General features: G+C 33.0%; 203 protein-coding genes and 5 tRNA genes (2 of these 208 only partly in view). 113 read left to right on the plus strand and 95 right to left on the minus strand.

Annotated elements, in window-relative coordinates:
• On the plus strand, positions 1-1420 hold the 3' portion of the coding sequence (locus C4S29_RS02705; RefSeq protein WP_103912579.1) for a M13 family metallopeptidase. It extends 650 nt beyond the left edge of the window; only the last 1420 of its 2070 coding nucleotides appear in the window; its start codon lies beyond the left edge, outside the window; its stop codon occupies positions 1418-1420.
• 88 nt (positions 1421-1508) lie between these two features.
• Positions 1509-2357 carry an alpha/beta hydrolase family protein gene (locus C4S29_RS02710; protein ID WP_103912580.1) on the plus strand — a complete coding sequence of 283 codons (849 nt, stop codon included), beginning with the start codon at positions 1509-1511 and terminating at the stop codon, positions 2355-2357.
• A gap of 5 nt (positions 2358-2362) precedes the next feature.
• Here the strand turns inward: C4S29_RS02710 and C4S29_RS02715 are convergent, their stop codons facing one another.
• The 5 genes from C4S29_RS02715 to hppD all read right to left on the minus strand — a co-directional run bounded on the left by C4S29_RS02715 (position 2363) and on the right by hppD (position 6711).
• Entirely contained in the window at positions 2363-3187 is an 825-nt protein-coding gene (locus tag C4S29_RS02715; RefSeq protein WP_103912581.1) for a flavin reductase family protein, read from the minus strand.
• A gap of 77 nt (positions 3188-3264) precedes the next feature.
• On the minus strand, positions 3265-3675 hold the full coding sequence (locus C4S29_RS02720; RefSeq protein WP_103912582.1) for a GxxExxY protein: 411 nt from the start codon (positions 3673-3675) through the stop codon (positions 3265-3267).
• Between the two features lie 77 nt (positions 3676-3752).
• Positions 3753-5000 (minus strand): fumarylacetoacetase, encoded by a 1248-nt coding sequence (fahA, locus tag C4S29_RS02725; RefSeq protein ID WP_103912583.1) that lies wholly within the window; start codon positions 4998-5000, stop codon positions 3753-3755.
• 74 nt (positions 5001-5074) lie between these two features.
• A complete protein-coding gene (locus tag C4S29_RS02730) occupies positions 5075-5533 on the minus strand; it encodes a hypothetical protein (RefSeq protein WP_103912584.1) in 459 nt (152 codons plus the stop codon).
• Positions 5534-5580: 47 nt separating this feature from the next.
• Positions 5581-6711, minus strand: coding sequence for a 4-hydroxyphenylpyruvate dioxygenase (gene hppD / locus C4S29_RS02735; RefSeq protein ID WP_103912585.1), 1131 nt, complete (start codon positions 6709-6711; stop codon positions 5581-5583).
• A gap of 527 nt (positions 6712-7238) precedes the next feature.
• On the opposite strand from hppD, the gene C4S29_RS02740 reads away from it, so the two are divergent.
• Together C4S29_RS02740 and C4S29_RS02745 are read left to right on the plus strand one after the other, a co-directional pair.
• Positions 7239-7568 (plus strand): ArsR/SmtB family transcription factor, encoded by a 330-nt coding sequence (locus tag C4S29_RS02740; protein ID WP_103912586.1) that lies wholly within the window; start codon positions 7239-7241, stop codon positions 7566-7568.
• Positions 7569-7576: 8 nt separating this feature from the next.
• The gene (locus C4S29_RS02745; RefSeq protein ID WP_233740469.1) at positions 7577-8413 is read left to right on the plus strand and encodes an arsenite methyltransferase; all 837 of its coding nucleotides are present in this window, start codon (positions 7577-7579) and stop codon (positions 8411-8413) included.
• Between the two features lie 282 nt (positions 8414-8695).
• On the opposite strand, the gene typA is transcribed toward C4S29_RS02745, so the two are convergent.
• Positions 8696-10501 carry a translational GTPase TypA gene (typA, locus tag C4S29_RS02750; RefSeq protein WP_103912588.1) on the minus strand — a complete coding sequence of 602 codons (1806 nt, stop codon included), beginning with the start codon at positions 10499-10501 and terminating at the stop codon, positions 8696-8698.
• Positions 10502-10656: 155 nt separating this feature from the next.
• Between typA and C4S29_RS02755 the strand changes: the two genes are divergently transcribed.
• The 6 genes from C4S29_RS02755 to C4S29_RS14710 all read left to right on the plus strand — a co-directional run bounded on the left by C4S29_RS02755 (position 10657) and on the right by C4S29_RS14710 (position 15813).
• Positions 10657-12780: a Tex family protein gene (locus C4S29_RS02755; RefSeq protein WP_103912589.1), complete on the plus strand. Its 2124-nt coding sequence runs from the start codon at positions 10657-10659 to the stop codon at positions 12778-12780.
• 359 nt (positions 12781-13139) lie between these two features.
• The gene (locus C4S29_RS02765; protein ID WP_103912591.1) at positions 13140-13610 is read left to right on the plus strand and encodes a hypothetical protein; all 471 of its coding nucleotides are present in this window, start codon (positions 13140-13142) and stop codon (positions 13608-13610) included.
• Between the two features lie 263 nt (positions 13611-13873).
• Positions 13874-14404: a hypothetical protein gene (locus tag C4S29_RS02770; protein WP_103912592.1), complete on the plus strand. Its 531-nt coding sequence runs from the start codon at positions 13874-13876 to the stop codon at positions 14402-14404.
• A gap of 80 nt (positions 14405-14484) precedes the next feature.
• A complete protein-coding gene (locus C4S29_RS02775) occupies positions 14485-15003 on the plus strand; it encodes a GNAT family N-acetyltransferase (RefSeq protein ID WP_103912593.1) in 519 nt (172 codons plus the stop codon).
• Positions 15004-15200: 197 nt separating this feature from the next.
• Complete coding sequence (locus C4S29_RS02780) at positions 15201-15620, plus strand: PIN domain-containing protein (RefSeq protein WP_103912594.1); 420 nt, start codon at positions 15201-15203, stop codon at positions 15618-15620.
• Between the two features lie 34 nt (positions 15621-15654).
• Positions 15655-15813, plus strand: a complete 159-nt coding sequence (locus C4S29_RS14710; protein WP_159969817.1) for a hypothetical protein — start codon at positions 15655-15657, stop codon at positions 15811-15813.
• Between the two features lie 108 nt (positions 15814-15921).
• On the opposite strand, the gene deoD is transcribed toward C4S29_RS14710, so the two are convergent.
• Positions 15922-16632: a purine-nucleoside phosphorylase gene (gene deoD, locus C4S29_RS02785; RefSeq protein ID WP_103912595.1), complete on the minus strand. Its 711-nt coding sequence runs from the start codon at positions 16630-16632 to the stop codon at positions 15922-15924.
• Positions 16633-17079: 447 nt separating this feature from the next.
• Between deoD and C4S29_RS02790 the strand changes: the two genes are divergently transcribed.
• From C4S29_RS02790 to C4S29_RS02800, 3 genes are all read left to right on the plus strand, one after another.
• Entirely contained in the window at positions 17080-18702 is a 1623-nt protein-coding gene (locus C4S29_RS02790) for an amidase (RefSeq protein ID WP_103912596.1), read from the plus strand.
• A gap of 188 nt (positions 18703-18890) precedes the next feature.
• Complete coding sequence (locus C4S29_RS02795) at positions 18891-19103, plus strand: hypothetical protein (protein WP_103912597.1); 213 nt, start codon at positions 18891-18893, stop codon at positions 19101-19103.
• A 119-nt stretch (positions 19104-19222) separates the two neighbouring features.
• Positions 19223-19834: a class I SAM-dependent DNA methyltransferase gene (locus tag C4S29_RS02800; RefSeq protein WP_103912598.1), complete on the plus strand. Its 612-nt coding sequence runs from the start codon at positions 19223-19225 to the stop codon at positions 19832-19834.
• A 234-nt stretch (positions 19835-20068) separates the two neighbouring features.
• Here C4S29_RS02800 and C4S29_RS02805 read toward each other — a convergent pair whose 3' ends face one another.
• Positions 20069-21043 carry a hypothetical protein gene (locus tag C4S29_RS02805; protein WP_103912599.1) on the minus strand — a complete coding sequence of 325 codons (975 nt, stop codon included), beginning with the start codon at positions 21041-21043 and terminating at the stop codon, positions 20069-20071.
• A 149-nt stretch (positions 21044-21192) separates the two neighbouring features.
• Here C4S29_RS02805 and C4S29_RS02815 point away from each other — a divergent pair, with 149 nt between their 5' ends.
• From C4S29_RS02815 to C4S29_RS02870, 12 genes are all read left to right on the plus strand, one after another.
• Positions 21193-21456, plus strand: a complete 264-nt coding sequence (locus C4S29_RS02815; protein WP_103912601.1) for a hypothetical protein — start codon at positions 21193-21195, stop codon at positions 21454-21456.
• A 94-nt stretch (positions 21457-21550) separates the two neighbouring features.
• Positions 21551-21931 (plus strand): DoxX-like family protein, encoded by a 381-nt coding sequence (locus C4S29_RS02820; protein WP_103912602.1) that lies wholly within the window; start codon positions 21551-21553, stop codon positions 21929-21931.
• Positions 21932-21937: 6 nt separating this feature from the next.
• Complete coding sequence (locus tag C4S29_RS02825) at positions 21938-22678, plus strand: DUF2071 domain-containing protein (protein ID WP_103912603.1); 741 nt, start codon at positions 21938-21940, stop codon at positions 22676-22678.
• Positions 22666-23424 carry a methyltransferase domain-containing protein gene (locus C4S29_RS02830; protein ID WP_103912604.1) on the plus strand — a complete coding sequence of 253 codons (759 nt, stop codon included), beginning with the start codon at positions 22666-22668 and terminating at the stop codon, positions 23422-23424. The genes C4S29_RS02825 and C4S29_RS02830 overlap by 13 nt, the downstream gene beginning before the upstream one ends.
• Positions 23408-23803, plus strand: coding sequence for a hypothetical protein (locus tag C4S29_RS02835; protein ID WP_103912605.1), 396 nt, complete (start codon positions 23408-23410; stop codon positions 23801-23803). The genes C4S29_RS02830 and C4S29_RS02835 overlap by 17 nt, the downstream gene beginning before the upstream one ends.
• A gap of 142 nt (positions 23804-23945) precedes the next feature.
• Positions 23946-25196: an MFS transporter gene (locus C4S29_RS02840; protein ID WP_103912606.1), complete on the plus strand. Its 1251-nt coding sequence runs from the start codon at positions 23946-23948 to the stop codon at positions 25194-25196.
• Positions 25197-25259: 63 nt separating this feature from the next.
• Positions 25260-26231, plus strand: coding sequence for a tetratricopeptide repeat protein (locus C4S29_RS02845; protein ID WP_103912607.1), 972 nt, complete (start codon positions 25260-25262; stop codon positions 26229-26231).
• A gap of 258 nt (positions 26232-26489) precedes the next feature.
• The gene (locus C4S29_RS02850) at positions 26490-27065 is read left to right on the plus strand and encodes a pentapeptide repeat-containing protein (RefSeq protein ID WP_103912608.1); all 576 of its coding nucleotides are present in this window, start codon (positions 26490-26492) and stop codon (positions 27063-27065) included.
• 15 nt (positions 27066-27080) lie between these two features.
• Positions 27081-27554 (plus strand): CYTH domain-containing protein, encoded by a 474-nt coding sequence (locus C4S29_RS02855; RefSeq protein ID WP_103912609.1) that lies wholly within the window; start codon positions 27081-27083, stop codon positions 27552-27554.
• Between the two features lie 35 nt (positions 27555-27589).
• On the plus strand, positions 27590-28762 hold the full coding sequence (locus C4S29_RS02860) for a BaiN/RdsA family NAD(P)/FAD-dependent oxidoreductase (protein WP_103912610.1): 1173 nt from the start codon (positions 27590-27592) through the stop codon (positions 28760-28762).
• A gap of 54 nt (positions 28763-28816) precedes the next feature.
• On the plus strand, positions 28817-29419 hold the full coding sequence (locus tag C4S29_RS02865; protein ID WP_159969818.1) for an N-acetylmuramoyl-L-alanine amidase family protein: 603 nt from the start codon (positions 28817-28819) through the stop codon (positions 29417-29419).
• 186 nt (positions 29420-29605) lie between these two features.
• The gene (locus tag C4S29_RS02870; protein WP_103912612.1) at positions 29606-30355 is read left to right on the plus strand and encodes a YoaK family protein; all 750 of its coding nucleotides are present in this window, start codon (positions 29606-29608) and stop codon (positions 30353-30355) included.
• A gap of 69 nt (positions 30356-30424) precedes the next feature.
• Here the strand turns inward: C4S29_RS02870 and C4S29_RS02875 are convergent, their stop codons facing one another.
• From C4S29_RS02875 to C4S29_RS02895, 5 genes are all read right to left on the minus strand, one after another.
• The gene (locus C4S29_RS02875; RefSeq protein WP_103912613.1) at positions 30425-31666 is read right to left on the minus strand and encodes a TCR/Tet family MFS transporter; all 1242 of its coding nucleotides are present in this window, start codon (positions 31664-31666) and stop codon (positions 30425-30427) included.
• A 150-nt stretch (positions 31667-31816) separates the two neighbouring features.
• Entirely contained in the window at positions 31817-32632 is an 816-nt protein-coding gene (locus C4S29_RS02880; RefSeq protein ID WP_103912614.1) for a TIGR02757 family protein, read from the minus strand.
• An 83-nt stretch (positions 32633-32715) separates the two neighbouring features.
• Positions 32716-33633 carry a ribonuclease Z gene (locus tag C4S29_RS02885; protein ID WP_103912615.1) on the minus strand — a complete coding sequence of 306 codons (918 nt, stop codon included), beginning with the start codon at positions 33631-33633 and terminating at the stop codon, positions 32716-32718.
• Between the two features lie 29 nt (positions 33634-33662).
• Positions 33663-34250, minus strand: a complete 588-nt coding sequence (rdgB, locus tag C4S29_RS02890) for an RdgB/HAM1 family non-canonical purine NTP pyrophosphatase (RefSeq protein WP_103913021.1) — start codon at positions 34248-34250, stop codon at positions 33663-33665.
• A gap of 40 nt (positions 34251-34290) precedes the next feature.
• Positions 34291-35118 carry a CPBP family intramembrane glutamic endopeptidase gene (locus tag C4S29_RS02895; RefSeq protein ID WP_103912616.1) on the minus strand — a complete coding sequence of 276 codons (828 nt, stop codon included), beginning with the start codon at positions 35116-35118 and terminating at the stop codon, positions 34291-34293.
• Between the two features lie 169 nt (positions 35119-35287).
• On the opposite strand from C4S29_RS02895, the gene C4S29_RS02900 reads away from it, so the two are divergent.
• Entirely contained in the window at positions 35288-36898 is a 1611-nt protein-coding gene (locus tag C4S29_RS02900) for a peptide chain release factor 3 (RefSeq protein ID WP_103912617.1), read from the plus strand.
• Positions 36899-37128: 230 nt separating this feature from the next.
• Here the strand turns inward: C4S29_RS02900 and C4S29_RS02905 are convergent, their stop codons facing one another.
• From C4S29_RS02905 to C4S29_RS02915, 3 genes are all read right to left on the minus strand, one after another.
• Positions 37129-38139 (minus strand): DUF2891 domain-containing protein, encoded by a 1011-nt coding sequence (locus C4S29_RS02905; RefSeq protein WP_233740470.1) that lies wholly within the window; start codon positions 38137-38139, stop codon positions 37129-37131.
• A gap of 136 nt (positions 38140-38275) precedes the next feature.
• Positions 38276-38680: a hypothetical protein gene (locus C4S29_RS02910; protein WP_185116935.1), complete on the minus strand. Its 405-nt coding sequence runs from the start codon at positions 38678-38680 to the stop codon at positions 38276-38278.
• Between the two features lie 29 nt (positions 38681-38709).
• Positions 38710-39852 carry an acyl-CoA dehydrogenase gene (locus tag C4S29_RS02915; RefSeq protein ID WP_103912619.1) on the minus strand — a complete coding sequence of 381 codons (1143 nt, stop codon included), beginning with the start codon at positions 39850-39852 and terminating at the stop codon, positions 38710-38712.
• Between the two features lie 143 nt (positions 39853-39995).
• On the opposite strand from C4S29_RS02915, the gene C4S29_RS02920 reads away from it, so the two are divergent.
• Positions 39996-41768 (plus strand): AMP-dependent synthetase/ligase, encoded by a 1773-nt coding sequence (locus C4S29_RS02920; protein WP_103912620.1) that lies wholly within the window; start codon positions 39996-39998, stop codon positions 41766-41768.
• 66 nt (positions 41769-41834) lie between these two features.
• Here the strand turns inward: C4S29_RS02920 and C4S29_RS02925 are convergent, their stop codons facing one another.
• The 5 genes from C4S29_RS02925 to C4S29_RS02945 all read right to left on the minus strand — a co-directional run bounded on the left by C4S29_RS02925 (position 41835) and on the right by C4S29_RS02945 (position 50014).
• Complete coding sequence (locus C4S29_RS02925) at positions 41835-42266, minus strand: VOC family protein (protein ID WP_103913023.1); 432 nt, start codon at positions 42264-42266, stop codon at positions 41835-41837.
• Between the two features lie 59 nt (positions 42267-42325).
• Positions 42326-42814, minus strand: a complete 489-nt coding sequence (locus tag C4S29_RS02930; protein ID WP_233740471.1) for a hypothetical protein — start codon at positions 42812-42814, stop codon at positions 42326-42328.
• Between the two features lie 10 nt (positions 42815-42824).
• Positions 42825-43352: a hypothetical protein gene (locus C4S29_RS02935; RefSeq protein ID WP_103912622.1), complete on the minus strand. Its 528-nt coding sequence runs from the start codon at positions 43350-43352 to the stop codon at positions 42825-42827.
• A gap of 5 nt (positions 43353-43357) precedes the next feature.
• Complete coding sequence (locus tag C4S29_RS02940) at positions 43358-43813, minus strand: DUF1569 domain-containing protein (protein WP_103912623.1); 456 nt, start codon at positions 43811-43813, stop codon at positions 43358-43360.
• Positions 43814-44047: 234 nt separating this feature from the next.
• A complete protein-coding gene (locus C4S29_RS02945; protein ID WP_103912624.1) occupies positions 44048-50014 on the minus strand; it encodes an alpha-2-macroglobulin family protein in 5967 nt (1988 codons plus the stop codon).
• A gap of 18 nt (positions 50015-50032) precedes the next feature.
• Here C4S29_RS02945 and C4S29_RS02950 point away from each other — a divergent pair, with 18 nt between their 5' ends.
• From C4S29_RS02950 to C4S29_RS02960, 3 genes are all read left to right on the plus strand, one after another.
• Positions 50033-50791, plus strand: coding sequence for a UbiA prenyltransferase family protein (locus tag C4S29_RS02950; RefSeq protein ID WP_103912625.1), 759 nt, complete (start codon positions 50033-50035; stop codon positions 50789-50791).
• A gap of 120 nt (positions 50792-50911) precedes the next feature.
• On the plus strand, positions 50912-51991 hold the full coding sequence (gene recF / locus C4S29_RS02955) for a DNA replication/repair protein RecF (RefSeq protein ID WP_103912626.1): 1080 nt from the start codon (positions 50912-50914) through the stop codon (positions 51989-51991).
• Between the two features lie 84 nt (positions 51992-52075).
• Positions 52076-52366 (plus strand): DciA family protein, encoded by a 291-nt coding sequence (locus tag C4S29_RS02960; RefSeq protein ID WP_103912627.1) that lies wholly within the window; start codon positions 52076-52078, stop codon positions 52364-52366.
• A gap of 8 nt (positions 52367-52374) precedes the next feature.
• Here the strand turns inward: C4S29_RS02960 and mtgA are convergent, their stop codons facing one another.
• Together mtgA and C4S29_RS02970 are read right to left on the minus strand one after the other, a co-directional pair.
• Entirely contained in the window at positions 52375-53019 is a 645-nt protein-coding gene (gene mtgA / locus C4S29_RS02965) for a monofunctional biosynthetic peptidoglycan transglycosylase (protein WP_103912628.1), read from the minus strand.
• Between the two features lie 118 nt (positions 53020-53137).
• Positions 53138-54184 (minus strand): ABC transporter substrate-binding protein, encoded by a 1047-nt coding sequence (locus C4S29_RS02970; RefSeq protein WP_103912629.1) that lies wholly within the window; start codon positions 54182-54184, stop codon positions 53138-53140.
• A 46-nt stretch (positions 54185-54230) separates the two neighbouring features.
• Here C4S29_RS02970 and C4S29_RS02975 point away from each other — a divergent pair.
• Positions 54231-54304, plus strand: a tRNA-Arg gene (locus C4S29_RS02975).
• A 135-nt stretch (positions 54305-54439) separates the two neighbouring features.
• Entirely contained in the window at positions 54440-55141 is a 702-nt protein-coding gene (locus tag C4S29_RS02980) for an ABC transporter ATP-binding protein (protein WP_103912630.1), read from the plus strand.
• Between the two features lie 152 nt (positions 55142-55293).
• On the opposite strand, the gene purF is transcribed toward C4S29_RS02980, so the two are convergent.
• The 6 genes from purF to purB form a co-directional block, all read right to left on the minus strand.
• Entirely contained in the window at positions 55294-56775 is a 1482-nt protein-coding gene (gene purF / locus C4S29_RS02985; RefSeq protein ID WP_103912631.1) for an amidophosphoribosyltransferase, read from the minus strand.
• 40 nt (positions 56776-56815) lie between these two features.
• Complete coding sequence (gene purC, locus C4S29_RS02990) at positions 56816-57535, minus strand: phosphoribosylaminoimidazolesuccinocarboxamide synthase (protein WP_146063246.1); 720 nt, start codon at positions 57533-57535, stop codon at positions 56816-56818.
• A gap of 18 nt (positions 57536-57553) precedes the next feature.
• Complete coding sequence (locus C4S29_RS02995; RefSeq protein ID WP_103912632.1) at positions 57554-58255, minus strand: DUF3307 domain-containing protein; 702 nt, start codon at positions 58253-58255, stop codon at positions 57554-57556.
• Positions 58252-58860 carry a SatD family protein gene (locus C4S29_RS03000; RefSeq protein ID WP_103912633.1) on the minus strand — a complete coding sequence of 203 codons (609 nt, stop codon included), beginning with the start codon at positions 58858-58860 and terminating at the stop codon, positions 58252-58254. The genes C4S29_RS02995 and C4S29_RS03000 overlap by 4 nt, the downstream gene beginning before the upstream one ends.
• 94 nt (positions 58861-58954) lie before the next feature.
• Positions 58955-62644 (minus strand): phosphoribosylformylglycinamidine synthase, encoded by a 3690-nt coding sequence (locus C4S29_RS03005; RefSeq protein ID WP_103912634.1) that lies wholly within the window; start codon positions 62642-62644, stop codon positions 58955-58957.
• Positions 62645-62721: 77 nt separating this feature from the next.
• The gene (gene purB / locus C4S29_RS03010; protein ID WP_103912635.1) at positions 62722-64149 is read right to left on the minus strand and encodes an adenylosuccinate lyase; all 1428 of its coding nucleotides are present in this window, start codon (positions 64147-64149) and stop codon (positions 62722-62724) included.
• A 175-nt stretch (positions 64150-64324) separates the two neighbouring features.
• Between purB and C4S29_RS03015 the strand changes: the two genes are divergently transcribed.
• The 6 genes from C4S29_RS03015 to C4S29_RS03040 all read left to right on the plus strand — a co-directional run bounded on the left by C4S29_RS03015 (position 64325) and on the right by C4S29_RS03040 (position 69942).
• The gene (locus C4S29_RS03015) at positions 64325-64846 is read left to right on the plus strand and encodes an RNA polymerase sigma factor (RefSeq protein WP_262496755.1); all 522 of its coding nucleotides are present in this window, start codon (positions 64325-64327) and stop codon (positions 64844-64846) included.
• The gene (locus tag C4S29_RS03020; RefSeq protein ID WP_103912637.1) at positions 64846-65112 is read left to right on the plus strand and encodes a hypothetical protein; all 267 of its coding nucleotides are present in this window, start codon (positions 64846-64848) and stop codon (positions 65110-65112) included. The genes C4S29_RS03015 and C4S29_RS03020 overlap by 1 nt, the downstream gene beginning before the upstream one ends.
• On the plus strand, positions 65105-65548 hold the full coding sequence (locus C4S29_RS03025; protein ID WP_103912638.1) for a hypothetical protein: 444 nt from the start codon (positions 65105-65107) through the stop codon (positions 65546-65548). The genes C4S29_RS03020 and C4S29_RS03025 overlap by 8 nt, the downstream gene beginning before the upstream one ends.
• 40 nt (positions 65549-65588) lie before the next feature.
• Positions 65589-66791 carry a cytochrome-c peroxidase gene (locus C4S29_RS03030; RefSeq protein ID WP_103912639.1) on the plus strand — a complete coding sequence of 401 codons (1203 nt, stop codon included), beginning with the start codon at positions 65589-65591 and terminating at the stop codon, positions 66789-66791.
• A gap of 145 nt (positions 66792-66936) precedes the next feature.
• On the plus strand, positions 66937-68535 hold the full coding sequence (locus tag C4S29_RS03035; protein WP_103912640.1) for a GMC family oxidoreductase: 1599 nt from the start codon (positions 66937-66939) through the stop codon (positions 68533-68535).
• A 45-nt stretch (positions 68536-68580) separates the two neighbouring features.
• Entirely contained in the window at positions 68581-69942 is a 1362-nt protein-coding gene (locus C4S29_RS03040) for an aldehyde dehydrogenase (protein ID WP_103912641.1), read from the plus strand.
• Positions 69943-69980: 38 nt separating this feature from the next.
• Here C4S29_RS03040 and C4S29_RS03045 read toward each other — a convergent pair whose 3' ends face one another.
• Positions 69981-70562 (minus strand): thioredoxin family protein, encoded by a 582-nt coding sequence (locus C4S29_RS03045; RefSeq protein WP_103912642.1) that lies wholly within the window; start codon positions 70560-70562, stop codon positions 69981-69983.
• A gap of 72 nt (positions 70563-70634) precedes the next feature.
• On the opposite strand from C4S29_RS03045, the gene C4S29_RS03050 reads away from it, so the two are divergent.
• Genes C4S29_RS03050 through C4S29_RS03060 form a run of 3 tightly spaced genes read left to right on the plus strand, consistent with a single transcriptional unit; the run spans position 70635 to position 73052 of the window.
• A complete protein-coding gene (locus C4S29_RS03050; RefSeq protein WP_185116936.1) occupies positions 70635-71510 on the plus strand; it encodes a lysophospholipid acyltransferase family protein in 876 nt (291 codons plus the stop codon).
• A gap of 15 nt (positions 71511-71525) precedes the next feature.
• The gene (locus C4S29_RS03055; protein WP_103912644.1) at positions 71526-72491 is read left to right on the plus strand and encodes a glycosyltransferase family 2 protein; all 966 of its coding nucleotides are present in this window, start codon (positions 71526-71528) and stop codon (positions 72489-72491) included.
• Positions 72492-72494: 3 nt separating this feature from the next.
• Positions 72495-73052, plus strand: a complete 558-nt coding sequence (locus C4S29_RS03060) for a 3'-5' exonuclease (RefSeq protein ID WP_233740472.1) — start codon at positions 72495-72497, stop codon at positions 73050-73052.
• 25 nt (positions 73053-73077) lie between these two features.
• On the opposite strand, the gene C4S29_RS03065 is transcribed toward C4S29_RS03060, so the two are convergent.
• From C4S29_RS03065 to glgB, 7 genes are all read right to left on the minus strand, one after another.
• Entirely contained in the window at positions 73078-73464 is a 387-nt protein-coding gene (locus C4S29_RS03065) for a Co(2+)/Mg(2+) efflux protein ApaG (protein ID WP_103912645.1), read from the minus strand.
• 98 nt (positions 73465-73562) lie between these two features.
• Positions 73563-74798, minus strand: coding sequence for a 2-oxoglutarate dehydrogenase complex dihydrolipoyllysine-residue succinyltransferase (gene odhB, locus C4S29_RS03070; RefSeq protein WP_103912646.1), 1236 nt, complete (start codon positions 74796-74798; stop codon positions 73563-73565).
• Between the two features lie 54 nt (positions 74799-74852).
• On the minus strand, positions 74853-77651 hold the full coding sequence (locus tag C4S29_RS03075; RefSeq protein ID WP_103912647.1) for a 2-oxoglutarate dehydrogenase E1 component: 2799 nt from the start codon (positions 77649-77651) through the stop codon (positions 74853-74855).
• Between the two features lie 208 nt (positions 77652-77859).
• Complete coding sequence (locus C4S29_RS03080; RefSeq protein WP_103912648.1) at positions 77860-78894, minus strand: SRPBCC family protein; 1035 nt, start codon at positions 78892-78894, stop codon at positions 77860-77862.
• Between the two features lie 108 nt (positions 78895-79002).
• Positions 79003-80271 (minus strand): glucose-1-phosphate adenylyltransferase, encoded by a 1269-nt coding sequence (locus C4S29_RS03085; RefSeq protein ID WP_103912649.1) that lies wholly within the window; start codon positions 80269-80271, stop codon positions 79003-79005.
• Positions 80272-80411: 140 nt separating this feature from the next.
• Positions 80412-81818, minus strand: a complete 1407-nt coding sequence (locus C4S29_RS03090) for a glycogen synthase (protein ID WP_103912650.1) — start codon at positions 81816-81818, stop codon at positions 80412-80414.
• 3 nt (positions 81819-81821) lie between these two features.
• A complete protein-coding gene (gene glgB, locus C4S29_RS03095) occupies positions 81822-83810 on the minus strand; it encodes a 1,4-alpha-glucan branching protein GlgB (RefSeq protein ID WP_103912651.1) in 1989 nt (662 codons plus the stop codon).
• Positions 83811-83996: 186 nt separating this feature from the next.
• Between glgB and C4S29_RS03100 the strand changes: the two genes are divergently transcribed.
• The 10 genes from C4S29_RS03100 (at position 83997) to C4S29_RS03145 (ending at position 93794) form a co-directional block, all read left to right on the plus strand.
• Positions 83997-85100 (plus strand): alpha/beta hydrolase, encoded by a 1104-nt coding sequence (locus C4S29_RS03100; RefSeq protein WP_103912652.1) that lies wholly within the window; start codon positions 83997-83999, stop codon positions 85098-85100.
• Positions 85101-85107: 7 nt separating this feature from the next.
• Positions 85108-86523 (plus strand): leucyl aminopeptidase family protein, encoded by a 1416-nt coding sequence (locus tag C4S29_RS03105; RefSeq protein WP_103912653.1) that lies wholly within the window; start codon positions 85108-85110, stop codon positions 86521-86523.
• A 110-nt stretch (positions 86524-86633) separates the two neighbouring features.
• Positions 86634-87839 (plus strand): ATP-grasp domain-containing protein, encoded by a 1206-nt coding sequence (locus tag C4S29_RS03110; RefSeq protein WP_103912654.1) that lies wholly within the window; start codon positions 86634-86636, stop codon positions 87837-87839.
• A gap of 17 nt (positions 87840-87856) precedes the next feature.
• Entirely contained in the window at positions 87857-88567 is a 711-nt protein-coding gene (locus C4S29_RS03115) for an alpha/beta hydrolase-fold protein (protein ID WP_103912655.1), read from the plus strand.
• Between the two features lie 41 nt (positions 88568-88608).
• Positions 88609-89583, plus strand: coding sequence for an ATP-grasp domain-containing protein (locus tag C4S29_RS03120; protein WP_103912656.1), 975 nt, complete (start codon positions 88609-88611; stop codon positions 89581-89583).
• 36 nt (positions 89584-89619) lie between these two features.
• Positions 89620-90726 (plus strand): carboxylate-amine ligase, encoded by a 1107-nt coding sequence (locus C4S29_RS03125; protein WP_103912657.1) that lies wholly within the window; start codon positions 89620-89622, stop codon positions 90724-90726.
• A 43-nt stretch (positions 90727-90769) separates the two neighbouring features.
• The gene (locus C4S29_RS03130) at positions 90770-91600 is read left to right on the plus strand and encodes a type 1 glutamine amidotransferase (RefSeq protein WP_103912658.1); all 831 of its coding nucleotides are present in this window, start codon (positions 90770-90772) and stop codon (positions 91598-91600) included.
• 7 nt (positions 91601-91607) lie between these two features.
• Complete coding sequence (locus C4S29_RS03135; RefSeq protein WP_103912659.1) at positions 91608-92792, plus strand: hypothetical protein; 1185 nt, start codon at positions 91608-91610, stop codon at positions 92790-92792.
• Positions 92793-92870: 78 nt separating this feature from the next.
• A complete protein-coding gene (locus C4S29_RS03140; protein WP_103912660.1) occupies positions 92871-93227 on the plus strand; it encodes a hypothetical protein in 357 nt (118 codons plus the stop codon).
• A 69-nt stretch (positions 93228-93296) separates the two neighbouring features.
• Positions 93297-93794: a hypothetical protein gene (locus C4S29_RS03145; RefSeq protein ID WP_103912661.1), complete on the plus strand. Its 498-nt coding sequence runs from the start codon at positions 93297-93299 to the stop codon at positions 93792-93794.
• A gap of 65 nt (positions 93795-93859) precedes the next feature.
• On the opposite strand, the gene cphA is transcribed toward C4S29_RS03145, so the two are convergent.
• Positions 93860-96484, minus strand: a complete 2625-nt coding sequence (cphA, locus tag C4S29_RS03150; protein WP_103912662.1) for a cyanophycin synthetase — start codon at positions 96482-96484, stop codon at positions 93860-93862.
• A gap of 199 nt (positions 96485-96683) precedes the next feature.
• Here cphA and C4S29_RS03155 point away from each other — a divergent pair, with 199 nt between their 5' ends.
• The 3 genes from C4S29_RS03155 to C4S29_RS03165 are packed head-to-tail and all read left to right on the plus strand — an operon-like array spanning position 96684 to position 99284.
• Positions 96684-97571 (plus strand): cyanophycinase, encoded by an 888-nt coding sequence (locus tag C4S29_RS03155; protein WP_103912663.1) that lies wholly within the window; start codon positions 96684-96686, stop codon positions 97569-97571.
• Positions 97572-97604: 33 nt separating this feature from the next.
• Positions 97605-98378, plus strand: a complete 774-nt coding sequence (locus C4S29_RS03160) for a Rossmann-fold NAD(P)-binding domain-containing protein (protein ID WP_103912664.1) — start codon at positions 97605-97607, stop codon at positions 98376-98378.
• Between the two features lie 60 nt (positions 98379-98438).
• Entirely contained in the window at positions 98439-99284 is an 846-nt protein-coding gene (locus C4S29_RS03165) for an isoaspartyl peptidase/L-asparaginase (RefSeq protein ID WP_103912665.1), read from the plus strand.
• A gap of 104 nt (positions 99285-99388) precedes the next feature.
• On the opposite strand, the gene pheS is transcribed toward C4S29_RS03165, so the two are convergent.
• Together pheS and C4S29_RS03175 are read right to left on the minus strand one after the other, a co-directional pair.
• On the minus strand, positions 99389-100399 hold the full coding sequence (gene pheS / locus C4S29_RS03170) for a phenylalanine--tRNA ligase subunit alpha (protein WP_103913026.1): 1011 nt from the start codon (positions 100397-100399) through the stop codon (positions 99389-99391).
• A 107-nt stretch (positions 100400-100506) separates the two neighbouring features.
• A complete protein-coding gene (locus tag C4S29_RS03175) occupies positions 100507-101166 on the minus strand; it encodes a YceI family protein (protein ID WP_103912666.1) in 660 nt (219 codons plus the stop codon).
• Between the two features lie 77 nt (positions 101167-101243).
• Here C4S29_RS03175 and C4S29_RS03180 point away from each other — a divergent pair, with 77 nt between their 5' ends.
• Positions 101244-102179, plus strand: a complete 936-nt coding sequence (locus C4S29_RS03180; protein WP_103912667.1) for a sulfate/molybdate ABC transporter ATP-binding protein — start codon at positions 101244-101246, stop codon at positions 102177-102179.
• Positions 102180-102341: 162 nt separating this feature from the next.
• Here C4S29_RS03180 and C4S29_RS03185 read toward each other — a convergent pair whose 3' ends face one another.
• A complete protein-coding gene (locus tag C4S29_RS03185) occupies positions 102342-102674 on the minus strand; it encodes a zinc ribbon domain-containing protein YjdM (protein ID WP_103912668.1) in 333 nt (110 codons plus the stop codon).
• Between the two features lie 857 nt (positions 102675-103531).
• On the opposite strand from C4S29_RS03185, the gene C4S29_RS03190 reads away from it, so the two are divergent.
• The 5 genes from C4S29_RS03190 to C4S29_RS03210 all read left to right on the plus strand — a co-directional run bounded on the left by C4S29_RS03190 (position 103532) and on the right by C4S29_RS03210 (position 109540).
• Entirely contained in the window at positions 103532-104734 is a 1203-nt protein-coding gene (locus tag C4S29_RS03190) for an RsmB/NOP family class I SAM-dependent RNA methyltransferase (protein ID WP_103912669.1), read from the plus strand.
• Positions 104735-104779: 45 nt separating this feature from the next.
• The gene (locus tag C4S29_RS03195; RefSeq protein ID WP_103912670.1) at positions 104780-105193 is read left to right on the plus strand and encodes a hypothetical protein; all 414 of its coding nucleotides are present in this window, start codon (positions 104780-104782) and stop codon (positions 105191-105193) included.
• A complete protein-coding gene (locus C4S29_RS03200) occupies positions 105180-106235 on the plus strand; it encodes an AlbA family DNA-binding domain-containing protein (RefSeq protein ID WP_103912671.1) in 1056 nt (351 codons plus the stop codon). The genes C4S29_RS03195 and C4S29_RS03200 overlap by 14 nt, the downstream gene beginning before the upstream one ends.
• Before the next feature lie 108 nt (positions 106236-106343).
• Positions 106344-108017: an asparagine synthase B gene (asnB, locus tag C4S29_RS03205; protein ID WP_103912672.1), complete on the plus strand. Its 1674-nt coding sequence runs from the start codon at positions 106344-106346 to the stop codon at positions 108015-108017.
• A 134-nt stretch (positions 108018-108151) separates the two neighbouring features.
• Complete coding sequence (locus tag C4S29_RS03210; protein WP_103912673.1) at positions 108152-109540, plus strand: MFS transporter; 1389 nt, start codon at positions 108152-108154, stop codon at positions 109538-109540.
• Between the two features lie 344 nt (positions 109541-109884).
• Here C4S29_RS03210 and C4S29_RS03215 read toward each other — a convergent pair whose 3' ends face one another.
• On the minus strand, positions 109885-110700 hold the full coding sequence (locus C4S29_RS03215) for a sugar-binding protein (protein ID WP_221405506.1): 816 nt from the start codon (positions 110698-110700) through the stop codon (positions 109885-109887).
• A 434-nt stretch (positions 110701-111134) separates the two neighbouring features.
• Here C4S29_RS03215 and C4S29_RS03220 point away from each other — a divergent pair, with 434 nt between their 5' ends.
• The 9 genes from C4S29_RS03220 (at position 111135) to C4S29_RS03265 (ending at position 117882) form a co-directional block, all read left to right on the plus strand.
• Positions 111135-111710, plus strand: a complete 576-nt coding sequence (locus C4S29_RS03220; RefSeq protein WP_103912675.1) for a TMEM175 family protein — start codon at positions 111135-111137, stop codon at positions 111708-111710.
• Positions 111711-111712: 2 nt separating this feature from the next.
• Positions 111713-111919 (plus strand): (4Fe-4S)-binding protein, encoded by a 207-nt coding sequence (locus C4S29_RS03225; protein WP_103912676.1) that lies wholly within the window; start codon positions 111713-111715, stop codon positions 111917-111919.
• Positions 111920-111929: 10 nt separating this feature from the next.
• On the plus strand, positions 111930-112220 hold the full coding sequence (locus tag C4S29_RS03230; RefSeq protein WP_103912677.1) for a GNAT family N-acetyltransferase: 291 nt from the start codon (positions 111930-111932) through the stop codon (positions 112218-112220).
• A 28-nt stretch (positions 112221-112248) separates the two neighbouring features.
• On the plus strand, positions 112249-112701 hold the full coding sequence (locus tag C4S29_RS03235; RefSeq protein WP_146063247.1) for a hypothetical protein: 453 nt from the start codon (positions 112249-112251) through the stop codon (positions 112699-112701).
• A 100-nt stretch (positions 112702-112801) separates the two neighbouring features.
• Positions 112802-114376, plus strand: coding sequence for a sodium:solute symporter (locus C4S29_RS03240; RefSeq protein WP_103912679.1), 1575 nt, complete (start codon positions 112802-112804; stop codon positions 114374-114376).
• Between the two features lie 474 nt (positions 114377-114850).
• Entirely contained in the window at positions 114851-115276 is a 426-nt protein-coding gene (locus C4S29_RS03250) for a hypothetical protein (RefSeq protein WP_103912680.1), read from the plus strand.
• A 97-nt stretch (positions 115277-115373) separates the two neighbouring features.
• Positions 115374-115853: an SRPBCC family protein gene (locus C4S29_RS03255; RefSeq protein ID WP_103912681.1), complete on the plus strand. Its 480-nt coding sequence runs from the start codon at positions 115374-115376 to the stop codon at positions 115851-115853.
• Positions 115854-115931: 78 nt separating this feature from the next.
• Positions 115932-116783 (plus strand): transketolase, encoded by an 852-nt coding sequence (locus C4S29_RS03260; RefSeq protein ID WP_103912682.1) that lies wholly within the window; start codon positions 115932-115934, stop codon positions 116781-116783.
• 151 nt (positions 116784-116934) lie between these two features.
• Positions 116935-117882 carry a transketolase family protein gene (locus C4S29_RS03265; RefSeq protein ID WP_103912683.1) on the plus strand — a complete coding sequence of 316 codons (948 nt, stop codon included), beginning with the start codon at positions 116935-116937 and terminating at the stop codon, positions 117880-117882.
• Positions 117883-117995: 113 nt separating this feature from the next.
• Here C4S29_RS03265 and C4S29_RS14715 read toward each other — a convergent pair whose 3' ends face one another.
• Positions 117996-118139, minus strand: coding sequence for a hypothetical protein (locus C4S29_RS14715; protein ID WP_159969820.1), 144 nt, complete (start codon positions 118137-118139; stop codon positions 117996-117998).
• 243 nt (positions 118140-118382) lie between these two features.
• Here C4S29_RS14715 and C4S29_RS03270 point away from each other — a divergent pair, with 243 nt between their 5' ends.
• Positions 118383-118913, plus strand: coding sequence for a DUF2202 domain-containing protein (locus tag C4S29_RS03270; RefSeq protein ID WP_221405507.1), 531 nt, complete (start codon positions 118383-118385; stop codon positions 118911-118913).
• A gap of 42 nt (positions 118914-118955) precedes the next feature.
• Here the strand turns inward: C4S29_RS03270 and C4S29_RS03275 are convergent, their stop codons facing one another.
• The 3 genes from C4S29_RS03275 to C4S29_RS03285 form a co-directional block, all read right to left on the minus strand.
• Complete coding sequence (locus tag C4S29_RS03275; protein ID WP_103912685.1) at positions 118956-120644, minus strand: putative transporter; 1689 nt, start codon at positions 120642-120644, stop codon at positions 118956-118958.
• Between the two features lie 201 nt (positions 120645-120845).
• Positions 120846-122408, minus strand: a complete 1563-nt coding sequence (locus C4S29_RS03280) for an NAD(P)/FAD-dependent oxidoreductase (RefSeq protein WP_103912686.1) — start codon at positions 122406-122408, stop codon at positions 120846-120848.
• A gap of 101 nt (positions 122409-122509) precedes the next feature.
• On the minus strand, positions 122510-123433 hold the full coding sequence (locus C4S29_RS03285; RefSeq protein WP_103912687.1) for a LysR substrate-binding domain-containing protein: 924 nt from the start codon (positions 123431-123433) through the stop codon (positions 122510-122512).
• 93 nt (positions 123434-123526) lie between these two features.
• Between C4S29_RS03285 and C4S29_RS03290 the strand changes: the two genes are divergently transcribed.
• Complete coding sequence (locus tag C4S29_RS03290) at positions 123527-124963, plus strand: NADP-dependent isocitrate dehydrogenase (protein WP_103912688.1); 1437 nt, start codon at positions 123527-123529, stop codon at positions 124961-124963.
• A gap of 74 nt (positions 124964-125037) precedes the next feature.
• The gene (locus C4S29_RS03295) at positions 125038-125334 is read left to right on the plus strand and encodes a hypothetical protein (RefSeq protein WP_103912689.1); all 297 of its coding nucleotides are present in this window, start codon (positions 125038-125040) and stop codon (positions 125332-125334) included.
• Positions 125335-125344: 10 nt separating this feature from the next.
• Here C4S29_RS03295 and alr read toward each other — a convergent pair whose 3' ends face one another.
• Positions 125345-126499, minus strand: a complete 1155-nt coding sequence (gene alr / locus C4S29_RS03300) for an alanine racemase (protein ID WP_103912690.1) — start codon at positions 126497-126499, stop codon at positions 125345-125347.
• Entirely contained in the window at positions 126489-127625 is a 1137-nt protein-coding gene (locus C4S29_RS03305) for an amidohydrolase (protein WP_103912691.1), read from the minus strand. Before C4S29_RS03305 ends, alr begins: the two co-directional genes overlap by 11 nt.
• Positions 127626-127899: 274 nt before the next feature.
• On the opposite strand from C4S29_RS03305, the gene C4S29_RS03310 reads away from it, so the two are divergent.
• The 3 genes from C4S29_RS03310 (at position 127900) to C4S29_RS03320 (ending at position 130248) form a co-directional block, all read left to right on the plus strand.
• Positions 127900-128574 carry a hypothetical protein gene (locus C4S29_RS03310; RefSeq protein ID WP_146063248.1) on the plus strand — a complete coding sequence of 225 codons (675 nt, stop codon included), beginning with the start codon at positions 127900-127902 and terminating at the stop codon, positions 128572-128574.
• A gap of 11 nt (positions 128575-128585) precedes the next feature.
• Complete coding sequence (locus C4S29_RS03315; protein ID WP_103912693.1) at positions 128586-129428, plus strand: tetratricopeptide repeat protein; 843 nt, start codon at positions 128586-128588, stop codon at positions 129426-129428.
• A 124-nt stretch (positions 129429-129552) separates the two neighbouring features.
• The gene (locus tag C4S29_RS03320) at positions 129553-130248 is read left to right on the plus strand and encodes an SDR family NAD(P)-dependent oxidoreductase (RefSeq protein ID WP_103912694.1); all 696 of its coding nucleotides are present in this window, start codon (positions 129553-129555) and stop codon (positions 130246-130248) included.
• A gap of 224 nt (positions 130249-130472) precedes the next feature.
• Here the strand turns inward: C4S29_RS03320 and C4S29_RS03325 are convergent, their stop codons facing one another.
• Entirely contained in the window at positions 130473-131498 is a 1026-nt protein-coding gene (locus C4S29_RS03325; protein ID WP_103912695.1) for a M28 family metallopeptidase, read from the minus strand.
• Positions 131499-131601: 103 nt separating this feature from the next.
• Positions 131602-132036 carry a type I restriction enzyme HsdR N-terminal domain-containing protein gene (locus C4S29_RS03330; protein WP_103912696.1) on the minus strand — a complete coding sequence of 145 codons (435 nt, stop codon included), beginning with the start codon at positions 132034-132036 and terminating at the stop codon, positions 131602-131604.
• A 5-nt stretch (positions 132037-132041) separates the two neighbouring features.
• Between C4S29_RS03330 and holA the strand changes: the two genes are divergently transcribed.
• The 4 genes from holA (at position 132042) to C4S29_RS03350 (ending at position 134715) form a co-directional block, all read left to right on the plus strand.
• Complete coding sequence (gene holA / locus C4S29_RS03335; RefSeq protein WP_103912697.1) at positions 132042-133079, plus strand: DNA polymerase III subunit delta; 1038 nt, start codon at positions 132042-132044, stop codon at positions 133077-133079.
• A gap of 90 nt (positions 133080-133169) precedes the next feature.
• Positions 133170-134108 carry a thioredoxin-disulfide reductase gene (gene trxB, locus C4S29_RS03340; RefSeq protein WP_103912698.1) on the plus strand — a complete coding sequence of 313 codons (939 nt, stop codon included), beginning with the start codon at positions 133170-133172 and terminating at the stop codon, positions 134106-134108.
• A 64-nt stretch (positions 134109-134172) separates the two neighbouring features.
• Entirely contained in the window at positions 134173-134538 is a 366-nt protein-coding gene (gene crcB / locus C4S29_RS03345) for a fluoride efflux transporter CrcB (protein ID WP_103912699.1), read from the plus strand.
• Positions 134539-134630: 92 nt separating this feature from the next.
• Positions 134631-134715: transfer RNA gene (locus tag C4S29_RS03350), tRNA-Ser, on the plus strand.
• Positions 134716-134950: 235 nt separating this feature from the next.
• Here the strand turns inward: C4S29_RS03350 and C4S29_RS03355 are convergent.
• The 19 genes from C4S29_RS03355 to C4S29_RS03450 form a co-directional block, all read right to left on the minus strand.
• Positions 134951-136258 (minus strand): NAD(P)/FAD-dependent oxidoreductase, encoded by a 1308-nt coding sequence (locus C4S29_RS03355; RefSeq protein WP_103912700.1) that lies wholly within the window; start codon positions 136256-136258, stop codon positions 134951-134953.
• 246 nt (positions 136259-136504) lie between these two features.
• The gene (locus C4S29_RS03360) at positions 136505-137302 is read right to left on the minus strand and encodes a sulfite exporter TauE/SafE family protein (RefSeq protein ID WP_103912701.1); all 798 of its coding nucleotides are present in this window, start codon (positions 137300-137302) and stop codon (positions 136505-136507) included.
• 119 nt (positions 137303-137421) lie between these two features.
• A complete protein-coding gene (locus C4S29_RS03365; protein WP_103912702.1) occupies positions 137422-140109 on the minus strand; it encodes a helix-turn-helix and ligand-binding sensor domain-containing protein in 2688 nt (895 codons plus the stop codon).
• A gap of 70 nt (positions 140110-140179) precedes the next feature.
• Positions 140180-141658, minus strand: coding sequence for a T9SS type A sorting domain-containing protein (locus C4S29_RS03370; RefSeq protein WP_103912703.1), 1479 nt, complete (start codon positions 141656-141658; stop codon positions 140180-140182).
• Positions 141659-141851: 193 nt separating this feature from the next.
• A complete protein-coding gene (locus C4S29_RS03375) occupies positions 141852-143561 on the minus strand; it encodes a family 16 glycosylhydrolase (protein ID WP_103912704.1) in 1710 nt (569 codons plus the stop codon).
• Entirely contained in the window at positions 143554-144501 is a 948-nt protein-coding gene (locus tag C4S29_RS03380) for a glycosyl hydrolase family 17 protein (protein ID WP_103912705.1), read from the minus strand. The genes C4S29_RS03375 and C4S29_RS03380 overlap by 8 nt, the downstream gene beginning before the upstream one ends.
• Positions 144502-144509: 8 nt before the next feature.
• Positions 144510-145415, minus strand: coding sequence for a glycoside hydrolase family 17 protein (locus C4S29_RS03385; RefSeq protein ID WP_103912706.1), 906 nt, complete (start codon positions 145413-145415; stop codon positions 144510-144512).
• A gap of 18 nt (positions 145416-145433) precedes the next feature.
• Positions 145434-147797, minus strand: a complete 2364-nt coding sequence (locus C4S29_RS03390) for an MFS transporter (RefSeq protein ID WP_103912707.1) — start codon at positions 147795-147797, stop codon at positions 145434-145436.
• 7 nt (positions 147798-147804) lie between these two features.
• Positions 147805-149310 (minus strand): glycoside hydrolase family 30 protein, encoded by a 1506-nt coding sequence (locus tag C4S29_RS03395; protein ID WP_317045062.1) that lies wholly within the window; start codon positions 149308-149310, stop codon positions 147805-147807.
• A 2-nt stretch (positions 149311-149312) separates the two neighbouring features.
• Positions 149313-152756, minus strand: coding sequence for a hypothetical protein (locus tag C4S29_RS03400; protein ID WP_103912709.1), 3444 nt, complete (start codon positions 152754-152756; stop codon positions 149313-149315).
• 60 nt (positions 152757-152816) lie between these two features.
• Positions 152817-153647, minus strand: coding sequence for a glycoside hydrolase family 16 protein (locus C4S29_RS03405; protein WP_103912710.1), 831 nt, complete (start codon positions 153645-153647; stop codon positions 152817-152819).
• Between the two features lie 14 nt (positions 153648-153661).
• Positions 153662-155068, minus strand: coding sequence for an Ig-like domain-containing protein (locus tag C4S29_RS03410; RefSeq protein ID WP_146063249.1), 1407 nt, complete (start codon positions 155066-155068; stop codon positions 153662-153664).
• Positions 155069-155169: 101 nt separating this feature from the next.
• Positions 155170-158304: a glycoside hydrolase 5 family protein gene (locus C4S29_RS03415; protein WP_103912712.1), complete on the minus strand. Its 3135-nt coding sequence runs from the start codon at positions 158302-158304 to the stop codon at positions 155170-155172.
• A gap of 474 nt (positions 158305-158778) precedes the next feature.
• Entirely contained in the window at positions 158779-161601 is a 2823-nt protein-coding gene (locus C4S29_RS03420; protein ID WP_103912713.1) for a DUF5686 family protein, read from the minus strand.
• Between the two features lie 355 nt (positions 161602-161956).
• Complete coding sequence (locus C4S29_RS03430) at positions 161957-162397, minus strand: DUF2147 domain-containing protein (protein ID WP_103912715.1); 441 nt, start codon at positions 162395-162397, stop codon at positions 161957-161959.
• A gap of 7 nt (positions 162398-162404) precedes the next feature.
• Positions 162405-163154 (minus strand): phosphatase PAP2 family protein, encoded by a 750-nt coding sequence (locus C4S29_RS03435; protein WP_103912716.1) that lies wholly within the window; start codon positions 163152-163154, stop codon positions 162405-162407.
• Positions 163155-163219: 65 nt separating this feature from the next.
• Complete coding sequence (locus tag C4S29_RS03440; RefSeq protein ID WP_103913027.1) at positions 163220-163660, minus strand: PepSY-like domain-containing protein; 441 nt, start codon at positions 163658-163660, stop codon at positions 163220-163222.
• 136 nt (positions 163661-163796) lie between these two features.
• Positions 163797-164801, minus strand: a complete 1005-nt coding sequence (locus tag C4S29_RS03445; RefSeq protein ID WP_103912717.1) for a YncE family protein — start codon at positions 164799-164801, stop codon at positions 163797-163799.
• Positions 164802-164810: 9 nt separating this feature from the next.
• A complete protein-coding gene (locus C4S29_RS03450) occupies positions 164811-167864 on the minus strand; it encodes an efflux RND transporter permease subunit (RefSeq protein ID WP_103912718.1) in 3054 nt (1017 codons plus the stop codon).
• Positions 167865-168234: 370 nt separating this feature from the next.
• Here C4S29_RS03450 and C4S29_RS03455 point away from each other — a divergent pair, with 370 nt between their 5' ends.
• The 3 genes from C4S29_RS03455 to miaE all read left to right on the plus strand — a co-directional run bounded on the left by C4S29_RS03455 (position 168235) and on the right by miaE (position 171260).
• The gene (locus C4S29_RS03455) at positions 168235-169638 is read left to right on the plus strand and encodes an APC family permease (protein WP_103912719.1); all 1404 of its coding nucleotides are present in this window, start codon (positions 168235-168237) and stop codon (positions 169636-169638) included.
• A gap of 212 nt (positions 169639-169850) precedes the next feature.
• On the plus strand, positions 169851-170483 hold the full coding sequence (locus C4S29_RS03460) for a DUF4919 domain-containing protein (protein WP_103912720.1): 633 nt from the start codon (positions 169851-169853) through the stop codon (positions 170481-170483).
• Between the two features lie 189 nt (positions 170484-170672).
• Positions 170673-171260 (plus strand): tRNA-(ms[2]io[6]A)-hydroxylase, encoded by a 588-nt coding sequence (gene miaE, locus C4S29_RS03465; protein ID WP_103912721.1) that lies wholly within the window; start codon positions 170673-170675, stop codon positions 171258-171260.
• Between the two features lies 1 nt (position 171261).
• Here miaE and C4S29_RS03470 read toward each other — a convergent pair whose 3' ends face one another.
• The gene (locus C4S29_RS03470; RefSeq protein ID WP_103912722.1) at positions 171262-172482 is read right to left on the minus strand and encodes a glycosyltransferase; all 1221 of its coding nucleotides are present in this window, start codon (positions 172480-172482) and stop codon (positions 171262-171264) included.
• Positions 172483-172646: 164 nt separating this feature from the next.
• On the opposite strand from C4S29_RS03470, the gene C4S29_RS03475 reads away from it, so the two are divergent.
• Entirely contained in the window at positions 172647-173444 is a 798-nt protein-coding gene (locus C4S29_RS03475) for a lysophospholipid acyltransferase family protein (protein ID WP_103912723.1), read from the plus strand.
• Here C4S29_RS03475 and C4S29_RS03480 read toward each other — a convergent pair.
• Entirely contained in the window at positions 173441-174292 is an 852-nt protein-coding gene (locus tag C4S29_RS03480) for a GH25 family lysozyme (protein WP_103912724.1), read from the minus strand. The genes C4S29_RS03475 and C4S29_RS03480 overlap by 4 nt on opposite strands.
• Positions 174293-174414: 122 nt before the next feature.
• Between C4S29_RS03480 and C4S29_RS03485 the strand changes: the two genes are divergently transcribed.
• Positions 174415-175752, plus strand: coding sequence for a UDP-N-acetylmuramate--L-alanine ligase (locus C4S29_RS03485; protein ID WP_103913028.1), 1338 nt, complete (start codon positions 174415-174417; stop codon positions 175750-175752).
• Positions 175753-176380: 628 nt separating this feature from the next.
• Here C4S29_RS03485 and C4S29_RS03490 read toward each other — a convergent pair.
• Together C4S29_RS03490 and uvrC are read right to left on the minus strand one after the other, a co-directional pair.
• Positions 176381-177514 (minus strand): carboxypeptidase-like regulatory domain-containing protein, encoded by a 1134-nt coding sequence (locus tag C4S29_RS03490; protein WP_103912725.1) that lies wholly within the window; start codon positions 177512-177514, stop codon positions 176381-176383.
• Positions 177515-179308, minus strand: coding sequence for an excinuclease ABC subunit UvrC (uvrC, locus tag C4S29_RS03495; protein WP_103912726.1), 1794 nt, complete (start codon positions 179306-179308; stop codon positions 177515-177517).
• 279 nt (positions 179309-179587) lie between these two features.
• Between uvrC and groES the strand changes: the two genes are divergently transcribed.
• The 4 genes from groES to C4S29_RS03515 all read left to right on the plus strand — a co-directional run bounded on the left by groES (position 179588) and on the right by C4S29_RS03515 (position 183920).
• Positions 179588-179866 (plus strand): co-chaperone GroES, encoded by a 279-nt coding sequence (gene groES / locus C4S29_RS03500; RefSeq protein WP_103912727.1) that lies wholly within the window; start codon positions 179588-179590, stop codon positions 179864-179866.
• A gap of 114 nt (positions 179867-179980) precedes the next feature.
• On the plus strand, positions 179981-181606 hold the full coding sequence (gene groL / locus C4S29_RS03505; protein WP_103912728.1) for a chaperonin GroEL: 1626 nt from the start codon (positions 179981-179983) through the stop codon (positions 181604-181606).
• Positions 181607-182013: 407 nt separating this feature from the next.
• Complete coding sequence (locus C4S29_RS03510) at positions 182014-182355, plus strand: FEKKY domain-containing protein (RefSeq protein WP_103912729.1); 342 nt, start codon at positions 182014-182016, stop codon at positions 182353-182355.
• Between the two features lie 113 nt (positions 182356-182468).
• Positions 182469-183920: a DNA cytosine methyltransferase gene (locus C4S29_RS03515; protein ID WP_103913029.1), complete on the plus strand. Its 1452-nt coding sequence runs from the start codon at positions 182469-182471 to the stop codon at positions 183918-183920.
• Positions 183921-183936: 16 nt separating this feature from the next.
• Here the strand turns inward: C4S29_RS03515 and C4S29_RS03520 are convergent, their stop codons facing one another.
• Together C4S29_RS03520 and truA are read right to left on the minus strand one after the other, a co-directional pair.
• Positions 183937-185673: an ABC transporter ATP-binding protein gene (locus C4S29_RS03520; RefSeq protein ID WP_103912730.1), complete on the minus strand. Its 1737-nt coding sequence runs from the start codon at positions 185671-185673 to the stop codon at positions 183937-183939.
• Between the two features lie 413 nt (positions 185674-186086).
• The gene (truA, locus tag C4S29_RS03525; protein WP_103912731.1) at positions 186087-186824 is read right to left on the minus strand and encodes a tRNA pseudouridine(38-40) synthase TruA; all 738 of its coding nucleotides are present in this window, start codon (positions 186822-186824) and stop codon (positions 186087-186089) included.
• Between the two features lie 181 nt (positions 186825-187005).
• Here truA and C4S29_RS03530 point away from each other — a divergent pair, with 181 nt between their 5' ends.
• The 9 genes from C4S29_RS03530 (at position 187006) to C4S29_RS03570 (ending at position 194183) form a co-directional block, all read left to right on the plus strand.
• Entirely contained in the window at positions 187006-187497 is a 492-nt protein-coding gene (locus C4S29_RS03530) for a metallophosphoesterase family protein (RefSeq protein ID WP_103913030.1), read from the plus strand.
• Positions 187498-187588: 91 nt separating this feature from the next.
• Complete coding sequence (locus C4S29_RS03535; protein ID WP_103912732.1) at positions 187589-188083, plus strand: Smr/MutS family protein; 495 nt, start codon at positions 187589-187591, stop codon at positions 188081-188083.
• 198 nt (positions 188084-188281) lie between these two features.
• Positions 188282-188998 (plus strand): DUF3822 family protein, encoded by a 717-nt coding sequence (locus C4S29_RS03540; protein ID WP_103912733.1) that lies wholly within the window; start codon positions 188282-188284, stop codon positions 188996-188998.
• 71 nt (positions 188999-189069) lie between these two features.
• Entirely contained in the window at positions 189070-189624 is a 555-nt protein-coding gene (rsmD, locus tag C4S29_RS03545) for a 16S rRNA (guanine(966)-N(2))-methyltransferase RsmD (protein ID WP_103912734.1), read from the plus strand.
• 135 nt (positions 189625-189759) lie between these two features.
• On the plus strand, positions 189760-190767 hold the full coding sequence (locus C4S29_RS03550) for a vWA domain-containing protein (protein WP_103912735.1): 1008 nt from the start codon (positions 189760-189762) through the stop codon (positions 190765-190767).
• Between the two features lie 101 nt (positions 190768-190868).
• Complete coding sequence (locus C4S29_RS03555; protein WP_103912736.1) at positions 190869-191609, plus strand: tetratricopeptide repeat protein; 741 nt, start codon at positions 190869-190871, stop codon at positions 191607-191609.
• Positions 191609-193336: a BatD family protein gene (locus tag C4S29_RS03560; RefSeq protein ID WP_103912737.1), complete on the plus strand. Its 1728-nt coding sequence runs from the start codon at positions 191609-191611 to the stop codon at positions 193334-193336. The genes C4S29_RS03555 and C4S29_RS03560 overlap by 1 nt, the downstream gene beginning before the upstream one ends.
• Before the next feature lie 41 nt (positions 193337-193377).
• Positions 193378-193974 carry a MarC family protein gene (locus tag C4S29_RS03565; protein ID WP_103912738.1) on the plus strand — a complete coding sequence of 199 codons (597 nt, stop codon included), beginning with the start codon at positions 193378-193380 and terminating at the stop codon, positions 193972-193974.
• 11 nt (positions 193975-193985) lie between these two features.
• On the plus strand, positions 193986-194183 hold the full coding sequence (locus C4S29_RS03570) for a hypothetical protein (protein ID WP_103912739.1): 198 nt from the start codon (positions 193986-193988) through the stop codon (positions 194181-194183).
• Between the two features lie 400 nt (positions 194184-194583).
• On the opposite strand, the gene C4S29_RS03575 is transcribed toward C4S29_RS03570, so the two are convergent.
• The 5 genes from C4S29_RS03575 to C4S29_RS03595 form a co-directional block, all read right to left on the minus strand.
• The gene (locus C4S29_RS03575; RefSeq protein WP_103912740.1) at positions 194584-195564 is read right to left on the minus strand and encodes a chorismate-binding protein; all 981 of its coding nucleotides are present in this window, start codon (positions 195562-195564) and stop codon (positions 194584-194586) included.
• A gap of 1 nt (position 195565) precedes the next feature.
• Entirely contained in the window at positions 195566-195988 is a 423-nt protein-coding gene (locus tag C4S29_RS03580) for a PaaI family thioesterase (protein ID WP_103912741.1), read from the minus strand.
• Positions 195989-196303: 315 nt separating this feature from the next.
• The gene (locus tag C4S29_RS03585; RefSeq protein WP_103912742.1) at positions 196304-196870 is read right to left on the minus strand and encodes a 1-acyl-sn-glycerol-3-phosphate acyltransferase; all 567 of its coding nucleotides are present in this window, start codon (positions 196868-196870) and stop codon (positions 196304-196306) included.
• 311 nt (positions 196871-197181) lie between these two features.
• A complete protein-coding gene (locus C4S29_RS03590; protein WP_103912743.1) occupies positions 197182-198873 on the minus strand; it encodes a PspC domain-containing protein in 1692 nt (563 codons plus the stop codon).
• A 4-nt stretch (positions 198874-198877) separates the two neighbouring features.
• Positions 198878-199213 (minus strand): PadR family transcriptional regulator, encoded by a 336-nt coding sequence (locus C4S29_RS03595; RefSeq protein ID WP_103912744.1) that lies wholly within the window; start codon positions 199211-199213, stop codon positions 198878-198880.
• Between the two features lie 432 nt (positions 199214-199645).
• Here C4S29_RS03595 and C4S29_RS03600 point away from each other — a divergent pair, with 432 nt between their 5' ends.
• Positions 199646-201865 (plus strand): TonB-dependent receptor plug domain-containing protein, encoded by a 2220-nt coding sequence (locus C4S29_RS03600; RefSeq protein WP_233740473.1) that lies wholly within the window; start codon positions 199646-199648, stop codon positions 201863-201865.
• A gap of 26 nt (positions 201866-201891) precedes the next feature.
• On the plus strand, positions 201892-202398 hold the full coding sequence (locus C4S29_RS14895; protein ID WP_233740475.1) for a TonB-dependent receptor: 507 nt from the start codon (positions 201892-201894) through the stop codon (positions 202396-202398).
• Between the two features lie 116 nt (positions 202399-202514).
• Here the strand turns inward: C4S29_RS14895 and C4S29_RS03605 are convergent, their stop codons facing one another.
• Both C4S29_RS03605 and C4S29_RS03610 read right to left on the minus strand, forming a co-directional pair.
• A complete protein-coding gene (locus C4S29_RS03605; RefSeq protein WP_103912745.1) occupies positions 202515-203498 on the minus strand; it encodes a PLP-dependent cysteine synthase family protein in 984 nt (327 codons plus the stop codon).
• A gap of 238 nt (positions 203499-203736) precedes the next feature.
• Complete coding sequence (locus C4S29_RS03610) at positions 203737-204966, minus strand: ABC transporter permease (protein WP_103912746.1); 1230 nt, start codon at positions 204964-204966, stop codon at positions 203737-203739.
• 4 nt (positions 204967-204970) lie between these two features.
• Here C4S29_RS03610 and C4S29_RS03615 point away from each other — a divergent pair, with 4 nt between their 5' ends.
• A complete protein-coding gene (locus tag C4S29_RS03615) occupies positions 204971-206167 on the plus strand; it encodes an exo-beta-N-acetylmuramidase NamZ family protein (RefSeq protein WP_103913031.1) in 1197 nt (398 codons plus the stop codon).
• 61 nt (positions 206168-206228) lie between these two features.
• Here C4S29_RS03615 and C4S29_RS03620 read toward each other — a convergent pair whose 3' ends face one another.
• From C4S29_RS03620 to C4S29_RS03635, 4 genes are all read right to left on the minus strand, one after another.
• Positions 206229-206432, minus strand: coding sequence for a hypothetical protein (locus C4S29_RS03620; protein WP_103912747.1), 204 nt, complete (start codon positions 206430-206432; stop codon positions 206229-206231).
• A gap of 346 nt (positions 206433-206778) precedes the next feature.
• Positions 206779-206852 (minus strand) — tRNA-Arg (locus C4S29_RS03625).
• Positions 206853-206919: 67 nt separating this feature from the next.
• A tRNA-Pro gene (locus C4S29_RS03630) sits at positions 206920-206994 on the minus strand.
• 23 nt (positions 206995-207017) lie between these two features.
• Positions 207018-207104: transfer RNA gene (locus tag C4S29_RS03635), tRNA-Ser, on the minus strand.
• A 131-nt stretch (positions 207105-207235) separates the two neighbouring features.
• On the opposite strand from C4S29_RS03635, the gene C4S29_RS03640 reads away from it, so the two are divergent.
• On the plus strand, positions 207236-208243 hold the full coding sequence (locus tag C4S29_RS03640) for an N-acetylmuramoyl-L-alanine amidase (protein ID WP_103912748.1): 1008 nt from the start codon (positions 207236-207238) through the stop codon (positions 208241-208243).
• 16 nt (positions 208244-208259) lie between these two features.
• Here the strand turns inward: C4S29_RS03640 and C4S29_RS03645 are convergent, their stop codons facing one another.
• A complete protein-coding gene (locus tag C4S29_RS03645; RefSeq protein ID WP_103912749.1) occupies positions 208260-209333 on the minus strand; it encodes a formimidoylglutamase in 1074 nt (357 codons plus the stop codon).
• A gap of 76 nt (positions 209334-209409) precedes the next feature.
• A complete protein-coding gene (gene topA, locus C4S29_RS03650) occupies positions 209410-211956 on the minus strand; it encodes a type I DNA topoisomerase (RefSeq protein ID WP_103912750.1) in 2547 nt (848 codons plus the stop codon).
• Between the two features lie 104 nt (positions 211957-212060).
• Here topA and C4S29_RS03655 point away from each other — a divergent pair, with 104 nt between their 5' ends.
• The gene (locus tag C4S29_RS03655; protein WP_103912751.1) at positions 212061-212468 is read left to right on the plus strand and encodes a DUF4395 domain-containing protein; all 408 of its coding nucleotides are present in this window, start codon (positions 212061-212063) and stop codon (positions 212466-212468) included.
• A gap of 290 nt (positions 212469-212758) precedes the next feature.
• Here the strand turns inward: C4S29_RS03655 and C4S29_RS03660 are convergent, their stop codons facing one another.
• Entirely contained in the window at positions 212759-216274 is a 3516-nt protein-coding gene (locus C4S29_RS03660) for a T9SS type A sorting domain-containing protein (RefSeq protein ID WP_103912752.1), read from the minus strand.
• Between the two features lie 226 nt (positions 216275-216500).
• On the opposite strand from C4S29_RS03660, the gene ileS reads away from it, so the two are divergent.
• The 9 genes from ileS to C4S29_RS03705 all read left to right on the plus strand — a co-directional run bounded on the left by ileS (position 216501) and on the right by C4S29_RS03705 (position 223637).
• A complete protein-coding gene (ileS, locus tag C4S29_RS03665; protein WP_103912753.1) occupies positions 216501-219899 on the plus strand; it encodes an isoleucine--tRNA ligase in 3399 nt (1132 codons plus the stop codon).
• Positions 219900-219968: 69 nt separating this feature from the next.
• Complete coding sequence (locus tag C4S29_RS03670; RefSeq protein ID WP_103912754.1) at positions 219969-220349, plus strand: TraR/DksA family transcriptional regulator; 381 nt, start codon at positions 219969-219971, stop codon at positions 220347-220349.
• A 14-nt stretch (positions 220350-220363) separates the two neighbouring features.
• Positions 220364-220621, plus strand: a complete 258-nt coding sequence (locus tag C4S29_RS03675; protein WP_103912755.1) for a DUF6576 domain-containing protein — start codon at positions 220364-220366, stop codon at positions 220619-220621.
• 1 nt (position 220622) lies between these two features.
• Entirely contained in the window at positions 220623-220808 is a 186-nt protein-coding gene (locus C4S29_RS03680) for a hypothetical protein (RefSeq protein ID WP_103912756.1), read from the plus strand.
• Between the two features lies 1 nt (position 220809).
• Positions 220810-221448, plus strand: a complete 639-nt coding sequence (locus C4S29_RS03685) for a lipoprotein signal peptidase (RefSeq protein WP_103912757.1) — start codon at positions 220810-220812, stop codon at positions 221446-221448.
• Between the two features lie 58 nt (positions 221449-221506).
• Positions 221507-221800 (plus strand): nucleotidyltransferase family protein, encoded by a 294-nt coding sequence (locus C4S29_RS03690; protein WP_317045063.1) that lies wholly within the window; start codon positions 221507-221509, stop codon positions 221798-221800.
• Positions 221793-222140, plus strand: a complete 348-nt coding sequence (locus C4S29_RS03695) for a HepT-like ribonuclease domain-containing protein (RefSeq protein ID WP_103912759.1) — start codon at positions 221793-221795, stop codon at positions 222138-222140. The genes C4S29_RS03690 and C4S29_RS03695 overlap by 8 nt, the downstream gene beginning before the upstream one ends.
• Positions 222141-222172: 32 nt before the next feature.
• Complete coding sequence (trpS, locus tag C4S29_RS03700) at positions 222173-223141, plus strand: tryptophan--tRNA ligase (RefSeq protein WP_103912760.1); 969 nt, start codon at positions 222173-222175, stop codon at positions 223139-223141.
• Positions 223142-223226: 85 nt separating this feature from the next.
• Complete coding sequence (locus C4S29_RS03705) at positions 223227-223637, plus strand: hypothetical protein (protein WP_103912761.1); 411 nt, start codon at positions 223227-223229, stop codon at positions 223635-223637.
• Here C4S29_RS03705 and C4S29_RS03710 read toward each other — a convergent pair.
• From C4S29_RS03710 to C4S29_RS03735, 6 genes are all read right to left on the minus strand, one after another.
• Entirely contained in the window at positions 223634-224119 is a 486-nt protein-coding gene (locus C4S29_RS03710) for a hypothetical protein (protein WP_103912762.1), read from the minus strand. The genes C4S29_RS03705 and C4S29_RS03710 overlap by 4 nt on opposite strands.
• Complete coding sequence (locus C4S29_RS03715; protein WP_103912763.1) at positions 224120-224815, minus strand: YjjG family noncanonical pyrimidine nucleotidase; 696 nt, start codon at positions 224813-224815, stop codon at positions 224120-224122. It lies immediately after the preceding gene.
• A 214-nt stretch (positions 224816-225029) separates the two neighbouring features.
• Positions 225030-225620 (minus strand): RNA polymerase sigma factor, encoded by a 591-nt coding sequence (locus C4S29_RS03720; RefSeq protein ID WP_103912764.1) that lies wholly within the window; start codon positions 225618-225620, stop codon positions 225030-225032.
• A 172-nt stretch (positions 225621-225792) separates the two neighbouring features.
• Positions 225793-226278 carry a hypothetical protein gene (locus C4S29_RS03725; protein ID WP_103912765.1) on the minus strand — a complete coding sequence of 162 codons (486 nt, stop codon included), beginning with the start codon at positions 226276-226278 and terminating at the stop codon, positions 225793-225795.
• 73 nt (positions 226279-226351) lie between these two features.
• Complete coding sequence (metK, locus tag C4S29_RS03730) at positions 226352-227632, minus strand: methionine adenosyltransferase (protein ID WP_103912766.1); 1281 nt, start codon at positions 227630-227632, stop codon at positions 226352-226354.
• A 188-nt stretch (positions 227633-227820) separates the two neighbouring features.
• A complete protein-coding gene (locus tag C4S29_RS03735) occupies positions 227821-228771 on the minus strand; it encodes a hydrogen peroxide-inducible genes activator (RefSeq protein ID WP_103912767.1) in 951 nt (316 codons plus the stop codon).
• A 98-nt stretch (positions 228772-228869) separates the two neighbouring features.
• On the opposite strand from C4S29_RS03735, the gene C4S29_RS03740 reads away from it, so the two are divergent.
• Together C4S29_RS03740 and C4S29_RS03745 are read left to right on the plus strand one after the other, a co-directional pair.
• Complete coding sequence (locus tag C4S29_RS03740) at positions 228870-230363, plus strand: catalase (RefSeq protein ID WP_103912768.1); 1494 nt, start codon at positions 228870-228872, stop codon at positions 230361-230363.
• Positions 230364-230415: 52 nt separating this feature from the next.
• Positions 230416-230686, plus strand: partial view of an enoyl-CoA hydratase-related protein gene (locus tag C4S29_RS03745; RefSeq protein ID WP_103912769.1) — the start only. Its footprint extends 497 nt past the window's final position; the window shows 271 of its 768 coding nt (coding positions 1-271); its start codon is at positions 230416-230418; the stop codon falls past the right edge of the window.

Genomic DNA, 230686 nt, shown 5'->3' on the forward strand with positions numbered 1-230686 from the left:
GTTAGATGTTTTAGGTGAAAAAAATACACAGCAAGGCGCGATGCGCATAGTAGAATTTGAAAAAAGATTGGCCTCTTACCTCTTAACTTTGGAGCAAAATCGCGATGCCAATTTACGCTACAATCCTGAAACGATGCCACAATTAAAAGCAATTGTAACGCACGTAGATTTACCAGAATATTTATCTAAAATTGGTGTAAATACCGATCAAGTCATTGTAGGTGAATTAAACTATTATAAAAACATGGATTCATTTATGAACGAGCGCACTTTGCCGCTGCTAAAAGAATATATGAAATTTCACTTGCTCTCTGGCAACGCTGGAAGTTTATCTCAAAAATTAGATCAAATGAGGTTTGATTTCTTCTCTAAATATCTGCGCGGTCAACAAGAACAACAACCAATGGATAAACGTGGCTTAAATTTAGTAAATGGCGTTTTAGGCGAAGCTTTTGGGAAATTATATGTCGAAAAATATTTTCCGCCAGAAGCCAAATCACAAATGCTAACCATGATTGATTACATTAAAAAAGCCTTCAAACAACATATTGCGGATTTAAAATGGATGTCGCCTACGACAAAAGAAAAAGCGCAAGAAAAATTAGCAAAATTTACCGTGAAAGTTGCCTACCCAGATAAATGGAAAGATTATTCTAAATTAATATTGAAATCGCCAGCAGAAGGCGGAACACTTTATTCTAATCTTCAAAATGTATCTGAATGGGCTTATCAAAAGAAATTAGACAAAGTAGGAAAACCAGTTGATAAATCTGAATGGGGAATGACGCCGCAAACAGTGAACGCTTATTACAGTTCATCTAACAATGAAATCGTTTTTCCAGCTGCGATTTTGCAGCCGCCATTTTTCAACTTTAAAGCAGATCCTGCAGTGAATTTTGGTGGAATTGGCGCTGTAATTGGCCACGAAATTTCACACGGTTTTGACGATAGCGGTTCTAAATTTGACGGTGATGGAAACTTAAATAATTGGTGGACAGACGCCGATAGAGCAAATTTTGAAAAAGCCACCACAAAATTAGGCGAGCAATACAGCGCTTATGAACCTGTAAAAGGAAGTTTCGTAAACGGAAAATTCACAATGGGAGAAAATATTGGTGATTTGGGTGGTTCTTCCGTAGCGTATGATGCACTTCAAATGTATTTAAAAGACCACGGAAACCCTGGAAAAATAAGTGGCTATACACAAGATCAACGCTTTTTTATGAGTTGGGCAACCGTTTGGCGCACAAAATCTACAGATAAATATATGAGCAACCAAGTAAAGACCGACCCGCACTCTCCTGGTTATTACCGTTCTTTTGGACCAATTATTAATTTAGATGCCTTCCAAAATGCATTTAATTTAAAACCGGGCGACAAATTGTATAAAGCGCCAGAAGACAGAATTAAAATTTGGTAATCTTATATTTCTAATTGATAAAGCCTTTCATAAAATATTATGAAAGGCTTTTTTATTCCGTAACTTTAACAATTATTAAAATTAAAAAATGAAATTTAACGCAGAAAAAAATATAGTTTTAGAAAATAATAAAGGAAAGAAATTTTTAGCAGATTTATACACACCAGAAAGCGCTGAACCTTTGCCTTTGGTTATTTTCGCCCACGGTTACAAAGGTTTTAAAGATTGGGGCGCGTGGAATTTAATGGCTGAAAAATTTGCAAAAGCAGGTTTTATTTTTGCGAGTTTTAATTTTTCTATGAATGGAATTGGCTTAGAAAATACCTCAGAATTTACCGATATTGATGCTTTTTCCGAAAATAATTATACCCAAGAATTAGATGATTTAGAAGTTGTAATTAACTATTTTTCTAAACTAAAGTCAGTCGATATTTCTAAAATCACTTTGCTCGGGCATTCTCGTGGTGGCGGCATTTGTGTTTTAAAAGCCTCAGAAGATTCTAGGATTTCTTCTTTAATCACTTTAGGAAGTGTAGATTCTATGGATAGATTTGTGACTGGCGAAAAATTAGAAGATTGGAAAAATTCTGGCATTTACAACACTTTTAACAGTAGAACAAAGCAGCAAATGCCGCATAAAATTCAGTTTTTAAATAATTATTTAGAAAATAAAGAAAGATTAGATGTAGAAAAAGCCGCAAAATCTTTAAAAATTCCTGCTTTAATTATTCACGGAAACAATGATGAAAGCGTTAAAATATCAAATGCAAAAAATCTAAATAAATGGATTTCTCATTCCAAATTAATTTTAGTAGAAAATACTGGACATACTTTTAATACAAAAGAACCTTGGACGGATTTCAAACTTCCCGTCGCCATGAATTTTGTTGCAAAAAGCGCAATTAATTTTCTAAAAGATTTGCATTACTCTTTATAAATTTTCTAATTGACGATTAAAATTTCCCAAGCCTCAGAAATTTTACTTTCTAAAAGTAAACACTGCGCTTTTTTGTGAATTTCTAAATCTTCAGAAAAATTTCCGTTTGGCAGTTTTTCAATATTGGCAAGCATTCCCAAATCGTTTCCTGTAAAAACTTTAGAGTTCTTAATATTTTGAGGAAGTTCGTCGTAGCCAATTCCTTTTGTTACCAAAGGTTTCGGAACTTCGAACAAGGTTTCTTTAGACGTTTTTCCGTACCAATTTCCACCCAATCTGGAAACCAAATTGAGTTTTGTTTGGTCTAAAATTCCGTTTTCATCCAAATATATTTCATTAACGTGAAGTTTTAAAACTTCACAAATAACTAAATTTCCTGCGCCACCTTCTTTTCCTAAAGATTTAATTTCTAAAACTTTACATTCCATATTAACCGGACTTTCTACAATTAATGGTGGTTTTACTAAATCTGCCGGTTTCATAGTTAAACCCGCTTTTACAAATTCATTTACGCCATTTTCATATTCTGTAGAAGCCAAAGAAACTTGCTGCACCATATCAAAATTCACATTTCCAATCACCACTTCTGGCACCTCCAAAAGATTTTCTAAAGTGTGTTTTGTGGTATTGTCGCGCACTCTTCTTGCCGGAGAAAAGACCACAACTGGCGGATTTGAAGAAAAAATATTAAAGAAACTAAATGGCGAAAGATTAATGTTTCCATTTTTATCAACAGTAGAAGCCAACGCGATTGGTCGTGGCGCGATGGCTGTTTGCAATAAAGTTTGAAGTTGGAGATTATTGAGGTCTTTTAAATTGATTGATTTCATATTTTTATAATTAGTTTAACCACAAAGTCACAAAGTGTTTTTAAATAACTTTTTACAAAAGTTCATAAAGGATAAAATCAAGATAATTGTCGATAGTAATCATTTACATAGGTTTCGTGCCCTTGATTCGTTATATTTTTAACATTAAAATTTATTAATATTCCCTTTGGTTTTTTCATTAAATTTATATAATTAAGTATTTGCGCGCGGTGAATATCTTGTAAAATAGAAACAGATTTTATTTCAATCACGATTAAATTTTCCACTAAAAAATCGCAAAAAAAGTCGCAAACCAGATCTTTTCCTTTATATGAAACAGGAACTTGTAACTGAGATTCAAATTTTATTTCTCGTAATTTTAATTCTTCCTCTAAACATTTATGATAGACGCTTTCTAAAAGTCCAGGGCCAATTATTTTATGTACTTCTATAGACGCGCCGTTTATTTTATAAGTTAAATCGTCAATTTGTTTTTGAGTAATAATCATTTTAATTAAAATTTGTAAAAAACTTTATGAACTTTTAAAATCTATTAGGAAGTATTCTTTGTGATTAAACTAAACTCTTATTTAGCAGGCAAAATCTGCCCAGAAACCTCACCAAAACCGACACGAATGCCATCTTTTTCTGCCCAACCTTTCATTATAATTGTATCATTATCATTGATGAATTTTCGCTCTGTTCCATCATTTAATTTTATCGGATTTGTACCGCGCCAAGTAAGTTCTAGCATGGAGCCGTAAGAATTTTTATCTTTCCCAGAAATGGTTCCTGAAGCATACAAATCACCGACTTCTACGTTGCATCCATTTACGGTGTGATGCGCCAATTGCTGCGCCATATTCCAATACATAAATTTAAAATTACTTTCTGAAATTAAATTTTCTGTCCCGTTTTCTGGTTTTAAATAAACTTCTAAATTAATATCAAAATTTTTATCGCCTTCAAATTTCAAATAATCCAAAACTTCTGGATCTTGCTTTGGCGAAGCGGTTCTAAATGGTACGAGTGCTTCTAAAGTCACAATCCAAGGTGAAATTGAAGAGCCGAAATTTTTCCCTAAAAAAGGGCCGAGTGGCACATATTCCCAAGATTGAATATCTCTCGCGCTCCAATCATTAAATAAAACCATTCCGAAAATTGAATCTTCTGCATTTTCAACTGAAATGGAATCACCCATTTCTGTATTTTCATTGACGATGAATCCCATTTCAAGTTCAAAATCTAACTGTTGAGAAGGGCCAAAAATTGGGGAAACGGCATCTTTTGGCTTGGTTTGTCCTTTCGGCCGGTGAATTTCTACACCAGAAATTACGATTGAAGATGCTCTGCCGTGATAACCAACTGGCAGATGTTTCCAGTTTGGAAGAAGTGCGTTTTCAGGATCGCGGAACATCGCACCAACATTTGTGGCATGTTCGATGCTGCTATAAAAATCGGTATAATTCGGCACGTGAACTGGCATCATCATTTGCACTTGATCTAAGTCAAAAAAACAATCTGAAATACTTTTTTCATCTTTTGCCAAAGGAGAATTTTCTAAAAATAATTCTTGCAACTTAAGCCGAACTGCATTTGTAATGGGCTTTCCTAATTCTATAAATGCATTTAAAGTATAGGCTTCAAAATAATTTTCTGTTAAACCTTCAACTTCATCTAAAAAACCATAATCATAAAGTGTTGCAAGATCCACAACCATATCGCCAATTCTGGTGCAACAAGCGATGTATTCTTTGTTAAAAACGGCTACACCAAAGGGAATATTGTGAATTGAAAAATCTGAATTTTCAGAATATTGGGTAAAAGAAGTCATAAAATTAAATGTTAAAATTAAAGTCTAAAAGTTACGAAAATAAAAAACTTTGCTAGTGCAAAGTTTTAAAAATTTTATTTTAGATAATTTGTTTCGAGCCATTTTTCGCCGGTGTTGACGTCTATAAGGTACCAATAACCGCGGTAAAAATTGAGTAATAAATTATAAACCTTCGGAACGGGTATTTTTACGCCTTCCAAAATATCGGCACGCACAGAAATACTGTTGTGTTTGCGCATAATGTCGCCATTAAAAATATTAGAAAAAGAATCGCCAGTTTTTTTATCATCAATTAATTCAATTACTTGAACTTTATTGTCGGGCAAAAATTCTATAATATGCCTTTCAGAATGATCGGGCGCATCTACTAAAACAAAGAATTTTTTACCTTCCAACTTGTAATCGTCATAATCTTTTTGGCTTTTGTTATTATTTTCGAGTTTATCTAAAATTTTATTAATTAAGCCAAAATTTTGAGCATTTACTGCGCCAACAGAAAATATCAAGAACGCAAATGCAAGTATTTTTTTCATAAAATGTGTTTAAAATAAGAATAGCAAATATCTAACAATTTTTTCAATTATAAGTTACCTCTTTTCTCTTGTTCTTTTTCTAAAGCTTCAAATAGAGCCTTGAAATTTCCGGCACCAAAACTTTGTGCACCGTGTCTTTCTATAATTTCATAGAAAAGCGTTGGTCTATCTTCAACTGGTTTAGTAAAAATTTGCAATAAGTAGCCTTCTTCATCATGATCAATTAAAATCCCTAAATCTTGTAATACTTTTACATCTTCATCAATTTTCCCTACTCTTTCTGGTACCATATCGTAATAGGCTTCGGGTGGTGCGTCAAGAAATTCAACACCGCGAGATTTTAATTCTTTTACAGTTTTTACAATGTCTTTTGTGGCCACTGCAATATGTTGAACACCTTCGCCTTCGTAATAATCTAGATATTCTTCTACTTGGGATTTTCGCATTCCTTCTGCGGGTTCGTTTATCGGAAATTTAGAATATCCGTTTCCGTTGCTCATTACTTTAGACATTAATGCAGAATATTCTGTATTAATTTGCTTGTCATCAAACGATAAAATATTCACGAATCCCATTACTTCTTCGTACCATTTCACCACAGGAAGCATTCGGTTCCAGCCGACATTTCCCACGCAGTGATCTACGTATAAAAGCCCTGTATCAGAAGGATTATAATCACTCTCCCACTTCACAAAACCTGGCATAAATTCGCCAGAATAATTTTTTCTTTCTATAAACATGTGCACAGTTTCGCCATAAGTGTAAATGCCTGCCATTTTTACTTCTCCATTTTCATCGGAAATTGTTTTTGGTTCCATATATGGTTTTCCGCCCCGTTTTGTGGTTTCTTCAAAAGCTTTATATGCATCATCAACCCAAAGAGCCAGAATTTTCACACCATCGCCATGTTTCCTTTGGTGTTCTACAATTGGTGAATCTGAATTTAATCCCGAAGTTAAAACCAATCTTATTTTTCCCTGTTGCAAAACATAAGAGGCGCGATCACGAACACCCGTTTCTGGGCCAGAATACGCTAAACTCTGAAAACCAAAAGCTGTTTTGTAATAATGTGCGGCTTGCTTGGCATTTCCAACATAAAATTCTAAATAATCAGTACCATTTATTGGTAAAAAATTTTCGGCTTGTGCTATTTTTTCAGCAAAAGTAAGTGTGGACATTTTTTCTTTTTTTACTTAATATTTTGTATATGCCAATTTACGAAAAATTAAATAATTAGTAAAAACTCAGAAACTGATTTTCACCCCAATAATTGCGTAATTTATATTTTTTGCCTTACCCAAATTACTACGTTAGAAAGATAAATTTTTAGAAATTGTTTAATATTGAGACACTCAGAAATATAAAATAGAATTTAAACGAGAGAAGATATAAGTTCTAAATAAAAATTTCTCCCTTTCACAATCAAGCTATAAAATCCTTGAAATTTTCTTCTAAATATTTGTTTTATTAATAGTTTTATGAAATTTATTTAACAATTTAGATAAGGATTTAAATTCGATTATTATTTAGTTTTACCTAAAGCCAATTTTGAATTTAATATTTAGAAACGGGCGTAAGTCTTCTCCTATTTGTGTTTTTTCAAAAAATTATTATTCAAACTCAAGTTGATAAGAAAAAAATTATAACTAAAGGTTCCCTTATTAAAATTTATTATCGTAATATTGCAATATTAAATAATAATTAAATGGGTGCAACAAAAACAGAACATTATACCGATTCGCAAAATGAAATTGCCATTCTTGCAAAAGCACTAGGACATCCTGCAAGAATTGCTATTTTACAATATTTAGCCACCGTAAATACTTGTATTTGTGGCGATATAGTGAATGAATTGCCTTTATCACAGCCAACGGTTTCCCAACATTTAAAAGAATTGAAAAATGCTGGATTAATTAAAGGGAATATTGAAGGAAACTCTATCTGCTACTGCATCGACGAAAATAGTTTAGTAAAAATTAAAAATTTTATTAGTGGAATATCCACAGAAATCTTGAAAACCAGCAATTGCTGCTAAAATAAAATATGATGACAAATAACGAGGAAATTAAAGAAATGGTAAAGCAAAAATACAGTGAAATTGCTTTGCAGAAACAAGATACAAATGCGAGTTCTTGCTGCGGAAGCGGCAGTTCTAGCAAAGAAGTTTATAATATCATGACAGATGATTACGACAATCTTGAAGGTTACAGTGAAGACGCTGACTTGAAATTAGGTTGCGGTTTGCCCACAAATTTTGCAAAAATAAAACCGGGAAATACCGTTGTAGATTTGGGAAGTGGCGCAGGAAATGATTGCTTTGTGGCCCGACACGAAACTGGAGCAACAGGAAAAGTAATCGGTATAGATTTTACAGAGGCGATGGTTGATAAAGCCAGAGTAAATGCCGAAAAATTAGGTTATAATAATGTAGAATTTCGCTTGGGCGATATTGAAAATATTCCGATGACGGCAAATGTGGCGGATGTTGTAGTGAGCAATTGCGTGATGAATTTGGTGCCCGATAAACCTAAAGCCTTTGCTGAAGTGTTTCGGATTTTAAAAACTGGTGGCCATTTCAGTATTTCTGATATTGTTTTGACTGGAGATTTGCCAGAAAAAATAAAAAATGCCGCAGAAATGTACGCTGGTTGCGTTGCAAGTGCAATTCAGAAAGAAGATTATTTGAATGTTATTAAAGAAGCGGGGTTTAAAAACATCACGCTTCAGAAAGAAAAACCGATTATTGTTCCAAATGATATTTTGAAAGATTATTTGTCTGAAGAAGAAATTGCAGTGTATAATTCTAATAAAAATATCATTTTCAGCATTACGGTTTACGCGGAAAAAGCGGAAAGTTGTTGTGGAACAAATTGTTGTTGATTTTTTTTGAAAGCACCAAAAGGCTCGCTCTTATGAATGTGAATTAGAAAACCTGAAACAGAAAAACTCGCCTGAAATTTAGCCCCGATTGAAATGGAAATCCTGCCATTGCGAGCGGCGATTAATTTTATTTTCAAGGGATTGCTTCGCTCCGCTCGCAATGGCAGATTGTAATGGAAAGCGGGAACAATGTTGAAAAAATGAAAACCTGTTTTGCTCCTAAAAAATCAAAAAAAATCCGTCCCAACAAAAGTTGAGACGGATTTTATTATTTTTAGAAAATTAGGCTTTCGCCATTCTGTCATTTCTTTTTCTTTCTTCTTCAGACAAGATTTTTTTACGCATTCTAATAAAATTTGGCGTAATTTCTATTGCTTCATCTTCTTGTATATATTCCATACATTCTTCCAAAGAGAACAATGTTTTTGGTGCAATATTTCCGTCTTTATCTTTACCAGCAGCACGGATGTTGTTTAATTGTTTTGCTTCTACAATATTCACAACCAAATCGCCTGGTTTGTTTTGCTCACCGATAATCATTCCTGCGTAAATTTCTTCGCCCGGATCTACATAAAAACGACCTCTATCTTGCAATTTCGCAATTGAATATTCTGTTGCAGGTCCTTGAGATTTACTCACTAAAACACCGTTACTTCTTCCTGGAATTGCACCTTTGAAAGGTTTGTATTCTAAAAATCTGTGCGCCATAATTGCTTCACCAGCAGTTGCAGTTAACATTTGAGAACGTAAACCAATCAAACCTCTGGAAGGAATTTCGAATTCCAAATGCTGCATTTCACCTTTAGTTTCCATAATGTGAAGATCGCCTTTTCTTTGAGTTGCTAAATCGATAACTCTAGAAGCAAACTCTGCAGGAACGTCAACCACCATACTTTCATAAGGTTCGCATTTCACGCCATCTATTTCTCTTACAATTACTTGCGGCTGTCCGATGGTCATTTCATAACCTTCTCTTCTCATCGTTTCAATTAAAACAGATAAGTGAAGAATACCACGTCCGAAAACCAAAAATGTATTGGCATCTTCCGTTGGTTCTACTCTTAAGGCTAAATTTTTCTCTAATTCGCGCATCAATCTTTCTTTCAAATGATTTGATGTTACGTATTTTCCATCTTTTCCGAAGAAAGGTGAATTGTTGATAGAGAAAGTCATGTTCAAAGTTGGCTCATCAATCGCCGTTCTTGGCAATGGATCTGGATTTTCTAAATCTACAAATGAATCACCGATTTGGAATTTATCAAAACCAACAATCGCACAAATATCACCTGCTTTTACCTCTTGAACTTTCTTTTTACCAAGACCTTCAAAAACGTACAATTCTTTTACTTTTCCTTTTACAATTTTGCCGTCTTCTTGAGCAAGACCTATCCATTGAGATTCTTTTACAGAACCTTGGATGATCTTACCAATCGCAATTCTACCTAAAAATGAAGAAAAATCTAAAGACACAATCTGCATTCTAAGTGGGCCTTCTTTTGCTTCAGGTGCTGGAACGTGTTCCAAAATACCATCTAACAAAGGAAAAATATTATCGGTTTCTTCTAATGAAGTATTAAACCAACCTTGTTTAGATGAACCATAAAAAGTCGGGAAATCCAATTGCTCTTCTGTGGCATCTAAGTTGAAAAATAAATCAAAAACTTGATCGTGAACTTCGTCTGGACGACAGTTTGGTTTATCAACTTTATTGATAACAACAACTGGTCTTAAACCTAATTCTAAAGCCTTTTGCAACACAAATCTTGTTTGTGGCATTGGTCCTTCAAAAGCATCTACTAATAAAAGTACACCATCTGCCATTTTCAAGACGCGCTCTACTTCCCCACCAAAATCAGCGTGACCAGGTGTATCTATTACATTAATTTTTGTACCATGATAATTTACAGAAATGTTTTTTGATAAAATGGTAATTCCACGTTCTCTTTCAAGATCGTTGTTATCCATAATTAATTCGCCAGTTTCCTGATTGTCTCTAAAAACGCTTGTGGCGTGGATAATTTTATCAACCAAAGTGGTTTTACCGTGGTCAACGTGCGCAATAATTGCGATATTTCTAATATTTTGCATACCTGTTTTTTACGTGTGCAAAAGTAATCATTTTTTTTGGATTATGGTTAATGTAATTTTTAATGTAAATCATTATTAATATTAAAATTAATTCTAAAATTCTGCAATTGGTTTAATTACCTTTAAATACTACTTTTGTCTTTTAAATATTAGCAATGACGAACTTAAATTTTATTCAAGAAAAAATAAATTTACCTGTAAAAAGTATTGAATCTACTCTAAAATTATTGGCTGAAGACTGCACCATTCCGTTTATTGCGCGTTATAGAAAAGATGCTACGGGCAATTTAGATGAAGTTCAAATTGAAACTATTTTTAAACTCAACCAACAATATTTAGAAATTGTAAAGCGAAAAGAAAGTATTTTAAAATCCATTGAAGAGCAAAATGCCTTAACGCTAGATTTAAAACAGAGAATCGAACAAAGTTTTAATCTGCAAGAACTCGAAGATTTTTATTTACCATTTAAAAAGAAACGAAAAACCAAAGCAGACAGCGCACGTGAAAATGGTTTAGAACCTTTGGCTAAAATCATCATGGCGCAAAATGCTTCCAATTTAAATTCGTTGGCCGAAAAATATGTGAATGAAAATATTTCTAATCTTGATGAGGCTTTGCAGGGCGCAAGAGAAATTATGGCGGAATGGATCAATGAAAATATCTACGTCCGGAAAAACCTGCGCCGACTATTTCAAAAAACGGCTTTGATTACCAGTAAAGTCATCAAAACAAAATTAGAAGAAGACGCCGCTCAAAAATTCAAACAGTATTTTGACTGGCAGGAAAGTTTAAATAAAATTCCCTCGCACCGATTACTGGCAATTCTTCGCGCGGAAACAGAAGGTTTTGTCAGGGTGAAAATTGAAGTAGATAAAAATGAAGCCCTAAATTTCATCGATAAATCCATCGTAAAAAACAATTCAGAAAGTGCCGAACAGATTTATTTAGCCATAGAAGATTCCTACAAAAGATTGCTTGAACCTTCCCTTTCCACCGAAGTTTTAGCCGAAGCCAAAGCAAAAGCCGATGAAAAATCCATTCAAGTTTTTGCGGAAAATTTAAGCCAGTTATTGCTCGCGCCACCTTTGGGCGAAAAAAGAATTCTCGCCATTGATCCCGGATTTCGAACCGGTTGCAAAGTGGTTTGTCTGGACGAAAAAGGCGATCTTCTGCACAATGAAACCATTTATCCGCATCCGCCACAAAACGAAACGGCAATGGCGGTGAAGAAAATAAAATCATTAATTTCTGCTTATAATATAGAAGCCATTTCAATCGGCAACGGAACGGCAGGACGAGAAACCGAATTTTTCATTAAAAAAATTCGCTTTGAAAGAGATTTGGAAGTATTCGTGGTTTCCGAAGCGGGCGCATCCATTTATTCGGCGAGTAAAATTGCGCGCGAAGAATTTGGAAATTATGATGTTACCGTTCGTGGCGCGGTTTCCATTGGGCGAAGACTTTCTGATCCTTTGGCGGAATTGGTAAAAATAGATCCAAAATCCATTGGTGTCGGGCAATACCAACACGATGTCGATCAAACTAAATTAAAAAACGAACTCGATTCTGTGGTGATGCGCTGCGTGAATTCTGTCGGCATCAACCTCAACACGGCGAGTAAATCTTTGCTCAGTTATGTTTCTGGGATTGGTGAAAAGATGGCGGAAAATATTGTGACTTACCGCACAGAAAATGGCGCTTTCCAAAGCCGGAAAGACTTAAAAAAAGTGCCGCGTTTGGGTGAAAAAGCCTTTCAGCAATCGTCTGCATTTTTGAGAATTCATCAGGCGAAAAACCCTTTGGATAATTCTGCGGTGCATCCGGAATCTTACGCTTTGGTAGAAAAAATGGCAAAAGACCTCAAATTAAAATCTGAAGAATTAATTGGCGATAAAGAAAAAATCAAACTGATCGATCCTGAAAAATACACTTCAGAAAACAGCGGAATTTTAGGTATTAAAGACATTTTAAAAGAACTTGAAAAACCCGGTTTAGACCCGCGAAAATCGGCAAAAGTCTTTGAGTTTGACCCGAATTTAAAATCCATAAAAAACCTAAAAGTGGGCATGACCGTTCCCGGCATTGTTAACAACATCACTGCTTTTGGCTGCTTCGTGGATCTGGGCATTAAAGAAAGCGGCCTCGTGCATATTTCCCAGTTAAAGGAAGGTTTTGTGTCTGACGTGAATGAAGTGGTAAAATTGCAGCAGCAAGTAATGGTGAAGGTTTTGGAAGTGGATGAAGAGCGGAAACGGGTGCAGCTGACGATGGTTTTATAACCTCAAAATTTCTCTTAATTTTAGATTTAGGAGCAAGACGGTTTTGCTTCTTTTGAAGATGGTACCCGCTATCCATTACTATCTTTTTTGTTTTACAAAAAAGGATATCCATTTCTATCGGGGCTAGAATTTCTGGTATTTTTCTTTCCACGCGAAGAAAGTTTAGGTAAACAAAAAATAATTGTTCTGTTTGCGGTTTACCGTAATTGTCATTCAAGCCTTTTTTATATATTTGATTTATATAAAAGTATGGCGATTGACAGACCAAGCCAGCCAAAAATGGTTGTGTAGGTCTGATTTTGTTAGACCTATATACAAGTTAGCAAACAGTTTTAGAAAACCCCCATAAACATAGAAAAATGGATATTGACAAGTTAATTGATTATAATCTTTCTTTAGTATATAAAGCTGAAGGTCATAAATTTCAAACAAACTATTTTGAAAATCCTATTGGAAAGAAAATAACTCATATTGTTCGGGCTAATGAATTTGCAAAATATTTGATAAATGAAGACTTGATAACTGTTGACGGCTCTTTCAGCTATATAACCAGAAAAGGAAAAACAATATCGGAAAATGGTGGTTGGCTAAAGTATTTGGAAGTAGAAAATGGAAAAGAGAAACATGAAATAAATAAAAGCTCAATAGAATATGAAAATCTTAACCTTCAAAAAGAAATTTCTATACTAACCATTGAAAATTTGAAGCTTCAGAATACACAATTAAGAAGATATATTATTTATTCAGTTAGTGGTTTTGTAATGGGAATCGTTGCTGGAAATATTAAAGAAATAGTGAAGTTTATAGCAACTTATTTTGCGCATAAGTAAACCGTTTGCTAACAGCCGTTTCAAGCAATTGCGCGTTTTGTGGTAAGTTCACGTTTGCGTTTCGCAAGAATTTTTATCTTTAACGGAAAATAATTGTTCTGTTTGCGGTTTACCGTAATTGTCATTCAAGCCTTTTTTATATATTTGATTTTTATAAAAGTATGGCGATTGACAGACCAAGCCACCCAAAATTGGGTGTATAGGTCTGATTTTGTAAGACCTATAAACAAGTTAGCACCAATTTTAAAACGACAAACAACAACGTGACGACTGTAAAGAAAATCGACTTTGATTCGCCAATAATTCCTGGACAAGGCATTGGAGAAATTAGGTTATTGGAAAATGCCTTTTCGCTAAGACCATTAATTTTATCAAACACTTGCTCAGGACAAAAAATCGATTGGACTTTTACGACTGAAAAACAGTTCCCAGACTGGTTGACTCTAAATTACAAGGACATTTTATTTGTTGGTGTAAATGTTTATACAGGAAAAATTATTTCATTAACAGTTAGACTAGGTTATAAAGGAAAGATTTTCCAACAAATTTCTATCGGAAGTTATGTAAAAGACCTTTTCAAACTTGACAACGACTTTTATTATGACGAAGGTGATGATTACATTTTACACAAGACCAATTTTGACATTCGCTTCGACATTGACTTAAAAAACAGAATCAGTTTTACAGACAAAGAAGTGGAAGAATCAAGAATTACAGAAATTACAATTTTAAATCACGAACAATCCTCGACAATTATTGGGGCGACAGAATTTCCGAAAGAATGGACGAAATAAAAACTGGTGCTAACAGCCCCACGCTGCCGCACGAATCCTTTCGTGTGGTCATTCTAAAAAAAGAAAAAAAATATTCCTAAATGCTCTCAATTTCCAAAGCCAAAGAAAAAAATTACCAAGCGATAGTGGATATCGGAAGTGTTTCTGTGCCGGAAGCCAACGAAGGCAGTTGTGCGCCGGAAGATCTCAAGGAATATATCAAAAATAATTATAATGAAACGACGATAAAAAAAGAACTTCGGGATGAAAATAACATTTACCATATTCTAAAATACGAGGGCAAAGCAGTGGGATTTTCAAAAATAATCCTGAATGCAAAACATCCCAATATTAACGCAGAAAATGTTGCGAAACTGGATAAAATCTATCTTCTTAAAGAATTTCAAGGACTAAAACTGGGTTTTGAACTTTTAAATCATAACATCACTTTTGCAAAAAACCACCAACAAAGCGGCATTTGGCTCTTCACTTGGGTTGGAAATTTACAAGCCATAAAATTCTACGAAAAAACGGGTTTTAAAAGAATTGCAAGCCATGACTTTTATATCACCAAAACCACCAGTAATTTGAACCACCAGATGTTTTTAAGTTTTGAGTAAAGGCTGCGTTGCTGAACGATTGCATTACGCGGCTGTACTAATTAAGTATAATATTTTGAATTATTAATTTAATTTATCACACTTCAGAAAGCCGTCTGAATTGGCGAAACTGGACAATTATTGGTAGAAAAAAAATCTAATTATTTGAAAAAAACAAGTAATTATAAAATTTTGAAAAAAAATCGTAATTTATTTTAATGAAAAAACAGCGAATATATTTAGATACTTCTGTTTTTGGTGGCTATTTTGATGATGAATTCCAAGAGTTTACTAAACCTTTGTTTAAGCGAATAAAAAATGGGGAATTCACGATTATATTTTCAACCATTCTAGAAACTGAATTGGAATTTGCACCAAAAAAAGTTCAAGAATTAACGCGTAATATAAAAAGCGAAAATACAGAATTTGTAGAAGAGAGCGCTATCGCTATTGAACTTGCGAATGAATATATTTCTGAAAAAGTAGTTGGAAAAACAAGTTATTCTGATTGTTTGCATATCGCACTTGCTACAATCAATCAAGCAGATTTACTGATTAGTTGGAATTTTAAGCACATCGTAAATATTGAACGAATACGTGGCTATAATTCCATAAATATTAAAAATGGATACAAATAGTTGGAAATTCGTTCACCTAGAGATTTAATGAATTATGGAAACTAAAACAAAGAAAAAATTTGACGCTGTAAAAATGGCGCGAGACATTAAAGACAAATTGGATGCTAAATTATCTAAAATGACAAGCGAAGAAATTGTTGCATTTTTTAAGGAACAACGGTTGAAAACAAATGGCGTAAAGCCAAGCGCTTAAAAAAGTGTAAAAATTACAAGTTTCCTATGGCGGCAATTTTTAGTACCTAAAATTGTTTCTAAAACCCCCAAAAAGCGCTCTGCATCATTGCAAAGCGCTTATTTTTTTCTAAACCGTCTTCCAAGCCGCTTCCAAAGCCAACTCTATCATTGGTTTTAGAGCCGTTTGTCTTTGGTCCGCGGAAATATTTTCACCAGTCGGAATAACGTCGGAAACCGTTAAAATCGTCGCCGCATTTTTACCCAAATAACGCGCGTTGGCGAAAAGTGCAAAGGCTTCCATTTCTACCGCAGGACAATTGTATTTTGTGGCTATTTCTGGGATTTCTGGGTTTTTACGGTAAAAAATATCACTACTGTGGATGTTGCAACTTTTTGCATTTAAGGATAATTCTTCAGCCGTTTCATTGATGATATCGAAAATATTGCCTTGGTGGGGCATTAGTTCCTCCTCCATTTCCCAGGCGTATTTTGCGTAAGTACTTTCACTCGCGGCATTATCGATATTGATGAGGTCAAAAACTTTCAAATCTGTGGTATAAGCGCCGCAAGTTCCGATGCGGATGATGGTGTCCACTTCATATTCAGTGTAAAGTTCAAAAGAATAAATCCCGATACTTGGAAAGCCCATTCCGCTTGCACCGACGGAGATTTCCTTGCCTTTATAAAGTCCGGTATAATAAAAAATACCTCTGGTTTGACTTACCAAACGCGGATTTTCAAGAAAATTTTCTGCGATGTATTTTGCCCGTAACGGATCTCCGGGTTGTAAAACGACTTTAGAAATGTCGCCTTTTTTTGCACTGATGTGAATGCTCATATTTTAATTTTTGAATGATTGGTAAAGATAATCACTTTTAAATAATGATAAAAAACAAAGGGAAATTAAGTTTAAAAAAAATAAATAGTACCTGTTGTGCATTTAGACAAGCTGCATAATTAACCGTAAATCAAGTTAAACGCAAAGGCGCAAGAACTTAGTTATTATGAAAATAGTTCTAAGGCGCAAGAAAATCAAAGATTTTCATCTTTTAACGAAGTTAAAATTTTGCGCCTTATAAACGTAAATATTTGAAAATAAATTATTTGCGCCTTTGTGTTTAATATTTTTCTTTATGCACAACAGGTAAATAGTATCTTTTAAATATATTAAAATACATATTTATCAAAAATTATTTACTTCTAAAAAAAACACCCAAAAATCGCCTATTTTTTGTATTTTTAACCAAACGAAATATTAAATTTTATACTTTAAAATAATCCTCTTATGAAGCGAAGCACTTTTTTGACGACCTCTGCTATGGCGGCGTTGGGTTTTAATACACTATTTGCAGCCAACTCATCTTCCAAAGTGAAAGTAAATAATAAAAAAACAGATAAAATTCAGGATAGCGAAGACAAATTCGAATTAAATGAAATAACGGTTTTGGAACTTCAAGATAAAATGGAGAAAGGTACTTATACTTCAGAACAAATTACCCAACTTTATTTGGATCGCATTGAAAACATGGATAAAAACGGTCCAAAACTTAATACCATGATTGAAATTAATCCAGATGCTCTGGCAATTGCAAGAACCATGGATCAAGAGAGAAAAGAGGGTAAAATAAGAGGTGCACTCCACGGAATTCCCATTGTAATAAAAGATAATATTGACACGGCCGACAATATGATGACTACAGCAGGCGCGCTCGCTTTAGTAGGAAACATAGCAAAAAAAGATGCGTTTATTGTAACACAATTAAGAAATGCAGGCGCTGTAATTTTAGGCAAAACCAATCTGAGCGAATGGGCAAATTTTCGTTCTACAAATTCTAGTTCAGGCTGGAGCAGTCGTGGTTTACAAACTAAAAACCCCTATATTTTAGATCATTCGCCGTGTGGCTCTAGTGCAGGTTCTGGTTCCGCCGTATCGGCGAATTTATCGGCGATAGCAATTGGAACAGAAACGGATGGTTCTATCACTTGTCCTGCCTCTATCAATGGTGCGGTTGGTATAAAACCAACTGTTGGTTTGGTGAGCCGCTCCGGTATTATTCCAATTTCGAGCACGCAAGATACAGCAGGACCTTTAACGAGAACTGTTACTGATGCGGCCATTTTGCTAGAAATAATAGCCGGTGTAGATGATTCTGATGCTGTGACGAAAGAAAGCAGTGGCAAAAAAACCAATTACACCAAATTTTTAAATATCGACGGTTTAAAAGGAAAAAGAATTGGCGTGCAAAAAGGAAAATACACCAATCAATTTTTAAATGAATTACAAGAAAAAGCATTGGATCTTTTAAAACAACAAGGCGCAACCATAGTAGAAATTGACTATCTAGACAAAATAAATGCATTAGGAAATGATGAACTTGAAGTCATGAAATATGAGTTTAAAAACGGTGTAAATGCTTACCTGAAAAATGCCAATGCAAAAGTTAAAAATTTAGCCGACGTCATAGAATTTAATTTAAAAAATGAAGCCGAAGCCATGCCCACTTTTAAACAAGAACTTCTGGTTCAAAGCGAAGAAAAGAAAGGTTTAGACGATCCCGCTTACAAAAAAGCTTTAGAAAAAAGCCATCAAGGCGCCAAACAAATTATTGATAATGTGATGCAAAAAAATAAATTGGATGCCATCACAGGTTTAACCATCGGCCCGGCTTGCAGTATCGATATTATTTATGGCGACAAATGGGGCGAAGTTTCTTTAACAGCGCCTGCGGCGATGAGTGGCTATCCGCATATTTCTCTGCCTTGTGGAAAAGTGTATGATTTGCCGGTTGGATTATCGTTTTTCAGCGGCGCGTACCGTGAAGCTGAAATTATTGAAATGGCTTACGCTTACGAGCAAGCCAGCAAACACAGAATAAAACCAGAATTTACGAAATCGTTTTTAGCCTAATATTTAAAAACTATCAACGTTTTGTGAAGAAAAAGACAGTTTGCAATTTATTTAATGTTAAAATTAAAGTTTATTATCCACGAAAATTAAATGGTATGCAAGTGAAAACTGGAAATTAAAGAAAATGACTTTAAAAGAAATTAAAGTGAAGGTTTGAAAATTTTCAAAATTAAATTTCAAAATAACAAATGACAGAAGAACTTAAAGATAGTATCGGCCAAATTTTTTGGTTCGCCATTTTTGTGACACCTTTTTTAACGATTCCTTTGGTTTGGAAATTTTATAAAGGCGCCAAAGTATATCGAATAATTATCGGGTTTTTTCTTGCTGTCATCCTTTCATTTTTCTTTTATTTTATCAGTTTAGCAATTCTCTTTAGAGATGGAATGGGGCCGAGTTAAATGATAGTTTAAACCGTTTTTTTTAATCGAACTATTACAATTTCACAATCCGAAACGATAAAATAAGGTCAAAAAACATGTAAATTTGTAATTCAAAACTAAATTTCAAAACAGCAAAAATGGCATCTACACAAAAAGATTATTTTTCAGAAAAAGCAGAAGAATTTGATGTGCAATCATCTATCACCCAAAATGTGGGCAATATTGGCCAATTAATTTTAAAAGAAATTCCCTTTTCAAAAGAAATGCATGTGATGGATTTCGGCTCGGGCACGGGTTTGCTGTTGTCACAAATTGCGCCATTCGTAAAAGAAATCACCGCTATCGACATTTCTAAAGCCATGATTGGCGTATTACAATCAAAACTAGATCGCATTGAATGTAAGGTTCAAATTTTAGAAATGGATCTTACAAAAGAAACATTAGAGACTGAATTTGACGCCATAGTTTCATCCATGACGATTCATCATATAGAAAATGTGCAAGCAATATTTAATAAATTTTATACATTGTTAAAAGACAATGGAAGCATCGCAATTGCCGATCTAGACGTAGAAGATGGCAGTTTTCACACTGAAGATACCGGCGTTTTCCATACTGGTTTTGATAGAAATGAATTTTTTAAAATTGCAGAAAATGCAGGTTTTAAAGACTTGAAAATTCAAACAGCAAGCATTATGGAAAAACCAACAGGCCTATATCCTGTTTTCTTGTTAACGGGTAAAAAGTAATTCCTTTTATTTGGTGGAAATTTGTGTAAATCTTTTAAAATGAAATCGCAAATACTTAAACTAATAAAGAATTGAAATTAATAAAAGCGAAAAATTACGCCTTTTAAAAATTTAATACTTGAACCGCAAATTTAGATTTATAACTATCTAATTTGCTGTATTTTTATCAAACATTTGCTTAATTTTAAAATTCAGAAATATTACAGAAACCACCTTTAACTTTTTTTAAATTAATTAAAACGGCAACGAAATACTTTCTGGCTTAATAAAATCTTTGGTATAAGGATTTTCAAGAAAACTCTTGGGTGGCTTTTGAAATTGAAGAATATCCTTTTTTTGAATGCCGTAAACTTGCCAATAATTAGAAAGCAATTGCGAAAATACATCTTCGTCCCAAAAACCAAACTGCGCGTCTTGCTCACTATTAGCAATTTCTATTGTTATTTTTCCTTCAACATTTTCAACTTTATATTTCGGTGCATAATTTAAAATATAATCTGAATAATGAAATCTGGCATACAACTCTTCAAACTGCAACGGATGCAAAACGTGGCCACTTATTTTTTCTAAAATTTCTTTTTGCTTCGCGCCAATCACGCCATTATCTTGCAAACACGCAATAAATCCAAAGCCATTCACGCCAAAAGAGAATAATAAATTAATAGCATCATCGCGAAAACTAAAAATATCGGCGGAATATTTTAACTTGAAAACAGCAATGCTCCAAGGTTTTTTACCTTTAAAAGTGATTGGTTTTATAATAGATTGCAGCATTAAATGAAAATAGCCAAATCGATTTTTTAGCGATTCCGAAAGTCGAAATTCTTGTCCAATTTTTTGCAATCTGCTACTTTCATAAGCCATTTCGTAATATAAAAGTCCATAAACCATTCTTCCTGTCCAAAGAAAAAGCAATTCTTCATCAAGCGCTTTCATGCCTTCAAAACCCTTGCTATAAGCGGCCTGAATTTTCTCATCCAATTCTGAAAATGCATTTTTCACTTGCGCCGAACAAGGTAATTTTAAATCAGCGTAAGTGTAAGATTTCATTTTGTCCATCATCTCAATTTTATCTTCGCCAAATTTAAAATGATCCATCAACCATTCAGGAAAAACGGTCATCGATTCAGTAGTTAAATCACCTGATAAGAAGCAAAAATGATCATCAAAAATTAAATCTATAAAAGGATTATAAAGCGAGTCGGACATAAATAGATAAAGAAATTAAATTAAAAAAATTTTTGCAAATATAGCCATAAACCTTGTCTTGTGAAGGCCAGAATTTATAATAAAAAAAGAAGGTACTTCCGAAATTATTTTTATCTTTGATTATCAATAACATAAAAAAATCACAGAATATGAAAAAAATAATTTCAATTTTGGCCATAAGTGCTTTTACATTTACTTATGCGCAAGAAACGCCAAAAAAAACGTGCTGCGCTGGGAAAGACAAAAAAGAGTGCAAAATGGACGAGAAAAAGATGGCGAAATCTAATAACTCCAAAGCTTGCAAGACGAAAATGAAAGACTGCAAAATGAGCAAAAAAGACTGCAAAATGGAAATGAAGGAAACAAAAATGGATAAAGCAACAGAAAAAAAAGTAGCAAAACAAACCGCATAAAATTTTAGCCACCTTTTTGGTGGTTTTTTTATTGCATTAATATTTTAATTATAACAACACATTCGGTTATATTGGCAAGTGTTTTTAATCATCCATGAACGCAAAACTTTTTCACAATCTCCTCACCTACTTTACAGCCGCAATTTGGCTCATCAACGGGTTTTTCTGCAAAGTTTTAAACTTCGTTCCAAGGCATCAAATGATAGTCGGTGAAATATTGGGAAATGAAAATGCTTTTATTTTTACAAAAATTATTGGCTTTTCAGAAATTGCAATGGCCATTTGGATAATTACTAAATTTAAGGCCAAAATAAATGCAATTTCGCAAATGTTTATAATTGCACTTATGAATATTTTAGAGTTCATTTTGGTGCCAGATTTATTGCTTTGGGGAAAAATGAATATCATTTTCGCATTTTTATTTATATCTTTAATCTTTTATAATCAATTTATTTTGACCAAAAAATTTAAATAAAATCAAATGTTTGATTTCCTAAAAAACCATCCTTTTGCCGTTGAAGCGCATTTCAAATCTTCCACTGTTCTTACTTTTGCCGTGCCAAAGGAAGAATTGCAATCGCTCATTCCAGAATGTTTACAACTCGATACTTTTCAAGACAAATATGCGTTTATTGCAATCGCAATGGTGCAAACAGAACATTTACGGCCAAAAGGTTTCCCAGAATTTTTGGGCAATAATTTTTTCTTAATTGGCTACCGCATTTTTGTGCGTTTTACCAATAGAAAAGGCAAAAAATTGCGCGGGCTTTACATCATAAAATCTGAAACCGACAAAAAGAAAATGGAATTTGATGGCAATATTTTTACACATTATAATTACACAACGACTGATATTTCGCAAAAAATTGAAAATGATAATTTAATTATTTCCTCAGAAAAATCGAATTTTAAATTAACAATAGATAAAACTGAAGAAGACGCGAAACTTCCTGAACATTCGCCATTTTCAGATTGGGCAGAAGCGCGCCGTTTTGCAGGCCCACTTCCGTTCACCTTCACTTACAACAAAATAAAAAAAGAAGTTCTAGTTATAGAAGGCGTTCGCGAGAATTGGAAACCCAAACCTTTAAAAATAATCGATTATAATTTCGAATTTCTAAACCAATTAAATTTAAAAAATGTCGTTTTAGCCAACGCTTTTATCATAGAAAATATTCCCTATTGGTGGAAAAAAGGCAAAATAGAACTATGGAAACCTTAAGAAAACCGTTTCAAGGTGTTACAAATATCATCCGATTTAATTGGCATTTTTACATTTTGTCGCTTCTATTTTTGTGTGCTTTATTTTTCTTAAAAATCGTTCTCCCAGAAAATTATTCGCCTTATTTATTAATATTAATTGTAACAATTTTCATCACAACTGCAAGTTCATTGTTGGTTTCTTTTTTCGTTTACGATTGCACAGATTTGTATGAATTAAACTGGATAAAAAATACGGACGAGAATTTAAAAATCGTAAATATCAACGCAGGTTTTGATGAAATAAGCGCCGTTTTAAAACATAAATTTAAAAATGCAGAATTCAGCATTTTTGATTTTTATAATCCGAAAACGCACACAGAAGTTTCGATTAAAAGAGCCAGAAAAGTATATCCCAATTTTCCCGAAACCATAGAAATTTCAACTAATAAAATACCTTTAAAGACTGAAAGTGTTGATAAAATTTTCCTCTTTTTTGCCGCACATGAGATTAGAAAAGATGCAGAAAGAATTATTTTCTTTAAAGAATTGCATCGAATTTTGAAGCCAAATGGTGAAATTTATGTCACCGAACATCTGCGGAATTTGCCCAATTTTTTAGCTTACAATATTGGTTTTTTTCATTTTTTACCAAAGAATTCTTGGCTGAAAACTTTTATAAGTGCTTCATTAAACATTAAATTAAAACAGAAAAAAACACCATTCATTACCACTTTTACCCTTCAAAAAAATGGAATTACACCTTAAAATAATTGGTGCTTTACTCATCGTTTTAGCACTTGTTCACGTTATTTTCCCGCGCTACTTTAAATGGAAAGTTGAGTTACAAAATTTAAGTTTGGTAAACCGGCAAATGACGTACATTCATACTTTTTTTATTGCGCTGACGGTTTTTTTGATGGGCATTTTATGTTTAACATCGGACACAGATTTAGTAGAAACCAGTTTTGGAAAGCGCATTTCTTTGGGACTTGGGATTTTTTGGGGCATTCGCTTTTTCATTCAGTTTTTCGTTTATTCATCGCAATTGTGGCGCGGCAAAACATTTGAAACTGTTGTGCATATTGTGTTTTCTATTTTGTGGGCATATTTTACAATTGTCTTTTTTAGAATTTATTTAATTTAATTTCTATGAAAATCCCATTTTTATGCGAGTTTTAAACTGTATGGAAGTTGCAAATAGGCATGCAAATTATATTTTAAAAAATAAAGATTGTAACAATTTAGTTTAAGAAATTAGCAATACATTATAAAAAAAATTAAATAAAATGAAAGTAGAAAACACTTCGAGCGAAAAAGAAATCGCAAGCAAACCCGTTCACCCCTTTTTGTTTACTATACTCATCTTACCGATGGGCGTTTCGGTTGGTTTTGTCTCGGTTACACTTGGTTATCTTCTTTCACAAGCGGGCATTTCTGTACAAAAAATTGCCGCTTTGGTGGCTGCTACTCTACTGCCGCACATCTTTAAATTTATTTGGGCTCCGCTTGTAGATACCACACTTTCATTCAAAAAATGGTATTTATTAGCTAGTATTATTGGATCCATCGGGATTTTCGCGACAGGCGTTTTACCACTAAAGGAGTCGAGTTTGGCTTATTTAACGCTGATTATTTTATTGTCACAATTTGCAATTACTTTTCTATGTATGGCGACAGAAGGTTTGATGGCGTACGATGTTCCGCTAGAATTAAAAGGAAGAGCAGGCGGATTTTTTCAGGCAGGAAATCTGGGCGGCGTAGGGATTGGTGGCGGACTTGGCCTTTTTCTTGCGCAGCATGTATCTGCACCTTGGGTGGTGAGCGCAATTTTAGGTTTGGTGTGTTTTGCATGTTGCTTTGCACTTCTTTTTTTTAAAGATCCAAAAATTACAATTAGAGAAGAAAACATCCGAAAAACGTATGAAAATTTATTTAAAGATGTTTGGGAAACTTTAAAAACAAAAAGCGGTTTATTAGCATTAGTGCTTTGCTTTTTAACGCTTGGCACGGGCGCAATTAGTGGCTTGTGGGCTTCAGTTGCAAAGGATTGGCATGCAAGTGTAGAAACTGTAGAAATTGCAACCGGCGTCTTTAGCGGTTTAATTTCCGCTGTTGGTTGTTTGCTCGGCGGCTATATTTGCGACCGTATGAACAGTAGAAATGCCTATTTAATTTTTGGCTTGTCTGCGGCGGCTTGTGCGGTTTGCATGGCATATTCTCCACGAACAGAATTAATGTTTATTATTTGGACTTCACTTTACGCAATGACGACGGGACTTTGCTATGCAGGATTTACCGCCTTTACGATGGAAACAATTGGAAAAGGTGCCGCTGCAACCAAATATAATATTTTTGCGGCACTTTCAAATTCGCCAATTTATTTAATGACTTACATTGTTGGCGTTGCATACAGCCATTTTGGTGCAAAAGGCATGCTCAATACTGAAGCCGCTTTTACAGTGGGAGCCGTGTTACTGTTTTTAATTGTAAGAAAATTAATGGACCGTTCTACTGTTAAAATTGAAATTAAAAATTAGAAATAAAATAGTAATTTTATAAAACTAAATTTTAAAATTAACACCAATAAAACAAGCTTTAAAATGAAAAAAAATCTCTTTCTATTTTCACTTATTTGCTTTTCTTTTTATGCAAAATCTCAAGAAAAAATAAAGTCTGATTCCACAAAATTATTAAAAGAATTAGCCGAAAATGCCTGCGAATGTGTAGATTCTATCGAAACGTATAACACTTCAAAAGATGTAATTGCCGCAGGAATTAGCGCTTGTATCAATAAGCAAGCAGGTACTTTTCAAATGGGTGCCAAATTAATGAATATAGAATCTGCTAAAGAAAAAGCGGTGGCAAAAGATGGCAAAAAACAGATCAATATCTCTTTTGAATCTAATGAAAATTCACCTGAATATAAAAAATATTATTATGTTTTGGAGCGCTATCTGATGAATAATTGCAACAGCGTAAAAACCAAAATTGCCAGTAACGAGAAGCAAAGTTCGAAATCTATTTCAAATAATGCTGAGGCAAAAGATTATTTTAATAAAGGGCAAGATGAGGCCCAAAAAGAAAACTATCAGAAAGCAATAGACTATTTTAATAAAACAGTAAAAATAGATCCAGAATTTGCTTTTGCTTGGGATAATCTGGGCATAAATTACAGAAAATTAAACCAATACGATAAAGCCTTGGAATCTTACAAAAAATCTCTAGAAATAGATCCAAATGGAACTATGCCTCTGCAAAACATCGCTGTGGTTTACATCTACAAAAAAGAATATCAAAACGCCATAAAAGCTTATGAAAAATTAGCCGAAAAGGACAAAACAAATCCAGAAATATATTATGGCCTCGGAAATGTTTATGCCATGTATTTGAAAGATTATGAAAAAGGTTTAGATAATCTTTGCAAAGCCTATAATCTCTACATCGAGCAAAAATCGCCCTACAGAACAGATGCAGAAAAATTAATCAATGCCGTTTATGCTGAAATGAAAAAGCAAGGAAAAGAGGCTAAATTCAACGAGATTTTGGCGGCAAACAAAATTAATAGAAATTAATCTGGCTTTTAGTAAGGAAAAAATAGTTCTTCAAAAATTTACAAAAAAGTATTTTAAAAACTACTTTTTAATACATAAGAAAACCAGAACCACTAAAACATGAATATTTGTAATTTTCGTTTCGGAGAATTCTTTAACAACAGAAATTAAAATACAAAAACCTAAAAAATAAAATTTTTATTGCAAAATGCTGATTTTATTATGGTTGAAAACTACATTAATATTTTTTCCAGCAATCAATAATCTTTATATTTGATAATGCAAAATACTTTCGCAGAAAACGAGACTTTCAAAAAAATAGATTTTACTGAAAAGCCTATCGAAAAAGGAGAATACGAAAATTGCATTTTTCAAAATTGTAATTTTTCAAATTCCGATTTATCACATATAAAATTTTCGGAATGTGAATTTGTCGGCTGTAATTTGAGTTTGGCCAATATAAACCAAACCGCTTTTCGAGATATTACATTTAAAGAATGCAAAATGCTTGGGCTACATTTTGAAAATTGCAGTCAATTTGGACTTTCTTTTAGTTTTGATAATTGCAATTTAAACCACACTTCTTTTTATCAAATTAAAATTAGAAAAACGATTTTTAAAAATTCGCTGTTGCAAGAAGTTGATTTTACAGAAAGCGATTTTAGCAATTCTTTTTTTGATAATTGTGATTTCAAGAACGCCGTTTTTCAAAATACCAATCTCGAAAAAGCAGACTTTCGTACTTCTTTCAATTATTCTATAAACCCTATATTAAATCGCATAAAAAAAGCCAAATTTTCTCTATCAGAAATTGCTGGACTTTTGGATTGTTTTGATATTGATATTGAAAATTAAATATAATTAAAAATAATGCCCACAGAAATAGAAAGAAAATTCTTAGTCGAAAAAAGTATATGGCAAAAAGTCGAAAAAAATTCTGGAGAATTGTACAGACAAGGTTATTTATTGACCGATCCAAACAAAACCATCCGCGTGCGACAAACCTCTGAAAAAGGATTTATCACTATCAAAGGACTTTCCGTAGGTGCAACTCGCCCAGAATTTGAATATGAAATTCCGTTTGATGATGCCAAAGAATTACTGAATCAATTTGCAATTTCTGAACTTTCAAAAATCAGATATAAAATAATTTTTGAAGACAAACTTTGGGAAGTGGATGAATTTTTAGGCGATAATCTTGGGCTAATTGTTGCCGAAATTGAACTAAAGTCTGAAGATATAAGCTTCGCTTTGCCCGATTGGATCGACCGAGAAGTAACGAGCGAACAGAAATATTATAATTCTAATTTAACGATTTTGCCTTTCAAATATTGGGAATCTTAAAATCTTGAAAAACAAATTCCGTATTTTTATCGCAAATGCAAGAACAAAAAATTTTCATTATCGGCGCTGGTCCTGCTGGATTAATGGCCTCGCAAATTTTAGCCGAAAAAGGTTTTAAAGTTCAAATTTATGAGCAAAATAAAGCAGCCGCTAGAAAATTTTTAGTCGCCGGAAATGGCGGTTTTAATTTGACGCACAGTGAAGAAATCGAAACTTTTTTAGAAAAATATGATGCCGTTGAAATCCAAAAAATAGTTCGTGAATTTGATAACCAAAAAGTTATAAAATGGCTTGAAAAACTTGGGATTGCAACTTATATTGGAAGTTCTGGAAAAATTTTCCCAACGAAAAATTTTAAACCTATCCAAGTTTTAAAAACGTGGTTGGATTATTTAGAAAATCTGGGCGTTGAAATTCATTATAATCATACATTTTTAGATTTTGATGAACGTTCTATTTATCTAAAAAACAATAGCGAAGATTTAAAATTAAATTATTCAAAATTAATTCTCGCAATGGGCGGCGGAAGTTGGAAAAAAACAGGTTCAGACGCAAAATGGATTGAAGTTTTAACATCAAAAAATATAAAAATTAATGCTTTAGAATCGGCAAATTCTGGTTACAATACGCCGAGAATTTTTCATCAATTGCAAGGGCAATATTTAAAAAACATCAAAGTTTCCTTTCAAAATATAGAAAAAACTGGCGAAATAGTTTTCACAAAATATGGCATTGAAGGTAGCCCGATTTACTTTATGAACCGTTTTACGCGAAAATTTCAATTTCCTTTGCAATTATTTTTAGACTTAAAACCCAACATATCTGAAAGTGAAATTATAGAAGCATTAAAACAAGGCGATAAAATAAGTCCGATTTTAAAAAAGAAATTAAAATTATCTACAACTGCCTTGAATTTACTTAAAACATTAGACAAAGAAAGCTATTTAGACATTGAAAAACTTTCAAAATTAATTAAAAATTTCCCAATCGAAATCCTAAGTTTTCGCCCTATTGATGAAGTAATTTCCACTTCTGGCGGCGTTGCATTTTCAGAATTAAACTTTAATTTAGAGTTAAAAAAATGGCCAAATATTTATTGCGCCGGAGAAATGATAGATTGGGAAGCGCCAACTGGTGGCTATCTTTTGCAAGCTTGCTTTAGTACTGGTTTTTCTGTCGCTGAAGCAATTGTAAATTTTATTAAATAAATACTTTTTTATAAAAATTACCGTTAAAAAATGAACAACATAAAAACTAAAATTATGAAAAATTGGAAATTTCTTACTATTCTCGCAATTCTTGGAGGTTTAATTGTAATGTCTTTTAAGCCTATTGATAAAAAAGTAATTGTAATTGACGCTGGACATGGCGGAATGGATAGTGGCGCGCAATATAACAATTTTGCTGAAAAACAAATTGTGCTAAATATCTCCGAGCAAATAAAAAAACTAAATAAAAATTCAGATTTAGAAATTATTCTACTTCGCCCAGATGATAAAGCTATTTCTTTGACGGACAGAGCCGCAAAAATAAATGCTATAAATCCAGATTTGGTGCTTTCTTTACACTTAAATAAATCAACAAATGTAGATTCAAGCGGCATCGAAGCGTTTGTTTCTGAAAAAAACACATTTTATGATAAAAGTAAAAATCTGGCTGAAAGTTTTTTAAATAAATTAAATTTCAAAGAATTGCAAAATAATGGTGTGAAAACTAAAGATTTGCATATTTTGCGCACTTCAAATTGCCCCGCAATTTTGCTAGAAATAGGCTATCTATCAAACACAAACGACAGAAACTTCATCACTTCTACTTTAGGGCAAAAAGAAATCGCTGAAAAAATCTTAAATGCAATCAAAGATTAACGCCTACTGATATGAGTTCTAAAAGTTTACTATATGGAAATTAGTAAACTTTTTTTTTGCAATTTCAATAAAAAATCAAAAGAAATGTCTTTTAAATTTTATCTAGCACAAGCGATTTTTAGGTGGTATTTCAACAATAACCTAAATTTGCACCACGAGAAATCAATTTAAAAAAGAAAAAAAAGAATGTTCAGACATTATGGAAAAACGCGCACATTAAGTCATAATTTAAAAATTGCTTCTTTATTATCTTTTGTCGCAGGTATTGTGAGCACGGTTGGTTTTTTTTCTGTGCAAAGGTTAACCACCAATGTTACTGGCCATTTTGCCTTTTTTATGGATGAAGTTTTTAAGTTAAATTTCAGACACAGTTTAATTTTTTTCCTTTACATTTTCTCCTTTTTCTTTGGTTCTTTTGTTTCAAATTTACTAATTGAGTTTTTTGCCAGAAAAAACGAACGCTATATTTATGTTGTACCGACTTTAATAGAAAGTATAATTCTTTTAATTCTAGGCTTTTATGGGCAAACTTTAATTCTTAAAAATCCAAATTTAGTCGCTTTTAGTTTGCTTTTTGCGATGGGTCTTCAAAATTCTTTCGTTACTACTATATCTAGTGCAGTTGTAAGAACAACACATTTAACGGGACTTTTCACGGATTTGGGAATTGATTTATCTCAATTATTTTTCTATAAAACAGCAGATGAAAAGAAAAAACTATTTTCGTCTATAAAGTTGCGACTTACAATTATTAATTTCTTTTTTATTGGTGGTGTTTTCGGCGGCGTTTTATATTCAAAAATTGGAATTTACGCATTAACAATTGCCGCAACTACCCTACTTTTGGGCTTAATCTATGATTACACAAAATTCAAATTAATTTTACTAAAAAGAAGATTTAAGAGACATCAAAAATACAATTCTAATAAAATCTGAAAATTTAGCGATACAAAAGTCGCGACTTCTGAAAAAATTTACTTTGTTTTTTTATAACTTTATTTCAATTCACTCCAAAACATCATTTTGATTCTTTAGTTTCTCGGTTTTAAAAACCCTGAAAGCAATAATTGCGGCTGTTCCCATCAGAATGGAAGCGAGAAAAAATGGCGCACCTGCAAATTTAAAAGGTGCTTCATCGTGCGTGAAAAAGAAAAAAGTGTTCGTCATCAAAGGTGGCCCAACAATCGCCGTTAAACTCACCAAACTTGCGAGAGCGCCTTGCAATTCGCCTTGCTCATTACGCGGAACTTGTGCAGAAATCACACTTTGTATTGCGGGACCTGCAATTCCGCCTAATCCGTACGGAATTAGGAACGCAAACATCATCCAACTTTTTGTAGCAAAAGCAAATAAAATCATCCCTAAAGAATAGAGCATTAAACCATAATAAATACTTTTTTCATTGCCAATTTTCGGATGAATGTATCTAATTAACACGCCCTGAACCAAAGCCGTAATAATCCCAACTACGCCCAGAGATAAACCAACCGTTTTCTCAGACCAACTGAATTTATACATCGTAAAATACGTCCAATTTGTTTGAACTGCGTGTCCACCGATATAAACTAAAATTAAAGCAGCAACCAAACCTAAAATTTTAGGATAATTTTTTAGCCTAAGCAAGGAGCCCACAGGATTAGCTCTTTTGATTGAGAAATCTCTTCGCTGCTCTTTCGGTAAACTTTCTGGCAAAACAAAATAGCCGTAGAGAAAATTAATTAAACATAATATTCCAGCAGCAACAAACGGCACACGCGAACCAAACTGACCTAAAAGTCCACCAATTACTGGTCCAACTATAAAGCCAATGCCAAAAGCAGCACCAATTAAACCAAAATTTTTAGAGCGGTTTTCATCTGTAGAAACATCAGCAATATAAGCGCTCGCAGTCGTGATACTTGCTCCTGTAACACCAGATAAAATTCTACCAACAAAAAGCCACAAAATTGTCGGCGCCCAAGCTTGTAAAAAAAAGTTAACTGCAAAGCCCAAAAGTGAAAATAAAATTACCGGTCTTCTACCGAATTTATCACTCAAACCGCCTAAAACTGAAGCGAAAATAAACTGCATAAATGCGTAGGCAAAACTCAACCAACCGCCATATTGTGCGGCAACACTAAGATCTGCATGCAATAATTCTTGTATTAATTTTGGCACCACAGGAATGACAATTCCCCACCCTGTAACGTCGATTAATATGGTGATAAAGATAAAACCAACCGCTGCAGATTTTTGCGTTTTTTTCATTCCGTAAATTTATAAAAACTAACAAAGTAAATTGCTTTTTTTAAACACATAAGTCACATTAGCATAAAGAACAAAAATGTTTTAGAATTTAGAACATTTAAGTTTTTAAAATCGAGGTTTTTTGTTTTCTAAAATTTGCAATTTTTTAATCTAAATCTTAAGTAATTTATCTGTTAAATCTTTATTCACGCCCATTCCAAACAAAGCAAAATCTAAAACCGCTGGGTCTTCTGGCTGATATTTTCTAATCATCAGATCTAATTCTTCCACCGCTTTCCAGTCGTTTTGTGTGCGATTTAAAAGTCCTAATTCTCTCGAAATATTGGCAGTATGAACATCGAGAGGAATTGATAAATATTTTTGATCGATATTTTTCCAAATACCAAAATCTACGCCCTTTTTGTCTTGCCGAACCATCCATCGCAAATACATCATCAATCTTTTTGCAGCCGAATTTTTATACGTAGAACTCACGTGTTTGGATGATTTTCCAGCATTTTCTGTCAAAAAATAAGTACGAAACCTTTGCAAAGAATGGTAGAAATTGCTTTCATCTTTTTGCACTAAAAATAAGTCTTCCAAACTATCAAAATTCTTATAAATTCTTTTTAAATTAATTAAAAAATAGGCAAAATCTTTTCCGCTAAAAGTTCTATGAATGCTTTTAAAATTGTTAGATTGAGCCTGTAGAAATCTCAAATCTTTTTCAGTAAAATTTTTAATAAAATCAAACGGAGAATGATCCATAAAATCCAGCATTTTTTGGGCAGAATTTAAAATAGATTTACGATTTCCCCAGGAAATTGTTGCGGTTAAAAATCCAGAAATTTCTATATCTTGTTTTAAAGTAAAGCGATGCGGAATGCTTATCGGATCTAGTTCAATAAAATTCGGATGGTTGTATCGTTCGGCTTTTTCATTAAGCAATAAAAAAACTTCATCCAAATTTACTTTTTCTTTTTTCATTTGAAATGATTGATTTTCTTAAAAGCCAAACATAATCGCCTAATACCTTTAGTTGATTTTAGTTAAAACTTTTACTTCCGATTTTATTCTAAAGTTAAAGTTTCAAGCGCTTTTGGCAAATATGTTTGCGGAAAAATGGCTCGCGCTTCATCTGTAAAAACTTTTAAATCGCCATAACGGTTAGAAAAATGACCGAGAATTAATTTTTTAACATTCGCTGCTTTTGCAATTTGCGCCGCTTCCAAAGCTGTTGTATGCCCTGTATAATCTGCCATCTCCTTTAAATCGTGTAGAAAAGTAGATTCGTGGTAAAGCACATTTACATCTTTAATAATCGGAACAATCGTTTCCAAATACCTTGTATCACTACAAAAAGCGTAAGAAATTGGAGGTGTAGGATCTGTCGTTAATTTTTCATTTTTAAGAATAAAGCCATCTTTTAATTTAAAATCTTTTCCGTTTTTAATATTTTGATAATCGCAGGTTTCAATTTCAGGATATTTTGAAATTTCTTCCATATTGAGATGCCGTTCTTTTTCCTTTTCTTTAAATAAATAGCCATTGCAATAAATCCTATGATTTAAAGGGATTGTGAAGACTTCTACTCTGCTATCATCATAAATTTTTTCGGAATAATTTTTATTGAGTTCGTGGTAAATAATTTCAAAACCACGATAAGTTTCCGTGATTCTAAAAATTGTCTCCAGCATTTCTTTTATACCCTCTGGGCCGTAGATATGCAACGGTTTTTCTCTGCCCAAAAGCCTGAAAGAAGCAATTAAACCCGGCAAACCAAAGCAATGATCACCGTGAAGATGCGAGATAAAAATATGATTAATTTTAGAAAATTTCGACTTTGCTTTTCTTAATTGCACTTGTGTTCCTTCGCCACAATCGATCAAAAAATGGCGTTCTTCCATTTCTAACATTTGTGCCGTCGGCGACGCATTTACAGTGGGAATTGCAGAATTGAAACCGAGAATGGTAAGGTAAGAACTCAAAATATAATATTAAAGTTTGAAGTTACAAATTATTGCTGATTTTCTGCATTCAAAAACCGAACAAAATGATCTAAAGCCAATTTTCTGTGGCTAATTTTATTTTTTTCTTCCACGTGCATTTCCGCAAAAGTTTGATTGTGATTCTCTGGTGTAAATATTGGATCATAGCCGAAACCCTCTTCTCCGAAAGGTTTTTGCGTAATATTACCGTAAACTCGGCCCTCAAAAAAATGTTCGCCATTTTCATCTTTATAGCAAAGCATAGAAACAAAATAGGCTCTTCGGTTCGGTTCTCCTGCTAATTCTTCTAAAACTTTGGCGATATTTTTTTTAAAATCGTGGTTGCCTGCATATCTCGCAGAATAAATCCCAGGTCTTCCGTCTAAACTTTCTACAACCAAGCCAGAATCATCTCCCAAACTAGGTTTACCAGTTTTTTCAAAACAATATTTTGCTTTTATCAAAGCGTTTTCTTGAAAACTTTTTCCATCTTCTACTATCTCGTCGTGCAAATTATAATCTGCCAAACTCGTCACCAAATAATCTGATCCTAAAATCTGCTGAATTTCTTCTTTTTTATGAATATTATGTGTTGCGACTAGAAGTTCCATTTTAATTCTTATTTTATTTTGTTTGAATTTTTTTTTAAATAACGCTTTAATTATCTTGATAAACCACCTTATTTTTATGCATGAAAAAATAATAAGACAGGCCAAAAATAATTAATCCGAGCGCTAGAATATAGATTTCTGGAACGCCAAAACTTTGTGTAAATGTTTCATCTTTTGTAAAAATGATCAACATCGCCGCGATAAAATTATTAAATGAATGCAGTAAAATAGACATTAACAAAGACTTTGTTTTCCAGTAAACCAATCCCAAAACCAGACCGAGCAAAAATGCGCCCAAAAATTGCCAAGGATAACCATGAACAGCACCAAAAATTAAAGAAGAAAACACTATGGCTTTTTTCGGACTAACGCCTTTGTTGAGCATTGCCTTTAAAATAATGCCCCGAAATAAAATTTCTTCAAAAATTGGAGCCAAAATCGCAACCATTATCAACATCGCCGCATGATCCATTGAAATGGAATTCATTTGCGCCACAAATTTTAAATACAAATCCCCGAAAATTGGGCCTTTAGTCGGTATTAAATTGGTTAAAAACTCTGAAATGAGCATCATGCCAAACATCATTAAAAAAACTTGAATATAAGTAAGAACTGGTTTTGAAGAAAAATTAAAATTAAGTTTAAAACCTTGCGGGCGCGTTACAAATAGATCGAAAAACAAAATGGGCAGACCTAAACTTAAAACATAAGCTATCAACTGAAAACCTGAAGATAACATCACATCTTGCTTTAAAAAGAAAGAATAAGACATAACAACTGCGAGAAGTATAATTTGTGCCACAAAATAACCGCCAATTAAAATGCCGATTTCTCGCCAACCAATCGTAAAATTAAATGATTTCAGTCTTTCCAATTATAAAATTTTTTTGCAAAGATAAAGCAATTCTGCAATCTCGCGAACTTGCACTTTCCATTCTCAATAAAAATCACGATTTTTGCATTTGTGAATTTTTAAAATAGTTTACAAAAGATTTGAATTTAAAAAAAATATAATTCAAAATCTAAAATTTAAAATTTAATAAATGTCTTTACAAAAAGAAATCGATAAGAGAAAAACCTTCGGCATTATTTCTCACCCAGATGCAGGAAAAACGACTTTAACGGAAAAGTTATTGCTTTTTGGTGGCGCCATTCAGGAAGCGGGCGCAGTAAAATCTAATAAAATAAAAAAAGGGGCAACGTCTGATTTTATGGAAATTGAGCGCCAAAGAGGGATTTCTGTGGCGACTTCCGTTTTGGCTTTTGAATATAAAAACCACAAAATCAACATTCTAGATACGCCTGGTCACAAAGATTTTGCAGAAGATACTTACCGAACTTTAACGGCTGTAGATTCTGTAATTGTAGTAATTGACGTTGCAAAAGGTGTGGAAGAACAAACCGAAAAACTCGTTCAGGTTTGTAGAATGCGAAATATTCCGATGTTGGTTTTCATTAATAAACTAGACCGCGAAGGAAAAGATGCCTTCGATTTATTAGATGAAGTGGAGCAAAAATTAGGTTTGCAAACCTGCCCGCTGTCTTTACCAATCGGAATGGGCGAAAATTTTCAAGGCATTTATAATATTTGGGAAAATAATATTCAACTTTTTCTTGAAGAAAAAAAGCAAAAAGTAAGCGAAACCATTAAGTTTGATGATATTAATGATGAAAGCATTGATGCCGTAATTGGCGCAAAAGCCGCCAAAACTTTGCGCGAAGAATTGGAATTGATTCAGGAAGTTTATCCTCCTTTTAACAGAGCCGATTATCTTGCAGGTGATTTGCAGCCCGTCTTTTTTGGTTCTGCTTTAAATAATTTTGGTGTGCGCGAATTGCTAGATGCGTTTATAGAAATTGCACCAAAACCACAACCAAAAAATTCTGATATGCGTTTGGTAAAACCTGAGGAAGAAGATTTTACTGGTTTTGTGTTTAAAATCCATGCGAATATGGATCCGAAACACCGTGATAGATTGGCTTTCGTGAAAATTGTTTCAGGAACTTTTAAAAGAAATGAAAATTATCTTTTGGTTCGTGATGGCAAAAAATTAAAATTTTCTTCGCCAAATGCATTTTTTGCCGATAAAAAAGAAGTTGTTGATGAGAGTTTCCCGGGCGATATTGTTGGGCTTCATGATACTGGAAATTTCAGAATTGGTGATACTTTAACGGCAGGAGAAAAAATTAATTTTAAAGGAATTCCGAATTTTTCGCCAGAACATTTTAGATATATTAATAATAATGATCCTTTAAAAGCGAAACAATTAAATAAAGGAATTGACCAGTTAATGGATGAAGGTGTTGCGCAATTATTCACCATGGAAATGAATAACCGAAAAATTATTGGGACAGTTGGTGCGCTGCAATATGAAGTGATCCAGTACAGATTAGAGCATGAATACGGCGCAAAATGTTCTTATGAGCCACTTTCTATTCACAAAGCGTGCTGGATTGAAGCAGATGAAAAATCGGAAGAATTTAAAGAATTTGCACGTTTGAAACAAAGATTTTTGGCAAGAGATAAATTTAATCAACTCGTATTTTTGGCAGATTCTTCTTTCACGATTCACATGACGCAGGAAAAATTCCCGAATGTGAAACTGCATTTTATAAGTGAGTTTAGAAATGCGGATAATTTTGAGAAGATTTAATTAAGACTTTTTACCACTTAGTCACAAAAGTTTCTATTATACATTTCTCGCTGATTTTGCTGATTGAGCAGATTTTTTTGGCGCACAGATTTTCACAGATTTTTTAATATTAGAAAAAAAATATTTTTAATTAGCGTTTGGCAATTTTTAAGACATAATATTAACCTTTAAGTTCTTTGCTCATATTTTCTTTACGTCATTGCGTGAAATTCCGCCACCATACGTGAAATTTATTTGTGCGACAACGCATAAACCGCAAAACTTGCCAACCAATGATCGCCGCCATAATTTCCTGCAAAAACCAGTGGCAAAGCATTTTCTAAAAAGATATTTGCAGTCTTTTTAAATTTTTCTTTCAAAGGATGATTTTTGGGTAAAGCGTCAGAAATTCCTTTCATACACCAGGCTTTGGTAAAAGATAAACCAACCAAATGAACGGTTTGAAAATCATTAATATCGCTGATTACTGGGATTTTAGAAATATTCTCAATACTTCTTTCATCGTAGAATTCATTTATCCATTTTACAAATTCTTTTTGCGGAAGAATTCTTCGCATTAAATCTGCAATTTCTAAACTTGGTGAGAAAAAATCGCTGCCATCTGGTTCTAAATAAGCTGGTGTTTTTTTATCTTTTAAATAAAAATATTTCGATTTTTCTACCAATAGTTTCTCAAAATCTTTATCGCCGGTTGCTCTTGCCCAATCTATTGCGAAAGACATGGCAAACGCTGTATTTGGATGCACGCCGGTTCTGTTTGGGTAAGTTTGTTTAGGCAAATAATCTTTCCAAAGTCTTAAAATTTCATCGGTTAAAGGTTTTAAATTTTTGTGCCAGATCTTTGCTTGTGGATTGTCCCAGGTTGCTAATTCTTTATCTAACTGTAAAATCCACGCCCAACCATAAGTTCTTTCGAAATTTTTTGCTACTTCATATTTTGTAAAATAATCGGCTTCTTTTTGCATTTTATCTGCTTGAAAAGAATTTTCTAAAATTGAAGTTATTTCAAAAGATTTTGCGAAATTTGGTTTGCTTTTAAGAATTCTAACTAACATCCAATGACCATGAACAGATGAATGCCAATCAAAACAGCCATAAAAAGCAGGATGTAAATCTGCAGGCGTTAATGTTGCTTCTGCTGCAGAATTGATGACGTGTGCTGTTTTATTTGGGTATTCTTGGTTAATACATTTCAAAGGTTTTTCGGCTAGTTTTGCGGCGATTTCGTCTGTAAATTTCATGTTTTGTTGAGCAAAAATGCTTGTGTTTAATAAAATAAAAAAAAGTAAAAGTGTTTTCATAGTTAATTTTAAAAACTTAAATATAGAGATTATTTCTATAAAAAAAACCTTCCAAAAAATTGAAAGGTTGATTACTTTATTTGATATTTACGACTTTATCTACAACGTAAACTGTGTTTCCGCGCCAAGGTAAAACACCATGATATTCTTTATAATGCAGATCAAAATACTTTCCGCTATTGGCTTCCATTTGTTTGAAAACGGCTTCATCTTCAATAGAAAACTCAAATTCATAACTCGTTAAAGCACCAGATTTTGAGTTGTTCCCAAAACCTTGTTGGATGAGTTTTCCTTCATAAGTTTTAAAAACATTGCCTTTTCTGACGGCGTAATTGAGATAGCCTGATTTCACACCTTCGCCAAAAACAAAATAATATTTATACCAAATTGTGGTACCACCAAAAAGAAAAATGATTAAAACAATCCAAAAAATAAATTTTCCGTAACCTCTTTTCTTTTCTTTATAGATATCTTCTGCCATTTTAATTTTTTTAATTAATTAAAAATAGACTATTTTTTTGAAATACTTCTAATAATTACAATTTTTTGAATTTCAGAAGTACCTTCATAAATCTGTGTAATTTTGGCATCGCGCATTAGTCTTTCTACGTGGTATTCTTTAACATAGCCATATCCACCATGAATTTGAACGGCTTCAATTGTAGTATCCATCGCAACTTGTGACGCATAAAGTTTTGCCATTGCACCACTTTCAGAAATATCTTTTCCTTCATCTTTTTCTGCCGCTGCTTTATAACAAAGCATTCTTGCAGCCATAATATTTACATGCATATCGGCTAATTTGAAGGCGATTGCTTGGTGATTGATAATTTCTGTACCGAAAGATTTTCTTTCTTGTGCGTATTTTAGTGCCAATTCGTATGCGCCACTTGCAATTCCTAATGCTTGTGAAGCAATGCCAATTCTACCACCATTTAAAACTGCCATCGCAAATTTGAATCCGAAACCATCTTCGCCAATTCTATTTTCTTTTGGCACTTTCACATCCGTAAACATTAATGAGCAAGTATCGCTACCACGAATTCCCAATTTATCTTCTTTTTGCCCTGTAACAAAACCTTCCCAGCCTTTTTCTACAATAAAAGCATTAATGCCTTTGTGTCTTTTTGCAGGATCTGTTTGCGCCATTACAATATAGAATGTGGCATTTTTTCCATTTGTAATCCAATTTTTTGTACCATTTAGCAAGTAATAATCGCCTTTGTCTTCGGCCGTTGTGGCTTGTGAAGTAGCGTCGGAACCTGCTTCTGGCTCGCTTAAAGCAAACGCACCAATTACTTCCCCGCTTGCCAAAGGTTTTAGATATTTTTGTTTTTGTTCTTCGTTGCAAAATTTTTCTAATCCTGCACAAACCAAAGAATTATTAACAGACATTACGACTGCTGCAGAAGCATCAATTTTAGAAATTTCTTCCAAAGCCAAAACATAAGAAATACTATCCATCCCGGCGCCGCCGTATTTTGGATCTACCATCATTCCCATAAATCCCAATTCGCCCATTTTCTTCACTTGCTCATAGGGAAATTTTTGTTCTGTATCGCGCTCAATAACGCCTGGTAAAAGTTCAGAATGAGCAAAATCTCTTGCTGCTTGCTGAATCATCAACTGTTCTTCCGTTAAATTAAAGTTCATAAAAAAAATTAAATGTTACTTTGTAAAAATACGATAAATAGTAAAAATATTAAAACAATTTTATTTTTTGATTTATAAGAATAATTTTGATATTTTTACTAAATTGATAACTTTAACACAAAACTTATTTAAATATAATAAATATGCCGATTACTAGACTTTTTGATTTTGCCCAAAATGCACTTGATAATTTTCCAAAAGACGATTTCTTGGTCACCAAAAAAAATGGTGTGTGGAAAAAAACTTCCACTTTAGAATTTGTAAACCAAGGGAATAAAATCTCACGAGGATTATTAAAATTAGGCATTAAACCAGGTGATAAAATTGGCCTTATATCTACCACAAACCGCACAGAATGGTGCATTATGGATTTGGGTATTTCACAAATTGGCGTAATTACAGTTCCCGTTTATCCTACAATTTCGGTTGCCGATTATATTTATATTTTTGATGATGCTGAAATAAAATATTGCTTTGTTTCTGACAAAGAATTATATGAAAAATTAATCGATGTACAAAAACAAGTAAAATCCTTGGTCGGAATTTTTTGTTTTGATGACGTAAAAGGCGCACCTAATTGGAAAGAAATTTTGGATTTGGGCGAAGATGATGCCACACAAGACGAAGTGGAAGATTTAATGAAATCCATAAACGAAGAAGATTTAGCAACATTAATCTACACTTCTGGTACCACAGGAAAACCTAAAGGCGTTATGCTCACGCATCGAAATTTAGTAGCGAATGTTTTGGCTTCAAACCCAAGAATTCCGCGTTTAAAGATTGATTATAAGGAACTTAAAACATTAAGTTTTCTGCCCATTTGCCATGTTTTTGAGCGCATGATTTATTATTTGTACAGTTACAATGGATTTTCAATTTATTTTGCAGAAAGTATCGAAAAAATTGGTGATAATGTAAGGGAAATAAAACCACAGTATATGACGGTTGTCCCCAGATTAGTTGAAAAAGTTTACGATACTATTTATAGCAAAGGAACAGGCTCTGGTGGCTTAAAGGCTAAAATTTTTCTTTGGGCTGTAAAAATTGCAGAAAATTATGACATTACAAAACCAAAATCTTTTAAACATATAATTGCAGATAAACTGGTTTTTTCTAAATGGCGCGAAGGACTTGGTGGAAATATTTTAACTTTAGTATCTGGTTCTGCTGCTTTATCTACGCGTCTTAATAATATGTTTCACGCCGCTGGACTTCCGATTTTAGAAGGTTATGGCTTGACGGAAACATCTCCCGTAATTGCTGTAAATTCTTTTGATAAATTAAAAATAGGTTCTGTAGGTCAACCTTTGGCAAATTTGGATGTAAAAATTGCAGAAGACGGAGAAATTATCGTGAAAGGCCCTTCTGTTACAAAAGGCTATTTCAAAGCGGAAGATAAAACTGCAGAAGCCTTTACGAAAGATGGCTATTTTATGACAGGCGATATCGGACATTTGGATGAAGATAATTTCCTATTTATAACCGACCGAAAAAAGGAGATGTTTAAAACCAGCGGTGGCAAATATATAGCCCCGCAAGTAATAGAAAATGCAGCGAAAGCCTCGAAATTTATTGAGCAAATAATGGTAGTTGGAGATGGAGAGAAAATGCCTTGCGCCTTGGTGCAGCCTGCTTTTGATTTAATAAAAAATTGGGCTAAAATTCACCATATTTCACTTGGAGATTCTAACGAAGAAATTTGTAATAATGAACAGGTAAAAGCGAGAATTCAGAAAGAATTAGACCAATTAAATAGCCATTTAGGTAAATGGGAGCAAATAAAACAAATTGAATTAACACCTGATGTTTGGACTGTAGAAGACGGTTTGCTCACACCTACTTTAAAATTAAAAAGAAAAGCGGTGAAAGAAAAATACATTAAATTATATAACAAATTGTACGGCCATTCAGCATAAATGATGAAAAATAATTGATATAAAAAATCCACGAAAAATTTAATTTTTCGTGGATTTTTTTACTTACTATTTTGGCTCATCAAAATTAATCATCCAATCTACTCCAAATTTATCTTTCCACATCCCGAAATAAGCACCCCAAAATGTATCTGCTAAAGGCATCGTAACTTCGCCTCCTTCAGATAATTTATTAAATAAATCTGTTGCTTCTTTTCGCGAATCTGCATTAATGGAAATAGAAAAACCATCGCCAGTGGAAAATCCAGGCGTACCAGGATAGATATCGCTTCCATATAAAAATGTTTCCTTAGAAATTTCTAATTTCACGTGCATTATCATTTCTTTTTGCAAGTCTGTTAATGCAGGTTTGCCTTCTTGTGGTGGCATATCGCCAAAATAATTAATGTCGGCAAAATCTTTTCCGAAGGCATTTTTATAAAAATCAAAAGCGGCCTTGCAATTGCCGTCGAAGATTAGATAAGGGTTTACTGTTGCCATTTTTAATATGTATTTTTTTGTTTGAATTTGTTTGTAATTTCCAATAAAAATTTTCAATTTTACTTTCCGTTCTCCGGTTCATTATTCCATTTCGTGGTTTCTATGGCATTTGTTTGGTAATTTTTTCTCTCACCCACAAATTCTAGAAACTGATCTTCAATTTTTTCAGTCTTTTTATTCCATTTAAAGGTATAGATAAATTTCCCCGTAAATAGGCCAGAATTTTCCGCTTTCGGATCTTGCGCAATTTCGTAAGTGCCATAAACAGAACTCCTTTTTCTACCATCTTTATATTTGGTAATTAATATTGTACCTTCAATTTTTTCGTATTTTTTATTCATCAAAGTGTAGCCCGAAACGAAGTAGTTTTGAGAATTTTTCTTGTCTTGATCCGATATATTAATTTTAATTTTTATTGGTATTTTCTTTGCTCCAAAAGTACCGATATACGGTTTAGAATTATTGAGGAAAACGGTTGAAATATTTGGCATTTGCGAAAAAGCAAAAACGCTAAAAAACAAAAATAAAAGGTTTAGTTTTTTCATCATTATGGTTTATTTATCTAAAAATCACTTTATCAATATCATTGTGAACAAAATTCGAAAACCATATTTGCTGGCTTTTTTCATTATTTCTCACCAAATCTCCTTTAAAGGTCAAAGTTGCAGTGGCATTGGGATTATTTACATCTTTATTTATCTGCATCCTGATTTTACCTTTAAAATTACTTAAAACCGCTTTATCTGTTTTTTCGTTGAAATTGAAATCACCAAAAAATAAAACATCTTGTGGCAAATTTCTAACCCCAAATGCTTCTTTAAAAGTAATCTCACCAGCGAATTTAGCAGTTTCACCATCAAATTTTGTAACGCCAATTACGGTATAATTTTCGGGCTTTTTCAGATTTTTTGTAACCGCTTCAAATTTAATTTTAAAAACTTTATCATTATCAGACTTCCCTTCAAAAAAAGCATCTTTATTTATTATTTTAGCCGAAAAATCATCGTTTTTGTAAGGAAATGAATTTTGAGCGCGCAAAAACAAACAGTTTGAAATTACTAATACTAAAATAAAAAAATACTTCATACTATTTAAACGCCAAATTGTTCTAGATGATGATTAAGGTGTTTGGCGAACATATTATTCCATTCAGACGCTTTTAATTCACCAAACACAGCATTTTCTTTGCCTTCAAACGCGTCTGGACCAAGTTGCTGCGTTTTCTGTATAAAACCAATTAATCGGGCTTTTTCAGCTTCAAAATCTTTTGATTCTAAAATTCTAAAAGCAGGACCAGTTGGCAGGTTTTGCTTATAACCTTGTTCATTTACAATTTTAGATTTCACAAATTTTTTAATAAAAAACTTCGCAATCGCATTTGTTTTTTTATGCTTTTGAGGTTCGTAAACCAATTCATAAGAAACATTGCAATGCGCTAACATTTGATCCACACTCATTCTCCCCCATTTTCCTTGGCTCTTGGGCGTTAGATTATTGATTCTATCAATATAAGTTTGCGCATCTTTTGCGTCGAAAATATTTTGCATGGTTATTAGTTTTATCAAATTTATTAATTTTCCAAATAACTTTAAAAAAAACTTTGTCAAAGTTACTATTGTAATGCTTTAAAACTTTGACAAAGTGGAGAAAAAATAAAAAATTAAGTGAAATTGAAATTAATGCAAAACTTTGTCAAAGTTACTATTTTTACGCTTTAAAACTTTGACAAAGCGTGAAGTAAAAAAACTTTGTCAAAGATTTTTAAACTTTGACAAAGTAAATTATTTTTCCAGAATTTCGACTTTTGTTCCCTGCGTTCTCGCATTCATTTCTGGGGCGTAATAATTTTGCAAAGTGGTAATTCCGTTGCTGAAGGTTCCCGCTGCATTGCAAATATAATCGTACTCAAAAACGTATTTTCCTTTCGGCATTTGCTCAATGTAGAAGTTTGTGGAAGCATCTTTTGTGCTTTGATAATAGCCGAGATTATTTTTCCATCTGTAGCCAGAAATCACATTTACAGGTTCAAATCCTGCAGCGCGCATATCTTTTAAATGGATGAATTCCATTGGTCGGTCGGTGTTCAAAATCATCCGAACTGTTACACGATCGCCAATTTTTAACGGTGAATTTTCATTAATTTTTTGCAATTCTTCGCCGTTTACAGTTTTCACTTTTTTATATAATTCTTTGGTGATAGAAATAAAATTTTCAGAAGATTTTATTTTATCTAAATCTTCATAATATTGCCAAAATAAACCACCTTGCACAATTCCTGCGCCAGGTTTTGTGATGGTAACTGTTCCTAATTTTTTATTTAAAACATCGGATTTTACAGTAGATTTCACATAACCTGTTGCTTTGGTATCAGGATTTTTCAATTCTTTTCCGCCCCAAACGATTGTTGATTTGTCTGAATCTGAACTCGTCCAAGATTGCCCAGAATTTAAAATCGTAAAAATAACTTCCGCCGTTCCGCGAGAGGTTTCCCAAGAATTAACTTTTTTCTGTGTGATCAGCCAAATTTTCATTTCTTCAATAAATTTTTGGTCTTCTGGTTTTAATTGGTTAAACGCATCCAAAGCGCCTGCTTCGTTCACAACTTTAGAAGAAAACCAACCCCAATCGCTGAAATTTTGTTTCCAATAAACGCCTTGAGTTTCGCTTTGGGTGGAAGTTTCTTTTAAATAAGTTAATAATTTATCCGATAAAGATTTCAATCCATATTCATTAAATAAAAGCGCACTTCTGTGCAAACCAAAAAAGGTAAAATCTTTGATATCAGCAGTTTTCGCTTTTTCTATCATCAATTTTTTTAATGCTAAACCTTTACCAGAAAGCGGGAAATCTTTTTCCCAATAATGTCGGGCATCCAAATAATCTAAATTGGCGTTACTCCACGGTTTGGCTTCTCTGATGTCATAATAACGCTCCATTTCGCCATCTACATAAGTTACCAATTTTTTCACCATTTCTTTTTGCTCAGAAGACTGGTAATCTTGTAAATTTCCTTTCAACCAAACATTAATTTTACCAAGATTTTTTAAAATGTAAAGTGATGAATAATAGGAACTTGGATAGCCAGAATACCAAGAAAATCCGCCATCTGGATTTTGCAATTTTTGCAGATCTGTCCAATCGTCGTTTATGGAATTTCTCATGGTGTTCGCATCAAAAAGTCGCGCTAATTTTTCCATTTGTTCGGTTTCATTTTTGGCGTCTAAAACCCACGGTGTCTCTTCTAAAAGCAATTGTTTTAATTCCTGATTTTTCTCTAAATTACTTTTTAATAGACCTTTAGATTGGTATTCTTCGAAAACCGTTTTCAATTTTGGGTTGGCCTTAAAAATTTCACTTGCCAAAACATCGGCAAACCATTTATTAAAAACCACATCTGCGGAAAGATTGCTATCGTTTTTCAAACTTGGCAACGCAAACATAATTTCCCAAATTGGGTTGGTTGTTAATTCCAACGTATTTGAAACATTTTGCGCCGTTTTAGAAGTGTTATTTTTTAAAGCATCCAACACAAAAGTTTTGGTTTCGCCTTGTTTTACAAAAATCGGAACGGCATCTGTAACGAGCATTCTGTTTGGTAAAATGGCAATTGCTTTTTGTTCTCCATCAGAATACGAAGTATTCAAAGTCCCCATAGTCCCCTTTAGGGGATTTAGGGGCTCGGTTTTCGCAACCACTTTTAAAATAATTGAAGACACATTATTCGGAACTTTTAAAGTCCAGTTTACGACACCATTTCCATTTTCTTTTAAACTAAATGGTTTTTGAGTTTCATTTAAATTAAATTGATTTGAAATGTCTTCATTCGTAAAAGCGTCTAAAATCTGCAACTGCGCTACTCCACTTAAAGGTTTATCGACCAAACTCGACAATTTTGTTTGTAAAATCAGTTGATCACCTTCTCGCAAAAACCGTGGATAATTTGGCGTTACTGAAAATTCTTTTTGAGTAACCACAGATTTTTCTAAATAGGCAGATTCTGCATTTTTGGTATGCGCTAGAAACATCACTTTCCATTGAGTTAATGCTTCCGGCGAGGTAAATTCGAAAGAAATATTGCCATCTTTATCGGTTCGTAATTGCGGATAAAAAAACGCGGTTTCGTTTAGATTTTGGCGAACTGGAATATTATCTAAATTTTCTGCAGGCGCTTTTACTACTTTTTTTCCATATCCAACTTGTACAACTTCTTCAATATTTTTATCTGTAGTAATTGAATCTTTTCTAACAGCCATATATTTTGCAACTGGAGCCGGCATCGCCCGCTGAACAGAAACTCCTGGAGCTTCACCAACTAAAAAATTACTAGCATTACCTTCACTATCATAAACTGCTGATTCATAAATTAAAACACCATCAAACCATTGAAATTGCGGCATCATTATATAATTGCGCTTCAAATACGGCAATCTTTTGCTGTAACTTCTATTTTCTAAATATTGATTTTCAGTGTAATAATTGAAACTCGAATAATCTCTTTTTAGACTTTGCCAATCATAAGAATTAACTGCAAATTGATCGAGAGATTGGTCGTACATATTGGCCAAAACTTCTGCATTTACGGCATCTTTTCCATCGCCAAGAATTTTTAAAGTCCATTTTTCTTTTGCGCCGGGTTCTAATTTATCCCGAAAAGTGGTGGTTTCTATGCGCAAAGGTTTTTTATCTGATTTAATAATTAAATTAAAATTTTCAGTTTTCACATCATTAAAAGCAACCAATTGCACTTGAACATTTAAGGAATTTATGCTTTCATCTTTCGGCAAAGAAATTTCATATTTTAAAACCCCATTTTTTAAAGTTTTCTGCTCCATTTTTTGAGGAGATTTTCCGTCTTGCACAAAAATATTAACCACAGCATTTGGAATAGCAGAATAAATATAAATTTCCGCTTTCTCATTTCTATCCAATTCTTTGGTTGGATTTAAAACTTCTAAAAACGGCTTTTGATTTTTGGCTAAAAACTTTTGACTAAAGACTTCAAATGTTTTTTCGGCTTTAATGGTGTCGCTTCCTTCAATATTATAAAGTTCGAGTTTATATTTTCCAGCTTTCAAAGAGCCAAGATTTAGGATTTCAGAATCAAGATTTATTGCGCCATCATTTTGGTTTTTTGTTCTTGGCTCTTGAATCTTCTCTGAAATTACCATTTCAACTTTATCTTTCAATTCTGATTTATCATAATAATCGTGCGGAAATTTTTTGATAAATTCTTCCTTAGAAAAAACGGGCGCATCTTGATTTGCATTTTTGAAATTACTTCTAATCACGCGGTTTTCAGGTTCAATCTTAGACAATTTTACATGATAAGATTTATCTAAATTTTGATCGTTGTAGTTTTTAGTCGCCACTTTTACTTTAATATTTTCATCTGCAAAACTGTTTGGAATGTCTGCTAAATCAATATAATGTGAAACTGAAGCGACTTTAAAATTTTCTGTGGCAGATTGCGTTTCGCCATTAATGTCGGTTACGCTTGCTTTAATTTCAAAATTATCTATTTGTATGCCTTCTAATTTTTCATCTTTTTTAAGGTCTAGTTTTATGCTAAACTCTCCTTTTTCATTGGTTTTTACTTCGCCCAAGATAGAATTTTCATTATCATTTCCGCGCGGATACCACCAGAAATACCGCCATCTGATGTTTTGTTTTTTAATCTCATAATTCACGGTTACATTGCTCAAAGCGACACCCGAAAACATCATCGCTTTTCCCTTCACTTCAACTGTTTCGCCGTATTTGTATTCGCCTTTTATCGGCTCGAAATTCACTTCAAATTTCGGACGTTTGTATTCTTCAACTTGGAAATTTTTATCGCCTTCAATTATATAATCCGTCATTTCATCATCATCGTTATCAACTTCTATAGAAAACCGACCATTAAGTTTGCCTTTCGGAAGCGTAAAACTACCATTAACAGAGCCAAAATCATTTGTCGTCAAAGTTTGTTTGTCAATTTCTTCATAATTGGCATCATTCAAAACAATGTTTAATTTCACTTTCTTGGCAACAATTTCCTGGTTAGTTTCTCCGCTATAAGCCGTCGCAATTACCTTATAATAAACGGTTTGCCCAGGTCTATAAATGGCTCTATCTAAAAATATTTGCGCCATTTCCTGATCTTTATTTTTTGGATTTACATAATTTCTATTCCCATAAACTGAAATTAAATCTACATCATTCGTTTTCGGATCGTTCACCAAATAAGTGCGGTAATAATCATTTGAAGTAGATTTTGGAAATTTAAAATTTCCATCGGAATCAGTCATTAAATCAGACTTTATGAGATTTCCATTATTTGTAAATTCATAAAGTTCTAGTTTTCGATTTGTAAGATTTTCACCCGTATTTCTATCTACTAATTTTAAAATTTTTCCTGAACTTTGGCTTTTATCTGCATAAATAATTCTTGAATTCGTGGCAATAAAAGAAAAACGTTGCGTAATTTCACCATTCACCACATATTCTACCACATAAATTCCACTTGGCAACGGTTTGATTTCCAAAGCGGTAGAATGATTTTTATAATCGTCAAATTTTGGTAAATTGAACTGCTCTTTTCGTACTAATGTTTTTTTAATCTGCTGAAATAAATTTTGCTCATAAGATCTTTGGGTGTAATTTAAATAATTTTGAAAATCACCATTAACTTTATAAATATTTAATGAAAATTGGTCTAAATTTTTCGCATTTGCAAGCAATTGAATCGGCTTGTCGGCAAGTGTTTTCTTATCATATTTAATATTTAAAGAAGGCTGTGTAATTTGGTTTTTTAGCGCTTCAATATTATTACTAAATAACGAATTTGGAAAAGCCAGGTTTACTTTATCAATCCAACTTAAAGCCGTCTTAAATTCCTGCTTTTCCATATATTTTTGAATAATACTTTCCGCAATTAAAACCTTAAAATCTCCATTTTCAGGAGAGTTGTAAAGGTTTTCTAATTGTTCTAACTGGTTTTTACAAGCGGAAAAATCGCATTCATAATTTAATTTTAAAAACTGAAATTGCAATTTTGCATTTCCAGAATTATTTGCAATTAAAGCATTGTAAATCTTCAAAATTTCTTCATGATTATCCTTAATTTCATCTTTAGTGAAAAAATCGGCATTTTTTAAAAAATTTATTTCATTAATGGAATTCCAATCTGCCAAAGTTGGGTAATAATTTAGATTTTCAGTATCTTGAAAAATCTTTTGGTAAGGCTTTATTTCTACCTTTTCTAATAGACTTTTTTGTGCATTTCTATCTTTAAAATATTGGCTTAAATAATTTTTAAAACCCAATCTACTCCAAGTCTCAATTTGTGAAAAATCTTGATTATCTACATTTGTTCTTCCTCTAATTTCCCACGAATGTTCGCTGTAATAATCTTGGAAAAACTCTCCCAATAATACTTGAAAAATCAACTTTCCATCGCCAGAAAGACTCAGTTCTATGATTTTTAATTTTTCAAAAAATAGGCTTGCTTCATTATTTTTTGTATCGTCGTGCGTTTGGTTTAGAATGCTAAATTCTGCCTTTAATGAGCGGATGAGTTGCACAGCATTATTGTCTTTCATTGCTTCTTTTTGTATTTCTAAAATGATAGGTAAATTAGATTTATATTGCCCGCTTTTATAATTTTCAGAAATTTTATTCCATTGTAAATCGTACTTTTCTTGACTGAAAAAGTGAGAAAAAGTCAGTATTAAAAGTAATACTGAGAAAACTTTGGTAAGTATTTTCATAAAGTTTATTTTTGAAGAATGAATGTTTTAAAATTAAGCAAAAAATATCTAATTGACAGCCAATTGTATGTCTCGCTGATGGGCACTTGTTTAGCCATTTTTTTTATGCTGAATCAAAACATATTCCGCTTTCCAACTTTGCTGCTAATTTTTATAACTTATTTCAGCGGTTACATTTATACAAAATACCAAAATAATAAAAAAATTTTATTTAAAGTATTGATTTTCAATTGTATTTGTGGCTTTCTTTCAATTTTTCTCATCATCTATGATCAACATTTTGAAAGGCTTTGGAGATGGGGAATTATCGTTTTTATAGGTCTTTTATATGATAGTTTTTTCTTAAAATATTTTATCAGAAAAATTCCACTTTTTAAAGTTTTTTATGTGGGTTTAACTTGGGCGCTAATTAATGGCTGGCTTATTTTACCAGAAATGAATTGGCCAATATTTTTCATTAGTTGGCTGTTTATCACCGCTTTAGTGCTACCATTTGACATTAGAGATATGAAAGTAGATGATGTGGTCACCTTTCCGCAACTTATTGGAATTCAGAATACAAAATATTTCGCTTATTTGTTGGTTTTCAGCAGTTTATCAATATCAATATCGTACTTGCAGCCAATTTATAGTTTTGCTTTATTTTTAACAAGCATTTGCACCTTTATTTTAATCTATTTCTCCGAAAATGATAACAAAGAATCTTATTTTTCTTTTTGGGTAGAAACTTGCAGCGCTTTGCCTCTATTGTTTTTAATTTTACTACAATATTTTTAAAAAACATTAACTTTACTAAAATTTGCAAGATGGAAAACTTTGAAGAAATTAAAAATAAATTGGTTCGCGCATTTGGGACAGAAGACAAAATCCTGAAAAATTAAAAAATATTTTAGGAATATGATCATCCAAAAACTTCAAATTATTAATTTCAAAAACCATACACAGAAAAATTTTGATTTATCGCCACAAATCAACTGTTTTGTGGGAAACAATGGCGCCGGGAAAACCAATATTCTCGATGCTTTGCACTATATTTCTGTTGGGAAAAGTTTTTTAGGAAATTCAGATTTTAATAACATCAAACACGATGAAGATTTTTTCAGTCTAGAAGCGGAAGTTTTAGGAAATGAAAAAACAGATATTATCAAGATAATTTTACCTAAAGAAAGTAAAAAATCGATCAAAAAAAACGAGAAAACTTACGACCGTTTATCTGAACATATCGGTTTTTTGCCGAGCGTGATTATTTCTCCTTACGATTCTAATTTAATTTCAGACTCTGGAGAAAGCCGCAGAAAATTTATTGATGCGATGATCTCGCAAACAGATTCAGAATATCTTTATAATTTAATTCAATATCAAAAAACACTTCAGCAGAGAAATGCTTTGCTTAAAATTTTTGCTAAAAACAGATATTTTGATGCTGAAAATTTGGAAATTTATAACGAACCTTTAAGCAAATTTGGAACGGAAATTTTTAACAAAAGAAAATCTTTTTTAGCCGAACTTTTACCTTTTGTGCAGCATTATTACGAAATAATTAGTGGTGCAAAGGAAGACATTAACTTAATTTACCACTCTGATTTACACGAAGATCATTTTAAAAATATTTTACAAAAAAATCTAGAAAAAGACCGAATTTTAACTTACACCAGTCGCGGAGTGCACAAAGACGATTTATGGTTTGAAATGAACGGAAATTTAATTAAAAAAATAGGTTCGCAAGGCCAGCAAAAATCTTTTTTGATTGCGCTGAAATTATCACAAATGAGCAGAATAAAAAAATTAACGGGTAAAACACCAATCCTTTTGTTGGATGATATTTTTGATAAACTAGATGATTTGCGCGTTTCACAACTTATTTCATTGGTAAATCAGGAAAATTTTGGGCAAATATTTTTGACGGATACCAGCCGAGAACGAACCGAATCTATCGTAAAAAGGATTAATGAGGAAAGTAAAATTTTTGAATTGTGAAATCGCCATTAACAAGTTTGCAAACCAACACCGATGAAGACTAAGGCGATAACATATGATCTTTAAAAAAATAGAAATCTAAATATGAAAAAGAAAAGAGAATATCAAAGTTCAGAATTGGTAAAATCCTTTGCAAGATTGAACGGTTTCGAAGATAAATTGCGCGCGCTTCGTGTAAAAAGTTTTTTGGAAGATTATTTGGATGAATCCCTTTTCAAAGAAGTAAAAAGCATAAATTTAAAGGAAAAAGTTTTAGTTTTACGCATTAATTCTTCCATGTTTCGGAATGATTTAAGGCTTAGAAAAAGTTTTTTTCTGAAAAAAATGCAAGAATTAGAAGGCGAAGAACATATTAACGATCTTTTGATTTTATAATTTAAAATTTATTTTAAAACAACATTATTCATTTGCCGCATAATCCAATTGTGTTTTTTTGAAAGGTAAGTTGATGGGTTTTTTGGATCATATTTCTGCGGATTTGGCAAAATCGCTGCAATCCAAGCTGCTTCACTTTTCGTAAGATTTTTTGCTGATTTTTTAAAATAATATTGGCTCGCTGCTTCTACACCAAAAACGCCGCGACCCATTTCTATTGAGTTTAAGTAACGTTCTAAAATTACATCTTTTCCCCAAACCAACTCAATTGCGAAAGTATAAACCGCTTCTAAACCTTTGCGAACCCAACTTCTACCCTGCCAAAGAAATATATTTTTTGCCGTTTGTTGTGAAATTGTACTTCCGCCGCGCACCGTTTTTCCTTTCTCATTGTGCTTTAAAGCTTTTTCAATTGCTGCATAATCAAATCCGTTGTGCAAATAAAATTTTTGATCTTCAGATGCAATCACCGCTTTTTTCACATAAGTTCCCATTTCATCGGCGTTTATATAGTCGCGTTCTAATTTTCCGTATTCAATTAAGCCACCAATTTGCGTTAAAGTAATGGGCGGATTAAAAAATTTCCCCCAAAAAATAAATAAAATATTGGCAAGAATTAAAACGTAAATTATTCTTTTAATTGTTTTCCACATAGTCAAAATTGAAATACAAAAATAAGGAAATTTTGGCGAGTATTATTTAAGAACTCGCCTCCAAATGAATTCATTTTTTTTGTAAAATTTGGGCAAACCGTCAATTTATAAAATAAAATTATCTCAATTTTTTCATGTAAGTCAATTGATATTTTGGAAATAATTTGGGATGAAAAATTTTGATGTAATCTTTCAAAACCAGATCTGCACGCACCACACCGCTTTCAAAATAATCATTGCTTTGACCTCTAATTTTACCCGTGATAGAATACATTTCGCCATTTTTAAAGACCTTCATTTTCGCGTAAGAAGCATTGATCTGCAATAATTCATTCTTACTTAAATGATTACCTACATTTACCCAATAATCTGCGTTTTTAGACTTTACAAAAACTTCTTCAAAACTCAACGGAATGGCTTTGCTTTCGCCATTATTTCCAAAAATATAATGCGCATTTGCATCGGTGATCAATTGCGCAAAATTAGATTTTCCACCAGGCAAAAACCACTGATTTCCGTACATTTCATTCGCTAAAACATTTGGTTTATTATTAATTTTCGCCGCCATTTTAATTAAAGTTTCATAATTATTTTTTACGGTCTCAAAAACGTTTTCACTTTCTTTTTGTTTTCCTAAAAGTTGGCCAAATACTTTAATGTAAGCCGATTTTTTTAAAGGATTTTGCTCTAAATATTCATCAAAAAATAAAATTTTAATGTGGTTTTTTCTTAGAAGTTCGTAAGTGTTTTCAAAATTCGGGACATAGTTAGTGACAATTGCGTCTGGTTTCAAACTGATGATTTTCTCAATATCATATTTTTGTTCATCTCCAACATTTTTAATCGCCCCACTTTTAACTAAATTTCTAATTTTTTCATTGAAAATATATTCAGGGCTAGAAACACCGACGATTAAATTTTCTGCATTTAAAGCTTCAAAATAGCCGAGCAAAGAAGAATTTAGCAAAATTATTTTTTTTAATGGTAAATCGGCATTTTTTATTTTAAAACTAAATTTCCCTGATTTTATATTAAAATAATCTTTATCTTTTTGATATTTAAGGTTTTGCGAAATTACAACCCAATTTCCGGAAGTTGATGGTGTGTTTTTTTTACAAGAAAAAATAAAAAAAAGCGAAAAAAGTGCAAAAAAGTAATTTTTCATTTCCCAAAGGAAATAAAAAAGTATTATATTTGCAAACCGAAATAAAGGCCTCGTGGCGCAACTGAATAGCGCATCTGATTACGGCTCAGAAGGTTACTGGTTTGAATCCAGTCGAGGTCACTTTTAAAACCGAAAAATTATATTTTTCGGTTTTTTTATGGAATATTAAACCATTTAAAATGACAGGAAAATAATAAAATTTAGATTTAATATTTTACTTATTTTTACGTTTTATCATTAAATAATTTCAAAATTATGGCTTTAGAAATCATCAATCTTACAAAAACATTTGGTGCGCAAACTGCTTTAAATGCTGTAAATATTTCTATTAAAAAAAATGAAATTATAGGACTTCTAGGTCGAAACGGCGCAGGTAAATCTACATTAATGAAAACCATTGTGGGCGCTTTAAATATTGAAGAAGGCCAAATTTTATTTGATGGAGAAGATATTACTTTAAATGAAACAAGTGTAAAGAAAAAAATAGGATTTTTACCGGAAGATAATCCGCTTTACAAAGATATGTATGTAAAAGAATACTTAAATTTTGTTGCAGAACTACATCAAATACCAAAAGAAAAAGTTGATATTATTATTGAAAATGTAGAAATTACGCCCGAAAAATCAAAAATAATCAGTCAACTTTCTAAAGGTTATCAACAACGAGTAGGAATTGCACAAGCCATTCTTCACAAGCCAGATTTACTTATTTTAGATGAGCCTACCAACGGTTTAGATCCCAATCAAATTATAGAAATTCGCAATATTATTAAAGAAATTGGGAAAGAAAAGACTGTAATTTTGAGTACACATCTCATGCAAGAAGTGGAAGCATTATGCACAAGAGTGATTTTAATTGATAATGGAAATATATTGCAAGATTGTGCTGTGGAAGAATTTCGAGGTAAATTTGGAAGTTTAGAAGAGGCGTTTAAAAAGGCTACAACAAAAAAATAACCTCTTTAAAAGAGGTTACTTTCAATTTTCATCATCTGTGTTTGATCCCTTTTTGAAAAATCTAATCTGAAAATTTTTGAATTGTGTTGAGACAAATGTATAACTGTTGAGAGTAAATTATTACAGGAAAAACACCTTTTTTTTAAATTATGTTAGAATAAAACACTTTCTTCTCCTTTTTTCACGGGATAGATTTCGGTGAAACAGCCAAAACAATGTTGTGGAGAGCCTAAAATTTCAATTAAATTATTCACACTCAAAAATTCTAAAGAATCTACGCCCAAATAATCTTGGAGTTCTTTCACAGACATATTCGCGGAAATAAGATCGTCTTTTGAAGGCGTATCAATACCCAAAAAGCAAGGCGCAATAATTGGTGGTGACACACTTCTGAAATGTATTTCTTTCACGCCACAATCTCTTAAAATCTTCACCAAGCGCTTCGCAGTTGTGCCGCGAACAATAGAATCATCAATTATTACAACCCTTTTTCCTTCAATTTCAGATTTTATGGGGTTTAATTTCAGATTTACGATTCTTTCACGCATTTCTTGTGTTGGAACTATAAAAGATCGACCAATATATCTATTTTTAATTAATACGGGCCGAAAAGGAATGCCGCTTGCTTTAGAAAAACCAATCGCCGCCGGAACGCCAGAATCTGGTACGCCAATTACAATATCTGCTTCTACGGGCGCTTGTTGCCAAATTTTTTCACCAGATTTTTCACGAATTTCATGAACACTAATGTTTTCTAAAGTAGAATCGGGACGGGCAAAATATATATATTCAAAGGCGCAAATTTTATTTACGCAATTTTCTTTAACTAAAAACGATTTTAAGCCTTTTTCATTTTCACTAGTATAAACAATTTCGCCAGGCAAAATATCGCGCACATATTGTGCGCCAATTGCGTCTAAAGCGACACTTTCAGAAGCGCAGGCAAATGTTTTTTCATCAATTGCGCCTAAAACTAAAGGTCTAATCCCATTAAAATCTCGAAACGCAAAAAATTTATTTCTCGTCATTCCAACCACAGAATAAGCGCCTTCAATTTTTTCCATCGTCGCTTTTATAGCCCCGCGCAATCCTAAATCTAAATGTTTTTGAATTAATCTTAAAATCACTTCAGAATCTGAAGTGGCCCGAAAAACCACGCCTTCTGCTTCTAATTCTTGTTTTAATTCATGCGCGTTCGTTAAATTTCCATTGTGTGCAATTGACAAAATAATTTGGTCGTACTCATTTTTCGCATAAAAGGGCTGAAAATTATATTTCTTTTTATCGCCGGCGGTGGTATATCTTGTGTGGCCAATAACCGAATTTCCCATAAAAGATTCTGGTTCGCGAATGCTTTTAAAAACATCTAAAACCAAACCTTCATCTTTAAAATTCACTATTTTACCACCTTTGAGTACAGAAATTCCGCAGGCTTCTTGCCCGCGATGTTGCAGGGCAAAAAGGCCAAACTGCGAGAGCGAAAAAGTATCTATTGCATTTTCTGAGTAAAGACCAAAAATCCCGCATTCTTCTGTGGGAGAATCTGTAGAATCTTTTTTTAAGACATTCCTGAAATATGACCTTTCTTTAAATTGCTTTAAAAAATCTTTTTTATATTTTTCGTGGATTGACATTTATTTTATTTTTATTAAACCTTGAAAAGATTCAAAATTTTTATTTATTTAAAGCCGTTTTCAATCGATCATAAATTTCTACATAGGCTTCGGTTACGTCCCCTAAATCACGTCTAAATCTATCTTTGTCTAATTTTTTCATGGTATCTTTATCCCAAAGTCGGCAAGTATCCGGTGAAATTTCATCTGCTAAAATAATTTTTCCGTCAGAAGTTTTTCCAAGTTCAATTTTAAAATCAACTAAAATAATATTCATTTTATCGAATAATTCTTTTAAAATTTCATTGATTTTATTGGTTAAATGATACATTTCATCTAATTCTTCTCTAGTCACCAAACCGAGAAATAATACGTGAAAATCATTTATTAACGGGTCGCCAAGCGCATCTTCTTTTAAACATAAATCAAAAATCGTGATGGGTGATTTAATTCCTTCTTCAATACCCAATCTTTGCGCCATACTTCCTGCAGAATAATTACGCACCACCATTTCGATAGGAATAATTGACACTTTTTTTACCAGTTGTTCTCTGTCATCTAACTTTTTAATGAAGTGCGTTTCAATTCCTTTTTCATTTAAATATTCGAAAATAAGCGTTGTTATGGCGTTGTTCATTTCGCCTTTTCGGTCAAAACTTCCACGTTTTTGGGCGTTAAAAGCCGTCGCGTCATCTTTAAATTTTACGATAACTTCATCTTCTTTTTCGGTTGCGAAGATTTGTTTTGCTTTTCCCTCATAAAGCATTTCCCCTTTTTGCATTTTTTTAATTTTATTTATTTAAAAAATATTTACGATAATCCCTGTTATTACGGCAATTCCGAAACTTAATAAAGTTCCTATTAAAACGTATTCCGTTAATTTTCTTTGTTTTGCTTCCGCCAAATCGCTGAATCTGAAAACGGATTTTGCGGCTATCATAAATCCGACGCCTTCCCAATGATTGATAATTATGAAAGTAAAAACCAAAAGTCGCTCTAAAATCCCGATGTATTTCCCTGCATTTACGAGAGAATCCGTTTGAATTTTGCTGTGTTCTATGGTTATTGGCGACCAAGTTGTTAATAAATTTTTGATAAAAATAGAAGTTGGAACAGTTAAAAAAACTGCGGCTACTATATATTTTAAGAAAACAGGATTTTGTAAAAAATTAAAATTGATTTCTTGAAAGTAAAATGAGATTGCAAAAATGACGGCAAAATGTAAAAACTGATCTAGGAAAAACCATAATCTTTTCGTCTTTCTTGTTTGGAAATATAATTTCGCGACATCAATTAAATAGTGTGAAACGCCGATTATGAGGGGAATATACCACAAACTTAAATCCCATAAAAATAGAAAAACGAGACCGATATGTTGTAAAACATGAAAATACAAATACTTGCTTTTGATTTTTTTTTGTTCCTTATTAATGACCCATTTATCCGGCTGGAAAAGGAAATCCCCAAATAAATGCGCTAATATGAGTTTCAAAAAAATCATAATTCTGCTAATTTTTTTCTGAAATACTGATCGGTTTCCATTAGTAGGCCAAAATTAGCCCTTTTAAATCTTTGACTTACTGATGATTGTGATATATCTAATTTTTTCGCCAGTTCTTCTTGTGTTAAATTTTTATTCGTTAAAAGTTCAAATACGGTCTCAGCGACAGGCGGCGTCCAATTATCCATTGTTTCGGAAGCCCATCTGAAAATTAAATTTAAATCATCATCAAAATTCTTATTCCCAGAATTCACTATCAAATTAATTTTCTCTTTTTTCAAATTCTCAAAGTTTCTACCGGAATTCACGAAAGCGCTTCCGTTGGAAAGCGAGACTTTGTTCATGGCTAAATCGCGTGTTCCAAATCCCACAGACATTCTTATATCCAAATTTTTAATCATTTTTATTTGCGATTTTATCTTCAAAATAATCAAGAAAACCTCTTTTGCGTCTTCTATATAGTATTGAAATTCGTCGCCCCGAAAAATTTCCCACTTTTGCTGATTTTTAAAATCGTCCCCAATCGCAACTTCCAATGCCTTTAGCCAAGTTTTAGAATTTGCTTTTTGAGAATTTACAATATCGCCTGTTATAACTGCTTCCATAATTCAAAAATACAAAAATATAAGTTAATAACCTTATATTTTAAATTATAAGTAAATATGCTTATAATCTGTTTTATAATATGTATCGCTTATACTATCTAAAATACTCCACACCATTTTTAAAAATGTTATGATAATTAGCATCCACATTATTTTTCATTAAACCATCCGTGTATCTTTCTGGATGTCCCATTCTACCAAATATTTTTCCACTTTCGCTGGTAATTCCCTCAATTGCGAAAAGCGATTGATTTGGGTTAAACGGCATTCCGTGCGCAATATTTCCTTCAAAATCAACATATTGCGTTGCGATTTGTCCGTTTTTATATAAATCTTCTAATATTTCTTTCGAAGCCATAAAACGCCCTTCCCCATGAGAAACCGGAATTGTATAGATTTTATCTTTCATCCCGCGCAACCAAGGTGATTTATCATTAACAACTTTCAAATTTACCATTTGGGAAATATGTCTTCCAATTGCATTGTGGGCTAAAGTTGGTGCATTTTCATCTAAATTTTTAATTTCTCCAAAAGGCAATAAACCAGATTTAACAAGCGCTTGAAAGCCATTACAAATTCCTAAAAGCAAACCATCTTTCTCTAAAAATTCGTGAACAGCGTCTTTCATTCTGCTGTTCTTTAAAACATTCACCATAAATTTTGCAGAACCATCTGGCTCATCACCCGCAGAAAATCCACCGGAAAAAACTAAAATCTGCGACTGTTTAATTTTTCTTACCCAATTTTCAATAGACTCTTCCATGCTTTGATGGCTAAGATTTACAAAGGGTAAACTCTCAACTTTCACGCCTTCTTTTCGGAAAGCATTTTGGGTTTCATATTCACAATTTGTTCCTGGAAAAAGAGGTGCAAAAACTTGCGGCATTCCAATTTTATGTGAAATAATATTAATCGTTTTCTGATTAATTCCTTCTAAATTTTCATCTAAATTTATAATTACTTTCTCTTTTTCAACAGTAGGAAAAACACTTTCGAAAGTTGATGTATTTATTTCAAGTAAATTTTCAATATTAAACTCTAAATAATTGATTTTCAATACTAAAGTATTTTTAACTTCACCTATAAGTTTAAGTAAATTAAAATCTAGTTTTTCTGAACTTTCAATTAAAAAACTACCAATATTTTTAGATAAAAGTAAATCATTATCTAAATTAATTTCTGCTCCCAAAAAGTTTCCAAAAGACATTTTTGCAAGTGCAACCGCAACACCGCCATCTTTAATTGTTTTAACAGAAACTATTTTTTTCGTAGAAATATTGGCAAAAACAAAATCAAAAATTTCAATTAATTGATCATATTTTGGCAAGCCATTTTCATCATATTCTGCATTAAAATGATAGATAAAATTTCCCGCCTGTTTAAATTCTGGTGAAATAATATTTTCAATAGTTCCATTCGCACAAGCGAAAGAAATTAATGTCGGCGGAACGTTTATATTTTGAAATGTTCCGCTCATAGAATCTTTTCCGCCAATTGCAGCCAAACCTAATTTCATTTGAGCGTCGTATGCACCCAGCAAAGAAGAAAGTGGTTTTCCCCACTTTTCTGGATCAGTTCCTAATTTTTCAAAATATTCCTGAAAACTCAAACGGATATTTTTATAATTTCCGCCCATTGCTACGATTTTTGCGACGCTTTCTACAACGGCTAAACTCGAACCGATCAAAGTATTTTGAGAAGAAATTTCAGCATCAAAACCCCAACTTGCCAAGGAAACCGTTTTTACATTTGTTGAATTCAGAACCGGCAAAGTCTGCACACTTCCTTCCATTTCCGTATTTTGAAATTTTCCGCCCAAAGGAAGCATTACCGTTGTTGCACCAACTGTAGAATCAAACATTTGTTGTAAGCCTTTTTGTGAAGCCACATTTTTTTCGGCTAATTTTTTGTAAAAATTCGCTTCGTTAAAAGTTAAATTATTTAAGTTAATTTCCTTTAAATGAGAAACTTGCACGTCCTGTTTCTTAGCACAACCATTGGTTTCTAAAAAATCTCTACTTAAATCTACAATGATATTATTTTGCCAAAAAATCTGCATTCTTCCAGAATCCGTCACATTTGCAATTTCTACTGCAATCAAATTTTCGGCTTCACAAAGTTGGATGAATTTATTTTTATCTTTTGCCTCAATCACAACTGCCATTCTCTCTTGCGATTCTGAAATGGCGAGTTCTGTTCCGTTTAAACCTTCATATTTTAGATGCAAATTATCGAGGTTAATTTCCAGTGAATCAGCAATTTCCCCGATTGCAACAGAAACACCGCCCGCACCAAAATCATTACATTTTTTAATTAATTTTGTCACTTCTGGATTTCGAAATAAACGCTGAATTTTTCGTTCTTCCACAGCATTTCCTTTTTGAACTTCAGTAGAAAGTTGATGAATAGCATTTTCATCTTGCTCTTTGGAACTTCCAGTAGCACCGCCTACTCCATCACGTCCAGTTGCGCCGCCTAAAACAATAACTAAATCGCCATTTTCAGGCTTTTCACGCCGAACCCAATCTTTTGGAACTGCGCCAACTACAAAACCCACTTCCATTCTTTTGGCTTTGTAACCTTCGTCATAAATTTCATTAACCAAAGTTGTGGCTAAACCGATTTGATTTCCATAGGAAGAATAACCATTTGCGGCTTTTTTAGAAATAATTCTTTGCGGTAGTTTTCCGACTAAAGTTTCTGAAACCGGCTCTAAAATATTTCCTGCGCCCGTTAAACGCATCGCTTGATAAACAAATGCTCTTCCTGACAAAGGATCGCGAATTGCGCCGCCAATACATGTAGAAGCACCACCAAAAGGTTCTATTTCAGTAGGATGATTGTGCGTTTCGTTTTTAAATAATAAATACCAAGGTTCTTTTTTGCCGTCGTATTCTACTTCAATTTCGATGGTGCAAGCGTTGATTTCATCTGTAATGACGAGATTATCTAATTTTTCGGTTTTATGAAAATATTTGCCGCAAACGGTTGCCAAATCCATTAAGGAAATCGGTTTTGCTTCTCTTCCTAAAAACTTCCTTTTATCTAAATAATCATTAAAAATAGCATCTAAAGTTTCTTTAAAATCGCCTTCAAATTGAATATCAGTCAGTTCGGTTTCAAAAGTCGTGTGGCGACAATGATCACTCCAGTAAGTATCTAGAACTTTCAATTCTGTTTCTGTAGGATTTCGCTTTTCTGATTTAAAATAATCTTGGATAAATTGTAAATCATCAAAGCCGAAAGAAAAACCATTAGAATTATATAAAGCCTCTAATTCATTACTATTTAAATCATTAAAACTTTCATAAACAGGAACTTTTGTCGCTACATTTTCTGTTGGAATTTCTAAAATATCAAGATTTTTTTCTTGAGATTCTACTTTATTAATAAAATTATCTTTAATTTTTTTTAAATCAAACTCATTTATTTCTGGCAAAACGATGAGTTTTCCACTTCTTATCTTGACTTTATTATCACCAGTCAATAAAGCGCTGCATTGCTCTGCAGAATCTGCTCTTTGGTCATATTGTCCGGGTAAAAATTCTACTGCGAAAAAAGTGCTTTTTGCGGGATTTTCTAAATGTAAAATGTCGGTAACAGGATCGCATAATGTATTTTGCACAAATTCTTGAAAGAAATTTTCTTCAATATTAAATACATCATAAATATTATAAACCTTGATGTTTGAAACTGAAGGAACAATGTCATTAATTTCCGACAAAGTTGCGGCGCTTTCTACATCAAATAATCCTTTTTTTTCTACAAAAATTCTTTTGTCCATTCTAAATTTTACAATTATGAGATTTACTTTTTCTATTTAATTTAACTAAAAAATGCAGCCAAAAAGACTGCATTATTTTATACTTTAAGTTCTGATTTTAAACTAATTAAGTGTTTGTATTTATCCAACACGGGTTTTATTTCTAATTTTATAAATTCCTCAGTTTGTATGGGCGCAAAACCGACAAATTTATGCGGATCTAGACCTTCCAATAGTTTTGATTTTTCTAATTTTAAACTGGTATCATTTATAATCCTGCTGATCAAATCATTTTCTAAACCTTCTTCTTTCACCTTTTTACTGGCTTCCATAGAATGAACACGGATTATTTCGTGAATTTCCTGGCGATTTCCACCTGCTTTTACTTCTTCCATAATAATATATTCCGTCGCCATAAAAGGCAATTCTTCTTGAATATGCTTATTAATTCTGTTCGGATAAACCACCAAACCATTCATAATATTATCCCAGATTAAAAGAATGGCATCAACTGCTAAAAAGCCTTGTGGAATGGTTAATCTTTTATTTGCAGAATCATCTAAAGTTCTTTCAAACCACTGTGTTGCAGCAACCATCGCAGAACTGGAAGATAAAGACATTACAAATTTTGAAAGCGCGCCAATTCTTTCACTTCGCATCGGATTTCGTTTGTAAGCCATTGCTGAGGAACCGATTTGATTTTTCTCAAAAGGCTCTTCTATTTCCTTTAAATTTTGAAGTAATCTCAAATCGTTGCTAAATTTATGTGCAGATTGTGCAATATTTGAAAGCAAAGACATTACTTTCGCATCAATTTTTCTATCGTAAGTTTGTCCGGAAACGCCGAAAACATTAGAAAATCCAAAACGTCTGGATAATTCTTTATCTAAATGTTTCACTTTGCTGTAATCGCCATCAAATAATTCAAGAAAACTGGCGGCCGTTCCAGTCGTTCCTTTTACGCCTCTAAAACGCAAAGTATCAATAAAAAATTCTAATTCTTCAAAATCTAAAAGCAAACTTTGAAGCCATAAAGTAGCGCGTTTTCCAACAGTTGTTAATTGCGCTGGTTGAAAATGTGTGAAACCTAAAGTTGGCAAATCTTTATATTCTAAAGCAAAAGTTGAAAGTGAATTCATCACAGAAATCACTTTACTTTTTAAAATATTTAAACCATCGCGAATTTGAATTAAATCTGTATTGTCGCCTACAAAAGCCGAAGTAGCGCCTAAATGAATGATCCCGTGTGCGGAAGGTGCAACATCACCAAACGTGTGAACGTGCGCCATTACATCATGTCGGAATTTTTTTTCATAATCCGCCGCAACTTTATAATCAATATTTTCAATATTATTTTTAAGTTCAGAAATTTGTGCGTCGGTAATATTTAAGCCCAAATCTTTTTGGATCTCCGCTAAAGCGACCCACAATTTACGCCAAGTTTGAAACTTGTTATCTGGTGAAAAATTAAAAAGCATTTCTTCACTTGAGTATCGCTCTTCAAGTGGATTTTTGTAAGAATTCATTCTTTTTAATTTGAATTATTTTAAAATGCAAATTTAAGATTTTTTTGACGAAGGAATTAAATAAAGCACATTAAATATTAATAAAAATTATATTTACATAAAACAAAAAAAGAAGCGAAGGAAAAAATGTTTTTTGTCGTCTAATATTAAAATAAAAAATCTGGAAAATAATAAAGTGAGTTTTAAAGAGATTTTTTTTCTATATCAAAAAATGGTGTATAATTTGGCTTTGCAATATTCACAAAATGTGGAAGATGCGGAAGAAATTACGCAAGATGTTTTTGTAAAAATATCAGATAAATTTGAATCTTTTAAAAATCAATCTAAACTTAAAACTTGGATTTATAGAATTGCCATTAATCAATCTTTAGATTTTATCAAAGCAAAAAACGCTCAAAAAAGAATTTTTTTCAGTTCAATATTTAGGATTGGTGATGAAAAGAATTTTTACCAACCCGTAAATTTTGATCATCCAGGTGCGGTTTTAGAACAAAAAGAAGATATTCAAGAAATTTTTAAAGCCATAAACAAACTTACAGCGCAACAAAAAACAGTAATTATTTTGCTAAAAATTGAAGGCAACTCTCAATCTGAAACTTCAGAAATAATGGAATTGAGTGAAAAAGCGGTGGAATCTCTTTTCCAAAGAGCAAAAAAAAATCTTGAAATAATTTTAACTAAAAACAAAGGAAAGTGATGGAAAACTCGTCTAAACAAAATATGGAAGAAATCTTTACTCTTTTAAGCCAAATAAAAAAAGTGGAACCAGATGAAAAATTATTCGCAAACACTTTAGAAAAAATACATCAAAAAAATACAGTTTCAATGTTTTGGGTAAGCGCGGTCGCTTGTGGAATTCTTCTTTTAATTAGTACAGAATTTTTTATGGTTTTAAATAAAAATAATATGAATACTTACTCTAAAATGATACCTGAAACCAATAATATTTTATACCATGAATAAAACAAAATTTTTAATAGCCATTATTATTGGATTACTGATTTCGCACGCAGTCTTATTTTTCTTGCATTTCAACGGACCAAATTCGGAAGGAAATCCTAGACATTTGATTATTAGAAAACTTCATTTTGATAAAGATCAAGTTCAAAAATATGATTCAATTATAAAAATCCATAGAAATTTGGTGAGAGAAAATGAAATGCTGATCAATCAATATAGAAATAATCTGTATAAAGAACTCGATAAAAAACAAGACAGCGCAAAAATAAATTTAATTATCAAGAAGATTGGTTTGCAACAAGAAAATGCAGAAAAAATTAATTATAAACATTTTTTAGAGATTAAAAGTATTTGCAAACCTTCTCAAGAAAAGGATTTTTCGGAATTAACACAAGATTTGGCAAAATTATTTTCAGGAAAAATAAGAAAACCTAATTAACTTTTTAAAAAAAATTAAATCATAATTAAAACTAATAAAAATGATAAAGCCACTAAAAATTCTCGCCTTTGTTTGCCTTGCAGTAGTATTTTCCTTTTATTCTTGCTCTTCGGATACTTCAATTGAAGGAACGCCTGTAACTGCGGAAACTTACCCGAATGTAACCGCAACTTTTGGAAATAATATAAATCTAAATGCTTTGGAAAATTATGCTAACCAAACAAAACCGGCTTATATTAATAAAGATAACACGACAGTAAACCCGATTACAGATAAAGGTGCAACACTTGGACGCGTACTTTTTTACGACAAAAATCTTTCAAAAAACAATACAATTTCTTGCTCAAGTTGCCATAAACAAGCATTGGCTTTTGGCGATACTGATATTGCAAGTTCTGGTGTGAATGGCAATACCACAAGACATTCTATGCGATTAGTAAATGCAAGATTTAGCAACGAAGTAAAATTTTTCTGGAATGAACGCGCAAGTTCTTTAGAAGCACAAACTTCAATGCCAATACAAGATCACAAAGAAATGGGCTTTAGCGGAACTGATGGTGATGAAAACATTTCAGCACTTTTAGCAAAACTTCAAAATATTGGTTATTATCAAGAACTTTTTAAATTTGTTTATGGCGATTCTACGGTGACACAAGATAGGATTCAAAATGCTTTGGCGCAATTTGTAAGAAGTATTCAATCTTTTGATTCTAAATATGATGCAGGAAGAGCGATTTCACCAAATGATCAGGCAAATTTTTCGAATTTTACAACACAAGAAAATCTAGGAAAACAATTATTTTTGGCAGCGCCTATTTTTGATGCAAATAGTAGCAGAATTGGCGGCGGTCTTGGTTGCGCTGGTTGCCACGCCGCACCAGAATTTTCCATAGATCCAAATTCTAAAAACAACGGAATTATTGGGATTATTGCGGCAACAGGAATTGATATTGACAATACAAAAGCCCCAAGTTTAAGAAACGTTACAAAACCAGACGGAACAGAAAACGGCCCATTTATGCATACCGGAAATTTAGCAACTTTGCAAAATGTAATTGGGCATTACGGAACCATAAATATTGCGCCAGGAAACACCAATCTCGATCCTAGACTTGCACCAAATGGAATTGGGCAAAAATTAAATTTAACAGCAACAGAAATAAATGCAGTAATTGCATTTCTTAAAACGACCGCAGGAAACGACGTTTATACCAACAAAAAATGGGGAAATCCTTTTCCTTAAAAAACACAAATTTTAAATATTTTAAAACGCAGCATTCAACTGCGTTTTTTTGGGTTAAAAAAGATATTTTAAACTTTTGAAAACCAACAATTTTTGTAATAAGAATTAATATAAAATTGTAACTTTAAAAAATTAGTTTAAAAAAATGAAGCCAGATTTTATAATTATTGGTGCAGGTTCATCAGGAAGTGTTTTGGCAAATCGATTGAGCAAAAATCCTGAAAATTCTGTTTTGCTAATCGAAGCCGGCGGAAAACCGAGTTTTTTCTCGAAAATTCCTGGTTGGTATAGTTTGTTGAACCGTCGTAAAATGGATTGGGCGTTTTCTACGGAACCTCAAACGTTCGTGAATAACCGAAAAATTTTTATTCCCAGAGGAAAATCTTTGGGCGGTTCTAGCGCGACAAATGCAATGGCTTATGTGCGCGGAAATGCAAAAGATTATAATTCTTGGGCGAAAATGGGAAATATAAGTTGGGATTACCAATCTGTTCTTCCCTATTTTAAAAAATCTGAAAACAACCATTCTTTTAATGACAAGTTCCATGGAAAAAATGGCGAATTAAATGTTTCATTGAGAAAAGAATATCACAAATCTACTTATGCTTTCATCGAGGCATGCAAAGAAAATGGTTTAAATTTTAATGAAGATTACAACGGCTCAGAACAAGAAGGAACTTCTTTTTTACAATTCACGATTGATAAAAATGTTCGACAAAGTACTTTTGAAGCCTTTTTGAAACCAATTTTGAGAAGAAAAAATTTAGAAATAAAAACTAAAACTTTTGTAAAAAAAATTTTAATTGAAAACGGAAAAGCGATTGGTGTTGAAATTTGGACAGGAAAAAATTCTTCAGAAAAAATATTTTGCAATAAAGAAGTGATTCTTTGCGCAGGCGCAATTCAATCGCCGCAACTTTTAAAAGTTTCGGGAATTGGTCCAAAAGAGGAACTGAAAAAATTTAATATTGCTTTAATAAAATATTTGCCCGCAGTTGGCGAAAATTTAAAAGACCACGTTTGGTCGGGAACGAGTGATTTTAGCAAGGTAAACGGTTTAAATAATATTATTAAAAAAACAGGGTTTATTAATCATTTATTCCAATATTTTAGAAAAAAAGAATCTTTGCTCAATCATTCTATTATTGAGACCACTTCATTTTTAAAATCTTCAGAAGATAAAGAAATCCCAGATTTGCAGTTTCATTTTTCACCTTTACACATGGGAAATGATTATAAAGCAGACCTTTACAATCCATTTTCTCTTCCTACGACAAATGGTTACACTATTTTAGCGATTTTACTTCATCCTGAAAGTTCTGGTTTTATTGGTTTAAAATCTAATGACAGCCGTGATGCGCCAATTATTCAACCTAATTTTTTATCAAAAGAAAATGACATCAAACGTTTATTGATAGGTTTAAAAAAAGCAATGGCAGTGATGGATTCTACGAGTTTTGATGAAGTAAGAGCAAAAAAAATGAATTGGCCACCAAGAAATGCTTCAGATGAAGTCTTGGTTGAACATATCAAAAAAACACTGGAAACGCTTTATCATCCTGTGGGAACTTGCAAAATGGGAAATGATGAAAATTCTGTGGTAAATGACAAACTACAAGTTCATGGCATTGAAAATCTTCGGGTTGCAGATGCTTCGATAATGCCCGATATTATTTCAGGAAACACGAACGCGGCATGCATTATGATTGGTGAAAAAGCGGCAGATTTTATACTCAGTCGATAATTAACAATTAGTTTTAAACTAAATTTACTTATAAAATTAATAAAAATGAATTTTCAAGAAATATTAAACAGTCAAAAGAAATTTTTCAGAACACAAAAAACAAAAGATATTAAGTTCCGAAAAGACAATTTAGAAAAATTAAAAAAATTGCTTTCTGAAAATGAAAAACTTCTATTAGATGGTATTTTCAAAGATTTCGGAAAATCTAAATTTGATACAATTTTAACGGAAATATCTTTCGTGAAAAAAGATATTGATTATTATATTAAAAATTTAAACGCACTTTCAAAACCAAAAAACATCTGGACAAATATTGTAAATTTACCTGGAAGCAGTAAAATTTATCCTGAACCTTTGGGAAATACTTTCATCATTGGTGCGTGGAATTATCCCTACCAATTGTCTCTTTCGCCGATGGTTGCTGCGATGGCGGCAGGAAATACCTGCATTTTAAAACCCAGCGAAATTTCATTTCATTCTTCTAATGCGATGGCAAAAATTATTAATGAAAATTTCCCGTCAGAATATTTGTTCGTTGCGGAAGGCGGCGTTCCGGAAACTACAGAATTATTAAAACTAAGATTCGATAAAATATTTTTTACCGGTTCTACAGCAGTTGGCAAAATTGTGTATGAAGCCGCAGCCAAAAATCTCACGCCTGTTACTTTAGAATTAGGTGGAAAATCGCCCGCAATTGTTTCAAAAAAAGCAAATTTAGATATTGCTGCAAAACGAATTGTTTGGGGGAAATTTTTGAATGCCGGACAAACCTGCGTCGCCACAGATTATATTTTAGTTGAAAATTCTGTGAAAGATGAGTTGATTAATAACATTAAAAATTATTTAGAAAAATTTCAATACAATGAAGGTTCTGAGCAATACACACAAATTATTAATGACAAAAATTTTGAACGATTAACAAAATTAATTGATGCTAAAAAAGTAATTTATGGTGGAAAAACGGATGCTTCAAAACGATTTATTGAACCGACTTTAATGGATAATGTCACTTGGGAAGATGCTGTAATGAAGGAAGAAATTTTTGGTCCAATCTTACCCATTCTCACTTTTACAAAATTTGAAGACGCTTTAGAAATAATTGCCGACCATGAAAAACCTTTGGCGGCTTATTTATTTACCGATAATGAATCTGAAAAAGAACTTTTTACGCAAAGAATTTCTTTTGGTGGCGGCTGCATCAATGAAACGGTGATGCATTTGGGAAATGATAATCTACCTTTTGGCGGTGTTGGAAATTCTGGAATGGGACATTATCACGGGAAATTTGGATTTGATGCTTTTTCACATCAAAAATCTGTTTTGTCTAAATCCACTTGGGGCGAACCAGATTTAAAATATCCGCCTTACACAAAGGAAAAATTGAAATGGATAAAAAAATTAATGTAAATAAAAATCCCGAAAAATAATTTCGGGATTTTTTGTTTCTAAGATTTCGGTGCGAAATCTGAAAAGAATTTCTTTACTTTTTCTAAACTGTAGCCTTTTCCACTTTCCAAAACTGAACTGTCTTGCGTGTGAATTTGCTTTCCATTTTGATCTAAAACTATGAAAACTGGATAACCGAATTTTTTTCCTGGATCACCGTATTTTGCGAAAACTTTTTCATTTTTCACTTCTGGTGAATAATTCAAATGGTAATAAACGTAATTTTTATCAACCAAATTTTTAAGTTCTGGAGTAGTTTGCACGTAATTATTAAATCTCAAACACCAAATACACCAATTTCCGCCAGCCTGAATCATCACGTTTTTATTTTCTTTTTTTGCTAGTGCAACTGCTTCAGAAATTTTTTCTTCTGCATTATCTTCTGGGTGATATGGTTTTGGTAAAGAAGCGATTTCAGTTTTTGCAGCCGCTTCCTTTTCTGCCATAATTGTGGCACTGTCCTTTACAATTGCAGAACTATCAATTTTATTGATTGCGATTTCTGTTTTACTTTTATTGCAAGAAACAGTTGCTAAGGCACAAAATATAAAACTGAAAAACAGTAAGTTTAATTTTTTCATTTTTTTTTAGTAAATATAATATATTTTTAATAATTAAAATTTAAGTGTAATGATTAACTTTGCGAAATACTTATGAAATTTCTATTTAAAATAATTTTACTTATTTCCCGATTACCATTGCGAATTCTTTATTTATTTGCAGATATCATCTTTTTCGTAAGTTACTATGTTGTCGGATATCGCAAGAAGGTCGTTACTAAAAATTTGAAGACGGCTTTTCCTGAAAAATCAAATACTGAAATTAAAACCATAAGGCGAAAATTTTATAAAAATTTTTCAGATTATATGGCTGAAACTATAAAATCTTTTACCATCTCTGACAGAGAATTACGAGTGCGAATGCAGCATTTGAACCAAGATGTTTTTCGACAAGCGAAAGAAGAGAAAAAAAACGTGATTTTATTGGCTGGCCATGTTTTTAATTGGGAATGGATAACGCCTTTAGCAACCATTATTCCGCAAGAAAGTTGTCATCCCGTTTACAGAAAAGTAAACAATAGTTTTTGGGAAGATAAGGTGAAAATTATTAGAAATAAATTTGGAAATAAAGCAATAGAAGCCAAAGAAGTTATTCGGCATATTTTGCGAAATCCAAATGATGGAAATTCTGTTTATATGTTTGTGGCAGACCAAACGCCGCATTCTAGCGAAGTGAATTTTGGCATAAATTTTCTAAATCAACCGACGCCCGCTTTTATAGGATACGATAAATTGGCCACCCGAATGGATATGATTTTTGTGTATTGCGAAATGAAAAAGGTGAAACGTGGCTTTTATCAAGTCAATTACTATAGAATTGAAGCAGATGGAGAAAAATTTCAAGAATTTGAAGTCGTAAAAAAATTTCATAAATTACTAGAAAACACGATCAACAAAAGACCAGATAATTGGCTTTGGTCTCATAGAAGATGGAAATATGCGCATTTAATTAAAACATTTGAAAAATAATTTGGTTTTAAGAAAATGAAAATCAGCATTGTAATTTTAAACTGGAATGGAAAATCTTGGCTAGAAAAATTTTTGCCTAATGTATTAGAAAATTCAACTAATGCGCAGATTTTTATAATTGATAATGCATCGACCGACGATTCTGTTGAGTTTTTATATAAAAATTTTCCTACAATTTCTATCATTAAAAATTCAGAAAATTTAGGTTTTGCGGGCGGTTATAACGAAGGTTTAAAGCATATTTCAGGTGATATTTTTTGTTTATTAAATTCTGATGTGGAAGTGACGGACAATTGGTTGCAACCCATTGAAAATCTGTTCAATAAGGATGCGAATATTGCCGCCATTCAACCAAAAGTTTTAGATTTTAACAGGAAAAATTATTTTGAATTTGCAGGTGCCGGTGGCGGATTAATAGATAATCTGGGATTTCCATATTGCAGAGGTAGAATTTTTGAAGATTTGGAAAAAGATGAAGGACAATATGACGATGAAGCAGAAATTTTTTGGGCTTCAGGTTGTGCGCTTTTCATACGAGCAGAAGAATTTAGAAAAATGAATGGTTTTGATGAACGCTTTTTTGCGCATCAAGAAGAAATAGATCTTTGTTGGCGCTTAATAAATGCTGGAAAAAAGATCTATTATTGCGGAAAATCTACGGTTTATCATGTTGGCGGTGGTACTTTAAATAAGCAATCGCCACGAAAGACTTTTCTAAATTTCAGAAATAATTTGAGTATGCTGCTAAAAAATTTGCCATTGAAATCACTCTTTTGGATTTTGCCTTTAAGATTAATTTTAGATGGTTTTGCGGGTATTTATTTAGGTTTAAAAAACGGTTTTCCGCATTTAATGGCTGTTTTGAAAGGACATTTTGGCTTTTACAGTCAAATTAGTGGTACTTTAAAAAGACGTGGAAATCATCAAACAAAAAGATATTATCAAAGTAAATGGCTTATTTTTAAACATTTTTTTAAATAAAATATGATAGATTTTTGCGCCATAGATTTTGAAACAGCAACGAATGATAGACATTCAGCCTGCGAATTGGGGATTTGCATCGTAGAAAATGGCGAAATTGTAGAAACAAAAAATTGGCTTATAAAACCGCCAAGTTATCCTTATTTTAATCCTTATAATGTGGCTGTTCATGGAATTGAACCTTCTGAAGTTGCCGATGCACCAACGTTCGCGGATATTTGGTATGAAGTGGAAGAATTGATGTATGGTAATTTAATGCTTGCTCACAATGCAGGTTTTGACGCAGGTGTTTTACGAAGTTGTTTGGATTATTATGGTCTTTTTAAACCAAAATTAAATTATTTATGTAGTATTTCTATTGCAAAAAAATCTTGGAAAATGTTGCCCAAATATGGTTTGAGTTCTTTGGCAGAATTTCATAATATTAAATTTAAACATCACAGAGCAGGCGCTGATGCGGAAGTTTGTGCAAAAATTGCACTTTTGGGTTTTGAAAAATTAATTGTTACTAGAAATGATGAAGTGAAAGAAGTTTTTAAGAAAAATTTGAAAGTTTTGTGATATTTCTCGCTGATTAATTAAAACTTTAATTGCTCAAAACTTCGGCTAATAAACTAAATTTTGGGATTTCTAATTCTAAAACTTCATCTGTCAAAATATTATTTATGAAGAAAATTCCGTTCATATTTCCGACGCCAGAACGCAGCACTACGTTACTAAAATAATTGAAGGTTTCTCCTCTTAAAAGTGTTGGCGTTAAACCAATCACGCCATCGCCCAAAACTTCGGTAAAACCAAAGCCCACGTCATAAATAGTCCATTTACGGCGCATAATTTTAATATTGAGGTTTGAGTTATTGATAATTTCGATATTATACCGAAACACAAATCTATTTTCGGAGGGAAAACTATTCTTCACATCATATTCTGGCTGAACATTGATGGTAATTCCGTGGGTAGTTTTAGTAAACATTTTTTGTATTTTTAAAAATTATAGCAAAAATCCCGCCTTTTTTAAGCAAAAAATCCCAGTAAAAACTGGGATTTTAAATATATTAAAAAAATATATTTTTATAATTCCAGTGCTTTTCTTTCGTCGCCGTTCATCAAAATCTCAACAGGATTATCAATTCCCTCTTTCACAGCTACTAAAAATCCTACAGATTCTTTTCCATCAATTATTCTGTGGTCATAAGACAGTGCAACATACATCATCGGACGAATAACTACTTGATTATCAATAGCCACAGGTCTTTGCAAAATATTATGCATTCCTAAAATTGCAGATTGTGGTGGATTAATAATTGGTGTAGAAAGCATTGAGCCAAAAGTTCCCCCATTGGTTATCGTAAAAGTTCCGCCTGTCATTTCATCAACAGTGATGTTTCCTTCTCTTGCTTTTATTGCTAAATCTTTAATTGATGCTTCAATATTTCTAAATGACAAATTTTCAGCATTTCTTACCACGGGAACCATTAAACCTTTCGGCCCAGAAACCGCTATTGAAATATCACAAAAATCGTAAGAAACCATTTGGTTTCCATCTATCATTGAATTTACTTCAGGGTACATTTGCAAGGCTCTTACAACTGCTTTTGTAAAAAAAGACATGAAACCTAAACCAACGCCGTGTTTTGCGGCAAATTCTTCCTTATATTGTTTTCTTATGCGGAAAATTTCGCTCATATCTACTTCGTTAAAAGTAGTCAACATTGCTGTTTCATTTTTAACTGACACCAATCTTTCCGCTACTTTTCTGCGTAACATTGATAATCTTGAAGTTGTAGAGCCTCTAGAACCGCCGTTATGAGAAACACCCATCGGCGCAACTGAGGCTTGTTCTGCATCATTTTTGGTAATTCTACCATCTCTTCCGCTTCCTGAAACTTGCGCAGGACTTATGCCTTTTTCATCTAATATTTTTCTTGCAGCAGGCGAAGGTGTATTTGCAGCATAAGAAGTATTTTCAACTTTTGCAGGTTCAGGTTTTTTCGCCTCAACTTTTGGTGCTTCCACTTTTACTTCAGGTGCTTTTTCATCAGTTTTTGCATCTCCGCTTGGTTTAGCAGCATCTCTATCAATTAAACAAACCACTTGCCCTACTTCTACTACATCGCCTTCTTCGGCTTTCAAAGTAATCACGCCACTTTCTTCTGCAGGCAATTCTAATGTTGCTTTATCAGAATCTACTTCTGCAATTGGTTGGTCTTTTTCTACGTAATCGCCGTCTTTCACAAGCCAACTTGCGATTTCTACTTCGGTGATGGATTCGCCTGGCGAAGGCACTTTCATTTCTAATATAGACATTTGTTTATTTTTTAGATATCGTTTTTAATTATTTGATATTAATTACTTAAAATATTAAGCAGTTAAAGGCTTCTTGGTTGGTGCATCGGATGTTGAAAAAACACGGTTGATTATATCATTTTGCATAATTTCAAACTTTTTATGGCTTCCTGGTGCGGGGCTTCCACTTGCAATAGGGGAAATCACCTGAATATTTTGATCGCGGAAATGTCTTAGCATAAAACTCCACGCACCCATATTTTCTGGCTCTTCTTGCGCCCAGATAAATTCCTTTCTATTTTTATATTTTTCTAAAATTTCTTCAATATGATTCATTTGCAAAGGATAAAGTTGCTCAATACGAACTAAAGCGACTTTTTCATCATTTATTTCTTCTTTTTTGGCTAATAAATCATAATAAATTTTACCTGTGCAAAATACTAATTTTTCTACTTTATTTACATTTGATGAAGCATCATCTAAAATTGGTTGAAATTCACCATTTGCCATTTCTTCAAAAGTAGAAACCACTTTAGGGTGTCTCAAAAGCGACTTTGGCGTCATTACTACCAAAGGTTTTCTAAAAGGAAATTTTTGCTGTCTTCTTAATAAGTGGAAGTAATTTGCTGGCGTTGTACAATTTGCGACAATAATATTTTCATTGGCTGCTAATGTAAGGAAGCGCTCTAATCTTGCAGAAGAATGTTCTGCACCTTGTCCTTCAGAACCGTGTGGCAAAAGCATTACCAAACCATTTTGGCTTTTCCATTTGTCTTCTGCGGCTACTAAATATTGGTCGATAATAATTTGTGCACCATTTACAAAATCCCCGAATTGGGCTTCCCAAATGGTTAAAGTCTTTGGAGAAACCATTGCATATCCATAATCAAAACCTAAAACTGCGTATTCTGATAAAAAGGAGTTGAAAATATCAAATCTTTGTTTTTCGGTTACATGTTTTAGTGGCACATATTCTTCTTCAGCATCTTCGGTTTTTACAACTGCATGCCGATGCGAGAATGTCCCTCTTTCTACGTCTTCACCAGAAATTCTAATATTATTGCCTTCCACTAAAAGTGTTGCATAGGCCAAAAGTTCACCTTGTGCCCAATCTAATGTATCAGTCTCGACTTGTTTCAAACGATTTTCAAACAAGCGCGAAATTTTTCTAATGAATTTTTTATCCTCGGGTAAAGTGGCAATTTCTCTGGCCAATTTTTTTAATTCTTCAATATTAAATTTAGTATTATAAACTTTCAAAACATCGCCTGGTTTGTCCATAGGAAAATCCTTCCAATCTTCTTCCATGAAAACGTCCATCGTATTTCTTTCAATTTGTTTAGACGCATCAAAATTCTCATCCAATAGGGATTTGAACTCATTTTCCATTTTATCTAAAACTTCAGTAGAGAGTGTTTTATTCTCTATCAGTTTATTTTTATAAATTTCTCTGGGGTTCGGATGTTTTGAAATAAGATTGTAAAGTTGCGGCTGGGTAAATCGTGGCTCATCTCCTTCATTGTGACCATATTTTCTATATCCTAAAAGGTCGATATAAACATCTTTTCCAAATTGTGAACGAAAATCTGCGGCGAATCTCACAGCGTGCACCACTGCTTCTACGTCATCGGCATTTACGTGCATCACGGGAGAATCCGTTACTTTTGCAATATCTGTGCAATAAGTTGAACTTCTAGCATCTAAATAGTTGGTGGTGAATGACACTTGATTATTCACAACAATATGAACCGTACCACCCGTTTTGTAACCATCCAAATTCATCATTTGCGCTACTTCATAAACGATTCCTTGTCCTGCAATTGCGCCATCACCATGAATTATTATTGGTAAAACTTGGCTGAAATCTCCTTTGAAGTCATTATCTACTTTTGCGCGGCAAATGCCTTCTACCAAAGCAGCGACTGTTTCTAAATGCGAAGGATTTGGGGTTAAATTTATTCTAACCTCTTCACCAGATTCGGTTGTAATTTTTTTTGATGCGCCTAAATGATATTTTACATCCCCAGAAAAAACATCTTCTTCAAATTCTTTTCCTTCAAATTCGGAAAATATTTGTTTAGATGATTTCTGAAATATATTTGTTAGAACATTTAATCTCCCACGATGTGCCATTCCTAAAACCACTTCATTAACACCCAATTTTGAAGCTCTAGAAATCAGTTGATCTAAAGCGGGAATTAGCGATTCATTACCTTCCAAAGAAAATCTTTTTTGGCCTACAAATTTTGTATGCAAATAATTTTCAAAGGCAACAGCTTGGTTTAATTTTTTAAGAATTTCAACTTTTTCAGCGTTGGATAAATCGGCGTGATTATCATTAATTTGAATCCAATCTCGGATATATTGTTTTTCTTCTACATTGTGAATGTGCATATATTCTAAACCTATAGAATCACAATATATCTTTTCTAGGTGGTTGATTAATTCCTGCAAAGTGGCAGGTTTGCTCATTCCTGTTTCTGTGGCACAATTAAAAACTTTCTGTAAATCGGAAGAATTTAAGCCAAAATTCTCAATATCTAAATTGGGATAATAATGCCTTCTTTCTCTTACAGGATTGGTTTTTGTAAATAAATGCCCTCTACTTCTGTAGGCCTCAATGAGGTTGATTACGAGGAATTCTTTTCTAATATCTTCTGGCATTTCACCAGAAGTGAAATTTTGCGCCACATAATTTGAAGGTGTATTATTTTCAGAAGTAATTTCATCGGAATAATTTTCCAACGCAAAATCAAAGCCTTGGAAGAAAGACTTCCACGATGGTTCTACGGAATCTGGAAAAGTGAGATATTGCTGATAGAGATCATCAATGAGTTGAGCGTGTGAGGCATTCAGGAATGAAAATTTGTCCATTTAGATACAGATTACCTGTTTTTTTATTGATACTTATTTTAATTTACAAATTTAATAAAAATATGTGATTATTCTGTTGCAAAAAAGGGTTAAAAATACCTTAAAATATAGAAAAAATTATAAATTTTAACCAATTCTTAAACTCAACTTTGTTCGGATTAAAATATTACACTTTGGTACTTAAGAATAATGTTAGACTGCTGCTAAATCACAAAATTTCTAAAGCTAATTTTAAGGTTTCTTCACCAGTTTCTGAAGGATTTTCTAAAAATGTTTCGTGCAATTGACCCGTCCGCAATTCTTGCTTCTTGGCTTCAGTATTTAATTTTTGAATGGCTCGTAATCGACCAAAATAATCACCTTTGTAATAGATAACCAATTGTTTTTGGGTAGATAAATATCTATAAATAAAATTATTATCAGAGATATTCACTTTTTTTGAAAGTGGAAATCCAATGAAATAAGAAATATCTTTGCTTTTTAAATTATTAGGATCTGTAATGATAATTGGAAACCCAAATTCATCAGATTCTTTTTGTAGATCAGTTTGCAGGTAATTTTTTACTTTGTTATAATTGAGAACAATGTTTTTTATAAGTGCATCTTTTTTGTTTGAGGTACTTACATTAATACCTAAAAGTATGGCATTAGATTGGTTTTCCACCATTACACTATCAAATTTCAAGCGCGCTAATCGCTTTTCCTTATCTACTTTATTACTTAATAAATTAGAAAGATTAGCCAAACTAGAACTAATATTTTCTGTGAAAAATTTTTCTGAAACCACATGAAAGGGACGATACAAAACTGGAACTTTTGGTGTTTTTACCAGATATGAAATTGACGTTTTGTCGGTCGAAATTTTTTTAAACTTCACTTCAATCACCGTGGGAAAATTTTCATTAGGCCGAAACCAAAAATACCTTATGGCTTTGTTTGGTTCAGAAAATTTAATGGAGAGGTCGCCCTCATTTTTGCCATTTTCATTAGCCCAAGAAAGTGTACTATTTAGCCCTTCATAAGGTGTAAAAAAAGAATATTTAAGGTTTTTTTGATCTTTAAAAAAGGAATTCCAGTTTTTGAAATTTTGCAGATTATTATATTGTGGAAATACTTTTTCTATAGGATAATTTATTTCTTTTTGGTAGGTATAAGTTTTACTATCTTGCATATAAGACGCTGAAATATAATAAATTCCGAAAGCTAAAACAGCAAATATTATAGTAAATTTTAAGAAACGCATACAGCAGAAATTTTAAATAAATCTAATTAAAAGTAAAAATTTTTGCAAATGTAGAGATTTAAAAAAAAATGGACTAAAATAAATTTAGTCCATTTTAAAAATTTCAGTTTAAAAGATTTGCGTTCCGTCGGGAATTATAGCGCCTTTTTTAACAACAACAATGCCTTCTTTTACCGAATGATTTTCATAATCACCATCTTGCATGTGTTTACCGCCGATAATTTTCACGTGGTTTCCGATATGGCAATTTTTATCAAGAATTGCATTTTCTATGTGGCTATATTCGCCAATACCCATATTTGGAATATTATTATTGATGTTATCAATTTTTGTTTCATTACTTTCATAGTAGTCCGCTCCCATCATATAGCAATTTTTCAAACTTGTGCCTCTTTCTATACGACAGCGATTTCCTATGATTGAATTTTCAATTTTATCGGCCAAAACAATGCAACCATCGGCAATTATGGCTTTGCTCACAAAAGAACCGTTTACTTTAGACGGCGGTAACATTCGCGCTCTGGTATAAATTGGCGAGGATGAAAACAGGTTAAATTGAGGCATTTCTTGTGTAAGATCCATATTGGCTTCAAAGAATGATTCTATAGTTCCTATGTCTGTCCAATAACCATCAAATTGATAACTTAATACTTTGTGATGGCCAATGGCATTTGGAATAAGTTGCCCACCAAAATCGTCTCCAGCATCTTCTTTAAACATATTTTTTAGAACATTTTTCGAAAACACATAAATACCCATTGAGGCTAAATATTCTTTACCTGCACCTTTGCTTTTTTCTGAAACTTCACTTTTCCAGTCTCCAAGCATATCTTCGCTTGGTTTTTCTATAAATGATGTAATTTCTCCCTTTTCGTCTGATTTTAAAATACCAAAACCGGTTGCATCCTTTGAGTTTACCGGAATGGTTGCAATAGTAATATCACCTTCATTTTCACGATGAAAGTCTATCATTTCACGGAAATCCATTTGGTACAATTGGTCACCAGAAAGAATCAAAATATAATCATAATCATATTTTTCTAAATGCTTCATAGACTGTCTCACGGCATCCGCAGTTCCTTGGTACCACTGTTCATTTTCTACATTTTGCTCGGCGGCTAAAATATCTACAAAACCCTTGCTGAAGATATCAAAATGGTAAGAATTTTTGATATGAGAATTTAAAGATGCAGAATTATATTGCGTTAAAACTAATATTTTGTTATAACCAGAATTAAGGCAATTAGAAATAGGAATATCTACCAACCTGTATTTACCCGCAATTGGAACAGCCGGCTTTGAACGCGAAAATGTGAGGGGAAATAAGCGGCTTCCTTTTCCACCGCCTAAAACAATGGAGATAACTTGGTGTTTCATATAATTTAATGATTTTGAATTTTGATTTTAGTTTAGAAAGATAAACTTCAAATTATTAATTAGTTATAAAGTTACATTTTTTTGAGACAATAGAAATGTTTTTTTTAATAATTTTAAAAATTATAGTTATAATTTGATTTTTAATTTTGATATAAATCAATATATTTCTGGGCCGAAATTTCCCAAGAAAAATCTTTTTTCATGTTGGCTTCAACAAGGGTTTTCATTAAATCTTTTTGGCTATAAATATGCATCGCACGATCCATATTATGAATAATTGCATCTACGCTTGCTTCGGCAAAATTAATTCCGCAACCGCCAGTAGAAATATCTTCAACCGTATCTTTTAGCCCTCCAATGTAGCGCACCAAAGGAATTGTGCCATACCTCATTGCATACATTTGGTTTAAGCCACAAGGTTCTACACGAGATGGCATTAGCAGAAAATCTGAAGAAGCATAAATTTGATGAGAAAGATATTCTTTATAGCCTAAATCTAACGCAAAATTTGTAAAAGTATAATTCAAATTTTGTAATTCGCCTTCCAGATGGCTGTTTCCAGAACCCAAAATAATAATATTGAAGGCACCGTGCATTTGTTGAATACCTCTTTGTACTAATTCTGGCAATAAATCTGCGCCTTTTTCGGTGGCAAACCTTCCAATAAACCCAAACAATGGCAAATCTGGATTCAAACCATACACTTCACAAAGTGCTTTTTTATTCTTTAATTTTCCTGTGACAGCATTTTTTAAATTAAAATTATAAGTCAACATTTTGTCGGTTTTAGGATTCCAAACTTCGGTGTCGATTCCATTTATAATGCCGTGCGCTTTTTGGTGCTCTGCTCGAACCAAACTTTCTAAACCTTTAAAATCATGATATAATTCTTCCAAATATCCTCCAGAAACGGTTGTGAAAGCAGTGCAACATTTCAACAGACACGCCAAAGGATTGATGTAGCCATCCCAATCCAAAAGCCCCCATTTCCATCCATCAAAACGCGGAATGTAATTGCTCATTTCCCATTTCATTTGTCCTTGGTATTCGCCATTGTGGATGGTACCAATGGTTTTCACACCTTTTAAATAAGAAAAATCTGGGCAATTTTCTATCATAAATGGCACCAAACCTGTATGATAATCGTGGCAATGCAAAATATCTGGCCGAATCTGCATTGCACTCAACCAATGCAAAACGCCGTGCTGAAATGCTAAAAATTGCTGACTTTCATCCCAGTAGCCGTAAACATCGTTTCTATCTAAAAGCCCAGGAATCATTACCAAATACAATTCAAAACCCAAAGAATTGTGCTTTTCTTTCATCACTTTAACTTGGTACATATTAAAAGATTGGTGAATCCATCCATCAAAAACCACTTCAAATTCGTGGTCGTAAAAAAAACTTTTATTGTACCAAGGCATCACAACTTTCGCATCAATGCCTTCTATTTTATTTTGATATTTCGGCAAAGCGCCCACAACATCAGCCAATCCACCGACTTTCGCCACTGGATAACATTCCATTGAAAGATGATAAATCGTCATAAATTATTTATTTTTTGGGTTTTCTGGTGTTTTTGTCTTTAATAATTCTTTTTTGATATTTACATTTTTTTTAGGTGGTTTTTTTAGTAATTTTTTCTGTTTTAAAATTATTACAGACAAAGCAGGTAATTTTAAAATAATAGCATTTGCGCGGTTCATCCAATGTTCATCTTCTTCATCTACAATTTCGGCTTCTACTCCGCTTCCACCATATTTTTCATCATCAGAGTTTAAAATAACCTCCCAAGAAGTGCCTTCGTTCACACCAATTTTATAATCAAAAACACGTGGTGTTAAATTTAAAACCACCATAATGACTTCTTTGTCGTGTTTAGATTTTCTTAAATAAATATAAATAGAATTGTCTTCGTCATTCGCTTCAACCCATTCAAAACCTGTAACATCAAACTGATTTTCATAAAGTGCTGGTTGGGTTTTATATAATAAATTTAATTCTTTTACAAAATTTTGCAAACCTTTATGAACCTTGTGTTCGAGCAAATGCCAATCTAGAGATTGTGTGAAATTCCATTCATTGGTTTGGCCAAATTCGTTCCCCATAAAGAGCAACTTTGCGCCCGGATGCGTGTACATATAGCCAAAAAGCGCGCGTAAGTTTGCAAACTTTTGCCATTCGTCTCCTGGCATTTTATATATTAAACTACTTTTTCCATGCACTACTTCATCATGAGAAAGTGGCAACATATAATTTTCATTATACATATACATAGAAGCAAAAGTAAGTTTATGATGGTCTGATCTTCTGTAAATGGGATCGTTTTTAAAATATTTCAAAGTATCGTGCATCCAACCCATCATCCATTTCATGCCAAAACCAATGCCACCATGATGAACTGGTTTAGTTAAAAGCGGAAAATCTGAACTTTCTTCGGCGATTGTAATAATATCTGGAAAGTCTTTATAAACAGCCGTATTAAAATCTTGTAGAAATTTTTTGGCTTCTAAATTTACATTTCCACCAAAAATATTGGGTTCCCATTCGCCTTCATTTCTAGCGTAATCTAAATATAGCATAGAAGTTACGGCATCTACACGCAATCCATCCGCATGAAAACGATCTAGCCAAAAAATAGCGTTTGAAATTAAAAAAGATTTTACTTCAGGGCGTCCATAATTAAAAATATAAGATTTCCATTCTGGGTGAAAGCCTTTTCTTGGATCTTCATGTTCATATAAATAAGTTCCATCAAAACAATGCAATCCGTTTGCGTCTCCTGGGAAATGTGATGGTACCCAATCTAAAAAAACACCGATATTATTTTTATGCAATTCATCAATTAAAAACATCAAATCTTGTGGCGATCCAAAGCGAGAATTTGCAGAATAAAATCCTGTGATTTGATAGCCCCAACTCGGGTCGTACGGAAATTCCATTACCGGCATAAATTCTACGTGCGTAAAATTCATTTCTTTTAAGTAAGGAACTAATTTTTCAGCTATTTCTCTATAAGAAAAAAACTTTTCTGGTTCATCTGTTCCGCGCATCCAAGAACCGAGATGCATTTCATAGACGGATAATGGCGCGGAAAGTGAATTGTTTTTATGTCTATTTTTTTGCCAATCTTCATCCTTCCATTCAAACCAAGTGGAAGTTACAACAGAGGCTGCTTGAGCACTTTGTTCCATACTAAATGCAAAAGGATCACTTTTTTCTAGCAAAATATTGTTCTTTGTTAAAATACCATATTTATAAGTGGTTTGCAAATTTACTTCTGGTATAAAACCTTCCCAAATCCCCGATTGATCCCACCGGGGAAACAAAGGATGGCTATAAGAATTCCATTGGTTAAAATTCCCAATAACAGTAACTAACTTTGCGTAAGGCGCCCAAACAGCAAAATAAATCCCTTTTACACCGTTCAATTCTGCCTCGTGAGAACCAAATTTTTCGTATAATCTAAAATGTTGTCCTTCTTTAAACAAATAAATATCATGTTCCGTGAAAAGTGAAAACGGCGCTACTTCTTGCATATGAATTAGTTTATGGAATGTTTTTGTAAATATTTAGACCAAATTAGGGAATATTATTCTTATTTCATCTAAATGAGACAAAAAATATTAAATAAAAAATTGATGTTTTCAGAAAAACTACTTTTAGCAAAAGATATTTTCTTTAAATTTAGCCGATGAAACTGAATACAATGAAAAAAGTAGAGAATGAAATTTAATTTAGAAACTTCTGAAGAAGATGGCCGATCCATCTATCTTACAGGAAATTTCAACAAATGGAACCCCAAAGACGACAATTATAAACTCCATAAAGTAGAAGAATCCAAATATGAAATTGTGGTAAATGACGAAGTTTTACCCGATAAAATAGAATATAAATACACAAAAGGTGGCTGGGAAAGCGTAGAAATAGATAAGTACGGCAATATAATGCCCAATCGAAAAATTGCAAAATCTAAAGCAAAAACAAATGATTTCGTGCAGAAATGGCGATTGAATTGGGGGCCTTTTAAAGATGAATTTTTCCCAATTGCAGAAGTGATTTCAGAAAAATTCTATATTCCGCAACTAGAAAAATACCGAAAGGTCTGGGCACTTTTGCCTTATGATTACTATACTTCTACCAAAACCTACCCCGTTTTGTATCTACAAGATGCCCAAAATTTATTTAATGAAGGTGCAGAATATGGCAACTGGGAAATTGATAAAAAATTAGCTCTTTTAGCAGAATACAATCGTGGAGACGTGATAGTTATCGCCATAGAACACGGCCACGAAGAGCGCATAAAAGAATATATTTTTGATAATGACACTGTCATAAAAAATGCAGAAGGCAAAAAATATATTCGCTTTATTACCGATACTTTGAAGCCTTTTGTAGACGAAAAATACCGCACTAAAAAAGACCGCGATAATACAGGAATTGGCGGTAGTTCTTTGGGTGCGTTAATCAGTATTTATAGTGGCTTTCTCTACCCCGAAGTTTATTCTAAATTAATGCTTTTTTCGCCGTCACTTTGGGTAGAACCACAAAATAATTTCCCGATGTTGAACTTTAAACATCCTTATAAGATGAAAATCTATTTGTACGGTGGCGGAAAAGAGGGATCAAAAATGGTAAAAAGAATAAATAAATTTTCCAAGTCATTAAATCAATTAGAAATTGATAAAGTTTATGATTTTGAAACTAAAATTAATATTAATCCCGATGGGCAACATCAGGAGTTTTATTGGTCGCAAGAATTTCCACGCGCTGTGGAATGGCTGTATTATGATTTATTGGTAGATCCCACAAAAAAAATTAAAAAGTAAAATTAAAATGATAAAAATATATCCAGAATCTGAAAACCAAGTTTCCCAAAAATTCCATTTTATTTCAGAAAAAGATTGGGAAAGCGAACAAGAAAATTATCCGAAAAATACTGGGCATTTCTTTTCAGGAAAAAAGAAAGAAATTTTTGCAATTAATAAAGATAATTCTACAGTTTATATAATTGGAACTGGAACGCTTTCTGAAGATGTAGATTATCAAGAAATTGGAAATTATTTTGCGCAATCTCAAAAGAAAAACTTGCAGGCAACAAGCACTGAAATTATTTCCGAAGGATTGAATTTTAATCAAACTTATGAATTGATAAAAGGACTATTTCTAGGCACCTACAACTACCCTTTTAATTCTGAACATCCATTCTGGCAAGACGGATTTAATTTAATTATCAAAAATTTTTCAACTGAAGATCTTAGTAAAATTGCATCGGAAACAGCTGCGCTTTGCAAAGGACAATTCGCGTGTATGGATTGGCTGAATAAACCAGCCAACTTTAAGCGAGCACCGATGATTACTAATTATTTAAAAACTTTAGCCGAGAAATATGGGCTTGAACTGGAAATATTTAATAGAAAACAATGTGAAGAAAAGGGCTTAAATGCTTATCTTTCTGTGAACCAAGGTAGCGCGGAAGAAGCGGCATTTTGTATCATTAAATATAAATCTACTAATGCAGAAAAAAACCTCGGTTTAGTAGGAAAATGTGTGGTTTTTGACACCGGTGGAATTTCCATTAAAGGCAATGCAAATTTACACTACATGAAAAGCGATATGGGCGGCGCAACGGCAGTTATCGGCACTATAATTACCGTTGCAGAAAGAAAATTACCAATCAATATTACCGTCATTTTACCAATCACAGACAATGCGGTTTCTAACAAGTCTTATTTGCCGAGCGACGTCATAAAAGCCTACAACGGGAAAACTATCGAAGTTATTGATACCGATGCAGAAGGAAGAATGACATTAGCAGACGGACTATCTTATATGGTGAAAAATTATAAGCCCGATATTTTGATAGATTTGGCCACTTTAACGGGAAGTGCCGTTCGACTTCTAGGAAATACGGCAGGCGCACTTTTTGGAAATAATGAAGATTTGATAAAAAATCTGGAAAAATCTGGTATTTCAACCAACCAAAAATTATGGAATTTACCGATGTGGGACGTTTGGCGAGAAATGCTTTCCACAGATGTCGCGGATATTAAAAATTTACCGTCATCGCCCGTTGGTGGCTGTATTACGGCTGCAAAATTTTTAGAAGAATTTATAGAAAAGCATCCGAATTGGGCGCATTTAGACATCGCAGGCGTTGCTTTCGGAAAAGTAAATTATGCAAAAGAATATGCGGCAACCGGATACGGCGTTCAATTGTTGATAAATTATATCGAAAAAATTTGCAAATAACGAAATTTAGAGAATACACAGATTCTTTGAATTTTCAATAAAAAACCCTTTAAATAGTTGCATTTTAATTTAAAATAATTTAAAATTGTAGTAGTATAAAAATTATTACAATGGAGAATACATTTGTTTGCATATCTTGTTACTATAAAGGCAGTGAGTTTTTGGAAGAATTAAAACATTTGGGCAACAAAGTCATTCTCATCACGTCCGAAAATTTAAAAAATAGAAAATGGCCGTGGGATTCTATTGATGAGGTTTACTATATGCCAGAAATAAAACCAGCGATTTGGAATCTCGAGCATTTGGTGCAAGGCTTTAGCCATCTAATGAAAATTCACCAAATAGATGCTGTAGTCGCACTAGATGATTATGATGTAGAAAAAGCAGCAATGCTTCGCGAAACTTTCAGAATTCCTGGGATGGGGCAAACCACACATCGGTATTTTCGAGATAAACTTGCCATGCGCCAAATGGCAAAAGATTCTGGCATAAATGTACCTGAATTTTGCTCCGTTTTTAACGATGTTAAATTAACTGATTTTTGTGATAAAAATCCTGCGCCTTGGGTTTTAAAACCTCGGTCTGAAGCCTCTGCTAGTGGTATTCAAAAAATTAATTCTAAAAAAGAATTGTGGGAAGCATTAGATAAATTAAAAGAAGAACGCTATCTTTTTCTTTTAGAAACTTACAAGCCAGGCCGTGTTTTTCATGTGGATAGTTTGGTGTATAATAAAGAAATTGTATTTACTTCTGCCGCACAATACCTTTCTCCACCGATGAATGTCGCACACGATGGTGGTGTTTTCAGAACCCGAACTTTAGGCCGATATTCTGATCATTTTAAAAATCTAGAAATAGAAAACAGAAAAGTTTTAGAAAATTTTGGTTTAAAAAATGGCGCCACGCATACCGAATTTATTTTGGGAGATGATGGAAAATGGTACTTTTTGGAAACTTCTTCCAGAGTCGGCGGTGCGCATATTCCAGATCTAATTGAAGCATCTAGTTCTATAAATATTTGGCACGAATGGGCAAAAATTGAAACGGCTTTATTACGAAATACAAAATATGAAGTACCAAAACCGACGGGTTTTTACGCAGGCTTAATTGTTTCATTAGCAAAGGAAAAAAATCCAGATATTACAGAATTTCAATGTGATGAGGTGTATAAATTTAAAGATTTAGACTATCATATCGGAATCGTATATAAATCTGACAAAGAAGAAATCATTCAAAAAAAATTAGATGAAGCGACAGAAAAAATTATTGATCACGTGCTAAATATTATCCCGCCACAATCTAAACCAACCAGTTAAAAAATTAAATAAAATATATGCCAAAAATAGAGCACACAGATTATTATTCCCATATTTTGGGTAAAAGTTTAAAGGTAGAAGTCACGGGACATTTCGGCTATCCGATTATTATGTTTCCTACCTCAAAAGGACAATACACGCAAAATCATGACTTCCATTTGAATGGCAGCATTGATTGGTTTGTGGATCAAGGAAAAGTAAAATTATTCAACATAGAAACAATTGATGAAATAAGCCTTTATAATAAATCCGTTTCGCCAGAAGAACGAATTAGAAGATATGATTTATATGTTCAATTTTTAATTCAAGAATTTATTCCTTATATTCAAAAAATACATCAAACACATCGTGTTGCAGTTGCAGGCGCAAGTTTTGGTGGCTATCACGCCGCGAACTTTGCTTTTAGGTTTCCAGATGTAGTGTCGCATTTATTTTGCCTTTCTGGTGCATTCACCATCAGAGATTTTATGGACGGCTTTGAAAGTGATAAAGTCTATTTTAATTGTCCGAGAGAATTTGTAAAAAATGATGAGGCCTGGAAGTATAAACACATGCACATTGTTTTAAGCACTTCAGACCAAGATATATGCTTGGCTCAAACAAAAGAAATGGCAGTTATTTTAGCCCAAAAAGGCATAAACCATTGGTATGATGAGCAAAAATGGATCAACCACGACTGGCCACTTTGGCGCATGGTTTTCCCAATATTTATCGGGAGATTTTTCTAACAAAACACAACAATATTAATAAAACATAAACAAAAAACATTATGGCTAAAAATGAAGATAAAACAGTGAAAAAAGTCGGAATTTTATTCGGGATGGAAGATACATTTCCGTGGGCTTTTATAGATAAAGTAAATGAAATGGGAAATGGTGAAATCGTTGCAGAAGCCGTAACGATTGATAAATTAGAACAAGGCGCAGATTCTGGTTATGCCGTGATAATTGACCGTATTTCGCAAGATGTTCCATTTTACAGAGCCTATCTAAAAAATGCTGCCGTAAGCGGAACTTATGTCATTAACAATCCTTTTTGGTGGAGCGCAGATGAGAAATTTCTAAATAATGCATTAATGACAAAAATTGGAATTCCGCTTCCAAACACCGTTCTTCTGCCATCAAATGATCGGCCGACGAACACTTCTGAAACCTCTTTTAGAAATTTAAAATTTCCTTTAGATTGGGAATATATTTTTGAATACATCGGATTTCCCGCGTATATGAAACCACATGATGGTGGCGGTTGGAAAAACGTGTACCGCGTAGAAAGCCCAGAAGATATGTGGGAAAAATTAGGCGAAACCGAGCAATTGGTAATGATGCTACAAGAAGAAATTGTGTTTGATGACTATTACCGTGTTTATTGTTTAGGTCAAAAATATGTTCATATCATGCCTTATGAACCAAGAAATCCGCATCATTTGAGATATGTGACGGAATCTAAATATTCTGGTAAAAAATTAGAAGACATTCTAAAAGTAATCCACGATTATACGATAAAAATGAATGAACATTTGGGATACGATTTTAATACTGTAGAATTTGCAGTAAAAGACGGCATTCCTTACGCAATAGATTTCTGTAATCCTGCGCCAGATGCAGATAAAAACTCAGTTGGCGAAGAAAATTTCGCTTGGATTGTGGAGCATTCAGCAAAATTAGCCATCGAAAAAGCAAAAGAATACGTGCCAGGAAAAGTCAATATTTCATGGGGTAATTTTGTAAAAAATTCTATTAAATAGAAAAAAATGTAAGGTGAATAATTAAAAAACACAAATATGAATCATATATTCACAATCGGTATCGAAGAGGAATATCAGATTATTGATCTTGAAACCCGCGATCTGGTTTCCCACGTTTCTAAAATTATTGAAGGCGGCAAAGCAGTTTTAAGTGAAAATTTAAAACACGAAATGCACGAATCTATGGTAGAAATGGAAACGGGTATTTGCCAAAATATCAAGCAAGCAAGACAAGAACTGACGGACTTGCGCCGACATTTAATAAAAACTGCACACGAACAAAATTTGCGCGTTGCTGGTGGAGGAACTCATCCATTTTCTAATTGGAAAAACAATACTATAACGCAGCAAGACAGATATAGCAAAATAGTAAGCGATATGGGCGATGTGGCACGTGGAAATTTAATTTTCGGTCTGCACGTTCACGTAGGAATTCCAAACCGAGAGGAAGGCGTGAGAATTCAAAATGTAATGCGGTATTTCTTACCTCACGTTTACGCGCTTTCTACCAATTCACCCTTTTGGATTGGCAGAAATACGGGCTTTAAATCTTACCGTCAAGAGGTTTTTGTAAAATTCCCAAGAACCGGAATTCCTAGTTTTTTCAATAGTTTAGGTGAATTTGATAGTTATGTAGAACTTTTAGTAAAAACAGGAACTATTGATAACGCAAAGAAAATTTGGTGGGATTTGCGAGTACATCCATTTTACCCAACCATAGAATTCCGTATTTGTGATATGCCGATGCGATTAGACGAAACCGTTTGCCTCGCAGCGATTATGCAATGTTTAGTAGCAAAAATATACAAACTTCATCAGCAAAATTTAAGTTTTCGCTCCTATCGAAGATTACTATTAAATGAAAATAAATGGCGCGCCGCAAAAGACGGAATTAACGCTCTTTTAATTGATTTCGGTAAAGAAGAGCAAATTCCATACGTTGATTTACTTAAAGAATTACTAGAATTTATTGATGATGTTGTGGACGAATTAGACTGCAGAAAAGAAGTAGAATACGCTTGGGAAATTATGAAAAATGGCAGTGGCGCAGACCGTCAATTGCGCATATTCAAAGAAACTGGTAGTTTAGAAAAAGTCGTTGATTATATGATTACTGAAACTGAACATGGAATTAATTTATAAAAATTTAAATATTAGTACTTTTGTGCTTTAAAATTAGAGATTTATGAAAGAGATTAGAATCGCACTTTTGGATATGAATTACAATCATGTAAACCAAGGGATGCGAAATATAAAAGAAATATCCGAACGCTTCAAAGAATATAATGAAAACACCGTAAACATCACTTATTTTGATGTTCGCTACAAAAATGAAATGCCTAATGTAAAAGATTTCGACATTTTTCTTTCTTCTGGTGGACCAGGAAATCCGCACAAAGAAGGTTACGAATGGGAAGCCAAATATTCAACTTTTCTAGATGAACTTTGGAATCATAATAAAAAAAATGAGCAGAAAAAATATGCCTTTTTAATTTGTCATTCTTTCCAGATTGCTTGTATTCATTGGTCTTTAGGAAATATTTGCAAGAGAAATTCTTATTCTTTCGGCGTTATGCCAATTCATAAAACCGACGAAGCAAAAAAATATTTTCTTTTTGAAAATTTACCAAATCCTTTCTACGCCGTAGATTCCCGCGCCTATCAATTTATCGAGCCCAATGTGGAACGCTTTGAAGAACTCGGAATGGAAATAATGGCTTTAGAAAAAATGCGGCCACACATTCATCGTGAACGCGCTATAATGGCCGTTAAATTTTCAGAAGAAATTTTTGGTACGCAATTTCATCCAGAAGCAGACCCATTCGGAATGATGGAAAATTTGAAAGATGAAACCAACAGAAAAGCCATGATTGATAATTACGGCATGGAAAAATACTTAGAAACTATCGACAGGATGAATGATGAAGATAAAATTATTTTAACACAAGCCCAGATTTTACCAAGATTCCTCAATTTTGCATCCCAACAAATTTTAAAAGAAGTTAGCCTTTGCTAAATTTATTATGATAAAAAAATACAGAGACCAATTCAATTTGGAATTTACAGCAGAAAAATATGCCGAAGTTCATCAACTTTTAAATGAAAAATCTGGCATAGATGTCGCTTTTCGCTTATCAGAAAGTCCGATTTTTTTACCTAAATCCTTTCAGGAAAAATTATTAGATGCATCAAAATCCATCATTTCACAGGTAAAAAAGATGTCGCCAGAAGAATTGGATAAAGCCATTCCAGATAGTTGCCGTGTTCCAAATGATACCGCAAAACCACATTTTTTAGCCATAGATTTTGGTATTTGTAAAACAAATGATGGCGAAATCGCTCCTCAATTAATTGAATTACAAGCCTTCCCAACATTGTATGCTTTTCAAAAAGTATATGATGATATTGTGACGGAAGTGTATCCTTTTTTAAAAGACGTAAAAAATCCGCCGAGCAAGGTAGATTATGTGCAGATTTTAAAAGATGTCATTGTTGGCGACGAAAATTCTGAAAATGTAATCTTATTAGAAATTTATCCCGAAAAACAAAAAACCGCAGTTGACTTTGCATTAACAGAGAAATTTTTAGGAATTAAAACGGTTTGTTTAACAAAGATTAAAAAAGAAGGCAAAAAATTATTTTACGAAAATGATGGAAAATTAATCCCGATTAATCGTATTTATAACCGCGTTATTTTTGATGAATTAGAAAATCTTCCAGACTTAAAAACCGAATTTGATTTCCGTGAAGAAGTCGATGTAAAATGGATCACGCATCCGAATTGGTTTTTTAAAATTTCTAAATACATTTTGCCAAAATTAGTACATGCATACGTACCAAAAAGTTATTTTTTAAATGAATTTCCAACGGATGAAAATTTAGAAAATTTTGTATTGAAACCATTATTTTCTTTTGCTGGCGCAGGTGTAAATCTAAATCCAACGCAAGAAGTGATCGATAAAATTTCTGATAAAGAAAATTATATTTTACAAAGAAAAGTAACTTACGAACCTTTATTTAAAGACATTAATGGCGATTTTTCTAAAGCAGAAGTTCGACTTTTATACTTATGGAAAGAAGATGAAGCCGAACCAATTTTAATGGACAATCTTGTGAGAATGACGAAAGCCGCGATGGTAAACGTAGATTTTAATAAAAAAGACGCCATCTGGATTGGAAGTTCTAATGCGTTTTTTGCTGAAGATTAGAACAACAAACTCAATTTTTTCTTATTTCAATTTTGGTTAATTTACATTTGCTACATCTAATTCTGAATTTTATTTAAAATGAAAATATCCGTTTTTTTGTTAATTTTATGTACTTTTATTTTGAATAGTTGCTATGTTTATAGACCTGAAGAAATAAAAAAAGGAGAAAAGCCACTTACAATTCAGGAACAATTGAAGCCAAATAATATTTACAAAATTGATGTCAATAATAAAACTTACTTAATAAAAGCCTTAAAATGGGACAAAGATTCTCTCTCTGCTCAAATAAATTTAAAAAAAGACATCAGAAAGAATTTTGCAGCCAACCAAATTACCAACGTTAGAGAGCGCAAATTTTCAGATAGTCGCTCAAATTTCCTTACGGTAATTTCTTATATTGCAGTTGGCGTTGGGGTTTATTTATTGGTAAAATAGACGGCAATTTGTAATGAAAGTCTAATGCGTTTTTTACTGTGGATTTAAAAATATTTACACTCAAAAAAAATGAAAATAAATATCTTCTTAGCCCTACTTTTTTTCTTGCCTAATATTATTTTAAGCCAAGATTTGGATGATTTCACCAATGCAAATACAAATACAGGAAACGTAAAAATACCTGGAAAGTGGGAGAAATTAAATAAAAGTGATGATTCTGGGCAAATATTTTTTAAAAACAAAGAAGGAATAATTATTGCAATTGCGAAAAATCCTAAGAACGCTTACCCTTTCTATCAAAAGGAAAAATCTGACTTTGAAAATGTGCAAGAATTTTATAAATGGGATTCAGATTATATTAAATCAAATAATATTGATACTGAAAAACTTAAGGAAAATTCTGAAAAAAAATACATTATTTGGAAATACAATGATAAAAAATCAGATAATGTATTTCTTCTTGGTTCTGTGGCAAACAATTTTATCAATTTACTTATCTATACAGATATTTGGCCGGAAGATAAGAAAATTGAATTTTTAGAAAATTTATACCAAATTAATAAATAATTAAAGAAAATTATATAAAAATAAGCCGTTCCGATAATCCTCGAAACGGCTTTTAATTTTTAACTCTAACCCTGCGTTTCCTGCATTTCCTTCAACTGATATTGTTGCACCAATTCAATCGCATTTGATACCACATCGCTCAAAGCCGTGATATAAGTGCCTTCTTCTGCCATGCTCATCGCGTGTTTTAAGGCTTCAATTTCAACAGGGATGATTTCGTAGGATACTTCTCTACCAGAACTATTTATCCCATCGATGATTAAAGCATTTATTTCTTCTTCGGCTCTTCCGCGTAAATGTTTTTCATTTCTGATTATTATATTGTCAAACATTCTCCCTGCAATTTTCCCACATTCGCGGATGTCTTCATCTCTCCTATCACCCACGCCAGAAATTATGCCTATTTTTTTGGTGGCATCTACAGATTTCAAATAGTCTTCGATGGCCTCATAACCTGCAGGATTATGAGCAAAATCTATTAAAACTTTAAACTTTTTGAAATTAAATACATTTAATCTTCCCGGTGTAAGTTCTGCACTTGGCACGAAAGTCTTTAAGGCCAAAGAAATATCTTCTATTTTAAAACCATAAAGAAAACAAGCCAAGGTCGCTGCCAAAACATTAGAAATCATAAATTTAGCCTTTCCTTCCATCGTGATTGGCACTAAAATGGCGCGTTCAATTCTAATTTTCCAGTCGCCTTTTTTGATCGTGATAAAGCCCTCTTCGTAAACGCAAGTTGTTTTCCCTTCTTTTGCGGCTTTCTTAATATGCGGATTTTTTTCATCTAAACTAAAAAGCGCGACTTTGCAATGTAAATCTGTCGCAATTTTCATAGAATACTCATCATCTGCATTTAAAACCGCCCATCCAGATTTTTTTATACTATCTAAAACAACCCTCTTTACTTTGGTTAAATCTTTCAACGAATGAATATCATTTAAACCCAAATGGTCTTCTTTAATATTAGTCAAAACCCCGATATCACAAGTGTTAAATCCTAAACCAGAACGCAAAATACCGCCGCGAGCAGTTTCCAAAACCGCAAACTCAACGGTTGGATCTTTCAGCACAAATTCTGCCGAAATTGGGCCAGTTGTATCACCTTTGCTCAACATTGTATTTTGGATATAAATACCGTCAGACGTCGTAAAACCGACTCTGTAGCCATTATTTTTTACAATATGGGAGATTATTCTGGTCGTTGTAGTTTTTCCGTTTGTCCCAGTTACTGCAATAATCGGTATTCTAAATTCTTTGCCTTGCGGGTAAAGCATATCCACAATTGGTGCGGCAACATTTCTTGGTAAACCTTCAGACGGCGCCAAATGCATTCTAAAACCTGGCGCGGCATTTACTTCTAAAACTGCGCCGCCACTGTCTTTCAAGGGTTGCGTTAGATTTTCTGCCATAATATCAATTCCACAAACATCCAAACCTATAATTCTTGAAATTCTTTCCGCCATCATAATATTTTCGGGATGCACCATTTCGGTAACATCGATAGAAGTTCCGCCAGTAGAAAGGTTTGCAGTAGATTTTAAATAAATTATTTCACCTTTTTGAGGAACTGTTTCAAGGGTGTAATTCAATTTTTCTAAAAGTTCTTTGGTATCTTTTTCAACTAAAATTTCTGTTAAAACATTTTCGTGACCATAGCCTCTGCGTGGATCTGTGTTTTCTAGATCTATTAATTCTTGAATATTTTTTGTGCCATCACCTACAATATGTGCAGGAACGCGCCTTGCAGCGGCAACCATTTTATGATTGATCACTAAAATTCTAAAATCGTAACCTGTGATGTATTTTTCAACGATAACCTTTCGGCCGTATTGCTGTGCGTGTTCTAAGCCCACTTTTGCCGTTTCAAAATCGTTGACGTTAATAGAAGAGCCTTTTCCGTGATTTCCATCTAAAGGTTTAATCACAATTGGGTAGCCAATTTTTTTTATTACCCTTTCTAAATCTTCTTGATCCACAACCAAATCTCCTGTAGGAACTGGAATGGCTGCTTCATCCAACATATTTTTTGTAAGTTCTTTATTACAAGCAATATCAACTGCTATAGAACTTGTAAGACCTGTAATAGTCGCTTGAAACCTTTGCTGATTTTTGCCATAACCTAGTTGCACCAAAGAATTTCTACCCAGTCTGATCCAAGGGATATTTCTAGAAACCGCTTCTTCCACAATACTTCCTGTGGATGGCCCCAATCTTTCGCGTTCTCTTATTTCTTTTAATTTATGAATGCAAGCATCAATATCGTACTCTTTCGCCTCGATAAGCGCTTCTGCTATCTTTACGGATTCTTCCGCCGCAAAAACACCCGCTCTCGCTTCTAAATAACTAAAAACTACATTGTAAACACCTTTTGTTTTTGTTTCGCGAGTTCTTCCAAAACCAGTATCCATGCCTGCTAAAGTTTGGATTTCCAAAGCAATATGTTCAATCACATGCCCCATCCAAGTTCCCATTTCTATTCTTGAAAAAAAACCACCTTCTACGCCTTCAGAACATCTATGTGTAATTAACGAAGGAATTAGGGCTTCAATCCTTTCCCGAAAACCTTCAATTTTATTGGTGGGAAAATCTTCCAATTCTTCCAAATCCAAGCGCATTTGGATGAGTTTAGGGCGTCGGATACTCCAAATATTTGGACCTCTTAAAACTTGGATTTTTTCAATTTTCATGGGAAATATATCGCTTTTAGAATATTAATGATTATTTATTTTCAAATATAGTGTAAAGCTTTGAAAAACGAAACAGTGTTTTTATAAAAATTATGTACTAATGTTACGGAAATATTGAAAATTTGAAAAATGTGATATTTATACTAATATTTACGAGTTTTAAACAAATCTTTTTCTAAAATTAATTAAATTTGCTGTCATGAATCCAAAGGGAAAATTAATCGTCATTGGTGGCGCAGTCAACAAAGGAAGTTTCGCAGAAGTAGATTTCGAACAAAACGTAGAACAAAATCTCAATTTTTTTGAACGTGGTATTTTACGCAAAATTATAGATGAATCTAAATTTAAAAACGATTCTGTAATAGAAATTTTAGCGACTGCTTCCCAGATCCCACAAATTGTTGGCCCAGAATATAAAAAAGCCTTTGAATATTTAGGTGCAAAAAATGTAAATATTTTAGATATTAAAAACCGTGAGCAAGCCAACAGCGATGAAATTGTCGATAGAATAAATGGCGCAGATGTTGTGATGTTCACAGGTGGAGATCAACTGAGATTAACTTCAATTTTGGGTGGAACACGCTTCCACGAAGCACTTTTAGAGAAGTATGAAAATGAGGATTTTCTCTACGCAGGAACTTCAGCCGGCGCTGCAGCTGCCTCAGAAAATATGATTTACCAAGGCACTGCGCACGAAGCCCTTTTAAAAGGTGAAATAAAAACCACACAAGGTTTGGGTTTTATAGATGACGTTATTATTGATACCCATTTTGTGCAGCGCGGCAGAATCGGTAGATTATTTCAATCTGTGGTTAATAATCCAAGAACTTTGGGTATTGGTCTCGGCGAAGACACCGGCTTATTTATACACAATGAGACGATGACGACAATTGGTTCTGGACTTGTAATTATTGTAGACGGCCGTTTTATTAAAGATACAAATTTGACGAATATTGAACTTGGACAGCCAATTTCCATAGATAATTTAGTGGTTCACGTCATGTCATTAAATGATTCTTATGATCTAAAAACCAAAGAATTAACTATTAATAATTCACAATACTCTCCTATTCCAAACGTAAAATAATTTTTTTACTTAAAAATTTTCTACCTTTAAAAAATGAGAAAATTAGGTATTATCGGTTGTGGTTGGTTAGGAGAAAAAATTGCAAAATCAGCTTCTTCAGAATTTGAAATTTTTTGCACCACAACTTCTAAAAGAAAATTGAATATTTTTGAAAAAGACAATTATCATCCATCTTTAATCGAATTTTCAGATACGAAGGAAGACAATTATCAAAATTTATTTAAAAATTGCGACATAATTATTATTACCGTTCCATTTTCGCAAAGAACAGCATTAACCATTCTAAATCAACGATTTAGAAATATTATAAATTTTTTAGGCGATTACAAAAACCAACTTTTTCTTTGCAGTTCCACAGGGGTTTACCCACAAATTGATGAATTAATTTCCGAAAATTCACTTTCAGAAAATCAATTAAATCAAAATATATTTAGCATTGAAAAATTGATGCGTGAAATCTATCCACATATCAATATTTTACGATTTGGCGGCTTAATGGGCGAAGACAGATTTTTTTCTAAATATTATCAAAACAAAGAAATTGCAGAACCCAATCAATCTGTAAATCACACGCATTTTGAAGATATTTGCAAAGTCATTTTAAAATTAATTAAAGTAAAAATTAAAGGAGAACTATTTAATGTAGTTGCACCAAAACATCCTTCAAAGCTGGAAGTTTTTAAGTGCCAAACACAAAATGATTGCGAAGAAATTACCGCTCAAAAGACAGGAAAAAGAGTGTCTTCGGAAAAATTAATTGAAACTATCAATTATAAATTCATTCATCCAAATCCTGCAAAATTTTAAAATAAGTTGAATCTAACGTCTCAAATCTAATATCTAACGTCTCAAAATCTAGCATTAAAAATGAGTAAAATAATAATTCACGGCGGTTTTTTTTCTGAAAGCGACCAAAGCCGCGAAGTAAAAATTGCAAAGCAAGAATCTTTAAAGAAAATCGCGAAATTATCCTGGGATTTTTTGCAAAATCACACCGCCTTAGAAACCGTTTCTTACTCAGTTTCTTTGCTTGAAAATGATGAACTTTATAATGCTGGAACGGGCTCACAAATACAAAGTGACGGTGTAATCCGAATGAGCGCTGCAATAATGGACGGCGAAAGTCAAAAATTTTCTGGCGTTATTAATATTGAAAATGTGAAAAATCCGATATTGGTTGCGCAAAAACTTTTAAGTGAAGAAGATCGCGTTTTGGGCGATATTGGTGCAAAAAATTATGCCACAGAAAAAGGTTTTAAAGATTATTCTACAGAGATTCCGCAACGCAGAAAAGAATATTTGGCAAAAGTAGAAAGTTTGAGAAAAGGAACTGTTGGTTGTGTGGCTTTGGATAAATCGGGGAAAATTGCAGCGGCAACTTCCACTGGCGGAAAAGGTTTTGAAATCCCTGGAAGAATTTCAGATTCTGCAACAGTTGCTGGCAATTTTGCCAATGAATTTTGCGGCGTAAGTTGCACCGGCGTTGGCGAAGATATAGTGAGCAATGCGACTGCAGCAAAAATTGTAATCCGCGTTTCTGACGGATTTTCACTTGAAAAAGCGTTTGAAAAAACTTTTGAAGAATTAAAAAAAATTGATGGTTTTGCGGGTGCAATTGCCATTGATAGCAAAGGAAATATTTTTCACCAAGATTCTTATCCTACTATGGTTTTTGCGAGTTTTGATGGAGAAAATTTTGAGGTTTTTGATTAAGATTGTAAAATTTTGTTGATATTTTTTAATCTCACAGATTGCGCAAATTTTGCCCATTAAATACATTAAAAATCTGCAAAATCTGTGAGAAATATTTTTTTGAATTACAAACTTTTAAATTGTTCTAACATTCGTTTATCATTCTCAAAAAACATTCTAATATCGCCCATTTGATGAAGCAACATCACAATTCTTTCAATGCCCATTCCGAATGCAAAACCGCTGAATTCATCCGGATTTATGTTTACGTTTTGCAAAACTGCAGGATCGACCATTCCGCAACCCATAATTTCTAACCAACCGGTTCCTTTCGTGATTCTGTAATCTGTTTCTGAGTTTAAACCCCAGTAAACATCAACTTCAGCGCTTGGTTCGGTGAAAGGAAAATAAGAAGGTCGTAATCTAATTTTAGATTTTCCAAATAATTCTAACGTGAAAAACTGCAAGGTTTGTTTTAAATCTGCATAACTCACATTTTTATCGATATAAAGTCCTTCAATTTGGTGGAAAATACAGTGAGAACGCGAAGAAATTGCCTCATTTCGGAACACTCTTCCAGGTGCTAAAATCCGAATTGGCGGCTCATTTTCTTCCATATACCGAATTTGTACCGAAGAAGTATGCGTTCTTAGCAAAACATCTGGATCTTTTTCTATAAAAAAAGTATCTTGCATATCTCTTGCTGGATGGTATTCTGGTAAATTTAAAGCGGTAAAATTATGCCAATCATCTTCAATTTCTGGCCCGTCTGCAACCGCAAAACCAATGGATTTAAAAATATCTATAATTCTATTTTTTACCAAACTAATTGGGTGGCGAGAACCATATTCTAGCGGAAAACCTGGCCGCGTTAAATCTTCTTCTGCAGAAACAACTTCAGTTTTAGTTGCATTTTTCAACTCATCATATTTCTGCTGAAAGGCTTGCTTTAGCGCATTTATTTTTTGCCCTGCTTCCTTTTTATGCTCATTGGGAATTTGCTTAAAAGCCTCAAACAATTCACTTAAAACGCCTTTTTTACCATTAAATTTTAGACGGAATTGCTCAATTTCATCTTTGTTGGTAGATTTAAATTGTGCCACTTCATCTAACAATCCTGCGATATTCTCTAACATATTTACTTTTAATAAGCCACAAAAATACAATATTTCTGCTAAAATTAAAGCCAACAAAAAAGTCTGTTCCAAATTAGAAACAGACTTTGCCAAATTTTAATTTAACACTATTTTTTTTCGGTCGCATTTACCACAATTTGAACGGTGATATCATCTTTTATCAGGCCATTTGCCACAGGCATTTGGAATTCTACGCCAAACTCTTTTCTGCTAATATCTTTCGGCTGTGTTGCAATCATCACATTTGCTCCGTTAATTTTTACGTTTGCGTTGAATTGAACAGGTTTTGTAATGCCTTTAATCGTTAGATTTCCATCTAAAACTGTGTTGTAATCGCTTCCTTCTGGCGCATCAGAAACTTTTGTAATTTCGTAGGTTGTAGTAGGATATTTTTCCACATCAAAGAAATCAGCGCTTTTGAGATGACCATTTAATTTATTCAGATTTTCTGCATCATCTTTTAAGTCAACACTTGTAAGCGTTGCCATATCTGCAACAAATTTTCCGCTTTCTAATTTATTATCCTTTATCGTAACTTCACCACTTTGTAGGTCAATAGTTCCAATGTGGCTTGTGTTGTCGCTTTTAACCACTTTGTAGCCTTTCCATTCAATCTTACTTGTTGCGTTATCAACTGTAAAAACTTTACCATTTTTTGTTGTAGAAACTGCAGAAATTTCACTTTCAACTTTTTTATCTTCCTTGCAGGCATAAATTGTGAGAAGCGAAAAACTCGCCGCAAAAAGAATAGAATTTTTAAATTTCATATTTAATGTTTTTGTGTTTTTATGAGTAGCAAAATTAACGTTTTTTATATCATCTACAAAAGTCTTATTTTTGCAATATGCTTTTAGAAATTAAAAATCTGCACTTTTCGCATCAGCCCGAAAAAAAACTCTTTCAAAATCTAAATTTAAAGATAGAAAAGGGCAAAATAATCGCTTTGGCTGGTGAAAGTGGCTGTGGAAAATCTACCTTACTCAATATTATTTATGGCCTTTTGCAGTGGGAAAAAGGAGAGATAATTCTTGATGATGTTCAGCTTTTCGGCCCTAAAAAAAATATCGTTCCAGGTGAGGCTGATATCAAAATGGTAGCACAAACCTATGATTTAATGCCATTTGCAACCGTCGCCGAAAATGTAGGAAAATTCTTGTCTAATATCAATTTAAAGGAGAAAAAAGAAAAAGTGCGGCAACTTTTAGAAGTAGTCGGGATGACTGAGTTTTCTGAAACTTTACCAAAATATTTAAGCGGAGGACAGCAGCAGCGCGTGGCGATCGCGAGAGCATTATCTCAAATGCCAAAATTATTGCTTCTAGATGAGCCTTTTAGCAATCTAGATTATTCGCGAAAAATAGAATTGCGTGAGAAATTATTCACTTATGTAAAAGAAAACCAACTATCTCTCGTCATTTCCACGCACGAAATTCAGGAAATTATGCCGTGGACCGACCGATTAATTATCTTAATGGAAGGCCGATTAATACAAAATGACGATCCAAAAGAAACATATCAAAACCCTTATAATGAGTATGTTGCAAAATTATTTGGTGAAGTAAATGTTTTTTTGAACGAAGAAAAAGAAAATTTTAATCTCAACAAAAATTTCTATTTTCCGCAAGAAATAAAAATTGCAGAAAATGGATTGGAAGCAGAAGTTTTAGATAGTCGTTTTGCAGGAAATCATTATTGGAATAAAGTAAAATTAATGGGAAAAAATTTAGTGATTTACTCCGATCAAAAATTAAATGGAACTATATTTTTAGAATTTCCTTAAATATTTTGCGATTTTTTTTTAACCACAAATTCACAAAGAATTTCTAAAAAAATGAAAAAGAAAAGTCTATAAAGATTAACATCGAAACATTTTTACATGCTTTATGTTCTTTTTGATTTTCTAAGTTTGGAAATGATACTTTGTAATTTTGTGATAATAAAACTACGCTTTCTTTACAAACTCAGATTTTAAAGCCATCGAACCGAAGCCATCAATTTTGCAATCTATGTTGTGATCAGAATCTGGGCGAAGTCTAATATTTTTTACTTTCGTGCCGGCTTTCACTGGTTTTGGCGCGCCTTTCACTGGTAAATCTTTCACTACAACTACAGAATCGCCATTTTGCAATTCGTTTCCATTGGCATCTAAAATTTTATCTTCTTCAGACGTTTCACCTAGTTTCCATTCGTGGAAACATTGGGAACAAACCATTATATCGTCTTGTTCGTAAGTAAATTCTGATTGGCATTTCGGGCAAATAATTGGGTCGCTCATGGTTTTGGTTGATAGTTGACAACAAAAGTATGAAAATTTTTTATTTTGAAAATTTAAGATTTTGGATGTGAATTAACCTTGTCAAGGTTTTGAACCTTGACAAGGATAGTTGCGTGAGATTTTAAAGTCTGTTTTTTCTATTTGTTGATTCTTTTCAGAACCTTATCAAGGTTGTGAACCTTGACAAGGATAGTTGCGTGAGATTTTAAAGTCTGTTTTTTCTATTTGTCGATTCTTTTCAGAACCTTGTCAAGGTTTTGAACCTTGACAAGGATAGTTGCGTGAGATTTTAAAGTCTGTTTTTTCTATTTGTTGATTCTTTTCAGAACCTTGTCAAGGTTTTGAACCTTGACAAGGATAGTTGCGTGAGATTTTAAAGTCTGTTTTTTCTATTTGTTGATTCTTTTCAGAACCTTGTCAAGGTTTTGAACCTTGACAAGGATAGTTGCGTGGGATTATTTCCGAGAACTTTGTGAGGGTTTTTTTCATTTTTATTAACGATTTCATCCATAAACGCGCATTAGAGACGACGTTAAAATTTTAGATAAAATTGGTTTTCGCGAAAAATTAAATTCTGAATTTAACTCTGATAAAGTTCTAAACTAAAGTAAAGTTTTAAAAAATTCTGTTGAAAATTGCGATAAACCGCGCCCCGACCTGAGTGGAGCTCTCCGCCGCGGCGGAAGCGGGAACGGAGGGCGGAAAAGGCGCCCAAAAAAAATAGTAAATAACCATTCTACGAATTCAAAAACGCATGAAAATAATAAAAATTAAAGCCGTATTTTTGCAAAAATTTTGATATTATTAAGTCTTATTCTTAATTTAAAATCTAAAATTTAAAATTTAAAATTCAAGAAATGGAACTTATACACAGAAATTTACTCATAGGAATTCACGATGCTTTGCAGGAAACCTTTTTTGGCGAAAGAAAATACGCCGATAAAGTGATTGAACGCCTTTTAAAATCTCATAGAAAATGGGGAAGCGCCGATAGAAAAGTGGTTTCGGAGATTTTTTATAACATTATCCGCTGGAAAAAAAGGATAGAATATTATATGGGCGAAAATGCAAAACCCGATAATATTTACAAAATGATTATCGCCTATTGCCTTTGGAGCAAAACGCATTATAAAAAATTTGAGGAATTTGATGGCATAAAAGTAGCGGACGTTCTAACTAAATTAAAGAAAGGAAAAGTGCCTTCCAAAGCCTTTGAACACTCCATTCCTGATTGGTTGGTAGAAACTTTCGAGATGGAATTGGGTGCAAATTGGGAACGCGAAATGACGGCACTGAACGAACAAGCACCCACGGTTTTACGTGCCAATACGCTTAAAACTACGGCAAAAGAATTAATTTCGGATTTAAAAGATGAAGAAGTGATTGCTTTTTCGATTAAAAATTATCCGGATGCGGTGCAATTGGAAGAGAAAAAAAATGTGTTTTTAACGACCGCTTTTAAAGATGGTTTGTTTGAAGTTCAAGATGCTTCTTCGCAAAAAATTGGTGAATTTTTAGACGTTCAAGAAGGTCAAAGAGTGGTAGATGCTTGCGCCGGAGCGGGTGGAAAAACATTGCATTTGGCTTCTTTAATGAAAAATAAAGGTCAGATCATCGCTTTGGATATTTATGCTTGGAAATTGGCAGAACTTAAACGCCGCGCCAGAAGAGCAGGCGCACAAAACATTGAAACACGCTTGATTGAAGACACAAAAGTCATCAAAAGATTACACGGAACTGCCGATAGATTGCTGATTGACGCGCCATGTTCTGGTCTCGGAGTTTTGAAAAGAAACCCAGATTCTAAATGGAAACTCGACCAAGATTTCTTAGACAGAATCAAAAAAGAGCAGCAACAAATTTTGCAGGATTATTCTAAAATCATCAAAAAAGGCGGAAAAATGATTTACGCAACTTGCTCAATTTTACCTTCTGAAAACCGCGAACAAGTGGATTTATTTTTGAAAAATAACGCTGATTATGCTTTGGTAAAAGAAGACAAAATAATGCCTTCGCAAGGTTATGATGGGTTTTATATGGCTTTGATAGAGCGGAAATAGTAGATTCAACTTTAAGGAAATGAATTAGAATTGAATTAAAATAATATGAAAAACAATTGGGACGAAAAATTAACTGAAGATGAAGTTGTAAAAATACTTTCTGAACAATTAGAAAAAGAAGGTTGGGAAATCATTAATCAATGTTTTGGTCAGACAAAAGGACACGATATTGAAGCAGAAAAAAATGGGAAAACATTAATAATTGAAGCAAAAGGTGCAAAAGCCAATTCTTATTCGCCCACCAAGAAAAGAGATTTTTTTGATAGTAACCAAATAAAATCTCATTTTGGAAGAGCATTAGTGAAAATTATGTCCGATTTAAATAAAAATCCAAAAAATATTTACGGAATTGCGCATCCAGATGACGAATTGATAAAAAAAACAATTGGAAATATTGTTCCACAATTAGGTAAGTTAAATATTAACCATTATTGGGTAAAAAAGGATGATAAAATATAGGGTTAAAGGAAATTTCTTATCTGAAAATAGGAAATATCAAGAAATTTGTTCTGAATATTTTACAGATGATAAAAATGTATTTGCTGCAAGGAAAAAAGCATATAATTATTTTAATAGTTTTATAAAATTATTGGTAGAAGATTTCAAAATTGATTTTAATAAAACTTTTCAAAATGAAACTTCTATTATCGTAAATAATGAAACAATTGATTTAAAATTTAATTATGGTTTAGCGATTCAATTTACTTTTGATGAAATTGAGTTTTATGAAATTGATTATTTTGGAATTTATGATTCAAATTTCTATGATGCAATTGCATTAGGATTGTCAATGGAAATGGAATTTTATAAAGAAAGTAAATTTGATATAGAAAATCCAAAAACAATAACATATTGTAATAAACAAGAATGGGAAGAAGGTTACACGGAAGACGAGCCAACTACTTTTGATATTTTAGAAACTTCTTTTGATTTTAGTGATAAATCAGACGCATATTGGTGGTTAACTTTTAAAGAAAAAGAAGATTTAATTAAAGAAAAAGATTTAATTAAATCTTCCTTTAAACAAGGCGAAAATTCTTTTGTAGAATATAAACCGGCATTATTATATAACTTTAAAACAAATTCAGCATCAATTGGAGTAAAAAATATTATTGCAAAAGTAATTTGTAGTTTTCTAAATTCTAATGGTGGTATTTTATTTATTGGCGTAAATAATGAAGGAGAAATAGTAGGATTAGATGATGATTTTTCATTGAGTAATAAAGAAGATAAATTTGATTTTTTCAGATTAGAGTTTGAAAATTTATTATTTCAATTTTTTGATAAAAGCGTATATAATTACATAATTGCAGATTTTAATTTCGATTATGAAAAACCATTTTTTTCAATAAAAGTAAAACCAAGTGATGTTCCGTTTTTTTTATTAAATAAACGAGATGAAAAAAAAGAATTTTATATCCGCACAATAACATCAAGTGTATTAATAGAGGATCTACAAGAATTAGTTAATTATTGCTTAATTCATTGGAATAAGAATTAAATATTTTAAAATATAAATTCTAACGTAATACATAAAAATAAATTTTCATTTCTCCTTTGTAATTGTAAATTTGCAACTTAAAATTAAGAATAAATAGAATAAATAGATATGTGCGGAATTGTATGCTTGTTTGATGCAAAGCAAAAAACAGAAAGTCTAAGACCTCAGGTTTTAGAAATGTCAAAAAAAATTAGACACCGTGGTCCAGATTGGAGCGGGATTTTTCAAAATGAAAAAACTATTTTTTCCCATGAAAGATTAGCAATCGTAGATCCTACTTCTGGGAAACAACCTTTATTCACAAAAGACGGAACTGTAGTTTTAGCCGTAAATGGCGAGATTTACAATCATAAAGAATTACGAAAAGAATTTCCTGATTATGAGTTTTTAACCGAATCTGATTGTGAAATCATTTTGGCTTTATATAAAAGAGACGGCAAGGATTTTTTAGATAAATTAAACGGAATTTTCGCCTTCGCACTTTATGATACCGAAAAAGATATTTACTTAGTTGGAAGAGATCACATGGGAATTTGCCCATTATATCAAGGTTGGGATAAAAACGGAAATTATTTTGTCGCTTCAGAACTAAAAGCGTTAGAAGGCGTTTGCAAAACGATCGAAACATTTTTACCAGGACATTTTCTTTACAGCGAAGATGGTTTTGAATTGCAGCAATGGTACAAAAGAGATTGGGAAAATTACGACAATGTAAAAGATAATGTTACGGATATTTCTGCAATCAGAAAATCTTTGGAAGACGCCGTTCACAGACAATTGATGAGCGACGTTCCTTACGGCGTGTTGCTTTCTGGTGGTTTAGATTCTTCAATTATTGCCGCAGTAACTGCAAAATATTCCCGAAACAGAATTGAAAGTGGCGACACTCAAGAAGCGTGGTATCCGAGATTACATAGTTTTGCGGTTGGTTTAGAAGGTTCACCGGATTTAGTTGCCGCGCAAAAAGCAGCCGATCACATTGGTTCTGTTCATCATGAAGTTCACTTCACCGTTCAGGAAGGTTTAGATGCAGTTCGTGATGTGATTTATTATTTAGAAACTTACGATGTTACGACTATTCGTGCTTCTACGCCGATGTATCTTTTGGCGAGAGTGATTAAATCTATGGGAATTAAAATGGTACTTTCTGGTGAAGGCAGTGATGAACTTTTTGGTGGTTATTTGTATTTTCACAAAGCACCAAACCCGCAAGCATTTCATGAAGAAACAGTCAGAAAATTAGGAAAATTACATTTATACGATTGTCTTCGTGCCAATAAATCTTTGATGAGTTGGGGAATTGAAGGCCGCGTTCCGTTTTTAGATAAAGAATTTATGGATGTTGCGATGAACGTGAATCCGAAAGATAAGATGATCAACAAAGCCGAAGGAAAAATGGAAAAATGGGTTTTGAGAAAAGCCTTTGAAGATTTGCTTCCAGAAAGTATTGCTTGGCGACAAAAAGAACAATTTTCTGATGGCGTTGGTTATTCATGGATTGATTCTTTAAAAGAGGTGGCTGAAAATGAGGTGACAGATGAAATGATGGCCAATGCGAAATTCCGTTTTCCTTTAAATACGCCTCAAAATAAAGAAGAATACAGATACAGAACTATTTTTGAAGAACATTTCCCAAGTGAAACGGCGGCAGCAACTGTTCCTTCTGTTCCTTCTGTGGCTTGTTCTACACCAATTGCGCTAGAATGGGATGAAGCGTTCAAAAATGCCAACGACCCAAGTGGTCGCGCTGTAAATGTGCATGACGAATCTTACAAAGCCTAATTTGATAATTAATTATTAAAACTTTAAAAAAAAACCCGTTTTTCAGAGCGGGTTTTTTGTTTTCTCTATCATCGCAAATTTATTTATCTAATAAAAAAAAGACCGAATTATTACAAAAATCTTAATTTTGCTGCATGATAAAATCGAATCTCGATCCAGCTGTAAAAAAATATTTGCCATGGATTTTGGCGACTGCGTTTTTTATGCAAATGTTAGATTCTACGGTGCTTAACACTGCTTTACCGGCAATTGCTTTAGATTTTAAAGAATCGCCGCTCAATATGCAAAATGCCATTATCAGTTATGTTTTGACCTTGGCTTTGTTTATGCCTGTGAGCGGGTTTTTAGCAGATAAATTTGGAACTAGAAAAATTTTTATTTTATCGCTAATTTTGTTTAGTCTTGGTTCATTATTTTGTGCACTTTCTCACAACCTAGATCAAATGGTAGTTTCGCGCGTGATTCAAGGTTTAGGCGGCGCCTTGATGACGCCTGTCGGAAAATTGGCTTTGATAAAAGCATTTAACAAATCTGAATTACTAAAAGCCATGAATTTTGCCACAATTCCTGCTTTAATCGGGCCGGTTTTGGGACCTTTAGTTGGTGGTTATTTGGTGGATTATCTTTCTTGGCATTGGATTTTTATCATCAATTTACCAATCGGACTTTTAGGAATTATTTTGGGCATCAAATTTTTACCAAATTATGTGTCAAAAATCACGCATTTCGATTTTAAAGGGCTTTTAATATTCGCTTCCGCCGCACTTTTACTTTCAATTTCTTTAGAATTAATGGGTAAAACCAAAAATCTAAGTTTTATTTTATTGATTTTTATTTTAGGATTTCTCCTTCTTTACTACTATTATAGATATGCGAGAAAGACAAAAGATGTCATTTTTCCTTTAAATTTATTTCTTGTCAGAACTTTTCGTGTGGGGATTTTAGGAAATTTAGCCTGTAGATTAGGAATCAGTTCTATTCCACTTTTGATACCGTTTATGATTCAGATTGCTTACGGACAATCGGCCGTAGTTTCTGGGTGGATTGTGGCACCGATGGCTTTAACGGCAATGTTCGGGAAATCTGCTGTAATATCAATTTTAAATTATTTTGGCTATCGAAATACGTTAATGTTCAATTCTTTTATCATTGGTTTTTTAATTTTAACAATGGCAATACCGGGAATTAATACGTCTATTTATTGGTTTTTACCATCAGTTGCGGCTTTAGGATTTTTTAATTCAATCCATTTTACGGCGATGAACACCATTGCAATTGCAGATTTAAGAAATGATCAAACTAGTAGTGGAAATTCTTTACTTTCTGTAAATCAACAAATTGCGATTGGTTTTGGGATTACGATTGGATTAGCGATTTTAAGATTTTATCAAAATATAGAAAGCATAGAAATCCACGAAGCGTTTAGAAATACTTTTTTAACTATAGGAACTTTAACGGTTCTTTCCGGTTTTGTATTTCGACGTTTGCACTTTCGTGATGGTGATAATATGAAATCGCAATAACAAAATTTGATAAAAAACAAATAGCGATTGGCTATTCTATCTTAAAAGAAAAATCAAATAATTATTTGCATTTATTTAAGAACAAAAGATTTTTGCCGGTTATTTATTTCCAGCAATTTAAAGTTAAACAAAAATTCTGATCTATAAAAATTATTTTTGGACGTCCGCTTTCAACCATAATGCTAATTTTTAACGCGAAGAACGCAAAGATTTTTAATGATTCTCTGTCTAAATCATGTTTTTAAGGTTGCAAAGGCGTTTGACTTCGTCGAATCTTTGATTTCACTTAGCAAAGACCTTAAACAATAAAAAACATTTATGATGAATCACAGACATAAAGTAAATTATTTCACCAATAAAACGCTTCCAAAAACATCTGCATTTTTATAGCCTTCATCATTGTTTTGACCGTGCGATCTTTTAGAGCCCATAAAATTTTCTCTCGTTTTGTTCCCATCATTATCTCCATAACTGATCGAAAATCCTAGATTTTTGCCAAGAAAAAGTTTTACTGGTTTGTTACTATTTGAGTCTTCGGAAAAATTTTTATCATAAATTTTTACTGCCATTTCCCAAGTGTATTTATTGTTTTCTTTTGATATTTTTACCTTGATATTGTTATCTAAAAAAATAGGTTTTTTCTTCACGCCAAAGTCTATAATATGTCCTTCTGTGGTAACATGATAAGCAAATGCTTGGTGGTTGTATTGGTGATCTCCACCAGATTTATCCTCGTCTAAAAATACTTCTACACAATCACCTTTCCAGTAATTTTCCATCCCATCTTTTAATGTTGGGTTAAGATAATCGTCAGTAATTTCTACCAAAATATAAAGATAATTTTTATCCCATGCCAATTTAAATTTACCATAATAATCTTCTGGATTTACAGGTTTTCCCATCCATAAATAATTCATGCTATACCATGGTGATTTTCCCCAAATAGGTTCTTTAGCAAAACCGTCTACTAAAATTGGATGTTTTGTTTGATGAGCTTCAAAATTGCCTTCATCTTTAGAAATTACTAAATCAGAATTTTCAAGACTAGACTTTTTAGCATTCAATACTTTTGCATTACTACAGTTTGTTGTAAAACATAAACTACTGCAAATCAATAGTAAAACCCTAATATTTAATTTAATTTTTTGTAAAATAGCCACTATATTTTTTTTTACGAAGTTAAGTTTTATATGTTTTATCTTTTGTGAAATTAGAAAATTTATTTCTTAAAATTAAGATTCTTGTCTTTTTCCTAACCAAATAATTGGGATATTTTGCAAGAAAAAATTAAGTTTAAAAATGTTTAAGATTATTCTGTCCTTCGAAAATTTTACCGCAAATAATAGTCGCAACTACTCAACCAAAGATTTTCGAAAAGCATTCACTTTAGAATTTTCTGTGGTTTTTTTGTTGCTTTTTTTAGGTTTACAGTTGCAGAAGTTTCTGTAGTTTTTGGCTAATTTTTTTTTTGCTACCTTTAATTGTTATTAAACTTAAAACGCCTAAAAACTATTTTTTTTCATAATCAAAAACATATTTATTATCTAAAAATAAGCTTAAAAAACTATATTTGGGGTAATTAAATTATGAAAAAATGAAAACCGGAAGATTAGAAGCCTTTAGCGATGGCGTTTTAGCGATAATAATTACCATTATGGTTTTAGAATTAAAAGTTCCAGAAGATGGTACATTTCAAGCATTAAACCATCTGATTCCGAAATTTATATCTTATTTGCTTAGTTTTATTTATGTCGGAATTTATTGGAATAACCACCACCATTTATTTCAAATCGTGGAAAAAGTAAATGGCAAAATACTTTGGGCTAATTTAACATTGCTGTTTTTTCTTTCATTAATTCCATTTTCTACTGCTTGGATGGGTGAAAATCATTTTGAACAAAACACAGTTGCAGTTTATGGCATAAATCTTTTTCTGTGTGCAGTTTCATTTAATATTGTGCAAAAAGCAGCAATGGATTCTGAAGGAAAAGATTCTCTAATTGCAAAGGCTATTAAGAATTATACAAAAGAAATGGCTTCTACAGCCCTTTATTTAATTGGTATCGCAATTTCTTTTTTTTATCCGAAAATTTCACTAATTTTATTTTTTACAGTCGCAATAATTTGGCTGATTCCTGATAGACGAATAGAAAAACAAGTAAAACATTAGCAATGAAAAAACACGAATATCACAACGGAGAAGTTACTATTATTTGGCAACCCGATCTTTGCATCCATTCCGGAATTTGCGTAAAAACGCTGCCAAAAGTTTATCATCCAAAAGAAAAACCTTGGGTAAAACCTGAAAATGCAAGTACGGAAGAAATTTTAGCACAAGTCGCAAAATGCCCTTCAGGAGCATTAAGTATTAAAAAATAAAAATTAAAAAATGTTGCAAATAGAACATAAAAACAATCAAAATTTTGGTGAATTTTACGCCCGTTATGATGGCGAAATAGCAGGTCTCATGCAATATGAGTGGCAAAACTTTCTTACCTTTATTATTGTACACACTGAAGTTGAGTCAAAATTTGAAGGAAAAGGAATTGGCAAACATCTGCTTGCTGCTGCAGTAGATTTCGCACGAACAGAAGGTAAAAAAATAAAAGCATCTTGTCCTTTTGCTAAATCGTTGTTAGAAAAAGATGAATCTGTGAATGATGTTTTTATTAAAGATTAATTTTACTCTCTTAAAAAAAATTAAAACAATGAAAACTAAATATTTCTCCATCGCAGTATTGATGGTAATATCAACTTTACATTCTTGCAAAAAAGAAAAACCAAAAGAAAACGAGCAACAAGCAGCCATCCAAAAAGACTCAACTGTAGTAAACCCAATGGCCCACGTGATGGATTATGAAAATAATCTGGCGAAAGATTCTCTCGCTGCCGAAACACCAATAATGCACGATAAAGATGCAATTACATTAAATTCTTTAGTAGAAGGCAGTAAAGAAAAAGCCTATCTGGTTTTTAATGAAGACCAATCGAAAGCTGAAATATTTTTGTCCAACCAAAAAATTGGGACCATTCTCAACCGAAAAGGCACCGAAGGAAATTACACTTGGACGGACGGAAATTATGAATTAATTTCTTGGAAAGGTTATGTTTTAAGAACTTTAAAAGATGCAAAACCACTTTTTGGAGGTGATTCAATGTAAAAAAATTTCAAAATAAACTTTAAGCCTTTCAATTTTTTTGAAAGGCTTTTTTTTTAAAATAATTTTTAAAACTATATTTGTGAAAACTAATTTATAAAATATGAGCACTTCCACTCTACTACTTCTTTTTGTTTTCGTTTATTTTGTCGGGCTTCTCGTCATTTCCTATTTTACCAGTAAAAATGCCGACAACCAATCTTTTTTTATCGGAAACCGAAAAAGCAAATGGTGGCTTGTGGCTTTTGGGATGATCGGAACTTCGCTTTCCGGCGTTACTTTTATTTCCGTTCCGGGAACAGTGGGGAAAATGACAGAAGGTGCCTATAAATTCGGTGGTTTTGAATATTATATGTTGGTTGTTGGTTTTTTTCTCGGGTATTTTATTGTCGCATTTGTCTTACTTCCACTCTATTATAAAATGAATTTGACGTCGATTTACACTTATTTAGGAAATAGATTTAATGTAGAAGCGCACAAAATCGGTTCACTATTTTTTATTATTTCGCGTTCAATTGGTGCTACAGCAAGATTATTTTTAGTAGTCAACGTGTTGCAAATATTTTTACTTTCTGGTTTAGGCGTTCCATTTTGGGTGACTTCTGCCATAATTTTAATCATGGTTTTGCTTTACACTTACGAAGGCGGCGTGAAAACAATTGTAATTACGGACACTTTGCAAACGTCTTTTATGATTTTAAGTTTAGTCGCTTGCATCGCTTACATTCTTTCTCATCTCAATCTTTCTGCTGGAGAAGCGTATCATATTTTAGCAAAAAAAGATTACACCCATATTTTAAATACTGATTTTCATTCTAAAACTTTTTTCCTAAAAACCATTTTGGGCGGAATGTTCATTACCATCGCAATGACGGGTTTAGACCAAGAAATGATGCAGAAAAATATCTCGGTCGATAACCTTCACAATTCTAAAAAGAACATGCTCACTTTTGCCGGAACTTTGTTGTTGGTAAATTTTGCCTTCTTATTTTTAGGTGGTTTGCTCTATCTTTTTGCACAAAGTAATGGCGCAGAATACGGACAAATCGTCGATATTGTAAGCGGAAAAGCAACCCATGTTTTTGGTTTTAAAGACACCGCAGGAAATATCAAAAATATTATGGGCGATGATTTATTTCCCGCACTTTCTTTAAATGGTTATTTCCCAATTTTCATTGCCGTAATCTTCATTATCGGTTTAATTTCCGCGCTTTTTCCTTCTGCAGATGGCGCTTTAACTGCTGTTACAAGTTCTTATTGCGTCGATTTATTAAATCTAAATGAAGACAAAAAACGCACAGAAAAGCAAAAGAAAAGTTTGAGAATGAAAATTCACTTGACTTTCACAGTAATTTTCTTCGTCTTAATTATGGTTTTTAAGGCCATTAATGATAAATCAATTGTCTATTTAATTATGGAAGTTGCAGGTTATACTTACGGACCACTTTTAGGTTTATTTGCGTTTGGGATTTTAACAAAATACCAAATTCATAAGAAATACGGAATTCTCGCAGTTACGCTTTTAGCACCGGTTTTAACTTATTTAATTAATTATTTTGTCACTCAAAACAGCACTTATAAAATTGGTGTAGAACTCATTATTATTAATGGATTGATTACTTTCTTAGGTTTGTGGTTGATTCGTTTTAAAGGATTGAAGTTGGTGAAGTCATTATGAAAAAGTATAAAAATATATAATCTCACGACTATCCTTGTCAAGGTTTTAAACCTTGACAAGGTTCTGAAAAAATTGGAAAATGGAAAAAATAGATATCAGAATAACACCAATTGAGCCCGATTGTTTCTATCATATTTACAACAGAGGTATCAACGGAGAAATCATTTTTAAAGCCGAAAGAAATTACCAATTTTTACTTTTAAAAATTAAGAGCCTGTTTAAATTTATAATTTATTTTTACCATTAAGGAATTAAGCCATTTTCGCTTAAAAAACTTAATAAAAATCAATTTATTGATTGCTTAATCAGAATAAACTTAACTCACTGAAATTCTTAATGTTAAATTTAAGAATAAACAGAGTTTATTTTAATTTAGAAAATTAAGAAAAGGCTATAAAAAATTTATTGAATGAAATTTAAACAGGCTCTAAACAAAATCTTTTAAGTGTTTGTGATATTTATGCATATTGTTTAATGCCAAATCACTTTCATCTTTTAGTTAAAATCAAATCTGAAAATGAATTATTTGCATTTCAAAAAACTGACAAATTGGTAGAGAAAGGTTTGCATTCTGCACAAAATATATTTTCAAAACAATTTTCAAAAATTTTTAATTCTTATTCTCAAGCGTTTAATAAAGAAAATAATCGCCACGGTTCTTTAATTGAGTCGCCTTTTAAAAGAAAACTTATTTCTTCAGAAGATTATTTAAAACAGTGTATTATTTATATTCACCAAAATCCTAATCATGAAGATTTTAGAAATTATAAATATTCTTCCTACAAAAGTTTTTTAAGTAATTCTACAACTTCTTTAATGAGAAGTGAAGTATTAGAGTTATTTGGTGATAAAAAAAATTTTATATTTTGTCATAATATTCCATCTAACTACGAATTTTGAAATTAAATTATTAATTAACCTTGTCAAGGTTTAGAACCTTGAAAAGGATAAACGAGAAAATATCTTCAAACGGATTTTACACAATAATTTATTAAATATGCCAAAAATCCACCTTAAAACCTTCATTAAAGCCAAAAAAGAAATCGTTTTTGATCTTTCTAGAAGTGTAGATTTACATTTACTTTCCACAGAAAAAACCAATGAAAAAGCAATCGCAGGAAAAACTTCTGGGTTAATGGAATTAAATGATGTCGTTACTTGGCGCGCAAAACATTTGGGATTCTACCAAAACTTAACCACAAAAATTACCGCTTTCGATAAATCCAATTATTTCGCAGATGAAATGCAAAAAGGTGCTTTTAAAAGTTTTAAACACGAACATTTTTTCGAAGATTTCGAAGATGGAACTTTAATGACGGATATTTTCAAATACAAATCGCCTTTCGGTATTTTAGGAATATTAGTGGATAAACTTTTTCTGAAAAATTATATGAAGAAGTTTTTAATAATTAGAAATAAAACCATCAAAAAAACCGCGGAAACTGAACAATACAAAGAAATCATTTTCTCGTTATAAAATTTGACCAAAAAAAATTTTCCATTTTCAAAGCCCACGCAATTTTCTTACTTTTGGGAAACTTTATAATTAAAAATAATGAGTCACTCAATTCAAGAACTAAAACAAACCGCAACGCAGATTAGACGCGATATTTTGCGAATGGTAAACGCCGTAAATTCCGGACATCCCGGCGGAAGTTTGGGCTGTACAGAATTTTTTACCGCACTTTATGGCAAAGTAATGAATTACCAATTACCCTTCACAATGGCAGGGAAAAACGAAGATTTATTTTTCCTTTCCAACGGCCATATTTCACCCGTGTTCTACTCTACTTTGGCAAGATTTGGTTTTTTTCCCGTTCCAGAATTGACGACTTTTAGAAAATTAGATTCAAGATTGCAAGGACATCCAACGACGCACGAAGGTTTACCAGGAATCAGAATCGCTTCTGGCTCACTTGGGCAAGGACTTTCTGTCGCAATTGGCGCTGCTTTGGGCAAAAAAATGGACGGCGACACAAGTTTGGTTTACACTTTACAAGGCGATGGCGAATTGCAAGAAGGGCAAAACTGGGAAGCATTTATGTTTGCCGCCGCAAAAAAAGTGGATAATATTATTGCGACAATCGATTATAACGGTCGCCAAATAGATGGTGATACCGAAGATGTTTTAAGTTTAGGAAATTTAAACGCAAAATTGAACGCTTTTGGCTGGTTCGTCATAGAAGAACCTAGAGGTAATGATTTGGAATCTGTCATCAACGTTTTAGAACGTGCGAAAAAAGAAACAGGCAACGGAAAACCAGTCGCAATTATCCTTCACACAGAAATGGGTTTTGGCGTAGATTATATGATGGGAAGTCACGCTTGGCACGGAAAAGCACCAAATGCAGAGCAATTAGAAAACGCACTTGGCCAGTTAGAATTAGACGAAAAAGCAGATTATTAAAATAATTTGGGCAGCATTTCCGCCTTCCGTTCCCAATCCCGCCGCGGCGGGGATTTCCACTCAAGTCGGGCTGCAACTGATTCATAAAAAGAAATAAACTTTTAAATTCGAGAAAATCGTTATAATTCGAGAAATTCTTAAAAACAGAAACATGAAATTTACATATACAGAAAAAAAAGACACAAGAAGCGGCTTCGGTGCTGGATTAGCAGAACTCGCAGATAAAAACCCAAATGTAGTCGCACTTTGTGCAGATTTAATTGGTTCTTTAAAAATGGAAAAATTCATTGAAAAAGCACCAGAAAGATTCATCCAAGTGGGGATTGCAGAAGCCAACATGATGGGCATTGCAGCAGGATTAACCATCAACGGAAAAATCCCATTTACTGGAACTTTTGCTAATTTTTCTACTTCGAGAGTTTATGACCAGATTCGTCAATCGATCGCTTATTCTGGGAAAAATGTCAAAATTTGCGCCTCTCACGCGGGCTTAACTTTAGGCGAAGATGGTGCAACACACCAAGTTTTAGAAGACATCGGCATGATGAAAATGCTTCCGGGAATGACGGTTATCAACACTTGTGATTATAACCAAACAAAAGCCGCAACTTTGGCAATTGCAGATTTTGAAGGACCGGTTTATTTAAGATTTGGAAGACCTGTAGTTCCAGTTTTTATACCTGAAGATATGCCATTTGAAATTGGAAAAGGGATTCTTTTGCAAGAAGGAACAGATGTAACCATTGTTGCAACCGGACATTTAGTTTGGGAATCTTTACTTGCCGCAGAAGAATTAGAAAAAGAAGGCATTTCTTGCGAAGTGATTAATATTCATACTATTAAACCTTTAGACAACGAAATTATTTTAAAATCAGTAAAGAAAACGGGTAAAATTGTTACTGCAGAAGAACATAATTATCTTGGCGGTTTAGGCGAGTCTGTTGCCGGAATGCTCGCAAAAAATCATCCAACAAAACAAGAATTTGTAGCCGTGAATGACACTTTCGGGGAATCTGCAACACCAGCGGAATTGATGCACAAATACAAGATTGATGCAGATGCTGTTGTAGAAGCAGTGAAAAGAATTTTAGAATCTTAACTTAAAAATTTAAAATATTCTTATAAAAAAACCAACTTAGTGTTGGTTTTTTTATTTAAAATGATACTAAAAAATTCATGTAGCGACGAAAATTCTATTTAATTAAATAAAAATTATTGTTGTTGCTGCTGTTGAATTTGCATATATCTCATGTATGAATTATTGATATCTGAATCATTAACCTGATCATTTACGCTAATAAAAGATGGTTTTTCTATTGGATCATTAAAGAAATCTGCACTTAATTTGTTTGTCATCCGATCTCTATTTTAACTTCTAAACGATGTTCAAAAAAGACTTTAAAGTAATTAAAAATAAAAATAATTTGCTATCGCAAACTTTAGAATCGACAAAAAAAACTCTGTAACATTAGTTACTAAAAAATCATTTTAGTAGTATTAGGTTTGTAGAATAGATATTTGTTTAACCTTAAATTATTTAAAATGAAAAAATTTATCATACTTAGTGCGCTTGGTTTATCATTTTTTGCTTCTAGCGAAATGAATGAAAAACTTGTCCTTTTAACCGACCAAGAAAAATCAGATTTATTATTTTTACGGGAAGAAGAAAAACTAGCAAGAGACGTGTATATCTATTCTTACAATAAATATAACATGAATATATTTTCTAATATTTCCAACAGTGAGCAACATCACATGAGCAATGTTTTAAATTTGTTGAACAAGTATGGACTTGCCGACCCAATCACGAATAACGCGCCCGGTGTCTTTTCAAATAGTGAATTGCAAACACTTTATAATCAATTAACTAACACCTGTGATGTTTCACTAAATAAAGCCTTGGAAGTGGGTGCCAACATTGAATATTTAGACATAAAAGACATAAATAAATTCAAGAGTCATACTTCAAATAGTGATTTACTTGATGTTTATGATAAACTTACTTGCGGCTCCAGAAACCACATGAGAGCGTTCGTACGTCAACTAGGCACTTACAAACCAATCTATATCAGCCAAACAGAATTCAATTCAATTATCAATTCATCAAAAGAGCAATGCGGCAGACAATAAACGAAGGAAATTTAAGCAATGAAAGCGAAATTTTCTGAATTTTTAGGTGAAAATCAAAATCAGCAAACTCGCCAAAAATATTCTGAAAATCGTAACTAAAGGATAAACCTGCGCATAACTTTGAATCGGAATATCTGAATCTAAATAATTGGTGCTAAAAGATAGTGCAGCTGGATCGGTATAACTTCCGCTCATAATCCCAACCAATTGTAGATAATTAATTTTCAAGATAAATCTACCAATTATCACCATTGAAATTAAAGGTATAAAGGTAATTGCAGAACCGAAAAGCAACCAATTCCAACCATTATATTTAATAAAATTTTCGTAGAAACCATCACCTGCATGAATACCTACAGCGGCAAAAAATAAGCATATCCCGAAATCCTTCATAAAGTAAATTGCACCGTTATTAATGTAAGAATGGATGAAAGAAATACCACCATATCTTGAAATTAAAAGCGCCACAATTAAAGGTCCAGCCGCAAAACCAAGTTTTATAGGCACTGGTAAACTTGGAATTATAATCGGGATAGATCCTAAAACTACGCCTAAAAGCAAACCTGCAAAAAGAGATAGAAAATCGGGCTCTAACAATTTTTTTTCGGAATTTCCGATGATTTTCTCTACTTCTTCAATGGCGTCTTTTGAGCCGATTACTCTTAATTTATCACCATAAAACAACTCTAAAGAAGGGCGAGGCAATATTTCTTTTCCTGCTCTAAAAACCCGTGTTACTTTTAAATCATAGGTGTTAAAAAGATCAAGCTGCGAAAGCGTTTTGTGCAGAACTGAAGATTTTGTAACAAAAATATTTTTCTTGTGAATATCAGAATCAGATTCAATAAAAAGATCTTTTGATTCTCGCCCTAATAGACCAATAAATTCATCTAAATCTTTCTCTATGCCCACTACCATCAAAACATCTCGGTCTCGCAATTCGTGGTCTAAGGTTGGAGATTTTACAACTACACTTCCACTGTGTTTTAATCTCGAAATAACGATTTCATTTCCAACATCTTTTAAAATTTGATGAAGTGATTTTCCGAAAAATTCTGGATTTGTAACCCGCATTTTTTTATGAACTAAAGGCAATTCGCTGTCAATTTTTGCTTTCCGAAATTTTTTCATTTCTTCATTCGGATCAATTTTCATAAGTATTTTAGAAAGAATAATCGTTCCAATAATCCCGAAAACGCCAAGCGGATAAGTGATGGCATAACCAATCGTTGGATCATCAAAAACTTTATTTGGAAAAGAATTTTTTATTTCTTCAATGGTATTTTTCGCCGCTCCTAAACCTGGTGTATTGGTCACTGAGCCACTCATTATTCCGACTAAATTTTCAATTTTAAGTCCAGTGAATTTAAAAAGTACCAGCGTTACCACTCCACTAAAAAGCACTGTGGAAACGGCTAAAATATTAAATTTTAAACCATCATTTTTAAAGGAAGAAAAAAAGGAAGGCCCCACCTGCAAACCAATACCGTAAACGAAAAGAATCAAACCAAAATCACGAATAAAATCAAGTATTTCCGCTTGAATTCTATAACCAAAATGTCCCAAAAGAAGGCCTGTAAACATCACGGCAGAAACGCCAAACGTAATTTTCCCCAACTTTAATCGCCCGACAAATATCCCTGTTGAAATTGCTAACATAATCGCAACAATAGAATTTGTAACACTCGGATCTTCTACTGGCATCAATAAGACTTTTAACCACTCAAACATTGCTTTTAATTTTATACAAATTTAATCTTAATATAATCGAATTGCTTAAAATATGTAATTAAATTTGTCATATTTCTTGAAATACTTATCATTTCAAAAATTCTTCAAATAGTTAAATTGCACATTTTATTAAAAAAAATAAATTTTAAAATTTAAGGGTTTGGGGATTATTTTAGCAAAGAAGATATTAAAGAAAAAAAATTAACAATTAATCTTGATTTTCTCTAAAATCGCATCCACACAATTTATACCGTCTATCGCAGCAGAAATAATGCCGCCCGCATAGCCTGCTCCTTCGCCGCAAGGATAAAGACCAGAAATCTCTACATGTTCCAAAGTTTCTGCATTTCTTGGTATTGAAATGGGTGAAGAAGTTCTACTTTCTGGCGCATGCAAAACGGCTTCATTGGTATAAAATCCTTTCATGTTTTTACCATATTCTACGAAAGCTTTTTTTAATCTTTTTGAAATTAAAGGGGGTAAAACTTGCGCCAAATCTACAGATGTAATGCCCGGTAAATAAGACGTTTTCGGGAAATTTTTAGAAATTTTTCCTTCTACAAAATCTACCATTCTTTGCGCCGGAACTTTCTGCGTTTTTCCTGCCGCTTCCCAACAATCGCGCTCCACTTTTTGCTGAAAATCTAGACAAACAAATGGATTATTTTTCTCAAAATTGGGCAAATCTTCGGGCTTCACACTCACTACAATTCCAGAATTTGCAAACGGATTATTGCGTTTACTTGGGCTCCATCCGTTGGTTACAACCTCTTCTTGAGCGGTGGCACATGGCGCAATAATGCCGCCTGGACACATGCAAAAAGAATAAACGCCCATTTCATCAATTTGCTCTACCAAAGAATAAGAAGCGGGTGGCAAATTCGGATTTTCGCCATCTTTATGATATTGTATTTTATTTATTAATTCTTGCGGATGTTCCACACGAACGCCTATTGCAAAAGGTTTTGCTTCAATTTTAATATTTTTAGAATGCAATAAATAAAAAATATCACGTGCAGAATGGCCGGTTGCTAAAATTACATTTGTTGCATCAAACCATTTTTCATGATTAATTTCAATGCTACAAACTTTATTATTTTCAATATTAAAATCAGTGAGTTTACTTTCGAAATGAATTTCTCCACCAGAACTTAAAATTTCTTCCCTCATCGCAATAATAATTTGAGGCAATTTATTGGTTCCAATATGCGGATGCGCATCCACTAAAATATCAGAATCTGCCCCAAAATGAACAAACCATTCCAAAGCTTTCAAGACATTTCCGCGTTTCTTAGAACGGGTGTAGAGTTTACCATCGCTATAAGTTCCCGCACCACCTTCGCCAAAACAATAATTAGATTCTGGGTTTACGATATGTTCTTTATTAATCTTGGCTAAATCTCTGCGCCGCTCTCGCACTTCCTTGCCACGTTCAAAAACGATGGGTTTCAATCCGGCTTCAATCGCTCGCAAAGCCGCATAATAGCCTGCAGGACCAGCGCCAATAATTACGATTTCAGTTTTACCAGAAACATTTTGTGATTGAAAAGCAGAAATTATATCTCGTTTTTCACCGATTTTCCAGAATTCTACTTGCAAATTTATTTTTACATAAGATTGCCGCGCGTCGATTGATCGCTTTCTAATGCGCCAATCAGAAATATTTTTCTCCATTAAATTAGCCTTTTTTAAAGCGGTTTTTAAAATAAAGGATTGATCTTCCAACTGATTGGGCGAAATTGCAATTTGAACGAGTATACTCATAACTGCAAATATACTTTAAAAAAGATTTTTTTTGAATTAAATTAAAAAAAGGAACGTGGCTTTTGTTCATTTAAAAACTTAATTGTTTTTTAATTAAAATTTCAGGTTGCGGCGCACCAGCCAAATTTTTCCGCAATTATTGCTTCTTTGTGCATTTCTAAATAATCTAGAAAAGCCTCAGCAACTGGCGAATGTTTTTTACCCTCTCGCCAAATTAGTTGCCATTTTGTAGTGATGGGCAAACCAGCACAAGAAATAATCTGAATTTTTTCGGTTTCTAATTCATTTCGCAACCCGATTATTGGCATAATGCTAAAACCCAAACCTGCAATAATAGCTTGTTTTACGGCTTCGTTGGTGGCCAACTCCATCCGCTTTAAAACTGTTAAATTCTTGTCTTCAATAAATTGTTCCATCGTTTGCCGTGTTCCTGAACCTTTTTCACGAAAAATTAGCGGCAAATTTTCAAAAATATTTTTAATATTTTGATTTTTCTTTAAATCTATTCCGGCTTTTCCTACCAAATAAAGTTGATTGTCTAACAAGTCTAGTTTATCTACATTCAGTTTTGAAGGCAGCAGTGAAACGAGCGCAAAATCTACTTCATTATTTTCTAAACTTTCTATTACTTTTTGTTTATTCGTTACATCCATCTGCAATTGAACTTCAGGATGATTTTGCATAAAATCTGTTAAGAAATAAGGCATTACATATTTTGCTGTGGACACGATGGATATTCGTAAACGACCCGTTAATAGGCCTTTGTAAGAAGCAGTTTTAAAATCTATTGCTTGAACTTGTTGCAAAATCTGTTCTGCAGCGGCCGCGATTTCGCGTCCAAAATCTGTGATATAAATCCGTCTTCCCATCACTTCTGTAAGGGGAATTGGAAATTGGTCTTGAAAGTTTTTTAGTTGAATGGAAACCGCTGGTTGGCTTAAAAATAATTCTTCCGACGCTTTGGTTACGCTTTCAGTTTGTACAATTTTTAAAAAGACTCTTAATTGGTTTAAAGTATAATTCATAAAAATTACTTATAAATATTATTGTAAATATATATAAAAATATATGAATAAAAACCATCAACTTTGCAACATTAAATAATTAAAAAAAACTTTATGACACGAATTACAGTTGCAAAAGGTGATGGAATTGGTCCAGAAATTATGGATGCTACTTTAGAAATTTTAAAAGCAGCCGGTGCAAAAATTGAAATTGATGAAATTGAAGTGGGTGAAAAAGTGTATTTATCTGGAAACACTTCCGGTATTTCGAAAGACTCATGGGACACGATCCGCAAAAACAAAATTTTCTTAAAAGCGCCAATTACTACTCCACAAGGTGGCGGTTATAAAAGTCTAAATGTAACGACGAGAAAATTTTTAGGCTTATATGCAAACGTTAGACCTTGCATGAGTTTAAGTCCTTTTGTGAAAACAAAACATCCAAAAATGGACATTGTAATCATCCGTGAAAATGAGGAAGATTTATACGGTGGCATCGAGCATCAGCAAACGGACGAAGTGGTGCAATGTTTAAAATTAATTAGCCGACCTGGATGCGAAAAAATCATCCGTTATGCATTTGAATATGCAAAAGTTTATGGCAGAAAAAAAGTAACCTGCTTTACAAAAGATAATATCATGAAGCAGACGGACGGTTTATTTCATAAAGTTTTTGATGAAATAGCGTTAGAATATCCTGAAATTGAAAGCGAACACTGGATTATTGATATAGGTTCAGCAAAAATGGCCGATACGCCGGAAGTATTTGATGTAATTGTAACATTAAATCTGTACGGTGATGTTATCTCTGATATTGCTGCCCAAATTGCTGGCTCTGTTGGCTTAGCAGGTTCTGCAAATATTGGAGAAGAATGCGCAATGTTTGAAGCCATCCACGGTTCTGCGCCAAGAAGAGCCGGGCAAAATATGGCAAATCCTTCCGGATTGTTGGAAGGCGCGGTAATGATGCTGAATCATATTGGGCAAACGGATGTTGCAGAAAAAGTGCAAAACGCCTGGCTGAAAACCATCGAAGACGGCATTCACACTTATGACATTTACAAAGAAGATGTGAGCAAAGAAAAAGTTGGCACAAAAGAGTTTGCACAAGCCATCATCAAAAATCTAGGCCAGAAACCAACGATTTTAAAAGACGTGCATTATGCAAAAGATGCTGTTTTAAATTTGCCAAAATACAAGAAAAAACCAGCGGCGCAAAAAGATCTAGTTGGCGTAGATTTATTTGTGCATTGGAATGGGACGAACCCAAATGAATTAGCGGAAAAACTTCAAACCATCAATACTGAAAATAAGCATTTGACGATGATTACCAATCGCGGTATTAAAGTTTGGCCAAATGGTTTTGAAGAAACCTTCTGCACCGATCACTGGCGTTGCAGATTTGAACCACAAGAAGGGAAAACTTTATATAAAAATAACATTATCACGCTCTTAGCAAAAGCTTTAGACGCGAAAATAGATGTGGTAAAAACCGAAAACCTATATAATTTTGACGGAAAAGCGTCTTTCTCTTTAGGACAAGGGCAATAAAAGTAGTATTCACCAAAAATAAACCAAAAAAGATGCGGAAAATTCTGCATCTTTTTTCTAAAAATTAAAAGAAAATGAGTTTATCAGAAACTTTAAAATTAAGCCTTATTGAAGGAAACTTTTCTGCAGAAGAAGCCAAAGAAATATTACTAAAAATGTATGGCACAAAACTAAATTATCATCAAAGAAAAAATCTCAGTAGCAACGAAAGATTTGGAAAAGACGACGAAACTTCTCAAGTTAGAATTCCAATATTAAAGGAAAATATTAAACAAATTAGAAGTTTAACGGAGGCTGCAATTTTAAACAACCAACGATTAACAATCAGTTCCCAAATTTTTATTGGGCCAGAAGAAAATTCTGAATTTTAACCCAAAAAGATTATTTTAAAATAATCCGTGGAATATCTGGTGAAATCCTAGTTAATAATTCATAATTTAAAAGATTGCTATAATCGCTAAAAGAGGAAACTGACAAGGTTTTATCTTCCTGATTTCCAATTAGTACAATTTCATCACCACGTTTAACATGCGGCAAAACTGTAACTTCAACCATCATCATATTCATATTGATGGTACCGATTACAACGCAACGTTCACCATTTATCAAAACGCGGCCAACATTGCTTAAACTTCGGCTGTAACCATGTGCATAGCCAACAGGAACTAAAGCAATTTTCATGTTGTCATCGGCCATAAAAGAAGTGCCGTAACCTACAAATTCGCCGCGTTTTACTTTTTTTACGCTCATTACTTCACTTTTCCAAGAAATAATTCTTCTTAGAGGATCACTATTTTTCTTTTTTGTGTTGTAATAATTCACCAAAACTTCGGCACTCGGCCAAAAGCCGTATTGCATAATGCCAATTCTCACCATATCCATTTGCGTTTCGGGATACATCATTGCACCTGCAGAACAAGCGGCATGTTTTTGAATCGGTTTTAAATTAAGTTTACAAAATTTATCATAAATGCTATTATAAACTTCAATTTGCTTTTTTATGCGGACAAAATTAGCGATACTTTCTGCACCTGCGAGATGCGTGCAAAGTCCTTTAAATACTAAATACTCAGTATTTTTTTTCAGAAAATTTTGCACCCATTTTAATTCTGAATTATTAAAACCAGTGCGGTTCATTCCTGTTTCAATTTCAATATGAACGATTGCCTTTTTACCTATTTTTTTTGCTGTTGCAACGGCAGAAATAAGGCGCTGTTTTTCAAAAACATAAAATTCAATATTATTTTCAATAATCCATTTCAAATCTTTTTCGTTTTCTAGCCAACCCATAATCATAATTGTAGCTTTATCTTGCACAACAGATTTCACACGCCGCGCTTCGTGGCTATCGAAAACAGAAAAATGATTCACATTTTCTGCCAAAGCAATTTCAACAAAATTTTCGATAGAATGCCCATAAGCATTGCCTTTCACAACAGAAGAAATCAAAACATTTTTTTTGAAATGATGTCGTAAAAAATTAATATTAGTTTTAAAAGCGTTGGAATCTAGTTCCAAATGAGAATTATTGTGCATCAATCTGTTGGCTAATTTTATAAAAAAGTTCCGCACCAGTTTCAGTCAACTCATCTGGCCAATCGTAATCTGGATTATGCAAGGCAGGCGTATCAATTCCGCTTCCCAAGCCAAACATTGCGCCTTTATAATGCTCAGTAAAAATGCCAAAATCTTCACCAAATGTGAATGGATATTTTTTTTCGGTTATTTTAAAATTTAATTCTTTAGCCGCATTACGAACAAAATCCACCACTTCTGGTGCATTTTCATTTGCGCTAAATTTTTGCGTCCAAGAGATTTCTGGTTTTAGATGGTGTTTTTGTGCAATTTCTCTCGCTATTGTTTCCAATTCAGTTTCTAATTCTTTCATTTCACGATTTGCATTTCGCCGAAATGTATAATGAATTTCGCCAAAACCAGCAGAAATACCGTGATCTTTTGTTCCCATATTAATATAAATGGGCGTCATTACCGTAAACTTTTCCTTATCGGGATTATCTTGCGTTTTTTTCTGAAATTCTTGTATAATTTCTGAAATTGCAACAGCAGGATTATGCCCATTTTGCGGTTCTGCAGCGTGCGAAGTTTTACCGTGAAGCTTGATGATTATTGAATTCACAGCGCAGGTAAACGTATTATTTTTAACTAAAACCTCATGCATTTCTGCTCCGGGGATATTGTGCAACGCAAAAACTTTGTCTGGATTTAATTTTTTAAAACGCTCATCTGCAATTATTGCAACGGCTCCTTCCCCATTTTCTTCCGCGGGTTGAAAAAGTAAAAGCAACTTGGTATGCTTCATTTTTTGCATTGCTATTTTTTTTGCAAAAAGACACATTAGACTCATGTGGCCGTCGTGCCCACATTTATGAGAAACGTTATTAAATAAAGATTTATGTTCAAAATTATTAATTTCTTGAATCGGAAGCGCATCCAATTCACAACGGAAAAGAATGGTTTGTTTTACTTCTTTTTCTGGTAAATAAACAGCAATAATTCCCGTACCATTTCCCAAATTTTCTAGCAATTCGTCTGGCTGATATTTTTTTAAAAAAGCACTTATTGTTTTTGCAGTTTCATATTCTTTGCCAGATAATTCGGGGTTTCTGTGCAAATGTCTTCGAAGTTCTAATATGTCGTTCATTGATAAATTTTAAATAGTTGCTAAAAGGTAAGAAAATTTAATTTTATGGTAAAATTAATCGAAATTTTCAACATTTAGGTTTAGAAAAGAAAGCAGCAATTTGAATAATAAAATTATATTTAAAAATTGTTTACTTAAACTTTGAATATTTTTAATTAATTTTAAAAAAAATAATTTCTATGAAATCGCCACGAACAATTTTGAGAATAAACGCAAATGAAGATTAAGGTTAGGGCGATAACATATGACCTTTAAAAAAAATAAAAATCTAGATATGAAAAAAATCTTCTACTTATTATTTCCTTTCCTATTATTTTCTTGCAACAAAGATGCTCTTACAGAAACAATTGCAAAATCAAAAATCACAGAATTTTATGGTGGTAAAATAGATGTTGCAAAAATCCCTGAAACAAATGGCGAAAAAAATGCGAGCAAATACCAAATAATAATTACTAATAGTAGTCTTATAAATTCCGATTCTGAAAATGCCAATTTTCACGCGGGAAACATCGCTTGGCTTTTTTACCATAATTTAGGTGCAGAGAAAAAAAATTATCCGCCCATTCGCGTTACAGAAATTATTAAAAACGGCAAACAAAAAGTTTATAATTTTACTTTGGCAGAATTGCAGGAAATAGATAAATTATACCGGCAAGTAGCAGTAACAAATGAGTTTTTAATTAAAAATAATACCGCCGCAATTGTTGCAGAATTCGATAAAAAGGACAATATTTCGCAAAAAGATTTAGACGATTTGTTAGAATCTGTTTACAAAGAATTTGGCATCATAAAAGAAATTCAATTTCAAGGTTTCGCGTTTGAAGAAGATGAAGATTTGGGTGAAGTTATAAATATTAAAGAAACCCTTGTGATGGAAAAAAACAATATTGCTCTTCATCTTTATTACGATCGAAAAACTAAAAAATTAGTGAGTTTTTATATTCCTTAAAAATATTCTTTATGAAAAATTTTATCCTGTTTTTTACTTTATTTTTCACCGTTGCGTCTGCACAAAACGATTTGGTATTCAATAAAAGTTTTATAGAAGCAGAAAATAATTGGGTGGCTTTCCCGAAAAATACAGATGGCGATTATCCTTATGGCTTTATATATATTGATTTGCAGGCGGGTTTAACTTTAGAATTTGGTGGGAAATTTAAAATAGATGCCGCTGGGAAATTAATTAATGAAAAGGATTCTAAAAATTCTAGTTTAAAAATTCGCTTGCAAGCCAACAATGTAAAAGTGGCCATTATTCCAAAAGAGAAACTTTTAGCATTAAATCTAGATCCAAACCCAGATTGGTTGAAATCTTATAAGATTGACACCACTTCTTCACGAAATTTATTTCGTTTGGGCTATCTTTATAATGAATATGGCGACTGCGCAAAAGCGGCAACTTATCTAGAAAAAGTGCAAAAAATAGATGCTAAGTTTGACGGTTTAAAGCCAGAATTGGCCTTCTCTTACAATTGTTTGAAACAATTTGATAAGGCCATCGCAATTTTAAAGGATGATATTGTGGAAAACCCTTCAGATGATTACGTTCACAAAGAATTGAGTTATGCATATCTTAAAAATGGAGATGTGTTAAACGCTGAAAAAACTTTTTACAAATGCATTCAAAACTGCAGTAATCAAAATTATTTAGGTGAAACGAGTTACAATATTTTATCATATTATTATCAATTAAAAGATGCTGCAAATTTCAAGATATGGCTTTCTACAGCAAAAAAATACAGTGCGGGCAATACAGACTTGTTGGCAGCTATCAAATCATTAGAAGACACATTTTTAAAATAATCTTTTACTTTAGTAAAAAACTTTACTAAAAATTATTATTAATTAAAATATTTTACTTAATTTTACATCATCAAAAGTTAGAGATTTAAGTGTCTGTATCTTTTGACTGTAAAAAAAGTAAAATATGAGAAATTATCTTGTCATAGGTGGTTCTTCCGGAATCGGAAAAGCATTAGTAGAAAATTTGCAAAAAAGCGGTAACACTGTGTTTGCTAGTTTCAACCAAACACAACCGACTGAATTTTTAGAAAATGTAAACTATTTTCCATTAAATGTTTTAGAAAACACCTTAGATTTAGCAATGCTTCCCGAAGAAATTCATGGCTTTGCTTATTGCCCGGGAAGTATAAATTTAAAACCATTTCACAGATTTTCAGAAGAAGATTTTATAAATGATTTTAGATTGCAAGTTCTAGGTGCAACAACTATAATACGTGAAATTTTACCGAAACTGAAACAAGCAGAAAATAGTTCACTCCTATTGTTTTCAACTGTTGCGGTGCAAAGTGGTTTTAATTTTCACTCGCAAGTGGCCATTTCAAAAGGTGCAATTGAAGGTCTTACGCGCGCGCTTGCAGCAGAATTTGCACCAAAAATTCGTGTGAATGCTATTGCGCCGTCGCTTACTGACACACCGTTAGCGAGTAAAATGCTTAATACGCCAGAAAAAATGGCGGCACAAGCCCAACATAATCCAATGAAAAAAGTAGGTTCTTCAGAAGATATTGCCAATACAGCGGCCTTTCTTCTTTCAGAGAAATCTTCTTGGATTACTGGTCAAATTCTTCACGTGGATGGAGGCTTTTCGTCACTGAAATAATATATCATTTGTTTTTATGTTTTAATGTTTGTTTGAAACCTACACTTTTTTAAGTGTAGGTTTTTTATAATCTTCATTAACTTAAAATTGAAACTTTCTCTTTCTTTTTTTTAAATAATATGATTTTTTAATTTAATCTTCAAATCGTATTTAAATAAATAAATGGACTAAAGCCCATTTATTTTGATTTTTAAAAATTATATTTTTCTAACTCAAGTCATTAATTACTGCTTTTTATCCACCACAATTCTATCTTTTCTGTTCGCTAATTCCCACGCAGTGGCGAAAACCAATTGCGCTCTTTTTTGTAATAAAACATAATTAATTTTTTCTGGATCGTCAGTCGGTTTATGATAATCTTCATGAATGCCATCAAAGAAAAAAGCCACGGGAATGCCTTTTTTTGCAAAATTATAATGGTCACTTCGGTAATATAATCTTTGCGGATCATTTGGGTCGTCATATTTATAATTCAAAATCAATTGATTGGTTTTTGCATTCGCTGTTTCATTTATTTTTTTCAAATCCGAAGAAAGCATTTCCGAACCAATAACATAAACGTAATTTTGTCCCCTATTGTCTGCATCATCTCTCCCAATCATATCAATATTCAAATCTGCAACAGTATTTTTTAAAGGAAAAATTGGATTATCGGCATAATATGATGAGCCAAACAAACCATGCTCTTCGCCAGTAACGTGCAAAAACAAAATAGAACGTTTCGGGCCATGCCCTTCTTTTTCGGCTTGCTTAAAGGCCTCTGCAATTTCCATTACAGCAACAGTTCCGCTTCCATCATCATCTGCTCCGTTGTAAACTACTCCATTTTTCGTTCCTACGTGGTCATAATGTGCAGAAATCACCACAATTTCTTCTGGTTTTTCTCTTCCTTTTATAAACGCCAAAATATTCGCTGAATCATTAAACGTCTCTCCTCTTCTACTTTTTTTGTTCATGTAGTCGGCTGGAACCGTTTGTAAATAAGAAGACATTTCTGGCGGATGAGAAATATTTAGGTTTTTGTAAAAGTTAATGATATAATCTGCGGCACGTTTTTGCCCAGGGCTTCCTGTATCGCGACCTTCCATATCATCTGCGGCAATAACGTATAAATTCTCTTTCAATTCCTCACTTTTAATGGAAGAATAAGCGTCTTTGAAGACTTTTCCGTCGTAAGAATAGTTGACTGCTGCACAACTTGAAAGCAAAGCAACAAAACTTAAAGTTGTAAAAATTTTATAGAATCTCATTTTATTTTTTTTCTAAAGATAATTAACTTTTTTGAAAGATAAAACTCAGTCATTTTTAATAACACTCTGAAAATTTTGAATTAAATATTAGAAGAAATACCTTTTAAAATATAAAATCTTCAAAAATATATTGGTTATCATTAAATTTTGCGGAAATATGATGATTTCCATTACTTAAAATAATGCGTTCTGCATTCAAAATAGAATTATATCGAGCGGTTTGCTCAAAGGTTTTTTCAGTTAATTTTACGGAAGGTGCTTTGCATTCCACCAATATTTTTGGATGTGTTTTTTCGGTAATTAAAAGATCAATTCTTTTGGTTAAACCATTGATTATCATTTTTTTTTCCAATATAATTGCGGAGGCAGAAATGTGTTTTTCATTAATGAAATACTGCACCCAATGTTGCCGCACCCATTCTTCTGGTGTGAGCAAAAACCAAGATTTCCGCACGTCGTCATAAATAAAAAACTTATCTTTGTCTTGCTTAAATTTAAAATTATAACTGTTCGGAAAGTTGAGTTTCGGAAGTTCCATCCTTTATGAAAGATTTGAATATTATTCTCAAAAGTATTAAAAATAAAACGTTTTTGCCGGTTTATTTTTTTCATGGCGAAGAATCATATTTTATTGATGTAGCGGTAAAAGCCTTAGAAAATGGCGTTTTAACGGAAGATGAAAAAGCCTTCAATGAAATTATAGTTTACGGAAAAGATACCACTTATGCAGAAATCTGCTCTTTGGCGCGGCAGTTCCCGATGATGGGCGACAAACAAGTAATTATCGTAAAAGAAGCGCAAGATTTAAAAAGCACGGAAGACGACACTAAAGCCTTCCTAACCTATCTAGAAAATCCTGTTGAAAGCACTATTCTAGTTTTCGGGCATAAAAATAAAAAATTAGATGGCAGAAAAGCGTTCGGCAAATTATTGGCAAAAAAGAACTTTACTTTTTACAGTGAAAAAATAAAAGATTATAAAATTGCACAGTGGATTTCTGATGAATGTAAAAAATTAAACATAAAAACTTCGCCAAATATACCTAATTTACTTGCGGAATATCTCGGCGATGATTTATCTAGAATTGCTAATGAATTAAAAAAACTTAAGATCGTTCTTAAAGAAAATGAAGTTTTAGATGAAAAACTGGTAGAACTTCACATTGGGATTTCCAAAGATTATAACGTGTTTGAGTTGATAAATGCTTTATCTGAAAACAATGCGAGCAAAGCCTTGAAAATTGCTCATTTTATGGGGAAAAATACGAAAGCAAATTCCATAATTTTATCTCTAGCCAATTTGTATAATTTTTTTTCTAATTTAATTATGTATCAAGCGATGGCTGGCCAAAATCCACAAACCATAGCCGCCGAAACAGATATTAATCCTTACGCATTACGTTTTCTGGCAATAGCAGCGAAACATTATAGTTTAAAAAATGCTACAAGAATAATTTCACTTTTGCGTGAAACCGATTTAAAAAGTAAAGGTTTGGGCGCGGTAAATGTAGGTGAAGATCAACTTTTGAATGAGTTGATATTTAAAATACTGAATGTGAACTCTATAAAAGTTTTGCAATAGTTTTACCAATCATTATCATCAAAAAAAATAATTAATAAACTACCACAAAAATAAAAATTATCCCGATTTTTGGGACATAAAAATAATTAAATGGAAAATATTTTAGATTGCATCATCGTTGGTTCTGGCCCTTCAGGCTTTACAGCGGCTATTTATGCGGCAAGAGCAGACTTAAAACCAGAACTTTACACCGGTTTAGAGCCGGGCGGACAATTAACAACAACCACAGAAGTTGATAATTTCCCGGGTTATCCCAATGGAATTACGGGTCCGGAAATGATGATGGATTTGCAAAAACAAGCCGAAAGATTTGAAACAAAAGTACATTATGAAATGATAACTAAAGCCGAATTTTCTTTAGAAAGGGGCGGTATTCATAAACTTTGGGCAGGAAATAAAGAATTATTTGCAAAAACGGTAATTATTTCTACTGGTGCAACTGCAAAATATTTAGGCCTTGAAGATGAAAAAAAATATTCTGGAGGCGGTGTTTCTGCTTGTGCCACTTGCGACGGATTTTTCTATCGCGGAAAAGATGTAATAGTTGTAGGCGGTGGAGATACAGCGGCTGAAGAGGCGACTTATCTTTCAAACATTTGTAATAAAGTCACCATGTTAGTGAGAAAAGACCATTTTCGTGCATCAAAAGCAATGGAAAAAAGAGTTGAAAACACGCCCAATATCGAAGTGAAATATTTCCATGAATTGGTAGGAATTGAAGGTGAAAATAGTTTGGTAGAAAGAGCCGTTGTAATTGATAACAGAACCCAAGAAAAATCTACAATAGACGTTCACGGCATTTTTATCGCGATTGGTCATACGCCAAATACTTCAATTTTTGAAGGTCAAATAAATTTAGATGACAACGGCTACATTATTACAGAAGCGAAATCTACAAGAACAAATATCCCAGGTGTTTTTGCGGCAGGCGATGTGCAAGATCATCTTTACAGACAAGCGATTACTGCTGCCGGAAGTGGCTGTATGGCGGCAATGGATGCTGAAAAATATTTAGGAGAATTGAAATAAAGTTGTAAATTTTTTTTTATTTAAACGTGAATCATTTACTAATTACTAATTAATTATAAATAAGGTGAGAACGATATTATACATATTTATTGGTGGCGGTTTCGGCAGCGTGATGCGTTTTCTGATTTCTAATTACACCGAGAAACTTTTTAATATTAAAAGTTTTCCTTTTGGCACATTTACGGTGAATATTTTGGGATGTTTTATAATTGGTGTTGCGTCGGCTTATTTTTTAAAAGTTGATAATTATTTAAAATTTCTTTTAATAACAGGCTTTTGTGGCGGATTCACAACTTTTTCTACATTTTCCGCAGAAAACTATTCTCTTTGGCAAAATGGAAATTATTTCACTTTAGCGTTCTATATTTTAAGTAGTGTAATTTTAGGCTTATTCGCGGTATTTGCTGGGTTTCAAATGATTAAACCATAAAGAATAAAATCTTATATATTTTACAAAAAATAATTTTGCCAGAACATAAAAGATTTTTATATTTGCACCACTGAAAACGGAAACGTTTTTCTGGAGAAATGGCAGAGTGGTCGATTGCGATAGTCTTGAAAACTATTGACTGTAACAGGTCCGGGGGTTCGAATCCCTCTTTCTCCGCAAAAAGTCTGTAAATATATATTTACAGACTTTTTTTTGCTTTACACTGACTACTTATTTTAGTAATAATTTCTCTAAAATGAATTGAAAATCGGCTTATACCAACCGCAAAATCTCTTTTCGCAAATTTATACTATTACCTTGAATTGATGTTAATTAATGATTTCCTTAAATCTAAAAGATAGCAGATGGAAAAATGCTTATTTTAGGCCAGAATTTTTAAATAAATATACTATTAAACCTCCTCACCTTTCATCATTTTATTCCAATATAGATAGGGCAATCCATATTTTTTTAGCATCCATAATCTCCAATGCTCTTTGGAACTATCAGAAATAAACATTTTTTTTAGTTTTGGATCAGGCGTGAATTTATTGTCGTAATCAAATTCGGCTAAAACCATTTTACCATAATCTGTGACAAGCGGGCAAGAAGAATATCCATTATAAGTTTTTTTTCCTAAATGGTCATTTTTAATCATCGTTGCAATATTATCTACCACTACCGGAACTTGCTTTCTAATGGCAGCGCCTGTTTTTGCATTTGGTGTGCCGGCGACATCACCTAAGCCATAAATGTTTTCATACTTTGTATGCTGCATGGTATGTTTATCCACATCCAACCATTTATTGGCATTTACAAGCACGGAATCTTGCACAAATTTTGGAGCCACAGACGGCGGCGCAGTATGCAACATATCGTAATGAATACCGTATCTACTATTATTTTTAGTCACTTTCACATCCTTATAATTATAGTGAAACGCTTCATCAATACTCTCATTTTCTTCTTCACCAGACATCACAACGCAACCACCAGCAGAAATATCTTTTGTTAATTCATACCACGCAATTTGGTTTTCTGCATCTATTTCTACTAATTTATGATGGAAGCGAATATTGATATCTTTCTTAGTAATAACTTCCATCAATGTTTTCGCGATTTCTTTAACCCCAAAAATTAAACTTCCTGCCGTTGCAAAAATAATTTTAGTACTATTTCGAACATCTGATTTTGCAAAATGACTTTCTGCCAAATACATGATTTTTTGTGGCGCACCACCGCATTTAATTGGTGTAGCAGGTTGCGTAAAAAGCGCAGTTCCGCCTCTAAAATTTTTAATTACGTCCCAAGTGTGAACCGGATTTGTGTAATTACTGCAAACCACACCTTTATCCATGGCTTCACCTAAACCTGGCACCAAACTGAAATCATAAGTTAATCCAGTTGCGACCACTAGATAATCATAAGTAATATCTCCGCTAATCGAAGTATGCACTGTGTTATTATCAGGATCAAAACCTGTTGCTTTGTCCATAATCCAATCGGCCTCTTTTGGCATTACATCTGCCATTGGTTTGCTTGTTTTATCAAAATCATAGGCACCTGCACCAACCAAAGTCCACGCTGGTTGGTAATAATGGATACTTGCCGGCTCTATAATCCCGATATCTTTTATTTTTTTCTGCTGTATAAGTTGCGCCGCCGTCATAATGCCAGCAGTGCCTCCGCCAATAACAAGGACTTGATAATGTGATTTCATAAAGATTGTTTTATTTTTATGGGAAGATATCAATAATTTACATACTTTTATGTAACATATGTTACATAATTGAAAAATTTAATAATATTATTTAAAAAAAATTAGAAAGTTGACTTTTGAACAAAGCAACCAAATGTATGATAGCGTTTGAAAACAACCTTGGTTCAAAATCTTAGGGAAATGACAATTTTGGTTTTTAAGAAGATTTGAATTTGATATTTAATTAAAAATCTAGAAAATTGTCTATTATTTAAAAAAGACTTCTTTAACAAAAATATAAATTCCCATTGCCAAAACAAACCAACCGAAACCTTTTTTTAATTTTTTACCATCAATAAATTTATTAAGCCAAATCCCTATGAATATTCCAACTACGGCAATTGCTGAAAAGGGAAGCAGAAATTTCCAGTCGATTTCAGTGTGACCAACATCTCCCAAAAAACCTAATAATGAATTAACTGCAACAATAAAAAGTGAAGTTGCAACTGCGTTTTTCATGGGCAAACCCGCTAACAAAACCAATATTGGTATAATTATAAAACCACCACCTGCGCCGACTAATCCGGTAATAATGCCTGTTAAAAATCCGAGAATTATTAATAATAAAAAATTATTTTCTGATGATTTTTGTATCACAGGTTGCCTGTCTTTTATCATTGATACAGAAGCCAAAACCATGATAATTGCAAAAAAAATCATTATGGCAATGTCTTTAGTTAAAATAAAATTGCCAATATTAAAAATAGTATCAGGAATTGCAGGAACAAGATATTTTCTAGTAGAGAAAACCGATAATAAAGCCGGAATGGCAAAGGTAATGGCTGTTTTAAAATTAACCAAACCGTTGCGAAGATTTTTTATAGTGCCCACAGAAGAGACACTTCCTACTATAAAAAGAGAATAAGCAGTTGCTGTAACCGGATTGATATAGAGCAAATAAACCAAAATTGGAACTGTTAATATTGAACCGCCACCGCCGATTAAACCGAGAACAATTCCGATAAATAACGCTCCGATATATCCTAAAATTTGTATAATTTCCATAAGTAGGATAAAATTACATCTTAAGTTTTGTAAGTAGCGTAACTTTTGTTACATAGCAAAGAGATTAATCTTAAAGAATAGGATTTTTCAATATTTTTTTTAATTTTTTTTAAATAAATCTAAAATTTGTTTAGAAAAGCATACAAATCCTCATCTGGCCCGAGTTCTAATTTTTTACGAAGTCTAGATCGTTTTACATATAAACTGGAAGGCAATACGTTTAGAATCTCTGCAATTTCTTGCGTATTTAGACCCGTTCTTAAATAGGCACATAACCGTAAATCATAAATTGAAAGAACAGGATGAGCCATCTGCAAATTTTTAAAAAAACTTTGATGCAGTTCATCCATTTGTATTTCAAAAGTGTGGTCTTCCACGTTAATATAAGAATCTAGGAGTTTTTTGATTTCTTTTAATCGTAAATTATTTTGCGCTGGATTTTTTTGTGCATCCACAATCTTTTCTTTCACATTTTCCAATAAGCGCATTTTGTCTTCATCTTCTTTTGCTTTAATGGCGAGTTCGATGGTTTTATCTTTTACCAACTTCTGAAGTTGAAGTTTCTCTTTTTCTAATTGATTTTGCTCTGCAATAATTTTTTCTTTTTGAAATTTTTCAGACTGTTTTTCTAACTTTTTTTGCTGTCTTTTGAGCAAGGCTTTTTTTTGTTTTTCTAATATTTTTTTTTCTTGTCTTCGAAAAAGATAATAGACTAAAACTAATAAAAATGCATAAAATACATAAGCATACCACGCTCTATAAAAAGGTGGAGAAATAGTGAAACTCACCTTTTTTTCAGGGTTAATATGATCATTTATTTTTGCACGCACATAAAAATCATAGTGGCCTTCTCTTAAATTTAAAAACTCAAAACGGTTGTTTGCAGTCCACAAACTCCATTTTTTATCGTTGCCAAATTTATATTGATAAACGGTATTTTCTGCTTGTGGAACAGTGAAAACCAAACGAACATTATTAAAATTATATGGTATTTTTTGGTTTAAAATAGCTGTTTTGGTTTCAGAATTATTAAATATTTCTAAAGCGCGAAAAACAGTAGGGTTATAATTTTGAACTCCCTTTTTTTGATTAATATTCTCTAAAGCAAAACCATTATCTATCGGATAAAAAAGATAATCTTTTGAAATTAAAATTGGTAACTTAAACGGATTCAGTAATTCGTTTGCATTTTTGGTATTTAGTGCGGTTGCTTTAGAAGTGAATTTTTGTAAATTTTCATTAAAAATATATTCACGGCTATCACTTTTAACATGTATTTTATTGCCTTGTAAAAATAGAACGAGATTATTACCATTAAAAAAATCAGAAAAAAATGTTTTTATATTTGAGGTATTTAGATGAGCATCTAAGTTGGCTTTTATGATGCCATAATTGGGAACATTTACCCAAAGCGTATTTGTATTTTGAAGAACCAATTGGTTGCAAGAACCGCCAATACCTTCTAATTTTTTTTGAAATTTCCAATTATTATTTATTTTTTTAAAAACTGAAATACCATTATAATTGCCTGTTAGAAGGTTGTCGTTATTAAACAACTTCATCGTCCAAGCGCCACGATGGTCATCTAATTTCTGTAAATTTTCCCCAGAAATTTTAAACAAGCCTTCATCGTGACCCATTAGCATTTCATTTTCGATGTTCTTCAAACTCCAGACCTGCCCTTGTGAGCCAGCAATCAATTTGAATTGGTTTAAAGGTTGCGAATTATTGAGATTTTCCCAATCGGTTACATAAAGCCCCTGGTTCGTCCCGAGATAGAATTTATTTTGCCATAAAATCGCACTTGTTGCCGAGCCAAAATTACCAGTATAATCAAAAAAATAAGTGATGGGATCTCGCATAAAAATTTTGGACAAGCCATAATCCATCCCGCACCATAAATTACCTAAATTATCTTCATGAAGACTAAGAATCGTATTATTGATTAAGCCTTTCTTTTTATTAATTTGATGTATGATTTGGCCTTCTATATCTGTAATATAAAGACCATTTAAAATTGTACCAATAGCCAAATACGCATTATCTAAAACTTTAAAGCTAAAGACTTGTTCGTTTTTTAAACGTTCTGATAGCGAATTTTTTAGAGTTGATAATTTATTATTCTCAAAAATTAAAAGTCCTTTGTTTTGCGTAACGATGAACATTTTATTTTGAATTTGATAGAGACCAATAATTTGTAAATTTATATTTTCAGGATAAGAAAAAATTAGCTTTAATTGATTATTTTCTAAAGTATAAAGTCCGTTTTTTTCGTCAGCAAAATAGAGTTTATGGTTACTTTCAAAACTTTTATAAAATTTTGTAGGTGCTGGTATAAGTTGTAATTTATTATTTTTTAAACTATAAATATTCTCGTGTGAGACAAAAAGAAGTGTATTCGCATTTTTGTAAACACCCCAAAACTCTTCATATTCTTTTGCAGTTTTGGTTTTTTTAGGATAAAGCGATTGGTATTTGAATTTTTTGTAGGCATCTCTTTTCCAAACGCCAAAATCTACATCAGAACCAGTGTAGATGAGTGAATCATTTGCCACCAAAAGTGAGCGGGTGAAACCTTTGCTGCCTTTGTAGAGTTGCCAATTTTTACCGTCGAATTCTGCTAACCCTTGGTCTGCCGCAAAGTATAAAATTCCATTTTTAGCGGAATTTATATCCCAAATTTTGCCCGCGTTTTTGTACTGTACAGGTGCAAAATTTTCAATTTTCGGAACCCCTTTTACTTCAATATTTTGCCCAAATAAAAGAAAATTGCAGCAACTTAAAAATAATATAATCGATTTTTTCACACCGTAAGATAATAAAAAAAATAAAGCTGTTTGAAATAATCAAACAGCTTCATTAAAATTGAAAAATTAATTATTTCACCATTAATTTTGTACGTTTTACAGTGCCATCTTCTTGCACTGCTTCTACGATATAAACACCTTTAGATAAACCTTGAGTATTTACATTTTGTGCTTTTGCAGTTTTTACCAGTTGCCCATTCATGCTAAACACTTTCACGGTTTTCACATTACCTGTAATATTGAAACTAGAATTTGCAGCTACTGGGTTTGGATAAATTTTTAAATTATTTTTTGCTGAAACTTCACTTGTTCCTAGAGCAGAAGTAGGATTGTAGAAGTAAAAATTATCCACGTAAAATGTAGGGATGTTAGATGTGATTACAACTTGAGCAATATCGCTTCTAGTGCCCGTTAAAGTAATATCCAAAGAATTCCATTGGCCTGGAACTAAAGTTGGAGTAGTTCCAGCGTTAATACTATATATCACAGAAGAAGCTTCAGCTGCACCACCACCAAAATCAACTACTTTAGGATTAAAAACCCAGCCGTCATTTAAGGCATCTACCCAAACATCCATGTGCATCTTGGTAGCGTTGGTAAGATTCAAATGAGTACTACCGCTAAAATCAATTCCTAAAAAGCCACCTCCTGTTATTTTTCTTGTGTTATTTCCAGAAATCATTAGATCTATTACGTTATCAGAATCCCATACTGGGTTCCAATCTGCCGTTGTAGCTGGTGAATAAGTATCACTATATAGAGATGCTACATTTGGTGCAGCAACAGTAGGAGTTGGCGCTGGACCTGTAGGCCCTGCAACTGCAAAACTTACATTGTAAGTTAATTTAGTAACACCATCTGCTGCGGTAACTTCAACTGTAGTAGTACCTGGAACAGACGCTGCAGGTGTCACTACAGCATTTGCACCTGCTTGTGTAGGAGTTGCAGTAACTGTCGGTACTGTTGTTGTTCCTTGCGGTAAATCTACTGAATAAGAATAAGTAGAAGAACTAAAACCCGGGATTGTTGTTCCATCTACTTTTAAATCGCTTAAAGTACCATCATTAGATGAAGAAACTACTTGCAAACTAACGTTATCAATAGCTACATATCCTACTTCAGCTCCCATATCAAAAAGAACTCTACAGTTTGCGTCGCCATATCCGTTTGCTGTTAATACATATGTGTATCTTTTTTTAGTAGTTGTTAAAGTAGGTGTCACAGTAGTTGAGTTATAAGGCCCATGATTCTCACCAAAACCTGCAACGATAGTTCTATTTCTATCTGAATAAGCATCAAAAGAAAAGACATAAGACGTACCATTTGTAATTGTAAGAACATTACTAATGTTAACATTATAAGCAGGACCCGCAGCCGCAACATCTGCTGCATTTACATGGTTTCCAGATCCATCATCTATTACATTTAAGGCATTTCCGCTCCAGCCGGTGGTACCGTTTTCAAAGTCACCATTGGTAACAAGTTCTTGCGCAAAGCCTAATGTATAGGCAAATAGAGCAATTAAAAGGGATAAAAATTTTGTTTTCATTTTTTTAAAAAAATTTAATTAATATAATTTGTTGAATATAATTCAAGAAATGACTTTCATTCTAGAATTTTGCTTTTAGTAAATGTACTTATTTGGGGCTACTATATTATCTAAAAATACGTTAAAATATGCTAATGTATAGAAGATGTATAGATGTTTTTATTAGTACACTTTATTTTTTTATTTATTTTATTTACTTCTTTAATACTTTAATGGTTTCCGTTTTATTTGCATTTTTCACTAAAAGATAATAAACACCAGCCGGATATTTTGATAAGTTTAATATAGTGTTTTTTCCGCAATTTTTGGTTAAAATTATTTTACCGCTTTCATCTATTAGCGAAATTGTATTTTTTGCTTCTGGCAGATTAATATTTAAAATATTCTTTACAGGATTTGGATAAATTTTCACTTTCTCATTTGAGATTTCCGAAGTATTTAAAGCGCAATTACTTCCCACCACATAAGAATAGTATTTGGTTACTGATAATCCGCCTGCAAAAGCAAATTTCACCGCATAATTAATGGTAGAATTTAATGTTTGCCCCGTAATTGTTTGTGTAAAAGTATTATTTCCCAAAGCCGTCATTGGTGTTTCTTCGAAAGGACTTTGTTTCCACAAATATGCTATAACGCCAGTTTTATCGGTATCTAAAAGTTTAAAAGTAAATTTTACGTCGGTTCCTGTAGTTTCAAATTTATAGTCGTATCCTGTGCTAAAACTGCCTTGGCTTGCTTCGCTACTAGTCCCACTACAATTATTACTTACTGTATTTGTTGTTTTGGCACTTAAATTTATCGGGCTGTTTGCAGCATAATTTCCAGCACTATCAGCCGCTGTGACGGTGAAATTATAGATTGTATCTGGCGCCAAATTATTAATTACAACCGATTTATCAGTTCCAGATGCACCAGTTGTGGTAATTTCATTACCATTATAAGAAACCTTATAATTTAGAGTGCCATAATTGTCTTTTGCATTTAATAAAAGTTCTATGGAATTATTACCAATACTGCCCGTTTTAGCCGTAAACAAAGTTGGCGCTTCGGTATCTGGCGTTGTATTTTGATAGACTCTTACATAGTCTATTTGCATGGAAGTTTGTGAAAAACCAGCAGGAACTGCACCCGCAACACCACCCAAAGCTATATTTAGTAGGATATATTGTTCTTTATCAAAAGGCCAAGTATCTGCATTTTTCACGGAAGGATTATAGGTGTAATAAACAACCCCATCCAGTAAAAAAGAAATTTGGTTGGGCGACCAATTCATAGAATAAATATGGTAATTAGATTGTATATCACTACTTGCAATGGTACTTCCATGGTTCACAGAATTTCCAAAAGATGATGGAGTGTGCAAAGTACTTTGAATGAAGTTTGCAGGCTTTCCGCTAAAAATGCCATATTCCATCATATCAATTTCCCCGCAACCTGGCCAAGGTGTGGTGCCAAAATCATTATTAAAATAGCCTCCAGGTTCGCTTACATTTTTTCCGAGTAGCCAAAGCGCCGGCCAAGTTCCTTGGTCAATTGGCACTTTTGCACGGATATCAACTCTGCCATATTTGAATGAAAATTTAGAATTGAGTCTTGCAGATGTAAAATCTTTAGTCACACCTTGGTCTGTAAAAGTTTGTCTTTTCGCAACTAAATTTAAAATCCCACCTGTTATATTGCTGTTTTCTTGCAAATCTGTGTAATGTTGTAATTCACCATTATACCAACCTGTAGAAGTTGGAAGTTGTGTTTGATGAAACCATTTGGCTGCATCTACAGCGCCGTCTGTGCTAAATTCATCCGACCAAACTAAGTCGTGATAAACCACATCCACTTGTGCTTTCGCCGTGATTTGGAAAAAAATAAATATTGAAAATAATCTATAAAATAGAGATTTAAACATAACTTAATTTTGAATTTTCATTACTGAACATTACTTTTTTGGGCTTTCTATTTTCTTTAAATAAACCCCAATGTTTTTCTGGTTCTAAAGGATCAGCTGAGCCTTTCCACTGTTCGTCAAAAGCTTCAAAATAATAACACAGAATGTTTTCTTCTTTACACCAATTAATTAAGGCATTGAAATAATCTTGTTGCGCATTTTCATTAGCATTATGAGCGGGGAAACCTCTTCCATTTGCGGCTGTTGCCCATCCTGCTTCTGTTATCACAATATTTTTATGCGGATATTTATTTTTTACTACATTATAATTTTGAATGGTAAAATTTAAAGCATCTTCAATTCTAATATTTTCCCAAAGTGGATAGGTATGAATTGATATAAAATCTACAATTTCCACCAAAGGCTCTAATTCATTAAGCCAAGGCAAATAATTTTCGCAAAAAGTAACAGGTTGCTGCGCATTATTTTTAACTAATTTAGTGTAATTAATAACACTTTCTACGGAAACCAAATGATCCGTCCAACTTACGCAGGCCTCATTTCCAACGGATAAAAAGTTTATTATTTGCGGATATTTATTCGCTAAGACAATAAGTTTTTGAATTTTACTTTCGTTTTTTCGCTTGTTTTCTTCTAAAACTTCTTTAGATAAATAAGGCATTTCCCACGGACAATTTTCATTGTTCATTTCGGCTTCAATGTAAGCGCCAAGCATTATTTTAAAATTAAAATTTTCTTTACTTATGACTTCCAGAAGTATTTCCGCATGCAAATCAACATCATAAATTCTTAAATATTTAAAATCATGTTGCAACAAAAGCAAATCTTCCCTAATTTCTTCATAAGTCGGATATTTTCCGCCAGGCTGTTGCCCCGCACGAAAGCCAGAATAGCAAATTGCATTTGCCGGTTTTAATTTATATTTTTCGAAGATTGTCATTCTTATTTTTAAAATTTTAATTTTTCATTTTCATCCCAAATTCCCCAATGTGCCCCAACTTCGCCTTCCGGACCGACTTTCCAAGCCTCATCAAAAGTAGAAAAATAGAAGATTTCTACATTTTCATCGGCGCCCCAAAGTTGGCTTCCTATAAAATATTTTTCGCTTTGTAAAAGCGAAGGAACAGAACCGCCAATAGTTTCGCCCGCAGTTGGCCAGCCAGTTTCTGAAATAATGACCTTCTTATTTCCCGCTACATTTTTGCATTGCTGAAACATATCTTTTAGATGATTTAAAGAAAATTCGCCCGGCGTTCCTTCCCAAAATGGATAGCAATTACATAAAATCACATCACATATTTCAGTGATTTTTGGCCGCATCACAAATTCATAATAAGCATCAACGTAGCCTACTGAGCAATTTGGAATGGCGTCTTTCACATATTGAATATTCTCCAAAAGTTCATCCTCTGTTAAATCTTCTCTGTATAAAACCTCATTTCCAACCGATGCAATATCCACAAAACCGTCATTATAAAGTTGGATTAAAGCATCCATTTCTTCCTGATTTTTGTCTTTTTCATTACCAAGCCACGCGCCAACCAATGTTTTTAAACCATACTCTTTTGCAATTTTTGGTATTAATTCGTTGCCTTCTATGCAAGAAAAAGAACGCACCCATTTTGTGTATGGCTTTATTATTTCAATTCTGCGACGGATTTGTTCTTCCGTGATGATATCTCCTGGTTTTTGATGGGCTTCATAAAGGCTAAAACATAAGCCATGAACACCGTTGTGAAGAATATCTGTAAACAAATGCTTAAGTTCTTCTTCAGATTTATCTTTAAAAAAAGAATCCTCTGTTTTACTACTTTTATCGTTGTAGTTTAAATATTGGCTTATTCTAAATGACATTTCAAATAGTTTTAATGTTTATTTTTTTCCGAATTTCAAAGTTTCACTTTCGTCCCAAATGCCCCATTTAGCACCAACTTCACCTTCTTGTTTTTCTTTCCAAGATTCATCAAAAGATGAAAAGTAGAATAAATCTAAATCTTGATTTTTAGAATATTCTTGCGCTGAAATAAAATATTTCATGGCGTTAAATTCTGAAGGTTTGGCATTTCCGACGTTTTCTCCTTTACTTGGCCAGCCGGTTTCTGTGATTATTATTTTTTTACCTTTCGCAACTTCTCTCGTTAAATTGACCATTCCATCTAAATAGGCTAAAGCATTTTCATTTTCTGCACCTTCCCAAAATGGATAACAATTGGCTAAGATAAGATCACATGCTTCAACCAAATTTGGTTTATCTAAAAATTGATAATAAGCATCTACATATCCCACAGGAATTGAATCTGGTAAAGCCTCGCGTACTCTTTTTATATAGCCTATAAGTTCTTGTTCTGATAATTCTTCACGGTGCAACACTTCATTCCCTACAGCTGCAATATCTACCAATCCTGCTTTTGCAAGGTTTATTAGCGACTGAATTTCTTGCTCATTTTTTACTTTATCCTCACTTATCCAAGCGCCAACCAAAGTTTTTAATCCTTTTTTATTTGCAATTTCTGGGATGAGTTCATTTCCTTCTGTGCAAGAAAAAGATCTTACCCATTTTGTATGTGGCGCAATAATATCTAATCTTCTACGGATTTGATTTTGTGATAAAGTATCACCAATTTGTTGACCTTTCAAATATGGACTGAAACATAAACCATGTAAACCTTTTTCTAAGATTTCAGAATATTTATTTTGAATTACATTTTCTTGTACTGAACTTAAATCTAAACCAAATTTAGAATTGATTAAGGTCGCATTCTTAGTTAATGACAATAATTTGCCAGAAAGTGCAGAATAAGATTGTTTTTTTACAGGTGCTTTGCGTGCCGCTAATTCTTTTTGAATTTCTCTGGCTTTTGCTTCCGTCAAATTATAATTCCACATTACAACCATTGCTATTAATGTTCCTGCAATTGGTACACCGGAAAAGAATAGTCTTAAACCTGTAACGGCATCTTCAGTCTGCACGGGTAAACTTGGATCAAAACCCACCAGAGACATTATCACGCCAGTTAGCAAACCCGCAATTGCAAAACCAAATTTCACCATCCACCAATAAATAGCACCAAAAATACCTTCTCTTCTTTTTCCTGAAGTTAATTCATCTAAATCACAAACATCAGCTGTCATAGACATCATTAGGGTAAATAAACTACCAATTCCGAAGGAAAAAAACGGCAATGCAAATATGAACATATAAGGTTTTCCAGGGACGAATAAAAACCAAAGTAAGATGTAACCGAAAATAGAAATGCCTTGGCAAACCAAAAAGGCTCTCTTTTTTTCCATTTTTTTAGACATCCAAGAAACAATTGGGATCACTACGAATGTTGTTGCAACAGCGCCTAAACATCCAAAAAGAGTTGGCCAAATTCCTGCTGCTGCGGCGTCTCCTTTAAAAAGATAATATACCACAATAAAAAATGTGAAACCAGCAACTGTGTTAAAGGCATTAAATATTAAAAAAGTAGAGATGCATAATTTTGTAAATGGTTTATTTTTAAAGGCTTCTTTAAAACTTTCAAAAATTTCAGTTAAACTGCTACCAATTGTTTTCACATTTAAAGGCGAAAAACTTTCTTCATCAATGGTTGATTTACTTTTAATAAAAACAGCAGGAATCATCGCCAAAACCATACAAGAAAGACCAACAATTACGGCTAAAGTTCTGGTAGCGGTATCCGCATTTGGAAACCAAGAAGGATCATACATAATTACCCAAAACCAAGGTGCAATAATCCAAGCCCATTGCCCGATAAATTGTGAGATGGCCATAATACTCGTTCTCTCATGAAAATCATCACTCATTTCATAGCCCATCGCCACAAAAGGAACGCTAAAAATAGATAGTCCTAAATAAAAAACGGTGGACCAAAATAGAAAATAATAAAAAATAAAATTTACAGAATCTTCTCTATGCAATTGCCACATAATCACAAAAGAAATCCCCATAATAATAGAGCCAATGAAAACGTATTGTCTTCTTCTCCCCCATTTTGAGCGGGTATTATCTGAAATAAATCCCATAATTGGATCAATAAAAGCATCTAAAATACGAGGTAGGAAAAATAGCAATCCATACATCAAGGTAGGAATTTTTAAATTTTCTATCAAAACCACCATAAAAATACCAAGTGCTGCGGGAAACATTTGATTTGCCAACATTCCCAATCCAAAGGCTACTTTCTGCCCGAAAGGAACTTTGCCTGTCGATTTTGTTACTGTTTGATCCATTAGTTATTTAGTTTTTGATGATTATTGTTTGTATTGCCTTTTTTGAAATTTCATAATTTGCCACTTTTTTTCCTAAAACTATTTTTCCTTTTTGAACTTCTTCTGAAGGATTAAAAATAACCACAACTAAATCCCCATTTGGATTTTTTACGGCTGTTGTCATTAGTTTCTCGTTGTCATTTTTTAAATCAATTCGTACGGCGTTCGGCTCAATAAATTTGCTAAATTGTGCCATCACATAATAAATCGGCGTGAAATAAACTTGGTCTTTTTCCGGATCTACAATTACGGGCGCAACACACCAGTTTTTAAACCAATTCGGGCCGCCTTGTTTATCTAAAATCATATTCCAATCAATCCAGCCGCTTACAGAATGATTTAAGCAACCAATAATGTCTCGCGCATAGCGATAAACAGGAACATATTTTGGGTGTAAATATTTATCTTCTTTGCTTGCCCAATCAAATCCCCAATCTGTTGCTTCTTTGTTCCAATACCAAGCATCATCTTCCCAATGCGGCACATCTGCATCTACACAGGCTTCCGTTTGAATAATTAATTTATCTGGATTTTGAGCGTGTGCTTCATCTAAAATTTGCGGGAAATAATCGTAAGTGCTATCATACCAATGGATTGCAGCACCAGCAAAATATTTAGAAGATTCTTTGCTTCGGTACATTTCTTTCGTCCACTTCAATAAATCTGCTCTATTTTGGTCGTAACCTAAAATTTTAACATTTTTAAACGGCGAATTTTCTAATTGCGGACCAAGATAATTTTGAACAAAATCCGTCATTTCTTTCGGTCTAAAACGCATACTTTCCCAGTTTCCACCATTTCCGTTGGGTTCGTTTTCTACCGTTAAACCCCAAATATTAATATCTTTTTTCTGATATTCTGCTAAATATTTTTCAAAAAATAAGGCCCAAGTTTTATTGTATTTTGGTAAAAGTTTTCCATCAATCCAACTGTTATTGTCTTTCATAAAAGGTGGCGCCGTCCACGGTGAAGCAATAATTTTAAAATTATTTTTCGACGTTTTTTGCGCATCTTTTATCATCGGAATTAAATATTCCAAATCGTGTGAAATGCTAAAAGTTTTTAAATCTAAATCTTCCGGATCTGATACATAAGAATAATGACCTAATGCAAAATCTGTAGAAGCAATCACAGTGCGGGTTAAAGAATATTTTGCACCATCTTCACCGAAATAAGCGCTTATGATTTTATCTTTATTTGCTTGCCCTAGTTTGCTGTATAAATAAGCGCTACTTTCTGTGAAAGCACCTCCAAATCCCAATATTTTTTGAAAAGTTTTATTTGGATTTAAAATAATGGCAGAAACATTTTCACCATCATTTTTGGCGTCCGAAAGATTTAATTTTTCTAATTGATGACCTTCCGCCGAAGTTTCATAAACTTCAACTTTTAAAATAGAATGCTGAGAAGTACAACTTTGCATAAGGCAGAGCAGGCTAAAAATTAATACTATTTTATTTCCTAAATTTTTCACTTTTAGTGCAATTGTTTTGCTAAAATGCCAACACTTATTTTTTCAATTTCACCTGTTCTTTCCCAGATTTTTGAACTTATTTTTTCATTCAAACTAAGAACTGAATTGTATTCTTCTTGTTGGTTGTGATATTTAATTTTAATAAAATTTTCAGAAGAAATTTGGTAAATCACAGGAATTTGACAAATTGTAAAACCAATTGAATTTGCCGGTAATTCAATACTTACCTCATTATTTTTAACATCAGTGATTTCAATTTTATCTTCTTTTGCTAAAAAATTAGATTCTTTCAATAAAAATGGATCAAATTTCAGGCTGCCATTTTCTACCACAATTCCCAATTCGCCCCATCTAGAAAGCAAATCTTCTTTCACTTGCCCAGTCATTCCGGGTTGTTGTGCGCCTTTGTGAAGCGGTGTATGAGAGTAAGGATCTGTGGGGAAAGCGCCATAATTTTCTGGTGATTTGTGTGCGCCAATTCCTTCTTTTATGTCTTCGTAATAATCGATTAATTGATTAAGAATATCTTCTGAAACGCCTTCATTTCTTGCTTTTATCACAACTTCTTGCACAGCCAAAAGTAATTTTGAAACCATGTGCCAGTAAATAGAACCCAAACCTTCATAAGCGAAAAAAGTGCCCGATCTACCCGTAAATTCCTTGTGGTGAAAGACGTTTTCGTAAATATTTAAAATTTTTGCTTGCTCTTCTTCATCAATATTTAATGCATCTAATTCCGTTTTTAGATCATCTGCATTTTTAAATTGACTATTAAAATGGTAATTGTTTTCAGAGTCTTTTTCTACTAAACTTACATTTCCGTTTTGCAAATGATTTTTTAAGATTCCAGATTTTAAAACTTCATTTTCTGGGATATTATTTTTAGTTAAAAAACCTTTTAATTGATGGTTTGGATAAAGCAAATAACTGTTTTGATCTACTCTATACAAATCGCTTTTCCGCATTGCTTTTAAAACATTTAAAACTTCATCTGCAGTTAAAAAACCTGAACTTAAAACTGCAACTTGACCTTCCAACATATCATTCAAATAAGAAATCGAAGCAGAATTTTCATCATAAGAAATAAGATTATAAGCATGATAAAGTCCGTTTTCTTTTTTATTTGCTTTGATGGATTGATCTAAAAACGCCAAAGCAATCGTCATAAATTCTAAAATTTCTGAAGTTTTGATGCTTTGATAATTTCCGCTGAAAGATTCGTTATAAATTTGTTCGCGGTAGTCGCTTCCGGCATTTCCGAGTGCATCCATAATTGTTTTGCGCGCTTCATCAGAAAATTTATTTTGAAGTAAGATTTTGTGGTCTTCAAAAATTTGATTTAAACGGTGGAAAAACACCGCCAATTCTTCGGAAATTTCTACTTCTTTTTCCTCTGTTTTTTCTAAAATAGTTTCAAAAAAATTGAGAAATCTACTTAAATAATAGAGCGTTACCATAGAAATGCCATTTCCAACGAGAGCATTATTCGCATCATTCCATTCTGGGCGTTGCGTATTCATCCAAATACCACCTTCTGGGATAAAATTTGAAAGTTTACTTAAAGTTGTTGCAAGTATTTTTTCTAAAAAAGTAACGTGGTGAAGTTCATTTTTTTGATTGAATTTCAATGTGGCGTCTTCACCTAAAATCGCTTTATTCTTATGAATTTCTAATTCTTCATCTTGCTCAAAATCTATAGTCGATTTTGGATTTTTTAAAATATCTGAATATTTTTTTATTCTATACGGCACATTGGCGTAAACAAATGATTTCTCAAGGAATAAATTTTCTAAATAATCCGGATTATAATTTTCTGAAAATTCTAAAAATTTAAGTAAATAAATGATTTGGTGATCGCCCCAATAACCGATGTACGACCACGGATCATCAGGTTCAATTGTTTCCCAATCGAAGCCATTTTTAGTAATTCTATAAGGGTTATAACCTTCAAAAGTGGATGCATTTAAAAATCTAAAAAGCATAGAATTTTGCCATTCTGGAAATGCGTGTGCTAATGCTTCCCAATTTTGGAAAATATCGCGCCAGTTTCCTTCGTAATTTAAAATTTTAGAACCATCTTTTTCGCTTCTGGTTTCAATGGAAAACTTGTTCCACGGGCGCGACGGATCACCATGACGGCGGCTAAATTTTAATGGTAAATATTCTGTTGAAATTCTTTTTAAATCAGAATTATCAATTTCATCAACTAAATCTGCAAGTTGAAATTTTGTAAAAATATCGGGTAAGAGATTTAATTTTTCGAAATAGGCATCGTAGATTTTGGTATTTCTTTTTTGAAGTGACGAAAGAAAATCTTGTTTTTCTATATTGTATTGGTCGTCAAAAATACCGCCACGCATAATGTTAAAAAGCGTGTTGGAATAATATCTTGCATCATCTCGCAAATCGGCGGTGTGCTGAATTCCGTCCGCAGCATTAATTAATTTTAAAAGATTTTCTATTCCTAATTTTATATCTGCGGAAATTTTTTCACTAAAATTTTCAGTGTTTTTAATTTTATCAGAAAGGTTTACAATGTTGGAAACATTTTGATTAACATTGGCAATAATATCCCATTTTCTAGTTTCGTTTGAAGATAATTTAAAATCATCAACAAGAAAATAGGCGCCTTTTTCACCTTTAGAATCTACTTCTTCAACTATATTTTTATTTTCTCTAAAATTTTGAAGTTGTGTAGAAGAAAGTAAAATTTTCGGATTTTCGAAACCAATGGACCAGGCAATATTTGCAGTCAAAGATTCATTTGGTTCGGCTTTATCTACGATTGTTGCGCTTAAAGCAAAAATCCCGATATTGGAATTTGTATCTAATTCGCTTCTTTTGTAAGCATCAACTAAATTACTGGTGCTATTTTGCAAATCGCTTCCAACGCCTGCTGGTAAAATATTTTGCAAACCATCACAAATACTTACTTTAAATTCCGTATCAGAAATATTTTTAAGTTCCGTTTCCTTAACAAAACCGTAAATGTTAGAATTACTCCATTTGTATTTGAAAATTAAACCTAAATCTTCATTAATTTCTTCAAAAATAATTGAATTTCCGTAGATGCTTTTATAAATATTTCTGGTTACATTTTGTAACTGATTTCGGATTGAAAAGGGTTCCCAAATTACAAATCCATCATTATTATAAACTTTAATAATGGTTTTTGTGCCAGTATTTTCGGCTGACTCTGTAATTTTATCATCAGTATAATAAGGGAAAAGTGCAAATTCGCTATTTTTTCTTCCAGCACTTAATGCGCCATTGCTAGAAATAAACATCCAATGGTTGGAATCGCTTACAATGCTCATAAAAAATGGACGCATATGATTAACATTAGAAATTTTAAAAAAAACTTCATTATTAATTTTAATTTGCGACATTTCTACCATTGAAATTGTTTTAGAGTCTTGATGGGTTTTAGTTGAAGATTCTATCATTTGATTTTAAGAAAAAAAGGGGATTTGTATGAAAGATGATTATAAATTTCGAATTAACTTTTATTTGTAAACACGTACGTAATCTACGGTCATAGTTTGTGGAAAAGGCGTAAGCGAAGATGGGTAACCTACATAATTACCACCCACGGCAAGGTTTAAAATAATGAAGAAATCGTGATCAAAAACCCATTTTCCGGTTACTTTGTCTGGTGTAATGCTTTGATAGAGGAAATTATCTACAAAGAAATTAATTTGATTGGGCGACCATTCTACTGAAAAATTGTGAAACGCTTTGTCAAATCTATCATTCTGCAAGCCATATTGTTTTGTAATGGCTGCTCCGCCAGAATAACCTGGGCCATGTACTGTTCCATTTATGACGTTTGGTTGTTGCCCCCGCAATTCCATAATATCTATTTCACCGCAATTTGGCCAAGTGTTTGTATCTTCGTCTGCGCCAAGCATCCAGAATGCTGGCCAAATACCAGGACCGTAAGGTGTTTTTATTCTGGCTTCAATTTTACCATAAGTAGTGGCAAAAAGGCCTTTGGTTTTAATTCGACCAGAAGTAAACTGGCTTCCATTATAGGCTTCACTTTTAGCGGTGATAACAAGATTTCCATCTCCATCAAGAGATACATTTTCTGGCCTACTAGTGTAAGTTTCTAATTCTTGATTCCCCCACCCTGAATTGCCAGTGCCAATGTCGAAACTCCAGTTTTTTGCATCGGGTGCGCTTCCTGCGTTACCATTAAATTCATCATTCCAAACCAATTTCCAATTATGGTTTTGTAAATCTTGCACAGCGTCTCTTTGGCAAGAATTTACCGTTAAAAGACCTATTGATAAAGCTAAAAAAGAACTGACTTTATATAAAATTGATTGTTTCATTTTTTTGTAAAGAATTAATTGTTATAGAGATAAACATTATCTGTATAGAAATTACTAATATTTGCTCCAGATAATATGATTTGACCTAAATGTTTTCTACTTGCCAAACCACTAAGTGAAGAAAATGGGATATCGATACTTACCCATTTCTGACCAGCAAGAAATGGTGCTGAATAAGTTTTTGTGGATGAAGTATCGTCTCCGCCACCATAAGCGCCATCGGCACCCCAATCTATTAACTGTACTGAAAAACTGGCACCTGATGGTAACGATTGAGGCATGTAAATATCCATGTGGAAATTGGTCATTGATGAAGCATTAATTGTTGGTTTACTAAACTGAATTCCCACAAAGTTAAAGTTGGTATAATTTAAAACATGATCATTATTCACAGTAAAATCTGCAGATTGCGTTGTTTGATATGGTGCATAATATCCATTATAGTAATCAACTGGAACATTTGTGTATTGGTCACTAAAAATTGAAATTACTTTCGAAGCGTCTTGTGTAGGAACTGGTGCTGCTAAATAGGCACCAACACAATTTATTGTAAGACTGCCTTTTGCTAAACTATTGCCTAGGCTAGCGGTTATTTTTGATGTTCCGGCGCCGACGGTTGTAACTACACCTTTGTCATTAACCGTGGCAACAGTAGGATCTGAAGAATTATATGTAAAATAATACGGTGAAACATTTACAGTTTGGTTAATACCATTTGGCAAATTAAAAATAGCAGCAATATCATCAACATTATTGTTAACACCTGTGAAAGAGTTAATCACTTTATCTTCTCCTTTAAAAATTGAGGCTTGCGCATTACCAATAGTTCCAACGTTTTCAAATTTTACATCATCAATCCAAAAAGTATAACCTCTATTATTTTCTGGACCTTCAGACAAGTAAAACATGCCTTTTGCAGCTTTCAATTTCGAAGCATCTGGAATTGGGATGTACACTTTTTTCCAATTGGTATTCACAGGCAATGCACTTAAAGACGCTTGGTATTTGTTTTCACCTAAATCTGTCCCAAAACCGATTACATCAATATTTGCAGGCTGCGTTGCTTTTATCCAAAAACTTAAAGTATTGAAACTAGATAAATCTCTTGGAGTACTTGTAAAAAAAGCGCCACCTGCGTAAGAACCATTTGGATCATTTACATCTGGAACTGCAAATTTCATCGATTGTGCAGAATTGTTGTAGGTTGTATTTTTGTCTGTATCGAAAGCGTCAGGGACTGAACCTCCGAAAGCGGCATATTGCAAACCAGGGCTAAACCCATCTATGAAAACGTCTCCATTGACTGGATTTGTAGCTTGTTGCAATTCATTTAAATCTCGTTGGCAAGATCCGATCATTAAAATGGCCGAACATGACAGTAAAACTTTGGTGAATTTGTATATATTAAATTGTGATTTCATAAGAATTTATTTATTGTTTCAACGGTCATAGGAAATCGCCTAACTGAATGAGTGTTTTTAGCAAACTTGCTTTTAGCGATTTTATATACTTTTATAATTAATTACTTACCGATATTTATTTGAATATAAGTTCTAATCTCCCACTCGTTTCCGTTAGGAAAGCCTATTGCCGTAGGATCTGGTAGAAAAACGCCCGCAGCATTAATTGCAGAAGTTGGGTTATATCTTGGTGAATATTGGTTTAAGGTTCTATAAGTTCCTCTTATCCCAATCTGAGTACCAGGAAGTATGAACCAATCTGGTTTCCCGATTGTTGTAGAAAGATCTAAAACCAATTGCAATGGAAAGGTTAAATTAAAATCTCGGTGATAATCATAAGGTCCCCAGTCATTAAATTTTGCTCCAGCAACTAATTTTACTTTTTTGTAAATCGTTCTTAGATCCATTCCGTAGCGCATAATTTTACGTGTATCGCTACCATTTGCTTGTGCGCTTCCACCGTAGAAATTAGATATCAATCCAAAATCTGAATTTAATTTAGAGATAATTTTACCATTTACTTCCCAAAGGTCTGCTGCTGGAGCACCTCCTGGAAAAGCAAAAGTAGTTCTACCATCAGGAAAAATACCGATTGCCGCATCTTGGGTAGTTGGCATATGTCTGTAAATAAAGCCAACATTAAAAGCAAAAGGCGCATCCTCTGTACGGTCATTATCCCATTGGTACATCCAAGTTGCTGGTGTAGGATCATAAGTTAAAAGTAATTCTCCCGCTGTCATTTGTCGATTTACACGAACGCTAAATGGATCGTCTAAAATATTTCTTGGTCTTCCTGGGTTTGGAACATCTGCTGGTATTGGCCCTTCAATTGGTTTTTGCCATAAAAAGTTTGGTGCGATTTGAAAGTTTCCAATATTATAAGCAAATCCCGAAAGGAAATTATATTGATTACCACTTCCGCTATCTTTAAGATGCCATCCTGTAAAAGTTTGAGTATAATCTGCACCACCAAACGCAACTAATCCCATCACAGCACTTTGCGCATACCAATTAAATTTTCCACCAGTATAGGTTAATTTAATTTTTCCACCGAAATTATCTTTAGATTTAATCTGATCTTGAAATATAGAATAATTACCGGCATCGCCTCTCACAACTTGAAATGTTCTTCCATTTAAAGGCTGACCAGCCCAAATACCACCTAAATCTACTTTGAATTTTCCAAAAGTTCTATCAACAGCCAAAGTGACTCTTCTGGTTTTAGGTTGTGGAATGGCGTACGAAGACGTGGTTGATTGTTGTTTATCTAAATCTTCGTGGTAAATTCCCGTTAATCTATATTTCCCGAGCATTTTAGAATATTTTACCAAAACTGCCGGATTTGCGCCCCACCAAAGTTGTGGGCCAAAAGCGACTTTTAAACCATCCAGTGATTTTTTACCAGTAAATTCAAACCCAATTGGCGCTGCGCCATTATAAATATCGATGTTTGGTCCATAATTGGCTTCGGGATAAAGACCAAAGAAATCGCCTTCATATTCCCAATGGTAATGGCCAGTTCGGTAAAAGCCCGTTAAATTAAAATCTTTTGCATTCCAACTATAACTTGCTCTGTATAAGGCCAAGCGATTTTCAGATTGCAAAGTTGTAGTACCATCAACCGTTTTTACTTTCACTGGTCTTGCGCGGTTTTCATAAAAAATTTCATCAATCGGGTTTTGGGCAACGTTGCCAACAACGTTAAATTCCACATTTGCTCGCATATTAGGTGCTGGGTTTGCCTCTACTCCTACATAAATTGATTCCATGTGATCAAAGCCCAATCTATTCGGATATGTAGTTTTGTCTGGATCTGCTTGAGTGGGTGTTGTAATCAAACTTCCACCTGTGTTGTATGTATTAAATTCTGCAGTTAATCGGCTTAAACGAATTAATTTTGAAGAATTGGCTTCTAATGCAGCCTTATCGCCACGTGCTTGTAAACCTGCCTCTGTAGAATTTATATTTTTAAATTGATCATCTAATTTTGACAAAGATTCATTGCCAGAAAATAATTTTAAATGATGAATATCTTTCAATGCATAGTAAGCCGCTCGAGGATATAATTGATATAAGCCATTGGCATCAGCCGGTCCTTTCGCACAAATCCCAAACCACTCTTCATTCATATTGTTTTCACCTTTCACATAATCTTTTATATAACCACCGTTACTCCAAGATGCATCTGTATTGTGAACGTCCAAATCTACTGTTTGACCAGATTTCCACCAACCATCACTAAACTGAAAAGTGAAACCGCCCAAAGCGTTTCCCGCTTTTCCAAAACCAGCCGCATTTTCGTAAATTTCTTTCCAGTTACTAATTAAATAATCTGCTTGGTCCTTTTGATTTTCTCGTTGTTCAATTTCATTAAAAGCATCTGCACCAAATTCAGTAAACATAACTGGTTTATCAAGTACTTTTTTCACCTTTTGAAAAGCATCTCCGAAAGAGCTGCCACGGTAAATATTTACTCCTAAAACATCGATATCTGGACATTCTTTTGCAATCATATCCAAAAACAGCAAATCACCGTTACAGATTGCCACAGGATGATCTTTATCAATACTTTTCAGGGCTAAAGTACCTTCATTAAACATTTCATATAGAAATTTGGCTTTTATAGTAGATTTTCTATCTTCCATTGGCACATCTTCAGTCTCTGCGCCTTCCCAAAATAAACCATAATTGTTTTCATTTCCTAAAAGATACATTAATAGTCCTGGCGTATCTTTGTACTCCTTCGCCATATCTTCTGTTTCTTTCAAAAGAATCTTTTTTACGCGTGGGTCAGAGTAATCTGTATTTGGTGCCCAGCCTCCGTCAACCGTCAAACCATATCTACCAAAACTATAATTTACAACTGTGTAAATGCCATAATTTTCATAAATATATTTAATCCATTTTGGTGGAATGCCTGTGTAAACCCTTATGGTATTCACACCCATATTATTCAACAAAGCCATTTCATTATCCAAAGCTCTTTTAACAATATCGTCAGATTGCTTCCAAAGGCTGTAAGAGAAATTGGTTCCAATTGGATAATAATCCCAATTCATACCATTAATTATAAATTTTTGTTGATCAACCATCAAATGGTTTCCGTCGTTGTCCTTAGTCAAACTTATCGCATTCGCTTGAGAATAAAAATGCGACGAAACGATAATTAAGAATAGAAAATATACATATTTTTTCATCTATTATAAAAAGTTTTTAGGGTTATTAAATCTAATTTTCAGTTACTGAAATTTTATTTTTCTAAATGTATATTAAAGTTGGGACTTGGTAGTATATACATTATATATACAGCAATTTATAAAACACAACTCCTTCACAATTAAACCTTTAATAACTTACAATCCTCTTTAATGCGATGAAATCTTAAGAAAATACGCTAAAAAATATAAGATTTAATGTTGAAAAAAATACCCAAAAACTACAGTAAATTAAGAAATTATTAACTAAATATTAAATTGTTGTCTCAAAAAAAGACTATAATAATTGTAAAAAAAGACTATAGAAATTGTAATAAAACAGCTTTTTTAAAAAGTAATTTTTAAAGATTTAAAAATTTGTTAAACAAAAAATTTTTCGACCAATCGCGCAAAGCATGTATACAATAAATAGTTTGAGGAAAAACAATTTACGCTTATTTTAAAACTAAATGAAAATTAAAACGTGGTTTTAAAGCCAAAGCGAATACCAAATTTTGGGGAATTTGCGAGATTATTTTTATTAATATTATTCCAAATAAAATCTACACGCAAAGGACGAATATTACCGAAACCAATATTTTCTAAGCCAAAACCATATTCTATATAAGGCTTAGAAGGCACATTATACTTAATGCTAGAACGGTTTAAAGCAATTGTTCCCGCAGAAACATCGCCTATATAACTTCGAAAAAGAGCTACTGATCTTATTTTTGTTTTGTTTAAAAGTGGGATGTGATTAAAAATAAATCCATTAAAATGATGATCTACATTAAACTGAAAAAACTGGTCTGCTACGAATTGATAATAATTAAGCAAAGCAAAAGTATTTGGCGCGTAGAAATAAGTTTGGTTCGCAGAAACACCGCTTGCTAAAGATAAAGGAACAGGATTGAAGGTTTTCCCAGCAATAATTGTAGGATCTACAACGCCAAATTTTCCTAAAAAAATGGGATAATTGTATAAAATATTCAATTTTTGATATTTGAATTGCGATTCACTAAAATCACTAAAACCTCTGATATAATTAATTGAAAGTGTTGGATGCAATTTTATGCCCAAATTTCTATCAACACCTGTCCCAAAAACTTCTCTTTTTGGTGTATAATTTATGAATATAGTGGTGTTAAAATCTGTGGTTTTAGTTTCAGATTTCCCAGTTTCGGGGTTAAAAAAAGCCAGAGAAAATAAATCTGGCGCGGCACTTTTTATAGTACTGAAATTTGCTACTGCTCCAATTTCAAAGTTTCTATAAGGTTCCATTGAAATTTTTGCGCTTGTTTTATTAATCTTTGATAAATAATAATTTTTGCCTCGAGAGAAAATGGCTTTTGATTCATTCTGTGCATCTGGCAAAATATGGTCATCTACAAATGTCGTTAAACCCGCTTGTTGAAAATCATCTGTATAACCGACATCTACAATTAAACGTCTTTTTTTAAGTAATAAATATCTACCTTCCAAACCAAAACTAACCGTATGATTTTTAAAACCATACGTGGTAAAACCTTGAATTCTAAAGCGATCATTTAAAGTTTGATAAGTTCTAAAACCAAGCCTGAAATTAAATCCTTGTACATCATTCGTCGCGACTGTGCTGTAAATATTTCCCAACTGAATATTTTTAAAAGCATTAAAATAGCCTTCGGAAAAAGTGTAAAGTGCATTTGTAATGCTAGATATTTTTTTGCTATTGCTCGTGAATTCTACCAATTTTCGCATTCTGTTTGTATCTGCATCGGCATTTTCTGCAATAACATCTTGGTTTGAAGTTGAAGTTTTATCTTCTTCTAAAACATTATAAAACGACAATTTTTTTGGTTCATTAAAAGTATAGTTGCTGAAAAAATCTTTTTTTATCACAAACAATCCTTTCTCACTTTTTTTACTTAAAATGGTAAAAATTCCGTTGTAATTATTGCTTTCTGGAACGTATTTATTGTTCGAATCTAAAACATAAGTTTTGCTAAAATCTAAATCTTTTACAAAATTAAGATTCATATTGTGCGGCGTTTTTAGTTGGATAGAAACCAACGCATAATTTATTGAAGATATCTTAAAATTCCCTCTAAATCCCAATTCTCTGCCTTCCCTTGGAAAATAATCGATGGAATAAATGGTTTCATTATCCGTTTTCAGACTGTCTTTTAAAACATAATCGTAAGTTCCGAAACCTTCTTTGGAAATAGGACTTACAAAGTTTTTATTCAGTAAAACAATGTTTTCTTCGTAAGGATTTATGTTTTTAAAAGCCACTTGCAATCTTTCAAATAACTTTAAATCTTGTGGAACGCCAATATCTTTTTTACCTAAAATTTGTGTTTTTTCTTGGTTTAATTTTGGCGAAATAAAGTGGTGTTTGAAGGTTTGCAAAAGTTCTACAGGAATATCAAAATTTTCGCCTGTTCCAGTTAAAATATCTTCAGCGGCTATAGAATCGAATTTATTTTTGAAAACGGCTTTTGTGAAATCTTTGTTCATTCCATTCAAGCCAATTTCGGTGCTGCTAAATTCATCAAACTCATAAAATGGATTACTGATGTTTTTATTTTCATCCTTTTTCGCCCAAACTTTTTCTAAAATTTTAAAAGCGGGATTTAGATCTTTTTTAAGTCTTTTTCTTGATCTTCCAGACAACCGAACTGTCGCAATAACTGTAGAGTCTGCTATCAATTTTGAAGACGTTTTTTGTGCATTTAAGCCTTGAACGCTGATTAAAAACAATAAAATCAAACTACTTTTCACAGCGTTTTTCGCAAGTGCTGATTTCTTTTTAGATCGAAAAGGACGTTTAATTAATAATTTAATATTTGCATTATAAACAGGATTCATGTGCGTGTCTATTCCATAAACAATTTCTTTTTGGCACATTTTAGAAGCAGTATGAAAAAGATGATCCCAGATCGAAAGTATATCTCCATAATTAGTATCTGTATATGGCAATTTGTAATGGTGATGGATGCTGTGAGAGTTTGGTGTCACAAAGATTAGTGAGACAAATTTGTCAATTCTATCTGGTAATTTTAATTTTGAATGCGACATTAGATTAGAACTACTTTCAAATAATTGAAAAACGATAATCATCCAAGGTGAAGCGCCCAAAAGGAAAACACAAATTGTAAAAAAACCTACTCTTATAAAAGTTTCACCGGGATGCTCCCGAAAAGTAGTGCTAATATCCATATCCATATCGCTATGATGAATTTGGTGAAATCGCCACAAACCTGGTATTTTATGCATCAAATAATGGTACACAAAATTCGAAAGATCTAAAAAAACCATTGCCAGCAGGTAAAATAAAAAACTGTTTTTCTAAACTGGAAGATGATTTAAAAGCCCAATATTAAGCCTTTCAGTTTTAGCAGCAACAGATAATAAAATGACAGAAAGACTTATCTGAACAGGAATTACAAAAAATAAAAATTTAATATTCACTAAAGAATGAGAAAATTTTTGGCGTAAAGTCTGGGCTAAAAAAATATTTTCTAATATCCAAAAAAAACAGAGGATAAAGAGAAAAAGCGAAATTTGCACACCGAAAATGTGGCTTTGCAAAAAAGTAATCATGGAAGTAAGTTTTTAGTTTTGGCAATAAATAAATATCAAAAAAATAAAAATCTAACCCATAGAATATTATTTAAAATTTGGTAAAATAAAGTGACTTGCCAATCCATGTAAATTTCCAAAAACCGCGCACATAAAGCAGACCATTTTTTTTAATTTCTGCAAAAGTATCCCAAGTTCTTCCACTGGAAGCATCGTAGATTTTCCCGTTTTCCCAACGTTGGTTTTCTGGATTATAATTTAAATTATTTAAAATATCCATCCCAATTATTTTTCTTGTTCTTAAATTTTCATCTGGATTGTGTGTGTCTTTTCGCGTGTACATCGGTGTTCCGCTTCCTAATCTTTCATCAAACCAGATCACTTTTGCTTTATAAGAATTTCCTTCTTTATAGACATTTACAGCCACACTTTTATCCGTCGCTATCCATCTACCCAAAAGCGCATCTTTGCTAATTTGGGAAAAAGCCATTCCGAAACTTAGAAAAAATAGTAAATAAATGGTTTTAAACATTCTAATTCTAAAAATTATAATTGTAAGCAAAACCAAGCGTTTTATTTTGATAAATTGGCGTTAAAGTAAAATTCCAACCATTTTTTAGAAAAATTTTATCGTATAAAAAATAAGATAATTTTGCTGAAGCAATCCCAAAACCAGCACCTGCAACTACATCACCAAACCAATGTCGGTTGTTATACATTCTCAAAATTCCTGTTCCTGTCGCTACTGCATAACCTACATAACCAATCCAAGGCGTGTCTTTGTATTCTTGCCGAAGAAATTCTGCTGACGCAAAAGCAATCGCGGTATGTCCTGATGGGAAAGAATTATTAGTAGAAAAATCTGGGCGTTCTTCTTTTGTAATCGCTTTTAAAGGTAAAACAAAAGCACTCGCGATGGCAATAGAACCAGCGTAAATTAATCCTGCATCTTTCCAATTGTGTTTGCCTTTTACACCAAAAGCATTTAAAGCAAAAACCGCAGCACCAGGCGCAAATTGGCTATAATTATCAATTGATGTATGAAAGGTAGAATTGTGTTTTTGGATATCGTCTTTTATATTTTGATTGAGTTTCGGGTTATAAAGCATTATAAAACCAGAACCAACCAAAGCGGCAGGAATAATAAATTGCTTTATTTTTAATGAATTTCCCAAACTATCTTTTGCTTTAATTTCTTGTGCAAAACTGTTTTGAAAAGCGAATAAAATCAGCAAAAAAAGAAATTTAAAATTAAAATTAATTTTAGAATTTTGCGAGTAGTTTGGCATTGGTTTGTTTTGGTAAATTTAGAAAAAAAAGGCAATCTAAATAAATAGATTGCCTTAAAAAAAAATTAATCTTTTTCTACATTTAATTTTTGGAAGGTTCCGTTTTCATTAAATAGTAAATCGCCGCTTTTTACTTCTGCTTCATAAACTATAGAACCGTCTGCTTTCACAATTCTTGCGGCTTCTTTTATTTTACCATATTTTTTGGCAGCAACATAAGAGGTTACGCTTTTTGGTAATTCATTGACGCTCATAGAAGTTTCGGTTTCCATTTTTGTTCCGTTTGCAGTGTAAGTAACAGACATATCTTTGCCGTTTAGTTTAAATTCTGCTTCGTAAGTTCCGTTTTCATCGTCAAACTTCACCTTTTTTACTTGCGGATATTCTTTTTTAAAGGCATTTTTTACAGCAACCGGGATTTCACCGCCTTTTGTCATTTTTTGTGCTGTGATCGTTCCTGCGACAAGTGCAAAAATAATTGATAATGCTACTAATGGCTTTTTCATTTTGAAATGTTTTAAAGTTTTGTATTGAATTTGTTTCAATCTCTAATACAAATGTGCAAAGTCAATCTGTAGAAAATCTGAATTATTCAAATGATTAAAAAAATTAATATTTATTTAACTAAACAATTAAAAATCATTATCTAGAAACTTCTAAAACGTGAAAAGTCCCATCTTTCACAGGCAAACGTCTTGCGTTTATATCTTCAGAAACACCATATTCTGCCGTTGGAACATAAACTTTTTGCGTCATCGGATTTAGAGTAATTGTTCTCGCACCAGTTTCCGTTTTAATATCCTCTAAAACCACAAAATCATTTTTAGATTTTTCTAAATAATTAGAAATTACACCAGAATAAGTCGAAGCAAATACCATTTTTGATTTCGCATCGAAAACAACACCATCACAACCTTTTGCGATTGGTAAAGCGCTCACAATCTTTCCATTTTCTGCATCTACAACTACTAAATGTTCTTCACAAGCAGAAAATAATCGGTGCGTTTTATTATCAATCGCCAAACCGCTAGGACTTTCATCTTTGCCCAAAGAAAAATAATTTAAAACTTTTCCTTCTGCTAAATTAATTTCAGCAATTTTTGATTTATCTTCTATATTCACATAGATTTTTCCCTTTAAATTGCTTGCAATATATTCAGGATTTCCAATTAGTGCGATGGTTTTTTCGACCATTAAATTTTTAGGATTAATGATGCTCAAAGAATTACTTTTTGCATTGGCAACAATTATTTTATTAGAATAGTCATCAAAAATAACGGCATCTGGCTTTTCCCCAACATTAATATTGGCGATTTTTTCATTCGTTTTTACATCAAAAACAAAAACAGAATTAGATTTTCCATTGGTGATATAACCTCTGTTTTCATCATCGAAAGCAATTCCGTGCACGCCTTCTTGATTTTCAATCACGCCTTCTGAAGCAGAAGTTTCAGGGTTTACAATATTCACTTGCGTAGAATGACTTACATAAAGAAAATGGTTGGTTGGATTTACCGTCAAATAATCCCAACCGCCATTTCCAGACACAGGAATTGATTTGATTACTTTAAAATTTTCATTTTTCATTTGGGCATTTCCAAAACTAACGATTCCAATTAAGGCAATTGCTAACATTTTTGTTTTCATTGTAAATTTTTATTTTAATGGTTCTAAACTTTTTTTATTTTTTTCTTTAAATTTTACTTGATTTAAAAGCGACGGCAAAACAATTAGTAGCAAAGGTAAAGCGACTAAAAATCCACCAATAACGGCAATTGCCAAAGGTTGATGCATTTGTGCGCCAGTTCCAATTCCCAAAGCCAAAGGCATTAAAGCGATTATTGCACCCAAAGCCGTCATTAATTTCGGACGCAATCTGGTGCTGATTGCATAAATCAAGGCATTTTCCTTCGATTTTTCTACTAAACTTTCTTCAAATTGCAGATAAGTGAAAATGGCATTTTCGCCAATAATTCCGACCATCATTATTAAACCGGTATAACTTCCCACATTTAAAGGTGTTCCTGTGATAAAAAGCAAAATAAAACTTCCGGAAATTCCTAAAATTGAAACCAGTAATATTAGAAAAGCCACTTTCAAATTTCTAAAAAGAAATAAAATGGTGGTGAAAACCAGCAAACTTGAGACGAATAAAATCAACAATAATTCACTGAAAGATTTCTGCTGTTCTGCATAAGCGCCGCCGTAAATAATGCTATAACCTGTGGGAAGTTTAATTTTTTTATCAATTTCTGACTGAATATTTTTAATAGTTCCGCCCAAATCGCCATTATCCAAACGTGCACTTACAACACCAATATTTTGTAAATCTTCTCTTTCAACTTCTGCCGAACCTTTTAAAATTGAGACTTGAGCAAATTCTTTCAGCGGTTTTAATTGTCCGTTTGGTAAAGAAATCATAGAATTTTGGATTTCTTGCACGGAAGCGTTTGATTTATTATTGTATAAAATTCTAATTGGCGTGAATTGGTTTTCATCAAATAAATCGCCGACTGTATTTCCGCTTAAAATAGTTTGCGTTTGGTATTGAAAATTCTGCGGCGAAATTTGATATTGTGCTAAAACTGAGAAATTTGGTTTTATTTGTATTGATGGACCTGCAATAATAATCCCATCAAAAACGTCTGCTGTTCCGGGAACTTTTTCTACAATTTTTGAAATTTGTTGGGAATAATCCTGAATTTTATTAATATCAGTTCCAAAAACTTTGATTTCGATCGGTTGTGCACTGCTCATTAAATCGCCGAGCATATCGGTAATTACTTGTCCAAAATCTACGGTCAAAGGCAAGCCAGTTGCTGCAATTTTTGCACGAATATCGTCTGTAACTTCCGCCGTAGTTTGGGTTCTGTCTTTTTTTAAATTAATTAAATAATCGCCACGGTTGGGTTCTGTGATGAAAAATCCCATTTGCGTTCCCGTTCTTCGGCTATAGGCTTCCACTTGCGGATTGGCTTTGATGATTTTTTCAACTTCCCGAAGTTCGCGATCGGTTTCCTGCAAAGATGTTCCGGGTGGCGAATTGTAATCGAGAATAATACTTCCTTCATCCATATCCGGTAAAAATCCTGTTGAAATATTTGGAATAATTAAAGCCGTTATTACAATCAAAAGCGCCATAAATAAGTAAGAAAACAAAGGTTTCCGAATGAAAAATCCTACCCATTTTCTTTCTTTTACTTCGTGGTAAACTTCTTCTTTTTTTTCTACAGATTCCTTTTTAGATAAAAATAAATAAATCACGGGCAACAAAAGCCAAGTCACAAAAAATGAACTTACTAAAGTAATGATCATCGTGTTGGTCATGACTTTAAAATAAGCGCCTGCAACACCGCTCATCAACATAAATGGTAGAAAAATAACTATTGTGCTCAATGAGGAACCAACCATGGCTTTCAACAAATAATTGACCGCTTTTTGCACCAAAGTTTTGCTGTTTTCTTCGGGAAATTCTTCGTGCGTTCTGTGGATTTGCTCTACAATTACAATCGCATCATCGATGATTAAACCAATTGCCGCGGCAATTGCACCCAAAGTCATAATATTAAAAGTGGCGCCGGTTGCGTACAAAATTACCATCGTTAAACAAATCGTAACTGGAATGGTAATTAAAATAGTCGCACTCGCTTTCCAGGATTTTAAAAATAAAATAGCAACTACAATTGCCAATAAAAGTCCGATCCAAAGTGCGTCTGTCACACTTTTAATGGAACTATTTACAAAATCTGCTTGTACGTAATAGGGTTTTATAATGACATCTTTTGGCAACGTTTTTTGTAAATCTGCAATCTTTGCTTCCATCGCCGCAGAAACATCTACAACATTTGCGTTTGGCTGTTGAACAACTGCAATCAAAATACTTTCTGTTCCGTTGGCGTTTATTTTAATGTATTGTTTCGCTTTGTGAACTTCAATTTTTGCGATGTCTTTAAAATAAATTACTCTATTTCCATCGTTTTTTAAAACCACATTTTGCAGTTCATCAATGTTTCGGATTTGGGAATTGGTGAGCGTTAAATACAAAAAATTATAATCTGAAGAATAACCGTTAGATTTTATAAAATTGGTTTCATTCAACGCGGTTTCAATGTCTTTCGGATTTAAGCCTAATCTCGTCATTTTTCCTTGATCGAGAATTGCCCAAAATTCTTTGTCTTCACCACCAATTATTCTAATATCACTTACGCCGGGAACTTGTGATAGAAAAGGTTTTATAGTGTAAAGTGCAAGTTGTTTCAGCGCAATTGGCGACAACGAAGTTGAATTTAAAGTATAACCCATTACTGGCAAAATCGATGGATTCATCTTTTCAACCGTGATGTTTGTGTTTGCTGGAAGTTGGTTTTTTATTTCATTAATTTTTGCCTCAATTTGTTGTTGGCTTAAATCAATGTTAGAATTCCAATTCATAAAAGCAGAAATCTCGCAACTTCCGCGACTAGTTGTGCTTTTCAACAATTGCAAATCGGGCACTAATTTCACAGCATTTTCCAAAGGTCGCGTTACGGCAACTGTCATTTGATCGACAGGTTGTTCGCCGGCTTCAGCAATAATTTTTATTTTCGGAAATGTTATTTCGGGAAAAAGTGAAGATTTAATTTTAGTATAGGAAAAAACACCGCCTAAAATGAAAAGCAGTACCATCACCAAAAGCGGACTTTTATATCTTACAAAAAAGGATTTTTTCATTTTAAACAACTATTTTTTTTAACTAAGAGCCTGTTTAAATTTCATTCAATAAATTTTTTATAGCCTTTTCTTAATTTTCTAAATTAAAATAAACTCTGTTTATTCTTAAATTTAACATTAATAAACCTTTAGGTTCGACGCAGTCAATTTCAGTGAGTTAAATTTATTCTGATTATCCAATCAATAAATTGATTTTTATTAAGTTTTTTAAGCGAAAATGGCTTAATTCCTTAATGGTAAAAATAAATTATAAATTTAAACAGGCTCTAAAAAAAACAGAAGAATTTTAAAGATTAAGAAATCATTTAAAATTTACCTACAAATTTGCCGCAAAAAAAATTATATTTGAATAATCAAAAAAATAAAACTAATGGGTAGAAAACTGAAACTTTGGGATGCTGTAATGCTTGTAATGGGCTCTATGATTGGCTCGGGAATTTTTATTGTGAGCGCAGATATGATGCGGAATTTAGGTTCTGGCTTTTGGCTCATCGTCGTTTGGATTATCACTGGCGTAATGACAATTGCTGCTGCAATAAGTTATGGCGAACTTTCTGCACTATTTCCAAAAGCCGGCGGGCAATATACTTACATCACAAAAATATTCGGAAAAATGACGGGTTTCCTTTACGGATGGGGACTTTTTACCGTCATTCAAACAGGAACAATTGCCGCCGTTGCAATGGCTTTCAGTAAATTTACCGCCTATCTAATCCCGAGTTTAAATGAAGCGGCGCCTATTTTTCAACATGGCACATTTCAAATTACTTGGATCCAAATTCTTTCTATTTTCGTGATTTTATTTCTTACATACATTAATACAAAAGGCGTTAAAAACGGAAAAATTGTGCAAGATATTTTTACCGCCGCAAAAGTAATTGCACTTCTCGGTATTATTTTTCTTGGATTTATTTTAGTTAAAAATTCTCATTGGTCAGAAAATATGAGTTTTGGGACACAAGCCTTTCAAAATTTAAAAAATACCTCTTGGCAACCAATTTCTGGTGTCACTTTAATGGGCGGAATCGCTGCAGCAATGGTTGGTTCCGTATTTAGTTCTGTGGCTTGGGAAAACGTAACTTTCATGTCTGGCGAGATAGAAAATCCCAAAAAAAACGTCGTAAAATCTATGGTTTTAGGAACTTCCGTGGTGATGGTTTTGTATTTATTAATCAATTTGGTTTACCTAAATGTTTTAGATCGCGACGGAATTGCGTTTGCTTTAAAAGACAGAACTGCAGTTGCCGCTTCTCAACAAATTTTCGGCGAAGTTGGGACTATAATCATTGCACTTTTGGTGATGGTTTCTACCTTTGGCTGCATCAACGGAATGGTTTTCGCAGGTTCTCGGGTTTTTCAAACGATGGCAAAAGACGGTTTGTTTTTTAAAGCAGCAATCGAAAATAATAAAAATGGCGTCCCAGAAAAATCACTTTGGATGCAAGGTATTTGGGCGTGTATTTTAGCATTGAGCGGACAATACGGCGATTTATTAGATATGATTTCCTTCGTCATTGTACTTTTTTATATGATAACCGTTTTCGGCGTTATTTATTTAAGATTCAAAAGCCCAGACTTGGAACGGCCTTATAAAACGTGGCTTTACCCAATCACACCGTTGATTTATTTAATAATCGGAACCACTTTTTGTATACTTTTAATTTTTTACAAACCACAATATACTTGGCCAGGATTTATTTTAATACTGATTGGTTTGCCGGTTTATCTTTATATTAATAGAAATAAAAAAGAAATTGAGGAGCAAGAAAATTAGTTTTTCTTTTAAAAATCAGTCCCGTGTTCCGCTATATCCCGCCGAGGCGGGGATGCCGCTTCACCCGGGGCTAGAATTTCAGGAATTTTCTCTTTCGAAACGAAGTATTTGACTTTTAAAAAAAGATTTTGGCAATAATTGTTGAAATCTTCTTTTTTAAAGCTTTATTATAATTTTTTGATATATATTTATTCGATAATTACTAAAATCGCATGAAATATTTTTTTATTCTTTTTTTCTTTCTGAGTTTCTCAATCGCTTTTGCACAAAAATCTAAAATTAATTTCGCCGAAATTAAAAAAGAAGTTCAAGATTCTACCTCCAAATACTATCATGAAAGATTAGTTTTCAGATTTCAATATGATCCCAATATTTTAGATTCTTTAGAAATAAAAAACCTTTATTATGGCAAATTTTACTCAAAAAGTAAAAACGCACTTTTATTAAGTGAAAAAGCCGATTTTATTGATAGTTTTAAAAAAAATAATACCGAAAACACACTAGCTTTAGGAAAAACCTTACTCGTAAAAGATCCCACAGATTTGGAGGTTTTGGCGCTGCTTCTGCGGGTTTACTCCAAGGAAAATGCAGACGATGCCGATTTCGGTTTGCGAGCCACACAACTAAAACGCTTGTTGCAAAATATCATTCAATACCGAGAAGAAGATGGCAAAAACGATATTTTCACGGTAATGTCTATTGCAGACGAATATGTTTTGGCAGGGTTTCTAAACATAGATTTGCGCCAATACAAACGGACTTCCAAAGCCAACAAAAATTCTATTTCAGACATCTGGAAAAATGGAAGAAAAAAAATTACTTTTGTCGTAATTCAAGATTATTAAAAATTTCTCGCTTTAAAATAAGAAATAATCCGCAGTTTTTTTAGAGCAAATTTCATCTAACTATAAGCATTGAGATCGAAAATTTAAAACAAAAAAGCATTTAAAAAAACTAATTCAAAACAAAAACTTTGCGAAATTTGCGTTTAAAATCACAAATTAAAATTAAATCATTTTTAAAGACTTAAAAATATGTTCCGTTTAAAATTACCAACCGACCCAAGATGGGCCAATATTGCCGAAAATAATTTAGAAGAAATACTTTCAGATCACGCTTGGTGCGAGCAAAAAGCCGCCACAAATGCTGTGCACCTTATCATACAAAATGCAGAAAAACCAGAATTAGTTTCGGAAATGCTGAAAATTTCCATTGAAGAAATGGAGCATTTTAAAATGGTTCACGATATTATTTTGGAACGCGGATACGAATTTTTGCGCGAACGAAAAGACGATTACGTAGGAGAACTGGCAAAATATATGAAGAAAAACTCTGACGGCAGCAGAGAATCTGGCTTAATCGAAAGATTGCTTTTTGCCGCCATGATCGAGGCCAGAAGTTGTGAAAGATTTAAAGTTTTATCAGAAACCATTAAAGACCAAAAATTAGCAAAATTTTACCGAGAATTAATGGAAAGTGAAGCCGAACATTACACCACTTTCATAAAATTTGCCCGAAAATACGCCGAAACAATCGATGTAGAAAAGCGATGGAATGCTTGGCTAGAAGAAGAAGCGCGCATCATTTCAGGTTTTGGAAAAAAAGAAACCATTCACGGATAAATTATTTTTTTCGATTTTTTTCTTCAATCCATTTGCTCATATATTTTGTGCTTTGCAAAGAATGATGTTGCAAAATTTGACCTAAAAAATTAGCATTTCTATGAGCGGCTAAATTTGTAATAATTTCCTTCAATTTAACTTGAAAATCTGGTTTAAAAGTTTCTATATTAAACTTTTTGTGTAAAATCTCAAAACCTTTTTTTTGAGAAAAATCCCAAACTTCCTCATTTGAATATAATTCTATAGATTTTTCGATAAATTCTTGGTTACTTTCGGCGATAAAACCATTCCAAAAATCACCGAATGCCATTCCTTCTGCGCCAATTTTGGTCGTCACATTGGGGCAACCAAAAATCATACTTTCTAATAATTTTCCCTTAATTCCTGCGCCAAAAGCAATTGGAGCGACTAAAACGCGGTAATTTAAAAATAAATCTTGCACATTTTCTGCACGACCTTTTACTAGAAATCCTTCTTTCTCATTGTGAAGTTGCAGTGCTTTTTCTGGCGCATAACTTCCATAAATATGAAGTTCGGTTTCGGGTAATTTTTCTCGAATTTCAGCCCAGATATTTTTTAAAATTAAAACTGTTTGCCAATTCGGTTCGTGCAAAAAGTTACCAATATGGAAGAAGTTTTTTCTGTCATTAAATTGAAGAATTTCAGCTTTAAATTTTTCACCAAACATTGGCAAATAATACAAAATTTTTGGGCTTATTTGATAATCGTTTTTCAAAAGTTGATATTCAAATTCGGAAATTATTAATGATAAATCGCATCTTAAAATTGAGGCAATTTCTCTTTTAAAAACATCAGAAATATAATCTTCTTTCGAAATTTCAACTTTAGATTTATAGGCTTTTTCTCTGGCTTTTCTTAAAAAATGCAGATCTTCTGTATCTAAAATTTTTACAGCTTCCGCACAATTTTCCGAAACGCGCCAACCGAATTGTTCTTCTGTCGTAAAACGGTCGAAAAGCACGATGTTTGGCTGCAAATTTTTAATTAAATCATCAAATGAAGAATCATTGAGCAAAATTTCTTGTGAGTCTATATTTAAAATATTCAAATCTGCAGAATGGTCAGATTTTGCAGCAGTAGAACAAAAAGTGATTTTGAAATCTAATTTTTGAAACAATGAAACAAGTTGCAGCATTCTTTTGCCAGCCGCTGTAGAATTTGGTTCTGGCCAAACCATTCCGATGATGAGCAATTTTTTCATTGAAAATAGATCGTGTTTTAAAATTGATAAAAATAGCGAAAAAAAAAGATGCTTGGTAACTAAAAATATAGAATTCCATTTTTAATTTAAAATTAGCACGTAAAAAATATCCTAAAGAAGTTTATAGAAAATATGTAAATTTGCGCTCTAGGTTTAGAATAATAATGGCGAAGAAAAATATTTTTACAGATGCTTTTGGGAATCTTTATTTCTTGAAAAGACTCATCATATTTGTTTTGGGGATGGTTTCCTATAGAAGATTTAATGGTTTTAATAAACTAAAAATTTCGGGGACAGAAAATTTGGTAAACCTACCAGAAACTAATGTTTTGTTTGTATCCAATCATCAAACTTATTTTGCGGATGTTGCTGCAATGTACCACGCATTTTGCTCTGTGAATAACGGCTATTTGAATTCTATTAAAAATCCAATTTATCTCTTAAATCCTAAGGTTGATTTTTATTACGTTGCGGCGGAAGAAACGATGAATAAAGGTATTCTTTCTAGAATTTTTAAATTAGCGGGCGCAATTACAGTGAAACGAACTTGGCGCGCAGAAGGACATAATGTAAACCGATTGGTGGATCTTACTGAAGTAGAAAACATTATGAAAGCGTTGGATAATGGATGGGTAATTACCTTTCCGCAGGGCACAACTTCGGCTTTTGCGCAAGGCAGAAAAGGAACTGCAAAACTGGTGAAAAACCAAAAACCAATCGTAATTCCCATTAAAATAAATGGTTTCAGAAGGGCATTTGATAAGAAAGGTTTGAAGATAAAAGTAACTGGTGTGAAACCTACAATGGAATTTAAAAAACCTTTAGAAATAGATTATGAAAATGATGGTTCGCAAGAAATTTTAGATAAAATAATGCACGCCATCGAGCAAACTGATGATTTTAATGTGTTGCACGATTATGAAACCGATTTAAAATTGAAAAAAGAAAATGAAAAAAATTAAAAGTTCGCTAATTTTTTCAAATCATTCATACTTCCATTAAAAACATTTTTGTCTACATTTCCTACTAAACCCTCAATTGTTCCACCTTCTGTAAACTGCCAGATTTTGTAATCTGTCCAGCCAGTTGGGATGACGGGTGAATTTCGGTTATAAGAAGCCAGCCACAAAGGATACCTTGAAAAATCTGCACTTGCTGCAAAATAATCGCGCCAAAAACTATTTGCCGTGTAAATAATTGGTATTCTGCCCGTTGCAGCCTCCACTTTTGTGAGCCAATCTTTTGCTTTTTGAATACATGTGGATTTATTTTGCATTATATAATTATTCAGCGCTGGAGATTGTTGCCATTCTAAATCCAACACCGGCGGCAAAACGCCATTTTCGGTAAAATCTACACCACAGTTTAAAAAATTATTTACCTGATTGGATGCGCTTACGTCTTTAAAAGTCATAAAATGATAAACGCCTCGAAAAATGTTGAGCCTTTTCAACTCGCTAAAATAGGAATGCAACATATTGTCTTTAAATGTTTTACCCTGTGAAGCCTTACAAAAAACAAATTTTATGATTTCCCAATTGATTTTATTAAAATTAATAGCGCCATTGTGATGCGAAATATCAATCCCATAAATCGGATTTTCAGCAAGTAAAAAATCAATTACGGATTGTGTATTCGAACCAACAATACCATCTGGACTAAGATTATTATCTTTCTGAAACCTAATGACTACGCTTTTCGTACCGTTTCCAAAATCGCCATCTACTGCAATTTTATAGCCAAGATCTTTTAAATTTTGCTGCAACTTTTTTACTTCAACTCCTTTGCTTTTAAATTTTAAAACAGCCATCTTGTTCGTTTTTAATTTATTTAACAAATTTAGAGAGTAGAATTGCCATTTTTGCAGGGAAAAACACCCTAATTAAAATTTAATTTCAATTTTAAATTATTAATTTTGTGAAAAATATTATTTTGAAAACCCATTTCATCGCCATTGGCGGCAGCGCCATGCACAATTTAGCCATCGCACTCAAAGATAAAGGATACCAAGTAACAGGGTCTGACGATGCTATATTTGAACCATCAAAATCAAGATTAGCCAAAAAAAATATTTTACCTGAAGAATTGGGCTGGTTTCCAGAAAAAATAACAACAGATTTAGACGCCGTGATTCTTGGTATGCATGCGCACGCCGACAATCCTGAGTTAGCTAGAGCAAAAGAATTAGGCCTTAAAATATATTCTTATCCTGAATTTTTATACGAGCAATCTAAAAATAAAACACGCGTCGTAATCGGCGGTTCTCACGGGAAAACGACGATTACTTCAATGATTTTGCATGTTTTAAACTTCCATCAAAAAGATATCGATTATATGGTTGGTGCGCAATTGGAAGGATTTGATTGTATGGTGAAAATCACGAATGAAAATGATTTTATGATTCTCGAAGGCGATGAATATTTGTCTTCACCTATAGATTTGCGCTCAAAATTTTTGCTTTATTTGCCCAATATTGCTTTGCTTTCAGGCATTGCGTGGGATCACATTAATGTTTTTAAAACCTTTGATGATTATATCGAACAATTTAGAAAATTTGTGGCAAGTATAACGCCAGGCGGCGTTTTGGTTTATAATGAAGAAGATGAAGAAGTAGTGAAAGTGGTAGAAAACTCCACCAATTATTTCAGAAAAATCCCTTATAAAACACCAGAATACAACATTTCTAACGGCAAAGTTTATTTAGAAACAAATATGGGCGAAATTGAATTGTCCGTTTTTGGGCAGCATAATTTACTCAATCTAGAAGGCGCGCGTTTTATTTGCCTGCAATTGGGCATTATGGAGGAAGAATTTTATGAAGCGATCATGAGTTTCAAAGGGGCGTCAAAACGCTTAGAAAAAATTGAAAGAACTGATAAAGGCATTTTATACAAAGATTTTGCACACGCACCAAGCAAAGTAAAAGCCGTCGTAAAAGCATTTTGCGAACAATTTCCAGAAGAGAAAAAATATGGTTTTTTAGAACTTCACACCTACTCTAGTTTAAATCCTGTTTTTTTAGAACAATATGATTCTGCTTTGGACGGTTTGGATAAAGCGATAGTTTTTTATTCTGAAGAGGCTTTGAAAATTAAAAGAATGGATGCCATTTCTAAGGAATTTATTAAAGAAAAATTTAAAAATAAAGCTTTAAAAGTCTTTACAAATGCAGAAGATTTGCACAATTATTGGCAAACTTTAGATAAAACAAAAGGTGTTTTTCTGATGATGAGTTCGGGTGATTTTGGTGGTTTGGATTTGGGGAAATAACTTTCAGGCAATGAACGCAAAGGTCTTTCACGCAATGAGCGCAAAGGTAACTATTGCGGTTAAAAATTGTAAATAGTTTCGAAAAAGGTCTTTCACGCAATGAACGCAAAGGTAACTATTGCGGTTAAAAATTGTAAATAGTTTCGAAAAAGGTCTTTCACGCAATGAACGCAAAGGTCTTTCACGCAATGAGCGCAAAGGTAACTATTGCGGTTAAAAATTGTAAATAGTTTCGAAAAAGGTCTTTCACGCAATGAACGCAAAGGTAACTATTGCGGTTAAAAATTGTAAATAGTTTCGAAAAAGGTCTTTCACGCAATGAACGCAAAGGTCTTTCACGCAATGAGCGCAAAGGTAACTATTGCGGTTAAAAATTGTAAATAGTTTCGAAAAAGGTCTTTCACGCAATGAACGCAAAGGTTTTTTCTCAATGTGCGCAAAGGTAAATATAAGGTTAAAATAATTTTGCTCACAGATTTACACAATTTTTTTGAAGTTTAAACGGGTAAAATCCGATTTTTAGAAGTTTTCATTCTTTTATGACTTAGAAATGTACTAATTTCAATTAAAAAATTCCCCAGCCTCATTTTCTTTGCTTTAATAATTGCGGCAATTTAATCTTCAAAAATCATTTCACCAAATAAAAATTCGTCGGCAACATTTTTGAAACTTTGTAATCGCCCCAAGTTCCATTGAAGATTAATTGATCGGGATTTTCATAATAACCATCGGGGAAAATCTCAAATTCTTGTCCGTCTGTATCTACCAAAGTATCAATTATTTTTTTGTTTTTTGTGGTGTAAACAATTTGTAACAAGTTATCAGATTTTAAATATAATTTATTGTTTTTTCTAAAAGAATAGTCGCTTTCTGGGATGCTGGTCTTTAAAATAGATAAAAATGTTTTCGGGTTTTCTGCTCGTTCACTAATGGCTTTAATATGTGCCGGCATCGCTTCAGTGCTAATATTTCGCCCTTGGGTTAAAAGATTATTTACATAATTTTCTAATGTTTTCATTTCTAAAGCAGACGGATAATTTGGGTTCGAAATTATTTTTACTAAATTCACATTAAAGCCATTTTCCTTGGTTTTCCCTGCATACAAACTTTGGAAAAAATGTGTCGCACTTCCGATAAATGCCTCTTCACGCTTTTTTTTATATTTATTTTGCTTCCGTTCATTTCCCGGCATTTCTTTAAACAAACTTGTACCATTATAAGTTAAAGATTGTGGTCTTTTTTCAAAATTCATTAAATCAAAAATAATGGTGTAACCCAAATTTTCGTTTTCAATAATTAAAGGTTTCTTCGCTTTTGCCCGAAAAATATTATTTTTTCTATCTACAGCGAAGAGCAAATCTTTTTTATTTAAAATTTTGGTGGAATTGGTATCGCCTAAAAAAGCATACTGAAAAATGGAAAAATTACGTTCAAAATCTTTGTCGTTGTAAGGAATTAAATTCACTTCCTCAATCAATTTTTCTTTTTGCAAAATCACTTTCAAGTTTTTCCCAAGTGCATCTTTTACCGGAAAAATAATTTTGGAATAATCTTCTTTCTTAATGATAAGATTTCCATTTTTAATAGACGTTTGCAAATTAAAATTACCGTTTTCGTCTGATAATGTGCTAATTGTACTTCCATCAATATAAATAGAAACGCCTTTTACCGAGCGATTTCCTTCATCTTGAACATGTCCTTTTATTTGTGCAACAAAAATCTGACTCAATAAAAATAGACCAAATAATAAAATGCTTTTCATTTAATTTTTATTAAAAAACTCCCAAACCACTTTTCCTTTTACTTTTCCTAAAATTTCTTCTAAAGTTTCGAGGTTAGATTCTTTCACGCGTTTCACCGATTTTAATTTTTTCAAAAGTAACTCGATTGTTTTTTCACCAACACCCGGAATTTCTTCTAATTCAGATTTTATGGTAGAATTTGTGCGGCGCGTTCTGTGGTGTTTTACGCCAAAACGGTGAGATTCATCGCGCACACGCTGTAAAATTTTTAAAGTTTCAGAAGATTTGTCTAAATATAAAGGAATTGAATCTTCAGGAAAAAATATTTCTTCCAAGCGTTTTGCAATTCCGATGATGGTAATTTTGCCATAAAGACCTAATAATTTTAAACTTTTCACGGCAGAACTCAATTGACCTTTTCCGCCATCAATTAAAATTAATTGGGGTAAACTTTCGCCTTCTTCCAGCATTCTTCGGTATCGGCGGTAAATGACTTCTTCCATACTTGCAAAATCGTTTGGGCCTTCCACCGTCTTTATATGAAAAATTCGGTAATCTTTTTTGCTCGGTTTACCATCTTTAAAAACAACACACGCACCAACAGGATTTGAACCTTGAATATTAGAATTATCAAAACCCTCGATGTGGCGCGGTTCTGCGGGCATTCTTAATAATTTTTGCATTTCTGCCATTATTCGGTTGGTATGTCTTTCTGGATCTATAATTTGAACTTGTTTTAATTTTTCAATGCGATATTCTTTGGCATTTTTTTCTGATAATTCTAAAATTCTTTTTTTGTCGCCCATTTTTGGAACGTAGATTTTGGTGTTCGGAATTTCGACTGATAAATGAAAAGGCAAAAGAATTTCTTTTGAAGTAGATTCAAATTTTTGTCGGATTTCAATCAAGGCTTCCTCCATAATATCTTCGTCACTTTCTTCCAATATTTTTTTGATTTCTGTGGTAAAAGATTGGATGATATTTCCATTTCGAATTTTAAAATAATTAATATAAGCCGCAGATTCGTCGCTCGTCATCCCGAAAACATCCACATCATCAATATTTGGATTTACAACCGTGTGTCTCGCGCGGTAATTATCTAAAGTTTCTAATCTTTCTTTTATATTTTGAGCATTTTCAAATTCAAGATTGTGCGCAAATTTTTGCATTTGGATTTCCAAATAATTGGTTGCTAATTTAAAATCGCCTTTTATAATGCCTCGAATAGCCTCAATTTTCAGATTGTAATTTTCTTCCAATTCCATCATTTCGCAAGGTCCTTCGCAATTTTTAATGTGGTATTCCAAGCAAACTTTGTATTTTCCTTCGGCAATTTTATTGGGCGCTAAATTCAGATTACAAGTTCGGATTTTATAAATATGTTTAATAGTATCGAGCAAAACCTTTGCAGGTCGCACTTTCGCGTAAGGTCCATAATATTCTGAGCCATCTTTAATTTTATTTCTGGTGAGAAAAATTCGAGGGAAATGTTCATTTTTAATAACAATGTAAGGATAAGATTTATCATCTTTAAGCATTACATTGTAAAATGGTTGATGTTCTTTTATTAAATTATTTTCTAATAGAAGCGCGTCATATTCGCTATTTACAACGGTTGTTTCTAAACGTTCGATTTTAGAAATCATGGTTCTCGTACGAAAGCCAACTTGATTTTTATTGAAATAAGAAAGTACTCTTTTCTTAAGATTTTTGGCTTTTCCTACATAAAGAAGTTTGCCATTTTTATCATAATATCTGTAAACACCCGGATCGGAAGGCAAAGTTTGAAGTTGTAATGCGAGTGCTTCTTTCATTTATAGATTTCTATTTTTGGGATCAAAATGTATCGCTTTTTAAAAAGTTTTGCTTGTTAGAAAGTTTTTACATTGCGATTTTATTTAACAAAAATAAGGATTTTTTAAAGGGTAAACTTATTAAATTAGGAACAAATTCAAATTCAAATTTAGACTAAAATATGACAATTTTTCCGATGCGATTTTAATTAAACTGACAAAATATTATAATTATCTAAAAAATCCAATTGGCATACTTATGGAGAAACGCAACACAGAACTTTAAAAAATTATATAAATATGTCAGTAAATTTCAAACCATTAGCAGATCGCGTTTTAGTAGAACCGACAAAAGCTGAAACAAAAACCGCTTCAGGAATTATAATTCCAGATTCCGCAAAAGAAAAACCACAAGAAGGAACCGTAGTGGCAATTGGAAATGGAAAAGCAGATGAACCAATGACTGTGAAAGTAGGAGACAAAGTACTTTACGGAAAATATTCTGGATCCGAATTGAAATTGAACGGTAATGATTATTTAATTGTAAAAGAAAGTGATATTTTGGGCATACTTTCTTAAAAAAAAAAGAAACTCAAAGTATTTGAATTAAAAAAAATTCAATAGTAACAGAAAAAAACAAAAATGTGGAACAACCCAATTTTCGCATTTTAAAATTTAAAATCAAATATAAAAATGGCAAAAGAAATAAAATTCGATATCGAAAGTAGAGACGCACTAAAAAGAGGTGTAGATGCTCTGGCAAACGCAGTAAAAGTAACATTAGGGCCAAAAGGAAGAAATGTGGTAATCGAAAAATCTTTCGGTGCACCACACGTAACCAAAGATGGCGTTTCTGTTGCAAAAGAAATTGAACTAGAAGACCGAGTAGAAAATATGGGCGCGCAAATGGTAAAAGAAGTCGCTTCCAAAACCAATGATATCGCAGGTGACGGAACAACCACCGCCACTGTTTTAGCACAAGCCATCGTTCGTGAAGGTTTAAAAAACGTTGCAGCAGGCGCAAATCCGATGGATTTAAAAAGAGGAATCGATAAAGCCGTAAAAGCGGTAGTTGAAAATCTTCAATCCCAATCCCAAGAAGTTGGAAATGATGCCGAAAAAATTAAACAAGTTGCGGCAATTTCTGCAAATAATGATGAAACAATCGGTGCATTAATCGCTGAAGCCTTTGCAAAAGTGGGCAAAGAAGGTGTTATAACCGTAGAAGAAGCAAAAGGAACAGACACAACAGTTGATGTTGTAGAAGGAATGCAGTTTGATCGTGGTTACCAGTCACCATATTTTGTGACAAATCCCGAAAAAATGATTACCGAATTAGAAAATCCTTATATTTTATTAGTTGAGAAAAAAATCTCTTCTATGAAAGATTTGCTACCCGTTTTAGAACCAGTTGCGCAAGCAGGAAAATCTTTATTAATTATTTCCGAAGAAGTAGAAGGCGAAGCTTTGGCAACTTTAGTGGTGAATAAATTAAGAGGTTCACTTAAAATTGCCGCTGTAAAAGCACCAGGTTTTGGAGACAGAAGAAAAGCAATGTTAGAAGACATCGCCATTTTAACCGGCGGAACCGTAATTTCTGAAGAAAGAGGTTTCACAATGGAGAATGCAACCCTAGAAATGCTTGGTACTGCTGAAAAAGTAAGCATCGATAAAGATAATACCACAATCGTAAACGGCGCAGGCGACGAAAGTTTAATCAAAGAAAGAGTAAACCAAATCAAAGCGCAGATGGAAACTACTACATCTGATTACGACAAAGAAAAACTCCAAGAAAGATTGGCAAAATTAGCCGGTGGCGTTGCCGTTCTTTACATTGGCGCAGCCTCTGAAATTGAAATGAAAGAGAAAAAAGACCGCGTAGATGATGCACTTCATGCCACAAGAGCGGCAGTAGAAGAAGGCATCGTTGCAGGTGGTGGCGTCGCTTTAGTAAGAGCAATTTCTGCCATAAAAGTAGATGCAGAAAACCAAGATGAAGCAACCGGAATAAAAATTGTAAAAAGAGCAATTGAAGAGCCATTAAGACAAATTGTTGCCAATGCAGGCGGCGAAGGATCCGTAGTTGTAGCGAAAGTTGCAGATGGCACAGCAGATTTTGGTTTCAATGCAAAAACCGACCAATATGTACAAATGTTTGAAGCCGGTATTATCGATCCTACAAAAGTAGTTCGTGTCGCTTTAGAAAATGCCGCTTCCGTTTCAGGAATGCTTCTAACAACAGAATGCGTCATCACAGAAATTCCAAAAGACGAACCAGCAATGGGCGGAATGCCTGGAGGAATGCCCGGAATGATGTAAAAAACACATTCTCAAATTACACAAAATCCGTTCAAATAATTTTGAGCGGATTTTTTTTTAGGAGCAAGACGGCTATTTCATATTTCGAAGTTGCGTCCGGCTATCCATTACAATCTTTTTTTGCGGCGGCTTCGCCGCCGCAAAAAAAGGATTTCCATTCCTATCCGGGCTAGAAAGTCGGTTGTTCTCTTCTTCGAAATGACTCTCACAGTTCAATCAAACCTTCAAGGTTTCTAAAACCTTGAAGGTTTATATTTTTAACAATTTCCCAAAATCCCCATCAAACAAGTCTAATAAAACAAAATCCAATGAAAATTTTGCCAACTATTCGTACAAACCTTCAAGGTTTATATTTTTAACAATTTCCAAAAATCCCCATCAAACAAGTCTAATAAAAACAAATTCCAATGAAAATTTTGCATCTTCTACTCTTTACATTTTTCACACTAAATTTTGCGCAAAAAAAGGAAGACTTAAAACCTTCATCACAAAAGCAAATCACCTCCGAAAACATAGAAAATAAAATAAATTCTGGCGAGGCAAAATTCATTTCCTTTGGCATTGCGATTCAAGATTTTACAAAATTTCAAAAAAAATATAAAATTGGTTTAGAAACACAAGGCTGCGTGATTACTCCTGCCCTATCAAAAATCGCAACAGAAAACAATACAACTTTAGCAAATTACCTTACAAAAAAGTATGGAAATTCTTGGCGAAATGATTTACCCTTTTTACCCTTCGGACTTTAAAAGAAATCGCGCTTTAAAAATTTTTTGTCATTGAAATTTAACTTATAAAATAGCAACATCCATTTTCAAAATTTTGTAAATTGCACCTCAAGAATTGAACAAATATGCCGTTAATGGAAAAAATCGCTCTCGCAGAAATTGATGACAAAAAAACAAATGCAAGTGAAAAATTTTCAAATAAATCGGCTATAATCACGCATTACCTTCAAAATTATAAAAACAAAATTTCTAATTTTTACGAAAAAGAGGCCCTAAAAATTACCCAAGAAATTTTAGAAAAAAAATATCCTGAAAAAATTATTACCAAAAAAAAAGCAGAAGACGCCTTAAGAAATGGTTTATTTGAAAATCTAGAAGTGCCATTTCCTTCCCCAAAAAATCCCGAATTTACTTTCATAGATTTATTTGCCGGTATTGGCGGCTTTCGGCTTGCACTGCAAAATCTAGGTGGAAAGTGCATTTACACCAGCGAATGGGATCAAAACGCAAAAAATACTTACTTCGCCAATTTTGGTGAAATTCCTTTTGGCGATATTACAAACGAGAAAACGAAAGCCTTTATTCCCACAAATTTTGATGTTTTATGCGCCGGATTTCCTTGCCAACCTTTCTCTAAAGGCGGCCATAGAAACGGTTTCGAAGACACGCGCGGCACTTTATTTTTTGATATTTGTGAGATTATCCAAAAGCACCAACCGAAAATTTTACTTTTAGAAAACGTTACAAATCTCGTCTCCCACGATGGCGGAAATACTTACAAAGTCATCCTAAAAAATTTAGACCAATTGGGCTACATTTTCCCTGAAGAAGCCTTAATTCTTTCGCCTGATAATTTTGGAGTTCCCACCTTGCGACCGCGGGTTTACATACCGTGCGTTCGCAAAGACATTGCGGAAATTAATGTGGATTTTATTAAAAATATAAAAAGAAATATAAAATTTTATTTTTCCGATGAAGTAGATTCCATAGATTCAATAATTAATTTTGAAGATAAAGATTCGCAAATTTCTGCTTATGAACTAAACGTTTTAAAGGTTTGGAACGAATTTTATAAAAATATTGATTTAGACATCATTGGGTTTCCTATTTGGACAGAATATTTTAAATATGATGGCGATTATACCGAATTTCCCGAGTGGAAAGCAAAATTTATCTTAAAAAATGTTTCCCTTTATCAACGAAATCAAAAGTTTATTGATGAATGGTTGGCAAAAAATTCAAATTTAGACGGCTTTATTAAAACACACCGAAAAATGGAATGGCAAGCAGGAAAAAGCCATGATGATATTTTTGATTGTTTAATTCAATTTCGGCCGTCTGGCGTTAGAGTGAAAAAAGCAGATAAATTTTCTACTTTGGTTGCCATGAACCACCAGCAAATTATCGGAAAACTTCGAAGAAAAATCAGTATTGATGAATCTAAACTTTTACAATCTTTCCCCAAAAATTACATTTTGAATCCTTTGCCGTCCGTCGCTTTAAAACAATTGGGAAATTCTGTAAATGTGAAAGTTGTGGAAATTATTTTTAAATTAATGAAAGAAAAATATCTTTCAGAAAATTGAGAAAATTCAAAAAAATCTACATTTCTACCGCTTTCAACTGCCCTTGGTAAAGATTAGAATAATAGCCGTTTTGCGCTAAAAGTTCAGTGTGAGTTCCTGCTTCCACAATTTTTCCGCCCTCCATTACGATAATTTTATCTGCATTTACGATTGTAGAAAGTCGGTGCGCGATGATAATTGAAGTTCTGTTTTTGGTAATTTTTTCCGTTGCTTTTTGGATGAGTTTTTCACTTTCCACATCTATAGAAGAGGTCGCTTCATCTAAAATTAAAATTTTGGGATCCGACAAATAAGCGCGTAAAAAAGACAGCAATTGCCTTTGCCCAAGCGAAATTGATGAACCTCTTTCACTCACCACAAAATCATAAGCGCCGGGCAAACTTTCAATAAATTCATCTACTTCTATATCTTTTGCAACGGCTCTTATTTTCTCTAAAGTCACACTTTCATCACCGAAAGACAGATTTTCAAAAACCGTTCCGTGGAAAAGAAAAACATCTTGCAAAACAACACCCAAATGCTTCCGAAGATTATACAATTCATAATCTTTCAACTCCACATCATCTAAAAATATCTTACCAGAATTAATGTCGTAAAGTCTTGTAATCAAACTAATTATCGTCGATTTTCCCGCGCCAGTTGCGCCAACAATTGCCACCGTTTCACCCGGATTTACTGTAAAACTTATGCCCTTTAAAACCTCTTGTTTTTCATCATAAGAAAAATAAACATCTTTAAATTCTATTTTTCCTTCGAAAGTGCTTTTTACTAATTTTCCTTCGTTTGGCATCTCAAAATTTTCGTCCATCACGCCCAAAACACGTTCTGCACCAACCAATCCTCTTTGAATATTATTAAAACGATCCGCAATTTGCCTCAAAGGTCTTATTAGCATTGAAATATATTGAATAAATGCAATAATTTCTCCCGGGAAAATTTTAATATAACCGCCATAAAATAAAATTAAACCAATAAAAACCGAAGAAATTAATTCTACAACCGGGAAAAATAAAGAGAAAATATAAACCGTTCGCAAAAGCGCACTTTTCAGATTGATATTAATATCATCGAACTTTTTAAATTCTGCTTCTTGCCTATTAAAAACCTGAATAATTGGCATTCCAGAAAGTCTTTCTTGCACAAAACTATTTTGTGTAGCCGTCCAAGTTCGTTCGTCACCAAAGGCTTTCTTCAATTTTTTTTGGAAAAATCTAGTTATCACAACCATTATCGGCAAAATCGCGAGTGAAATGTAACTCAAATTTACATTCACCAAAAACATCGCAACCAACACAAAAACAATTCGTAAAACGTCTCCAAAGACCATCAAAAAACCATCTGTATAAACCACAGAAATCGTTTCTACATCGCTTACCGCTCGTGTTACCAATTGTCCGATAGGTGTTTTATCAAAAAAAGAAGTTTTAAAATAAATCAGTTTATGATAAAGCCTTTCACGAATATCACGAATAACGTTTTGCGAAATAAAATTTGAAAAATAAACCAGAAAAAAATTAAGCAGAGATTCCCCAAAAACCAGCGCAATCAAGATATAAATATGCTTCATCAGCAAACCTGTATCTTTGGATACCATAATATCCTGATCCACCACAAGCATCGTGAGGTAGGGCCGATAAGTGGAAACCGCCGCTAAAAGAATAGAAATAATCAGCGTGAAAATAAACCACGACCGAAATTTCATCCCAATTACGAAAAGCCTTTTTAAAATTTTACCCGTGCTTTGTTCTTTCATTAGCGCAAATTTACACAAAGAATCACAGTTTTACAATTCAGATTTATTATAATTAAATCGGAAAATTGATATGCTTCTAACCTGAGTTCGAATAATAATTTTTTGAAAAACATCAATAGGTACGGGCTTTAGTTTTATAAGGTTTTAAATAAGAATTGGCTTTAGCCAAAACCTAATATACGTTTTGGCCAAAGCCAAATGACGCTTTACATCTTTCATCGGGCTAAAGCCCGACACAATTGATATTTTTAAGTTATTGAAAATTAATACTTTGAAAATTGAATAATAATCGAATTCAGGTTTCTTTTATAAAATCGCCACAAATAAACTAATTACTCGTGAATTTTAAGAAAATTACAGGAAAAAATGAATGCAATTTCAACCTGCTAAATCTGTGAAATCTGCGAGAAAAATCATTCCAATTCATAACCCACATCCACCAAAAAAAGTCCTTGCGCCGGCGCAGAAGTTCCCGCTTTATTTCGGTTTTTTGCCAAAATAATTTGCCGAAAATCTTCCAAAGAAATTTTCCCAGCGCCCACTTCTACAAGTGTCCCAACAATTGCGCGCACCATATTTCGCAAAAATCGATCTGCAGAAATAGTGAATTTCAACTCACTCCCGTTTTGCTCCCAAAACGCTTTATAAATCTTGCAATTATTGGTTTTTGTATCCGTATTTACTTTTGAAAAACTGGTAAAATCTGTATAATCAAAGAGAATTTTTGATGCGTCATTCATTTTTTCAACATCCAAATTTCCGCGTCTAATTTGCCAAGCAAAATCGGTAGAAAACGGATTTTTATTTAAAGAAATATAATATTCATAAGTTCTGAAAGTGGCATCAAATCTCGCATGGAAATCATTTTTAACTGAAAAAATTCGCTTCACAGCAATATCTTCAGGCAACAAACTATTTAATTTATAAACCAGATTTTCAAGTAAAACTTGCGCCGTTTCGAAATGTGCAAACATTTTTTTTGCATGAACACCCGTATCTGTTCTGCCAGCGCCGGTAATTTTAATATCTTCGCGAAGCACTGTCTTCAGGGCATTTTCTAAAACCTCCTGCACAGAAATTTCCCGAGGTTGCCGTTGGTAACCAAAATAATTTTTTCCGAAATAAGAGAACTCTATAAAATAACGCTGCATCTTGCAAATTTATAAAATTAGAAGCAACACATTTGTATTTTCTTCCGAAGACTCCTCCTGCTTTCCACTCTATCCCGCCGCGGCGGGGATGCCGTTCCAATCAGGGCTAAAATTTCGTTTATTTTGCTTTTCCACGGGAAGTATTTTGCGCTTTAAAAAAAATTATCTCAACTTTGATGTAATGAAAATTTTACTACTTTCCGACACGCATTCTTACATCGACGACCGTATTTTAGAATACGCTAAAAATGCCGACGAAATTTGGCACGCCGGCGATTTTGGAAATTTAGAACTCCTCGAAACTTTAGAAAAAATAAAACCGTTGCGCGGCGTTTACGGCAATATTGATGACGAAAAAATCAGAAAAATTGTCCCCGAAGTTTTGAGTTTTAAATGTGAAGAAGTTTCAGTTTTAATGATTCACATCGGCGGCTATCCAAACAGATATTCTCTTACCGCAAAAACTGAAATTGAAAAACACAATCCTCAACTTTTCATTTCCGGACATTCGCATATTTTAAAAGCCATGTATGACAAAAAACATAATTTACTTCATCTAAATCCCGGTGCGTGCGGAAAACAAGGATGGCATAAAGTGCGAACGATGATGCAGTTTGAAATTAACGGCGAAAAAATTGAAAATCTGAATGTTATAGAATTAGGCGGCCGGTGATATTTGTCAGTTGTCAGTTGTCAGTTGTCAGTTAAAAAATAAAATTTGTAACTCTTGGTTCTTGAATCTTAAATCTTGGTTCTAATAAAAAATGAAAAAAGGCGATTTAATTTCGGTATTGGATGAAACAACGACAGGAAAAATTATTTCTGTTTCAAAAGATTTTGCTTTAATTGAAGATGAATTTGGCTTTGAACATTCCATCGAAATTTCAAAAATTATCCCACGGGAAAGTCATTTATATGAGAAATCTGCAATTTCAATAAAGGATGATTTAAAGAAAAAAGCCAGCAAAAAAAATTCTGACAACAGCCGAGTTATTGATTTACACTTTGAAAAATTAGTTAAAAATCCCGCAGAATATTCCGCGTGGGAAAGGCTGGAAATTCAAAAAGAAACTTTAATTGAGAATTTAGATTATTGCAAGAAAAATTACATCAAAAAATTAAACATCATTCACGGCATTGGTGATGGCGTTTTGCAAAATTTAGTTTACGATTATCTGCGCGGTTACAGTGGTATTCAATATGAAGAAGACGATTTCTTCTTCCACAGTTCGGGAAATGTTTGGGTGACTTTTAACTAAAGTCTTCGACAGGCTCAGACTGACAAAAGCGCTAAAAAGTCTTCGACAGGCTCAGACTGACAATGCTAAAACACACTTTAAATTTGGAGATATCTCGCTGAACCTGTCGAAGCGTTTTATGTTGTGATAAAGGCAAAGTTTTTTTTAAATTATTAAGAAACTTTTTCTTTCATCTAATTTTTGATAAATTTGCACGGCATGCAGAAATTAATTTTACTTTTCACAAAAGACGGATTGCAATATCAAATTCGCAAAAACAAATCGGTTTTAGAAGAACATTCATTTTTTAAAAATGAAGATTCTACTGAACATTTCGTGGCTCAAAAGTTAGCTGAAGTTTTGGTAAAAAATAATTTCGCAGAGATAAAAGTGGTTTCAGCATTAAACCATTTTGCGCTGATGCCAGAAGAATTTAAACAGCACGAATTGGGATACAAACTAATTTCGTACAACGCTTCTGTAAATGAAAATGAAGAAGAATTAATGCTTTCCATCAATAAAAAATATGACGTTCAGTTTTATTATACTTTCCCGAAAAATCTTTATCAAAAGATAAAATCGCTTGCAAAACCTGTTAGTTTTAATTTTTCTGGTGAGAAATTTTTGAACAATATTTCTTCAAAAAAGAAAAATGAAATCCATATTCATCTCTATCACCATCAATGCGAATTTATCGCGTTAAACGATAAAAAATTAATTTTATACAATAATTTGGATTTGAATTCTGAAGTCGATTTTTTGTATTTTATTATGTTTACATTGAAGAAAATAAATTTTTCAATCGACGATACGTACTTTTTCGTTTATGGTGAAACCACTGAAAATGAAACATTTATATCAGAACTTCGGAAGTTTGTGAAAAATATTTCTATAAAATTTGATAATCTACACAAACAAAATTTTATTTTGAACTAGATTTGAGAAGTGAGAGTTTAGACTACAATTCTAAAACTGACAACCAACAACCATCACCTAAAAACTAAATCATGTACAGAATAATCGCAGGAAAATGGAAAGCCAAAAAAATTTCTGCCCCAAAGAATTTCGATGTTCGACCAACGACAGATTTTGCGAAGGAAGCCCTTTTCAGCATTCTTCAAAATAAATTTGAGTTTGAATTTTGCTCTGTTTTAGATTTGTTTTGCGGCATTGGAAGTGTGAGTTTAGAATTTGCTTCGCGAGATTGCCAAGATATTACTTCCGTAGATTCTAATTCTAAACACACGGGATTTATTAGTTCTACCGCGGCAGATTTGGAAATGGCACTACAAATAAGAACGATGCGCGCCGATGTTTTTGAATTTATTCGAAAAAATAAAACCCAGAAAACCTACGATATTATTTTTGCCGATCCGCCTTTTGAAACCGAACAAAATAAATACGAAGAACTAATAAAAGGAATTTTTGAAAACGATTTTTTAAAAGAAAATGGCTTGTTTGTTTTGGAACACCAAAGCAAAATGAAATTTGAAAACGAAAATTTACAAGACACGAGAAAATATGGAAATGTAAGTTTTAGTTTTTTTAAAATTAATAAGTAAGGTCTGCGAGATTTTAAAATTAAGTTTTTTAACCGCAAAAGAAGCTAAATATAAAATAAGGTTAAAGTTTATTAATATTTTCATTAACTAAAAACAATTCCTTACAATTGTACTTCTAATTTACTTACCTAAAAAATGAATTGGTCACTAGGAAATTATTGGTATTTATTATTGCTGTTGCTATTGCCACTTTTCGGAACTCTTATTTTTCAGTATTTAAAATGGAAAGATAAGCGCCGAAATGTATTTGCAGAAAGCAGATTTCAACCTGAACTTTTTACGATTAACAAGCGATTTTCTAAAATTTTACCCCTTTTTTACCTTCTAGGAACGCTTTTTTTAATTATTTCTATTGTTGATATTTTAAATGGAACCGAACAAATAAAGGCCAAGCAAAAAGTAAATAACGTTATTTTTCTGCTCGATGTTTCTAATTCTATGAACGCGCAAGACGTAGAGCCCAGCCGATTGCAAGAAGCCAAAAACATTATGGAACAAAGTCTTGCAAAAATGCAAAATGACAAAGTGGGAATTGTGGTTTTTGCAGGCGATGCGATTTCAATTATGCCTTTAACAACAGATTATAGCGCGGCTTCAAACTACATTGATGGCATAGAAACAAGCGTGATGCCAACGCAAGGCACAGATTTTTTGAAAGCCATGCAAGTGGTGACGGAAAAATTTAAAAATATCCCAAAAGGTTCTCGAAAAATCATACTTTTAAGTGATGGCGAAGATAACGAAGGAAATGAAGAAGATGCCCTGAAATTGGCAAAAAAAGAAGGAATTTCTATTATTTCTGTGGGAATTGGGACTGAAGAAGGCGCACCAGTGCCAGAGTATATTTTTGGCCAACTGATGGGTTACAAACTAGATGCAACAGGAGAAACTGTTTTATCTAAAAGACAAACGAATGCACTTAAAGATTTAGCAGAAAACACCAATGGAAGTTATATAGACGGCAATAACTTAGATGAAGCAACAACGCAAATTCGCACAGCATTGGCAAAAAGTGCTTCGAGTACAGAAACTTTCGTCAATTCGCAGACGGCGGTTCATTTTTACCAATATTCTTTGGCTTTATCTTTATTTTTCTTTCTGTTGATTTTGATATTCAATCCTAAAAGCGATTTTAGTATTTAAGCCTAAAATTTAGCAACTAAAGGCTTTTGAGCCAATAATTTAACTTTATTTTAATAATTTTTAAAATTTACTTTAACAATTAATAGATTATTTTTGTATTGATGAAAATTTACAAATTTGTACTTCCTATCTTTATTTTTTTAAGCGCTTTCATGCGTGCGCAAGAAAGTTACAACACACTTGTGTATGAGGGCAATAAAGATTTTAATGAAAAAAAATACGAAGATTCTTCTTCCAAGTTTCTAGAAGCGACGAAAACTAAAGATAAAGATTTCACATCGCATTACAATCTCGGCAATTCCTTCTACAAAAGAAAAATGTATGAAGAAGCACGAGCAGAATATCAAAAAGCTGATAAGTTCGCCAAAACCTCTGCTGATAAAATGGCGGCGCAATATAATATTGGTAATAGCTATATGGAAACTAAACAGCCAGAAAAAGCCGCTGAATATTATAAAAAAGCCTTAAAGCAAGATCCTTACAACGAAAGTGCGCAGCGCAATTATCAGATTGCAAAATTGAAAGAAAAAGAAAAACAGGCGCAAAAAAACCAGCAAAATAAATCGGAAAGCAACAAAGGTGGCAATCAAAAAAATGATAATAAAAACGAAGATGGAAAGGGTAAAAATCCGTCGCAACAATCGGGCGGGAATATCCAAAACATGAAAGGAAATGGAGACAATGGTAACGATGCAGATAAGAAAGATAATGAAGGGAAAATGCCAAAAAATTTAGAAAACGCCATCTTAAACCGAGTAGAAAATCAAGAAAGAGAAACGGCCAAAAGAATTTTAAACAAAAACGCTAACTCTATGCCGCAGAGCAACGAGAAGGATTGGTAATGAAAAATGCATTGAATTTCTTATTATTTATTTTTTCCGCGATTGCTGTTCACGGACAGGTAAATCTTGCTGTAATCCCAGATACGCGGGATTTGCGCACAGACCAACAATTAAGACTAACGGTTGCTTTAGAAATAAGAGGTGATGAGGATGCACAACAATCTAACCTTAGACTTCCCGATTTTTCAAAATTCACCATGGTTGGTACCGCTTCGAAAAGAAATACTGATATCAACGCCGAAACTTTGCAAGTCATCAATCAATTTATTTACCAAGTTGTACTGCAACCAAAACAGGCCGGAAAAATAAAAATTGGCTCATTTCTAATCACGGTCAATAATAAAATATATAAAACCGAGCCTTTTGATGTTTACATCACAAAAGCAGATCCAAAAACCATTGCAAAAACAAATGCTGCAGATGACATGTATCTCAATCTGGAAGTAAAAGATAAAAATATTTATAAAAACCAACCCACTCTAGCGGTTTTAAAAGTTTACAGCAAGGATATCAACAATTTTAGAAATTTAAGCCACATAAAAGTGCCACAAAATAGTGGTGTTAATTTCAGACAAGTCGATTTCACAAAATCTGATATCGAGCAAAATTCTAGTGGGAAAATGGCATCACAAGTAGTTGGCGTTTTTCTTATTTCTACTACAGAAAGTGGCACAATTAACGTTCCACCGGTAAGTGCGGTTGTGAAAAATAGAATATCAAAATCTACATTAAAATCTAATAACGTTAGTTTAAATGTTAAAAAACTCCCTTCAGACGAACCATCAAATTACAAAAATGCAATTGGAGATTTCAAAATAAAACTATCAAAAGATCGCGCCAAAACCTATTCTGTAGGAAACCCTGTGAATGTAAAAATAAATATTTCTGGGGAAGGTAATTTTAAATCCATGAATTTACCAAGACTTACAAATTCACCAAATTATACGTTCTTCCCCCCAAAAATTATTTACAATACAAAGAGCAGTTCGAATGGTTTTACTGGCAATGTGGAGTTACAATATGTTGTAATTCCGAAAAAAAGCGGGAAAATAATGCTAAAAAGTGAAGCGTTTTCCTTCTTCAATCCCGCACAACATATTTATGATAGTATTAAAGCAGATACTTTGAGTTTCGTGGCTCTTAGCCAAGAGCAAATCAGCGATGCAAAAAGCACAATTGAAAAAGTAAATGACTATACTGCAAATGTTCTAGAAACCGTTAACACGCCAAAAATTAGTGGAAGTAAACAAGAAAAATCTACTAAAACTAAACTTAATTATAAGGTAATTCTAGGTTATTCTGCTTTAGTCCTTGCTTTACTATTTTTATTATTTAGATTTAGAAATAAGAAAAAAAATAGAAAAAAAATTACGCTTAAGCCCGTAGAAAATATATCTGAAACCGAAGCCAGATTACAAAGTGAAAAAACTTTGGATTTGGATGTTGAAATTGCCTATTTAGAAAAATTGAAGGACAGTAAAAATTATACGGAATTTTTTAAAGATTACGATTCCTTACTTGCAGATTTAGAACAATTTGCACAGAAAACGCACAACATTAGTTTCTCTAACTATTTACAGAGAGAAGCAGGCGCCAAACAAGCAGATGATTTTATTATTTTAAGAGAAGAATTTGCAGTAGAAAAATTTGCACCGTTTCAATCAGAAGAGAATATCAATAGCCTTTTTAGTAAGCTAAAAAAATTACTTTCCGAAATTAAAGAATAACGATTTATTATTCATATTTTTGCGAAATTAATAAAAATAAAATGTTCGAATTATTTTCTTGGAAACAAACACTTACCGCTACGATGGTTCTTTTTGCGGTGATAGATATTTTGGGTTCTATCCCTATAATTGTGTCTTTGAAACAAAAATTCGGGCATATAGAATCTGAAAAAGCCTCGATTGTGGCAGCGATTTTAATGATGGCTTTTTTATTTGTAGGCGATAAAATATTAAAATTAATTGGTGTAGATGTGAATTCTTTTGCGATTGCAGGTGCTTTTGTGATTTTTATCATTGCGCTTGAAATGATTTTAGGAATTGAAATTCACAAATCTGGTGAAAGCACCTCTGCATCGATTGTTCCGATTGCATTTCCATTAATAGCGGGCGCCGGAACCCTAACAACAACTCTCTCTCTACGAGCAGAATACCACGATATTAATATTATTTGTGCTATACTTCTCAATTCTTTTTTCGTGTATTTGGTGCTAAAATCTGCAACCTGGATTGAAAAAAAAATGGGGAAAGCGTCTTTGCAAGTTCTACAAAAAGTTTTCGGAATTGTGCTTTTAGCCATCGCTATTAAATTATTTACTGCTAACTTTGCACAACTTTTCAGTCAATATATTCATTTTTAAAGTTCTCACTTATGAAAACCATTTATAAAGTATTTTTAGCCCTATTCATAATATTTATCGCAGCCAACCTCTATGTTTTCGATTGGAGTATTTCCTTCTTTGCTGAAGAAAATTCAACATTTGTGCTTTCTATGGCAGCAGGGCTTTTAGGGATTTTTGTAGTTTTTGTGCTTCATACTTGGAGCAAACTTTCTACGGCTAAAGGATAAATTTTTAATGCAAAATTTTTTCATTAAATTTAAAAAAGATTTTAGATTTTAAAAAAATTAAACTTAGAGCCTGTTTAAATTTATAATTTATTTTTACCATTAAGGAATTAAGCTATTTTCGCTTAAAAAACTTAATAAAAATCAATTTATTGATTGCTTAATCAGAATAAACTTAACTCACTGAAATTCTTAATGTTAAATTTAAGAATAAACAGAGTTTATTTTAATTTAGAAAATTAAGAAAAGGCTATAAAAAATTTATTGAATGAAATTTAAACAGGCTCTTAGAATCAATCTCTAGATTTATGAATAGCCTTATCTAGAAAAATACGAACGACTTAACGCTAAAATTTAAAGAATAAAGCCAGTTTATTCAGATAAAGAAATTAAGCAATAAAATTTAAAAAAATTCTAAATTTTTAAGAATGGCTTCGGCTTTTAGTTCGGTTTCCGCCCATTCATTTAGCGCTTTGCTTTGGGCTGTAATTCCGCCTCCTACAAAAACTTCCGCCGCGTTTTTATGTATTTTAGAGCATCTTAAATTTACGAAATAATAGATTTCATCAGTAGTTTCTACTTTAGAATAACCCGCATAAAATTCTCTAGGATTTTCTTCAAAATTAGAAATTGCAGTTTTGCAAAATTCTTTTGGAATACCACAAACAGCAGGCGTTGGATGAAGTTCTGAAATTAAATTTTCTAAATTTTTTCTTTCTAATTTTAATTTAAAATCTGTACGAAGATGTTTGATATTGCCAGAAATATGATCTTTGGTTTCAGAAATTTCAACTTCATCTGAATATTTAGATAATACAGATTTCACATAATTACTTACCGTTTTTTGTTCATCCAATTCCTTAGATGTCCAAGTTTTATTTAATGCTAAAGTTCCGGCCAAACTCATTGTTTCAAAAGTGGCATTTTCTTTATTAAATTTACCTAAAACTTCAGAAAAAGCACCCAACCAGCAGGCGTTTTCAGTTCTAAATAAATAAGTGAAAGCATTATCATAAGCTTTTATTAAATTTAAAAAACTTTGAGATAAGTTGATATTTTTGTCTTTTAAATCCAGAATTTTCCGACGAGAAATAACCAATTTTGGAATTTTATTTTTTTGGATAAATGAAATGACTTCATCTAATTTTTTAGTGTAATTTTCTTCAGATTCTTCTTCGCATTTATTCAACTTAAAATTTAAATCCTTAGAAAATAGCGGATTTATTAATAGTTCATTAACAGAACTATTTTGCAGATTTCCTTTAAAATCTAATTTTTCTAAACCATCAAAACTGGTGAATTGAACCACATGATTTTCGGATGATACATCATTAGAAAAAATAGTTTTGGAAAAAGGAAGTCGGAAATAGATTTGGTTTCGCATTTTACTTCGCAATCACATTATTAGTCATCGTAGTATAGTTGATGAGATCCCCTTTTTCGTTGCGAATCTCTATTTCAGAAACATGCATCGTTTTACCTTTTCTTATAAATTTTGCAGTGCCGGTTACCATTCCTTTTCGAATGCTGCGCAAATGGTTGGAATTTATATTGGTTCCAACAGCATAATATTTTTCTTTATCTATGAAAATATTAGACAAACACGAACCTAAGGTTTCGGCCAAAACACAACTTGCGCCGCCGTGCAAAATCCCAAAAGGTTGATGCACTCCTTCATCAACAGGCATCGTGGCGGAAAGTGAATCTTCGGTAACTTCAGAAAATTGAATGCCGAGGTTTTTGGCGAGCAGACCGTTTCCCCAATTATTTAAAAAATCTAAAATTTCTTTTTTTTCTTTATTTGTCATTTTTTAATTTGGAAATATTTCACGCAATGACGCTTTTTTTCACGCAATGTGCGCTATGGTTTTACGCAATGTACGCAATGGTTTATTTTGTGGTTAGATTTTGAGTTTTTGTGTTGTTTCACGCAATGACGCTTTTTTTCACGCAATGAGCGCTATGGTTTTACGCAATGTACGCAATGTACGCAATGGTTAATATTGTGGTTAGATTTAGGAAAACCTAATTAAAATGTATTTTTTTTAATTAAAAATTGGCTCAATCTGTAAAATCTGCAAGGAATTATTTCAAATAAAATAATTGTAATTGATTTTTAATATTTAATAAATCTTCGGATTCCAGTTTTCTGGAACGGCGGGAACAATTGGTCGGTAATATTCTTCTAATTCTGCCATTATATCTTCAAAAGTACGCGTTTGCAAATCGTGCACAGAAATTGCTTTTCCGAGGTGAATTTCTTTTTTTGAAAAGTCTCCGGCACCCAAAACAATTGGTACTTTGGATTTTAAAGCCATGTAATAAAAGCCTTTTTTCCATTTTTCAACACGGCTGCGAGTACCTTCTGGCGTGATTACCAGACTAAAATCTTCGCGTTTAAACTGCCGATCTACAAAGTTTACCAAATCGTTTCTTTGGGATCTATCGATACCAATTCCACCTAAAGCTTTTACTATAAAACCATACCATGCTTTTGTGTGTTGATCTTTAATGATTATTTTTAAAGGTTTACCTAAAACCCAATAGGCGAAATTGCCTAAAATATATTCAATATTTGCGGTGTGTGGTGCTACCACGAGGATGCAACGGTCTAGATTTTTCACATCGCCATCTAGAACTATTTTCCAGCCGAGAATTTTTAGGGCTAATTTACCGAGTAATTTTTTCATTGAGTTTTAGTATTTAAAAACAAAAAGTATAACCAACAAGTGGTTATACTGCAAATATATTAAATAAGAATTTGGTTAGAACAATCCAGTGATGAAATTCACCACCGTGAGCACGATGTCTAAAACTAATTGTACCATAATTTTTGTGTTAAATGATTAAGAAAATTTTAACATTACGAAGATAAGCTATTGCGATTAATAAATATCTTAACAGAACGTTAAATTTTTAAATAATTAATAAAAAAGAAAGTAAGCAGCGTGGAAGCATAATTTAGTTAAAAGACCATCCACGCTTGCTGCACTCTCAATTTCTATTTGGTTTTTATAGAGATTTTGCTTTTCTCGCCATCTTTATCCACATCAATTTTTATATTTTTAAAATCTTTTGGACTGACGTTTAAATTTTTTATTAGATTTTCGGCTTCTTCTTTTCCTACTTTTTTTCCGTTGATGATGATGGAATCTGCGTCTTCAGACGGCACTACGATTGATTTTCCGTTGATGTTTATATTTACAGAATCACTAGAATCAGAATCGCTGCTGTCTGAACTGTTATTTTCATCGTCATTCACACTCACTTTATTTTCTCTTAATTCAAGCACTTTTGTGTTTTTTGGCACAACCAATTCATATTCAACGTGGTAACTTCTAAATCTGTCTTTATATGGATAACTCATAAAATTTGGGAATAATATTTTGTTACCTGATATTTCCACCGGAACAGACAAATTCATTGGGATATTATAGCCTCTTCCCTCTTTTTTGATAATTAAATAAGGCGTTTTTACCTCCTCTTTTCTGGTAATATCAATATCTGGGTAATCACCTTTGTAAACTTTATTTTTATCTGAATAAATATTATCATCGTAGCCTACAAAATTTTGCGGAATTACGACTTGTCTAGAATCTACGTATAATGTATCAGAAATAGTAGGAATGCTTATGTTTTGCGTATCTTGGTTTTCACCTTTAAACATCATATCTTTTTTAGCCATATTAATTCCGAAGTACGTACTTAAAGCGATTAATGAAATCACCAAGGCTCCGATTACATAGCCCACATTTCGAACTTTTGTTTTTGGAGAAAATAATTTTATGCTAAAAAGACTAAATATTATGCCGAAAATAAGTGCGCCAATCACTGCCATAGCAATCAAAACTTTATCTAAGCCATTTTCATTGATATAAAAATCAAACTGGCTCATTCCGGGGAAATCATGATTTCCCAATATTCCTATAATAAAGAAAGTACCAATAATGCAACTGAATGCAAGAAATGCAAAGAATGAACCTAAAACATATCTAATAAGATTCCAAATGCCGTTTCCCGCATTATTGATGTAGGGTTTATTTTCTTTGTAGATTTCTCCAACTCTTTGGGTAGATTCGTTTGCAAATTGAACAATTTTATTAGATTCATCTTTTAAATTATCAAAATTTAAAGGTTTCCCTTTCATTTTAAGATAATCTGCCGCCGTTTCTGCTTTTGGCAAAACAATCCAAAGAATAATGTAAACCAAGCCGATTAGAAGAGAAGAAATTGCGGTAAAAAGACCAACAATAAATAGTCCCAACCAAATGGCACGCATGGCCGTAATATCTAAACCTACATATTGCGCCAAACCTGCGCAAACGCCTGCAATTTTTTGCTGAGCAGGATCTCGGAATAATTGTTTCTTTCCGCTGAAAGCTGTCGTTTTTTCTTCTTTTTTTGCTTTTGTTTTTTCAGAATAATAGGCTTCTTCCTGCTCTTCAATTTTTTCTGGCGCACCAATTTGTGCAATCACTTTTTCTACATCATCATCGTTGATGACTTCTCTTTTGCCAAGAGTTTCTTTAAAGATTTCGACCATTCGAATTTCTATATCGTGCATCACCTCATCTGCTTCATTAGCATCTAAAGTATTACGAAGGGCAGCTAAATAATCGCTAAGTTTTATGTAAGCATGTTCTTCTATTGTGAAAGAAAAACCTGCAAGTCCTATTGAGAGTGTCTTATTCATGGTATTAAATATTAGAAGGTTGGGTAATTTGGTTTACGGAAACGGTAAGTTCCGTCCAGGTTACTTGTAATTCAGCAAGAAAATTTTTGCCTTTTTCGGTAATCTGGTAGTATTTTCGCGGTGGCCCGCCTGTAGATTCTTCCCATCTATAAGAAAGAAATTCTGCATTTTTCAATCGCGTTAGAAGTGGGTAAAGTGTTCCTTCCACTACATCCAAGCGTCCTTTTTTAAGTTCCTCTATCAAATCTGAAACATACATTTCACGATGATCAATCAGGCTTAAAATACAGAACTCTAGAATGCCTTTCCGCATTTGCGCTTTGGTGTTCTCTGTATTCATTTGTAAATATTTGTTGTTTTTGAGATCAAATGGAACCGCCCATTAATTAATTTTAATTGATAAAATTTATAATCTGCGATTTCATAAGCGGCTCTGGTTAAATAATTTTATAAAAAATAGATTCTATTTCGATTATACTATGCAAAGATATACAATTAAAACAGTATTATGCAATACAAAGTAGTAAAAAAAATCATTAATATGCATTAACTAGTTGATAATCAATTCCATTAATTTTAAATCATTTCGATTAACATTAAAAAAAATTAAATAAAAAGTTGTGTTTAGTTTAAATTTAACAGGATAATACAAATTATTACATTTTTATTTAACTATAATTTTAAGACTTTTTATAATATTATTCATAATTTATACCTTATTTTACCAATACATTTATTACTTTTGATTAATAATATTAAAAATTTAATAACTATGTGGAAAATTTACTTTGAAAAAATGCTGGTTCTTGGTGCACTCACTTCGGTGGCTGCATTTGCGTACGCTCAAGAAAAAGCAAAAGACAGCATCAAAACAAATGATGTAGAAAAAGTCACTATCATTGGCTCTAGAAACAAAAGCAGAGTCGCTACTGACACACCTGTACCTGTTGATGTTTTAAACATTAGTGAACTTGCAGTAGCCGCTCCTCAAACCGATCTCAACCAGATTTTGAATTATGTAGCGCCTTCTTTTACCTCTAATGCCATGACGGTTGCAGATGGAACAGATCATATTGATCCTGCTCAATTGAGAGGCTTGGGACCAGATCAAGTTTTGGTTTTACTTAATGGAAAAAGAAGACACAATTCATCTTTAGTTAATGTAAATGGAACACCAGGAAGAGGTTCTGTAGGAACCGATCTAAACGCAATTCCTGCTTTTTCAATCGATAGAATTGAAGTTTTAAGAGACGGCGCGTCTTCTCAATATGGTTCCGATGCTATTGCAGGAGTTATTAATGTGGTGATGAAAAGAGCAACTGGAAAACTAGATTTACAATTAAGCTCTGGCGCAAACGTCACAAATGGCGCTAATGACAATACCGGAGGAATGGATGGAGAAAAACTACAATTAGACGCCAATTATGGTTTTAAAGTTGGAGATAAAGGTTTTGTGAATTTAACAGGTACAGTGGGTTGGAGAAATCCAACTTCCAGAGCAGGAACTTGGGATGGAACCGCTTTTAATCTTTATAATGCAGTAGAACAAAGAGCCAGAGAAAACGGAACAATTCTTTCTGGATTGTTTGATAGAGTTTCTGGTGGTGTTGCAACACTTAATGGCACAGATGTTACAAATAATGTAATCAATACCATTCACCAGTACGCTTCGCAAGTAGGATATTTAACAGCTGCACAACAAACTGCAATTGCCAACACAAACAGCATCACAGGCTTACAAAGTTTACTTAAAACAGACGTTACAGATAATGAATTGTCTTACAGAGGATTGACAAGAAAAGACATTAACATGAGAGTAGGACAATCCAAAGCGTCTAATGTGCAGTTTATGGCAAACTCCATCATACCAATTAATGATAAATTAGATTTTTATTGGTTTGGTGGTTATGGTTATAGAGATGGAAATTCTGCAGGTTTCTATAGACGAGCCGACCAAAATAGAGACCAATCTGCTTTTTACCCAAATGGATTTTTACCTGAAATTGGTTCTACAATTAAAGATTTTTCTTTGGCTGGAGGTTTAAAAGGTAAAATTATGGGTTGGGATTTTGATTTTAGTAATACTTACGGACAAAACAAATTTGATTATACCATTTTAAATACTGCAAACGTAACTATGCCAGTAAATCCTAATGGTAGTTTTCAAAATGAATTTGATTCAGGAGGTTTAAAATACGGTCAAAACTCCGTCAACTTAGATTTTTCTAAAAACTATGATGTATTAAGTGGTTTAAACGTGGCTTTTGGTAGTGAATTTAGAACTGAAATGTATAAAATAAGAGCAGGAGAAGAAGCGTCTTGGGCTCAATATAATGTAGATGGCACAATAAATACGGTCAATCCTAATGGTAATTTACCAACAGATTTCTTTGGATCTTCTAGACCTGGAGGCGCACAAGTTTTTCCAGGTTTTAGACCAGAAAATGCTGTAAATGAAACCAGAAATAATATCGCTTTCTATGTAGATACAGAATTCGATTTGACCAAAGCATTTTTAGTAGAAGTTGCCGGACGTTTTGAAAATTACTCAGATTTCGGTTCTACATTTAATTATAAAGTCGCGACCCGTTATAAATTGGGAGGAGGCTTTGCATTAAGAGGCGCAATTTCTTCAGGATTTAGAGCACCTTCTTTGGCACAAAGATATTTTAACTCTACTTCTACCATCTTCGTTAACGGAATCGCAACGGAACAAGGTTTATTTAGAAATGATTCCCAGTTGGCTGTTCTTTTAGGAATCCCAAGTTTGAAACAAGAAGAATCAAACAACTACAGTTTTGGGGTTACATGGAAAATTCCTAACACCAGATTATCTTTAACAACCGATGGATATTACATTAAAATAAAAAACAGGATTGTGATGACGGGTGCATTTTCGCCTACTCCAGCGACACAAGCATTATTTAATCAAGCAGGCGCGACAAGTGCTTCATTCTTTGCCAACGCCATTGATACCCAAACCAGAGGTTAGATGTAGTATTATCTAATGTTGCAACCTTGGGCAAAGCAAGATTGAAATCTGATTTGGCTTTAGCATTAACCAAAACCGAAAGAATTGGAGATATTCATTCTTCTGATAAACTTAAAGGTTCAGAATCCACTTACTTTAGTGAATCTTCGAGAATATATCTACAAGAAGCAGTTCCAAGAGCCAAACTTAGTTTTATGAATACATTAACTCTAAATAAATTTGATATTTATTCTAGACTCTCCTATTTTGGTAAAGTTACCGATCCAAACACAGGTGTAGCAGATGGTATTACAAAAGTTGATGCAAATGGGCACCCTGTTTATGGAGGAAAAGTAATTACAGACGCCTCTGTAAGTTATGCATTTACTAAAATGTTTAGATTAACAGTAGGCGCAAACAATTTATTTGATACCTATCCAGACAAAAATCTCGCTTCTTTAACAAGTGGCGATCAGTTTATCTATTCTAGAGCCGTGTCTCAGTTTGGTTTTGCAGGAAGATATTTATTCGCAAGAGTTAATTTAACTTTCTAAAAAGCAAATACTTCTCACTAAAAAAAATCCGATAAGAAATGTTCTTATCGGATTTTTCATTTTATAACCAACCTTGATTAAAATAAATTCTAGTTTTTAGTTAAATTAAAATCTCATTAATCCAACCAGCCCTGCTCTTTCATCCAATCATCATTATAAATCTTGGCAACATAGCGCGAACCGTGATCGTGCAAAAGCACTACAATTATATCATCTTTCGTAAACTGATCTTTCATCTGCACCAAAGCAGCAATCGCACTTCCAGCAGAATAACCACAAAAAATACCCTCTTCTTTGGCTAATTTTCTAGCATAAATTGCTCCATCTTTATCCGTCACCTTCTCAAAATGATCAATCACATTCATATCATAATTTTCAGGAATAATATCTTCGCCAATGCCTTCTGTGATGTAAGTGTAGGCATTTCTCAAATCCAAAACACCCGTATCATGATACTCTTTCAAGATAGAGCCATAAGTATCCACACCAATTATTTGAATATTTTTATCCTTTTCCTTAAAGAATTTTCCGCAACCAGTAATTGTACCGCCCGTTCCCGCGCCAACTACAAAATGCGTTAATTTCCCTTCCGTTTGCTCCCAAATTTCTGGTGCAGTACTTTCATAATGCGCTTCCCGGTTAGATAAATTATCATACTGATTCACGTACCAACCGTTTTCAGTTTCAGTAGCCAATCGTTTAGAAACACTGTAATAAGACCTTGGATCTGTAGGCTTTACGTCGGTTGGGCACACAATCACTTCCGCACCCATTGCACGCAAAATATCACATTTTTCTTTAGATTGTTTGGCATTTGTCACAAAAATACATTTGTAGCCTTTTATAATTGCGGCTAAAGCCAAGCCCATTCCAGTATTTCCAGAAGTGCCTTCAATAATAGTTCCGCCAGGTTTTAAGCGGCCATCATTTTCAGCATCTTTAATCATTTTTAAAGCCATTCTGTCTTTTACAGAATTCCCAGGATTAAAAGTCTCCACTTTCGCCAAAACCAATGCGGGGAAATCTTCTCCTAAAACTTTGTTTATTTTCACCAAAGGCGTATTCCCGATGGTTTCTAATATATTTTCTGCGTATTTCATATCAATTTTTTGGGAGCAAGACAGTTTTGTTTTTTTAGAATATTACACCCGCTTTCCGCTATATCTGCGCCCCTAATCGGGTCGCAGGATGCCGCTGCAATCGGGGCTAAAAAGAAGATTTCCGCTTTTTCCGAGGGCAAATTTACGAAAAAAAATAGGGACTAAAAACCTTAAAGATGTGAACTAAACTTTAACTAAAACAAAAAGAAACCAAAAATTTTACTTTTCGCTTAATATTCTAATTATACTTTATCGCTTTCACCGGCGAAATTTTACTAATTAGAAAACTCGGCAAAACCAATGATAAAGCCGAAACCAAAAGAATCCCAAAAGAAATCATAAAAATATAAAGCGGATTCAAATCCACCGGAACAACACTCACATAATAATTCTCTGGGTTTAAAGTAATAAAACCAAAAATTTTCTGCAAATACAATAATACAATCCCAACCAAATTCCCAATTATTAAACCTGGAATCATTATCAATAAAGTATAATTAATAAAAATAGAGCGAATTTGCCCATTGCTCGCGCCCAAAGTTTTCAGCATACCAATAGAATTAGTGCGTTCTATAATTAAAATGAGCAAAACCATAATAATATTAATCACCACCACAATAAGCATTATAGCGATAATCAAACCGATATTCACATCAAAAATATTAATCCATTCCAAAATTTGTGGATATTTATCAGTCGCCTTTTCAGCATAATTTTTTAGACCAATTAAATTTTCTACTTTCGGGAAAACCTCATCAACATCATTGATGTTTTTTAGAAAAACATCCATTCCGCCAATATCATTCGGCCCCATTTCTTGTATCTTGCGCACTTGGTTGATGCCGCCAATTACCACCAAATCATCAATCATTTTGATGTCGGTTTTGTAAATCCCAACCACTTCAAATTTTCTATAAATAGGGCTCCTGTCTTCTTTAGAAAAAATAGCAACAATGCTGTCATTCAATTTCAAATTAAGATCAGACGCAATTTTTTTTGAGATTACAATTTGGCTATTGTAGCCATCTTCGGTAATTTTCGGAGTAACGCCTTCAATTAAAAATTTTTTAAAACGATTGGCATCAAAATCTTTCCCAACACCTTTAAAAATAATACCCGCAAAATTCTTTTCGTTTCGAAAAATTCCACTTACCGTCGCATATTTTTGTACACTTGCAACTTCGGGTAAATTTTTTATTTTCTCTGGATAAAAATGGCTTGTATCTAAAACTGAAGAATTGTAGGAAGAATTAGAACGCGTAGATTTTATGGAAATATGCCCACTAAAATCTGCCAATCTTTCTTTGATGGCTTTCTTAGAGCCCAAGCCAGTGGAAACCGTTATGAGGGAAACAATAATTCCTAAAGCCACAGAAAGCCTACCAATAAAGACAATCACCCGTGAGAGATTATTTTTATTATCTTTGGAAAAAGCAATTTTCTTGGAAAAATATAATGGAAATTTCAATAAAATGAATTTAAAACTCAAAATTAAAGATTTACTTCTGATTTGCCTAATTTATTTTGGCTTCACTTCTGTTTTTAATGCGCAAAATTTAGATAAAGATTGCTTCAAAACTGGTGCAGATCGGCCAGAACTATATTTACCACTTCTAAAAAATAAAACAATCGCCGTACTCACCAATCAAACCGGCTTGCTAAAAGACCGAACAAATTTGGTGGATTTTTTAATTAAAAAAAATATCAAAATCAAAACGATTTTTGCGCCGGAACACGGCTTCCGGGGTGATGCAGACGCTGGCGAACACGTGAAAAATGGTAAAGATTTAAAGACAGAAATTCCCATAATTTCGCTTTATGGCGACAATAAAAAACCGAAACCAGAACAACTAAAAGGCATTGATGTTGTGGTTTTTGACATTCAAGATGTAGGCGTTCGGTTTTACACTTACATCTCTACTTTAAGTTATTTAATGGAAGCGGCGGCAGAAAATAATGTAGAAGTAATGGTTTTAGACCGGCCAAACCCAAACGATGGCTTTATTGATGGACCAGTTTTGAAACCTGCGTTTTCTAGTTTTGTGGGTTTGCACGAAGTTCCCGTGGTTTATGGTTTGACGATTGGCGAATATGGAAAAATGGTAAACGGCGAACATTGGCTAAAAAACGGCGTTCAAGCGAAATACACAGTAATTCCGATGCAGAATTATCATAAAAAGCAACGCTATGATTTTTTGGAAAAACCTTCCCCAAATTTGCCAAATGCAAAATCAATCAATTTATATCCATCTCTTTGTTTTTTTGAAGGCACACAAGTTTCTGTGGGCCGCGGAACAGATTTACCTTTTCAAATTTTTGGCTCTCCGTGGACGAAAGATTTTCCTTATCAATTTACACCAAAACCAAGCAGGGGTGCAAAAGATCCATTTCTTAATGGCAAATTATGTTTTGGTGAAAATTTAGCAAAGAAAAATTTAGATTTAAGAGAAATAAATTTAAAATGGCTGATTGCCGCTTACGCCGATTATAAAAACCCGAACGAAAGTTTCTTCTTAAAAAATCTATTTTTTGATAAACTAGCCGGAAGTGATATTTTGAGAAAACAAATTATAGCAAAAACACCAGAAAAAGAAATTAGAAAATCTTGGCAAAAAGATTTAGAAAAGTTCCAAAAAATTAGAGCAAAATATGTGATGTATGAAGATTAGAAAAGCCCTTTAATACGCTTCATATTTAGAAAATAGAAAGGGCAAACCTTAGCATTTTTATTTAATCAAAATCATGAAAAGTATCGTTTTTTTTAGTTCTGTGAATATACCACATGGCAATCGTTAAACCTACAACGCCCGCGCCTGCAGTCATCAAGGCACGCGATAGTTTGTCAGGATAAGTGCTTCCGACATAATTCATTAAAAATAAAACGATAAAAGTAATAAGTGCAAAAAGGGCGTATTTTTTAGTTTTAATATCCATTTAAAGATTTTAAATTTCTGCAAAATTATAATTAATATTAAGAGCCTGTTTAAATTTCATTCAATAAATTTTTTATAGCCTTTTCTTAATTTTCTAAATTAAAATAAAATCTGTTTATTCTTAAATTTAACATTAAGAATTTCAGTGAGTTAAGTTTATTCTGATTAAGCAATCAATAAATTGATTTTTATTAAGTTTTTTAAGCGAAAATGGCTTAATTCCTTAATGGTAAAAATAAATTATAAATTTAAACAGGCTCTTAAACTTCTCAATTAAAAAGTTCTGTTTCAAAATAATTTAAGCTAAATAGTATAAAATAAAAAAACCTCGTGTAAACGAGGTTAAGTGAGCGCGACAGGATTCGAACCTGTGACCGTCTGCTTAGAAGGCAGATGCTCTATCCAGCTGAGCTACGCACCCATTTTGTGTTTTGCTAAAATAGCAACGCACCCGTGAAAAATTTTTTGAAAAAAATTAATAAAAAAAGTCGGGGCGGCAGGATTCGAACCTGCGACCTCCTGGTCCCAAACCAGGCGCGATGACCGGACTACGCTACGCCCCGAGGAGTATTTTTGCTGAAAGTTGCGGAGAGTAAGGGATTCGAACCCTTGGTACAGTTTCCCGTACGCTTGTTTAGCAAACAAGTCCTTTCGGCCACTCAGGCAACTCTCCATTGCAATATTTTTAAGAGCTTCTGTTCTGTAATTGCGAGTGCAAATATAAAATAGTTTTGAGTATTTACCAAAAAAAATTCTAAATTAATTAGTATTTTTGAACTTTAGAAATTTGAAATAAAAATAAAAATGCGTAATTCATTATATATCATCTCTTTAGGAATTTTAATGCTTTCTTGTGGTTCACAGAAAAATATCAAAAAGAAAGTTGCCGCGAAACCAGTTGCCACAAAAGTGAACGCTACTCCAAAGATAGTTGAGAAACCTCATGTAGAAACCGATAAAAAAGGGGACTATTTCACCGTTAATTTAGCAGATGCTTCTAAAAATGATAATACTATAAGTTATGGCTCCATCGTAGATGCAAAGCCAGCCGGATACAAAGTGGTGAAAACCTACTTCCCTTCTCTAGCGCAAAATTTTCGGCAAAAATATCTGATAATTCATTATACCGCTTTGAATGATGAAAAATCGATTCGTGTTTTAACAGAGCAATCTGTAAGTGCGCATTATCTTGTAAATGATTTAGACGACAAAGAAATCTATCTACTCGTAGATGAAAACAAACGTGCCTATCACGCTGGAATTAGCGCTTGGCGAAAAGATAAATACTTGAATGATAACTCAATCGGTATTGAAATTGTAAATCCGGGCTATACAACAGATGAAACCGGAAAAAAAATATTTGTACCTTTCCCGGAATATCAATTTAAAAAAGTAGCGGCTTTAGCAAAAGATATCGCAACTCGATATATGATTCCGCCAACGAATATTTTAGGCCATTCTGATATCGCACCGACAAGGAAACAAGATCCAGGCCCTTATTTCCCATGGGAAAGACTTTACAAAGAATACCAATTGGGAATGTGGTACGATGAACCTGTAAAACAAAATTTTTATAATCTTGCGATTAATTCAGATTTTGAAAATCAAGTGAATACAAGTCCTTTTATTTTTAAAGTTCAGACTATGTTATCTGATTTTGGATACGACCTACCGCTTACTGGTGCTTGGGATGATGCAACAAAAAAGACACTTGAGAGTTTTCAGTATCATTTTCGTCCACAGGTTTATGATGGCGTTTTAGACCCAGAAACTTGGGCAATTCTTCAAGCTTTGCATCAAAAATACCCATAATTTTGAAACTCTAAAATTAAAAATGCAATAAGCGTTTCGCAATTTTTCCTTCTTTCGCCAACTGATAATCTGCAGCCGAGCAAGGCAAACAATTTTCTATTTTTTCGTCTGCGCCAAAATACCATAAGTTTTTAAATGAATCGCGTCTAAAAGTGTAATTTTCCTCCTCAATCATTACGTGGAAAGTTTCATAAAAACGCTCCTTTGGATGCGATTTTTCTAAATCTATACCCGAAATAAGGTACCAAATCATGTGCGCCAACAACTGATGGTTTAATCTGCTCTCAGCTTCAAAATTAAAATTAAAAATACCCACAGATTTGAGGTTTTCGCCCAATCCAATTTCTTGCATATAAGCACAAATTTCGCGTCTATTTAGACCGTTTACTTGCGGATGAATGGAGAAATCTTCGGCAAAACTCTCTACCGCATCGCAGTTTAAAGTCACCAAATTTGCACGTCGGAAATAAGGTTCTGCTTTGTCTGTCTCATTCATCATTTCAGCTAATCGAAGAATATCAAACTCTACTTCTTTGATGAGATTTACCGATTCTTGCGCGTTCAAATGTTTTTGATAGCCAAGATGATGGTAATTTTTTACCGAAAGATTTTTTGAACTTAAAATTTTAGTTAAATAATTTTTTTCAGAAAGCGGTTCATCTGCATTTCCTAGTTCTACTTTGCTATTTATTTGGGTATAATTAATATTTTTTTGATGAAAATTTAAAGCAGAAAATAACGAAAACGCCAAATCATTACTGCCACCAATAATTACCGGAATGGCATTTTTATAATGACAAAGAGATAAAAATTCTTGCAAAATAAAATGCGTGTCTTCTATTGTTTTCCCCGAAATAAGGTCGCCCAAATCGCAAATATCCGTTTCAAATTGAAGATGCGAAAGCCGGTAAAGTTCCGCTCGAACTTTTCTAAAATCTTGGCTTTCCCCACTTCTATTTGCTCCTCTGAAATCTGAAACAAATATCAAAACAATGCTATTTTCTAAAATTTCAGATTTTATAAAATGCCCCAATTGCCACTTTTCTGTTTTTAACTTTGGTGCGGGAATTAGAAAGTCTTCGATGTTCATTTTTTAAGTCGTTCAATTGTGAAGATGTACAGTTGTGAAGTCGTTTAGTTAAAAAGCAATTACAACTTTAGTATGATTATTTCTTTTTCGCGGCAGGTTTTTTCTTCGCTGCGGGCTTTTTCTTCGCAGGTGCTTTTTTTACTTTTTCTTTAAATGCGTTTTTATCTTGTTCGGTAATCCATTTTTTCACCTCTTCCAGAACCACTTCTTTCAAATCTTCAACTTCATATTTTTCGCCAGATTTGGTTTTAGGGATTTTATGAATATTTTTACCATGTTTAATTATCGGACCCCATCTTGCATTTTCAATCGAAATTTTTTCTTCTGGCCATTGTTGAATATAGCGATTGGCTTCTTTCTCAATCTTGGCTTCAATTAATTCGTCAATATCTTTTTGAGATAAATTTTCAAAATTATATCGTTTTGGAACATTAATGAACATCCCATCATATTTAATAAATGGACCAAATCTACCTGTTCCTTTTGTTACCGGATTTCCTTTATAACTTGTAATTGGTGCATCGGCTTGTTTCTTTTCCTCAATAATTTCGATTGCTTTTTCATCATTTACAGAAAATGGATCCATACCTTTTGGGATGCTGATGAAGGTTTCGCCCCACTTCACATAAGGTCCAAATCTTCCGACGCCAACCAAGACTTTTTCACCTTCATAATCATTTAAATCAAACGGAATTTTAAATAATTCTAAGGCTTCTTCAAACGTTAAAGTGGAAATATTTTGATTCGCCATTAAACTTGCGAAAGTTGGTTTTTCTTCGTCATCTTGCTCGCCAATTTGCACCATCGGGCCAAATCTGCCAATTCTTGCGTAAACGTTTTTACCCGTTTTTGGATCTTTCCCGAGCAATCTTTCACCATTTGCACGATCTGCATTTTCTTGAACGTCTTCTATTTTCGGGTGAAAATCTTTGTAAAAAGCCTGCAAAGTTTCTTTCCATTTTTCTGAGCCATTTGCGATATCATCAAAATCTTGTTCTACTTTAGCCGTAAAACCATAATCTAAAATTTCTGCAAAATTAGCCGTTAGAAAATCCGTCACTACTTCACCAATATCAGTTGGGACAAATTTATTTTTATCGCCACCAAATTTTTCCTCTAAAATTTCTTTCTTTAAAGTTTTGGTTAAAGTTAATTTTGAAATTTCTCTTACTTGAGGCTCAATTTCGCGCTTGTCAACATATTCTCTATTTTGAATCGTTTGAATCGTTGGTGCATAAGTTGAAGGCCTTCCGATACCTAGTTCTTCGAGTTTTTTCACCAAACCGGCTTCGGTATATCTTGCTGAAGCGCGCGTAAATTTCTGTGTAGCAGTGATTTTTTTGTAATTTAAAATTTCACCAATGTTCACTTTTGGCAGCAATTTGCTGTTGTCTTCTGCGTCTTCATCGTCATTTTTTTCAATGCCATACGCTTTTAAAAAACCTTCAAAAACGATCACTTCACCAACGGCTTCAAAATGTTGCGGCAGAGATTTATTTCCGATTTCAATAACGGTTTTTTCAATTTTAGCATTTGCCATTTGCGATGCTAAAGTTCTTTTATATATTAATTGGTATAATTTATTTTGTTGCGCATCTGGAACTGATTTTAAACTAAAATCTGTTGGACGAATCGCTTCGTGCGCTTCTTGTGCGGAAGCGGATTTTGTGGTAAATTTTTTCGGTTTAGAATACTCTTCTCCAAATTCTGAAATAATTTGAGATTTTGCGGCAACTATTGCTTCATCTGAAAGATTCACAGAATCGGTTCTCATATAAGTAATGAAACCTTCTTCGTATAATCTTTGCGCAATTCGCATCGTATTGGTAACGTTGTAACCTAATCTATTAGACGCTTCTTGTTGCAAAGTGGATGTTGTAAAAGGCGCAGATGCAGAACGTGTTCCCGGTTTTTTTTCAACGTTTAAAACCTTGAATTCTGTATCTTTTGCTTGGTTTAAAAAATCTTCTGCTTCACTTTCTTTTACAAAATCCTTTTTTAATTTAGATAAAATTTCCTGCTTTTCACTATTAATGAAGGTTCCTTCCACTTTATAAGAAGAGGTTGCTTGAAAATCTCTTATTTCTTTTTCCCGTTCCACCACCAATCTTAAAGCGACAGATTGCACTCTTCCTGCAGAAAGGCCGGTTTTTACTTTTCGCCATAAAACCGGCGACATTTCAAAACCTACTATTCTATCTAAAACGCGTCTTGCTTGTTGTGCATTAACTAAATTTTGGTCAATTTTTCTTGGGTTTTCTATTGCTTTTAAAATTGCATTTTTTGTAATCTCGTGGAAAACAATTCTTCTGGTGTCTTCTTCCTTTAATTTTAATTCTTGCGCCAAATGCCAAGAAATGGCTTCTCCTTCGCGATCCTCATCGGAAGCAAGCCAAATAATATCTGCTTTTTTTGCGGCGGCTTTTAGTTCTGCGACCAATTTTTTCTTATCCGCAGACACTTCATAATCGGGCGTAAAGGTTTCAAGGTCTATTCCCATTCCTTTTTTAGGTAAATCTCTGATGTGTCCAAAGCTGGATTTCACTTCAAAATCGCTACCCAAATATTTCTGAATAGTTTTGGCTTTTGCTGGAGATTCTACAATTACGAGATTTTTTGACATAAAAGAAATTTTTGCAAAAGTAGAAGTTTTTTTTTAACTGAAATTTTTAAATACTGATTTCTATTTATAAAATTCTATTTTTGCAGTTGCTAATTAAATAAAAAATGATAAAAGCAACAGAAAATAAGATTAGATTAACGGCATTTTGGGTATTTATTCTTGTTTTGCTTTTTATAGAATCTAATTTAATATTAATTCCAATTTTTCTAGCAATAGATTTCTTTTTAAGAGCATTTGGCTATGGAAAATTTAGCATTTTAGGAAATTTAAGTCTCTTAGTATCTAAATTTTTAAAACTAAAAGAAGTTAGCGTTTTTTTTCCACCGAAACAGTTTGCTGCAAAAATTGGTTTTGTGTTTTCTTTACTATTAATTATTTTAAACTTACTGACTTTTAATTCGCTTTATATCAGTTTAATATTTATATTTTTCGCAGCATTAGAAGCATTTTTCAATATTTGTGCAGGTTGCTATGTTTATAATTTTTACCATACTTCAAAAAGCAAATTTTAATTAAAAAAGAGAAATTCAAGATTTTTTTTTAAAGTAGTTTTCAAATTATTAATTTTTATCAAAAAGAGCCCATCTCTTTCAATTGATATTAAAATTAATGTATATCCGTTTTTAAGCATAGTGCTAATTTTTATTCTCGTCTCGAAGACGATACAAAAAATTAATTTGTAACACTTCTGAAATTATGGACGCAAAGGCGTTTCAAATAGCAAAGTTCACAAATTGAACCTCATTATTACTAAAAACGGACACACATATCAAAATTAAATATTCTTTCGAAAACTAGAATATTACTTTTTAAATATTTTCTCTGTGTGAACTTCATTTCCATAAATCTGAATTAAATATAGACCTTTAGTTAGAGATGACATATCAATTTTTTTGTTTTTTGTATTTCCACTTAAGATTATTCTACCACTAGTGTCAAAAACTTTATAAGGCAGATCTTTATCATTTAAAATATAAAGAAAATCACTCACGGGATTTGGATACATTTTTATTTCCGATTTGCCATGAACAACAGAATTTGCTAAATAATTTTCAATGAGTTGAAGATTAACTGGCTCTTGACGATTGTAGGTATAGGGCAAATCTGCCATGTAGCGCTCCGTATATTTCACGCAGCGAACGCCCATCGCGGCCTGCGGATAAAAAGGACTTCCTGAGGCTAGCTTTCCACCATAGCCAGAAACGCTGGAAAGGTTCAAGCCAATTGCAAATCCTGAATAATAATCTGCCATAGAACTTGTCCATAAACCGGTTTGGTATTTGAAATTATCAGTTGTTGGGAATGCCGCATAGGTTTGATTTTTCCAGTCATTGCCACCATACATTCCTCTTATACCAGTTGTAGGAATATTTCCAATATGGAATTTTGTGTTTACAGAATTAAAAACCCAACCTGTTCTGCTGCTTGGCAATACAGACTCTGTGGTGATGGAAAGTGCAAAACCAGGGTATTTTTTTTCATTTAAGGCATTGTTGTTTGCGTTTCCAGTTAAATCTGCAATTGTATTTTGGGCTATGCCATAATTATAAAAACTCTCGTTGGTGTTGTAGCCGTTATAAAACCAAGGTGAATTTCCTTTCGCATAACTTCCTTGGGAATTTCCGGCAAAAACTGCTACGGTGCTGGTATCTGGAACGCGCCATCCTGATGGACAAGGGTCAAATGGTGATTTCTCATTAGCATGTCCCCATCTTTCAGGGAACTGCCCATTTTCATCTGAAAGCCAGTCTTTTACTTCTGCTGATTTTTGACTAAGTGTGCCTGCGCCGTCGAAAGCGATTTCACTTCCAGTCTTATTTCTAAACATAAATGAGAGTGGATTTTCCACTGCATATTTAAGAATTTTTTTTATTTTAATATTTTTTGGATCGTTGCTAGAGATTCCTGCCTCTGTTTTATATGTATTCCATTCTCTAGAATATCCGCCGCTTGATTCGTTTGTTGACATAAAAGTACTCTCTGTGAGAGGAATATCATCATAAATTACATTTCCAAACTCATCCGTATTTATTTGTCTAAAAACATTATAAGTAGGAGCAACCGTTACACTGTTTACATGCCCAGAAATATATTGGGTACCGCCCGGATAATGAAATGATGGCATAGGATCTTTTCTTCCCCATTGGTATTGCAGCCCCCCAGATTGCTGAATCATGATTTTAGTTTTTAATTCTTCGCTAAGATTTGGCCGATATAAATAGGATGGCAATGCATATAAAGCGCCCAAATTTCTATCCATAAAAGTAGTGGTAAGAGGTGGCGAAAGACTTTTAGTTGGATAAATTATTTGCGGATTGGAAGTGGGAATAATACCTCCATTTTCTATAGATTCTGTGGTATATGTAACATTGGACAAAGAATCTAAAGGATTTGTAACCGGCGCCCAAATGTGCCAACTCCACAAAATTTTATCCGGATTTGAGTTTCCCCAAACGCCATTGTTTCCATTTCTAAATGCAACTACAGCATTTCCTTTTTCTTTTCCACCAATCACTATTTCCATTTCTTGATTTGGATAAGTGCCTATAATTTTGATGTTTTTTATCAATGCTTTGTTGCTCGTCCATTCTACACTTGGCGTGTTAATATTACCGTTTTTTTGTGGAGAATCTCCGAGATAGTCTTGCATTGCATACGCTTTGTTTATACTAAATCTCAAAACTCTATCTTCGTTAACGTCATTAATATCTCCCGTCATTACTACAAAACTGTTGGGTTCTCTTATCCATTTGGCATAATTGGGTTGCGGCGTATTGGTAGATTTTACAAATTCGGTTGGGAAATTGTAGAAATTAGGATCTCGCATACATCTCACGCCACTTGCAGAATTGGCTTTTGCAACTTGATTGATGTACAAAGCATTAATACCAGTTGAAGCAAGTCTTACATCTTCGGAGGAACTGATATAGAAAAAATTACGCGAACCTCCAACACCATAAGTTGCTAGATGCAAACCACCATCAGAACCCTGATCTTGATAAATTAATCTTTTTTCTGGCGCATAATTTATACCTGGAGCATCAGGACCATAATATTCATAATTACCATTTATAGGTATAAGACCTAAATTTCTTTCTGAAACCCCAGAAAAATCAAAACCAAGCCCAGGATAGACTTTTATTCCAACTAATTTGTCATTAATACCTGTTGGTAGAATAGTATTATTTGACGGCAATATATCATCATTTTCACTACTATTTTTTCTTCCAAAAGGGTTTAAATTATTATTGGTTCCATTCCGACCATAATGTGATGGTACACGCCATCCGTTTGGACAAGGATCAAATTCAGATTTTAATTCATAAGATTTACTTTCCGCTGCCAAATTAGGATCACTGCTGTTTGCATTCGTGTTTTTTCCACCGCCATTATCAGACCATAAATCCCAAGTTTCTATTTTATCGGTATCCGTGTCATTTATTTTGTATTCTTGATCCGAAAACCAAGTACCATCTTGCAGAGGATGCGTTATAATATTTAAAGGATTTTTTACTGAAAACATAATGTTTTCATCAATATCATTAGAACCTGTATCCGTCCCTCGAGTTAAAACAGGAATTGTAGTTGAATTGGCTAAATTAGCGGCGTAATTATGCCGAACAGAGCCGACTTCGCCGGTCACTTCATAAAAACTGCCATCTTTATAAACCAATGGCGGAATAGGATCTTTCCTTCCCCACTGGTACATCAAACCACCAGATTTTTGCCAATTATCTCCAAGAAATTTAGCGCTTTTAGCGCCCAAATTTCTATCCATGTATTCTGGAGTGAAACCGGTTCCGGTAGAATCTGTTTCAAAACCTTGTGCATAAGATGATCCTGTTTCTGGCGAATCCGTAACCCAAATATGCCAAGACCAATAAATAGTTCCATTAACTTTAAAAGCAATCACAGCATTCCCGTTACCTTTTGATTTATCTACAATCACTTTGATTTTAGATTTCTCAGCCGATCCACCAGACTGATCAATTGAAACAGATTTTATTAAACCGTTTACATCCTCCCAATACACCGATGCTTCAAGCGCACTATCTGGAATTGGTGTATAAACACCGTCTTTATTTTTAAAATACCGACCGCTTTTCCAAAGTTGATAAGGTTTCTCTAAAGGGATATATAAACCATCATTCAATTGATCGGACGGATCAAACAGATAACTATTTGGTGCAGAAGAAAAGTCCGTTAGAGCACCTCCTGAAGTTTGACCATTTAATTTTGATGTGAAAAGTACTGCGATTGTTGAATAAGCAAAAACTATCAGCAAACGAAGATTTGTAGTGGGTTGAAATAAACGCATAAGTAATTTAAATAAATTATTAATTGTTTTTCCACCAATTGTATTACAAATGTAAACTTTCTTATTAACTACACAAACAAAAAAAAAATATTTGCAATAGATTTTATCAATACATATTTTTAAATTACTTTGAATTTTTATAGTATCAATTTTTTTTAAAATAAAATTTTGCGCTTTTTTCCTTATCTTCGCACATTATTTTTTTTAACAATAGAATTAAAAATTGATGAGTCAATTTAAAGAGTATAAATCCCTGAATCTTACTGAAGTAGCCAATCAGATTTCAGATTATTGGAAAGCACATAAAACTTTCGAAAAATCTGTGGAAATGCGTGCTGGAAAACCAGAATATGTTTTCTACGAAGGACCGCCTTCCGCTAACGGAATGCCAGGAATTCACCACGTAATGGCGCGAGCATTAAAAGATATTTTTTGCCGTTACCAAACACAACAAGGAAAACAGGTTTTTAGAAAAGCCGGTTGGGATACGCATGGTTTACCAATAGAATTGGGCGTTGAGAAAGAATTAGGAATTACAAAAGAAGACATCGGAAAAACAATTTCGGTAGAAGATTACAATGCCGCTTGCCGAAAAGCCGTGATGAAATACACCGATGTTTGGAATGATTTAACGGAAAAAATCGGTTATTGGGTCGATTTAAAAGATCCATACATCACTTACGAACCGAAATATATGGAAACGGTTTGGTGGCTTCTGAAGGAACTTTACAAAAAAGATTTACTTTATAAAGGTTACACCATACAACCTTATTCACCGGCAGCGGGAACCGGACTTTCTTCGCATGAACTCAATCAACCAGGAACTTACAGAGATGTTTCGGATACCACTGTTGTCGCACAATTTAAGGTTAAAACTCTTTCTGACAGTCTCAAATCTCAAATCTCAAATCTAGAGTCTCCAATTCATATTTTAGCGTGGACAACAACGCCTTGGACTTTGCCTTCAAACACAGCACTTGCCGTTGGAAGAGATATTGAATATATTTTGGTGAAAACTTTTAATCAATATACTTTTGAACCGATCAATATTGTTTTGGCTAAAGTTTTACTGGAGAAAAATTTTGGAAAAAAATATGCCGCGGGAACTGAAGAAGATTTTGAAAATTACACTTCCGAAAACAAAGTCATTCCTTATCAAATTTTAGCCGAATTCACCGGCGCGGATTTAGCGGAAACTACTTACGAACAATTAATTCCGTGGTTTTTACCAGCAGAAAATCCCCAAAATGCTTTCAGAGTAATAATTGGTGATTTTGTAACGACCGAAGATGGAACCGGAATCGTGCATATTTCCCCGACTTTTGGTGCAGATGATGCGCGCGTTGGAAAAGAAAATAATATTTCGCCGATGTTGGTGAAAGATAAAAATGACAATTTAGTTCCGTTAGTAAATTTGCAGGGAAAATTCATTAAAGGTGAAAATGTACCAGAATTATTTGCTGACAAATTCATCAAAAACGAATATTATGACGCTGGAACAGCGCCCGAAAAATCTTGGGATGTAGAATTGGCAATTCTTTTAAAAACAGAAAACAAAGCCTTTAAAGTAGAAAAATACGTTCACAGTTATCCGCATTGTTGGCGAACTGATAAACCCGTTTTATATTATCCTTTGGATTCTTGGTTTGTAAAAATGTCGTCTTTAAAAGACCGTTTGGTTGAATTAAACGAAACCATCAATTGGAAACCAAAATCTACCGGTGAAGGACGTTTTGCAAATTGGTTGACAAACGTAAATGATTGGAATCTTTCCCGTTCTAGATATTGGGGAATTCCTTTGCCAATTTGGCGTACAGAAGATTTGAAGGAAGAAATTATCATTGGTTCTGTGGAAGAATTAATGACCGAAATTAACAAATCTGTCGCGGCAGGTTTCATGGAAAAAAATCCATTTTCAAAATTTGAAGTGGGAAATATGTCGGTAGAAAATTATTTGAATATTGATTTACATAAAAATATTGTTGATCAAATTATTTTGGTTTCTACTTCCGGAAAAGCAATGAAACGCGAAAGTGATTTAATTGATGTTTGGTTTGATTCTGGTTCAATGCCTTACGCACAATTGCATTATCCTTTTGAAAATAAAGAATTAATAGACGAAAGAAAAGCGTTTCCGGCAGATTTTATTGCGGAAGGTGTCGATCAAACCCGTGGTTGGTTTTATACTTTACACGCGATTGCAACGGCAGTTTTTGATTCTGTGGCTTATAAAAATGTAATGTCAAATGGTTTGGTTTTAGATAAAAACGGCCAAAAAATGTCTAAAAGATTAGGAAACGCTGTTGATCCTTTCACGACTTTAGAAAAATATGGTCCCGATGCGACGCGTTGGTATATGATTTCTAACGCCAATCCTTGGGAAAATTTAAAATTTGATTTAGAAGGAATTGATGAAGTTCGCAGAAAATTTTTCGGAACACTTTATAATACCTATTCATTTTTCGTTTTATATGCAAATGTAGATCACTTTAAATATGAAGAAAAAAATGTAGAAAACCGACCAGAAATTGACCGCTGGATTTTGGCCGAACTCAATCTTTTAGTAAAAGAAGTGACGGCTTTTTATGAAGATTACGAACCTACGAAAGTCGCAAGAGCCATCAATACTTTTGTAAATGACAACTTAAGTAATTGGTATGTAAGACTTTGCCGCAGAAGATTTTGGAAAGGCGATTATTCGGAAGATAAAATTTCAGCATATCAAACTTTATATACTTGTTTGGAAACTGTGGCGAAAATTTCTGCACCAATTGCGCCGTTTTTTATGGATCAATTGTATCAAGATTTGAATAATATTTCTGGGAAAAACACCGCAGAATCTGTTCATTTAACGGATTTTCCTTTGGTTAATGAAGATTTAATTGATCTAAGTTTAGTAGAAAAAACACACTTGGCGCAACAAATTACATCGATGGTTTTTTCTTTGAGAAAAAAGGAAAATATCAAGGTAAGACAACCTTTGCAGAAAGTTTTAATTCCAGTTTTGGATAAAAAAACGGAAGAACAGATTTTGGCCGTTTCAGAGTTGATAAAAAGCGAAGTTAATGTTCAAGAATTGCAATTAATTAATGCTGAAGAAGCCTCGCATCTTATCATTAAACAAATAAAACCCAACTTTAAAGTTCTTGGAGCGAGATTAGGAAAAGATATGAAACCAGTTGCAAATGCGATTTCAAATTTTAATGCTGAAGATATTTCAACTTTAGAAAAGCATGGAACAATTGACATTCAAGGTTTTCCAATCACTTTAGAAGAAGTTGAAATTTCCACGAAAGACATCCCAGGTTGGACGGTAATTTCGGATAATAAACTGACTGTTGCTTTGGATTTAACTTTAACGGAAGAACTAAAAGCGGAAGGAATCGCAAGAGAATTTGTGAATAGAATTCAAAATATTAGAAAAGAAAAAGGATTTGACTTAACCGATAGAATTTTAGTAGAAATTGAAGAAAATTCAACTTTTGAAAAAGAAATCATACAAAATATGGATTATATTTCCACAGAAGTATTGTCGGATGAGATAAAGGTTGTAAATTCACTTCTAATTTTTGAAAATATAGAAATTAACGAAGTAAAATTCAAAATAAACGTGAACAAAATTTAAGGATTTAATTAATTAAAAAAACTAAAAATTAATTAATATTCTTTTATAAAAACTAATAAAAATACAATTATGGCCGAAGATAGACAAAGATATAGCGACGCAGATTTAGAAGAATTCAGAGTACTAATACAAGCGAAAATTGATAAGGCGGAACGAGATTTGATGCTCATTCGCGAAAGTTTTATTAATGATAAAAATAATGGAACGGATGATACCTCGCCTACTTTCAAAGCCTTTGAAGAAGGCGCAGAAACTTTAAGCAAAGAGCAAAATGCAATTCTAGCGGGAAGGCAAGAGAAATTTGTTCGAGATCTGAAAAATGCTTTGGTTCGCATTCAAAATAAAACCTATGGCATTTGCCGCGTTACCGGGAAATTAATTGCGAAAGAAAGGTTAAAAGCCGTTCCACACGCTACTTTGAGCATTGAAGCAAAAAATATGCAGCGATAAATTTTATATTTTTAATGTCAGGATACATTTTATTTTTCATCATATTTTTGGTGGTTTTTCTCTACTTTTTTCGAAATAAATTTTCTAAAAATACGCCAGAAAAATTAAAAAAACCTTATAATATGGATGATCAATATAACTCTGATAGGCGCGAGCGCGAAAAAGAAATAGACCATTTACTCTCAAAAATGGGCGAAAATGGTGTAAAAGATTTATCCGAAAAAGACCAAAAACGTTTGGATGAATTATCAAAAAAAATAAACATAAAATAAAATGGAATCTATAATTGTACATACCAAAAACGCGATGGAACTTCAGGCCGTGAAAACCATGCTAAAAGATATGAATATAGAATTTGAAAAATTTCACAAAAACACTTTCCACAATAAAAAAACCGAAAAGAAAATGCAGGATAAAAAAGTGGAGAAAATCAATTGGAAAAACAAAGCAAAAGGCTAAAATGAAGAAAATTGTACTAATCACCATCGTGATTTTATTGATAGACCAACTCACAAAATACTACATCAAAACCCACTTTTTTCTCGGCGAATCTCAAAACGTTTTCCCAGGTTTTAAACTTACTTTTGTAGAAAACCCAGGCATGGCTTATGGTTTTCATTTCGGCGGATTAATCGGGAAATATTTTCTAGTTTTAGTGCGATTGGTTTTAATTGGCGGCATGATTTATTTATTTAATAAATGGCTGAAAATGGGCAGTTCAAATTATCTTCTAATTCCGATGGCGATGATTTTTGCGGGCGCAATTGGGAATTTAATAGACGGTATGTTTTACGGCTTAATATATGATTCTGGAACGGTTTTCGAAGCAAGTATTGGGCGTTGGATAGATTATGACGGCGTTTCCAAACTCACACAATTCGGGCACGGCTACTCCACTTTTATGAAAGGCTGCGTGGTTGATATGTTTCATTTTCCCTTGGTAAATTGGGATGTACCAGAAAATTGGCCCCTAATTGGCGGAACCCACATCGAGTTTTTTAAATATATTTTTAACGTTGCAGATGCTGCAATTACCGTCGGTGCACTTTTACTTTTTATTTTTAGAAAGAAAGCATTTCCGAATGGTTTGGAGTTTTAGGGAAATCTTATTCTAAACTTCATTAACTAAATAATTTCGTTATTTTTGTTAAATGAAAATGAATTTATTTAATAAGAAGGAAATTAATATTTTATGCAAAGAGCACAAAGTAGAAAATCTCTATTTATTTGGTTCATCACTTTCAGAAAATTTTCGTGATGATAGTGATATTGATTTATTAGTAAAATTTAAAGCCATAGATTTATATAATTATTTTAATAATTATCTTTCATTAAAAGAAAAACTTTCTAAATTATTTAATAGAAAAATAGATTTAGTTGAAGTTCAAAGTTTAAAAAATCCAATTTTAATTAATTCTATAAATAAAACTAAAGAACTTATTTATGGATGAAAAAATTTTAAAATATCTCTATGACATTGATTTTGCTATTTCAGAAATAGATTCTTATTTTATCAATATGCCAAAAGATTTTAACAACTATAAGCAAAATACGATGCTTAAACGTGCTGTTGAAAGAGATTTGGAAATTATTGGCGAAGCAGTAAACAAGATTACAAAAAGAGATCAAATTTATTTAGACAAAATATCTGAAGCAAAATCTATTATAGGTTTAAGAAATTTAGTTATTCATGCTTACGACAGTATTTCCGATGAAAATATGTGGGCTGTAATTATCAATCATTTACCGAAATTAAAATCAGAAATAAAAACGCTGATTAATTTTCAGTAATTTTTTAATCATTTAATCTTTAAATAATCAAAATGCCAAGAATTCTCACCGGAATACAAGCCACAGGAACACCACATTTAGGAAACCTTTTGGGAGCCATTTTCCCCGCCATAGAACTTTCGAAAAAACCTGACAACGAATCTTTTTTATTTATCGCCAATTTGCATTCTTTGACGCAAATAAAAAACGCAGAAATTTTAAAACAAAACACTTACGAAATCGCTGCCGCTTGGCTCGCTTGCGGACTCGATACCGAAAAAACTTTTTTTTACCGCCAAAGTGATATCCCAGAAGTAACGGAACTTTCCTGGTATTTGTCGTGTTTTTATCCTTACCAAAGATTGACTTTAGCGCATAGTTTTAAAGACAAAGCCGATCGTTTAGAAGACGTAAATGCGGGACTTTTTACGTATCCGGTTTTGATGGCTGCAGATATTTTATTGTACGACGCAGAAATTGTTCCCGTGGGAAAAGATCAACTTCAACATTTGGAAATGGCGCGTGATATGGGCGCAAGATTTAACAACCAAATGGGTGAAGTTTTTGTTTTGCCACAAGCAAAATTGCAAGAAAACACCAAATATGTTCCCGGAATTGACGGCCAAAAAATGAGCAAATCCCGCGGAAATATCATCAATATTTTCTTGCCAGAAAAGCAGTTGAAAAAACAAGTAATGTCGATTGAAACAGATTCTAAAACTTTAGAAGAACCAAAAGATCCGGAAACGGACAAAGTTTTTGCGATTTATAAATTAATGGCTTCAACGGAAGAAACCGAAACTTTAAGACAAAAATACCTCGCCGGAAATTTCGGTTACGGACACGCCAAAACGGAATTATTAAATTTAATTTTAACTAAATATTCTAAAGAAAGAGAATTGTTTTCTTACTACATGAACAATTTACCAGAATTAGAAGCGAAACTAAACGAAGGTGCTGTAAAAACTAAAAAAATCGCAGCAGAAACTTTAAAAAGAGTGAGAGAGAGTTTGGGCGTTTAAGCATAACTGTGAGTTTACCTAATTGCATTTGAGAATGAAAGGACTAATATTTATTACATTTAACCTGATTATTTTTTCATTTAATATGAGCGCACAAAAAATTAAAACCATTGAAGAACTTAAACCAAAAATGCTTGCAAATGCCATTGAAATTGCAAAAGATTTTAATGTTAATCTGGATTATTCTGATGAATCAATTAATGGTGTAGAACGCGTTTTGAGTGAATTACACCAAGAATATAAAAAAACTAAAAGCGATGAAGGTTTACATGGGATCGCCTTATTTTATGCTTTTTATATTGTTGCTGTAATTGAAAAAAATCATGGAAAAGGGAAATTCGAGCGCAATCATAAAACGTTTGGAGAAAATTCTTTTCCTTTTACTTGGAATGGAAAAACACTTTTTCCTTATGGTTGGTGTGAAAAAAGAATTCTTGACGGAGAAGGAGATAACGTCGAAATTAAATATAAAATGCTAATATTAAATGCTAATTAAATTACTTCATCACCTTTATTCCATTGTATTTTTTGCTCGGTAGTCAAGTTTAAATCTTCTTCTAATTTTTCTTTATTTGGCATTAAACTTAAAAGGTAAAGTAAAATAATTACAGGAATTATAAAAAAACTTTTATCGGGGGACAAAGCAAAAATGATGATAAAAACTGGCACTTCTAAAATTGCATACCGAACCAAATTAGCCGTTTGCAACTGACCAATTTTCGCTCTTAAATCTGAATTCTTACTGATTTTGTCCTTCAAGTTTTTAAACATGACATTACTCGCCAAAATGGCTAAAACTCCCAAAGCGATTGATAATAAAAACATATTATTTTTAAAATCAATTTTAAATTCTTGCTTGCCTAAATCCATATAAAAGAAAACTGTTACAAATGCGACACCGGCAAGAATTGCAAAATAAAGCGTTCTACTCGTCTTAAAAAAAGCATTTGGTGTAATTTCTAATTGTTGATTTTTCATTTACAAATAATCTTCTATTTCAATTAAATTCTCAATTCTTTTAATATCTTTCAAATCCTGTTTTTCTTTAAAAACATCAAAGAAAATGACGTCTAAACCATAATTTTTTGCACCTTGGAAATCCGCAATCCAATCATCGCCAATTAATATAGATTCTTCTTTTGTTGCATTTGCTAAATTTAAAGCATAATCAAAAATCTTCGGATTCGGTTTTCTTACGCCCACTTCATCTGCGGAGGTAACGGTTTCAAAATAATTTGTGAGTTTTGCACCGTCAATTTTTCGGTGTGTTACTTCGTGAAAACCATTGGTGATAATATGAAGTGGATAATTTTTTGCTTTTAAATAATCTAAAATTTCAAAAGTTCCGGGTACAACTTCGTTGAAAGCGATAATTTCATCTAAAAAATGATGCTCAAACTTCTGTGAAAGTTCAAAATCATCAATATTAAATTTTAAAAAAGTATCGTAGAAACGGTGTTTTTGAAGATATTCTTTGTCAATTTCTTCATCACGAATTTTTGCCCACAAATCTTCATTTACGATATCGTATGCGGTGTGAAAATCTTCAAAAGTAATTTGGTGGAGTTCTTCTACTTTATATCTTTTAAAAAGGATTTCTAATGTAAGTCTTGCGTTTTTGCGGTGATCCCAAAGTGTATTATCTAGATCAAAAAAAATGTGCCGAATATTCATAGGGCACAAATTTAATATTTTAAAACTTAGTTTAATTCTTTGAAACTAAATATTTTTTATTTTTAGATTTTATTACTGTTATACTTTTCGAAAATTGAAGTAAGAATAAGACGGTTTCTTTTTTTGGAGTAAGAATTTTGGCCTTAAGAGTGTCAAGATTTTTCATAGGCTTTTGTTTATTTTAAATTAAAACGAAAGCTTTTAATAATTATTGTTATCTGGTTAAAATAATATTTTTTTCTTCCATTATTTTACGCAAATTGATCAATGCGTAACGCACTCTGCCCAAAGTGGTGTTGATGCTAGAATCGGTTTGGTCTGCAATTTCTTTAAAACTTAAACCATCAAAAAATCGAAGTTTTATCACTTCTTGCTGATTTTCTGGTAAGTGTACCAAAAGGCTTAATAAATCTGCATTAATTTGTTCGGAAATAATTCTTTCTTCAATATTTTCACTTTGCTCACTTATGAGATCAAAGATTGAGAATTCTTCATTATCGTAGGTCGTTTCAGAAACTTTTATGTGTTTAGATTTTAGACGATAATGATCTATAATGAGGTTGTGTGCAATTCTTTTTGCCCAAAGTATAAATTTGCCCTGATCATTATATTTACCTTCTTTTAATTTTACAATAATTTTCATAAAAGTATCTTGAAAGATATCATTTGAAAGATCATCATCCAATAATTTATAAAAAATATAAGAGTAAAGTTCTTTTTGGTATCGATTTATAAGATAACTTAAAGATTTTTCGCAGCCGTTTTGGTAGGACTTTATTAGTTTGGTATCGGTAAAAGTATTCATAATTTCTTCTTAAATTAAAACCCAAAAACAAACTCACAAATTAATGTGAAGAACGTTTTTTAATAATTAGGAAGTAAAATTATGCGATAGTTGTGTTTTTATTAGGTTGTAAAAGTAATAAAAAAAGTTAATACTTTGTTAAAAAAAATAAATTTTTTCTAAAATTCTAAAATTACTTTAAAAAATCGTGTAACATTACGAGCGGTAGATTTAGAGTAAAATTAAGATTAATGCCTTTCAATTGTTTTCCATTAATAGTCTCATTACCGATAGGAAAGGCATATCCGCCAGTTAAATCTAAAATCCCAAAAAGTGTTACACCAATCTTTGGTGCATAATATTTTGATGTAATTTCGGCACCTGCAAGAAAATAATAAGAATGATAAAAATCTACATTTCGTTGAGAATTAATTAAAACATCACCTTGCAATTTCGGCATAATGGCGAATTTTGAATTTGCACTTCCTACCAAAGCAGATGCGCCGAGCCGATAGATGAGATCATCATTTTTTAAAAATAATAAACGACCGCCTAATTCTGCAAAACTTTGATTTTGATAAACATAGCCTACCTGAAGCATTTTATGCGTCGTGAACTGCGCTTTTGCAGATTGCGACGCTAATAAAAACCCAAAAACTACAAAACTGAAGAACTTCATTAGTAAAATTAAAATATATTATCGCTAAAGTAAAAAAAACTGCTTTATGAAAAGTCATAAAGCAGTTTATTTTTTAAATATTAAATTCTTTCTTAATATCTTCTACCCTGTCTAATTTTTCCCAAGTGAAAAACTCTAAATCTTTTACTACAAAATCTTCACCAGTCACGGTTTTAAAAGTCTTATCAGCAACGTAATAATCTCTTCCCATGTGCCCGTAAGAAGCAGTTTCTTGGTAAATAGGATTTCTTAATTTAAGGTTTTGCTCAATTGCATAAGGTCTTAAATCAAATATTTTTTGTACTTTTTTTGCAATTTCACCATCTGTTAGGTTTACTTTAGATGTTCCTTTAGTATCGATAAATAATCCACAAGGTTCTGCTACTCCAATGGCATAAGATATTTGAACTAATACCTCATCTGCAAGGCCAGCTGCAACAAGGTTTTTTGCAATGTGTCGCGTGGCATAAGCCGCACTTCTATCTACTTTTGAGGGATCTTTCCCAGAAAACGCTCCACCGCCGTGTGCGCCTTTTCCACCGTATGTATCTACAATAATTTTTCTTCCAGTAAGACCCGTATCTCCGTGTGGGCCGCCAATCACAAAAATCCCAGTAGGATTAATATGATATTTAATGTCATCATTAAACAATTCCTGAATTTCTGGTTTTTGTTTTTCTTTCACAATAGGAATCAAAATATCTATTAAATCCTTTCTAATTTTAGAAAGCATCGCCTTTTCTTCGCCAAAATCATCGTGTTGCGTAGAAATCACTATACTATCAATTCTAACAGGTTTGTGATCGTCAGAATATTCAATTGTTACTTGGCTTTTTGCATCTGGGCGCAAATATTTTATGGCGTTATTATCTCTTCTAAGTGCGGACAATTCTTTTAAAATAGTATGCGCTAAATCTAGAGCAAGCGGCATAAAATTTTCTGTTTCGTTGGTTGCATATCCAAACATCATCCCTTGGTCTCCTGCTCCTTGCGCATTTGCTTTGGTTTCAAAATCTGCCTCACCTTTGATGCGATCTACACCTTGGTTTATATCTGGAGACTGCTCGTGAATGGCTGATATTACGCCACAAGATTCACCATTAAACATGTATTCGCTTTTGGTGTAACCTATTTTATTGATCACATCTCGCGCTATTTTTTGCACATCAAGATAGGCGGTAGATTTCACTTCACCTGCCAAGATTACTTGCCCAGTAGTTACTAATGTCTCACAAGCGACTTTTGAATCTCTATCAAATGCTAAAAAATTATCAATTAAAGCATCAGAAATTTGATCGGCAATTTTGTCTGGATGGCCTTCAGAAACAGATTCTGAAGTGAATAGATAGGACATATTTTTTTATTATTTTAATTTAAAAAATAGAAAAAATAGAAAAAAAATAGAACCTTACAAAAGACTAAAAGAGAATATCTGTTTTAGCATTTTTTTTGAGAGGTTGCAATCAGTTCAAATTTTTCCTCGAAATTACAGGTGCAAATTTATAGATAATATTCAATTCTAACAATTATTTAGTCATTAATTTACTTTGCTTTAATTGAAACAAAATCTGCTGGATTTTTATAATAATTAAGTTTTGAACTCAAAGAATGCTGAATAAAACTTACCAACTCATCAATAATTTTCTGTTTATAGGTTGGTTTGTAGTAGATAATTGAAATTTCACGATACGGAAATGGCTTCACAAATCGAGCCACATTTTTCCGTTGCAAATCTGATAATTGCTCCACCGCAATTTCTGGTAAAATAGTAAGGCCGCCCATTTTATCAACCATATGAATTAAAGTACTGATGTTTCCTGCAAGAAAATCTAAATTTTTTGGTTTGGTAGAATTTTCTTTTAAATGACAAATTTTTTCAAATTGATTTCGCAGACAATTGCCTTCTTCCAAAAGCCAAACTTTATCAACATCTATTTTTTCGGGAATTACGAATGATTCTTTTTTATCACTTTGTTCCAACGCAGAATAAACCATTAATTCTTCATTAAATATAAAGGTTTGAAAAAACTCTTCGGCTCCATCGTATGGCGTAGAAATTATCCCAGCATCTAATTCGCCACTTTTCACGGCTTTTAAAACATTCTCAGTGGTCATTTCTTTTACATTCAATTTTATACTTTTATTGGCCGAAATAAAATCAAATATCTCCGTGGGAATCAAGCAACCTGAAACGGTAGGGATAATCCCTAAATTTAAAGTTCCACCCAAAATATTATTAAGTTCATCGGCTTTATTGCGAAGTTCCATCACGCCATCGATAACTATTTTTGCTTGTTTAATGATCTCTAAGCCCATATCTGTAGTGCGGATGGGGTGAGAAGTTCGGTCGAAAACCTTAACATTTAATTCCTCCTCAAACTTTTGAATCATAGCGCTCAAAGTAGGTTGCGTAATAAAACAAGATTGCGCCGCATTGCCAAAATGTTTATATTTATCTACCGCAATGAGGTATTCTAACTGCTGAATGTTCATTTCTTATAATAATTAAAACAAAGATAGATATGTTTTTAGAATTTTCTACCTTTAAGAAAAACTTTATTTTAAATTTGTCATAATTAAATCTTTCAAAAATGAATTCTAAAAAATTAACCAACAGCGCAGGTTCGCCCTATTTCGAGCATGAAGACTCACAATCTGTTGGTGAAAGAGGGCCAATTCTTCTGCAAGATTTTATTTTGCAAGAAAATCTCGCGCATTTTGTGAGAGAAAGAATTCCCGAAAGAGTCGTTCACGCAAAAGGAAGTGGCGCGTATGGCACTTTTAGAGTTACGCATGATATTTCAAAATATACAAAAGCGAAACTATTTTCAAACATCGGAAATTCTTGTAAACTTTTCGCAAGATTTTCTACTGTTGCTGGCGAGAAAGGCAGCGCAGATACAGAAAGAGATCCACGAGGATTTGCCTTAAAATTTTATACCGAAGATGGAAATTGGGATTTAGTAGGTAATAATACTCCCGTTTTTTTTGTAAAAGATGCCAAAAAATTTCCAGATTTTATTCATAGCCAAAAAAGAATCCCGAAAACCAATTTGCGTGACACAACTGTGATGTGGGATTATTGGAGTTTAAACCCCGAAAGTTTGCACCAAGTTTTAATATTGATGTCGGAACGTGGAACGCCATACGGATACAGACACATGCACGGTTTTGGTTCTCACACTTTTTCTATGATAAACCAAAACAACGAAAGAGTTTGGGTGAAATTTCATTTTAAAACCCAGCAAGGCATCAAAAATTTCTCTGCCGAAGATGCAAAAAAAATGCAAGGCGAAAATCCAGATTTTGCACAAGAAGACTTAGTAAATGCTATCGAAAAAGGCGATTTCCCGAGATGGAAAATGTACATCCAAGTCATGACGGAAGAACAAGCCAAAGAGTTTCGCTGGAATCCTTTTGATGTTACAAAAGTTTGGTTTCAAGACGAATTTCCTTTGATAGAAGCAGGTGAAATGGAACTCAATGAAATACCAAATAATTATTTTGCACACGTGGAGCAAGCCGCTTTTGCGCCAAGTAACTTAATTAATGGCATCAGCTTTTCGCCAGATAAAATGCTCCAAGGTCGATTATTTTCTTATGCAGACGCAGCGCGATATAGAATTGGTGTAAATGGGAATCAACTGGAAGTAAACCGCTGTCCTTTTGGTTTTAATAATTTTCAGCGTGATGGCTTTATGGCAAATTCTAGCCATTATAAAGATGCGCCCAACTATTTCCCAAACAGTTTTGGCGACGTAAAACCTGAAGAAAAATACAAGAATTTTGAATATGATTTAGATAGTCTTCATATCGCAAATTACAACCGAAATGCAAATGACGATGATCATTACACCCAGCCTGGATTGCTTTATAGAAAAGCAATGAACGAAGAAGCAAGAAAAAATTTAATCCAAAATATTGTGTCTCACATGAGCGGTATAAAAGGCGAAAGAAAAGATGAAATCATCAACCGTCAATTGTGCCATTTTTTTCGTGCAAATATAGAACTGGGCATGAGAATCGCCTCACAATTGAATGTAAAAATTGATGGCGAAATGATGAGCCATTCTAAAGACCAATAATAGTTTTAATTTCAAATTTCATAAATTGCATCTCATCTTTTAATTTAACAAAATGAACTATCAATTTCTCAACATATCAAAGAAAAACTTTGTAAGCAGCATCACCATCAACAAACCTGAAAGTTTAAACGCTTTAAACAAAACCATAATTGAAGAACTGTCTAACGCATTTTCTGCAATTAATGAAGATAAAACTTGTCGCGCCGTCATTTTAACGGGCGCTGGTGAAAAATCTTTTGTGGCAGGTGCAGACATAAAAGAATTTAGCGATTTCGGATCCGAAAAAGCAGAAGATTTAGCCAGAAATGGGCAAAATAAATTAT

Origin of the sequence: Halpernia humi, assembly GCF_900108025.1 — a bacterium.
Taxonomy (GTDB): domain Bacteria; phylum Bacteroidota; class Bacteroidia; order Flavobacteriales; family Weeksellaceae; genus Halpernia; species Halpernia humi.

What these genes read in the sequence shown, in the direction of transcription:
- C4S29_RS03375 (WP_103912704.1), bottom strand. Translation starts at nt 143,561, where the DNA reads ATGTTTAAATCTCTATTTTATAGATTATTTTCAATATTTATTTTTTTC.
- C4S29_RS03075 (WP_103912647.1), bottom strand. Translation starts at nt 77,651, where the DNA reads ATGGACAAATTTTCATTCCTGAATGCCTCACACGCTCAACTCATTGAT.
- C4S29_RS02930 (WP_233740471.1), bottom strand. Translation starts at nt 42,814, where the DNA reads ATGATGAAAAAACTAAACCTTTTATTTTTGTTTTTTAGCGTTTTTGCT.
- C4S29_RS03250 (WP_103912680.1), top strand. Translation starts at nt 114,851, where the DNA reads ATGCCAAATCACTTTCATCTTTTAGTTAAAATCAAATCTGAAAATGAA.
- C4S29_RS03645 (WP_103912749.1), bottom strand. Translation starts at nt 209,333, where the DNA reads ATGAACATCGAAGACTTTCTAATTCCCGCACCAAAGTTAAAAACAGAA.
- C4S29_RS03555 (WP_103912736.1), top strand. Translation starts at nt 190,869, where the DNA reads ATGAAAATTTACAAATTTGTACTTCCTATCTTTATTTTTTTAAGCGCT.
- C4S29_RS03720 (WP_103912764.1), bottom strand. Translation starts at nt 225,620, where the DNA reads ATGAATACTTTTACCGATACCAAACTAATAAAGTCCTACCAAAACGGC.
- C4S29_RS03475 (WP_103912723.1), top strand. Translation starts at nt 172,647, where the DNA reads ATGGCGAAGAAAAATATTTTTACAGATGCTTTTGGGAATCTTTATTTC.
- rsmD (WP_103912734.1), top strand. Translation starts at nt 189,070, where the DNA reads ATGTACAGAATAATCGCAGGAAAATGGAAAGCCAAAAAAATTTCTGCC.
- C4S29_RS03090 (WP_103912650.1), bottom strand. Translation starts at nt 81,818, where the DNA reads ATGACGATTTATCATCTTTCAATGGAATGTTATCCAGTGGCGAAAGTC.
- C4S29_RS03445 (WP_103912717.1), bottom strand. Translation starts at nt 164,801, where the DNA reads ATGAAAACAAAAATGTTAGCAATTGCCTTAATTGGAATCGTTAGTTTT.
- C4S29_RS02850 (WP_103912608.1), top strand. Translation starts at nt 26,490, where the DNA reads ATGCAAAATACTTTCGCAGAAAACGAGACTTTCAAAAAAATAGATTTT.
- C4S29_RS03290 (WP_103912688.1), top strand. Translation starts at nt 123,527, where the DNA reads ATGACACGAATTACAGTTGCAAAAGGTGATGGAATTGGTCCAGAAATT.
- C4S29_RS02805 (WP_103912599.1), bottom strand. Translation starts at nt 21,043, where the DNA reads ATGTCCGACTCGCTTTATAATCCTTTTATAGATTTAATTTTTGATGAT.
- C4S29_RS03690 (WP_317045063.1), top strand. Translation starts at nt 221,507, where the DNA reads ATGAATTTATTTAATAAGAAGGAAATTAATATTTTATGCAAAGAGCAC.
- C4S29_RS03415 (WP_103912712.1), bottom strand. Translation starts at nt 158,304, where the DNA reads ATGAAAAAATATGTATATTTTCTATTCTTAATTATCGTTTCGTCGCAT.
- C4S29_RS02835 (WP_103912605.1), top strand. Translation starts at nt 23,408, where the DNA reads ATGGAATTACACCTTAAAATAATTGGTGCTTTACTCATCGTTTTAGCA.
- C4S29_RS03370 (WP_103912703.1), bottom strand. Translation starts at nt 141,658, where the DNA reads ATGAAAACAAAATTTTTATCCCTTTTAATTGCTCTATTTGCCTATACA.
- C4S29_RS02855 (WP_103912609.1), top strand. Translation starts at nt 27,081, where the DNA reads ATGCCCACAGAAATAGAAAGAAAATTCTTAGTCGAAAAAAGTATATGG.
- C4S29_RS02905 (WP_233740470.1), bottom strand. Translation starts at nt 38,139, where the DNA reads ATGAAATTTACAGACGAAATCGCCGCAAAACTAGCCGAAAAACCTTTG.
- C4S29_RS02780 (WP_103912594.1), top strand. Translation starts at nt 15,201, where the DNA reads ATGAAAAAACAGCGAATATATTTAGATACTTCTGTTTTTGGTGGCTAT.
- typA (WP_103912588.1), bottom strand. Translation starts at nt 10,501, where the DNA reads ATGCAAAATATTAGAAATATCGCAATTATTGCGCACGTTGACCACGGT.
- C4S29_RS03660 (WP_103912752.1), bottom strand. Translation starts at nt 216,274, where the DNA reads ATGCGTTTATTTCAACCCACTACAAATCTTCGTTTGCTGATAGTTTTT.
- C4S29_RS03005 (WP_103912634.1), bottom strand. Translation starts at nt 62,644, where the DNA reads ATGGACAAAAGAATTTTTGTAGAAAAAAAAGGATTATTTGATGTAGAA.
- C4S29_RS03255 (WP_103912681.1), top strand. Translation starts at nt 115,374, where the DNA reads ATGCCAAAAATCCACCTTAAAACCTTCATTAAAGCCAAAAAAGAAATC.
- C4S29_RS03045 (WP_103912642.1), bottom strand. Translation starts at nt 70,562, where the DNA reads ATGAAAAAATTAAACTTACTGTTTTTCAGTTTTATATTTTGTGCCTTA.
- C4S29_RS02710 (WP_103912580.1), top strand. Translation starts at nt 1,509, where the DNA reads ATGAAATTTAACGCAGAAAAAAATATAGTTTTAGAAAATAATAAAGGA.
- C4S29_RS03080 (WP_103912648.1), bottom strand. Translation starts at nt 78,894, where the DNA reads ATGCGTTTCTTAAAATTTACTATAATATTTGCTGTTTTAGCTTTCGGA.
- hppD (WP_103912585.1), bottom strand. Translation starts at nt 6,711, where the DNA reads ATGTCCACACTTACTTTTGCTGAAAAAATAGCACAAGCCGAAAATTTT.
- C4S29_RS02800 (WP_103912598.1), top strand. Translation starts at nt 19,223, where the DNA reads ATGGCATCTACACAAAAAGATTATTTTTCAGAAAAAGCAGAAGAATTT.
- C4S29_RS03655 (WP_103912751.1), top strand. Translation starts at nt 212,061, where the DNA reads ATGATAAAAGCAACAGAAAATAAGATTAGATTAACGGCATTTTGGGTA.
- C4S29_RS03390 (WP_103912707.1), bottom strand. Translation starts at nt 147,797, where the DNA reads ATGGATCAAACAGTAACAAAATCGACAGGCAAAGTTCCTTTCGGGCAG.
- C4S29_RS03480 (WP_103912724.1), bottom strand. Translation starts at nt 174,292, where the DNA reads ATGGCTGTTTTAAAATTTAAAAGCAAAGGAGTTGAAGTAAAAAAGTTG.
- C4S29_RS02790 (WP_103912596.1), top strand. Translation starts at nt 17,080, where the DNA reads ATGAAGCGAAGCACTTTTTTGACGACCTCTGCTATGGCGGCGTTGGGT.
- C4S29_RS02820 (WP_103912602.1), top strand. Translation starts at nt 21,551, where the DNA reads ATGAACGCAAAACTTTTTCACAATCTCCTCACCTACTTTACAGCCGCA.
- C4S29_RS03455 (WP_103912719.1), top strand. Translation starts at nt 168,235, where the DNA reads ATGGGTAGAAAACTGAAACTTTGGGATGCTGTAATGCTTGTAATGGGC.
- C4S29_RS02715 (WP_103912581.1), bottom strand. Translation starts at nt 3,187, where the DNA reads ATGAAATCAATCAATTTAAAAGACCTCAATAATCTCCAACTTCAAACT.
- C4S29_RS03600 (WP_233740473.1), top strand. Translation starts at nt 199,646, where the DNA reads ATGTGGAAAATTTACTTTGAAAAAATGCTGGTTCTTGGTGCACTCACT.
- C4S29_RS02815 (WP_103912601.1), top strand. Translation starts at nt 21,193, where the DNA reads ATGAAAAAAATAATTTCAATTTTGGCCATAAGTGCTTTTACATTTACT.
- C4S29_RS03275 (WP_103912685.1), bottom strand. Translation starts at nt 120,644, where the DNA reads ATGTTTGAGTGGTTAAAAGTCTTATTGATGCCAGTAGAAGATCCGAGT.
- C4S29_RS02870 (WP_103912612.1), top strand. Translation starts at nt 29,606, where the DNA reads ATGTTCAGACATTATGGAAAAACGCGCACATTAAGTCATAATTTAAAA.
- alr (WP_103912690.1), bottom strand. Translation starts at nt 126,499, where the DNA reads ATGCACAATAATTCTCATTTGGAACTAGATTCCAACGCTTTTAAAACT.
- trpS (WP_103912760.1), top strand. Translation starts at nt 222,173, where the DNA reads ATGCCAAGAATTCTCACCGGAATACAAGCCACAGGAACACCACATTTA.
- C4S29_RS03520 (WP_103912730.1), bottom strand. Translation starts at nt 185,673, where the DNA reads ATGAAAGAACAAAGCACGGGTAAAATTTTAAAAAGGCTTTTCGTAATT.
- C4S29_RS02875 (WP_103912613.1), bottom strand. Translation starts at nt 31,666, where the DNA reads ATGAAAAAAACGCAAAAATCTGCAGCGGTTGGTTTTATCTTTATCACC.
- C4S29_RS03085 (WP_103912649.1), bottom strand. Translation starts at nt 80,271, where the DNA reads ATGAAACACCAAGTTATCTCCATTGTTTTAGGCGGTGGAAAAGGAAGC.
- C4S29_RS03195 (WP_103912670.1), top strand. Translation starts at nt 104,780, where the DNA reads ATGAAAAACAATTGGGACGAAAAATTAACTGAAGATGAAGTTGTAAAA.
- C4S29_RS03210 (WP_103912673.1), top strand. Translation starts at nt 108,152, where the DNA reads ATGATAAAATCGAATCTCGATCCAGCTGTAAAAAAATATTTGCCATGG.
- C4S29_RS03060 (WP_233740472.1), top strand. Translation starts at nt 72,495, where the DNA reads ATGATAGATTTTTGCGCCATAGATTTTGAAACAGCAACGAATGATAGA.
- C4S29_RS03580 (WP_103912741.1), bottom strand. Translation starts at nt 195,988, where the DNA reads ATGACAAATAAAGAAAAAAAAGAAATTTTAGATTTTTTAAATAATTGG.
- holA (WP_103912697.1), top strand. Translation starts at nt 132,042, where the DNA reads ATGAAAGATTTGAATATTATTCTCAAAAGTATTAAAAATAAAACGTTT.
- C4S29_RS02960 (WP_103912627.1), top strand. Translation starts at nt 52,076, where the DNA reads ATGAAAAAGAAAAGAGAATATCAAAGTTCAGAATTGGTAAAATCCTTT.
- C4S29_RS03670 (WP_103912754.1), top strand. Translation starts at nt 219,969, where the DNA reads ATGGCCGAAGATAGACAAAGATATAGCGACGCAGATTTAGAAGAATTC.
- C4S29_RS03315 (WP_103912693.1), top strand. Translation starts at nt 128,586, where the DNA reads ATGAAAAATTTTATCCTGTTTTTTACTTTATTTTTCACCGTTGCGTCT.
- C4S29_RS03055 (WP_103912644.1), top strand. Translation starts at nt 71,526, where the DNA reads ATGAAAATCAGCATTGTAATTTTAAACTGGAATGGAAAATCTTGGCTA.
- C4S29_RS02925 (WP_103913023.1), bottom strand. Translation starts at nt 42,266, where the DNA reads ATGGCAACAGTAAACCCTTATCTAATCTTCGACGGCAATTGCAAGGCC.
- C4S29_RS03430 (WP_103912715.1), bottom strand. Translation starts at nt 162,397, where the DNA reads ATGTTTAAAACCATTTATTTACTATTTTTTCTAAGTTTCGGAATGGCT.
- C4S29_RS02980 (WP_103912630.1), top strand. Translation starts at nt 54,440, where the DNA reads ATGGCTTTAGAAATCATCAATCTTACAAAAACATTTGGTGCGCAAACT.
- C4S29_RS03560 (WP_103912737.1), top strand. Translation starts at nt 191,609, where the DNA reads ATGAAAAATGCATTGAATTTCTTATTATTTATTTTTTCCGCGATTGCT.
- C4S29_RS02945 (WP_103912624.1), bottom strand. Translation starts at nt 50,014, where the DNA reads ATGAAAATACTTACCAAAGTTTTCTCAGTATTACTTTTAATACTGACT.
- C4S29_RS03190 (WP_103912669.1), top strand. Translation starts at nt 103,532, where the DNA reads ATGGAACTTATACACAGAAATTTACTCATAGGAATTCACGATGCTTTG.
- C4S29_RS03575 (WP_103912740.1), bottom strand. Translation starts at nt 195,564, where the DNA reads ATGCGAAACCAAATCTATTTCCGACTTCCTTTTTCCAAAACTATTTTT.
- C4S29_RS03025 (WP_103912638.1), top strand. Translation starts at nt 65,105, where the DNA reads ATGAATAAAACAAAATTTTTAATAGCCATTATTATTGGATTACTGATT.
- C4S29_RS03240 (WP_103912679.1), top strand. Translation starts at nt 112,802, where the DNA reads ATGAGCACTTCCACTCTACTACTTCTTTTTGTTTTCGTTTATTTTGTC.
- C4S29_RS03200 (WP_103912671.1), top strand. Translation starts at nt 105,180, where the DNA reads ATGATAAAATATAGGGTTAAAGGAAATTTCTTATCTGAAAATAGGAAA.
- C4S29_RS03685 (WP_103912757.1), top strand. Translation starts at nt 220,810, where the DNA reads ATGAAGAAAATTGTACTAATCACCATCGTGATTTTATTGATAGACCAA.
- purB (WP_103912635.1), bottom strand. Translation starts at nt 64,149, where the DNA reads ATGAATTCTTACAAAAATCCACTTGAAGAGCGATACTCAAGTGAAGAA.
- C4S29_RS03680 (WP_103912756.1), top strand. Translation starts at nt 220,623, where the DNA reads ATGGAATCTATAATTGTACATACCAAAAACGCGATGGAACTTCAGGCC.
- C4S29_RS03225 (WP_103912676.1), top strand. Translation starts at nt 111,713, where the DNA reads ATGAAAAAACACGAATATCACAACGGAGAAGTTACTATTATTTGGCAA.
- C4S29_RS03585 (WP_103912742.1), bottom strand. Translation starts at nt 196,870, where the DNA reads ATGAAAAAATTACTCGGTAAATTAGCCCTAAAAATTCTCGGCTGGAAA.
- C4S29_RS02935 (WP_103912622.1), bottom strand. Translation starts at nt 43,352, where the DNA reads ATGAAGTATTTTTTTATTTTAGTATTAGTAATTTCAAACTGTTTGTTT.
- C4S29_RS02915 (WP_103912619.1), bottom strand. Translation starts at nt 39,852, where the DNA reads ATGAACTTTAATTTAACGGAAGAACAGTTGATGATTCAGCAAGCAGCA.
- miaE (WP_103912721.1), top strand. Translation starts at nt 170,673, where the DNA reads ATGTTCCGTTTAAAATTACCAACCGACCCAAGATGGGCCAATATTGCC.
- C4S29_RS03530 (WP_103913030.1), top strand. Translation starts at nt 187,006, where the DNA reads ATGAAAATTTTACTACTTTCCGACACGCATTCTTACATCGACGACCGT.
- C4S29_RS03310 (WP_146063248.1), top strand. Translation starts at nt 127,900, where the DNA reads ATGAAAAAAATCTTCTACTTATTATTTCCTTTCCTATTATTTTCTTGC.
- C4S29_RS03220 (WP_103912675.1), top strand. Translation starts at nt 111,135, where the DNA reads ATGAAAACCGGAAGATTAGAAGCCTTTAGCGATGGCGTTTTAGCGATA.
- C4S29_RS03165 (WP_103912665.1), top strand. Translation starts at nt 98,439, where the DNA reads ATGAGTAAAATAATAATTCACGGCGGTTTTTTTTCTGAAAGCGACCAA.
- C4S29_RS03540 (WP_103912733.1), top strand. Translation starts at nt 188,282, where the DNA reads ATGCAGAAATTAATTTTACTTTTCACAAAAGACGGATTGCAATATCAA.
- C4S29_RS02840 (WP_103912606.1), top strand. Translation starts at nt 23,946, where the DNA reads ATGAAAGTAGAAAACACTTCGAGCGAAAAAGAAATCGCAAGCAAACCC.
- C4S29_RS02950 (WP_103912625.1), top strand. Translation starts at nt 50,033, where the DNA reads ATGAATGTTTTAAAATTAAGCAAAAAATATCTAATTGACAGCCAATTG.
- C4S29_RS03065 (WP_103912645.1), bottom strand. Translation starts at nt 73,464, where the DNA reads ATGTTTACTAAAACTACCCACGGAATTACCATCAATGTTCAGCCAGAA.
- C4S29_RS03155 (WP_103912663.1), top strand. Translation starts at nt 96,684, where the DNA reads ATGAATCCAAAGGGAAAATTAATCGTCATTGGTGGCGCAGTCAACAAA.
- C4S29_RS02860 (WP_103912610.1), top strand. Translation starts at nt 27,590, where the DNA reads ATGCAAGAACAAAAAATTTTCATTATCGGCGCTGGTCCTGCTGGATTA.
- C4S29_RS03040 (WP_103912641.1), top strand. Translation starts at nt 68,581, where the DNA reads ATGAATTTTCAAGAAATATTAAACAGTCAAAAGAAATTTTTCAGAACA.
- C4S29_RS03705 (WP_103912761.1), top strand. Translation starts at nt 223,227, where the DNA reads ATGAGCGCACAAAAAATTAAAACCATTGAAGAACTTAAACCAAAAATG.
- C4S29_RS02720 (WP_103912582.1), bottom strand. Translation starts at nt 3,675, where the DNA reads ATGATTATTACTCAAAAACAAATTGACGATTTAACTTATAAAATAAAC.
- C4S29_RS03030 (WP_103912639.1), top strand. Translation starts at nt 65,589, where the DNA reads ATGATAAAGCCACTAAAAATTCTCGCCTTTGTTTGCCTTGCAGTAGTA.
- C4S29_RS03435 (WP_103912716.1), bottom strand. Translation starts at nt 163,154, where the DNA reads ATGCCAAACTACTCGCAAAATTCTAAAATTAATTTTAATTTTAAATTT.
- C4S29_RS03145 (WP_103912661.1), top strand. Translation starts at nt 93,297, where the DNA reads ATGAAAATAAATATCTTCTTAGCCCTACTTTTTTTCTTGCCTAATATT.
- C4S29_RS03260 (WP_103912682.1), top strand. Translation starts at nt 115,932, where the DNA reads ATGAGTCACTCAATTCAAGAACTAAAACAAACCGCAACGCAGATTAGA.
- C4S29_RS03325 (WP_103912695.1), bottom strand. Translation starts at nt 131,498, where the DNA reads ATGAGATTCTATAAAATTTTTACAACTTTAAGTTTTGTTGCTTTGCTT.
- pheS (WP_103913026.1), bottom strand. Translation starts at nt 100,399, where the DNA reads ATGTTAGAGAATATCGCAGGATTGTTAGATGAAGTGGCACAATTTAAA.
- C4S29_RS03735 (WP_103912767.1), bottom strand. Translation starts at nt 228,771, where the DNA reads ATGAACATTCAGCAGTTAGAATACCTCATTGCGGTAGATAAATATAAA.
- C4S29_RS02920 (WP_103912620.1), top strand. Translation starts at nt 39,996, where the DNA reads ATGCCGATTACTAGACTTTTTGATTTTGCCCAAAATGCACTTGATAAT.
- C4S29_RS03270 (WP_221405507.1), top strand. Translation starts at nt 118,383, where the DNA reads ATGAATGAAAAACTTGTCCTTTTAACCGACCAAGAAAAATCAGATTTA.
- trxB (WP_103912698.1), top strand. Translation starts at nt 133,170, where the DNA reads ATGGAAAATATTTTAGATTGCATCATCGTTGGTTCTGGCCCTTCAGGC.
- purC (WP_146063246.1), bottom strand. Translation starts at nt 57,535, where the DNA reads ATGCAAAAAGGGGAAATGCTTTATGAGGGAAAAGCAAAACAAATCTTC.
- C4S29_RS02740 (WP_103912586.1), top strand. Translation starts at nt 7,239, where the DNA reads ATGGGTGCAACAAAAACAGAACATTATACCGATTCGCAAAATGAAATT.
- fahA (WP_103912583.1), bottom strand. Translation starts at nt 5,000, where the DNA reads ATGACTTCTTTTACCCAATATTCTGAAAATTCAGATTTTTCAATTCAC.
- topA (WP_103912750.1), bottom strand. Translation starts at nt 211,956, where the DNA reads ATGTCAAAAAATCTCGTAATTGTAGAATCTCCAGCAAAAGCCAAAACT.
- C4S29_RS14710 (WP_159969817.1), top strand. Translation starts at nt 15,655, where the DNA reads ATGGAAACTAAAACAAAGAAAAAATTTGACGCTGTAAAAATGGCGCGA.
- C4S29_RS02995 (WP_103912632.1), bottom strand. Translation starts at nt 58,255, where the DNA reads ATGATTTTTTTGAAACTCATATTAGCGCATTTATTTGGGGATTTCCTT.
- C4S29_RS03175 (WP_103912666.1), bottom strand. Translation starts at nt 101,166, where the DNA reads ATGAAATTTAAAAATTCTATTCTTTTTGCGGCGAGTTTTTCGCTTCTC.
- C4S29_RS03265 (WP_103912683.1), top strand. Translation starts at nt 116,935, where the DNA reads ATGAAATTTACATATACAGAAAAAAAAGACACAAGAAGCGGCTTCGGT.
- C4S29_RS03620 (WP_103912747.1), bottom strand. Translation starts at nt 206,432, where the DNA reads ATGGATATTAAAACTAAAAAATACGCCCTTTTTGCACTTATTACTTTT.
- C4S29_RS03725 (WP_103912765.1), bottom strand. Translation starts at nt 226,278, where the DNA reads ATGAAGTTCTTCAGTTTTGTAGTTTTTGGGTTTTTATTAGCGTCGCAA.
- C4S29_RS03470 (WP_103912722.1), bottom strand. Translation starts at nt 172,482, where the DNA reads ATGAAAAAATTGCTCATCATCGGAATGGTTTGGCCAGAACCAAATTCT.
- C4S29_RS03380 (WP_103912705.1), bottom strand. Translation starts at nt 144,501, where the DNA reads ATGACAATCTTCGAAAAATATAAATTAAAACCGGCAAATGCAATTTGC.
- C4S29_RS03565 (WP_103912738.1), top strand. Translation starts at nt 193,378, where the DNA reads ATGTTCGAATTATTTTCTTGGAAACAAACACTTACCGCTACGATGGTT.
- C4S29_RS02775 (WP_103912593.1), top strand. Translation starts at nt 14,485, where the DNA reads ATGCTCTCAATTTCCAAAGCCAAAGAAAAAAATTACCAAGCGATAGTG.
- C4S29_RS03595 (WP_103912744.1), bottom strand. Translation starts at nt 199,213, where the DNA reads ATGAATACAGAGAACACCAAAGCGCAAATGCGGAAAGGCATTCTAGAG.
- C4S29_RS03230 (WP_103912677.1), top strand. Translation starts at nt 111,930, where the DNA reads ATGTTGCAAATAGAACATAAAAACAATCAAAATTTTGGTGAATTTTAC.
- C4S29_RS03140 (WP_103912660.1), top strand. Translation starts at nt 92,871, where the DNA reads ATGAAAATATCCGTTTTTTTGTTAATTTTATGTACTTTTATTTTGAAT.
- C4S29_RS03535 (WP_103912732.1), top strand. Translation starts at nt 187,589, where the DNA reads ATGAAAAAAGGCGATTTAATTTCGGTATTGGATGAAACAACGACAGGA.
- mtgA (WP_103912628.1), bottom strand. Translation starts at nt 53,019, where the DNA reads ATGTGGAAAACAATTAAAAGAATAATTTACGTTTTAATTCTTGCCAAT.
- C4S29_RS03710 (WP_103912762.1), bottom strand. Translation starts at nt 224,119, where the DNA reads ATGAAAAATCAACAATTAGAAATTACACCAAATGCTTTTTTTAAGACG.
- C4S29_RS03235 (WP_146063247.1), top strand. Translation starts at nt 112,249, where the DNA reads ATGAAAACTAAATATTTCTCCATCGCAGTATTGATGGTAATATCAACT.
- C4S29_RS03675 (WP_103912755.1), top strand. Translation starts at nt 220,364, where the DNA reads ATGTCAGGATACATTTTATTTTTCATCATATTTTTGGTGGTTTTTCTC.
- C4S29_RS03125 (WP_103912657.1), top strand. Translation starts at nt 89,620, where the DNA reads ATGAATCATATATTCACAATCGGTATCGAAGAGGAATATCAGATTATT.
- C4S29_RS02730 (WP_103912584.1), bottom strand. Translation starts at nt 5,533, where the DNA reads ATGAAAAAAATACTTGCATTTGCGTTCTTGATATTTTCTGTTGGCGCA.
- C4S29_RS03050 (WP_185116936.1), top strand. Translation starts at nt 70,635, where the DNA reads ATGAAATTTCTATTTAAAATAATTTTACTTATTTCCCGATTACCATTG.
- C4S29_RS03330 (WP_103912696.1), bottom strand. Translation starts at nt 132,036, where the DNA reads ATGGAACTTCCGAAACTCAACTTTCCGAACAGTTATAATTTTAAATTT.
- C4S29_RS03135 (WP_103912659.1), top strand. Translation starts at nt 91,608, where the DNA reads ATGATAAAAAAATACAGAGACCAATTCAATTTGGAATTTACAGCAGAA.
- C4S29_RS02880 (WP_103912614.1), bottom strand. Translation starts at nt 32,632, where the DNA reads ATGAAAAAAGAAAAAGTAAATTTGGATGAAGTTTTTTTATTGCTTAAT.
- C4S29_RS03120 (WP_103912656.1), top strand. Translation starts at nt 88,609, where the DNA reads ATGGCTAAAAATGAAGATAAAACAGTGAAAAAAGTCGGAATTTTATTC.
- C4S29_RS02830 (WP_103912604.1), top strand. Translation starts at nt 22,666, where the DNA reads ATGGAAACCTTAAGAAAACCGTTTCAAGGTGTTACAAATATCATCCGA.
- C4S29_RS03320 (WP_103912694.1), top strand. Translation starts at nt 129,553, where the DNA reads ATGAGAAATTATCTTGTCATAGGTGGTTCTTCCGGAATCGGAAAAGCA.
- C4S29_RS03605 (WP_103912745.1), bottom strand. Translation starts at nt 203,498, where the DNA reads ATGAAATACGCAGAAAATATATTAGAAACCATCGGGAATACGCCTTTG.
- C4S29_RS14715 (WP_159969820.1), bottom strand. Translation starts at nt 118,139, where the DNA reads ATGACAAACAAATTAAGTGCAGATTTCTTTAATGATCCAATAGAAAAA.
- C4S29_RS03385 (WP_103912706.1), bottom strand. Translation starts at nt 145,415, where the DNA reads ATGTCATTTAGAATAAGCCAATATTTAAACTACAACGATAAAAGTAGT.
- C4S29_RS03160 (WP_103912664.1), top strand. Translation starts at nt 97,605, where the DNA reads ATGAGAAAATTAGGTATTATCGGTTGTGGTTGGTTAGGAGAAAAAATT.
- C4S29_RS02865 (WP_159969818.1), top strand. Translation starts at nt 28,817, where the DNA reads ATGAAAAATTGGAAATTTCTTACTATTCTCGCAATTCTTGGAGGTTTA.
- C4S29_RS03450 (WP_103912718.1), bottom strand. Translation starts at nt 167,864, where the DNA reads ATGAAAAAATCCTTTTTTGTAAGATATAAAAGTCCGCTTTTGGTGATG.
- C4S29_RS02755 (WP_103912589.1), top strand. Translation starts at nt 10,657, where the DNA reads ATGACGAACTTAAATTTTATTCAAGAAAAAATAAATTTACCTGTAAAA.
- C4S29_RS02940 (WP_103912623.1), bottom strand. Translation starts at nt 43,813, where the DNA reads ATGCAAAATATTTTCGACGCAAAAGATGCGCAAACTTATATTGATAGA.
- deoD (WP_103912595.1), bottom strand. Translation starts at nt 16,632, where the DNA reads ATGAGCATTCACATCAGTGCAAAAAAAGGCGACATTTCTAAAGTCGTT.
- C4S29_RS03460 (WP_103912720.1), top strand. Translation starts at nt 169,851, where the DNA reads ATGAAATATTTTTTTATTCTTTTTTTCTTTCTGAGTTTCTCAATCGCT.
- C4S29_RS03490 (WP_103912725.1), bottom strand. Translation starts at nt 177,514, where the DNA reads ATGAAAAGCATTTTATTATTTGGTCTATTTTTATTGAGTCAGATTTTT.
- C4S29_RS03420 (WP_103912713.1), bottom strand. Translation starts at nt 161,601, where the DNA reads ATGGTTTTTTTAGATCTTTCGAATTTTGTGTACCATTATTTGATGCAT.
- purF (WP_103912631.1), bottom strand. Translation starts at nt 56,775, where the DNA reads ATGTCAATCCACGAAAAATATAAAAAAGATTTTTTAAAGCAATTTAAA.
- truA (WP_103912731.1), bottom strand. Translation starts at nt 186,824, where the DNA reads ATGCAGCGTTATTTTATAGAGTTCTCTTATTTCGGAAAAAATTATTTT.
- C4S29_RS03130 (WP_103912658.1), top strand. Translation starts at nt 90,770, where the DNA reads ATGAAAGAGATTAGAATCGCACTTTTGGATATGAATTACAATCATGTA.
- groES (WP_103912727.1), top strand. Translation starts at nt 179,588, where the DNA reads ATGTCAGTAAATTTCAAACCATTAGCAGATCGCGTTTTAGTAGAACCG.
- C4S29_RS03115 (WP_103912655.1), top strand. Translation starts at nt 87,857, where the DNA reads ATGCCAAAAATAGAGCACACAGATTATTATTCCCATATTTTGGGTAAA.
- C4S29_RS03020 (WP_103912637.1), top strand. Translation starts at nt 64,846, where the DNA reads ATGGAAAACTCGTCTAAACAAAATATGGAAGAAATCTTTACTCTTTTA.
- C4S29_RS02765 (WP_103912591.1), top strand. Translation starts at nt 13,140, where the DNA reads ATGGATATTGACAAGTTAATTGATTATAATCTTTCTTTAGTATATAAA.
- C4S29_RS03590 (WP_103912743.1), bottom strand. Translation starts at nt 198,873, where the DNA reads ATGAATAAGACACTCTCAATAGGACTTGCAGGTTTTTCTTTCACAATA.
- metK (WP_103912766.1), bottom strand. Translation starts at nt 227,632, where the DNA reads ATGTCCTATCTATTCACTTCAGAATCTGTTTCTGAAGGCCATCCAGAC.
- C4S29_RS03280 (WP_103912686.1), bottom strand. Translation starts at nt 122,408, where the DNA reads ATGAGTATACTCGTTCAAATTGCAATTTCGCCCAATCAGTTGGAAGAT.
- C4S29_RS03180 (WP_103912667.1), top strand. Translation starts at nt 101,244, where the DNA reads ATGCTTTTAGAAATTAAAAATCTGCACTTTTCGCATCAGCCCGAAAAA.
- recF (WP_103912626.1), top strand. Translation starts at nt 50,912, where the DNA reads ATGATCATCCAAAAACTTCAAATTATTAATTTCAAAAACCATACACAG.
- C4S29_RS03515 (WP_103913029.1), top strand. Translation starts at nt 182,469, where the DNA reads ATGGAAAAAATCGCTCTCGCAGAAATTGATGACAAAAAAACAAATGCA.
- C4S29_RS03360 (WP_103912701.1), bottom strand. Translation starts at nt 137,302, where the DNA reads ATGGAAATTATACAAATTTTAGGATATATCGGAGCGTTATTTATCGGA.
- C4S29_RS03510 (WP_103912729.1), top strand. Translation starts at nt 182,014, where the DNA reads ATGAAAATTTTGCATCTTCTACTCTTTACATTTTTCACACTAAATTTT.
- C4S29_RS03035 (WP_103912640.1), top strand. Translation starts at nt 66,937, where the DNA reads ATGAAGCCAGATTTTATAATTATTGGTGCAGGTTCATCAGGAAGTGTT.
- C4S29_RS03105 (WP_103912653.1), top strand. Translation starts at nt 85,108, where the DNA reads ATGATAAAAATATATCCAGAATCTGAAAACCAAGTTTCCCAAAAATTC.
- C4S29_RS02910 (WP_185116935.1), bottom strand. Translation starts at nt 38,680, where the DNA reads ATGGCAGAAGATATCTATAAAGAAAAGAAAAGAGGTTACGGAAAATTT.
- ileS (WP_103912753.1), top strand. Translation starts at nt 216,501, where the DNA reads ATGAGTCAATTTAAAGAGTATAAATCCCTGAATCTTACTGAAGTAGCC.
- C4S29_RS03100 (WP_103912652.1), top strand. Translation starts at nt 83,997, where the DNA reads ATGAAATTTAATTTAGAAACTTCTGAAGAAGATGGCCGATCCATCTAT.
- C4S29_RS02900 (WP_103912617.1), top strand. Translation starts at nt 35,288, where the DNA reads ATGTCTTTACAAAAAGAAATCGATAAGAGAAAAACCTTCGGCATTATT.
- asnB (WP_103912672.1), top strand. Translation starts at nt 106,344, where the DNA reads ATGTGCGGAATTGTATGCTTGTTTGATGCAAAGCAAAAAACAGAAAGT.
- C4S29_RS02825 (WP_103912603.1), top strand. Translation starts at nt 21,938, where the DNA reads ATGTTTGATTTCCTAAAAAACCATCCTTTTGCCGTTGAAGCGCATTTC.
- C4S29_RS03410 (WP_146063249.1), bottom strand. Translation starts at nt 155,068, where the DNA reads ATGAAATCACAATTTAATATATACAAATTCACCAAAGTTTTACTGTCA.
- C4S29_RS03110 (WP_103912654.1), top strand. Translation starts at nt 86,634, where the DNA reads ATGGAGAATACATTTGTTTGCATATCTTGTTACTATAAAGGCAGTGAG.
- C4S29_RS03405 (WP_103912710.1), bottom strand. Translation starts at nt 153,647, where the DNA reads ATGAAACAATCAATTTTATATAAAGTCAGTTCTTTTTTAGCTTTATCA.
- C4S29_RS03550 (WP_103912735.1), top strand. Translation starts at nt 189,760, where the DNA reads ATGAATTGGTCACTAGGAAATTATTGGTATTTATTATTGCTGTTGCTA.
- odhB (WP_103912646.1), bottom strand. Translation starts at nt 74,798, where the DNA reads ATGTCTATATTAGAAATGAAAGTGCCTTCGCCAGGCGAATCCATCACC.
- C4S29_RS02795 (WP_103912597.1), top strand. Translation starts at nt 18,891, where the DNA reads ATGACAGAAGAACTTAAAGATAGTATCGGCCAAATTTTTTGGTTCGCC.
- C4S29_RS03285 (WP_103912687.1), bottom strand. Translation starts at nt 123,433, where the DNA reads ATGAATTATACTTTAAACCAATTAAGAGTCTTTTTAAAAATTGTACAA.
- C4S29_RS03185 (WP_103912668.1), bottom strand. Translation starts at nt 102,674, where the DNA reads ATGAGCGACCCAATTATTTGCCCGAAATGCCAATCAGAATTTACTTAC.
- C4S29_RS03570 (WP_103912739.1), top strand. Translation starts at nt 193,986, where the DNA reads ATGAAAACCATTTATAAAGTATTTTTAGCCCTATTCATAATATTTATC.
- C4S29_RS03715 (WP_103912763.1), bottom strand. Translation starts at nt 224,815, where the DNA reads ATGAATATTCGGCACATTTTTTTTGATCTAGATAATACACTTTGGGAT.
- C4S29_RS02745 (WP_233740469.1), top strand. Translation starts at nt 7,577, where the DNA reads ATGATGACAAATAACGAGGAAATTAAAGAAATGGTAAAGCAAAAATAC.
- C4S29_RS02970 (WP_103912629.1), bottom strand. Translation starts at nt 54,184, where the DNA reads ATGAAAAATTACTTTTTTGCACTTTTTTCGCTTTTTTTTATTTTTTCT.
- C4S29_RS03615 (WP_103913031.1), top strand. Translation starts at nt 204,971, where the DNA reads ATGAATTTAAAACTCAAAATTAAAGATTTACTTCTGATTTGCCTAATT.
- C4S29_RS03295 (WP_103912689.1), top strand. Translation starts at nt 125,038, where the DNA reads ATGAGTTTATCAGAAACTTTAAAATTAAGCCTTATTGAAGGAAACTTT.
- glgB (WP_103912651.1), bottom strand. Translation starts at nt 83,810, where the DNA reads ATGCAAGAAGTAGCGCCGTTTTCACTTTTCACGGAACATGATATTTAT.
- groL (WP_103912728.1), top strand. Translation starts at nt 179,981, where the DNA reads ATGGCAAAAGAAATAAAATTCGATATCGAAAGTAGAGACGCACTAAAA.
- C4S29_RS03740 (WP_103912768.1), top strand. Translation starts at nt 228,870, where the DNA reads ATGAATTCTAAAAAATTAACCAACAGCGCAGGTTCGCCCTATTTCGAG.
- C4S29_RS03305 (WP_103912691.1), bottom strand. Translation starts at nt 127,625, where the DNA reads ATGAACGACATATTAGAACTTCGAAGACATTTGCACAGAAACCCCGAA.
- cphA (WP_103912662.1), bottom strand. Translation starts at nt 96,484, where the DNA reads ATGAAAATTGAAAAAATCCAAGTTTTAAGAGGTCCAAATATTTGGAGT.
- C4S29_RS03640 (WP_103912748.1), top strand. Translation starts at nt 207,236, where the DNA reads ATGCGTAATTCATTATATATCATCTCTTTAGGAATTTTAATGCTTTCT.
- C4S29_RS03355 (WP_103912700.1), bottom strand. Translation starts at nt 136,258, where the DNA reads ATGAAATCACATTATCAAGTCCTTGTTATTGGCGGAGGCACTGCTGGC.
- C4S29_RS02845 (WP_103912607.1), top strand. Translation starts at nt 25,260, where the DNA reads ATGAAAAAAAATCTCTTTCTATTTTCACTTATTTGCTTTTCTTTTTAT.
- C4S29_RS03400 (WP_103912709.1), bottom strand. Translation starts at nt 152,756, where the DNA reads ATGATAGAATCTTCAACTAAAACCCATCAAGACTCTAAAACAATTTCA.
- uvrC (WP_103912726.1), bottom strand. Translation starts at nt 179,308, where the DNA reads ATGAAAGAAGCACTCGCATTACAACTTCAAACTTTGCCTTCCGATCCG.
- C4S29_RS03000 (WP_103912633.1), bottom strand. Translation starts at nt 58,860, where the DNA reads ATGGAAGCAGTTATAACAGGCGATATTGTAAATTCTCAAAAAGCAAAT.
- C4S29_RS03440 (WP_103913027.1), bottom strand. Translation starts at nt 163,660, where the DNA reads ATGAAAAAGCCATTAGTAGCATTATCAATTATTTTTGCACTTGTCGCA.
- C4S29_RS03695 (WP_103912759.1), top strand. Translation starts at nt 221,793, where the DNA reads ATGGATGAAAAAATTTTAAAATATCTCTATGACATTGATTTTGCTATT.